Source organism: Amycolatopsis sp. NPDC102389, assembly GCF_044765885.1.
Lineage (GTDB): Bacteria > Actinomycetota > Actinomycetes > Mycobacteriales > Pseudonocardiaceae > Amycolatopsis.
This window is the reverse complement of record NZ_JBIWKX010000010.1, coordinates 1-179702: the sequence shown is the minus strand read 5'-3', so window position 1 is coordinate 179702 and position 179702 is coordinate 1. Positions and strand designations below refer to the sequence as shown.

Here is a 179702-nt window from a genome sequence, read left to right as displayed (position 1 = left end):
GTCACCTTCCCCGCCCCCCCCCCCCCCCCCCCCCCCCCCCCCCCCCCAAAACCCACAACCGCCCGGGTGGGGGTTTCGGCCTTCCCCCCCCCCCCCCACCACTCACGAGTTTTCAGCCCAGGCTCTTGGTCGCGAAGGTGTCGCAGCGCGCCGGCTCGCCGGTCTGGAAGCCGGTGGTGAACCACTTCTTCCGCTGCGCCGAGGTGCCGTGGCTGAACTTCGACTCGTCGACCCGGCCGCCGCCGAGTTTCGACTGGATGTAGTCGTCGCCGATCCGCGAAGCGGTGTCCAGCGCGGAGTTGATGTCCTGCTGGCTGATCTCGCTGATCAACGGCCGTCCGGACTCGGTCGGGCTGGTCGTGGCGTGATTCGCCCAGACGCCGGCGTAGCAGTCGGCTTGCAGTTCGAGCCGCACCGAACCCGACGTCGGTCCGCTCCCGGTGCCCTTTTTGGACACTCCGGTGAGGTTCTGCACGTGATGGCCGTATTCGTGGGCCAGCACGTACGCCTCCGCGAACGGCCCGCCCTCCGCGCCGAACTTGGTGCGGAGTTCGTTGAAGAAGCCGAGGTCGATGTACACCTCGGAATCGCCGGGGCAGTAGAACGGCCCGACGTCGGAAGTCGCGTTGCCGCAGGCCGTGTTCACGCCGCCGTTGAAGAAATTGGTGACGGCCTTGCGGTAGGTCGACCCGGACCGCTGGAATTCCTGCCCCCAGTAGTCCTGGACCGAGTTGATGATGGCGACGATCGCGCAGTCGTGCTTCCGGTTCGCGTCCGCGCCGGTCTTGCACTCCTGTTCAAGCGACGTGTTGTCCATCTGCTGCCCGGAGCCCACGCCGCCAAGGCCGCCGAGCCCACCCGAGGACGGATTCAGGCTCACGCCGCCGAACTGGGAGAACAGGAAGTAGATGACGAGGCCGACCACGCCGAGCCCGCCGCCGCCGAGTGCCACCCGGCCGCCGATCCCGCCGCCGCCGCCACCGCCGCGCAGGTCCTCGACCTCGGAGGTGTCCAGGCCCGCGCCTTCGTCGAATCGCACGGGGGAAGCGTAGCCGGAAGGCCCCGGATATGCCTGGGTGCGGCCGTGCTGTCACGGCCGCACCCAGAACTACCGAGGTTGTCTTTGTACTGATCGCCGGCTGGCCGCGATCATCGGGCCGGCGTCCTGGCACTGCCGAGGCGGTCGAAGAGGCCGCTAACCCGAAACAGGCCGGAGAGACGCCGAATGCGCCAGAATTGTCGAGCGCATCCGAGATGCCCGCGCTCGTCGCTGTTCACAGTCGCGACCGACCCGGTCCTTTCCGTTCCGGTCGCGGGGACACAGCAGGCGGTCAACCGCGAGAATCACCCGCCATACCACCACCTGACCCTTCCCGGCTGGGAGCAGGTCCGGCGACCCTTCCACGGGTTCGCCCGGTACTTGCCCGACCATCCGCTGACAAGCAGAATGCGCCTTTTCGCGCCGAGTCTCAACCTTTTCGTAACCCTCCTTCGGGCGAATGTTCCGCCGGATTTTTCAGCGGCCGAAAAGTGACCGGTGGGTATGCGCCTTACGCGATCAACGCTCTACTCTGCGTGGATGGCGGTGGAGCAGAAGGAAGTGCGCTGGCTGTCCGAGTCCGAGATGGTCGCCTGGCGCTCGTACATCGTCGCCACCATGCGGCTGCGGCAGCGCCTGCATCGCGAACTCTCCGAGCGCCACGACGTCACCCTCGCCGACTACGAGGTCCTGGTCTGCCTTTCACTCCAGCCCGACCGGCGGATGCGGATGACGGAGCTCGCGAGCATGCTCGGCTCGACCAAGAGCAGGCTTTCGCACCAGATGGTCCGGCTGGAGGCCGAGGGCCTCATCCGCCGCACCCGCGACCCGGCGGACAAGCGCGGCGTCGTCGCGGAGATGACCGGAAGCGGCGCGGAACTGCTGGAGGGCGCCGCGCCGACGCATGTCGAAGGGGTCCGGGAGCATCTGATCGACCTGCTGAGCCCCGAGGAGCAGCGGGTGCTGGGGCAGGCCTTCGGGCGGGTGCTGGAGCACCTGTCGGAGATCGACGGCCTCCCGCGCCTGCCGCCGATCACTTCTTGAGGGCGTTGAGCCGCGCGGCCTGACGCGTCAGGTGGACGCGTTCGGCCAGGTCGGCCGCCTTACCGGCGGCCTCGCCGTACAACCGCGCAGCGGTCACCAGGTCGCCGTCGCGCTCATGGAGGTACGCCGCCACGGCCGTGTACCGCGGCAGTGAATCGTCCAGTTCCGCGAGCGCGGCCAGCCCCGCGCGCGGTCCGTCCGCCTCGCCGACGGCGACCGCGCGGTTGAGCCGGACGACCGGGCTGCCGGTCAGCCGCGCGAGTTCGTCGTACCACTCGACGATCTGCACCCAGTCGGTCTCCGCCGCGGTGGGCGCGTCGGCGTGGAGCGCCGCGATGGCGGCCTGCGCCTGGAACTCGCCCAGCCTGTCGCGGGCCAGCGCCGCTTGCAGGATCTCGACGCCCTCGGCGATCAGGCGGGTGTCCCAGGCGCCGCGGTCCTGGTCCGCGAGGGGCACCAGTTCGCCGTTGGACGCCGTCCGGGCGGCGCGCCGGGCGTGGTGGAGCAGCATGAGGGCGAGCAGTCCGGCGACCTCGGGGTGGTCGATCGAGGCGGCGAGCCCCCGGGTGAGCCGGATGGCCTCGGCGGCGAGGTCGACGTCGCCCGAGTAGCCCTCGTTGAACACGAGATAGAGCACGCGGAGCACGGTGGCGACGTCGCCGGCCTGGTCGAACCGCACGCCGGACACGGTGCGCTTGGCCCGGCTGATGCGCTGCGCCATGGTCGCTTCGGGCACCAGGTACGCCTGGGCGATCTGGCGGGTGGTGAGCCCGCCGACGGCGCGCAGGGTGAGCGCGACCGCCGAAGACGGCGTCAGTGACGGGTGTGCGCAAAGAAAGTAGAGCTGCAGCGTGTCGTCCACCGCGGGGGCGGGGCCCGGGACCGGCTCCTCGTCGACGAGGTCCTCGCGACGGCGGCGGGCGGCGTCCGACTTGGCCATGTCGAGGAACTTGCGCCAGGCGACGGTGACGAGCCAGCCCTTCGGATCCTTCGGACGGCCGTCGGGCCAGACGCGGACGGCCTCGATCAGCGCCTCCTGGACGGCATCCTCGGCCGACGCGAAATCGGCTCCGCGGCGGACGAGGATCCCGAGGACGTTCGGCGTGAGGCTTCGCAGCAGGGCCTCGTCCAGTTCGGTGGTCACTCCGTGATGACGAGCGGCTCGCCCCACAGCGGACGCAGTTCGAGCCATTCGTGGATCGGTTTCCCGCCCGCTCCCGGGGCGGCCGACAGCTCGCCCGCCAGTTCGAGCGCCCGCTCGTAGCTGTCGACGTCGATGATCATGAAGCCGGCGATGAGGTCTTTGGTCTCGGCGAAGGGACCGTCGGTGACCGGCGGTTTGCCTTCGCCGTCGTACCGGACGAAGGTGCCTTCGGGGGCGAGAGCCTGCTCGCTGACGAACTCGCCGGTCTCCACGAGCCGGTTCGCGAAGTCCCTCATGTAGTCGATATGCGCCGTGATCTCCTCCGGCGCCCATTGCTCCATCGGGATGTCGTTGACCGCCGCCGGAGCGCCGCGGTAGTGCTTGAGCAGCAGGTACTTGGGCATGCCGGAAGGGTAATGGCAGTCTGCCGGTCCTTCTGCCTGGTGGTCTATACATCCGACCTCTAGCGTCCTTATCGCGTTCCTCCATCGCGAAAGGAAGAGCCCTTGTCCAAGGCGAAACGGCGATCCGCCTGCCTACTCGTGACCATCGGTCTCGTCTGTGGCTTGTTGACGGGAGAGGCCGCGGCATCCGATGAATCGGCCGGGCCAGAGCACAGCCGGCCGTTGCCACCCGGCGCGGCCCCGGTGGCCCCGCTCGCTCCCGCCGTCGCTCGGGCGCAGATCGCCGCCAACCCGGTGATCTGCGAGGGCGACGGGGTTTCCGGCAAACGCGTCGAGCTGGTCTACGTCCGTGAGGCCGGCCAGCCCGACCGGTACGCGACCGTCGTGCCGTCCCTGCGCGCCTACGCGTCCGGGATCGACGATTCGTTCAACGACAGCGCCGCGGCGACCGGCGGCAGCAGGCACCTGCGTTACGTGACGACCGCGGGCGCGGGCTGTCAGGTCGCCGTCGCGAACCTCGTGGTGCCCGACGGCACGTACAAGTCCGGCGCGATCCGCGAGCGCGCCATCCAGGCCGGTCTGTACAACGCCGACCGCGACTACATGTTGTTCTCCGACAATCCCTCGACCTGTGCCGGCACCTGGGGCGACAACGACGACCAGCCCGGTCCCGCCAACGCCTTCAACAACGGCAGGCACTATACGGAGATCGCCGTCCCGTGCTGGGGTGTCAACGCCGCCGCCCACGAACTGGGGCACATGCTCGGCGCGGTCCTGCCGGGTGCCCCGCACTATCAGGGCGGCGGGCACTGCTCCCAGGAATGGGACCTGATGTGTTACGGCGACACGCAGTCCTTCGACTGCACGGAACGCGACTTCGACCGGCTGCTGGACTGCGGCAACGACGACTACTTCAGCACGAATCCCACGCCGGGCAGCTGGCTCGCCACCCATTGGAACGTCGCCAACAGCGCCTTCCTGATCAAGAAGGACACCCCCGACAACGACGACGGGCACGCCCGAGGCGGGAAGACCTACGTCATCACCGGCGCGAGTGGTGACGCCATCGACGTCGTGGGTTCGTCGACCGGCGGCCTCGTCAACATCAGCCGTCGGCCGCGGACCGACTCCATGAGCCAGAAGTGGGTCCTCGGCTACAACACCGGTCTTCAGCTGGTCAACGCCAACAGCCAGCTGTGCGCCGACAGCGCCCAGAGCGGGACCGCGCCCGGCACGCCGATCCTCCAGTACAACTGCAACGGCCAGAACGGCATGCGGTGGGCGTTCCAGCCGCTCGGCAACGGCAAGGTGGCGATCTTCAACTATCTGACGGGGTACGCGATCACCGATGGCGGCGCGTACCCGGCGCCTCTGGTCCAGCAGCCGTACACCGGGGCGGCCAACCAGCAGTGGACTCTGAACCCCGTCGCCGATCCGGGTCCGAAGGCGGGCAAGAAGTACTACTTGACGGTCGCCACCAACGGGAACAGCGCCGCGGTCGTCGACGGCTCGTCGTCGGCGGGCGCGAAGATCACCAATGTGGCCCGGCAGAACGACAACGGCCAGAAGTGGCGGCTCACCGACGCGGGTGGCGGGTACTGGAAGATCTCCAACGAGCGGAGCGGGCAGTGTCTGCGGCCGGTCTCCGGCAGTACTGCGGAGGGCGCGCAACTCGAACAGACGCACTGCGGCTCGGCCACGAACCAGCAGTGGAAGCTGCTCCGGAGCGCCGACATGCGCTACGGGCTGGTGAACCGGGCGAGCAAGCTCGCGGTGCGGCAAGTCAACAACGGCACCGCTTCGGTATTGGAGCAGCGGCCCTTCGTGGGCGGCCGGAGCGACGAGACCGTCTGGGCCCTCGTGCCCGCTTGACGAAGAAGCGCCCCAGGTCTGCGGGCCTGGGGCGCTTTTCAAGGCTGGCGGTAGCGGTGGGATTCGAACCCACGGAGGACAGAGCCCTCGCATGTTTTCAAGACATGTTCCTTCGGCCGCTCGGACACGCTACCGCTGTCGAGGATATCCGACGGGGCTTTGCCTAATTGCTTCGGATCTAGTCGAACTGCCAGTCCGTCAAGATGCCCACGAAGAGGACGCCCACCAGGATCAGCACGATGACGGCGACGCCGAGGTAGCCGATGATGATCGCCGCGAGCGCCATCCCCTGGCCGCCCGCTTCCCCGCGTTTGGCCTTGGAATGCGCGATATGCCCCATGATGACGCCGGCGATCGACGGCAGCCCGCTGCACGCGACCAGACTGGTTATCGACACGATCAGCGCCGCGATCGCCAGACCTTGTTCCTGCGGCGGCATCGCCGGGCCGTATCCGTAACCCGGTTGCTGGTACGGCTGCCCGTACGGAGGTTGCTGGCCGTAGGGCTGCTGCTGACCGTAGGGGTCCTGCGGGTATGTCACCCGCTAACCGTAACCGCCGGAGCTCAGGATGCCTGGCTCTTCGCGGCCTTCGCCGCGATTCGTGCCTGGACTTCGGGACGGCGCAACGGCGGCACCGTCGCCGGCGGCTGACGGCGCGGGGGCAGCTCGGACAGCACTCGCCGGGTGATCTCGGTGATCTCGGCGACGGCGGCCTCGAACGGCTCGCGGGTGGCGTCGGACAGGCTCTGCACCCCGGACACCTTGCGGACGTATTGGCGGGCGGCGGCCTCGATCTCGTCCGGCGTCGCCGCCGGTTCCAGGCCCCGTAGCGTGGTGATGTTCCGGCACATGCCCCGATCGTACGTCCGCCCACCGACGTTTCCGAGTGCTTCGATCACACAGTCGGTTAGAAGCTGCCCCGGTTCGTTGACGCCGAAAAACGCGTTTGGGCACCCTCGGCGGAGTGCCCCTCAGACCTCGCTCTCTTCGCCGTGCCCCCGTCGAGCCGATCCCCGAACCGGCCGAACCCTCCCCGATACCCGAACAGGTCTGGCAGCGCGTCCCGATCGACGCCCTGATCGACCTGGTCACCGAGGTCTTCACCGCGCACGACCTGCCGTGGTCGCGTGCCAGGATGGCCGCCGAGGCGTTGTGCCACGGCGATCTCACCGGAACGCCGGAATCCGGTGTCGCCGAACTGACCCGGCTGCATCTGCCGATGCTGACCGACGGCCTGGTGCGGCCGAGGGCCGAACCGCTGATGATCGCCGACCGCGGCGCCGCCGCCCTGATCGACTACCGCCGCGCGCCGGGCCTGTGGGCCGTCGGCGACGCGATGGACCGGGCGGTGTCCCGGGCGGGCCGGTACGGCGTCGGGCTGATGTCCGTGCGCGGCGTCGGGCCGTTCGGCCGCGCCGGGCACCATGCCGCGAGGGCGTTGCCGCACACCATGATCGGGCTCGTCATGGCGGCGGGCGGTGAGCTCGGGAAAGCGGCGAACCCGCTCGGCATGGCCGCCCCCGCCGGCGCGTACCCCGAGTTCGTCCTCGACCTGGACACGCTGGCGGATGTCGACAGTGCCGCCGTCGCCGGTTTCGCGCTGCTGGTGGAGATCTTCGCCGGGGTCCTGTCGGGTGTCGGCGACCACGACCACGACACCGGACTGATGGTGATGGCCATCGCGCCGACGACGCTGCGCAGCGCCGACGGGTTCTACAAGGCCGCGAGCGCGTTGTTCGGCAGCCTGCTCGGCTGGGAAGGCGGCACCCCGGTCCGCTACCCGGGCTGGCGCGAGGCGCAGTACCTCGAACAGTGCCAGGCGCTGGGTGTCCCGCTGAACGAGCCGGTGCATCGCGAACTCGAAGAACTCGCGAGGGCGCTGCGCCTGGCCCCGCTGCAGGGCCGCTGAAGGGGCCTTTCCCCTCATCTGACGCGGTGAAGGGCGCTTTCCTCGCATTACATGCGGGGAAAGCGCCCTTCAGCCCAGCACCACGCGGCCGCCTTCGCCGCCGACCTCCACGACGTCGCCGTTCGTCAGCTGGCGGCCGCGCCGGACCTCCACCTCGCCGTTGACCGTGACCTCTTCGGCGTCGAGGAGGTCTTTGGCGTGCGATCCGTCTTCGGCCAGGTTGGCCAGTTTGAGGAACTGGCCGAGGCGGATCGGTTCGCCGGTGATCGGGACGTCGTGGATGCTCATGGGGAGATCATCCCCGTGCGTCCATCTTCCGGTACAAGGTGGCGACGTCGGTGTCGAAGTAGCTGCTGTAGGACGTGTCCGGATCGTCCCCGCCGTACAGGTAGCCGCCGATCACGCCGACGACGGTGCCGAGTTCGGTCTTCGGGTCGGGGTCGACCACCCACGGCCCACCGCTGGTGCCGGTCGTGAAGCCCGGGCACCCGACGCGCATCTGGTAGGTGTCGGCCTGGGCGCTGGTGCCGTGGCAGACGACCGGCACCTCCCGTTCGTCGGGGTACCCGGTCAGGGTGATCGGGTGGTCGAACCCGCCACCGGTCAGCAGGGTGTTGGCGCCGGTGACGCTTTCGAGGGTCTTCGTGGTGCCCGCCTGGCGGGCGGTCGCGAACCCGACGTCCAGATCGGGATCGGAGGAATCGGCCCAGCCGTCGGGAACCTGCGGATTCGAGACTTCCCAATAGCCGTACGGCGCGACACCGTCGTGGTAGCCGGGCGCGAACGAGATCCCCGTCGCGTACTCGCCGCCTTCGCCGTCGTGGAGGCAGTGCGCCGCCGTGAGCAGGAGGTCGCCGGGGGCGCTGTGGACGACGCTGGCCGTGCAGAAATGCGTTCCGTCCAGGAAGAGCGCGCCGATCGCGGGATTGGTCCGCGGAGCCGCGGGGGTGACCGCCACGGTCGCGGCGGTGTCGGCGTCTTCGGTCGCGACAGGGTCCGAAGCGGCGGAGCAACCGGACAGAACGACACAGAGCACGAGCAACAGGGCGCGGCGCATCGCCTTCCTTTCGCTCGTCCACGGCTGTCCGGTCATAGATCACCATAAGTGGTACGCGAACACAGCCCGAATCGATCAACGCACAGCAAGCTCACAGCCGTAGTATGTGTTACCTCCGGTAACAGTCGAGCGGGTTGGAGCGGGTATGAAGTCGTTCACGGACAAGGTCGTGGTGATCACGGGCGCGGGCTCGGGGATCGGCAAGGCGCTCGCGATCGACCTGGCGGGGCGGGGCGCCCGGCTGGCGCTCTCCGATGTCGACGCCGTCCGCGCCGCGGGCACGGTCGCGGAGTGCGAGAAGGCGGGCGCGACCGCGAAGGCGTACGAGCTCGACGTCGCCGACCGTGACGCCGTTCTCGCGCACGCCGAGGAGGTCGCCGTCGACTTCGGCGGCGCCAACGTCGTGGTGAACAACGCCGGGGTCGCGCTCGGAGCCACGGTCGAGGAAATGACCTGGGACGACTACGACTGGCTGATGGGGATCAATCTCGGCGGCGTGGTCAACGGCACGAAAGCGTTCCTGCCGCAGGTGATCGCTTCGGGTGACGGGCACATCGTCAACCTTTCGAGTGTGTTCGGTTTCATCGGCGTGCCCACGCAGAGCGCTTACAACGCCGCGAAATTCGCCGTGCGGGGGTTCACCGAGGCACTGCGGCAGGAAATGCTGATCGCCCGGCATCCGGTCAAGGTCAGCTGCGTGCATCCCGGTGGCATCAAGACGAATATCGCCCGTGACGCGCGGGGCGGCGTCGAGCGGGACATCGACAAAGCCGCCGAGGGATTCGAAAAGATCGCGAGGACGACGCCCGAGAAGGCCGCGCAGACCATCGTCCGCGGTATCGAACGGGGGACGGCGCGGATCCTGATCGGTCCGGACGCGTACGCCATCGACGCGATTCCCCGGGTGCTCGGCTCTTTTTACCAGCGGCCGCTCGCCCTGTTGGGGCGGCTGGGAATGCGGAATCTCTGAGAAAACGGAAGCCACTGAACGGAGTAACCCTCCGTGGTCCGGACGGCTCGGGATAACTCGATCGGGGTGCGTTACTTACGGCGGCGTCGGAAATGCACCACAATGCTCAAGTTCGTGATTCCGCTTCCGGAGGTCCCCATGCCGCGCGCCGCCCAGCGCCGTACGCCGACCGATGCCGCGCTCTCCGTCGAGACGGCGGAGTTGCTGGACCGGACCGGGATCATCGCGGCGAGCCTGCCGAAACGGCGGCGCAGCCCGGAGAACGAACCCGAGCCCGAGCCGATGCCGGTCCGGCCCCCGGTCTGCGAACCGGTGGTGGACAAGGATCTGCGGCCCAAGGCCGTCGTCATCCATCGCCGCGCCCGGTCCTGGCTGGTCGGTGGAGCGGGCGTGGCGCTGCTCGCGATCGGCTGGTTCGCCGGCACCTTCAGCTTCCAGCCGATCGACGACACCGCCCTGCCCGAGCAGCCGCTGCCCGCCGTGGTGACCCAGCAGGCGGCACCGCCGGTCGCGCCGCCCGCGCCGCAGGCCGCGCCGGTGACCGTTTACGTCCCGGTCACCGTGAAGCAGCAAGCGCCCGCGACGAAGAAGAAGCCCGCCAAGGAACAGGTCGTCGCCCTCCCACCCGCCGAGACCAAGGTGCCGGAGCAGCCCCGCTCCGACGTCGGCTCGCGTGACAAGGCCGCGCAGGACATCCGGAGCATGATGGACCCCGTCGTGGCGAGTTCGCTGGCGATGCAGATGGCGCAGGGAATGATGAGTTACGGCCGCTGACCCGTCAGCGCGGCGGCCAGTGAGGAGCCCTCACCGGGATCTCCGTGCACGAGTTCGATGCGGTGCACGACACGCGGCGAGGACAGGGAAAGCGCGCTCACCCCGGTGATCACGTCCGCTGGGAGCAACGCCAGTCCCTGACCGGCGGCGACCAGGCCGAGCAGACCGCGGACGTCGTTCCCGGTGTACCGCAGCCTGCCGCGGAATCCGTCGGTCGCGGCGGACTTTCTCAAGCGTTCCAAGGGAATCGCCGTATCCGGCGCGTCGATCCACGCCGCGTCGGCGAGTTCGGCGAGCCGGACGGTCCGGCCCGCCATCGGATGGCCGCCGGGCGCCGCGACCGCGAGCGGGCGTTCGCCGACGACGGTGGTGGTGAGCGGGCCGACGTCCGGCAGCGGGAGCGGATCGCTCGGCGCGGTCATCCCGTCGACGAGACCGAGGTCGAGTGCGCCCGTCGCGACCTCCGTCAGCACGTCCTCCCGGCCCAGGACACGCAATTCGGTGCCGCGACGCGCGGCGGTGGCGACTTCGGCGGTGAGCGACAACGGGGTCAGTCCGAGGACGACCCGTCCGGTGGGAGCCGCGGTGAGCCGGGCGAGGTCCGCGCGGGCGGCGTCGAGCCGGGTCAGCAGCGGGCCGGCGTGTTCGAGGAGACGTTCCCCGGCCCGGGTCGGGGCGACGGGGCGCCGGGTGAGCAGCGCGGTGCCGAGGTCTTGTTCGAGCGCGGCGATGTGCTGGGAGATCGCGGATTGCGTGTAGCCGAGATCGCGAGCCGCCCGCGAGAACGAGCCGCCGCGGGCGACCGCCACGAAGGTGCGGAGCAGGTGAGTCTCCATGGCGATCAGTATCGCTTATGGACACAGCAGAGATCATCGTTGGCGCTGAACTCGATCCGCGGGTCAGGATGGCCGCATGACACAGACAGCCCGGGTCGCCTTGGTCGGCGACCGTTCGGACGGCGTCCGCTCCCACGTCCGTATCCCGATGCTGTTCGAGCGTCTCGCCGAACGCGACGGCCTCGAACTCGACGCCTATTGGATCCCGACGGACGCCGTCGGTGACCTCACCGGTTTCGACGCCGTCTGGCTGGTGCCCGGCAGTCCCTATCGGTCCGAATCCGGTGCGGTGGAGACCGTGCGCGCCGCCCGCGAGAACGGCATCCCGTTCCTCGGCACCTGCGCCGGTTTCCAGCACGCGCTGCTGGAATTCGCGCGGAACGCCTGCGGTCTCGGCGGAATCGGGCACGCGGAGAACGCGCCGGACGCGGACGAGTGGCTGATCGTCCCGCTGGCGTGTTCGCTCGTCGGGCACGAGAGCGCCATCCACGTCACGCCGGAGACCCTGGCGGCGCGGATCCTCGGGGCGGAGCGTTCCGTTGAGCGGTACCACTGTTCGTACGGTCTCGACGCCCGGCATCTGGATACCTTGGCGGCCAAGGGATTGGTCTTCAGTGGATTCGACGGCGATGGCGACGCGCGGATCGCCGAACTGCCGGAGCACCCGTTCTTTCTGGCGACGCTGTTCCAGCCGGAACTCGCCGGCGACGGGACCCGGCCGCATCCGCTTGTCCAAGCCTTCGCCCGGGCCGCGGTGGAGCACGCGAGTGTCCACAGTGGACACTGACGCTCGTCGTGGGCCGGATGGCCGCTGACACTGCGGAAGTGATCGACTACCGTGAGCCAAGGGGAGGGGCTCATGGAGAAGGGGGATTCCGCTCGGGGCACCGCGTTCAAGGCCGCTTTCGCGGTCGGCGAGTTCCGGGCGTTGTGGGCGGCCGAGGCGCTTTCGCAGGCCGGTGACCAGCTGGCCAGGGTTGCGTTGTCGGTGCTGGTCTGGGAAAGAACGGCGTCGGCCGGGCTGACCGGGCTCACCTACGGCCTGACGTATCTGCCGACGCTGATCGGCGGCACCCTGTTCGCCGGCCTGGCGGACCGGTATTCGCGGCGGACGGTGATGATCGTCTGCGATCTGCTGCGCGCGGCGATCGCGGCGCTGATGGCCGTACCGGGGATGCCGCTGCCGGTCCTGGCCGGACTGCTGGTGATCCTGACGATGGCGGGCGGGCCGTTCCGGGCGGCGCAGCTCGCGTTGCTCCCGGACGTCCTCGAAGGCGACCGGTACGTCGCCGGGCTCGCGGTCCGGACGATCACCATCCAAACCGCGCAGCTGGCCGGATTCGGCGGTGGCGGGCTGGTGATCGGGCTCGTGACGCCCTACTGGGGGCTGGTGATCGACGCGGCGACCTTCGTGGTCTCGGCGTTGCTCGTGTCCGTCGGGGTTCGCCGCCGAGGGCCCGCCGCCACGGAATCTTCGGTGAAAAGCCGGGTGGCGCGGGCTTTCAGTGGTGAAGGCGCCAGGGAACTGTGGCAGGGCAAGGGAATCCGGGTGCTCTTCGGGTTGAAGATGCTCGCCGGGTTCGCCATCGCGCCGGAAGGGCTCGCGGCGCCGCTCGCCGTCGGGCTCGGGGCGGGCAGTTTCGCGGTCGGTCTTATTCTCGCGGCGGATCCGACCGGTTCGGTAATAGGATCGTGGATCTTCACGAAATGGGTTCCGGCGCGACGGAAAACGCGAATCGTCGGCATTCTCGCCATCGCATCCGTCGTTCCTTTGGTGTTTGTCTTCTTTCGCCCGCCATTACCCGTCTGCCTCGCGCTGATCGGGCTCAGCGGGGCCTTCGCGGCGCCGTACCACCTGCAGGCCGTCGCGCTGATGGCCCGCGCGGTGCCGGACGGCGTCCGGGCGCAGGTGATGGGGCTGACCTCGACGAGTTTGGTGACCGTGCAAGGAATCGGGATCATGCTCGCGGGCGGTCTCGCCCAGCTGACCGGTCCGTTCGTGGCCGTCGGGGTGGCCGCGACGGTCGCCGTCGCCTCGGCGGGACCGATGGCGATGGCGTGGAAACGCGCCATCGCCACCGGCCCCGATGTATGGCTCCCGGCCGGGAGCCGGACCGGCTGAATTGATGGGATCAGTCCTCGCGACCGTTCATGATGATCCTCCCTCCCACTGCTCCATCTGTGTGTTCCGGAATTGACTCGAGCCACCCTCAGTACTACCTCGGATACATTGAAATGTGTACGGAAGGGGGACCGGTGACGATGATTATGGGGGATGTGGAACTCGCCGGAGAAGGGGCCGGTACACGTCTGAGAACCAGGGTCCGACGCTGGGAATTATGGTCCGGGCCACGCGGTGTTCCCGCGGTTTTTCTTGTGGTGGAAGGCCTTGCGGCGGCAGTCGCCGTAATCGCCCTGCTCCGATCGAACTACGAGACCACGGAATTCGTCCGCTTCGGCTCACTGCTCGGCCTCGCCGTCCTGCAGGCCGAGCTTTCGCGATCGGTGGAACGGTTGCGGCGCACGCTTTGTGACCGGCCGCATATCAACATGACTTCGGTGTGGACGTTCGCGGGGGTGCTCGTCCTGCCATCGGGGCTCGCACTCGCCCTCGGATTGCTCATCTACCTGCATCTTTGGCTCCGCGTGTGGCGCGGGATGAGCCACCGCCCGGCCTATCGCGTCGTGTACTGCGCGGCGGCGATCGTGATCTCCTGCCTGGCTTCGGGAGCCATCGTCTCCGGATGGAACGGGCTGCCCGTCGGGTTCGCCGGCTCGCTGAAGATCGTCGAGGCGGCGACCGTGTTCACCGTGGCCAACGCGTTCATCGTGGCGCTCTCGGTCTACCTGCACACCGGGGGCAGGTCCCTGCGGTCGCTGTTCGGCACCGGCGACGACAACCTGCTGGAGGTCACCACCCTGGTGCTCGGGGCCTCGACCGCGCTCGGCATCGTGCACGCGCCCGCACTCGTCCCGTTCGTGCTGCTCCCGGTGCTGGTGCTGCACCGCAGCGTGCTGGTGCGGCAGCTGGAGATCGCGGCGAACATCGACGGCAAGACCGGCGTCCTGAACGCGCACGCGTGGCACGCGCTGAGCGAACGGGAGCTTTCGTCGGCGGCGAGGGCGAAGAGCAAACTCGGGGTGCTGATGCTCGACCTCGACCATTTCAAGCAGGTCAACGACGTCTACGGGCATCTCGCGGGCGACGTCGTGCTCAAGGTCGTCGCGAAGACGATCTCAGAGCACGTACGAGACTACGACTCCGTCGGCCGCTTCGGCGGTGAGGAGTTTGTCGTGCTGCTTCCCGGCGCGACGGAGACCGAGGTGCTTCCTGTGGCCGAGCGGGTCCGCCGGGCGGTGATGGCGATCGAGGTCGAGGTCGCGACCGCTTCGGGGCCCCGGGTCGTGCGCGGGCTTTCGGTGTCGATCGGCGCCGCGGTCTACCCGTCGGGCGGGACCGTACTGGAACGGCTGCTGCACGTCGCCGACTCCGCGCTCTACCAGGCGAAGAACAGCGGCCGGAACCGCGTCGTCTCGCTCGCCGCCGCCTGACACGAGACCGAACTCGCGTGCTTGAAGGCGGAACACACGTGCTTGAAGGCGGAACTCGCGTGATCCGGCTGGAAACACGTGAGATCCGCCTTCAAGCACGCGTGATCCGGCTGGGGACACGCGTGAGCGGGTTTACCAGGGCGAGTTTTCCTCGTCTTCCGGCGCTTCGTGGCGCTTTTCGCGAGGGGCCTGCGGCGGAGGCGGAGCGTCGGCCGCCGAGGCGGGGGGAGCGGGTAGCGGAGCCGGGGGCTCTTCCTCTTCGATCTCGGGGAAGCGGCTGCGCAGGGTGCCGATCATCAGCGCCCTGGTCTCCTGGTCCTCGTCGCCGAGCGATTCCTGCATGACCTCGGCGACCTGGCCCGCGATTCCGGCCTGCGCCTGGTGCATGGTCTGGAGGATCTGCCGCGACAGTTCCTCCAGCGGGTACGTCCTGGCCTTGTTCCCGAACTCGATGTCCGTCACGCCGCCGTCCGCCCCGACGGTGATCTTCACGGCGCCGTCCGAGTTGGACGCGGTCAGCCGGAGCTGCTCCGTCCGCTCTTGGGCGGCCGCGTAACGCTGGGCCTTCTCTTCCAGCCCCGCGGCCCATCGCTCCATTTTGCGCTGGGCCTCGTCCGGGTCCAGCATGAGCTCGCCGAGCTCGTTCGCGCCGGTCACTTCTTTCCTCCGATGTCCAAAGCCGAGAAGTCCGCCTTGAACGGTTCCGCGTTGGTCTTGTCACCGTCTACATAGGACTTGGCGGCGGTGCGGACGTTGTCGGCCGTCGACTGTATCCCCTCCACGGCCGCCTTGATCGTCTCCGCCGCGCGTTCGCCCGCCGGGTTGACGATCGGCGGCAGGAACGCGCACAGCAGGCCGTACGCGTCCGACGACATCGCCGAACCGGTCGCGGCGTGCGCGGTGTTCAGCCGGTCCACGAGCCCTTCGAGATGGCTCGCGTGCGCGGTCAGGTCGTCCGGATCGACCTCGAACGAAGCCGTCACTTCCAGTCCTTGTTCTTCCAGTCGCCGATCACCGGCGGTGCCACGACCTCGTCGGCGGCGAAGAAGGACGGGTCGTCGGATTCGACGTAGTCGGCGACCTTGTGCTCCTTGTCGTCCTGGCCCTGTCCCTTGCCCGCGCCGGGAGCCATCCCGCCCATCGGGCCCATGCCGCCGGGGCTACCCGGCTTGCCGCCGGAGGCCGCCGCACGCGCCGCGGCCGCCTCTGCGTCCATCGCGCCCGCGCCGACGGCGCCGCCCATGCCGAGCGAGCCCGTCGCGCGTCCGGCGCCGCCGAGTCCGCCGCCACCCGCGCCGCCGGCACCGGTACCGCCACCGGTACCGCCGCCGAAGCCGCTGGTCCCGCCGGGGCCGCCACCGCCGGGGATGTTCGGCATGCCGAGTTTGGGCGCGTTGTACGGCGTGCCCTTGTACGAGTTGACGTCGGGGAACGAGGGGCCGGTCAGCCGCTCACCGATGCCGCCGGGACGCGGGATCGGCGGGATGTTCGGCATGTTCGGCCGCGGCCCGCCGCTGTTGGGCCCGTTCGGGATGGGGATGTTCGGCGGGGTGAACGGAAGACCGCCGCCGGGGCGCGGGCCGCCGCTCTCCGGGATCGGGATGTTCGGCGGGGTGAACGACGGCGGCGTGACGGACGGGGGCGTGTAGCCCGTGGTGCGCGTGCCGTCGTCGAACTTGGGCATGTTCGGCAGGTTGGGGCCCGACGACGCGGCGGGCTTGTAGGTCTCGCCGCCGGTCGGCCCGTTCGGGATGGTGGGCATGTTCAGGTTGCCGCCCGGGCCACCGCTACCGGGACCACCACCGCCGGGGAAACCACCGCCGGGGAAACCGCCCGGACCGCCACCGGGACCGCCGCCCGGACCTCCACCAGGGCCGCCGCCCGGTCCGCCGTTCGGCGCGTTGAACGGCGACACGCCGCCGGGGCCACCGGATCCGCCCTGCGGCGTCCCGTCCATCGAAGCGACGAGGCCGTCCGGGCGCGTCTGATCCGACAGGGGAGTGCCTTCGGGGGACATCCGGTCGCGAAGCGTGCCGGCGGGCGCGCCCGCGCCACCGCCGATGGGGGTGCCCTGCAGCTGCCTGGTCGCCTGCATCGTCGGCAGCTTCGGCGGGGCCGGGAACGCCGGGGTGGCGATCGCCGAGCCGACCGTGGTGTCGAAGTCGGTCATCACCTTCGCGGCCTGATCGCGCGCGTCCTGCTGCTTCTTGAAGGTGGAGAGATCCTTGCCGAGCTGCGCCATGTACACGTGCGGGTCGGTGATCGTCTGCAGGTTGGCGTTGGCCTCCTGCACGCTGAACGCCACCGGCGGGTTCGCCGCCATCTGCTTCTGCGTCTCGTTGAGGGTCTGCGAGTGGATCTGCTGCTGCCGCCCGGCCAGTGTCGCGCCGTTCGCGGTCGCGCCGAGCCATTTGCCGACACCGGCGAGATGCTCGCGCGCCGCGTCGCCGCCCTCGCCCTCCCAGTTGGCCGTGCTCGCGTTGATCGCCTTCGCCAGGTTGCGCTGGTGCGTGGCCAGGTCGTTGCCCGCCCGGATCCACTCTTCGGAGGTCTCGCCCACCGCGGCCGGATCCGCGTTGTCCACGATCGCGGCCTGCATCTGCTCGTGGGTGGCGTTGGCCCAGACCGTGGACGGCGGCTCGCCGGGCTTGCGGATGTCCAGATTCTTGTCCAGACCCTCGCGCGCCTTGTCCAGCTGCCCCTCGTACATCTTCTGCGTGAAGATGTCCTTGAAGCCGTTGAGCGCCGTGTCACCCCAGCCGAGGATGTTGAACAGCAGGTCGGTCCCGGCCGCGGCCCCGGCCCGGATCTCGTCGCCGGACGCGGCCTTGTCCGCCAGCGGCCCGACGTAGTACTGGGACGACGAATCGGCTGTGACGTCGTAGAACGGGTCGTCCGGGTTGTAGTCCTTCGAGCTGGGATCGGAGACCTTCGCGGTCTTCTCCGCGGCTTCGGTCACGGGTCTCTCCTCTTAGATCTCGGTGTCGATCCGCGTCAGGGTGCGCTGGTTCTCGTCGTCGCGTTCCCGGTAGTTCCGCTTGGCGAGTTCGATCGCCTCGACGTAGGTCGGGAATTCGGCGCGGGCGGCTTCGAGCTGGGTGAGCAGGCCCTGCGCGTCCGTCGCGGTGCCGTGCATGTGCTGGGACACCCAGCGCGCGGTCGCGGTGGAGCTCATCGGCGGCGTCTTCTGCAGCTTGGTCAGCGCGCTCCAGCGCTCTTCGAGACTGTCGATCACTCCCTGGAGTGATCGGATCATCTCTTCACCGGTGCTCTCGTCGACGGCGAAATGACCCTGCTTCGCCAGGGCCTTCAGCTCCGTGCCCGCGAGCTTGCCCCGGACCGCCATCATCGGCTGCAGTTGTTGTGCTTCCTCGGTCAACGGAAGATCCTCTCGCCCGGTTCAGGAGGGTCAGTAGATGTCAGCGATGGCTTCCCGGATCGCGTTCGCCACGCCCGGCTGGCTCGCCGGGTCGTAGTGACCGATCACGGCACCGGAGGCTTCGTCGGTCTCGGTCCAGACCAGGTACCGGCCGTCTTCGGTGTCGAGCCAGCTCAGCGGCGTCGACCGGAGCCGTTCGCCGCGGCGGCCGATCCCGCTCACGATGATGTGCCCGCCGCCGAGGCGGGTCCCGGACAGCACCCGCTCCAAGACGGCGACGTCGCTCTCGTCGTTGCGCGGGGAAGCGGTTTCCGGCCGGGCGCGGACGACGCCGGTGAACTGGAGGTTGCCGAAAGCGTCGGTCTCCTCCTCGTCGAATTCCGCCTCCGCCTGGCGGCGCGCGGCCATCGCGGAGACGGCGCGCTCCTCCTTCTGCACGATCGTGCGGCGGCCCGTCGACGCGGGCCGCATCCGCGGCAGGACACCGGCGAGGACCTCGACCAGCTCTTCGTCCGCGAACAGGGCGAACTGCAGGAGGTCTTCCCCGTGGGCCTGCGTGATGCCGAGCGCCTGCCTGCCGTCGGTGATGGCGAGGACGGCGATGTCCTGGCCGATGCCGTCGATGCCGTTGATCGAAACACTGATCCGGTGGTTCCCGAGCAGGGCGAACGCGGTGCGGACGGCCTGGTTCAGCTCGCCGTTGACCGACAGGCGGCGCTGTTCGAGATCGGTGTAGACCTTCCGGATGACCGCGGCGTACCGCTCCGGGTCGATCGAAGTGTTGCGGACGCGCAAGGGAAAGAGCCGGACATCGACGCCCAGCGCCTGCCCGACCACGGTCGCCTCTACCGTCCCCAGCGCGAAATCGGCTCGCTCAGCCATGCTTTTGCGCTACTCCCTCGCGGGCGCCGGGCCCCGACTTTGTTAATGGCCAAAACAAACTAGCACAGCGTATGACTGTACGGAACCACACGAACACGCCTGAACCCGATGGAATGGATCACAATGCCCGATCGGGCACTTTTCTTGCCCCTAAAGGAATAACGGTCGTTCACCGGCACGTTACCGGTCTCGCGGCGGCCTCGCTCGGGCCGAGGTGTCGCGAAAGCCACTTTCGCGACGTCTGATGTCCCGAACGGGGCTTTCGCGACACCCTCCCCCGGGGGCGCCACGGTGGCCGACTGTCCACAAGGGACGAGCGGTGGGGCTCGATCCGGGGGACCTCAGGCGGAGGCAAGCCACCTCGGGGCCGGAGTCACCGGTCGGCGCCGGCGGGCGCGTAGGTCGTCATCCGGCGGGCCACGTCCGTCCGCGATCGGGCCCCGAGTTTCCGCAGGACCTTGGCGACGTGCTGTTCCACGGTACGCGGGGAAAGGAACAAGCCGTCCGCTATCTCCCGGTTCGTGCGCCCGTCGGAAAGCATGCGCGCGACCTCGAGTTCGCGGGGTGAGAGCTCCTGGCCGTAGCCGCGCCGCCCGCGCTGCGAGGGCGCCCACGCGCCGTGTTCCCGCAGCAGGTGGCGGCAGCGGCCGGCGTCCCTGGTCGCGCCGAGCCGCTCGTAGGCCTCCGCGGCCACCGCGAGCTCCTCGATCGCCTTACGGTCTCCCGCGTCGGGACGGCCCGCGGTCAGGCGGCCGGCGGTGAGACGGCTCGCGGTCAGACGACACAGCGCCGCCCGCTCGCGGGCGCCGATGGCCTGATACGGCATCGGCAGGGCTTCGTAACCGGCCGCGGCCTCGTCGAAAACCGTTGCCGCGGCGGGATGTTTGCCGCGAGCGTCGAGCAGAATCGCCCGGCCGGCGAGCAGCGCGACCCGGGAGACGGGCGAATCCTTGCCGTCGACGCCACGGGCGAATTCCTCGACCACGGCGTCCGCCTCCGACCAGCGGCCCGCCCGCGTGTAGGCCTCGGCCGCGGCGGGGACCAGCGCCGCCGCCCACACCCAGATCCCCTTGCGCCGGGCCGCCGCGACGGCGTTGTCGGCCGTCGCGCACGCCCCGTCGAGGTCGTCCGTCGCGAGGAGTACCCGGATCAGGACGCCCGCCGCCGAAAGGACGACGGGAATCGGGCCGTGTTCGGGAGCGTGCACGCTCGCCGCGGCCAGATGTCGTTGCGCGGCGGCGAATTCCCCGCGCACGGCGGCCAGCCCGCCGAGGACGAGCGAGCACTCCATGACGATCGGGCCCAGGTCGGGATAGCCGTCGCGGAGCTGTTCGGTGGTCTCCGCGAGCCCGGACCAGTCGCCGCGTACCCAGTCGAGCCGGACCCTGGTGCCCTGCGCGAGGCCGGCGGCGTAGAGCGCGCCGGCGTCGGTCGCGCGGCGGATCCCTTCCGTGACCAGCTTTTCCGCCCTGGCCAGATGCCCGGCCCAGGACTGCGCGTCGGCGAGGTTGCACCACAGCCGCGCCAGCTGGACCCGTTCGGCGACCCCGCCACCCTGGTCCGCCAGCTCGGTGAACTCGGTCCAGGCCGACCCGTCGCCGATATGCGCCTGGGTGGAGATCCGGTCGCCGAGGAGCGCGAGCCGCAGCTCCGGGTCTTCGAGCCGGTCGAAGACCTCGCGGGCCCGCTCCATCCAGACCTCGTGCCAGGAAAACGGGGTCAGCCCGTCGATCGGCTGGGCGAGCAGGTTGATCCCGCGCGCCGCGAGTTCCGGCTCGTCGGCCAGTTCGGTGATCGCCTTCTCCACCTCGACCCGGCCGCGGCCGAGCCGCCCGATCGTGCGGACCAGCAGCATCCCGAGGCTGAGCCGGATCGTCCCGCGCACGCTCGGCCGCAGATCGGTGAGGTCTTCGAGGATCCGCTCCAGTGTCTCGATGACGTCCGGGCGGAACCCGCGCAGCGCGACCTGGCTGAGCTTCGTGGCCAGCCGGGCGATGTCGTCCTCGCCGAGTCCCGCCTCGGTCAGCACGGACTGGAGCAGGTCGATGGCGCGCGAGGTGTCACCGTGCGCGATGGCCTCGTCGGCGGCGGCTTCGGCGTAGTGGCGCCATTGGCCGGTCCGTCCCGCCGCGCGCGAATGGTTCGCCAGCAGGGTCAGCGGCGGGACCGGCTGTTCGGCGAGCACCTTGATGGCGCGCGAATGCAGCAGGGTCCGCTCCGGACCGCTGATCGTGTCGTAGACGGCCTTGCGGGCCAAGGGATGCCGGAAGCCGTACCGGTCGCCGCCGAGTTCGCCGAGGACGCCGCCGTCCAAAGTGGACAAGAGGGCGGTGCGGAGGGCGTCGCCGTCGAGGCAGGCGAGTTCGCCGATCACCGCCGGTTCGGAGGGGACGGCGAGCACCGCCGCCGCGCGGGCGAGCCGGACGGCGGGTTCCGGCAGGGCGTCGAGCCGTTCGGTGATGGCCTCGCGCAGGGAGATCGGGACTTCGAGGCTTTCCAGCAGCCGGTCACCCAGCACTTCGCCGATCGGCAGCCGCCCCGCCGCGTCCCGCAGGGCCCGCAGGGTCTCCTCGACCACGAACGGGATCCCGGCGGTGCTTTCGTGCAGCTTCGCGGTGAACTGCGCGGAAACCCTCGGCAGGTCCAGCAGTTCCTCCGCCAGCTTCCCGACGGCGTCGAGGTCGAGCGGGCCCAGCGTCACCCGGGCGGTCTGGACGTTCGGCGGGGTGCGGAACGGGATGCCGGCGCCGTGCCCGGAGGGGGAACCGGTCCGGTAGGCCGCGACGACGGCCAGTTCGGCGGGCATCGCGGCGGCGAGGAACCGCAAGAGGTCACGGGTGCCTTCGTCGGCCCACTGGAGGTCGTCGATCAGGACGAGCGCGGGCCCGCAGGCGATCAGGAGTTCGCGGACGGCGCGGAACTGGCGGTGCCGTTCGGCGCACGGGTCGGCGAGTGGTTCCGGTTGGGGCGGAAGGCTTTCCGCGAGTTCGGGCAGCAAGGGTCTCAGCACCCCGGCGACCGGGCTGAGCGGTCCGAGCGGGCGGTCGCCCGCCGACCGCAGCGCTTCGAGCACCGGCCCGAACGGGAACGGTTCGCGCATCGGCTGGCAGGCGCCCGAAAGCACCCGGCCCGACGCGAACTCGCGGCGTCCGGCCAGCTCCTCGAGCAGCCTGCTGCGGCCCATCCCGGGTTCGCCTTCGATCAGCACGGCCGCGGGACGGCGCAGCAAGATCTTCACGATCGCCGAGACCTCGACGTCGCGGCCCACTAATGCCGTCGATCCGGCGCGGACCGAAACCGAGGTCGGGCGAGGGGTGGCAAGCCACATCATGCGCTCCTCGGTGGGGAGTTCCCGCTGAGCCCGACACGATCTTGTGCGTTGTCCTGCGGAGCCTAAGCACTGCCTACCGGGTCGTAAACCACCCAACCCGGACACGCCGGGCACCCACCGGGGCCGTTCGCCGACGCAGCGTCACCGGTTGGCTGACGGATCGTCGGTTGGAAAATCACCGGGCACCCGAAACGTCGGCCACAAACCCGATTCGGCGATTCATCCCACGTTCAGGGGGTGGCCATGACTACGCAAGGTATTCACTCGAAACCCTACTTACGGACGTGTCCGTCCGGGTGCCTGCTGTAGGTGGCCGCCCGTGGAGCAGGGGATTCGGTTCCCGAAGAATGGGTATACCTATCCCGCGCCGACCCGGATTGCGGGCTTCGTCCGAGTCCACGACTCTCACCCGTCAGGGGAGGGCCATCGCATGGCGAACCGGAGCCGTGCGTGATGACGAGGGAGAAGCATGAAGATCACGAAGCTCCTCGGTGTGGCCGCCACGGCAGCACTGGCCACCGGCGCGCTCGTCACGGGTACCCCCGCGGCAGCGTCCTCAGCATCTTCGGAAACTCTGCTCAACGCCGAGATGGTCCCCGCCCTGCAACGGGACCTCGGCCTGACCGCCGATCAGGCACTCGCCCGGATCCGGAGCGAGAACGCCGCCGGCACGCTCGAACAGGCACTCTCCTCGGCACTCGCCGGCAGCTTCGGCGGCGCGAGCTACAACGAGGCCACCGGCAAGCTCCGCGTCGGCGTCACGGACGCGGCGAAACTCGGCCAGGTCCTCGCCGCTGGCGCGGAAGCCGAACTGGTCCGGTTCTCGGCCGCGCAGCTCGATTCCACTGTGGACAGACTGAACGCGAGTGAGCGCGCGGCGGACGGCGCGATCACCGGCTGGGGTGTGGACACGAAGACCAACCGCGTGACGGTGAACGTCCTGCCGGGCAAGAGCGGCGTCGTCGACTCGTACCTGGAGAAGGCCAAGGTGGACAAGACCGCCGTCGCGGTGGTCGAGACCACTTCGGTGCCGACCCTCAAGTACGACGTCCGCGGCGGAGACGCCTACTACATCAACAGCTCTTCGCGGTGTTCGATCGGCTTCTCGGTCAACGGCGGCTTCCTCACCGCCGGGCACTGCGGCCCGGGCACGGTGACCGGCTCCAACCGGGTCGCGATGGGCTCGTTCGCCCGGGTCAGCTTCCCGACCAACGACTACGGACACGTCCGGGTCAACAGCAACTGGACGCCGCGCGGCGTCATCAACAACGGCACCCGCGTGAGCGGCTCGACCGTGGCCGCCACCGGCGCGTCGGTCTGCAAGTCGGGTTCGACCACCGGCTGGACCTGCGGCACCGTCGGCGCCAAGAACCAGACCGTCCGCTACGCCGAAGGCACGGTGTACGGCATGACCGCCACCAACGTCCGCTCGCAGGCGGGCGACTCCGGCGGCTCGTTCATCGCGGGCAACCAGGCCCAGGGCATGCTGTCCGGCGGCAACAGCTCGGTGACGTACTTCTTCCCGGTCCGGACGGCGTTGTCCGCGACCGGGACCTCCCTGGTCCTCGGCTGATCTCGAGCCCCGGTCGGCGGGGGACCGCGCACAGGACGAAGGGCGGACCGAGTGCCTCCAGCGCACTCGGGCCGCCCTTCGTTTTCGTGCCGCGGGAAAGTTCTAGACGTTGCTGATCTCCTCGATGAGCGCCTCGACGTCGAAGTGCTCGCTCTCGGAGCCGAACGGGACCAGCTCGTAGGTGGACTCGAGGAACGTCTCCACGTCCTCACGCTCGAGCTCGAACGACGCATAGCCGTCCGGTGACTCGATTTCGAGCGTCAGCATCGCCTCGTCCTCCGAGAGGTCGGGGCGGACGCGGACGTCGCCGAGCCCGGTGGGGTCGGTGAGACCCTCGGCGAGCAGCTCACGCGCGAAGGTCCACTCGACCCACCGGCCGCGCTCGGTCCGGAACGCCACGGTGACCGCGAAGGGTTCACCGGCGTGGAAGGACAGGCGGGAGAGAACGGGCGTGCTGCTGTTGTTCAGCAGAACGAACTGGCTCTGGTGAATTGCGTCGGTGTGCACGGCCACTCCTCGGTGCTCGTGGTTCGCGCGGCGCGAACTTTTCGTCTCGGGGAGGAGATGGCCGGACGCGCGCCGGATGACGCGACTGTCGCCACGTTCACGCTATCGGCTGCATCTGTCCATAGTGGTGTAACGCCGGGCACAGACCCCTTGCGTTCGGGTCGATACCCGTGGTGACGAAGTCGCGGAGTCCTTTTTGGACCCTCAGGGCTCCAGCGGCAGGGACAGCCCGGTCTTCACCCGGTCCATCGCCACCGACGTCGTGAAGTGCCGGACGTTCGGGTTGTCGAAGAACATCCGCCGCGTGAACGTCTCGAAATCCGCCATGTCCCGGCAGGTCACCACGAGCACGAAGTCGGCGTTGCCGGTGACGTAGTAGCACTGCTGGACGTTGTCGTCCGCGAGCACCTGACGGCGGAACCCGTCGAGGACCGCGAGGTTCTCCCGTTCCATCTCGACCATCACCACGAACGTCATCGACAGCCCGAGCGCCCGCGGCGACAGCACCGCCACCTCGCGTTCGATCACCCCGGCCTCGCGCAGCCGCTTGATCCGCCGCTGCACGGCCGCCGCCGACAGGCCCACCTTCGCGCCGATGTGCTCGGCGATCGTGCGAGCGTCGGACTGAAGGCAGGCGAGGATGGCGACGTCCAGGCTGTCGAGGTCGGGTGTGTGCACCAGGTCAGGCTAACCGGACGGCTCTCCCCGGCGCCTGTTCTTTGATCGCGGCGCCACGCGGCGTGGGTCACGCCCGAGGAAGATGAGAATTCTTTGAATTGTGACCCGGAACACAACTGACGGGTCTACTGAATGGTAGCGCTTACAAGTGAATGGCAGACCTCTCATTTCCCCCGCGAAAGGATTTCTTGGTGCCCTCATCTCAGGCGGCCGTTCTCGCCGGTCTCGGCTCTTGGCTGCCTCCGCGCGTGGTGGGCAACGAGGAGATCGCCCAGCGGCTGGACACCTCCGATGAGTGGATCCGCTCGCGCACCGGCATCGCCGAGCGCCGGGTCGTCGATCCCGGGACGTCCACTGTGGATCTCGCCGTCGAGGCGGGGCGACGGGCGCTGGCCTCGGCGGGGGAGACCGAAGCGGACGCGGTCGTGCTCGCGACGTCGACCGCCGACCAGCTGTGCCCGGCCAGCGCGCCGCAGGTCGCGACGAAGCTCGGGCTGAACGGCGTCGCCGCGTTCGACGTCAACGCCGTGTGCAGCGGGTTCGTCTACGGGCTCGCCACCGGCGCCGGGCTGATCGCCGCCGGCATCGCGCGGCGGGTGCTGGTGATCGGCGCCGACGTCTTCACCTCGCTCATCGACCCGGAAGACCGCGGCACGGTGCCGATCTTCGGCGACGGCGCGGGCGCCGTCCTGCTGCGCGCGGGTGACCCCGGCGAACTCGGCGCGCTCGGCGCGTTCGACCTGCACAGCGAAGGCGAACTCGCGGAACTGCTCTGGGTCGAGGCGGGTGGCGCGAAGAACCGACGCTCGGACGACCCGCGTGACCACTATCTGGTGATGCAGGGCCAGACCGTGTTCCGGCACGCCTGCGCCCGGATGGTCCAGTCGGCGCGCGCGGTGCTGGATTCCGCGGGCTGGACGGTCGGCGACATCGACCGGTTCATCGGGCACCAGGCGAACATCCGCATCCTGCAGACCTGCGCGAAGCAGCTCGGGCTGGCGGAGGACGTCATGTACTCGAACATCGAAAAGGTCGGCAACACGAGCGCGGCGTCGATCCCGATCGCGCTGGCCGACGCGGCCAAGGACGGGTCGCTCCAGCCGGGGCACCGCGTCGTGATGGGGGCCTTCGGGGCCGGGCTGACCTGGGGCTCGACTGCGCTGCGCTGGCCGGACGTCATTCCGGGCTGAGCGCGCTCGCCTCCCAGGCGTGCGTCGGCTCCTGGCGCCCGCGCAGCTCGAGCTCCGCGTACGGCTCCCAGTGCGAGCGCTCGCTCTCCAAAGCCGCTTTGAGCACCGCTTCGCTCGCCAGGATCCGGCCGTCGGCGGATTTCGCGTACTCGGTCAGGCGCGCGGCCTCGTTCACCGCGTCGCCGATGACGGTGTACTCGAACCGGCTGCTGGTGCCCAGCTGACCGGCGAACACCCGCCCGCTCGCGACCCCGATCCCGAGGTCCAGCTCGCCGGTCTCCTGGACGGCGTCCCGGATCGCCCGCGCGGCCGAAAGCGCGGCCGTCGGCGCGTCCGCGAGCCGGGTCGGGGCGCCGAAGACGCAGAGCGCGGCGTCACCCTGGAACTTGTTGACCAGCCCGCCCCGCGCCCCGACCGCGTGCACCACGCTGGTGAAGAACCGGTTGAGCATCTTCACCAGGTCTTCGGGCGGGGTGCGGCTCGCCAGGGCCGTCGAATCGACGACGTCGACGAACAGCGCCGTCACCTCGCGCACGTCACCCGAAAGGGAGGCGCCGTACTCGAGCGCGTGCCGCGCGACCTCGTCCCCGACGTGCCTGCCGAAGAGGTCCCGCATCCGTTCCTGCTCGCGCAGCCCGGCGGCGAGGTCGTTGACCGAGGTCTGCAGCAGGCCGATCTCACTGGAGTCGTCGACCTCGACGACGATCTCCTTGTTGCCGCGCGCGATCTCGTCGAGCGCTATCCGCAGCCGGTGCAACGGTGTCGCGACGGCCTTCGCGAGCAGGCCCGTCCCGATCGCGCCGACGCCCAGCCCGATCACCGAAAGCATGATCAGGCTCGCGACGTGGTCGCCCTGGCCGAGATCCGGCGGCGTGGCCACCAGCAGCACGCCGAGGAACGGGACACCGCTCGCCAGCGACCAGGTGACGACCACCCTGGTCAGCACGGTGACCTTGAGCGTCCCCTTCGGCGGGGTCACCTTGAGCGCGATCGTCATCACCGGCCGGGCGACCCATTCCGCGGCGAGATAGGTGAGGCCGACCGTGGTCAGCCCGCCGAGCCCGATGACCAGCGCCATCCCGAGCGCGTCCATCCAGGACCCGAGCACCCGCGCGAGTGAACCGAGCACGATGGTGCCGATCAGCCAGAGCGTCCCGCTCACGATCCCCATGTCGACCGGGAGCCGGAGCGCCCGCTCGGCCTCGGCCTTCGTCGGCGGGCGGCCGAAGACGAACCAGACCGCCGTGCGGCGCTGCAGCCACGCCGTCCACAAAGTGCCGACGATCAGCGACAGCGCCACGATCCCGGCCGCGGTGACGCCGAGGATCCAGCCGCGATCGCCGACCTCGCTCGGGAGGCCTTGCAGGAGCAGCAGCAACGCGACGACACCGGCACCGCACACACTGGACCCGACGCCGAGCGCGGCGAAACCGAGACTGGTCCTGAGCACCAGCCGGAACCGGCTCGACATCGTCTTCCCGCGCACCCGGTGATCGTATGACCTCCGGCGGAAAACGGTTCGCCAGTTCCCGGGCGCGGTGGTTACCGTGCGGGTATGGAACCGCTGGGCCAGGACGAGATCAGAGCGTCCTTCGTGAACTGCACCCGAGGCGAGGCCAAGGGCGTCACGCTGCCCGCCCGGCCCGAGGAAATCCCTTGGGAGAAAAGGGAATTCCTCGGCTGGCGCGATCCGAAGGCCACCGCACGGGCGTATCTCGTGCTGCCGTACCGCGGGGAAACCGTCGGGCTGTCCCTGCGTGCCGCGCCCCGGCCGAAGGGCCGTGTCCTGCTGAGCAACATGTGCGGCCTGTGCACGACGACACATCCGCTGTCCGACATCGCGCTGTTCTCCGGCCGCCGCGCCGGGAAGCTCGGGCGCGAGGGGAACACGCTCGGCATCTACGCGTGCGCGAATCTGGCGTGCAGCCAGTACATCCGCGGCGAGCTGAAGCCGGACGTGCCGCAGCCGGCGGAAACGCTGTCGCTGGAGGAGCGCGTCTTCCGGCTGGAGGACAAGCTGCACCGGTTCGTCGAGCGGGTACTCGAGTCCCGCTGACGTGCCCTGCGGTAGAACGCATTTAGAGGACTAAATGCGTTCTACAGCGCCTCAGAACCGGAACCGCAGGATCCGCCCCATCTTCTTGAACGCCGGGAACAGCCCCGCGACCCACAGCTGCGCCCGCATCGACCCGGAGAGCCGGTCCTTCACCTCGGGTGTCGCGTAGTCCGTCGAGTCGAGCTTCGACACCAGCGTCAGCCCGAGCCGTTCCAATTCGGCGATCTCGTCGATGCCCCAGTACAGCGTCGCGTTGGCTTTCCGGACCACGGGATTCAGCTTCTGCAGTTTGATTCCCAGCCTGCTGAAGACGTCGAAGACCATTTCGCCGCCCTGGGGGAAATGCGCGATCAGCCGCCGCAGCAATTCCTCGCCTTCGGACGGCCGCAGGTACATTGTCAGCCCCTCCGCGATCACCAGACCGGGTTTGTCCGACGGGATCTCGTCGATCCAGCCGAAGTCCGTCACGGACGAGCCGATGGTCCGGTACCCGTCCCGGTCGGGGTAGATCCGGGCGCGCAGGCCGACGACCTCGGGGTAGTCGACGTCGAACCACCGCACCGAAGGCGGCGGGTCGACGCGGTACACGCGGCTGTCCATCCCGCAGCCGAGCTGGACGACGGTCGCGTCCGGATGCTTCCGGAGGAATTCCGAGGCCCAGTCGTCCATCGGCTTGGCCCGCAGCGCGACGGTCAGGCCCATGTCCTCGGTGACGCCGAGCGAGCCGAAGTCGAAGTCGATCTGCTTGACGGCCTCGTCGGCGGCCTTGTCGCCGAGGATCGGCCGGTCGCCGCGGGCGTCGAGCGCCCGGCCGTACAGCGTGGCGAGCATCGTCGCCTTCTCTTCGGTGAACCGGACCTTCTCCACCGCACACCCCCGTCAGAAGTTTCAAAACCTTCTGAAAACTCTACTCGTGCGGATCCGCGAGCGCCATCAAGGGAACGTCAATCCCCGGTCGTGTAGTCGTGGACGTAGGTCTTGGCGTCGAGTAGATGCCGCAGGGTGATCTCCCGCGCGGCCGCCGCGTCCGAACGGCGGATCGCTTCGAGGATCGCGCGATGTTCGTCGACGGCCTTCCGGATCTGCCCCGGAAGCCGCAACGCCGCCCGCCGCTCCTCGCCGACCAGCGCGAGCACCGACCGCAGCAGATCGGTGACGTCGTCGTTGCCGGCGTTGCCCGCGATCACCCGGTGGAATTCGGCGTCGGCGGCGATCACGCGCAGCATGTCGCCGTCGGCGGCGGCCTGGTCCATCTCGTCGACGGTGCTTTCCAACCGGGCGAGCACCCGCGGCGTGTGTTCGAGCGCGAGCCGTTCGGCCAGGGTCGGCTCGACGGTGGTCCGCAGGTCGAAGAGCTTCTCGACCAGCTGCTCGTGTTCGGAGAACCAACCGCGCAGCGGCTGCTCGCCGAGGTTCTCGCGGACGTAGGTGCCCGAACCCGGCCGCACCTGCACGTAACCGATGGAGTCCAGCACCCGCAACGCCTGCCGCAGCGAACCGCGGCTGATCCCGAGCTGCTCGCAGAGCGCCCGTTCGGCGGGCAGTCTCGACCCGGCGGGGAGCCTGCCCGAGTCGATCATCGTGCGCAGATGATCGACGGTCGCACTCCACACCTGTTCGCGCTCGTCGTCGGCCACCGCGCCATCCTCGCAGGTTCGGCCGCTCGCCCGGGACTGTCGGTGGGCGATGCCATCATCGAACGATGACTGGGGTGGCAGGGCTGATCAAGGCATGGGTGCACGGCTGGGCGCTTTCCCGCGGCGTCGGGATCCCGGTGGCCGAACCGGACGGCTACCGGCTCGATGTCGGGCGCCCGGGGCATCGCGTGAGATACGTGCTGGCGGACGCCGGATCGGTCGCGCGCCGGGCGCGTTCGCTGACCGAGCCCGGAACGTGGTTGAAGGTGAGCGGTTCACGGGACGAAGTGGCGAAGACGGTGCCGCCGGAGTGGGAGGTCGGCCCGCCGGAGTACCTGATGAGCGCGCCGATCGCGCTGCGGCCCGTCATGGCCGCGCCCGAGCCGTACCGGGCGGAGCTGGTCGGCGACGGCGTCGTCACCGACGTCGTGGTGCGCGCGCCCGACGGTTCTCGTGCGGCCACCGGCCGGGTCGCGATAGCCGGCGGCACGGCGGTGATCGATCAGGTCGTCACGGAGCCCGAGCACCAGCGGCGAGGCCTGGGCAGATTCGTCATGCGCAGGCTCGACGAGGTGGCGGTCGCGGCCGGGGCGGAGCGAGCGGTCCTGGTCGCGACGGAGGAGGGACGCGCGTTGTACCTGACGCTCGGCTGGACGGTCGCCGCGGAGATCACCGCGGCGCATCTACCGGAGGAGAACTGAATGCCGGCGGTGTTCAAGGACATCTGTCTCGACGCGAACGACCACCAGGCCCTCGCCGACTGGTGGTGTGCAGCGATGGGCTACGTCCGCCGTCATCGGGACGGGCGGCCCGCCGAGTGGCCGGTCGCGATCGAGGATCCGGCCGGTCGCGGCCCGCTGATCTGGGTCAATCCGGTTCCCGAGGTCAAGACCGTGAAGAACCGCATGCACATCGACGTCTTCGGCTCGACGCCCGAGCTGGTCGCCGCCGGGGCGAAGCTCGTCCGGGCCAGGGACGGCGAAATCGAATGGGATCTCCTCGAGGACCCGGAAGGCAACGAGTTCTGCGTCTTCGCGCCGAACTAGACATATCGGGCTCGTTGAATGTTCGACTAGACACATCCGCAGCGCGAAAGGAGGTAACGGTGCTTAGGGTGCGGACGTGAGTGCTTTATGACGTGGTGGCACGCGGTCGTGATCTTCATCGCGGGGCTCTGGGCGGGCACCATCAACACGGTCGTCGGCTCGGGCACGCTGGTGACGTTCCCGGTTCTGGTCGCGCTCGGCTACTCGCCGCTGACGGCGACGACGTCCAACGCGATCGGCCTCGCCCCCGGCACGGTCAGCGGGGCGATCGGGTACCGGGAAGAGCTCAAGGGCTACTGGCCCCAGGTCGTCAAACTCGCCGTGGCGTCGTTCTTCGGCGCGATCTGCGGGACGATCCTGCTGCTCTCGTTGCCGAAGGACGCTTTCGAGACCGTCGTACCGGCGTTGGTCGGGCTCGCGGTGGTGCTCGTGATCGTCCAGCCGCGCGTGGCCGCCTGGGTCGCGAAGCGCCGCGAGGAGAACGGGAAGGTCCACAAGATCGGGCCGCTCCTGTTGTTCCTGATCTTCCTGATCGGCATCTACGGCGGATACTTCACGGCCGCGCAGGGCGTGATGATGGTGGCCGTCATGGGGATGCTGATGTCGGAGTCGCTGCAGCGGCTCAACGGCGTCAAGAACGCGCTTTCCGCCGTCGTGAACATCGTCGCGGGCACGATCTACGCGTTCATCGCGCCGGTCAGCTGGCCCGTGGTCGCGCTGCTCGCGGTCGGGTCGACGATCGGCGGCCAGCTCGGCGCGAAGATCGGCCGCAAGCTCTCGCCGAAGGTGCTGCGTGGCGTGATCGTCGTGGTCGGCGTCGCCGCGATGGTGCAGCTGCTCCTGAAATAGGAAAGCCCGCACTCCGTGGAGGAGTGCGGGCCGCCGCGAAGCCTTGTCAGCGCGGGAAATCCCCGGCCGCTTCGAGGAAGAGGTCGTTCTCCTCGGGCGTCCCGATGGTCACTCGCGCGCCTTCGCCCGCGAAGGGACGCACGATCAGCTTCCGTTCCAGGGCGTGCTCCGCGAACTCGGTCGTCCGCTCGCCCAGCGGCAGCCAGACGAAGTTCGCCTGCGTCTCCGGAACCTCGTAACCCTTGGCCACCAACGCATCCCGGACCCGGGTGCGTTCCGAGACGATCTCCTTGCAGCGTTCCAGCAGCTCATCGGCCGCGTCGAGGGAGGCGATGGCCGCCGCCTGGGCGATCATGTTCACCGAGAACGCGACGTAGACCTGCTTCAGCGCGACGGTGATCGCTTCCGGTGCCACGGCGTAGCCCACGCGAAGACCGGCGAGGCCGTACGCCTTCGAGAACGTCCGAAGCACCGCGACGTTGTCCCTGCCGCGCGCGAGTTCGACGCCGTCCGGCACCTCGGCGTCGGTCACGAACTCCTTGTACGCCTCGTCGAGCACGACGAGCACGCCCGAGGGCACGGCGTCGAGGAAGCGCTCGAGTTCCGCGCGCCGCACGACCGTCCCGGTCGGGTTGTTGGGGTTGCACACGAAGACCAGCCGCGTCTTGGGCGTGATCGCGGTAAGCATCGCGTCCAGGTCCAGCCCGTGCCCGGCCGTGAGTGGCACCTTCACGCTCACGGCGTTCGCGACCTGCGTGACGATCGGGTACGCCTCGAACGAACGCCACGGGAAGACGACCTCGTCCCCCGGGCCGCACAGCGCCTGGATCATTTGCTGGCAAAGGGAAACCGAACCGCAGCCGACGGCGATCCGCTCCACCGGCTCGTTCAGTTCACGGGCCAGCCGCTCGACGAGCGCGGAAGCCGTGATGTCCGGGTACCGGTTGATGCCCCGCGCCGTCTCGGCTATGGCCTGCGCCACACTCGGCAGCGGGCCACCGGGAACCTCGTTGCTCGCCAGCTTGATCGCGCCCTGGATTGTCCGGCCAGGGACGTACTTCGGCAACGATTCGAGATCCGCACGCGGCGAAACAGGTGACATCTTCGGCGCTCCTACGTCTGGGGGACGGCTCCGACACCGTATCCTCCCGCGCGAACGCAAGCTCCGAATATTTACCTAAGAGTGGTCTGATGGAGGAATGACCCTGACGACCACCGTGGAACATCAGCACGCCGACGGCCACACGCTGCGCCTGACCTTCGCCGAACCGGATGGTGTCGTCCGCGGCGGGCTCGTGGTGCTGCACGAGGAGGCCGAAGAGGTCGAAGAGGGTTTGGGGCTGCTCCTGGCCGGGCTCGCCGGCGAAGGCTGGCTCACCGTCACCCCGCATCTCGACCGGGACGACCTCACGCAGCAGGACCTGCTCGAAGCCACCGACGCGACGCTCTCCTGGCTCGCGGAGCGCGGTGTGCAAGCGGATCTCGTCGGTGTCGTCGGTTTCGACCTCGGTGGGACGGCCGCGCTGGTCGTGGCGTCGAACCGCAGGCTGGGCGCGGCGGTGAGCGTCGGCGGGCAGGGCGTCACCGGGCTGCCGGTGCTCGTCGAGATCGCTGGACGGCTCACCAGCCCGTGGCTCGGCATGTACGGCGACGCGGGTGACGAGGCCGGAGGCGCCGAGGTCGAGCAGCTGCGTGACGCGGCGGCGACGGCGGGCGTCGCGACGAACGTCGTCCACTACCCGGGCGCCAACCACCGCTTCGACGCCGATCCGGACGCGGCCGCGGAGGCCTGGCAGCGCACGTTGAATTGGTTCGACGCCCACCTGCGCTGAGCCCATTCGCGCTAGCATTCCCCTCAGGATGTGACAGGGGAGGGTCGAATGCCACAGTCGCCGAAGGTGCCAGCGACACCACAAGCCGCGTTCGGGGCTTCGGCTCCGGCGCTGGCTCCGGTGGCGGGCCAGATCCGGGACTCCAAGACCGATGCCAAGAAGGGCGCCGTCAAGGTCTCCGAGGACGCGGCCAAGAAGCTCGTCGACGCCCTGCTCAAGGCACGTCAGGAGCTCAACGCGCTGATCAAGGACTCGACGGAGTTCAACGCGCCGTTGAAGCTGGGCGACAACTTCATCGGTCACACGATGAGCGAGCGTTTCCAGGGCGCCGCGAACGAGGGCACCGAGGCCGCCGTGCCCGTTCTCAAGGACTTCGCGAAGGTCCTCAAGGACTTCCAGCTCACCGTGATGGCGGCGCGGAAGATGTACGTCGCCGCGGACGAGGAAGGCCAGGAGCAGCTCGAACGGGTCGCCCGCCGGTTCGACATGGAGGACATCGTCGGCCAGGAGTGGAAGGACGAGCACTGATGCGCATCCTGCCCATGCCTTGGCCGCCGCGGGAGCCCGAACCGCAGCCCGGCCCCGAGCACCTCAACGCCCACATCGACTGGATGAGCTACTCCCATCGAGAGCTCTACGCGATGGTCCACAACGAGCTCGACCTCGCGAGCGCGGAAGCCGTCGCCGCGCAGTGGACGAAGATCAGCGCCTTCCTCGACCGGGCGGGCACCGAGCTCAGGGCGGCCCTCGCCGCCACCGCCGACGGCTGGACGGGCGAGGGCGCGGACAGGGCCCGCGACGCCGCGGTCAAGCTCGTCGAGTGGGCGGGCGAGACGGCGTGGCGGGCGGAGAACGTCGCGAACTGCGTGCGCCGGCAGGCGGACATCGCCGACACCGCGCGCCGCACGATGCCCGAGCCGCCGGGATTCGCCCCGCGGCCCAAGGTGCCGGAGCCGCCGAGACGCCGTCCGATCCCGGTCTCCGATTCGACGCAGGCCATGTCGGCCTCGGCGCCGTCGGGATCCGGCTTCGCCGAAGCCGGGCGGATCGTCGCCGAACCGACCGACGAGCGCGCGCAGGACCTGCACCGTCAGGCCGCCGACGTGATGACGCGGATGCAGTTCAGCTCCGGCGAGGTCTACGAGAACGTCCCCAGCTTCACGTCGTACGGCAAACAGCCGAAGATCCTCGAGACACCCGAAGAGCCGAAACCGGAACCCGACCCGAAACCGGAACCGGAGCCGGTCCCGCCGCCGGACGACTCGACCCGCAGCAGCGGCGTCGACGACCCGGCTCCGATCCAGGTTCGGGAGCCGGTCGAGGCGCCGCGCACGCCGGGTGCGAGCAGCGGTGTCTACGTGCCACCGTCGCCCGGCACCGCCGGCGGAACCCACGAGCAGCTCGGTCAAGGCGGCCGGTCCGGCGTCGGGAGCTTCGGGCCTTCGGGGCAGCCTGGCCAACCGGCCGGGACGCGCGCCGCGGCCGCGGGCATGGGCGGCTTCGGCGGCATGCCGATGGGGATGGCGCCTTCGCAAGGACGGCAGGGCGAGGAGGACCACAAGGCGCCTGGCTACCTCGTCGAGGATTCCGACGTCTGGGGCCTCACCGGGCAGGTGACGCCGCCGGTCATCGGCGAGGACCCGAGGAGCGGTCGCTGATGGACTGGATCCGGCTGCACGTCGGCGAGCTGTTCCTGCTCTGGTCGGCGCACGGACGCGACGAACTGCCCGCGGTGCTGGAGGTCCCGCACGTCGGGCGGACACCGGAGTTCCGGGCGGAACTGGTGGCCACGGCGAGCGCGACACTGTCGGAACGCGGCCTCGGCACGGTGGACGCGCCCGCGCCCGAACTGCTCCGGCTGCTGCACACCGTCGCGAACAGCGAACTCACCCTCGACCTGCGGCTCGACGGCGATCCGGCGTACCGGGCGGTCGGCTGCGTGTCCGATCGCGGCGCCGTCGCGATCGGCGTTTCGGGCACCGACGTCGAGTTGTCGGCGCTGCGGGAGCCGCTCGTCGCCGCGACGCTGCTGCAGGCCTTGCCGCCGTGCGAGCAGGGGCGTGGCCTCTCGGTCAACCTGCGGGTCGACGACTACACGGCCGCTTGCGAGGCGGGGGAGCGCGGTGGGCAGCCGGCGTTCTCCGACGTCCTGCGCGACGCCGGCCTGCGGGAACCCGAGGTCATCGTGCTGACGAGGGTCGCGACGCAGCGGATCGGCAGCGGGCGGCTCGGCGCGGTCAGGAAGTCGTGGGAGGGCCGCTGGGTGCGCGGCGAAGGGACGTTGACCTGGGTGGACACCCCCGAAGGCCGCTACGGGCTCCGGCGCGAGCGGGGGTGGCTGACGGTCACCCCGCTCGACGCGTCGCGGTTGAAGTCGATGGCGTACGAGCTGTTCACGGGGGCTCGCCAAGCAGGTTAACGAGGGTTAACATCGCGGGGTGACGCACACCGCCGACGCCCCAGAAGTGCTCTGGCGCCCTGAGCCGAGCCGCCTGCCCGACACCAAGATCGACGCGTTCCGCCAGTGGCTGCGCACCGAACGCGGCGTGGAGGTCGACGACTACAACGCGCTGTGGGAGTTCTCCGTCCAGCGCGGGCCGGAGTTCTGGTCCGCCGTCGCGGAGTTCCTCGGCGTGCGCTGGCACGGCCGGCCCGGTGAGGTGCTCACCGGCGAGATGCCGAACGCGCGATGGTTCGAGGGCGGCACGCTGAACTACGCCGAGCACTCGCTCATGCCCGGTGTCGCGGGCGCCGCGAAGGCCGACGACGAGATCGCCGTGATCTTCCACCGCGAGGACGGCCTCTCGTCGCAGCTGACGTACGGCGCGTTGCGCTCCGCCGTCGCCGCCGCGCGTGAGGGGCTGCGCAAGCTCGGAGTGTCCAAAGGGGACAGGGTCGTCGCGCTGGCGCCGAACTGCCCGCAGACGCTGATCGCGTTCCTCGCCACCGCGAGCCTCGGCGCCGTCTGGTCGTCGTGCTCGCCGGACTTCGGTGTCCGCGCGGTCACCGACCGCTTCGCGCAGATCGAGCCGAAGGTGCTGATCGCGGTCAACGGCTATGTCTACAATGGACGGTGGTTCGACAGCCGGTCGACGGTGAACTCCTTGCGGGACGAGATCCCCACGCTCGAAGCGACCGTGCTCGTCGACTACGCCGGCGGCCGCCTCGACGGCACCCTCGACTGGGACGAGCTGCTCGCCGACAACGAGGGCGCGGAGCTGGCCTTCGAACCCGTCGACTTCGCCCACCCGCTGTGGGTCCTGTACTCCTCGGGGACCACCGGCCTGCCGAAGGGTATCGTCCACGGGCACGGCGGGATCGTCCTCGAGCACCTCAAAGCCCTTGCCCTGCAAAGCGATCTCGGCCCCGGCGATCGGTTCTTCTGGTTCACCACCACCGGCTGGATGATGTGGAACTTCCTCATCTCCGGCCTGCTGACCGGTACGACGATCGTGCTCTTCGACGGCAGCCCCGGCAGTCCGGACCTGAACGTGTTGTGGCACTTGGCCGAACAGCACCGCGTCACCTACTTCGGCACGTCGGCACCGTACATCCAGAGTTGTCTGAAGGCCGGCATCAAACCGGCCGAGCGGTTCGACCTGACGGCGTTGCGCGCCTTGGGATCCACCGGCGCGCCGCTGAGCGTCGAGGGCTTCCGGTGGATCGTCGACGAGGTGGGCAAACGTGTCCAGATCTGCTCGGTGTCCGGCGGCACGGACCTGTGCGCGGCGTTCGTCGCGTCGGCCCCGGACGTCCCCGTCTGGCTGGGCGAGCTTTCGGTCCGCGCGCTCGGCGCCGCCGTCGCCGCTTTCGACGAGAGCGGGAAGCCGGTGGTGGAGGCGGTCGGCGAACTGGTGATCACCGAGCCGATGCCGTCGATGCCGGTGTTCTTCTGGAACGACCCGGACGGCTCGCGGCTGCGCGAGGCGTATTTCGAGATGTACCCGGGGATCTGGCGGCACGGCGACTGGATCCGGATCACCGGCCGCGGTTCCGCCGTCATCTACGGACGCAGCGACTCGACGCTCAATCGCGGCGGCGTCCGGATGGGCACGGCCGAGTTCTACCGGGTCGTCGAGTCGTTCGACCAGGTCGCCGACTCGCTCGTGATCGACACTTCGGCCGCGGGCAACGAGGACGGGCAGCTGCTGTGCTTCCTCGTGCTGGCCGAGGGCGCGTCGCTCGACGAGGTCGAACCCGCGCTGCGCAAGGAACTGCGCGGAGCCCTCTCGCCGAGGCACGTGCCCGACCGGTTCGTCCAGGTGGGCGAGGTGCCCCGCACGCTCAACGGCAAGAAATGCGAGGTTCCGGTCAAGAAGATCCTTTCGGGGGTTTCACCCGACCGCGCGGTCAGCCGGGATGCCCTCCTGAACCCCGACGCCCTTGTACCGTTCATGGAGCTGGCAAGGAGCTGACGGGGGCGGGATTTGGCGGGTGCTCGGCGGGTGGCGGGTGCCACCTCGGTGGTGGCGATCACCTGGGTGACGCGGCTGGCCGGACTGCTGGCACTGATCTCGGTGCTGGTCCCGGCCGGGCGGCGCACCCTGCGCGGACATGTCGCCACCTGGCTGGAACTGCCGCACGAGGCCACGGTCGGCGCGGCGACCGTCGCGCTGGTGACCGGCGTGCTGCTCATGTTGCTCGCCACCGGTCTCAAACGGCGGAAGCGCCGAGCCTGGCAACTGGCCGTCGCCGCCGCCGCGCTGCTGACGGTGTCGCACCTCGGGCTCCGGCACACCCTCGGCGCCGGGCTCGTGTCGCTCGCGCTGCTGATCGCCCTGATCGCGACGCGGCGGTACTTCATCGCGCTCCCCGATCCGGTGACCGGCCGGTGGCGCGCGGTCCGGGTCTTCCTGCAACTGACGGTGGCCGGGATCGTGATCAACTTCGCGCTGCTGTCGGTCGCGCTCGCCCCCTTGAGCGTCGGCGACCGCCTGGCGCAGTCGACGCTGGCGCTGGTCGGCGTGAGCGGCCCGGTGGTGTTCCCCGCGCTGTGGCTGGAAGACCTGTCGGCGGCCGTCGGCCTGCTGTTCGGGATCGGCGCGGTGCTGCTGGCGGCGTACTTCCTGCTCCGCTCGGCCGAACCCGCGCCGGAGCTGACCGACGAAGAGGTCGAGCGGCTCAAGGGGCTGCTGGGGGAGCGGGACTCGCTCGGGTACTTCGCCCTGCGCCGGGACAAGTTCGTGGTGTTCTCGAAGTCGGGGAAGGCCGCGGTGACCTATCGGGTGATCGCCGGGGTCGCGCTGTGCTCGGCCGACCCGCTCGGTGACCCGGAAGCGTGGCCCGGCGCGATCGAGGAGTATCTGGAGGTCTGCCGGCGGTACGCCTGGACCCCGGCGACCATGGGCTGCTCGGAACTGGGCGCGACCGTCTGGGCACGCTTCGGGCTCGAAGTACTGGAGATCGGCGACGAGGCCGTCGTCGACACCGACTCCTTCACTCTCGAAGGGCGCGTCATGCGCGGAGTCCGCCAAGCCGTCTCACGCACGAAGCGCGCCGGCTACACCGCGCGCATCCGGAAAGCCGAAGACTTGCCTGTCGCCGAGTTGGACGAACTCCGCGCCCTCGCGGCCACCTGGCGCGGCACGGACACGGAACGCGGCTTCTCGATGGCGCTCGGCCGCATGGGCGACCCGGGCTCGGTCCTGGTGACCGCCGAGCACGACGGACAGGTGCGCGGAGTCCTCCAGTTCGTCCCCTGGGGCGAGAAAGGCCTGTCGCTGGACGTCATGCGCCGCGACCGGACCGCCGACAACGGCGTCAACGAACTGATGATCTCCGAACTCCTCCTGACCACCCCCGCCCAGCACGTCTCCCTGAACTTCGCCGCCTTCCGCGCGGTGCTGGAGCAAGGCCAACGCATCGGCGCCGGCCCCGTCGCCCGCCTGTCCGCCCGGACATTGCGATTCTTCTCACGCTGGATCCAGATCGAGACCCTCTACCGCTTCAACGCGAAGTTCCAGCCGCGCTGGGTCCCGCGCTACTTGGCTTACCCCGCGGCCCGCGACCTCCCCCGCGTCGGCGTCGCCGTCTTCGAAGCCGAAGGACTCGGCGGACGCCCATCCGGCCTGCTCAGAGCCCTGCGACGCGCCTAAGGGGGGTGCCTTCCAAGGGGGGCAGGAGGGTGTGTAACCTATTTGAGCAGTGGTCGTTGGGCCTGGGAGGCTTCGCCTAGTCTGGTCTATGGCGCCGCACTGCTAATGCGGTTGGGGGTAACCCCCCCTCCCGGGTTCAAATCCCGGAGCCTCCGCTGGTACCTGTTCCGGCAGGTGCTAGATTGACAACTGAACAAGCGCCCGTAGCTCAGCTGGATAGAGCATCTGACTACGGATCAGAAGGTCAGGGGTTCGAATCCCTTCGGGCGCACGTCTGGTTGAGACAGCACTAAGGCCCTCCCGTTCGCGGGAGGGCCTTTTTGTCTGTCCGTTGTGGACTCTTACTGGTCGGCCTTGTGGTGCAGTTCGACAGCCCTGGTGCGGAAGTAGCGCTTGATGGCCGCTCGGTTTGCCCCTCGGGTCTTCGCCGCGTGACAGTTAGGACATAGCGCGATCATGACTGACGGGTGATCAAGCCCGTTGAGTGCGAGATCGTCTACGTGGTCCACTTCGAGGATCGACTCGCCACCAGGTGCGGTGTCGAAGGGCATGCCTGTGCACTTGTCATTTTCGCAGTCGCCGTCCGCACGGACGAGCACTGCATCACGTACGGCCCGACTGCGGGGATAGAGATTTCGGGTTCCCTTGGACGGCTTGCGTCCACCGCGACCAGCCTTCGATGACTTATCGATGAGGCGAAGGTAGTCCCGGTAGGTTTTCCTTCGCTGGCTGCTCGTGGCGTTCTTGTCTGGCGGTTGCGGCGGAGGTGTGTCCTTGATGTCTCCGTCGTCAATGAGCTTGCGCACACGATCTGGCCAAGTGGCTAGCTCGGGGCCGGGGACCGCCATCACTTGGAACGCATACTCGAGACGGAGTTCTTTGTTGTTGTCAGGTGACCACACCTGCGTTCGGCTGAGGATTGCTACCCACGTAGTGAACTTGAAGGTGCCGCCCGCCGGGCGGTACCAGTACCGCACCGCCTCAAGATTTCTGCGAGCGGTATCGAGTGCCTTGTTGCCTCGAAGCAGCTTCTGGTTGCCCTCGCGCCCCTCGCCGCGATATTCAAAAGGGTTCAGTGCGTCTGGTGGTTCGTCGGCGTACGGCCCCTCTTCGTCTGAGAAAATGTTGAGGGCATCGTCGCCAAGAAACGGTGTGATCCCGGCGACCCCGTTGCCGCCAAAGGTGTTTCGGATGGCGGTTCGGTTGGGGTACTCCGCCCCCAGTAGTGGAGGCCATAGCCGGGCTGTTGTGGAGCTCGCGAAGCCAAGTCGACCGAGGCGGTGTGCTGCGGCTTCTCCGGTGAGATCGGAGACGGGAGTCTGTCGCGGTCTGGGTACTGGACCTCGTACGCGAGACTGGCGACTTTCTCGGCGTGGTAGTACTTGCCGTCGAGTTCAAGGACGAAGGCACGAGTGAACCCGGCCCCGGACGCTCCTGGGTCGATGACATCGCACTGCTGTACTGCCTTGAGTACCGCGTCGCGACTCGTGAGCTCCTTCAAGGACACCTGGATACCCCCATTCGAACGTACGTCCGAATGTAGCGCAGAAGCTTGCGGCGGTGGAACTCTATTGCCACCTACGCAACTGTGTCGCCAGATGGTCACTCTGCGATGGAGACCCACCCGGGAGTCGAACCCGGAGTCCAACGGCTTTGCAGGCCGCCGCACGACCGTCGTGAAGTGGGCCAAGTTCGGGCCGTCGTGCCCTCGGCAGGAGTCGAACCTGCATTCCCGGCTTCGGACGCCGGCGTCGTATCCGTTGGACCACGAGGGCTTGCGGAGGATGCAGGATTCGAACCTGCGCGACGCTCTCGCGCCGACCACCGTTTTCGGGACGGTTGCCTTACCGGACTCGGCCAATCCTCCGTGCTGTGCTGCTAGTCGGACACCCGCGAGTCGAACGCGGTGACTCCTGATCCCAAATCAGGCGGGGTCGCCAGTGCCCCTCGCATCCGTCGACCGGCGTATCCCCCTCCGATACGCCGACCAGTACCCCCGCCAGGATTCGAACCTGGGACCTCCGCATTCGTAGTGCGGCGCTCTGTCCACCTGAGCTACAGGGGTGAGGTGGAGACGAGTGCACGCCTCCACCGGCGCTCGTCCTGGCTGCCTCTTTCGGCGACGGGGACGAGCTTTGGGAAAAGTTTTCTGTTATCAAGGTTCGCGCTGAATAGGCAGCGTCGAGCACCGGCGGGAGGAGTCGAACCCCCTGGATGCGGTTTTGGAGGCCGTTCCGCTTCCCAAGCTCGCCGATAAGGAATTGCTTTGCGCAGCAAAAAGAGAAGCCGCCCGGATCAGTTTCCTGATGGGCGGCTCCCTGGCATCACACGCGCTATGGCGTCATGATGGGGAGCCCTCGTCGACCAGAACTCGCTGGTCAGACCGGCATGAACGTCGCCAGGAACAGCGCGACGGACATACGGCGATGGGCGCGACGGCTGAATGCCGACGCTGTGCCTTTCGCTCGTACATGTTCATCATGGCTGCTCCTGAGATTGGTCGAGTGCTCTAACTATGGCTGATGAGTCGACATAGTGCAATGCTATTTATCGATCCTGCTCTTCGGGAAGGTATGGACCTGTGGCGAGCGGGCAGCCGCGAGACGAGTGCAAAGTTGATGTTCGTCCGGTTGAGGGTGTTGCGCTGCCGCAAGTTGGCCTAGCGTCTTGTTGTGGGCTTGAAAGATATCTCTCGAGAAGCGGTGCTTGCGGCGATCGCTGAGCACGACGACGTTGGCGCCGAGCGCTTCAGGCGCATGCAGGGTGTGACGCGTGCATCTCGCTACGTAGTGATGCACGAGGGATCGGATTACGACGCGAAAGCACTCGTGCTGTCAGCGCATCGGTCAGTGGTCGGTGCGGAGCTCGGTGTGGCTGACTTTGGGGCAGTAGAGGAAAAGCTGATTGCTCGCCTGGGGCGCCTCGGGTTCGAGTTCAGGAACATCGACACTCATCGGCTGGCTGTCGGCGGAGAGGGGTTCGGGGAGATTCCTGGCATCCCTGAGGGGACTACGTTCGTCAACCGGCGAGACGCTTTTGATCGCGGAGTCCACAAGCAGCTTCAGGCTGGGATTTCTGGAAAAGGTGACACCGGGGCGAAGTCCATTGTGGTCTCTGGCGGGTACTCGGACGACAAAGACTTTGGTGATGAGATCATCTACACCGGCCACGGTGGACGGAGCCCGTCGGGCAAGCAGATTGAAGATCAAAGCTTCAAGGCCAGTGGAAACGCTGCATTGGTGACAAGTAGTGTTACCGGTGAGCCTGTTCGGGTAATTCGTGGAGCTGACAAGAAGTCCTCCTATGCGCCAGATTCTGGTCTTCGCTATGACGGCCTTTACCGGGTTGCCGAGGTGTGGCGTCAGCTTGGTGCGGATGGCTTCATGGTTTGCCAGTTCCGCATGGTAAAGCTGACAGTCGGGACCGTGGTGGCTGTGGAGCCGCCAACTCAAGCGCTGCTGCCGATTCCCGCAGGTAACGATGCTCCTGGTCGGGTTGCGGCCAAGGTTCAGCGCTTGATTAGGTCCACGCAGGTGGTCAACTATGTGAAACAAGTGCATGACGACGTGTGTCAGACTTGTGGGGTTCGACTGAGGATTGGCGACAAGGCCTACTCTGAAGGGGCTCATATTCGTGGCCTTGGACGCCCGCATAACGGCCCGGATGTTTACTCGAACGTCCTTTGTCTATGTCCTAATTGCCATGTGTTGTTTGATTATGGCGCCATGGTGATTAGTGAGGATATGGAGGTGGTCGTGCATGGCGAGGTGGTAAGCGAGCTGCGTCAGCATGTAGATCACCACATTGATAAGGATCATCTCGATTACCATCGGGAACACTACACTTAAGATCAGCTGTCAAAAACGCTGGTCAGCGCCTCCCGGATCAACCCCGCCAGATCCGCTTCCCCGTCCGTCTCCGCCCATCGCACAAGCGCGACGTGAGCGGCGCCGAGGCAGGCCATCGCCGTAGCCCGCACCTGAAACTCTTCGTCCGGCGAAGGCGAAGGCCCGCAAAGAGCAGCCACGATCGCATCGGCCGTCGCGTACTGGCTGTCCAGATGCCGCGCCCGCAGCGCCGGCACCGAGATCATCAGCCGCAGCCGCGCCAGCAGGAACGCCTTCTCCTGCGACGACCCCAAAGCGGCGGTCGTCTCCAGCGCGCGTCCGATCCGCGAACGCAAAGGGCCGGCGGGCTGAGCAGCGACGGCCGAAGCCGTCACGGGGTCGTATTCGTCGTAGAGGACCAGGTCCTCCTTCGTCGGGAAGTGCCGGTAGACCGTCATCGCCGAGACGCCGGCGGCCGCGGCGACGTCGGCGACGGTGGTCGCGTCGTAGCCGACGTCGGTGAAGAGGCGGACGGCGTGCGTCTGGATGGCGAGCCGGGTTTCGGCGCGCTGGCGGTCTCGGAGGCTCACGTGGTAGACACTATCAAAGTGTTAGTCACTAACATCTGGGGTGAGTATGAAAACAGCATTGGTGACCGGGGCGTCGCGGGGGATCGGGGCGGCGATCGCTCGAAGGCTTGAGAGGGACGGCATACGAACGATCAAACGCTCAAGTGAGCAGGCCGACTTGTCGACCATGGAGGGTGTCGACAAAGCCCTGGAGGACATCGAAAGCCTGGACATCCTGATCAACAACGCGGCCGCCCAGCCGGCAGGGCCGATCGAGACCGATACGCCCGAGAGCTTCGATCGGCTGATGGCGGTGAACGTGAAGGCGCCGTACTTCCTCATCCAACGGGCACCGCTGAACGACGGCGGCCGCATCGTCAACGTCTCGTCGGCCGCCACCAGGATGGCCAACCCGGCGCAAACCTCCTTCGCGATGACCAAGGGCGCGCTCGAGACGATGAGCCGCACCCTCGCCCACCAGTTCGGCCCCCGCGGCATCACGGTCAACGTCGTCGCGCCGGGCGCCACCAGGACCGAGACGAACAAAACCCTCTTCACGCCGGAGCTGGAGGCCGCCATCAAAACCCTCACCGCGCACCAGCGGCTCGGCACGGCGGAGGACATAGCGGACGTCGTCGCCTTCCTCGTCTCCGACGACGCCCGGTGGGTGACCGGGCAGGTCATCGAGGCGAGCGGCGGGTTGTTCCTCGGTCCTCCGGCCCAAGGCGCAGAATAGGCCGGTGACGTGGTTCAGCGAGGACGAACTCCGCAGGCAGGCAGGCGACGTCTCGTTCGCGCGCGGCGCCAAGTACCGGGAGTCGGTCGAGACGCTGGACGACGTCGCGGGCGGGGTGACGGCGGTGGTCAGCGGCACCGACCGGTACACCGTCCGGTTGCGCGACGTCGACGGCGAGCTGGTCGGCGAGTGCTCCTGCCCGCACGCGGCGGACGGCTTCTTCTGCAAGCACTGCGTGGCGGTCGGGCTACTGGTCCTCGAGGGCGTGGCGGACGGCGGCGCGGCCGACATCCGCGGCTACGTCGAGACCCTGGACCGCGCCGAGCTGGTCGAACTGCTCGTCGCGCACGCGAACGAGGACCCGGTCCTGTTCCGCAAACTCTCGCTCAAGGCGGGCCGCGACGACCTCGACGCGTTGCGCCGGCACGTCGAGGGAACGTTGCGGTTGCGCGGTTTCGTCGGTTTCCAGGGCACGGTCGCGTACACCGAGAAGGTGCGCGAGGTGCTCGCCACCGCCAGGGAGCTCATGGACGGGCCGCTGTTGTGCCGCGTCATCGAGCTGGTGGTGGAGGCGTTGGACTTCGTCGAGGACTCCTTCGGCGCGCTCGGTTCCGAGGTGTCGGGCGCGCTCGCGTTGTACGCGGAGGCCTGCGCCGATTCGCCGCCGGAGCCCAAGGAGCTCGCGGAATGGTTGCTACGGCTGGATCTCGACGGTTCCGGCCGGGTCGACGTGAACATCGCGGACTTCACCGCGGGCCTCGGTTTCGAGGGGCTCGCGGTGTTCCGCGCCGGCGTCGAGGAGCGGTGGCGGCTCGACGACGGCGAGGACCCGTACCGCAGCCGCAAGCTCCAGCGGCTGCGCGAAGGGTTCGCCGCGATGCGCAACTGGCAAGCCTAGTACCGCTGCCGGTTGCGGTACAGCTCCTCCAGATCCCGTAGCCCCGCCTGATCTCCGGTGTCGGCGGCCGCGCGGAACCAGTGCTCGGCCTCCTGGAAGTTGCCGTGGTCGGCGGCCAGCCTGCCGAGGTTCGTGTACGCGGGGACGCTGCCGAGCTCCGCGGCCTTCCGGTACCAGGCGGTGGCCTCGCCGGGATCGTTCCGGTCGTTGGCCAGCACGCCGAGGTTCGTCATCGCGGCGGCGTCGCCCCGTTTGGCGGCCTTGAGATACCAGCGTTCGGCGGCGTCGAGTTCGCCGCGGCGGTGCAGCACCAGGCCGAGCCGGACGGCGGCATCGGGGGCGCCGGCGGCCGCGGCCGCGTGATAGCAGCTTTCGGCGCGCGCGAGGTCGCCCCGTTGCTGGGCCTGGTGGCCGAGTTTGATCAGCGACGCCGCGTCGGCCTCTTCGCTCGCCTTGCGCCACCAGGGATCCGCTTCGGACGCCCGGCCGGTGTCGCACAGCACGGCGCCGAGCGTGATCATCCCTTCGACGTTCCCCGCCTCGGCGGCCGCACCCGCCCAGTACTCGGCCTCCTCGAGATCGCCGCTCCGATGCCTCGACCGCGCGAGTTCCGTCATCGCCTCGACCCGGCCCTCCTCGGCCGCCCGACGCCACCAGTCCTCGGCGGCCTCCCGATCCCCTCGTTTCGCACAGAGATTCCCCAGATGCGACATGGCATGCGAATCACCGGCGTTCGCCGCTTCGCGGTACCAGCGTTCGGCCTGTTCCGGTACGCCGCGCTCGGTCAGGAGATGCGCCAGATTGCCCATCGCGACCCTCCCCGCCCTCGGCGGCCTTACGGAACCACGCCTCGGCCTCGTCGAGATCGCCGCGCTCCAGCGCTGTGGATCCCATACGCGCCATGGCGATCACGTGCCCGCGTTCCGCGGCCTTCCGGTTCAGATAGTCGTCGACCCGGGTGTTCCACTTACGTTTTTCGGCGCCCACAAGCCCGCTCCTTCCGGCAGCGTCCCTGGGGTAGTCGCTGCTCAGGGCCCCGATGTGACAACAACTACCGGGTGTCATCGCCGTGTCGCACCCGGTTTCCGCCCGCGCGCGGCGATACTTGGCGCTCCCCATTCCCCGTCGAGAGGAACCGCGCGGTGGCAACGCGTACCAGCCAGATGACCACGGCTCAGCGGCTGCTCCTGCTGATCACCCTCGCCGCCGTCGTGCTCGCGGTCTTCTGGTTCGTGAGCGGCAAGGGCGACGCGCTGCAGCCGAAGCCCGCCAACCCTGCGAGCGCGGCCGACGCGCGCAAACAGCTGGACGAGCTCACCGTCGCCCCGCGCGGTTCGATGGACGGCTACGACCGCAAGAAGTACCCGCATTGGGACAACCAGGGGAACAACTGCAACACCCGCGAGTTCGTGCTCAAACGCGACGGCAAGGACGTCAAGGCCGGTTCCGACTGCGCCCCGACCTCCGGCAGCTGGACGAGCATCTACGACGGCGAGACCTGGACCAAGCCGACCGACGTCGACATCGACCACATGGTGCCGCTCGCGCAGAGCTGGGTCAGCGGCGCGAAGTCGTGGACCGACGAGAAGCGGCGCCAGTTCGCGAACGACCTGACCCGCCCGCAGCTGTTCGCCGTCACCGACAACGTCAACCAGGAGAAGAGCGACAAGGCGCCGGACCAGTGGAAGCCGCCGCTCGTCTCGTTCTGGTGCACCTACGCCACCGACTGGATCACCGTGAAGCACTACTACGGCCTCACGATCACCACCGCGGAGAAGAGCGCGCTCAGCGACATGCTCGGTCGTTGCTGATTTCCCCGGCTTCGGGTTGGCTGGGTCCATGGCGACCTTCGTATTGATCCACGGCGGTGGCGGCAGCGCCTGGGACTTCCACCTCCTCGAGGCGGAGCTGACCGGCCGCGGGCACGACGTCGTCGCGGTGAACCTGCCGATCGACGACGAGAAGGCCGGTTTCCCGGAGCACGTCGACGCCGTCGTGAACGCCGTCGGCGATCGCGGGGACCTGGTCGTGCTCGGCCATTCCTACGGCGGTTTCGTCGCGCCGCTGGTCGCCGCGAAGCTTTCGCCGCGGCTCCTCGTGATGCTGACCCCGATGGTCCCGAAGCCGGGCGAGTCGCCGGGGGATTGGTGGGGCGCAACGGGTTTCGAGGACGCGAAGGGCCTCACCGACGAGGAGAAGTTCTACAACGGCGTCCCCGCGGACGTCGTCGCGGAGGCGGGCGCGCACGGCCGGGACCAGGTCAGCGCCGAATGGGGACAGCCGTGGCCGCTGGACAAGTGGCCGGACGTCCCGACGAAGGTGCTCATCGCGCGCGAAGACCGCTTCTTCCCGCCTGAGTTCCAGCGCCGGGTCGTCCAGGACAGGCTCGGGTTCGCGCCCGACGAGATCGACGGCCCCCACTCCGTGCCCTTGAGCCACCCCAAGGAATTGGCGGACCGGCTGGAGTCCTACCTCACCAGCGGTCCAGCCGCATGACCTCTTCGAGCGGCTGACGCGCGGCGGGCTTGAAGGTGTCGCCGGTGTAGAACGCCGTCGGGATGAGCGCGGCCTGGTGCACGTTCTCCGGCAGGCCGAGGATCTCCGCGGCCTCCTTCTCGTACGCGAGGTGCAGCGTCGTCCACGCCGTGCCGAGCGTGACCGCCCGCGCCGCGAGCATGTAGCTCCACACCGCCGGCAGCAGGTTCCCCCACAGCCCGGCCTGGTTCCCGGCGGGCAGTTCCGCGCCGTTCGTCTCCAGGCACGGGATGACGTGCACGGGCACCTCGCCCATCTTGTCGGCCAGGTACTCGACGCTGGAGCCGACGCGCTTCTGCACCTTCGACCGCTCCGGGTCGTCCGCGAACAGCTTCCCCGCCGCCCGAGGGGAATCCAGGTACTCCCGGCACGCCCGTTGATAGAGCTTCCCGAGCTCGGCCCGCTGCCCGGGATCGGTGATCACGAGCCAGTGCCAGCGCTGGGTGTTCGATCCGCTCGGCGCCTGCAGCGCGACCTGCAGGGCGTGTTTGACCAGTTCGAGAGGCACCGGCCGGGTCAGGTCCAGTCGTTTGCGGACGGTCCGGGTGGTCGTCAGCAGCTCTTCGGGCGTCATCCGAGGATTATGTCGTTATGATCCGCTGGTGGGGAGGCCGCCGCGCGAACGAGGGATGGGCACTTTGCTCAGGCACGTCCTCGACGTGACCGAGGCGGACGTCTCCGCGTTCTTCGAGGACATCGGGCTGGGGGACTACCGCCCGCGGTTCACGCCGTTCGTCCGCGCGATCGTCACGCACGGGCCGCTGCCCATCCGGGACCTCGCCGCCGAAGTCGGCGTCACCCATTCCGCGGCCAGCCAGACCATCGCGCAGATGGCGCGCCAGGACCTCGTCTCGCTGCGGCCGGGTGCCGACGCCCGGCAGAGGATCGTCTCGCTGACCGAGAAGACGCGCGACCTGATGCCGACGCTCGAAGCCGAGTGGGCGGCGACCAGCGCCGCGGCCGCGCAGCTGGAAGCCGAACTGCCGTATCCGCTCAGGGAAGTGCTGGTCGCCACCGTCGAGGCCTTGGAGCGGAAATCGCTCCGCGAGCGCATCGCCGAAACGGACGCCGCGCTCAAGCTGAAGCGTCGGCCCGGGCAAGACTGAACACGGCCCAGACGTACTTCCCGCCCGGACAGAGCTCGTGTCCCCAGTCGTCGGACAACGCGTGCACCAGCTGAAGACCGCGGCTGCGCGCCGCCATCGGCGACGGCTCCTTCAGCTTCGGCCGCTTCGTCCCGGAGTCGAAGACCCGCAGGGTGAGCCTTCCCTCGGAGTACTCGACTTCGAGCCTGTCCGGCTTCTCGCCGTGCTCGAAGGCGTTCGTGACCAGCTCGGAGGTGGCCAGAAGGACGTCGTCGACCTCCGGGCCGTCGAGGCCGAGGCTCCCCAGCGTCGCCCGCACTGCCTGTCGCGCGACGGCGGGTGCCGTCACATCGACCGGCAGGGGGAGGGACACCACCGGCAACGAGCCCTCCGATCGCGTCTTGGACATCGTCATGGTTCCGCACCTCCCCTCACGAGAGACTCCCAGATCCGCTGTTCGCCTCCCTGATACCCACAAGGGCCGAGGTCGAATCAGGACCCGTCCGTGAGTTCCGTCTCGGTCAGTCCTTCACGCAGTTTCTTGAGCGTGGCGGCGAGCAGCCTCGACACCTGCATCTGCGAAACGCCGACACGGCGCGCGATATCCGACTGGCTCATCCCGGACCCGAACCGCAGCGCGACGATCTTGCGCTCGCGATCGGGCAGCCGTTCCAGCATCGGCCGCAGCGCCTCGCGCAGCTCCGCCTGGCTCAGGTTGGCGTCCGCCTCGCCGAAGCGGGTGTGCGCCGAGTTCTCCAGGAGGTTGTCCAGCGAGGCCCCGTACCGGCCCTGGCCGGCGCGAAGGCCCTCGTAGACCTCGTCGATCGGGATGCCGAGATGGGCGGCGATCTCACTGGGCTTCGGCGCGCGGGAGAGCCGGACGGTCAGCTCCTCGCGCACGGCCGAGATGTTCGCGTTCAGCTCCTTGAGCCGCCGCGGCACCCGGACCGACCAGCTGTTGTCGCGGAAGTGGTGCCGGAGCTCGCCGGAGATGGTGGGGACCGCGAAGGCCAGGAAGTCGCTGCCCTGGCCCGGGTCGAACCGGTCGACGGCGTGGATCAGCCCGATCGTGGCGATCTGGACCAGATCCTCCATCGACTCGTCCCGGTTGCGGAACTTGCGCGCCAGGTTGCGCGCGAGTTCGAGATGCGCGCGCACCAGTTCGTCCCGCAGCGCCTCGCGCTCCGGGGCGTCCGGGGGCAGCGCGCACATGCGCTCGAACAGGGCCGGGACGTCCGCGCCGTCTTGCTCGACGGGTTCGGTCACGGCCGGGCCGCCTCGCTCTCCCGGATGAGCTCCACCCTCGACAGGTAACCGCCGTCGGCCGGGGTGACACTCCTCCGCGCGGACGTCGCGAGCGCGGTGAGCAGCTGCCAGGACAGACCGGTCTCGTCGTCGGGTTCCGGAGAGTCCGAAAGCACCGAGACGGTCACCTCGATCCGCCCGTCCTTCCACGAGAAGACACAGGTCAGATGGCCGTCGGCGGCCGAGGGGAGCAGCATGGAGCAGGCCTCGTCCACCGCCATCCGCAGATCTTCGACGGCGTCGAGGTCGAAGTCCTGGCGCATCGCGATGTCCGCGACGATCGTCCGGAGAGTCGGCACCACGTGCGGTACCGCGGCCGTGCGTACCTCGATGAGTTGAGCGCCCTCCCCGCCGGGCGGGGTGTTGTCCACCACGTGTGTTCCTCTCTCGAGCAGCGCTGCCGGTCCGGTGCTGGATCACTTCCCTGGGTGTGAGCAAACCAAACCCACGTTTGACGCGCGCAGGGGGCGGGCATGTAACCGGCGACAAACGATCTCCTGGGAAGGGCGGGGACCGACATGGCTGACGTGAGCCGGCTGCCGAACGTGGTGGCGGAAGAGTGGGACTGGCAGCTCCGTGGGTCGTGCCGAGGCGCGGACAGCAGCTTGTTCTTCCATACGGACAACGAACGCGGTTCGGCCCGTGAGCGGCGCGAATCGCGGGCCAAGGCGATCTGCCACACCTGCCCCGTGCTGGCACAGTGCCGCAAGCACGCGCTCGCGGTGCAGGAGCCGTACGGAATCTGGGGCGGTTTGGGCGAGATCGAGCGTCGTGAGCTGTTCCTCCGCGAACGCCGCGCCGGGCGCAAGGCCTTGACCGCGCATTGAGCGCGCCCCGGACACCGGTCGGCGACGCGCGAGACGGCGATCGTCGCGCCGAGTCCGTACTGGGTTAGGGTTGGGACTGTCGTTGCGGGGACAGCCACGCCTACCCGCCGAAGAAGAGCGTGCGTCCGGGTCCGGACTGGGCGCGGCCGTCGCTTGAGACCACAGGCGCGTTCCGGCGCTGAGCGTCGGTTCTCACCTGATGAGGAGTATGTGCATGCCCGCAGCGGACCAGAACACCACGCCGCCCGGTTTCAGCATCACGCTGGACGCCGACGCGTCTGAACCGCGTGTGGTGGTCACGGGTGAGCTAGACCTGCTGACGAGCCCGCAGCTTCAGGAGACCCTCGGGGCCCTGATCACCGGCAAACCGTCGGGCCGCGTTGTCGCCGACCTGACCGGCGTGACCTTCTTCGACTCCTCCGCGCTGAACGTGGTGCTCCAGGCCCAGCGCCAGGCCGCCGAAAAGGCGGTCGAGCTCGAACTCGTGCCCAGCCCCCAGGTGAGCCGGGTGATCGAGCTCACCGGCGTCGCCGAGCACCTCAGCGTGTCGGAGGAGCCTCCCGCCTGAACCCCCGCTACGGTCGGGCTCGTGATCCGCGACACCTGGGGGCGGCAAGATGATGGGGCGGACGCATGCCCTGACGGGCTGGTGCGCGGGCCTCGCGCTCGCACCCGCCGTCGGAGCGGGCACGGTGCACCAAGCGGTCGTCTTCGCCGCGACCACGGCGGGCTTCGCCCTCCTTCCCGACCTCGACCACCCGGGCGCTCGCGCTTCGAAGCTGCTCGGCTGGTTCACCGGCGCGATCTCATGGCTGCTTCGCCGCGTTTCGGCGGCTCTCTACGCGCTGACCAAGGGGCCTCGGGACGAGAAGGTCACCGGTAAGCACCGCCATCTCTCGCATACCGTCCTGTTCGCCGTCGGCCTCGGCTTCCTGACCTCCTGGGGGACCGCGGAGGGCGGGCCGTGGGCCGTGTTCGGCGTCGTCGTCCTCGGCCTGCTGCTCGCGGAAGGCGCGCTCGGCGACTGGCTCCTGCCGGTCAGCGGCGCGGCCGTCGGCTGGTGGGTGTGGACCGCGCCGCCGGACAAGGCGGCGCAGCTCGCGGAGATCTCCGGCTGGCTCGGCATCGCCGTCGCGGCCGGGTGTTTCGTGCACTGCCTCGGGGACGCGCTGACCGAGTCCGGCTGCCCGTTCCTGTTCCCGATCCCGATCGCGGGCGAGACCTGGTACGAGATCCGGCCGCCGAAGCCGCTGCGGTTCCGCACCGGCAAGAAGGTGGAGAACCGGCTGATCTTCCCGGTGTTCGCCGTCGCCGCGGTCGTGCTGATCCCCGGCGTCTGGGAGTACCTCTTCTCCACGGTCCAAGGGCTGCTCACCCCGGACGGGACGCAGACCGCGGTGCAGTGAGGAATGCCCCCGTCGTCGGCGGCGTTGAATCGGAACGCCGGACCCGGTTGACGAGGGGGAACAGTGGACAAGCCCGTGCTGCGCGCCGACGCGCGTCGCAACCGAGCGAAGGTGCTCGCGGCCGCCGAAGAGGCCTTCGCCGTCGACGGCCTCGCCGTCCCCCTCGACGAGATCGCCCGGATCGCCGGTGTCGGCGCGGGCACCGTCTACCGGCATTTCCCCAGTAAGGAAGCGCTCTTCCAGGCCGTCGTCGTGGACCGTCTCGAGCAGTTCGCCCGGGAAGCCCGCGAACTGCTGACCGCCGAAGACCCCGGTGAAGCGTTCTTCGACTTCTTCAACCGCGTCGTCCAGCAGGCGTCCCGCAACCGGGCCCTCTGCGACGCGCTCGCCGAAACGACCGGGCTGGGTTTCAAGGCGAGCGCGGGCGACGAGTTCCGCTCGGCGACCCAGGCGCTGCTGACGCGGGCACAGGCCGCGGGCGCGGTCCGCGAGGACATCGACGGCGACGACCTGCGAGCCCTGATCGCCGGATGCCTGGCCGCGGAACGGTATTCACTCGAAGAGCGTCATCTCGTGCGGATCATTGTCGACGGATTGCGCACGCTACGTAACAAAACGTAAGATCAACGCGAGAAGTCCTCGTACCTGCGCTTCGCATGACGGCGCATACCGGGGGGTGCCGGATGTCGAATCAGGGTCCCACCACCGGTTCCGTCACGGTCGCGGCCATCGCGGGTCTCGCGACCGGGCTGCTCGTCGCCGCGCTCCTGGTGGCCGGCCGCGAGCCGCAGCCCCGCGTGTACGAAGTCGGCACGACCCCGTCCCCGACGTCGACCTCCCGTTCGGTCGGGCCGGTCACGGTGACCGTGCCGGGCAGCTCCCCGGAACCGCTCGTCATCACGCGCACCAGCACTCCGGCGCCGCGCACGGTGACCAGGACCGTGACGCCTTCACCCACGTCGACGGCGCTGCCGCCCAGTACGGGATACCGAAGAGACTGAAGGACCGTGAAGGCCGCCCCCGATGAACGGCCCCCACGGTCATCCCCTGTGGCTAGCCGACGTCGCGACGCCGCCAGCCCATGAGCCCGGCCACGAGCGCGACCACGGCGACCCCGGTCAGCCAGACCAGCGGTGTCGCGGTGAACTCCGCGGCGGGCAGCTTCGGAACGTGCGAGAACGGTGAGACGTCGACGATCGCCTGCGGCAGGTTCAGCACCGGGCCGAACAGGCTGAGCAGCAACGCCAGCCCGGCGATCGCCCACGACGCCGTCGAGAACTTCGGCGCCAGGCCGAAGAGCGTCACGGCGAGGCCGGTGATCACCCACACCGCCGGAAGCTGCGCCAGCGACGCGCCCACCATGTCGCCGACCGAGCCGGACACGGTGCCGGCCCGCATCCCGTTCGACAGTCCCAAAAGGACACCGCTGACGACCATCATCAGCGCCGTGCCGCCGAACGCGAACACGAGATGGCTCCCCAGCAGCCGCAGCCTGCCCACCCCCGTCGCGAGCAGGGGCTCGACCCGCACCGCGGTCTCCTCGGCGCGGAGCCGCAGCGCGGCCTGCACCCCGTAGAGCGCGATGACCATGGCGAACAGGCCGGCCATCGCCGCCATGAAGGCGTCGATCAGCCCGTCCGTGCCGCCGAGGCGCTGGAAGATCTCCTTCGCCTGCTGGCTCTGCCCGACGACGTCACCGATGCCGCTCGCGACCGAGCCGAACACCGCGGCGCAGACCGCCGTGCCGATCAGCCAGCCGATCAACGGGCCCCGGTGCAGCCGCCACGCCAGCGCGAACGGGCTGCGCAGCGACGCCGCCGCTTCGGCGGGCCCGGGACGTGGCGGGACGATGCCGGTGCCGACGTCGCGCCGAGGAAGCAGCGCGTAGCCGATCGCTCCGACGACCACGGTCGCGGCCAGCGGCAGCAGGAAGACCCACCAGCGCTCGTCGGCGAACGCCCGGATCTGTTGCGCCCACCCGATCGGGGACAGCCAGGAGACCCAGGTCGCGTCCGACGTCGAGTCGCCGACCGCGCGCAGCAGGAACGCGACCCCGACGGCGGTGGCCCCGATCCCGTTGGCCGTCCTCGAATACTCGGCCACCTGGACGGCGACCGCCGCGACCGCCGTGAAGACCAGGCCGGTCGCCGCGGTGGCGCCGCCGAGCGCGAACGACCCCGCGACGGGGAGTTTCGCGCCGATCATCAGCCCGGTCTCGACGAGTCCGATGAGGACACTCGCCCCGGCGGACACCAGCACACCCGCGGTCAGCAGGGCGTACCGGCCGACCACCGCGGAGGCCAGCAGTTCCGCGCGGCCCGAGTCCTCCTCGGCCCTGGTGTGCCGGGTGACGGTGAAGACCGCCATCAGCGCGACGACCAGGGCGAGGAAGCCGCCGAGCCGCCACGCGGTGAAGCCGCCCGCGGTCGAGAGGTCGAAGGCCGGGCCGTAGATCAGCGAAAGCGACGGGTTCGCGCCCATGCTCGCGGTGAGCCCGGCCCGTTCGGCGTCCGTCGGGTACAGCGTTTCGAACGTGCCCGAGGACGTCGAGGGCATGATCCCGAGCAGGACGATCCAGATCGGCAGGACGATCCTGTCCCGTCGCAGCGCCAGCCTGGTCAGGTGCCAGGTGCCGACCAAGCCGTGCGCGGGCCCGGAAACGGCGGCCGGGCGGTCCAGCGTCGCGGTCATTTCACGCTCGCTTCGGCGGTGTAGTGACGGAGGAACAGTTCCTCCAGCGTCGGCGGCTGGCTGGTCAGGCTGCGGACGCCGACCTGGGTGAGCTGCCGCAGCGCGTCGTCGAGGGAGCGGGTTTCGACGTCGAAGCGGACCCGGTTGCCCTCGACCTTGAGGTCGTGGATGTTCTCCAGTTTCGTCAGCCCGTTCGGCGGACCGGCGAGCTCGGCGGAGATCGACGTCCTGGTGAGGTGCCGGAGCTCGGCCAGCGTGCCGGTCTCGACGGTGTGCCCGTTGCGGATGATGCTGACCTTGTCGCAGAGCGCCTCGACCTCGGCCAGGATGTGGCTCGACAGCAGCACCGTGCGGCCCTGCTCGCGCTCCTCCTGGATGGCGTACTGGAAGGTGGCCTCCATCAGCGGGTCGAGACCGGAGGTCGGCTCGTCGAGGATCAGCAGGTCCACGTTCGAGGCCAGCGCGGCCACGATCGCGACCTTCTGCCGGTTGCCCTTGGAGTAGGTGCGCCCCTTCTTCTTGGGGTCGAGGTCGAAACGTTCGATCAGATCCTTGCGGCGGCGCTGATCGAGCCCGCCCCGCAGCCGCCCCAGCAGGTCGATCACCTCGCCGCCGGAGAGGTTGGGCCAGAGGTTCACGTCGCCGGGGACGTAGGCGAGGCGCCGGTGCAGGCTCGCCGCGTCCTTCCAGGGGTCGCCGCCGAGCAGGCGGACGTCGCCCGAGTCCGCGTGAAGCAGACCGAGCAGGACCCGGACGGTGGTCGACTTCCCCGCGCCGTTCGGGCCGAGGAAGCCGTGCACCTCCCCAGCGGGTACCTGCAGGTCAAGGCCGTCCAAAGCCTTGGTCCGGCCGAAGGATTTGTGGAGGCCGGAGATGGAGATGGCGTTTTCCATGAAGCTGAAGGTACAGTGATTTCACGAAGTTGTGAAGTTAAGAAAATGTATGGATGGTGTGATCACTCTGGGGGACGTAAGAGAGGATGTGCCCATGACGACGACGCCTGAGAGTGCTTCGAGCACCCAGAGAGACGAGGACGCCGTCCGCCGTTACGTGGAGCACCTGGGCCTCACGCTTTCCCAGATCGGGATGCAGCGGATGCCCGCCAGGGTGTTCGCCGCGTTGATGACCACCGACGCCGGCCGTCTCACCGCGGCCGAGCTGGCCGAGCAGCTCTCGGTGAGCCCCGCCGCGATCTCGGGGGCGGTGCGGTACCTGGAACAGATCGGGCTGGTCGCCAAGGAGCGCGAGCCCGGCTCACGCCGTGACCACTACCGGCTCTTCGACGACCTCTGGTACGCCACCTTCATGAAACGCGACCGCATGATCACCATGTGGCGGGACGCGGCCGACGAGGGCGTCTCGGCGCTGGGCGAAGACACGCCGGCGGGCGAGCGGGTCGCCGAGATGCGGGACTTCCTGAGCTTCATGATCAAGGAGCTCAACGACATGTACGCGAAGTGGCACGAGATGCGGGCCGAAAAGGGCAAGTAGGCCATGTAGGCGCGGCCGGTCGTCCGGTGCGGGTGGTGGGGGGGGGGGGGCGGGGGGGGGGGGGGGGGGGGGGGGGGTGGGGGGGCCCCCCCCCCCCCCCCCCCCCCCCCCCCCCCCCCCCCACCGCGACCACCAGCGTGTCCGCCAGCCTCGTCGCCCACTGGTCCAGTTCCCCCTGGCCGGGTTCGCGGTCCTCGAAGGACGCCAGGAACGCGTACTGGAAACACGCCCCGAGCAGCAGCGACGCCGCCGCGTCCAGATCCGCGTCCTCGCGGATCCTGCCGAGCCGGACCTCTTCCTTCAGGTACCCGGAGACCCGCACGAGCGGGACGTCCGGCCCGCCTTCCCTGCTCATGACCCGTTCCCGGTGGGTCGCGAGCAACTCCCGCGAGGAGAACAGCGACACCGCGATGGGGAAGCTCTCCAGGTAGAACGACAGCGTGATCCGCGCCAGCCGGGCGAGATTCTCCGCGAGCGGGGCGTCGGCCGCGGATCCCATCAGTTCGTCCAGGGTCGTCCCGAGCGCGGGGAGCTGTTCGGCGAGCACGCTCGTGAAGATCTCGGTCTTGTCCTTGAAGTGCTTGTACAGCAACGCCTCGGAGTAGCCCGCCGCCTTCGCGATGGCCTTCGTCGTGGCGTGCGCGTAGCCCTGCTCGCGCATCACCTTCGCCGCCGCGGCGACGATCTCCTCGCGGCTTCCCATGTTCGCTCCTGAGGGCTTCTCAGCGTTCGCTCGACAAGTGGTGGGTGAACACTCACCATAGTGGGTGAGTGCTCACTAACCCAGGAAGGCGTGACCATGAAGCTCACTGTTCTCGGTGCCACGGGCGGGGTCGGTTCCGAAGTCGTCAAGCAGGCGCTGGCCGCGGGCCACCACGTCACGGCGGTCGTCCGCGACCCGTCCCGGCTGACCGCCGAAGGCGACCTGCTGGAGGTCGTCGTCGCCCAGCTGTCCGAACACGGCGCGCTGACCGAGGCGGTATCCGGGCGCGACGTGGTGGTCTCCGCCCTCGGCGCCCGTGACCGCAACCCGACGACGATCGTCACCGACGGGGCCCACGCCGCCGTCGCCGCGCTCGGCTCGGCGGGCGTCCGGCGGCTGCTGCTGGTGAGCGCCAGCGGCCCGTTCGTCGACGGCGACACCTTCTTCACCAGGAACGTCGTCAAGCCGATCCTGGGCAGGGTCCTCCGCCACGCGTTCACGGACATGATCGCCGCCGAGCGGATCGTGCGCGCGAGCGAGCTCGACTGGACGATCGTGCGCCCGCCGCGCCTGCTGAACGGGCCGCACACCGGCGAGATCGCCGCCCGCACCGACGGCAACGTCCGCGGGAGCTACCGCATCAACCGCGCCGACGTCGCCGATTACCTGCTCCGCGCGGCCGCGGACGACTCGCTCGTCCGCCAGACGGTCTCGATCGCCCACGGCTGACTTCCCGCATTCAGTCCTCTCGATGCGGTTGTCGCGTGCGCAACGATCGCGTTCAGAGGACGAAACGCGGCAGTAAGGTCGCGAGGTGATCAGCCGTGCGGTGGTGCTCGCCCCGATCCTGCTCGCGCAAGCCGTCCGGGTGCGCCGTACGACGCCGAGGTTGCCCGGCGCCGCGGGACCGGTCACCGGTCTGGTGAAGGGCGACGGCCGCCCGGTGCGGCTCGCGGTGCTCGGCGAGTCCACCGTGGACGGCGTCGGCGCGGCCACCCACGCCGAGGCGCTGACCGGACGGCTCGCGGACGAACTCGCGCGGGGCGGCCGCGCGGTCGCCTGGCAGGCCCTCGGCAAGACCGGCGCCAACGCCCGCGTGGTGCGCGACGACCTGGTGCCGCTGCTCGAACCAGCCGACCTCGTGGTGATCGCGCTCGGCGTCAACGACACGATCGAACTGCATTCGGCCACGCGCTACCGGCGTGACCTGCTCGACCTCGTCGTCGCCGTGCGGCGCCGGGTGGGCCGGGTACCGGTGGTGCTGGCCGGCGTGCCGCCGATGGGCCGGTTCCCCTCGCTGCCGCGTCCGCTGCGGGACGTCCTCGGCGCGCGGTCCGTCGTCCTCGACGCCGCGGCCGCCCGGCTGGCACTGCTGCCCGGCGTCGTCCACGTCCCGATGCCGGCCGCGATGCTGGACCCCGCGACCTTCGCCGAGGACCGGTTCCACCCCGGCCCCGAGGGCTACCGGCGCTGGGCGGGACAACTCGCGGACGTGAGCCGTCAGCTACTCAGCGACACCTTTTCCGGGCAAAAGCGCTGATCAGGTCACTCGCTTGCCACAGATTAAGAAATTTCCATGAAAAAGCTGGCTCTGCGTGTATCTGGTGGCAGCCTCATTGCGTCCTATGGAGCAGTCGAGGAAATGAGGGACACCCGATGACGACCGAGACCAACACCGCACCCGTCGACGACGAGGCCACGGCCACCGAAGACCTCGAAGAGACGACTCCGAAGCCGAAGCCGATCACGGCGCCGGTCCCGCCCCGTCCCGGCACCAGCCCGGACGGCAACTGGGACCCGAACGGCACCAAACCGCCGGTGAACTGAACCAACACAGACAGGTGATGTCCGGAGGCCGAGGGGGCCTCCGGGCATTGCCTCCGGGTGCTCCTTCGGGGGAGGGGGACGCCCGGACGCGGGCCCGTTGGGGAGCGGGCCCGGGGGGAGGGAAAAAAGGACCGGCCGGTGCGCAGTCCACACCTACTCGCGCCGGCCGGTGCCTTTGTCCTTCGCCCCAGACCGAGGGGGACGACCGAAATTCGACAAAAAAGTTAGTGACTTGATGTATCCCAGAGCCTCTTGCACGCTCCTTCTCCCCGAAGGGCCCGCGATACTGCCAGCGCCGACACGAAGACACGTCCGAAGTGGGGCAGATACGGTGACCGACGTGCAAACGACCGAGGTAGACCCGCCGTGGGAAGGACTGACCGGTGCCGACCTGCATGCCGCCTGCATGCGCGCGGCGCGGGCCGGTGACCGCCAGGCGATGGACAGACTTGTGCACGAGCTGACCCCGCTCGTGTGGCATGTCGCGCGCGCGAACGGGCTCGACCGCCTGACCGCCGAGGACGTGGTCCAGACGGTGTGGCTCGCCCTCTTCAGCCAGCTCGAGAAACTCCGTGACCCCAAAGCGCTCGCCGCCTGGTTGATCACCACCACCAGACGCGAAGCCCAGCATCCTTTCGGCCGCCGCGCCCAGCCTGTCCCGCTGACCGACGAGCTGGCCGAAAGCATGGAGAGCACCCACCCGGCCCCCGAAGAGGAAGCCGTCCGCGCCGACCGGGATCGCCGGGTCTGGCGCGCCTTCCTCCGCCTGCCGCACCGCTGTCAGCAGCTCCTTCGGCTGACCGTGCTCGCCGGGCGGGCCGAATACCAACTGGTCGCCGAAGCACTCCGTATGCCGCGCGGAAGTGTCGGCCCGACCAGGGGCCGTTGCCTCGAATCGATGCGCGACCTGCTGGCCCACGAAGGGGGAAGCCGATGAACGACCTCGGGACGCCGGGGGAGATGACCTCCCCGGGCGATGAGGCCTTGCTCGCCGATATCGGGCGCTTCATGGACGAACTGGACCCGCCACCGGGAGACCTGGTGCAGCGGGTTCAGTTCGCGCTCGCGCTCGAAAACCTCGACGTCGAGGTCGCCCGCTGGGAACGGATGGACGCCACCGCGGGCGTCCGTGGCAGCGACACCGGCACGATCACCTTCACCGTCAGCGATCTGACCGTGATGATCAACCTGACCAAGATCGGCAAGAAACACCGGATCGACGGCTGGCTCGTGCCCGCCGGCGAGTACGGAGTGGAGGTTCGCGTCGCCGAGCACGGCACGAGTTCCACCACCGCCGACGAAGGAGGCCGGTTCGTGCTGGACAACGTCCCCCAGGGCACCACCCAGATCGTGATCCACCTCGGCGACGTGACCTGTCGCCGGACCGTCGTGACACCGACAGTGGTGCTGTAACCGGACGGCTGTTCCGTTATGCGGCGCGGGTGTGCTCCCATAGTGCGTGTGCCCGTGCAGCTTCCTGTCGTCGATCCCGTAGCCGAGGCGGCGGCCGATCTGCACCGTCAGGCGAGGGCCGCGGCCTCCGATCACGGTCCGGGCGCGGCCATCCGGTTGCTGCAGCGTGGCTTGGCGCGCCTCGGGCCGGTCGAATCCGGCAGCGTCGAACGGCTGGCGATCCGCGTCCGGATCCTCATCAGCCTGGCGGCCGCGGAGGCGGAGGTCGCGTCCCAGCAGGACGGATTCGCCCGGCTCTCCGAGGCGGAACAGGTCCGTCTCCAGTTGCCGGAAGGCGACATCCGGCGCGAGCTCAGCTTCACCGTCGTGCTCCAGCGAGCCGTGGTGCTGATGAGGTCCGGGCACCTGGACGAATCGCTCGCGCTGTACAACGCCGCGATGCCGAACCTCGTCGCGGAAGCGGCGAAGCACAGCCTTCTCCTCACCCGGAACCTGGTGAACCGGGCTTGGCTGCATCTCCAGATGAGCAATCCGGAGGCGGCGCACGCCGATCTCGTCGCCGCGCTCGACATCGCCGTCGAACACGGGCACCGGATGCTCGAAGGGAAGATCCGCCACAACCTGGGTGATCACGCCCAGTTGCTCGGCGACATCCCCGAAGCGCTCCGGCACTACGAGCAGGCGGCCTCGATCTTCGTCACCGACGGACCCGGCTCGCTGCCGCTCGTCCGGCTCGACCAGGCGAAGGCCCTGCTCACCGCCGGGCTCGCCGAGGAGGCGGCACGACATCTCGACGAAGCGATCCCCGAACTCCGCGGCAACGGCGCACACCATCTCGTCGCGGAAGCGGAGGTCGCGCGAGCCGGGGCCGCCATCCTGGAGGGTGACCACGCCCTCGCGAAGAAGCTCGCGACGTCCGCGCGGCGGAGCTTCCTCCGTCGGGGCAACGGCCGCTGGGCGGAGATCGCCGAGTTGACCCGGCTCCGCGCGGACGCGGTGAAGGTCTTGGCGGACAGGGAAAAGAAGCCGTCCGCGAAACTCCCGGAGCGGCTGGCCGATCTCGCCATCCGGCTGGCCGGGCTCGGTCTGCGCGACGAAGCGGGCGCGGCCCGGATGTTCGCGGTGCGGCTGCTGATCCGTCGCGGGGAGACGGTCGCCGCGCAGGAACTCCTGGCGCAGGTACCGAAACCGCGGCAGACCACGCCGATCGACCACCGGATGCAGCTGCGGTTGTGCCGGGCCGAACTCGCCGTGGCGTCGCACCGGCCGCGGTCGGCGCTCGCGCAGGCACGGGCCGGGCTGGCGGAACTCGGGCAGATCCGCGACCGCATGGGCGGGCTCGACCTGGTCTGCGGGACGGCGGCGCACGGTGAGGAGCTGGGCAAACTCGCGCTGACGCTGGTGCTCAAGAAGGCGCGGCGCAGCGGCGCCGGGGCGAAGAGCCTGTTCGCGTGGCTGGAACGCACGCGCGCGCAGGTGTACCGCTACGAGCCGCTCCCGGTCATCGAGGATCCCGCGCTCGCCCGGCACATCAACGAAATGCGGCACGTGCAGGGGACGATCCAGGCTCGGCGGCTGACCGGCGAACCGGTCGGGCAGCTCGAGGAGCGCTACGACCGCTTGCAGCGGGAGGCGACGCGGCTCGGGTGGTACACCAGCCAATGGGGTCGCCCGCGGCCCGTCTCGGCGCCCGAAGAGGTGGTCGAGCGGCTCGGCGATCGCGTGCTGGTCAGCCTGATGGGGTATCGCGACACCTTGTACGCGGTGGTCGTCGACCGCGGCCGGTTCCGGCTCCTGAAGCTGGGGCCGCTCGCGGAGATCGTCGAAACCGCGCGGCAGCTGCACGCGGACCTCGACGCGCTGGCCCCGGACAACCTGCCCGCGCCGCTGGTCGAGGTCGTCACCGGTTCCGCGCGGCGCCGGGCGGACAAACTGGACAAGCTGATCTCCGCGTCGCTGGCGAAGACGCTGGAGAACCGCGAGCTGATCATCGTGCCGATCGGCTCGCTGTACGCGTTGCCTTGGGGCGCTTTGCCTTCACTGCACGGACATCCGGTGTCGATCGCGCCGTCGGCGACCGCGTGGGTGACCGCGTCCGGGCGGCGGAGCTCCGGCCCGGTCCTGCTCGCCGGCGGGCCGGGCGTGCCGGGTTCGGTGGGCGAGGTGCGGAACCTGCGGACCGTGTACCCGCACGCCCGGCTCGTCGACGGGAAGGACGCGACCAGCGAGGCCGTACTGTCCGCTTTGGACGGTTCCGGGATGGCGCACCTCGTCGCGCACGGCGCGCACGAACCGGCGAACGCGTTGTTCTCGCGGCTGGAGCTCGTCGACGGCCCGTTGTACGCGCACGAAACCGCCCGGCTCGCGAAGCCGCCGGAACGGGTGGTGCTGGCCGCGTGCGAACTCGCGATGAGTCATATCCGGCCCGGCGAGGAGGCGCTCGGTTTCGCCGGGACGTTGCTCGCCAGCGGCTCGCGGACGGTCATCGGCGCGATCGCGCGGGTCGGCGACAAGGCGGCCGCCGCCGCGATGGCCGACCTGCACCGGCGGTTGGCTTCGGGGACCGCGCCCGCTTTGGCGCTCGCCGAAGCGACCGCCGCCGATCCGCTGCGGCGCCCCTTCCTGTGCCTCGGCGCGGGCTGAAGGGGACTTTCACCGCGTCTTATGAGACGAAAGCGCCCTTCGCCGCGTCCTATGCGGCTATGGCGTCCTTCAGCTCCCCACAGGAGTTGTCCACAACCACCGTCGTCTGTGGACAACTCCGCCGAGCGGCCCTTTCCCACGCCCAGCGCCGGTAGACTGGACTCGGGGTCGCCCCCCTTGGGAAGGGCGGGGGGTGGGGTCAGGCGCGTTCGGCGTGTTTCACCAGGCGGGTGGCCAGGATCGAGATCACGGAGCGCAGGGACGTGCGGACGGCGGCGCCGGTGCCGGGCAGCGGCTCGGTGAACCTGCCCGTCCAGCGCAGATCCGTGCCGCCGGAAGCGTTCGGCGTGAACGAGACTTCGGCCCGATAGTCCTTCAGCAGCGCGGGACCCGCGAAGCCGTAGACGTGCTTTCGGTCCTGTTCGTACTCCAGTGTCTCTTCGTGGAGATACACCGGCCACAGGCCGACGGCCCGTACGGCGCCCAGCCCGTCCGCGCCCGGTTCCCGTGCCCAGCGCGACTGGAACACCACCGGCTTCGCCCATTCCGACCACCGGGAACCGTCGGCCTCCAGCGCGAACAGGGAAGCGGGCGAGGCGCTGCTCGTCCGGTTGATCTCGAAGGAGTACGTCTTGCCCATGTGGCGACGATAACCGCTCCGGCCGCGATGGATAAGTCAAGATAGGGGCGTGAGCACGACGCGCCGCGAGATCGCCGCACCGCATTGGCTGGTGCAGCTGCTCCGCAGCACACCGGTTCCCATTCCGTGGAACATGGTCGCCCGCGCCGTCCTCGCCCTCGCCGTCCCGCTCGCCGTCGGCTACGCGCTCGGCGACATCGGCGTCGGCGCGCTCGTCTCCACCGGCGCCCTGCCCACCGTCCTCTCCGAATCCGCCGGCCCGTACCGCTACCGCGCCCGGCGGCTCGGCGGCGCCACCGCGGCCGCCGGTCTCGGCTACTTCGCCGGGCTGATCACCGGCGGCATCCCGGCCGCGTCGATCCCGGTCGTCGTCGGGGTCGCGGCGGTGTCCGCGCTGATCAGCGCGGCGGGCAGCAACGCGTCGGTCGCCGGGCTGCAGATGTTCGTCTTCTGCGTGCTCGGCACCGGCCAGCACGTCACCGGCCTGCGCGTCGAAGTCCTCCTCGGCTACTTCTGCATCGGCGCCGCCTGGAGCCTGCTGATCGCGCTCGCCACCTGGACCTTCCGCGCCACCAGCCCCGAACGCGGCGCCGTCGCGCACGTCTACGTCGAGCTCGCCGCGATGCTCTCCGCGACCGACGAAGCCACCTCCCGCGTCGCGCGGCACCAGCTCACGACCGCGATGAACACCGCGTACGACCGGCTGCTCACCGCGCGATCCTGGCTGTCTGGCCGCGACGCCACCTACCGCCAGCTGCTCAACCTGCTCTCGGCCAGCACTCCCGCCGTCGAGGCGTCGGTCGCGATGGTCAACGCCGGCCGCCACGCCCCGGACGACGTGATCGACCACTTCATCGCGACCTCGGCCGCCGTCCTCGCGAACCAGGAGCTGCCGGAGCCTCCCGAAGCACCCGAAGACGCCGACCCGGTCCTCGCCGCGCTCTACGCCGGGCTCGCCCGGATAGGCAAGGGCGACAACCGGAAGCGGCGCGAGGTCCAGCCGTGGCACAAACGCCTTCGCGGCTGGGCGGGTTCGCTCGTGTCCGGTCCGCTCACCTGGTTCGCCGCGCTCCGCCTCACGCTGTGCGTCGCGATCGCCGAAGTCGTCGCGCTGCTAGTCCCGTTCGAGCGGTCCTACTGGATCACGCTCACCGTCGGCATCGTCCTCAAACCGGACTTCGGCTCGGTGTTCGGCCGCGCCGTGCTGCGCGGTATCGGCACGGTGATCGGCGTGGGCATCGGCGCGGCCGTGCTCGCCGCGGGCGGCGAAGGCTGGCTGCTGGTCCTGCTGATCGCCGTCTTCGCGGGCGGCGTCGCGGTCGGCAAGGTCCGCAACTACGGCATCCTCAGCGCCTTCGTGACGCCGCTGATCATCCTGCAGATGGACCTCGCCAGCACCGGAAGCTGGAACGTCGTGCTCGCCCGGCTCGTCGACACCGTGCTCGGCTGCGCGATCGTCCTGATCTTCGGCTACCTGCTCTGGCCGGGCAGCCGGCGGCCGCAGGTCGGCGGACGGCTCGCCGACGGCCTCGACAGCCTGGTGAAGTACGTCGACAAGGGACTCGTGCTCGCGCCGTCCGGCGAGGCCCGGCTGGAACGCTCGCGCGCCCGCCGCCGCGCCTACCGCGCGCTGGCCGACCTGCGGACCGCGTTCCAGCAGGTCGTCGTCGAACCCTCCGCCGCCGGACGCCAAGCCGTCGCCTGGTGGCCGGTGATCGCCGGGCTCGAACGCGTCGCCGACGCCGTCACCGAGGTCGGCGTCACCCTCGGCCGCGGCGCCCCGGCTCCCGACGAAGCCGACGTCGCCCTCCTGACGGCGGCCCTCGCCGAACTCGCGGCCGCCGTCCGCGAGGAACGGGACCCGGCGGAGATGCCGATGCCCGACAACGAGCGGCTGTCCGGCGTCGTCGACCAGATCGGCGCCGCCTTCGACGCCGTGCGTGGCCCCGACCTCGTCGAACGCGCGCCGCTGCGGCTGGTCCGGCGCTTCCTGCCGTACCACCGCCGCGCCTGAGGCGCCGACTCCTCAGCCCCGCAGGAGCCGCACCGGCCCTGGGCCGCGGCCCTCGAGGGCGTCGTCGGGATTGAGAAGCAGGCACGCCTTCATCGACAGGCAGCCGCAGCCGATGCAGCCGGTGAGTTCGTGTTCGAGGGATTCGATGGCGCGGCGGCGTTCCTCCAGTTGCTTCTTCCAGCGCCGGGAGACCCGTTGCCAGTCCTGGTGAGTGGGGGCGCGATCGGCGGGAAGACCGGCGAAGACCTCGGCGACGTCCGTCAGCGGAATGTGGAGACGCTTCGCCACCATGATCAAGGAGATCCGGCGGAGCATGTGCCGCGAGAAGATCCGCTGATTGCTGCTGGTGCGTTCGCTGAAAATCAGGCCTTTGCGTTCGTAGAAGTGCAAGGCGGAGGCGGGTACGCCGGTCCGGTGGATGACCTCACCGATCGTGAGATGGTCCTCTGGGCTGGCGCGCACGGTCTCTGCTCCTCGCTCGTGGTCAGGTGGTGCGGCGGGGCGTCGCGGCGCGGCTGTGGATCAGGACGGTCACGACGATCGACAGGACCAGGCAGAGCAGGCCCACACCGAGCTGAGTCAGCTGCCATGACCAGGTGAAGGCGTCCAGCTCCACGGCCTCGGCACCGTCGGTGAGGCGTCCGGCACCGACCTTGGCGGCGTGGGCCGCGTCGTCGAGCCTCGCCGAGAGGAGGCCGACGATGGAGGCACTGTACGCGGCGATCACGAGAGCCTCGGCCGCTCCCCGCAGGGTGTTGAGGAAGCCGGCCGCCATGCCGACGGCGTCGGCATGGACGAGGGCCATGGCCTGGCCGTCGGTGATGCCGAAGGACGCACCCATGCCGACCCCGATCATCACCAGCGGCGCCGCGACGGCCACGACGGCGTCATCGGCGTTCAACGTCACCAGCCACAGGTTCCCGGCCACGACCAGCACCAGGGCGATCATGATCAGCAGCCGGGCCGGAACGCCCTTGTTCACCAGCGCCACGGCGACCATGGGCACGACCAGCACAGGGGCGGTCAGCAACAGCATCGTCACCCCCGAGGCGGCGGGGGAGAGTCCAGCCGCCGCCTGCAAGTAGGTGGGCAGAAAGACCAGGACGCCGAGGAATCCGACGGAAGTCGTCAGGGTCGCCAGGCTCCAGCCCAAGAACCCGCGATTGGCGACCAGTTCGGGCGCCAATACCGGAGCGGAGCTGCGCCGCTGAACGACGCCGAAGGTGACCAGCACGACCAGACCGGCGATGCCGGCGAACACGATGACCGGGTGGGACCAGCCGAGCGACGGCGCCTCCAGGAGCAAGAACATCAGCAGTGCCAGCGTGGCGACGAACAGGACACTGCCCGCCCAGTCCGCCCGGTCGGCGTCGGTCGCGCGGGACTCGCGGGCACGGGTCCCGCCCAAGGCGACCAGCAAGCCGATGACCGTGAAGATCGCGAAGCTTCCCCTCCAGCCGGTGGCACTGATCAGCAGGCCCGACAGGGTGGGGCCGACGGCGATGCCGACCCCGGCCATGGTGCCCATCAGGGCGAAGGCGCGGTTGCGGGCCGCCCCGTCGTAGCTGGAGGCGAGAATGGCACCGCCGGCCGCCATGATCCCGGCGCCGCCGACGCCGGAGACGACGCGGGCGATGTCGGTGACGACGATCGCCGGGCTCAGCGCCGTCCCGAGAAATCCGGCCGCGAAGACCAGCGCCGAGACGGCGAACACCCGTCGACGGCCGATCCGGTCGGCCGTCGATCCCGTGATGAGCGTCATGGCGGCGAAGGCCAGGTTGTACCCGGCGACGACCCAGTTCAACGGGGAGCCGGAGGTATCGAGATCACGGCCGATGCTCGGCAGCGCCACCGCGGTGCCCGAGATGGACATCGCCACCAGGACGACGCCGACCAGGACCACCGGGAGCGTCAACGGCGACGGTCGATCCACCGAACCTTGATCCGGAGAGAGGGTTCCGGTCGTGTTGCCTGCCATGGGCTGTCGCTTTCTCTAGTGCTGGGGAAGTCGGCGAGCAGCTCATCACCTCAACTGAAGTTGAGGTCAAACGCACTGGTGAAGGCGGGTTTGGCGACCTCCGCGACGGCATCCGCAGCAGGTGCTCACCCGACCGGGGGAGGGTGAGCATCATCTCGAACGGATGTTCGACTTTTCACGCATAATCGACGCATGCTCGACACTGGTGACACGCTGCCGCCGGGGCCGCGTCACCTGCACATGGTGCGGCCCAACCAGCCCGTTTGGGTCGATCTCAAGCTGGTGTACCCCGTCGGCGCGGTGAAGACCCGCCTGCCCGACGGCCTGGACCTGTCCGCCACCGTCCCCGGACTGCTGGGGATGTGGCGGGCGACGACGACGGGGCACTGGGTCGGCTGGGTCACCTTCCAGCTCGGTCCGGTGGGCCGGGGCGGCACGACGCATTCGCAGTGGGTACTGGCCGAGGCACTGCGCCCGCGAGAGGAGCGGAACACGTGGTCGGGCAGCTTCCCGTCCGAGCGGAGGCGCTGATCGTCCCGTCTCGTGGACGGTGTTGACCGCACGCCGAATCGCGCCCACGATGGCCGGGTGTCCGTCCCCTGGGAGTCCGCGCCGACCCGTTCGGCCGGCGAAGGTGTCGCCGCACTGCTCCTGCGCCGTGGACGTCTGGGCTCTCCGCCCGCGTAGCTCCTCATCTCGCCAAGTCATCCGACGGTGTCGAATCCTGGGAGCACGTATGTCCATCGCACTGCCCGACCGTGTCCGTCTCCGCCCCGCGACCGTCCCCGACGGCGGCATCCTCGAAGGGCCGCGCCTGCTGCGGCGCCTGCCGGAAGGTGTCGAGGAGCGCCCGTACGAGCTCTTCTCGCTTCGCCCGCTGGGACGGGTGATCGGCGCCGAGATCGGCGGCGTCGACCTCGCCCGGCCACTGACGCCCGCTCTCCACGCCGAGCTGAACCGCGCGCTGCTGGAGTGGAAGGTGCTGTTCTTCCGCGATCAGGACATCACTTCGGCGCACCAGCGCGCGTTCGCCGCCAACTGGGGTGAACTGGAGACGAACCCGTTCATCCCGAAGGGCGAGACCGAGGACACCACGCGTTTCGCCCGGTCGGCGACCATGCCCGCGTTCGAGAACATCTGGCACGTGGACGTCACGTTCCGGCCCGCGCCGGCGCTCGGTTCGGTCCTGAGGCTGCTCGAGGTCCCGCCGGTCGGCGGCGACACGATGTGGGCCGACATGGCCGCCGCCTACGACAACCTGCCGGACGACGTCCGCGAACGCGTCGACGGGCTGACCGCGGTGCACGACTTCATCCCCGGTTTCGACCGCTTCTCCGACCCGGAACTCCTGCTGCGCCACCAAGACGCGTTCCCGCCGGTCGAGCACCCGGTCGTCCGCACGCATCCGGAAACCGGGCGGCGCACCCTCTTCGTGAACCAGGCCTTCACGACCCACATCGTCGGCATCGACCGCGACGAGAGCGATCAGCTCCTCCGGTACCTGTTCAGCCGGGCGCATATCCCGGAGTTCCAGGTGCGCTTCACCTGGCGGCCGGGCTCGGTGGCCTTCTGGGACAACCGCGCCACCCAGCATTACGCCGTCAACGACTACCACCCGTACGCACGCGTGGCCGAACGCGTCGCCATCCAGGGCGACCGGCCGTTCTGAGCGTCCCCACGACGGGTGATCGTCGAGGCGTGTTAGCCGGTCCCTGTGTGACGATGTGGCCATGGGCATCAACTTCGATGAATTGAAGAACAAGGCCACCGACGCTCTCCGCGAGCACAACGACAAGATCGAGGGCGGCCTGGACAAGGCGGCCGACTTCGCCAAGTCGAAGTTCTCCGGTCACGACTCCCAGATCGACTCGGGTGTCGAGAAGGCGAAGGGGTTCATCAACAAGTTCGACGACACCCCCGACAACCCCCAGCCCCAGCAGGGCCAGCAGGGCCAGTAACTCTCCGCGTTTCGTCCTCTGAATGCGGTACTTGCACACGCAAGGACCGCGTTCAGAGGACGAAACGCGTCAGGAGACCTCGCCGATCGCGGTGGCGCCCTCGATCGCCGTGATCCGGCCGCCGCGCTCGCCGAGGGCGATCAGGCCGTCTCGCGCGTCCGGCGCGGTCAGGCTGACCCGCACCCCCGCGCGTTCCGCGTCCTTGCTGGCCGCAAACGCTTGCGCACCTTCATAGCCCGCGTTGACCGTCACCGCGAGACCACCCGTCGACGCCAGCGAACCCCGCGCGGCACCCAGCCGCCCGAGCGCCTCGTCGACGATGGGCAGCAGCGCGTCCCGGTTGCCCTCGGTCATCGCCCGCACCAGCGCCGGGCTCGACCCGGCCACCCGCGTGCCGTCCGTGTACGACCCGGCGGCCAGCGACATCGCCAGCGGCCCGCCCTGCGCGCCGATCGTGGCCAGGATGGCCGCGAAGATATGCGGCAGATGCGAGATCCGCGCGACCGTCTCGTCGTGCGAGTCCGCGGGCAGCGGCACGACGTGCGCGCCGACGTCCAGCACCAGCTGGGCGACCTCCGCCCACGCCGTCAGATCGGTGTCGTGCTCGACGCCCAGCACCCACGCGGCGCCGCCGAACAGCGCCGGATTGCTCGCCTTCCAGCCGGAGTTCGCCGTCCCGGCCATCGGATGCCCGCCGACGAACTTCGCGTACGGCGCCCGGCGCCGGACCGAGTCGAGCACCGGACCCTTCACGCTGGTCACGTCGGTGAGCACGCAGTGCCCGGCGACCCGCGAAACGGTACGGAGCACCTCCTCGACCGCGGGCAGCGGCACCGCGAGCACGATCATCGCGTCCCGTTCCGCCGCCTTGCCCAGCGCCGCTTCGACCTGCGTGGTGACGTCGAAACCCGCTCTGCTGGCGGCGTCCGCGTCAGCTTCGGAGGTCGTCGCCCCGAACGTGGTGCGGCCGATCGAATGCGCCGCGCGCAGCAGCGAACCACCGATCAACCCGAGCCCGATCACGCATACGTCCCGCACAAGGGTTCATCCTGCCATCTAGGAGGCCACTCGTCAGAGAACGGCGGCCAGGCGGGTTCCCTGATCGATGGCCCGTTTGGCGTCCAGTTCGGCCGCGACGTCGGCGCCGCCGATCAGATGCACCGGCAGTCCGGCCGCCCGCAGGTCGTCGACGAGGTCGCGCACCGGCTCCTGGCCCGCGCAGACGACGACCGTGTCGACGTCGAGCACGCGCGGCTTGTCACCGACGGTGATGTGCAGGCCGTCGTCGTCGATCCGGTCGTAGGTGACGCCGGTGAGCTGCTCGACGCGTTTGGCCTTCAGCGCGGCCCGGTGGACCCAGCCGCTGGTCTTGCCCAGCCCCGCGCCGATCCCGGACTTCTTGCGCTGCAGCAGGAAAACCTGCCGCGGTGACGGCTCGACCTTCCGCTCGGTCAGCCCGCCCGCGGCCCGCTCGGGATCGGTGACGCCCCATTCGGCCATCCACGCCTCCAGATCGAGCGCGGGGGAGGTGGTGTGCGTCAGGAACTCGCTGACGTCCACGCCGATCCCGCCCGCGCCGATCACGGCGACCTTGCCGCCCACCGGTTTCCCGTGCCGGACGACGTCCACATAGGACAGAACCTTGGGGTGGTCGATACCGGGGAGCGACGGCACCCTCGGTGTCACGCCGGTGGCCAGCACGACCTCGTCGAAGCCGGCGTCGACCAGGTCGGCGGCGGTGACGCGCGTGCCGAGGCGCACCTTGACGCCGGTGACCTCCAGCCGCCGCGTGTAGTACCGGATGGTCTCCGCGAACTCCTCCTTGCCCGGGATCTTCCGCGCGATCCCGAACTGGCCGCCGATCTCGTCGTCGGCTTCGAAGAGTTCGACCGCGTGCCCGCGCTCGGCGAGGCCGGTCGCGGCCGCGAGCCCGGCGGGACCCGCGCCGACGACGGCGACGCGTTTGGTCTTCCGCGTGGGCGACAGGGTCAGCGTGGTTTCGTGGCCCGCGCGCGGATTCACCATGCAGGACACCAGTTTTCGCTTGAAAGCGTGGTCGAGGCAGGCCTGGTTGCACGCGATACAGGTGTTGATCTCGTCCTCGCGCCCGGTCTCGGCCTTCCGGATCCACTCCGGGTCGGCGAGGAACGGCCGCGCCATCGACACCAGGTCCGCGTCGCCGCCGGCCAGCGCCTCCTCGGCGACCTCGGGCATGTTGATCCGGTTCGAGGTGACCACCGGGATCCCGACGTGCGGCTTGAGCTTCCCGGTCACCCAGGTGAAGGCCGCGCGCGGCACGGACGTCACGATCGTCGGCACCCTCGCCTCGTGCCAGCCGATGCCGGTGTTGATGATCGTCGCGCCCGCCTCTTCGACCTCCTTGGCCAGCGCGACGACGTCTTCCCAGCTCTGCCCGCCCTCGACGAGGTCCAACATGGACAGTCGATAGACGATGATGAAGTCCTCGCCGACCGCTTCCCGCGTGCGGCGCACGATCTCGACGGCGATCCTTCGGCGATTTTCCGCGCTGCCGCCCCATTTGTCGGTGCGTTTGTTGGTCCGCTCGGCGAGGAACTGGTTGATGAAGTAGCCCTCCGAGCCCATGATCTCGACGCCGTCGTAGCCCGCTTCCTTGGCCAGGAAGGCACAATCGGCGAACGCGCGGATCTGCCGCAGCACGCCGTACCCCGAAAGGGCCCGCGGTTTGAAGGGGTTGATCGGTGCCTTGATGCTCGACGCGGAAACGCTCAGCGGGTGATACGAATAGCGGCCCGCGTGCAGGATCTGCAGCGCGATCTTGCCGCCCGCCTCGTGCACCGGATCGGTGAGTCGCTTGTGCGCCTTGGCTTCCGCGCGCGTCGAGAGCTTCGACGCCAGCGGCAGGAGCCAGCCGGTCCGGTTCGGCGCGAACCCGCCGGTGACGATCAGCCCGACGCCACCGCGGGCGCGTTCGGCGTAGTACTCGGCCAGTTGCGGGAAATGCGCTTCCTTGTCCTCGAGGCCGGTGTGCATCGAGCCCATGATCACCCTGTTGCGCAGGGTGGTGAAGCCGAGATCGAGCGGGGACAACAGGTTCGGGTACTGGCTCATCGCAGGGTCCTTACGCATCGTGGTGGAATGCCTGGAGGACTTCCTCGAGCCACTCGACGTGGCCCTGTTCGGTTCGGATTCCTCCGCGCAGCACGAGGAACTGATGCAACGACTGTCCACTGAGGACGCTGGGGTCGGGGAAGTCGCGCTTCTCGATCAGCAGGTACGCGTCGAGCTGTGCCGCGTGCGCGTCGCGATGCCGGGTGACCTCGGCGGCGACGGCGGCCGGATCGCCGAGCGCCGCGCCGCGGATCTTCACGGCGAGCTCCCTGGCGGTGGCCGACGGATCGGGTTCGGCGAGCCAGCGGGCCAGTTCGGCCCGTCCCGCGTCGCCGACGGTGTAGACCTTCTTGTCGGGTTTCCCGGACTGCGCGACCTGGTCGACGCTGATCCAGCCCGCGTCCTCCATCCGCTTGAGGACGCGGTAGATCTGCTGGTGGGTGGCGCTCCACCACAGTCCGATGGACTTCTCGAAGCGACGCGTCAGCTCGTAGCCCGAGCCGGACCGCTCGGACAGCGAGACCAGGATCGCGTGCTCCAGTGCCATGCACCTAGTTTCATATGCACCTAGTTGCACTGCAAGGCGACGCGCGTCACAAGTCCGTGAAGGCCTCCTTGAGGGACCCAGAGTCCCTCAAGGAGGCCTTCACGGACGCGGCAACATCACGGCTTGCGGGCGATCCCGCCGATGACGCGGGATTCCGAAGGCGAAGCGGCGAAGATCGTCTTCTCGTCCGGGTGCCACGCCGGCGCGTAGACGAGGCCCGGCTCCAGCAGCGGCCAGCCGCCGAAGAAGCGCCGGAACTCGTCCATGGTGCGCAGGAAACCGGGGTTCGTCGTGGTCTCGTAGTACTCGAGGATGTCCAGCAGCGCCTGCCGTTCCTCGTCGTTGGCCGGGTTCTCGTTGGTCATCTGCGAGAGCACCAGCAACGAACCCGGCGCGAGCCGGTCGCGGTAGAAGTCCAGCAGCGCGTCCGGGTCCTGCTCGTCCTTGATGAAATGCATGACCGCGTTGACCACCAGCGCGACCGGTTCGCGGACGTCGATGATGCCGGAGTCCATCACCCGTTCCCAGAGGTCCTCGGGGTCGAACAGATCCGCCGCGATCGCGTGGTGGCGATCCGGGTCGGCGGTGTCGGCGAGCAGCAGCGTCGAATGCGCGAGCGCGATCGGCTCGTTGTCGATGTAGAGGACGTGCGTGTCCTCCTGCGGCCGCGCCTCGTCGGCGACCTCGTGCACGTTGCCCGCCGTCGGCAGGCCTGAGCCGATGTCCACGAACTGCCGGATGCCCAGTTCCGCGCAGTGCCGCACGGCGCGGCCGAGGAACTGCCTGCTGGTCTTGCAGTAGTCGCCCATGAGCGGCAGCCGCTCGCGCACCTTTTCGGCGAAGTTGCGGTCGATGGCGTAGTGCGTTTCGCCGCCGATGAAGTAGTCGTAGACGCGGGCCGCGGACGGCCGGTCCAAGCTGTTCTCGACGGCCTTGAGCGCCGCGTCGTGATCGATCATCGTCATCCCTTTGTCCGCCCGGAAATCCCATGCTAACCGGCCGGGACGTAGGCCTCGCGGTAGGCGTTCACGGATTCGGTCAAGCGATCGAGCTCCGCGCGGGTGCGGGCGAGACCGGCCGCGTCGAGGCCCATCGCGTCGCCGATGATCTTCGGGATCCCGCTCGCACGCTCCCTGAGCCTGGAGCCGTCCTCGGTCAGGCTGACGCGCACGGACCGCTCGTCGTCGGCCTGCCGGACGCGCTGGACCAGCCCGGACTTCTCCAGCCGCTTGAGCAGGGGCGACAGCGTGCCGGAGTCGAGGCTCAGCACGGTGCCGAGTTCCTTGACCAGCCGCTCGTCCTCCTCCCAGAGCGCGAGCATCACCAGGTACTGCGGATAGGTCAGGCCCAGATCGTCGAGCACCACGCGATAAAGCGCGGTCACGGCCCGCGATGCCGCGTAGAGCCCGAAGCACAGCTGATCGTCCAGGCACAGCGATCCGGTGTTGTCCGTCGGCATCGGTCCTCCTCGTCCCCCATGGTGCGTCGATCATGCCTCACCCGGCCACTTGAGTGAGCCAAATCTCCTTGAGCGCATTTTAGTTGTGCACAATTGAGTTGCGAGCTACCTTAACCGCATCGACTTCGGCTCCCAGGAGGCAGAAATGACCGCCAACCCGCACAACCTGGCCCTCGAACCGGCCGCGCAGGCCTTCGTCGAGGCCACCGCGACGCCGCCGTTCCTCTTCCAGCTGCCGCCGGAGGAAGGGCGCAAGGCCGTCGACGAAGTCCAGGGCGGCGACGTCGAACTTCCCGCCGCGGATGTCGAAACGACGCACGTGGACGGCGTCGAGGTCCGCATCGTCCGGCCCCAGGGCGTGACCGGTCCGCTGCCCGTGATCGTCTACATTCACGGCGCCGGCTGGGTCTTCGGGAACTTCCACACCCACGAGCGCCTGGTGCGTGAGCTCGCCGTCGGCGCGGGCGCGGCCGTCGTCTTCCCCGAATACGACCGCTCGCCGGAGGCGCGCTACCCCGTCGCCATCGAGCAGAGCTACGCCGTGGCGAAGTGGGTCACCGAGCACGGCGCCGAAAACGGGCTCGACGGCACGAAGATCGCGATCGCCGGAGACTCCGTCGGCGGGAACATGACCGCCGCGCTCACCTTGCTCGCGAAGCGGCGCGGTGACGTCACCTTCCGCCAGCAGGTGCTCTTCTATCCGGTCACCGACGCGAACTTCGAAACCGAGTCCTACCAGCGGTTCGCCGAGGGCTACTTCCTCGCCCTCGACGGCATGAAGTGGTTCTGGGACCAGTACACGACCGATCCGGCGCAGCGCGCGGAAATCACCGCCTCGCCGCTGCGGGCGAGCCTCGACGAACTGGCCGGTCTCCCGCCCGCGCTGGTGATCACCGCGGAAGCCGACGTCCTGCGCGACGAAGGCGAGGCGTACGCCGCGAAGCTGCGTCAGGCCGGAGTGCCGGTGACGGCCGTGCGGTACCAGGGCATCGTCCACGACTTCGTCATGCTCAACACGTTGCGCGAAACGCACGCCGCGGAGGCCGCGATAAAGCAGGCGATCGGGGTGCTGCGCACCGCACTCGAAGGCTGAGTAGCCCGGAACACGGTTTGTCCAGGGTGACACGCGTCACCCTGGACAACACTTCCCGGTGGTCGCACGTCTCTTGGTCCAGATGTGGGAAGTGCGGTGCGGGGGCGTGCCGCGGCCGGAGAGGGACACGATCGCCATGGGATTGGGACTGAGTGCCATCCGGCTCGATTCGACGCTGAACCTCGTCATCGTCGTGGTGTTGACGCTGCTCGCGATCATCGCCGTCCCGTTCCTCTGGGAACGCTGGCGCCGCAAGGTTCTCGGCCGCAGCACCACGATCATCGTCGCGGTGGTGCTGGTCGTGGTCAGCACCGGGATGGGCGGGAACATGATCGGCGGGTTCTTCCCGACGGTCGGCGCCCTGTTCGGCACCGGCGTGTACTCGGGGGAGAGCGTCGACGCCGTCGCCGGTCAGAACGGTTCGGACCTCGACAAACTGCGTGACGCCGGGGCGATGCGGGCCAAGGAGGGCAAGGGTTCCGTCGTGCACATGACGGTCACCGGCAAGCGCACCGGCCTCACGCGCGACGTCTCGGTGTACTTCCCGCCCCAGTACTACGATCCCGCGTACCGGTCGCTCAAATTCCCGGTCATCGAATGGATCCCGAACTACCCGTCCGGCCCGGAAGTGGTCACCGGTCCCTACGAGCTGCCCGCCAAACTGGACGCGGCCATCGCGAAGCACGTGCTCCCGCCGACCCTGGTGATCATCCCGGACCCGACCGGGAAACCGAAGGTCGGCCACGACACCGAATGCATCGACGAGGTCAACGGGACCGCCAACGACACCTACCTGACCGCCGACATCCGGGACTGGGCGATCGAGAAACTCGGCGCCAACCCGCAGCGGAAGGCGTGGACGATGGCGGGCTGGTCGTCGGGCGGGTACTGCTCGATGAACCTGGTGACCCGGCATCCGCAGTGGTACGGCCAGGCGGCGAGCGTCAGCGGCTACTACAAGGCTTCGGTCGACGGCGAGACGGAGAACCTGTTCAAGGGCAGGCAGGACATCATCGACGCGAACACGGTCACGGTGAACCTGCAGAAGCATCCGTCGCCGGTCGACATCCTCGCGATCGCGGGGGACAAGGAAAGCTTCGAGAGCTTCTCGATCGACCAGCTCCAGGCGGCCGTCCGCGCGCCGGCGACGCTCTCGTCGTGGCGGATCCCGGACGCCGGGCACAACATGAACACCTTCAAAGCGCAGGTGTCCGACGTGCTGGCGTGGATCGGCGCGCGGACCGTGCCGCCGTGCGCGCCGCAGGACAAGAAGATCGTCAGCAACGGCGGAGTGACGCCCTGGTCCTTGCCCAACACCGGCGCCAAGGGCGCGCTAGTGGATGTCGTCGAATAGCTTGGCTCGATAAGCCTTGGGGTACAAGCGAAGCCGGTCGGGAACCCGGTTCCCCGCCGCTCTCGTGACCGCTCCCAGGCGTCGGAGCCGTCGTTCGTCGACGTCTGTCCACTTGAGACTCAAGCGCTCGCGGAGAGCCGGTGGCAGCAGGCCGATCGCGCACAGGGTCAGCACGTTCCCGCCCGCCGGCCGGACGGGGCGCCACAGGGCTTCCGGCAGGAACCACCACGGAGGCGGTGGCGTGTCCCGCATGGTGAGGGAGTGGAGCAGTTCCCGGACCGTGTGGTTGTCTTCGAGCCGGTTCGCGACGACGTCGTCGAAGTAGGTCTCGAATCCTTCGAGGTCTTCCGGCATGTGGTGCTCGCGGAGGCCGAGCATCAGGCCGATGCGTCGCCATTCCGCGTAGAAACGGCGTTTTTCCGTGCAGGACAAGGGATGTATGAAGGATTCCTGCAGGCGGACGGTCGTCCAGAACGTCGAACCGTGCACCCACCAGTAGGCCTCGGGGTTCAGCGCGTGATAGCGCTCGCCGTGGTGATCGACGCCCTTGATCGCCTTGTGCATCTCACGAAGCCGCTCGGCCTCGGCCGCCGCCTCCCGGCCGCCGAAAACCTGGCACAGCAAGGAATCGATGGTCCGATCGAGGCGGCCCCACGGGTCTTCGGTGTAATTCGAATGGTCGTGGACGCCCGCGCCGACCACCGGATGCGCGACCTGCAGCAGCAACGCCGTCCCCGCGCCGAGCAGCAGTCTCCGGTCGCCGACCACTCGCCAGGCGACGGAATCCGGGCCGAGCGGGGCCGCGGAGGACAGGCGGGCTTCGGTGCTCATGACGACCTCCCGAAGGCCACTGTCCCACCTTGTTTACGGGCCGTCAATAGCGGGAAGCAGGGCCTTGACCACCTCCGTCACCCGTCTGCCGGCACCGGCATACGTGGTCGAGGTCGGTTGAGAGGTCAGGACGACGACGAGGTAGCGGTCGTCTTCGCCGACCGCGCCGGAGCTGTGCATGATTCGCGAACCTCGGCAGCACGCCCAGCCTTGTTTGATCGACCAGGGAAGGGAACCGACGGCGTCCGGGATGCCGAAGTACTGCCGGATCCCGTCGGATCCGCTCTCCGTCGCGCCGCTCAACGCCCGCATGATCGTCGTCCGCGTCCCCGCGCCCGCCTGGTCCAGCAGGTAGCGGTAGATCTTCACGATGTCCGCGGCGGTGATCCGGGTGTCACCCCAGCGGCCGGGATCCTCGGGCGGGCGCGTGCCGCCGAGGCCGATCCTGCCCGCCCATCGGGTGACGATCGCGGGGCCGCCGTGGGCCGTCCACAGCCTGCTGGCGATGTCATCGTCGCTGGCCGAGAGCATCCGCTGCACGGTGCCCGGCGGTGTGCCCGCTTGCAACGCTTCCAGCGCGATGAGGAGCTTCACGATGGACGCCGAGGTGTAGGAACGGTCCGGTTTGAGGGAAACGGTGTTCTTCTTGGCGGCGCGGTCGTAGACGACCACGCTCACCTGGCCGCCGGGCACGAGATCCGCGAGGGCTTGGCTGTCGACGGACTTCGGCGGTGGACCCGGCGCCGCGGAGGACGAGGGCGTCGGGGAAACGACCGGATCCTCCGGTTCGACTTCCACGTCCGGCGCTGTGGTGCTCGGCGCCGCCTCCGCGACCGCCACCGGACCGGGCCGCGACGGCGGGATCAGGACCATCGCGAGGATGGCGCCCAGGCACAGCCCCACCAGGAGGAAGACTCCGCTCACCTTGACCACATGACCTGTTGGCCGCGTCACCCGTTCGTGTTCACGGCCTGGCCCGTTCGGACGCCGCGGTTTGTCCGGAAGGGCAGCGGGGTACCCGGTGCCCAGCGTGAATTCAGGTCGCCAACTCTGGGAGGCGGAGCAATGGCACGTGCACAACGCGCTCGTATCCGGACGGCGGGTCTCCAGCCCGCGCAGGTGCTCGCCGGGCTGTCGAGCCTGGCCTTCCTGGTGTTCGGGATCGTGGGCTTCACCAGGACCGGGTTCGCCGATTTCGCCGGCCGCAGTGACGCGACCGTGCTCGGATTCTCGGTGAACCCCCTCTACAACCTCGGTTTCGTCCTGCTGGGCGCGATCGGGCTGCTGCTGACCTTCGGGTCGGGGCGGTCCCGGGTCTTCGGTTTCCTGACGTTCGTCGCCTTCGGGGTGCTGTTCGTCTGGGGCCTCATGATCGCGGGGACCGTTTCGACGAACCCGGTCTCACAGGCAGGGAACCCGTTCAACCTCAACGGGCCGGACAACTGGCTGCACCTCGGCCTCGCCGCGCTCGGGCTGGTGATCGCGTTCCTGCCCGCGCGGCACAAGGTGCTGCTGCCGGAGGACGAAGAGGACACCGTGGCCGCGGGCCGGGCCGACAGCGCCACGGTCGTCGAGCCCCTTCCGGACGCTTCGCGACGGCCGAAGCATGAAAAAGGCCCGGCCACCGCTCGGGAAGAGCGACCGCCGGGCCTCGCCCACTAGCTCAGTAGCCGTACTCCTGGGCGGGAGCGTCCGCCTCCTTCTTGGGGGCGGCGTTCCCGCTCTGCGCGGCCTTGTCCTTCACCGGCGCGCTGCTCTTGCAGCCGGCGGGCTCGATGACGAACCAGGTGCCGCCGACGCCGTGACCGTTCGCTTCACCGGCATTGGCGTCCTTCGCGTAGCGGTAGACCGCCCAGCCGCCGACGGTGACCTGCATGGCGCCGTCCGCGCGCTTCACCTTGCCCAGCAGCTTCGGGTCGATGCCTTCGAGCTGGACGTCGCCCTCGGCGAGCACCGGCGGCCAGGCCTTCGCGCAGTCACCGTTGCAGGTCGGCTGCTTGTTCTTCTTGTCCTTGGTGAACATGTAGAGGGTGAAGCCGTCCTGGTCCACAATGGCCGGTCCGATGCCGTCGACATTGCTCGCGACGAGCTTCGTGGCGCTGTCCTTTTGTTCGGCCGGAGCTTCCTTCGCCGCCTGACCGGCCTTGCCGCCCTTGGCGTTCGCGGCGTACCAGGTGCTGCCGACGCCCTGTCCCTTCGCCTCGCCCGCCTTGGCGTCCTTGGCGTAGCGGTAAAGCGCCCATCCGCCGACGGTGACCTGCTTGCGCCCGTCGGCGCGCATCACTTCGCCGACCAATGCCTGATCCACGCCTTCGACCTGGACTTCGCCTTCGGCAAGTACCGGCGGCCAGGCCTTCGCGCAGTCACCGTCGCAATTGGACTTCGGCGGCTTCGCGCTGTCCTTGTCGAAGCGGTACAAGGTGAACCCGTCCTTGTCGACGAGCACCTGGCCGAGAGTCCCGGCTTCGGCCACGGCCACCTTGGTCTCTCCCTTGGCCGCGGGGGCGTTCCCGCCCGCCCCGGCCACCGCCGCGGCGGGAGCGACCGCGGGGGCCGCCGCCTCGGTGCCGCCGGAGCAGGCCGACAGCACCACCAGGCCCGCGGCCGCGGACGCCGCTGCGACGACGAAACGCTTGCGAAGCATGGGATTTCTCCTTGTTCGTAGGGGTTCCGCGGCTTGGCGCGGTGAGCTTGTACCCCCTACACGGAGCCGGTTCGGGACCGGTTCAAGGAGTTTCCGGATTTTCTTCGCGGGCCTCCAGCGCGGCGTCGACGAGCACCCCGGCCGAGCCGGTGTAGTTCGCGGGATCCAGCAGGTCGGCCAGGGATTCGGCGGGGAGCACTCCGGTTATCTCCGGCAAGCCGGAAAGAACCTCGCCGAGTGGCTTGTCCTGGTCCAGGGCGAGTTTGGACGCGTGCCCGAGCACCTCCTTGGCCCGTGTCTTGCCGAGCAGCGGGGCGAGCACGGTCGAAAGCCGCTCGGAGACGATCTGGCCGTGCGTGAGGCCGAGGTTCGCGCGCATGTGCTCGTCGTCGACGACCAGGCCGCGGGCGAGTTCGGCCGCCGTATGCGCGGCGCCGCCGGTCAGGCGCAGGCATTCGCGCAGCAACTGCCACTCGGCGTGCCACGCGCCCGCGGACCGTTCGTCCTCGGAGACCAGGGCCTGGGTGACGCCGGTGGCCAGCACCGGCACCTGGAGCGCGGCCGACCGGATCAGCGTCGCGAGCACCGGGTTGCGTTTGTGCGGCATCGCCGAGGAACCGCCGCGGCCCTCGCCCGCTGGTTCGGTGACCTCCCCGACCTCGGTGCGGGTCAGGAACTGGACGTCGACCGCGATCTTCCCGAGCGCGGCGGCGGTGAACGAGAGAGCGGCCGCGAGATCGGCCGTCGGCGTGCGGAGGGTGTGCCAGGGGAGCGTGGTCTCGGCGAGACCGGTCTCCTCGGCGAAGGCCGTTTGGAGGCGCTGCGGATAGCCGTCGGGCAGCTCGGCGAGGCGCGCGTACTCGGCGTACGCGGCCCTCGTGCCCGCCGCGCCGCCGAGCGAGACCGGCAGGACGACACGGTTCAGCCTGTCGAGCGCTTCGAGCGTCAGCTGACGCCAGCCCGCCGCCTTGAGCCCGAACGTGGTCGGCACCGCGTGGGCGGTCAGGGTGCGCCCGGCCATCGTCGTGTCGCGATGCGCGCGGGCGAGATCCGCCAACGCGTCCGCCGTCGCCTCGAGGTCGGCCGTGACGAGCGCCCGTGTCCGCGCGGCGACCAGCATCATCGCGGTGTCGAAGATGTCCTGGCTGGTGGAGCCGCGATGGACGTACTCCGTCCCGGCGGCCTCGGTCAGCTCCTTGATCAGCCCGACCACCGGGTTCGCCGTCTCACGAGCCGCCCGCGCCAACGCGACCACGTCGATCTCCACGGACGCGGCCGCCTTGGTGATCGCCGCCGCGGCGGCCCGCGGGATCAGCCCGGTGCCGGCCTGCGCCCTGGCGAGCGCCGCCTCCGTGTCGAGCAGGGCCCGCACCCAGGCGAGATCACCCGTCGCCGCCTCGGCGGGCGTGCCGGCGCGGACCGGGGACAAGAGGCCGGAATCGGGATCGGCGTTCATCGGCCCAGCATCGCATTTCAAGGTTTCAGTGTCTGTTTGGTGAACCCGCGTCCGCGATCGACGTCGCCAGGGCGCTGCCTGGTCAAACCTCTCACGTTGACGGACAACGGCGCCCTGCCACCGCGATAGCGGGGCCTTCGGCCAGGGCGGGTTCACGCGTTATGCCCATTCGCGAGATGCGTCGCAGCATCGCTTTTCAAGGTTTCAGTGGCCTGTCCTCCCGTCGATGCGCTCGCGAAGCAGGTCGGCGTGACCATCGTGGCGGGCGTACTCGGCGATTTGATGTGTCAGCAGCCATCGCAGCGAGAACGGCTCCCCGTCGCGGCGGCACGTGCCCGTGTCGTCGAGCGACGCGGCCGCCACGATCTCCCGCGACCGCGCGCACTCCTCACGCCAAGCCGCCCACGCGGCCTCGACATCACCACCGGTGTCCTCGAAGTCCTGCTCGGGCCACTCGTCGGAGTAATAGAGCATCGGCACGTCCTCGCCCGCGAACTGCAGGCGGAACCACCAGCGCTCGGTGCCGGTGAGGTGCCTGAGCAGCCCGTGCAGCGACAAGCCCGAGGGCTCGATCGGCCGCTGGGCCATCTGCTCCGGCGTCAGACCCAGGCACTTCAGCTCGAAGGTGCGGCGATGCCAATCGAGCGTGGACGTCAGGATCTCGCGCTCGCTCGCCACGCGCGGAGGCTCCGGGCGGTCGCCCTCCCAGCTCGGCGAGTAGTTCTCGTCGGGGATCGTGTCCATGCCCCGACCTTGGCAGAGACCCCCGACAATTCCGTGGCGCTCCGGCGGCCGCCCCGGCATCCTGGTGGTCGACGGCGGTCTACTAGACTCGGCCGCACGGGCCGTTAGCTCAATTGGTAGAGCTGCGGACTTTTAATCCGTAGGTTCTGGGTTCGAGCCCCAGGCGGCCCACCATTAGTACTCCGCTGACCAGCGGGAATCCCCATCTCGACGGCCGCGACTGTCCCCTGTCCTTATCGGACTCACGGTCCGAAGCGAGTCCTTGGCAAGTCAGTGGTTTTGCATGTCGTGTCCATCGCCGTCGACGTGGCCGCCTCCTTCCAGCTGGGCGAAAACGATGAGGTTGTCGCGGTAGGAGCGCGCGGTCCGGTCGAAGGAGCCGCCGCAGGTGATCAGCCGCAGTTCCGGGCCGTCGGTGCGGCCGTAGACCTCCTTGGTGGGGAAGCGATCTTTGGGAGCGTGGATGGTTCGGCGCACCACGAAGGTGACGACGGAGCCGTCCGCGCGTTCGACGGTGACGCGGTCGCCCGCCGTGAGTTCGTGCAGCCGGAAGAAGATGCCGGGCTGGGCCGCGCCGTCGACGTGACCGACGATCACCGCGGGCCCGGTCTGGCCGGGCGCCGGTCCCGGTTCGTACCAGCCTGCCTGCATCGGGGTGGTGACCGACGGGGTCTCCATGCGCCGGTTCGCGTCGAGGCCGAGCTTGATCAGCGACGAGTCGGCGCCGAGTTCGGGGATGTGCACCGCGACCGGGGTCACCCGGACCGCGGGGTCGACGGCCGGCGGCGATGGCCGGGAAGCCGGCGGTGAGGCCGGAGCGGCGTGCGTCGTGCCGGGCGCGGCGGCTATCGCGGCCGGCGACGGCGTCATGTCCGTCGTCAGGCCGATCACCAGCCCCAACGCCGCCGCGGCGGCCAGGGTCGCGGTGATCGCACCGAACGCGGGACGTGGCCAGTCCCTGTTCCTGCGCAGTTGCTGACCGGCCTGATAAAGCGTCTCCCAGCTGACCGCACAGATGATGACGAGGGACGCGCTCACCACGGCGAAGCGAGTATTTCCCGGCAGGACCGTGACAGCCGTCAGCATCCACGACAGGCCGACCAGCGCGAGCAGGGTGAGCCGGGTCTGGATACGGCCGGGCCCTGATCCGGCGTCCTCGGTCACAGCCATGACCCACTCCAGTCGAACGGGGAGGGATGGTGTGGTGTGGCCGGGGCACGGCCACACCACACCGTTCCCCCTATCGGAAGTGACGACGGCGCGCGGCTACCGCCGTCACCATGAGCAGGGCGATCACCAGAACCGCCAGTCCGCCACCGACGATTCCGCCGTCGACGCCCTGGTGATCATCAGCGGTGCCGCCACCGCCGGCCTCGACCGCGCCTGCCGGCACCGGATACCCGGCATCGACATGCTCGCCCGCGGACCCGTGGGTGGCCGCTTCCGCCGAACCGCTGTGCGCCCCGGCTTCGTGGGCGCTGCCGACCGCCCACGAGGTGAGACCACCGTGATAGCTACTCGTGGTGCCGTGCACGGAGCCACCGGTCTGGTGAGCGGCGGTGCCACCGGTGCTGCCGCCCGATGGCGAACCCGGGTGGGTTCCGGGTGCGTTCCCGGAGACACCGTGCGGGTCACCGGTGCCCGGTACCGGCATCGGAGCAGGTGCCGGTTCCGGAACGGGTGCCGGAGCCGGAGCCGGAACAGGTGCCTGGCCGGCGGGGGCGAGGTAGGCGGTGCCAGTGGCGCTGGCCTGCTCGCCGTTCGCCGTGGTGCCGGTGACCGTGACGGGTGCCGCGGTGGTGTCCGCGGCCGGAGTGACCGTTCCGGTGCACATAGTGCTTTCGTTGGCGGCCAGCGTGCTGTCGCCGCAGGTCAAGGCGCCATTGGGGGTGGTGCCGGAGACGTTGCTGACGGTGCTGGTGCCGGTGTTGGTCACCGGCACGGTCATCGTCGCCGGTTGGTCGGCGGTGACTGTCACGGCGTTGTCCGGTGCTCCGGCGTTGGTGCCGTCGACCGTGGGCGTGCCCATGGTCAAGTGACACGAACACCCACTGTCGCCGCTGTCGCCCGCCGGATCGGGTGCCGGGCCAGCGGCAGGGGCGACATAGGCGGTGCCGGTGGTGCCGGCCTGCTCGCCGTCCGCCGTGGTGCCGCTGACGGTGACCGGGACCGCGGTGGTGTCCGCGGCCGGTGTGAACGGCCCGGTGCACATGGTGCTTTCACTGGCGGTCAGCGTGCTGTCGTAACAGGTCATCGCACCGCTGGGGGTGGTGCCGGTGACGTCGCTGACGGTGCTGGTGCCGGTGTTGGTCACCGGCACGGTCATCGTCGACGGCTGGTCGGCGGTGACTGTCACGGCGTTGTCCGGTGCTCCGGCGTTGGTGCCGTCGACCGTGGGCGTGCCCATGGTCAGGTGGCACGAGCACCCGGTGTCGGCCGGTGCCGACGTGGCCGGGCTGGTGGTCGTCGCGCTGACAGTGCTGTCACCACTGGCGGACGTCGCCGGTGTCGACGTGGCCGGCAATGTCTTGGCGACGCTGGTGGCTCCGCTTCGCGCGAGGCCCCCGGTGATCGCCGAGGTAGCGGCGGTCAGCGGGCTGGACGAGACCGATCGAGTCGTCGATCCGCTGCCCGCCGACGTGGCCGAGCTGGTCGAATCGGTGCCGGTCGTCGTCGCGGATGCCGAGGTCGTGCCGCTCGATGCCGCCTTCTGCGGCTGCACGAGTCCCGACACCAGCGACGTCACGGTGGTCAGCGGACTGGTGTCCGCGGTCGTTTGGTTACTTGTTCGAGGTGGCTCGGTGGTCTCCTCGGCGTGGGCCACACCCACGCCGAGGAGCGTCAAGCCACCTGCGAGTAACCCGGCCTGTATGGACCGTTTTACCCAGGTACGCATGAGAAACCTTTCCAAGCTCTGCTGGGGCCGATCAGTGATCTCGGTGGTGTCCGGCCGTCGTCAGCCGATATCCGTCAGTGCGTGCTCGCGCCGGTGAGCGCGGACAGCGGCGACGTGACGGACAGCGGCGACGTGGCCGATCCGGTCGACGTGGTCGATCCGGTCGAGGTGGTCGAGTTGGCCGGGTCGCATGTGCACACACCGGTGGTGGTGTAGTGCTGCGAGAACCCGGCGGTCGAGGTGTTGCCGGCGGCGTCCTTGCCGGTGAAGGTCGCCTTCACCGTCTTGGCTCCAGTCCCGGCGGTGAAGGTGATCGTGCACTGGGTGCTGGCACCCGGGGCGAGCGTCGTGCCGCCGCAGGTGACCTGCCCGTTCTGCGAGGTGCCCCGCAGGTTGGTGATCGGCGCGGTGCCGGTGTTGGTCATCTGCACCTTGACGGTCGACTTGCCGCCGGCCGGCACGGTCGCGGTCGAGTTCGGGCCGACCACGGCGCCGTTGACCGAGGGCTTGCCGGTGATCGTCAGCTTGCCGGCGCCCGCGGACGTACCGGTGTAGAAGACCCGGCAGGCCTTGCTCTGCTGAGTGCCGTTCGGACCCGACACGGTGAAGTTGAACTGCGCGGTGTTCGAGCCCGGCCGCGCGGTCGTGGTGACCGTGCACCGGGCCGTGCTGCCCGGCGCCAGCTGGCCCGAGCCACAGTTCAACTTGCCGAGCGAAGTGTCGCCACCCAGCCCGGACACCGGGACGCTGCCGTTGTTGGTCACCGGAACCGTGATGGTGACCGGGCTACCCGACGGAACGTTCGGGCCGGGGGCGGTACCCGCGGCCTTCCCGTTCACCGACGGAGTGCCGACGGAGATGCTCGCCGACGGCTGCGGAACCGGCTGCGGCTGCGGGCCCGGAACGGGGTGCGGCTGCGGTTGCGGCACCGGAACCGGGTGCGGCTGCGGGACGGGAACCGGAACCGGGGTCGGCTGCGGCTGTGGTTGCGGCTGCGGAACTGGCACCGGGGCCGGCTGCGGTTGCGGGGCCGGAACCGGGGTCGGCTGCGGCTTGCCCAGCAGTCCGGTCACCGGAGCCAAGATCCCACCGAGGCCTGCCAGACCGGGCTGGGCCGGTGTACCGGGCTCGCTGGGGGTACCCGGCAAAGGCAGCCCCGGAAGCCCGGGCAGTCCCGGGAGACCCGGCAGACCCGGCAGACCCGGCAGACCCGGAAGGGGCGCACCCGGCTGTCCCGGGGTACCGGGCGTGCCAGGAGCAGGCGTGCCGGGAGCCGGAGTGCCGGGAGCAGGCGTGCCGACGTAGCGGATCGTCGTCTCCGAGCTGACGGCCGAACCGTTCGGCTTGGTACCGGTGATCGTCAGCTTCGCGCTCTGCGAACCCGGCTTCGCCGGTGCCGTGAACGTGTAGGTGACGGTGCCGCCCGGCGCGACCGAGGTCGCGGACGGGGTGACGGTGCCGCCGGGGAACGAGCCGCTCAGGTTGGTGATCGGCTCGGTGCCGTTGTTCGTGAAGGTGATCGAACCCGAGACCGGCGAGCCGGCCGGGATGGCCGGGCCGTCACCCGAGATCGGCTTGCCGCCGATGGCCGGGACGCCCGGCCGCATCGGAGTCGAGCCGGTCGGCGAACCGCCGAGAGCCCCTCCGATGATCGGCAGGCCGCCGGTCGGGAGGCCACCGGTGAGGGTGTCGCCGCTCGAGCCGGGCAGTCCCGGCAGGCCGAGCGACTGGAGCGTCTTGATGTTGTCGGTGACCTTCAGGACGTCCAGCATCGCGGCCGGGTCGCCGCTGCTCATCTTGTCGAACGCGGTCTGCCACAGCAGGCGCATCGCGTCGAAGTTGTTGCCCGCGAAGGACAAGTACTCGTCCGGGGTGAACACCGTGTTCGGGCCGAGCCGGTTCATGATCTCGGCGACCTGGAGGGTGTTGTAGAGGTAGTCCGGTGCCAGGACCCTCGCCGGGTCGGGAATGCTCGGCATCCCCTTCTGGACGAAGTTGGCCACCTTGTCCGGCGTCGGCAGCCGGGACATGTCGATGGCCATGGTCTTGGTGTTGATGGGCAGCCCCATGCCGCCGCATCCGGTCGCCATCGTGAGGTAGTCGGTGCCGTGACCGCGCACGTGCGAGGGGTTGAAGATCGGGATCCAGCCCAGCGGCCCGCCGTAGGCGTCGACGACCGGCATCTGCGAGTTCCCGATCGCGCCACTGGCCATCGACAGGATCAGGTTCTTGTACGCCGGGTCCGTGTGGTAGGTCAGGGCGTGGGAGTTGCTGCCGAGCAACGGGATCCCGTCCTCGTTCTTCCACATGTGCTGCAGGAAGAAGTCGCACGCGTCGCCGCCGCCCTCATGGGTGGTGTCGCCGGTCGAGTGACCGCCGGACTGGTTCGGGTCGACGGACGTCTGCTTCGTCTCGCCGCCGAACAGGCCACCGGTGAACACTCCACCGCTGAGCACGTCGCCGCTGAGGAACTTGCCCACGGTCGGGATCTGCGCGGTCGGGAGGTCCCCGGTGGCCGACGTCGTCGAGGGCAACAGGCTGGTCGAGGGCTGGCTGCTGGTGGTGCCGCTCGTCCCGGAAGCACTCACCGTCGAGCTGGGCTGAGAGCTCGTGGACAGTGAGGTGGTGTCCGTTCCGGGGAGGGCCAGGCCGTCCAGGCCCAGCGGGGCGGCGCCGGCGTTCGTCACCAGACCGACCAAGGCGAAGGTCGCGGTGACCGACATCGCGGCCGCGTTGCGCAGCACGCGACTCGACCGGCGGGAGTACGGATTCGCGAGGGAAAGGCCGATTGGAGCCCTTCCGCTGGGGACGTCGGCGCGATGGCGCCGAGCCCGACGGGTGAATTTCATTTCAACGCTCCAGTTCATGAGCGCCTGCCGATAACGGATAACATCGGCGCGGCGGTTGACGTGTCTGCTGTGAAAACGGGTCTTGTTTTTGCCGACAGCCCTTGGACACCAGCCGTTGATGGAGGTAGTGGCAGCGGGAACCACTGACTTGCGATTTCAGCCCATGAGTTCGCGAGCCAGCCGTCGAGTTGCACCTCGACGGTCCTGCTGTCGCTACCGATCAATGGATTTGCTTCGCGATCGCTTACGCGTGAATCGCGTTGGCAGCCGACACGTCAGTCCGGCGACACCGAGGGATCATCCGCACGCATACGGAGCGGGAGATGCTGATCCGAGACCGGCTCGCCGGTCGTGAACCGCGAGCCGATCGGTCCGCCGTCGAAGATCGCGGCGGAAGTCGATGAACCACCCTGCGCGGCCGACGTGCCCGACGAGGGGGCGCTGCCGGGCAGCATCGCCGGCGCGATCGGGACGATCGGCGACAGCGGCGACGGGGTGGCGGGGGTGGTCAGGCGAGGCAGCGCGTGGTCGGCCGCCGGAACAGGCGACAGCGGCGCCGCGTCGGTCACGCCGACGGCCGCGGCCGCGAAGTCGGCCGTGGGTACTGGCACGTCAGCGGCCGGTTCCGGCGCCGCGACCGGCGCGATGTCCGGCATCGCCGGGACGAACGGGGTGGCGGCGGGTGTCTTCGGTGAGATCACCGAGGTGACCGTCACCGTGACCCAGCCGACCGTCCGCTGCGCCGCAGACTCCGTCACGGTCAACGGTGCGGCCACCTCGGAAACCGTCTGGACCGCGGGCGCGACCAGCGCCGAACCCGTGTCGGTCACCGAGCGAACGGTCCGCGTCGTCGTCTCCAGGACCGGCTCCGCCAAGGCGGTGACCGCCTCGCCGACGGTGCCGGCGACAGCGGCCGCGGTGTTGGCCGTGCCGACCACCTGGTGTGTCGCCGCGACGGCGTCCGAGGTGGCCTCGCGGACCGTCGTCCGCACCAGGTCTCCCACACTCGCCGGCGGTGGGACCGGGACGGATCCCGGCGAATCAGCCGCCACCGGGAGCGGGGAAACCTCCTCCGCGGTGGCCGAACCCGCCAGGACGGCGGCGCCGGCGAATCCGGCGATCGCCAGTCCGCCCAGCGTGCCGAAACGGAGCAAGGCGCGCCCGCGACGACCGCGCGAAACGGGCGACGTGCCCGTTTCACACCGAGTCGTTCGCAGCCACACCATCGCACTCCACCATTTCCGGTTTGCTCGAAGGGGTTGCCCCAACAGACGACAGTAAGGACCCGTCAGGCAATAGGGAACTGCCACTTATGGGACCCGCCGCCGCCACTCCTTACAGTCTTCGGATCCCCGAATGAACCACTCTCCGTCGTAGCGGGAATGCGGGCGCTCGCCCCTGAGTGCACGATCGGGTGAAACCAAAATCCGGTGATCAACTGCTCGTCGCGATGCGGTCGCGACACGGCCTCGGGCCTGTGGTCACGATTTGATAACCGCGCATCGTCGTCGCTGGTAGGAGCGCGGCGAAACCGTCGGCATGATCGGCTTCATAACGTTTTGCCCATCTCGCGTAAGGGAATAGGTGTACCGGCGTTTCCGGGACATGGAGGCCGTGTTCAATCCCCGAAACGAGCGCGATCGCGAAGAACCTTCGAAAATGGCTGCCGAGGTGGAGATCTTGGTCTACGCCGACCGGCTGGATACGCGCCATGGGGTCGCGCGATCGCTGCAGGGCGCGCCGGGGATCGGGCGCGTCGAATGCGCCGCGACCTGTGCCGAACTCGTCAGCAGGTACGTCCGGTCGCCCGCCGACGTGGTGTTCGTCGCCGTCCGGCCGGGTGAGCCGTCCGGTCCCGCGGCCGCGGCGACCTTGCTGTCGGTCGCCCCCGATGCCTCGGTGATCATGTTCGGATCGTCCGGCACGGTCGACGTGGTGCCCGGCGTCGGAGGGTTCCTCCGGAAATGCGACGGCCCGTGCCCCGAGCCCGCCGTCGCCGCCGCGCCCGGCGACATCCCGCCGTGTCCTCATCTCTCCGAACGCGAGGTCCAGATCCTCTGGGGCATGGCCCAAGGCAAGCGGAACCTGCAGATCGGCGCCGATCTCGCGCTCTCCGAGGACAGCGTCAAAACCCACTGCAAGCGGATCTTCCGCAAGTTGGGCGTGCACGACCGCGCCGAGGCGGTCGCCGCCGGCTTTCGCGCCGGTCTCCTTTCCTGACGCCGTCACCCGATCCGGTGGGTGCAGAAAATCTGTGTCGGCCGGGGTAGACATTCGGCGCCGAGTGTGGGTAATGTTCTCCTCGTACCGAGAAAGACAACGTCAAGCAGGCGCGGGAGATGACGTAACTACCCGCGAGGTGAGACAGGCAGGTCACGCGGCACGGGGCCGATCAAGGAACAGGTCCCGGCCGGTGACCGGAGCAAGACAGCAACACAGCAGGACAGCAACACAGCGGGGCCGGGTTGTGAAGAGGTTCGACCAGGTAGTGCCGGCCCCGGCGAGAAAGTGAAGACAGTTGCAGGACCGGTCAGGTGGCCGGAGCCGATCGGTGAACAGGGCTCCGGGCAGTGGCCAGCGGCGTCAGCGTGCTGGGACCGATCAGTGGAAGGGTTCCCGTCGTTGTCGTCCGCGGTAGGTGAAGTAGCAGTACCCAGCAAGGTGAAAACACAGGAAAGAAGGGAACGGCAACATCATTGGATCGCCCGCAGCGGCAAGGTAGCGCCGCGCGGGTGCCGTAGTTCCATCGAGTTCGGAGGTGGTTCGCGGTCACGAATGAGCGATCCCCGCGAGGTCCGGCTTCCCAGCGGACGCGGGTGCAAGAAGCCGGCGGTCACGCCGGTCGACAATGGTGAAACCCAACCCTGAGGACCCCGGGTGCCGTTCTGGCACCCGGGGTCCTTTGTGATGTGGAGGTGGAATGATCCCTGATCAAAACGGACCGGCCGACGGGGCCGGCAAATTCGACGACGAGCACTACCCCGCCTACACGATGGGCCGGGCCGCCGACATGCTCGGCGCCACCCAGGGCTTCCTTCGCAGCCTCGACGAGGCCGGTCTGATCACCCCCCAGCGGTCCGCCGGGGGCCACCGCCGCTACTCCCGGCACCAGCTTCGCCTGGCCGCCCGGGTGCGGGAACTGGTCGATCAGGGCACCGCCGTCGACGCCGCCTGCCGCATCATCGCCCTCGAAGACCAACTGCACGAAGCTCAGCGCCTCAACGCCGAACTCCGCGCCGACGACTGAAAACCCCACCTGTGAACGCCCTTGTCCGGACCGGGCAAGGGCGTTCGATCCGGGCCTACTTCAGGTGCCGGGCGAAGAACCGGCTCGCGTCGTCCCCTTCGAACCGCGGGACGCCGGTGTGCCCGCCAAGGTTGGCGTGCAACGTCTTCTCCTTGGAGCCGAAGGCGTCGAACAGGTCGAGTGCCTGCTGCCGGTCGTTTCCTTCGTCGTCCCACTGCAACAGGACCAGCAGCGGGGTGGTGACCTGCCGGGCCTCTTCGAGGATGCCGCGGGGAACGTAACTCCCGGCGAACAGAACGGCGGCATCGACGCGTGGCTCGACCACCGCCAGCCGGGTGGCGATGGCGATCACCCCGCCCGAGAACCCGACCGGGCCGCCGATTCCGGGCAGCGCGAGGAGCGCGTCGAGGGTGGCTTGCCATTCCGGGACCGCTTTTTCGACCAGCGGGAGGACCAGCCGGTCGACGATGTCGTCGGTGACCGGCTCGCCGGCCTTCAGCGCTCGCTGCAGGTCGGCGCGGGCCTCGTCGACGACGGCGAGACGCGGCCGATCACCGGCCCCGGGGAGCTCGATGGTGACCGCGGCGTAGCCCTCCGCCGTGCAACTCAGTGCCCGGGCCACGAGCCGCGGGTGCATCCTGCCCAGCCCGCCGGGGTGACCCATCAGGATCAGCGGGACGGGCGCCGCGGACTCCGGCGTCCACAGGATGCCGGGAACCTCGCCGAGGGTGAATTCGCGCTCGAGGACACCGTCTTCGAGGCGTTTTTCGGAAGTGAAGTGCATGGTCGTGCCTTTCGGGAGTGCTCGTGAAACGGCGCTCCCGGACGACCTATCGCCCGACCGTGACCCCTGAGGGGAGCACCCATGTCGAAATGTTCACGGGTACCACCTCCTCGTTCGCTCGCACGGTCTCCGGCAAGGTAGCAGTGGCCGCGATCGCGCGCCAACGCTTTAACCGAGCACCGAAAGCCCGTCCGCCACGACCACGCCGTCGTGCAGCACCGTGCGGTCCTTGCCGCGGTCCATCACCGCGCTCGTCGGGGTCTCCCCGTCCACCAGCACGAGGTCGGCGCGGTCGCCGACGGCCACGCCCGGACGGTCGGCGATACCGGCCAGCCGTGGGACGTCGTGGCTCATGATCGACGCGCCGCCCATCGTGGCGACGGCCAGCGCCATCTCGATCAGGTCGTCGCGGCGGAAGCCGTTGGTGAACGCCAGTTGCCAGGTGCGGTCGAGGAGGTCGCAGTTGCCGTACGGGCTCCAGTAGTCCCGCTGGCCGTCTTCGCCGAGGCCGACGCGCACGCCCGCGGTCGTGAGGTCCGCGAGGGACAGCTGGCCGTCGGTCGAGGGCGCGACGGTCGCCATCGCGATGTCCAGTTCCGCGAACGTGTCGATCAGGCGACGGCTCACCGATTCCGAGATCGAGCCCAGGTCGTACGCGTGCGACATGGTGACCTTTCCGCGCATGTCCAGCGCGCGGACCCGTTCGATCACCAGGTCGGTCGAGAACACGCCCAGGTGGCCGGGTTCGTGCAGGTGGATGTCCACCTCGACGCCGTACTTCTCGGCGAGCCCGAACACCACGTCGAGATGTCCCTTGGGGTCCTTGTCCAGCGAGCACGGGTCGATCCCGCCGACGACCGTGGCGCCCGAGCGCAGCGAAGCCTCCAGCACGTCGACGGTGCCGGGTTCGCGCAGGATCCCGGCCTGCGGGAACGCCATGATCTCGACGTCGGCGTGCCGGGCGAAGCGTTCCTTCGCGGCGAGGACGGCGTCGAGTTTCTCCAGCCGGCAGTCGACGTCCACCTGCGCGTACGTGCGCACGCGGGTGGTGCCGTTCGCGATCATCCGCTCGAGTGTCCCGGCGACGCGCTCGGGCAGCGGGACCTCGGCGTCGCGCCAGTTCTCGCGGTCGTTCAGCATCATCGCCCACACGCCGGGCGCGCCGGTGTGCGGCCGGAACGGCAGGCCGATCCGCGTCGAGTCCAGGTGGACGTGCACGTCGCTGAACGACGGGAACAGCAGCCGCCCGCGCCCGTCGACGGTGTCCGGCGCCGGCGCGGCGGCGGGATCGTGCGGCCGCACCTCGGCGATCCGGCCCTCGGCCACTTCGACGTCGCTGCGCTGTCCACCCCACGGGCGGACGTCACGGATCAACAAGGGAGCACCTTTCTCGACGAGCTCCCTTTGGTATACCAAAGCGGCGGGGCTGCGGCAACGTCACTTGGTGTGCCGGTACGGGCGCGTGTGCCCGGTCTCCGCGTTGTGCTTGGTGATGTCGTCGATCCCCATCTTTTCGAGCCGCGGGTACTCGGTCACGTCGAACACGTTGTCCTCGCGGCGATGCGGGTAGACGTCGTGTCCCTTGCCCGGCCAGTAGGGGAAGACCACGTGCGTGTCCTTGTTGGAGTTCTTGGCGAAGGTTTCGGAGACGTAGTCCCATTTCTCCTGGACGAGCGGCTTCCTCGGGTCCTTGGGATCGTTGATCCACCCGGGCATCTTGATGTTGTTGTCCTTGAGGGTGCCCTCGAGGGTGTTGCCGCCGTTCTGCTTCGCGATCTTGGTGGCCTTCTCCTCGACCGAACCGAGGTACTCGTCCTCTTCGCCGCGTTTGCGCTTCTTGGTACCGCCGGACCAGAAGAAGTGCTTGTCCGCCTTCAGGATCTGGTCGAGCTTCGGCTTGAACTTCTCGAACTCCTCCTTCGACATCTTGTCGACGTTGACGGGAGGCTTCCGCGGGCTCCTTCGCGGCGGCTGGGGTTGCCCGCTGGGGCCGACCGGCTGCGGCCGCTGCTGGCTCCCCGGCCCGGTCTTGCCGCAAGGCGGGACGAGGCCGAGCGGGTCGCCGATGAGCAGTGGCTGATCGACGTAGCCGACGGGGTTCGGCGCGGCCGCGAGGCCGAGCGGGTCCTGGCTGAGGTAGCGCGAGGTCCGCGGGTCGTAGTACCGGAAGACGTTGTAGTGCAGCCCGGTTTCCTCGTCGCGGTGCTGGCCGGGGAACGCCAGCGGCATCGACGCCGTGTCGGCGTCGGGCAGGGGCACGCCCCAGAAACTGCTGCGGTCCTGCCAGACCAGCGTGCCGCGTTCGTCGAGCATCTCGGTCGGCGTCCCGGCGGGCGACGTGATCACGGCGCGGAACAGGGCGTCCTCGAGGGCGCCGGTGCGCTCGATCTGCACGACGGGGCGATCGTCGTCGTAGCGTTCCCAGGTGAAGAGCCGGTAGGACTCGTCGGCGGGGTCGTAGTCCATCCGCTCGACCACGTTCATCCCGCTCCACAGGAACCGGACGTCGTGCGTGAGCTCGGCTTCCCCCTCCGGATCGATCAGCCAGCGGCGTTTGGCGAACCGCCGTCCGAGCGGGTCGTAGTGGTAGGTCCAGAGCGCGCCGTCGGGCGTGCGCACGGAGCGCAGCCGGTCGAGGTGGTCCCAGTCGTAGACGCAGGACCGGTCGGCGACGACCCGGCCCCGCTCGTCGGCGTTGTAGACGCCCTCGTCGTGGGTGATGTTGCCCGCCGTGTCGCGGGTGAACCGTTCGACTCCGGCGGGCCCGTGCGCCTCGCTGACCCGGCCCGCCGGGTCGAAGGAGAGCCGCCAGGGCCGGATCGCGTCTTCGACGGCGGCGAGCCTGCCGTCCGGCCGGTAGCCGTAGACACGCTGACCGACGCCCGCGATGTGCTCTTCGGCGAGCCGGTCTTCCGCGTCGAAGCGCCGCCGGAGCACCACGGTGCCGTCGACGCTGCGCGTGATCTCGCGCCCGGCGTCGTCGTAGGCGAATTCGATCTCGTGCCCGGCGATCCGCAGCGACCGCGGCAGCCCGGCTTCCGTGAACCGCCACTCACTGTCCACACCGGACGAAGTGCGGCGGACGAGGGTGTCGCCGTCGTGGCGCAGGCACACCCCGAGCCCGTTGATCGTGTCGACGACGACCTCGTCCCCGTCGTCATGGACCATCTCGACCCGCGACTCGGTGTTCTCGGCGACGGTCATCCTGCCGAGCGCGTCGTATTCGTACACCGTGACGTCGTCCGGGGTACGCCGTGCCACGACGTTGCCCTGCAGGTCGTAGGCATACTCGGTCGCGTCGCCGGTGCCGTTGGTCATGCGAAGCAGCTGACCCGCCGCGTCGTAGGTGTAGCCGATCCGGCGGCCGTCGTAGTCGATCTCCTCGACGAGCCGTCCCGCGGCGTCGCGGATGTAGCGCCAGGTGAGGCCGTTCGGGTTGGTCACCGAGGTGAGCCGCAGTTCGCCGTCGTAGGTGAACAGCGTCCGCGCGCCCGCCGCGTCGGTCTCCTCGGTGACGAGGCCGAAGGGGCCGTACTTGCGGCGCCGCGCGGCGCCGGTCGCGTCGCGGTGCTCGACGACGTGGCCTTCCGCGTCGTGCACCCAGGTCTCGCGGCCGCCGTCCGGGCCGAGCCGCCAGGCACGGCGTCCGTCGGCCGTCCAGCCGAGCCTCGCCGCACCGCCGGAAGCCGTGTACACGAGGCGGGGGCGGCCGAACAGGTCGCGGTCGCCGGGGCGATCCGTCACGGGCGCGTCGGTGAGCGGGTCGGGCGCGTCCGGGATCTCCACCGGCAGCCCGGTGCCGGTCAGGGTGGTGGCCGGGTCGAACGCGGGGACCGTCCGCCGGACGTCGCCCGCGGACAGCCGGACCTCGCCCTCGGCGTGTGTCAGCGACACCGTGTCCCCGCCGGGACGGTGGACGGCCACCAGTTCGCCGTGTTCGCCGTATTCGTAACCGGTCTCCCGGCCGAGTTCGTCCACTGTGGACAGAAGCTCGTCGCGCCGGTTCCAGGTGTAGCGCTGGGAGTTGCCCAGCGGATCGACGCGTTCGATCAGCTGCTTGGCGTCGTTGAGGCGGTACGTCCACGTGTGGCCGACAGCGTCGGTGTGCCGGGTCGTGCCCGGCTCGTAGGCGAACGTCGCGTTGTAGTACCCACTCGCGCCCACGGCGCGGACGCAGCGGCCGGCGTCGTCGTAGACGTAGCGGTACCAGGTGCCCGTGCGGTCCTTCCAGCCGACGAGGCGGTGCCCGAAGTCGTAGTCGAGGGTCATGGGGCGCCCGGCGTAGTCGGTGACGGTGCTCAGCTGGCCGAGCCGGTTGTAGGAGAAGCGCACGAGCGGCGGCTGTCCCGGGGCGCCGAGCGCGACGATCCGCCCGTTCGCGGTGCCGATCGCGAGTTCGACGCCGTCGCTCCGGCGAAGTCTCGCGGGCGATCCGTCGGGCGCGTAGGCGAACTCGGTGCGGGCGCCGTTCTGCTCGATGGCGGTGAGCGGCAGGGTTCCGCCCGTGCCGGCGAAATGCAGCTCGCGATCGCCCATCGACAGCCGATAGCCGTCCGCCGCGCGGCGCAGCCGGTGCCTCGGGCCTTGCGCCGGCAGGACGGATCCGCCCGCCGGATGAGGATAGGTCAGCACCATGCCGTCTTCGGCGTAGAACAGGATCCGGTCGCGCCGGAACGCCAGCCGTTGGTCCATTGTGGACGTCCAAGAAGGACCGAACCAGCGTCCGGCGGTGTAGGACGACAGATGCGTCCGGGACAGCTCCAGCTCCGCCGCGTCGCCGGGCAACGTCACGTCGACCTGCTTCATGACGACCTCGCCGGTCGCGATGTCGACGGGGTCGCCGCAGTAGTTCTTGGAATCCGACGGCGTCGAGCGGTCGCTGTCGCCGTCCTTCTTGGTGGTGTCGTTGCTGCCGCCCCGGTCCCGGTTGCCTCCGCCGCCGGTGCCGCTGGTGTTCGTCTGGTCGTTGTCGCTCTTGGTGTTGCCCTTGTCGTTGGAGTTGCCGCCGCCCCTGTTGTCGCCGCCGTTGTCGGGCTTGCCATTGCCGTCGGCGCCGGAGCTGGTGGTGCTCTCGTCGGGGTCCTTGTCCTTCTTGGTGTCGAGCCCGCGATCGTTGCCGCCGCCCTTGGTCTTGGGTGGCGGCGGGGCGTCGACCTTGCCGCCCTTCAGCTTGCCCAGGGCCTTGGCCGCGTCGTCGAAAAGCGTGTCGGCCCGCTTGAGCAGCGGAATCAGGCCCTTGAGCGCCTTGACGAGTTTGGTGGTGATGTCGGCGATCTTCGAAGCGGTCTTGGCGACCGCGGTGACCACCTGCGGCACCACCCAGGTCAGCCCGATGCCGAGGGTGAACAGCACCTGCAGCGCCCAGCTGATGAGGTGGCCGACGAGTTCGGCGATGATGTCCCGGACGAGGGTGCGGACGGCGGCGACGACCTCGCCCGCGATCTTGACCCCGCTGGAGGCCCCTTCGCAGCCCTTCTGCGCGGCCGTGAGGACGTTGACCGTGTCCGCCGAGCGCTCGCGATAGCGGTCCGAGGCTTCGCCCGCCCACGACTGCAGGTCGGCCTTGACCAGGTCCGACAGCTCGGTGCCGACGGCGCCGAGTTCCTTGGCGATGTTGGCCCAGGTTTCGGCCTGTGCCTTGATCTGGTCGGCGTCGCCGGTCAAGGCGTCGAGCGCGTCGGAGAGCGGGCCGACGTGTTCGAGCAGCCAGCCGACACCCGCGGCGAGGATCGACCCGAACGGATCCATGGCCATCGACAGCGCGTCGAGAGCCGTCCCGACGGCTCCCATCGCGACCGCGGCCCAGTCGCCCTTCTCGATGCCCTCTTTGAGGTCGTTCGCCGATTCCAGCAACGGGACGCCGGAGTGGTCCTTGGTCGAGTCCTGACGTTCAGCGACCAGCGGATTCGCCATATGTGCCGTCTTCCTGCTCCGGGATCCCCGCCGATGAGGGCAAGCGCTTTCTACCATCGCCGCGCTCCGGTTCCCCGTGCGGGAAAGGATCTTTGTCCGCGCGACGGGAGGACGACCCGTACGGGCAGGGTCTTGCGACTTCTGCTATGTGGAAGTTAACCTCCGCAGACTGAAATTGCCCGGCATCGCTCGCTTCTACCGAGAGGCGGATCCATGGTGAAGAGGACGCAGGCCGAAACGGCCGCGAGCGGCAGGCCCGAGGACGAACGGCTCGGGATCGGCAGGAGTTTCACTTACGGCATCCAGCACGTCCTGACGATGTACGGCGGGATCATCGCGCCGCCCCTGATCATCGGCGGCGCCGCGGGCGTTTCGACGGCCGAGATCGGGCTGCTCGTCGCGTCGTGCCTGTTCATCGGCGGGCTGGCGACGATCCTGCAATCGTTCGGCGTGCCCTTCTTCGGCTCCCGGTTGCCGCTGGTGCAGGGCACCTCCTTCGCGGGCGTGGCGACGATGACCGCGATCGTCGCCGACGGCGGACTGCCCGCCGTCTTCGGCTCGGTGATCGCGTCCGCGCTGCTCGGCCTGCTCATCACGCCGGTGTTCTCCCGGCTGGTGAAGTACTTCCCGCCGGTCGTCACCGGGACGGTCATCACGGTGATCGGGCTCAGCCTGATGCCGGTCGCGGCCCAGTGGGCGATGGGCAACAACACCAAATCGCCGGAATTCGGTTCGGTCTCCAACGTCGGGCTGGCCGCGATGACGCTGGCGATCGTGCTGCTGCTCAGCAAGGTCGCCGTCCCGGCGATCTCCCGGCTCTCGATCCTCCTGTCGATCGTGGTGGGCACCGTACTGGCCGCCGTGCTGGGCAAGGCCGACTTCTCCAAGGTCTGGGACGGCCCGATCTTCGCGGTGCCGGCCCCGTTCGCCTTCGGCTTGCCGACCTTCGACGTCGCCGCGATCGTGTCGATGTTCATCGTCGTGCTGGTGACCCTCACGGAGACCACGGCCGACATCCTCGCGGTGGGGGAGATCGTCGACACGCGCGTCGGCAAACGCCGGATCGGCGACGGGCTGCGCGCCGACATGGCGTCTTCGGCGATCGCGCCGGTGTTCAACGGTTTCATGCAGAGCGCGTTCGCCCAGAACGTCGGCCTGGTCGCGATCACCGGGATCAGGAGCCGGTTCGTGGTGACCGCCGGCGGCGTGATCCTGCTGATCCTCGGCATGCTCCCGGTGCTCGGCCGCGTGGTGGCCGCGATCCCGTACCCGGTGCTGGGCGGGGCGGGCCTCGTGCTGTTCGGCACGGTCGCGGCGTCCGGTATCAGGACGCTGTCCAAAGTGGACTACAACGGGAACATGAACCTGGTGATCGTCGCGGCCTCCGTCGGGATGGGGATGATCCCGATCGCGGCTCCGGAGTTCTATCACCACTTCCCGGCGTGGGTCGGCACGATCTTCCACTCGGGGATCAGCTCCGCCGCGCTCACGGCCGTCGTGCTGAACCTGTTTTTCAATCACCTGAAGCCGGCCAAGGCGGGCAGCGACCCGTCGGTGTTCGCGACGGCGACCCGGGTGATCGACTACTCCGACCTGAAAGCCTTCTCCCGCCTCAAGAACGGCGACAAGATCGTCGACGGCAAGATCGTGGACGCCGAGGGCAAGCCGGTGCAGGTGCGGGACGAGGAAGGCAGGCCGGTGTCCTACCGGATCGGCTCGGAGCCCGATGCGCACTGAGGTGTCGTGAGTGGCAAAGAGGGTTCTATTGAGGGTAAGTCAAACGTGGCGTAGACCCTCTTCGCTGACGTCTAAGCGCCGCTGAGTGTCCGCAAGGGACGGTCTCGGCCTGTCCGGTGTCCGGTTCATGCCTATATGTACGATCCTGGCCGGGGCCGTGAGTGATAATGAGGGTTAGAACCCTCTTTGCCACTCACGACCCCCGCCTGAAAGCCCTAAATCAGTCATTTCGGCCTGGAAGGTGTCCCTGACGTCTCTGGCTTCGGACCGCCCGTCACCTCGCCTCGCTCGGCGCGCCCGTCGAGGCGGGCGGCCGCCACGCGCGTGGACGTCACCGAGCCGGGTGACCTCAAGACCCTGTTCGACGTCGGTCTCGCCGGGCTACGTCCGCACCGCGCTGTCCGGCCACGCCGAACTCGGGATCGACCCCGCGGCGGCCGCGAGGGCGATCGCCTTCGCGACCGAGCAGCCGACGGCGTCGAAATCGGCGATCCGACGACCCGGCCGACGCGCCAAGGGTGCTGTTGACCTGGGAAAACGTGCGAATTTGGGATGGCAACGTGTGCGAACGGGCAAGACCTGCGACAATGGACGGCGAGATCGGGGCATCGAATGGGCTCAGACTCGCTATGAAGAGCAGGTAAAAAAGTATGGCTCAGGGCAGCGTTAAGTGGTTCAACGGCGAAAAGGGCTTCGGCTTCATCGCTCAGGACGACGGCGGACCGGACGTTTTCGTGCACTACTCGGAGATCCAGGGCAGCGGCTTCAAGTCCCTGGACGAGGGGCAGCGCGTCGAGTTCGAGATCGGCCAAGGTCAGAAGGGCCCGCAGGCCCAGCGCGTCGTCGCCATCTGACTTTCTTCACGCCGAAGGCCTCCATCCGTACCGGGTGGGGGCCTTCGGGCGTTTCGGGACCCGATATCGTCGATGCATGCTTGTGATCGTTCGTGAGCACCCGTGCGGCCGGACGCGGTGAGCCGCTCCGCCCTGGAACCCGAGCAGGTCGGGCGGAAGGTGCGGTTGCGCGAGGTCGGTCTCCGCGACCGCCGGGTCCTGATGGGCTTCGACCGTGACATGGCCCGCGAGGCGACGCCGCTGATCGGCGGCGGGCACCGGCATTGGGCTTCGCACCGTTCGGGGTCCGCGGGCGACGACATCCACTTCGGCATCGAGACGGTCCGCGGCCGGATGCTGGTCGGCTCGGTCTGCACCATCGGCGCCGACCCGGCGACCGGCCGGTTCGGCTACGGCATCGGGATCGCCCCGCGGCACCAGCGCTGCGGCTACGCCACGGACGCCATCACCGTCCTGCTGGCGCATATGTTCGGGCAGCGCGGCTTCCGCAAATGCGAGGTCAGCGTGTACGGCGGCAACCTCGCGTCGCTCTCGCTGCACGGCGGCCTCGGCTTCCGCGAGGAAGGCAGGCTGCGCGACACCGAGGTGGTGCGCGGCGAGATCAAGTACCTGGTGCGGATGGGCATCACGGCCGAGGAGTTCGCCGCACGGCCGTTGGTCGCCCTCGGCGACCTCGGCAGGCGCGGTCAGCACCGGCGGCCCCGCCGCGGCAAGCACTGGCGCGCGCCGGCCGCGGTCAGCGGCTGATCATCCCGGATTCGTAGGCGAAGACGACCGCCTGGACGCGGTCGCGGAGCCCGAGTTTCGTGAGGATACGGCCGACGTGCGTCTTCACCGTCCCCGGTGAGAGATACAGCAGCTCGGCGATCTCGGCGTTGGACAGACCCCTGGCCAGCTGCTGCAGCACCTCGTGTTCGCGTCCGGTGAGCAGGGCGAGCCGGTCGTCGGAACGCGAGGGCGCGGGCAGGCCGGTGACGACGCGGTCGAGCAGCCGCCGGGTGACGGTGGGTGCGAGGGTGGCCTCGCCGGAGGCGACCACGCGGACGCCGGCGAGCAGATCCGGTGCCAGCGCGTCCTTGAGCAGAAAGCCGCTGGCCCCGGCTTGGAGCGCGGCGTAGACGTATTCGTCCAGGTCGAACGTGGTCAGCACCAGGACCCGGGCCCGGTGGGCCGCGGCGATCGCGGCGGTGGCCTCGACGCCGTCCATCTCGGGCATCCGGATGTCCATCAGCACCACGTCCGGATCGAGCTCCGCCACCAGCGCGACGGCCTCCGCGCCGTCGCCCGCCTCGCCGACGACGTCGATGTCGTCGGCGTTGTCGAGGATCATCCGCAGGCCGGTGCGCACGAGCGACTGGTCGTCGGCGATGACCACCCGGATCGTCATGACGGCAGGGTCGCGCGGACGGCGAAGCCGCGCTCCGGACGCGGCCCCGCGTCGAAGGTGCCGCCCAGCACGTTCACCCGTTCCCGCATCCCCTCGATGCCGTGCCCGGAACCGGACGGCTCTTCCGCCGCGATGCCGTCGTCGGTCACTTCGATCTCCAGCGTCCCGGGCTCATATCGCATCACGATAGTCACCGACGCCGCCGGGCCGGCGTGTTTCAGCACGTTCGTCAGCGCCTCCTGCACGATCCGGTACGCCGCGAGGTCCACTGTGGACGGAAGTGGCCTTGGTTCCCCTTCGACCCGGAACTCGACCGGCGTGCCGGCGGACCGGATGTCGGCGGCCAGCCGTGGCAGGCGTTCCGCGCCGGGCCGGGGCTCCCATTCCGGTTCGTCCTGGCCGAGCGCGCCGAGCAGCCGCCGGATCTCGCTCAACGCGGTCCGCCCGGTGCCGACGATGGCGTCCAGCGCCTCCCGCGTCCGTTCCGGCCGCCGCTCCAGTTCGGCCTGGGCGCCCTGGGCCTGTAACACCACCACGGAAAGCGCGTGCGCGACGACGTCGTGCAGTTCGCGGCTGATACGCCCGCGTTCGGCGGCCACGGCCAGCGCGGCCTGGGTGTCCCGTTCGCGTTCGAGGTCGGCGGCCCGCTGTTCCAGCACCGACAGGCGGATCCGGCGCTGCCGCGTGTTCAGCCCGGCCAGCCACGCCACCGCCAGCGACAACCCGATACCGGGAAAACCGCCCCAGTCCTGCACCTGGTCGTCCTCGGGCCCGGGAGGCGCCAGCGGATCGATGATGATGATCCGCGGCGGCGTCGGGGCCGGTTCCCGCGTATTCGATTCGGCGGCGTGGAACGACCACGCCCCGGTGACCAGCAGGCCCGCCGCCAGCAGGGCGAACGAAAGCCGCCGCGACCCCCAGGCCGCGACGGAGAAGAGGCCGATCAACGCCACGACGTCGACCGGGCGGAGATCGTTGCCCATGGCCAGATGCAGGAGCGAGACGGTCGCGCCGGTCGCGAAGGTGACCACCGGATTGCGGTGCCGGACGAGCAGGGAAGCCAAGGCCACCAAGGAGGTCAGCCACCAACCGAGGCCCTCCGGATCGTCACCGGCGACCACAGTGGACAGTCCGATGAGGACGGTCAGCCCGATGTCGACGGCTTTCGGGTGATTCCTGAGGAAGGAGAGCACCAGTCGAGCGTAATCCCGGATCGGGCGTCGCGAATCCCTCTTCCGACAGAGCCCGGGATACACCTTGCGACAGATGCGCGAATACGGAGGCGCGGCCCAGCCTGGGTTCAGGAAGATCCTCGACAGAAACGGAATCCTCATGAGAAGGCTTCTCGTCGCACTGGTCGCCCTCGCCGGCATGGTGTCCTTGGCGAGCCCGGCCGCGGCGGCGCCACGACTGAAGTTGCCGCCGCCGACCGGCTCGCAGCCCGTCGGCTCCACCGATCTGCATCTGGTCGACTCTTCGCGCCGGGACCCCTGGGTGCCGGCCGGGCCGCGCGAGCTGATGGTGTCGATGTTCTATCCCGCGCTGCTGCCGGTCGGCCCGAAACGGCCGTATCTCACCTTGGCCGAGGCCAAGATGTTCCTGACCGAATCGGGCCTTCCCGACGTCGACCCCGGGCTGGTCGCCGGGCTCCGGACCAGTGCCAGGGTCGACGCGCCGCCCCTGCCGGGGAAGCGGGCGCTGGTCGTCCTGTCGCCGGGGTTCAACAAACCGCGCACCACGCTCACCGGGCTGGCGGAAGAGCTGGCGAGCAAGGGTTTCGTGGTCGTGCTGATCGGCCACAACTACGAGTCCTTCGGCACCGCCTTCCCCGACGGACGCGTCACCGGCTGCGTCGCGTGCGGTTCCGACTCGACGTTGCTCCCGCCGATCCGCTCCGCGGACGTCTCGTTCGTCCTCGACACCTTGACCGGCCCTTCGTCGCGGTGGTCCCGGCTGATCGACCGGACGCGGATCGGGATGGCCGGGCATTCCATCGGCGGGTACAGCACGCCGACCGCGATGGCCGACGACCCGCGGATCCGGGCGGGCGCCGATCTGGACGGCAGGCTGTGGTCGCCGATCCCCGCGTCCGGGATCGACCGGCCGTTCCTGCTGCTCGGCCGCGAAAGCGAGTACACCCCGGCCGGCCCGGACACGACCTGGGCGGGCAGCTGGCCGAACCTGACCGGCTGGAAGCGTTGGATCAGCGTCGCGGCCGCCGGGCACGCCTCCTTCACCGACGTCGGCGTACTCGGTGAGCAGCTCGGCCTGAGCGAGCCCGGCCAGCTCGGTGGCGAGCGCGCGATGCAGCTGACCAGGGCGTACGTCTCCGCGTTCTTCGACGCGAACCTGCGCGGCGGGCAGCAGCCGCTGCTCGACGGGCCGGTGCCGGGCAACCCCGAGATCAAGTTCTGGAACTAGCCGAGGCCGGTGAGGTCGGCGGAGAACTTCCAGAGCCGCTCGGCCTCACCGGCGTCGATCGCGTACGGCCGTACGCCGACCCACTCGCCCTCTTCGGCGGCGACTTCGGCGATGTCACAGTCCTCGCAGTAGAGCCCGCCCATCCCGTCGAGCCGGGGCGACGTCGCCGCCCAGACCTGGGTGGCCGCGCCCTGCTCCGGCGATTTGAACTCCGGATCGGCCTGGTTCCCGTGCTCGTCGATCCAGCCGCGCTCGACCATCTCCTCCTGCCGCAGATGCCGCTGCAAGGGAGTGAGGATCGCGCCCGGATGCAGGCTGAACGCGCGGATCCCGTGTTCGGCGCCGAGCCTGTCCAGGTGCACCGCGAACAGCACATTCGCCGTCTTGGCCTGGCCATAGGCGAGCCAGCGGTCATAGCCGCGCTCGAACTGGACGTCGTCCCAGCGCATCGGCGACGAGTGGTGCCCGGACGAGGCCACCGTGACGACGCGGGCGCCACCGGCGGCCGCCAGCGCGGGCCAGAGGCGGTTCACCAGGGCGTGGTGGCCGAGGTGGTTGATCGCGAAATGCGACTCCCAGCCGGGGCCGACCCGCCGTTCCGGCGCGGCCATGATCCCGGCGCTCGCGATCAAGACGTCGATCGGGCGGCCGGTGCCGAGGAAGCGGCGGGCGAACTCCTCGACGCTCGCCAGGTCGGCGAGGTCGAGCTCGCCGACCTCGGTGCCGGAGATCCCGGCGAGGGCGGCCTCGGCGTCGGCCGGACGGCGCGCGGGGACGACCACGTGCGCGCCGGCGTTCGCCAGCGCCCGGGTGGTTTCCAGGCCCAGCCCCGAATATCCACCGGTGACGAGGGCGAGCTTGCCCGAGAGGTCGATGCCGTCCAGTACTTCACCGGCGGTGCTGCGCGCGCCGAAACCGAAGCCGATCTTGTGTTGTGCGGTGCTCATGAGGCGGACGCTAAGAGCTAGAGGGCTCTCTAGGTCAAGGGCGCTATGGTCGGTCCGGTGACGGAACTCGCGATCGGCCAGGTCACCGCCCGGACGGGCCTCAGCGTGCACGCGCTTCGCTTCTACGAGAAGGAAGGGCTGCTCGCGGCACCGGTGAAACGGGACGCGAACGGCCGCCGCGTGTACAGCGAACAAGACGTCGAGTGGCTGTTGAACTGCACGAAGTTCCGGGCGTCCGGAATGCCGCTCGCCACCATCCGCGAATTCGCCGAACTCGTCCGCCAAGGGCCGGGAAACGAGGAAAAGCGGCTCGATCTGCTGCGGGACCATCAGAACACCGTCCGCGACCGGATCGCCGAGCTGGGCGATTGCCTGGACCTGATCAGCCGGAAGGTCGGGATCTACGAGGAGCATGTCGCGCGGGGGACCGCGAACGAACTCTGGCGGTAGCCCGTCACGTTTCGCGGCGTCCCGACCGGAGAACCCGTGAACGCGCGGGATGAAGAAGTACAGACGCTCCACTACGAAATCCGGATCGACACTCCCTAGAGTCCATAGTGGACGGACGTTGCCACCCGATCGGTGCAACGTTTCGCCTGGCGATGGTCAGGGGCGGCCCCTAAGCTTTGCCGCTCGTGACCTGCGAGGTGAGACGATGAGGTCCTTCGGCGCGGTGGATCCGGTCAAGGTGGCGCTCGCCGGGCTCACCGCGATGGCCCTCGGGATGGCGGCGGCGCTCAACGCCGACGCCCTGCCGGTGATCGGCGGCGGCACCACGTATTCCGCCGAATTCTCCGACGCGGGCGGGCTGCGCGCCGACAACGACGTCCGGATCGCCGGGGTGAAGGTCGGCAAGGTGTCCGAGATCGGCCTCGACGGCGATCGCGTTCTCGTCTCCTTCCGGGTGAAGGACGCCTGGGTCGGCGACGCCACGAGCGCGTCCATTCAGATCAAGAACGTGCTGGGGCAGAAGTACTTGGCGCTCGACCCGCACGGCGAAGCGATCCTCGATCCCGGCGACCCGATCCCGCTGCGGCGGACCACCGCGCCGTACGACGTCCTTGAAGCGTTTCGGGGCCTGTCGAAGACCGTCGACGCCATCGACGTCGACCAGCTCGCGAAAAGCTTCGACACAATTTCAGCGACCTTCGCCGATACGCCGGCCGACGTCCGTTCCGCGCTCGACGGGATCTCGAAGCTCTCCGGCACCATCGCCTCCCGGGACCGGCAACTCCGGACGCTGCTCGCGAACACACGTCAGGTCTCGCGGACCCTCGTCGACCGCGACACCGAGACCCAGCGGCTGATCCAGGACGGCAACGCGCTGCTGCGCGCGATCTCCACCCGCCAGCAGGCGATCAAGGAGCTGCTCGACGGCTCGAAACGGCTCGCGACCACACTCGACGGCATCATCGCCGACAACGACGGGCAACTGGGGCCGGTGCTCGAACAACTCGACCGGCTGACGTCGATGCTCCAGCGCAACCAGGATTCGCTGGCCAAGGGGATCGCCGCGTTCGCGCCGGCGATCCGGGTGCTCACCAACGTCGCGGGCAACGGGCGCTGGATCGACGGCTACCTGTGCGGGCTGGTGCTGCCCACGTTCGGCCCGCTCAACGAAAAGGGCTGTTTCGAGTCGTAACTCGCGTGATCTGACACGTAACTCGCGTGCTTGGAGGCGTAACTCACGTGTCAGGGCTTCGTCCGCCGCAGCCAGATCAGCCCGATCACCGGCAGCACCAGCGGGATGAAGAGGTAGCCCTGCCCGTACACGGACCACACGGTGGCGTGCGGGAAGGCCTCGCGGTCGAAGAGGCTGAACGTGCCGACAGTCAGCACGCCGAGCAGTTCGACGCCGCAGGCGACGAGCGCGACCCGCCACCAGCCCGCGCCGCGGCGGGCCAGTGCCACGGTGGCCAGCAGGTAGACGACGGCCGCGAACGCGGAGAGCGTGTAGGCCAGCGGGGCTTCGTGGAACTTGGTGCTGATCTGCACGGCGGCGCGTGAGGTCGCCGCCAGCGCGAAGATCGCGTACACGGCGACCAGGATCCGTCCCGGGCCGGAGGCCTTGTCCGTCGCGGTGTCCACCGTCTTCTCCTCGGTTTCCTCAGGCACTGGCGCCCGCCCAGACCTCGTTCAGCCGCAGCACCATCACCGGGATGGCGAGACAGGCGATGCCGAGGATCGCGGTGCTCGACCGGGTGCGCTCGGCCAGCGCCCAGAAGGTCCCGAGCGGGAGCACGATCAGGCAGCCGATCAGGTAGGCGAGATAGGTGGCCATGCTGCCGGGGCGGCCGCCGCCGATCAGCAGCACGACACCGATCACGAGCTGGGCGACCAGGAGGACTTCGACCACGGCGAGGCCGGCGAGCAAGGCGTTGTCCGGCAGCTTCTTGCGTGCCGCCTGCACGAAACTCCACGCCGCGACCAGCGTCGCGCAGATCGCGACGGTCACCGCGAACCCTGTGATCACGTCGGCCTCCTTACGGCTCCACCGGCGACAACGTACCTCCGGGCCGATCACCGCCGACGGGCGACCGGCGGGCTTCGTGGCGGGCGCCACGAAGGGCGGCCAGTGGTCCAGACCTCGGGTGAATAGATCACGAAGCGCGGCCGTTGGCGATCCGTCAATTCGGTCGCGCATTATTGTTTTCGCCGCCTGGACCAGGGATTACATCGCAGGTACGTGCCTGTTACACACCGACCGGGTGGTTGAAATCCGAGTTGATCTCACGCTGGGTACCCCTACCATTCGGTAGATTTCGAATTCACGACCCTGAACAGCCCATCCGAACCCCCGGTATGGCGGATTGGCCGTTCGGTGTCCGGCGGGTGGAATATTCTCCATCGCGATGGTGCACATGGCCCATCCGATTGGTGCCAAGGAGGGGGCGCTCGATGGACGTCCGGTACGAAGCGTATTGCTTCGCCGATCCGCTGTTCTTCGACGAGCAGCGAGAAAACGGGGACGCCGCCGACGATTTCGCCTCCCTGCTGCCCGCTCCCGAGACGGGCTGGCGCTCCGGAGTGCGCGGAGTGTGGCGGATGCTGCACCCTCTTGCTCGAAACCTTCCCTTGCAGGGCTGGAAAATCCACGTGTCGGCAGGGTTGGGCAACGCCGAGCGAGTGCTCACGAAGGTGCACGAGCATTGTATCGAGCACGATCTGTCCTACAAGCACCTCCGATCGCGGAGCACCCTGCTCGCCAGGAATTCGAAATACGCTCCGCGTGACGGAAGCGGAAAGTTGCTGACTCTTTATCCGGCTGACAACAACGAGCTCGAACGTGTTCTCGTCGCGTTGTCGGCGAAGCTCGACGGCGAACCAGGGGCGTACATTCTCAGTGATCTCCGGTATGGTGCCGGGCCGCTCTACGTCCGCTACGGCGGATTCGCCGAGCAATGGGTCGAACTCGACGGCAAGCGGGTTCTCGCGGTCCGCAAACCGGACGGGACACTGGTCCCGGACAAGCGCGAACCGACCTTCTCCGTACCCGACTGGGTGACGATTCCGGAGTTCCTCGCGCCTCATCTCGCAGCTCGCAAGAGCGGCGGCGCGGAGCAGTTCCCCTATCAGGTGAAGAGTTCGCTGCACTTCTCCAACGGCGGCGGCGTGTACCTGGCCGGCCGGAAGGCCGACGACGAACAGGTGGTCCTCAAGGAGGCCAGGCCCTTCGCCGGCCTGGACCGCGACGAGGTCGACGCCGTCGAACGCCTCCGCCGCGAGCACGAGGTGCTGGAGCGGCTGAAGGGGATCGACGGCATCCCCACCGCCTTCGACCGCTTCACCGTCTGGGAGCACCACTTCCTGGCGATGGAGTACATGCCGGGTATCGCGCTCGGCAACTGGCTCGCCCGCAACTATCCGCTCACCAGGCGGAACACCACCGACGCCGATATCGCCGCGTACACCAAGCGAGCGCTGGCGCTGGTCGAACGCGTCGAGCGGATGGTCGAGGCGGTCCACGATCGCCGGATCGTGTTCGGCGACCTGCACTCGATGAACATCCTGGTCGACGGGGACGACGACGCGGTCTCGCTGATCGACTTCGAGATGGCGTCCGACGTCGCGAGCGGCACCCGGCCCGCGCTCGGCGCGCCCGGCTTCCGCGCGCCGAGGGACCGGAACGGGTTCGAGGTCGACGAGTACGCGCTCGCCGTCCTGAAGCTGTGGATCTTCCTGCCGCTCAGCACGCTCCTCGAGCTGGCTCCGGCGAAGCTGCGCGGCCTCGCGGACTTCGTCCAGAAGCGTTTCGACGTCCCGGAGGGCTACGCGGACTCGATCGTCGCGGAGCTCGCGCCCCGGAACATGCCGCCGCTGACGAGCGCGACCGAGCTGGACCACGACAAGCCGGACTGGACGCTGGTCCGGAAACAGATCACCGAGGCGATCCTCGCCGCCGCGACCCCCGAACGCGCCGACCGGCTCTTCCCCGGCGACATCGAGCAGTTCCGCGTGGGTGGCGCGTGCTTCGGCTACGGCGCGGCCGGTGTCCTCTACGCGCTGAACGCCGTCAACGGGGACCGGTATCCCGATCACGAGCGGTGGCTGCTGGACTCGATCCGGCGTGACCCGCCGCTGCGGCCGGGGTTCTACGACGGGTCGTACGGAATCGCCTATGTCCTCGAAGAGCTCGGCTACCGCGACGAGGCCACCAAGCTGCTGTCGGCGTCGGCGACCCTGGTCGAGCAGACCACCGACCACGGCCTCGAAGGGGGCCTTTCCGGGATCGGCCTGACCCAGCTGCACTTCGCCGTGAAGCGTAAGGACAACGAGTTCGGCAGGCAGGCACTCGCCACCGCCGTCAAGCTCGCCGAAGCGCTCGAGACCGCGGACCCGCCCGGTGACTTCGCCAGGGCCGGGCTGCTCAACGGCTGGTCCGGGCCGGCGCTGCTGTTCATCCGGCTGTTCGAGCGCACTCGCGAAGAGGGCTGGCTGTCCTTCGCCGACCAGGCGCTGGAGCGGGACATCGAGGAGTGCGCCGAGTCCGACGACGGCTCGCTGCAGGTCCGCGACGGCGAGACCAGGACCTTGCCCTACGTGGGCGTCGGCAGCGCCGGAATCCTCATGGTCGCCGAGGAGCTGGCGAAGCACCATCCGGACGCGAAGGCGTTGAAGAGCCTTCCTGGGCTACGCGAATCTTGCCGCGGCGAATTCGTCATCCACCCCGGCCTGCTGTTCGGCCGGTGCGGGCTGATGACCGCGCTCGCCATGGGCGCCGAGCCGGACGAGCCCGTCCGCGAGGCCATCGACCTGCATCTTTCCCGGCTGGCCTGGTACGCGGTGCCGTACAAGGGCGGCCTGGCGTTCCCGGGCAACCAGCTGCTGCGGTTGTCGATGGACGTCGTCACCGGCGGCGCGGGCATCCTGCTCGCCCTCGCCGCGACCCTGGACGGGAAGGCCGTGCTGCCGTTCCTGTCCTCCGAAACTGCCGGTCGTTGACGGCCGGCGGACCGAGAAAAACTAGTGAAAGGGAACACCATGGAACTGGTTCTCGACCTGCAGGCCCTGGACGCCCCCGACGTTCTCGACGGCGGACACGGCGGCGGGAGCCACGGCGGCTCCAGCAACCTGAGCCTCCTCGCCTCCTGCGCGGACAGCACCATCAGCCTGCTGACCTGCCACTGATCCACAGCTGATCGCCGAGGGTGCGGGAGCGGCACAGGCCAAGTGCGCCGCTCCCGCGCTCTCATTTTGCCTTCCGGTTCATCTCGTTGGGATCACGTTCAAGGGAATGGGATGCGGAGCTCCGCCGATCGCCTGCTGGTCGTCGTGACCATGCTCGATCGTCCCCGCCTGATCGCGCTGATCCTGAGCGCGCTCGCCGGGACGGCCGCGGGACTGCTCCTGCCGGGAGCGCTCGCCGCCGCGGTCGACGTCGTCGTCGCGGGGCGGCCCAGCCTGCCCGAGGTCTCGTGGCTGCTCCTGCTGGGAGTCACCCAGATCGCCGTCACCCTGATCGGCGGCATCCTCACCGCCCGGATGACGGCGTCCGCGACGGCCTGGCTGCGCCGCAAACTCGCCGACCGCTATCTCGCGCTCGGCACCCGATCGGCCTTCGCCGACGGCGACGCGATCAGCAGGCTCACCGGCGACTGCACCGGCGCGGGACTGGTGGCCTCGGTCGTCGTCCAGCTCGGGTCGACCACCCTGATCTCCGGCGGAGCCGTCGTCCTGCTCGCGCTCATGGACTGGCGGCTCGCGCTCGTCTTCCTCGGCAGCATCCCGTTCGGCCTGATGCTCGCCCGTACGCATCTGAAGAACACCGCCGACGACGTCCTCACCTATCAACAGGTGTCCGGTGAACTGGCGGCGAGGATGGTCGACGCCGTCGCCGGGCTCCGCACGATCGCCGCGTCGGGCACCGCCGACCGCGAAGCCGATCGCGTCCTGCGGCCGCTGCCCAAACTGAGCCTCGCCGGCCGCGGGATGTGGCGCACACAGGCCCGGATGGTGTGGCGCTCCGGGCTGCTGCTGCCCGCGGTCGAACTCGCCGTGCTCGCAGCCGCCGGTTTCGGGGTGCTGGACGGCAGGCTGACCGTCGGCCAGGTCCTCGCGGCACTCGGCTACGTCGCGCTCGGCATGGGCCTGATCACGCAGATTCCCATGCTCACCACCCTTTCCCGCGCCCGGTCGGCCGCGCGGCGGATCACCGACGTGCTGGAGTCGCCGGTCCCCGAACCGGGTGAACTCGGCGTCGTCCCCGGGCGGGGCACGCTCGAACTGCGCGGCGTCACCGTCGAGGGCGCGTTGCGCGACGTCGACCTGCTCGTGCCGGGCGGCCGGTTCACCGCGGTCGTCGGGCGGTCCGGTTCGGGGAAATCCGCGCTGGTCAACGTCCTCGGCGGCCTGCTGACTCCGGACGAGGGGACGGCGACGCTCGACGGCCGTCCGCTGGAGAAGCTGCGGCCGTACGAACTCCGCGCGGTCGTCGGGTTCGCCTTCGAACGGCCCGCTCTGCTCGGCGCGACGATCGGCGACGCCGTCGGCTACGGCTCGTGGGCCGGCGAGGCCGCCGTGCGTAACGCCTGCCGGTCCGCGCAGGTCGACGATCTGATCGTCCGGCTGCCGGACGGCTATCGGACGCCGCTCAAGGAGACACCGCTTTCCGGCGGGGAGGCGCAGCGGATCGGGCTGGCGCGCGCGATCGCGCACGCGCCGCGGGTGCTCATCCTGGACGACGCCACCGCCAGCCTCGACACGGTCACCGAAGCCGCCGTCGAGGAGGCGATCGAACGCACCCTGCCCGGCCGGACGAGGGTGGTGGTGACGCATCGCGCCGCCACCGCGTCGCGGGCGGACACGGTGGTGTGGCTGGAAGACGGCCGCGTCCGGGCGGTCGGCGCGCACGACGGGCTGTGGCGGACTCCGGCTTACCGGGCCGTCTTCACCGAGGGCACGCAGTGAGCGTCTGGGGGCTTTATCGCTCGGCGCTGGCCGGGCAGTGGCGCGGCGGGCTGGTCCTGCTGACCTGCTCCGTACTGGAGAGCGCGCCCGCGTTCTTGTCCGGTCGCCTGGTCGAACTCGCGGTTGACGAGGGGTTTGCCGCGGATCGGCCAGGCACCGGACTGCGTTGGCTCGCGGTCTTCGGGCTGGTCGCCGTGCTCGGCGCGTTCGGTTCGCGGCTGGTGTGGCATCAGCTCGGCAAGGTCGTCGAGCCGTTGCGCGACGCGCTGGTGACCGCCGTCGTGCGCGGGGTCCTGCACGATCCGGCACCGCCGCGCAATCAGCCGGACGCCAGCGGCGTCGCCCGCATCACCCAGCACGTCGAGGTGGTGCGCGACGCCACGGCCGGGCTTCTGGTGCAGGCGCGCGGGATGGTCGTGACGACGGTGGCGGCGCTGGCCGGGTTGTTCACCGTCGCCGGTTCACTCGCGCTGATCGTGGCGATCCCGGTGGTGGTCTCGGTCCTCCTGTTCGCCTGTCTGCTCCCGTCGCTGGCGCGGCGTCAGCGCGCGCTCGCGCTGGCCGACGAGCGGACCGCCGAGGTCGCGGGCACGTCGTTGTCCGGGATGCGGGACATCGTCGCCTGCGGCGCGGAACCCCTTGCCGCGCTGGAGCTTTACGACGCCATCGAAACGCAGGCCGCGGCGGCCGTGCGGGTGGCGCGGTCCGGGGCGGCCAGGACGGTGGTGATCGCGACCGGCGGTTTCGTGCCGCTGCTCCTGGCGCTGCTGGTGGCGCCGGGCATGGTCAAGGACGGGGTACTCACCGCCGGGGCGGCGCTCGGCGCGCTCGTCTACCTGGCGACGACGATGCAGCCGGCGTTGCGGGGGCTGGCCTCGACCGCGAGCACTGTGGTGCTGCGCCTGATCGTCGCGTTGCGGCGGCTCGCGGAGACCGCGCAGGCCGAACCGGAACCCGATGGCACGGCCGAACCCGACGGGACCGCGATCTACGTCCGTGACCTGACCTTCAGCTGGGGCGCGGCCGCGCAGCCGGTGGTGCGCGGACTCGATCTGCACCTGCGCCCCGGCGAACGGCTCGCGGTCGTGGGGCCGAGCGGCATCGGCAAGTCGACCCTGGCCGGGCTGATGAGCGGCATGCTCGAACCGCAGGCGGGCCGGGTGCTGCTCGGCGGCGTGCCGATCCGGGAGGTCCCGGCGGCGCTGCGGCACCGGATGGTCGCGTTGATCCCGCAGGAGGCCTACGTCTTCGCGGGGACCGTGCGGGACAACGTCGGCCTGTTCGCGCAGACCGCGATGGACGGCGAACTCCTGGCGGCGGTGACGGCCGTCGGCGCCGAGTCACTGGTCACGCGGCTGGGCGGGCTCGACGGCGAAATCGGGCACGGCACGTTGTCCGCCGGCGAGGCGCAACTGATCGCGCTCGCGCGGGTGTACGCGAGCGAAGCGGGTGTCGTCGTCCTCGACGAGGCGACGTCGCACCTCGACCCGCCCGCCGAAGCCCGCGCGGAACGGGCGTTCGCCGAGCGGGGCGGGGTGCTGGTGGTGATCGCGCACCGGCTGACGTCGGCGTTGCGCGCGGACCGGGTCCTGGTGATGGACGGCAAGGAGACCGCCCTGGGCACCCACCTCGAACTCATGGACCGGTCCACGCGCTACGCCCAGCTCATGCACGCGTGGTCGCCGCGGCTACCCCAGCCCAGTGCGCAGTTCTTCCAGGGCGCTCCTGAGTAGACCCTCGACGGGGACCGGGCGCCGGGATTCGCGATCGACGAAGACGTGCACGAAGTGTCCTTCCGCGATCACCGTCTCCTTCGAGTACATCCCGACCTCGTAGCGGACGCTGGACCGGCCGAGATGTCCCACCCGCAGGCCGACCTCGAGTTCTCCCGGGAACGACACCGAAGCGTGGTACTTGCACTGCGATTCCACGCACAGCCCGATGACCCCGCCGGTCTCGATGTCGAGGCCGCCGCGCTCGATCAACCAGGTGTTGATCACGGTGTCCATCACCGAATAGTGGACGACGTTGTTGACGTGCCCGTAGACGTCGTTGTCCTTCCACCGCAACGGAACCGTCTGCCAGTGCGGGTACTCGGCGTTCACCACAGCGTCACCGATTCCCGCAGGATGACGGCGAGATCCGCTTCGGACGCCTCACGCGGCGCCGTCGCCAGCAGGCGTTGTTGTTTCACCGTGCCGGAAACCAGTGAGTCCACATCGGACTCCGTGTAGCCGACGGCGCCGATCCCGTTGGGGATGCCGATCTCCCGCATGAGCTGCCCCAGTACCGCGGGCAGGTGGTCCCGCAGATCGCCCGGCCATTCGTAGTCCGGCGCGAGCAGCCGGGCCACCCGGATGTGCCGGTCCGGCGCGGCGTCGAAGGTGAACCGGAACGCCGCCGGCGCCGTCAGCGAGACGGCCATCCCGTGCGGCACCATCGCTTCGTCACCCGGATACCCGGACGGGTGGAAATCCCGGACCTGCCCGGCGATCGGATACGCGTTGGCGTGCGGGATGTGCACGCCGGCGTTGCCGAAGCCGAGCCCGGCGAACGTCGCCGCGAGCGCCATCGCCTCGCGCGCCTTCATGTCGGAGCCGTCGCGCACGGCCGCGGGCAGCGCCCACGACAGCAGCCGCAGCGACTGCTCGGCGAACATGTCGGCCAGCGGATTCGAGCCACAGTAAGGAACCCGGTCCTCCGGGCGCTTCCGGTCGAACTCGGTGTACGGCTTGGCGGTATAGCTTTCCGCGGCGTGGCAAAGGATGTCCATCCCGCTCGCGGCGGTGACCTCGGGCGGCTGCGAGACCGTCAGCCTCGGGTCGACCACGGCGAGGCTCGGCCGCATCCGGAGATGGCTGATGCCGCTCTTCACCCGCAGTGACAACACGTCCAGCACGCAGACGGTGGTGCTCTCCGAGCCCGTCCCGGTGGTGGTCGGCACCGCCACCAGCGGTTTGAGCGGCGAGCTCGGGGCGCGGCCCCCGCCGACCGGCGCGTTGACGTAGTCCATCAGGTCGCCGTCGTTGCTGGTCAACAGGTTCACCGCCTTGGCGGTGTCGATGGCCGACCCGCCACCGACGGCGACGAAGGCGTCCCACTCGCCCTGTCCGCGGGCGAAGTCGACGGCCTTGCGCATGCTGACGTCGGTCGGCTCGACGTGCACGCCGTCGAAGACGACGGCTTCGATGCCGTAGGTCCCGATGCCGTCGGCGATCCGTTGTGGCCAGCCCGTCGCGGCCACGCCCGCGTCGGTCAGGACGAGCACCCGGCGGGCGCCGTACTGGGTGAGGTCGTAGCCGATCTCGTCGCACGACCCGGCGCCGTACTTCAAGGCCGGCGCCCCGTAAGTGAAAACAGTTTCACGTCCGGCGGTGGCTGAGGTCACGTTTTCGTGCTCCCTTGCTCGAACACGTTCCGAATTTCGGACATTCCGCCGCTCCGGGGTTGCCGGAATCGGAAGATCGCTTGACGGCACCGATCACCGCCCGCCTAAGCTCTTCTCATTAGATACCAACCGGGAGCGTCCGTCGCCCAGACGGCCGTGCGGATCCTGACCGAGGCGCAGATCCACCGCGTGTACGCGGTGGTGGGTGAGTCCTTCCTGGATCTGCTCGACGCGCTGCAACGCGAACGCTCGATCACCTTCGTCTCGGCGAGGCACGACTCGGGCGCCGCCTTCATGGCCGAGGCCGAAGGCAAGCTGACCGAGCACCCCGCGGTACTGCTGGCGGGCCGCGGCCCGAGCGCGGCGAATCTCGCGATCGGGGTCTCCACGGCGTACCAGGACGAGAGCCCGATGGTCGTCCTCCTGGAGAACCCGCCGCAGAATCCGGGCCCGACGAGCGAGCTGCCCACCGCGGACCTGACCGCGATGTTCGAGCCGATCGCCAAGTGGACCGGTCGCGCGGAATCCCCCGACGAGGTCCCCGGCCTGCTGGTCGAGGCGCTCAACCGCTGCCGCGAGGGGCGGCCGGGGCCCACCGTGGTCGCCGTCCCCGCCGATTTCTGGGGTGTCCCGTTCGATTCGGCCAAACCGGTCGCCGCCGTGCGCCCACCCGCCACCGGCGCGCTCGGCCGGACCGCCGAGGCGGTCGCGCAGCTGGTCGACGAGGCCCGCTACCCGGTGGTGATCGTCGGCGGCCGGGCCCGCGCGGCGCGGGAAGAGCTGATCGCGGTCGCCGACGAGCTCGCCCTGCCGGTGTACAACGCGTTCCGCCGTCAGGACGCCTTCCCCGAGAACCACGCGCGCTACGCCGGCCATCTCGGCATCGGCATCCCCGCGCGGCAGCTCGACGCGCTGGAGCGCGCCGACCTCGTGCTCGCGCTGGGCACGCAGCTCGACGAGGTCACCACCCAGTCCTTCCGCTACCCGACGCCGTCGCAGACGCTGGTGCTGGTCGGCACCGGGATCGAGCCCGCCCGCCGCGGCGGCCTGACCTTCCGGGTCGACTCCGAGGTCGAGCCCTTCCTGCGTGAACTGCGCAATGTGGCCTCGCCGCGGCAACGGCGCGCGTCGGCCGCGAACGCCGCCGTGCACACCTTCATGACGCCGCCCGACACCAGCGGCGCCACCCGCGTCCACCCCGCCGACGTCATCCGCGCGGTGCGCAAACTCGCGCCCGAAGACGCGATCGTGACCAGCGACGCGGGCAACTTCGCCCAGTTCATGCACCGCTACTGGTGTTTCACCGCGCCGCGCAGCCAGCTCGGCCCGAGCAACGCGGCCATGGGCTACGCCGTTCCCGCGGCGGTCGCGGCGAAACTCGCCGAACCACGCCGGACGGTGATCGCGATGGCGGGCGACGGTGGCGCGCTGATGACCGGGCAGGAGATCGAGACCGCCGTCCGCTACCGGGTGCCGGTGACCGTCCTGGTGTTCCAGAACGGGCTGCACGGCCCGCTCGCCGTGCACCAGGCGCGCAAACACGGACGCCTGTCGGGGGTCACCGTCCCGGTCACGGACTTCGCGTCGTGGGCGCGCGGGCTCGGCGCCGCCGGGTACACCGTCGACGACCGGGAAGAGCTGGAGCCGATCATCGCGAGCGCGCTGGTGCGGCAACGGCCTTGTGTGATCGACATCCGCACGGATCCGGACGTGGTGACCCCGGACATCCGGCTGACGAGCCTGCTGGGCGCCGCGAGGCCGCAACAAGGCGGCCAGTAGGGGCCGCCACGCCGGGTACCGGACGGTACTTTTTCTCAGGGGATACACAGAAACCCTTGTGGTGCCGCCTTCACCTGCCCCAAAGGGTGGGAACGAGGTGACGACTCGGCCGACTTTCGGTCGCGGAGACCGGATTTTGTCGGTCGCCCGTGGCACAATCGCGGCAACACCGAGCCGTCCGATATGGACCGGAGCCGAGTGCCGGTGGGGTTGTTGGCACGCAGTACGTACCTAGAGCGTTGTGTTGACACTGGGAGAAAACATGGCTGACGAAACGAAGCCACAGGACAAGTCCGTTTCCGGCGTGGTGCCGGTGCAGTTCAGCGCGGACGCGGAGACCCACGACATCGCCGTCGTGGCCACGAACCGGGAGGCGTTGCGCCGTTCGCCGTTCGGCAACGAGGCGCCGCTGCGCGCGGCCAGCGGGGAATAGCCCGGCCGGTGGCCTCTCCGGCCCGAGAGGTACAGTCGGTAAAGGTGCAGTGCGGCTGCGCACACCGGGGTGATGACGCTTGTCCGCCTGCGTGAGGTGTGCTTTACTGCACCAGGTCTCGTTTTTTGTGTTCGTGTTGGTTCACGCTCGCAGAACTCAGCGGGCGTAGTGTCTCCTCGTGTTTCCGGGGAAGCAAACCGTCTGGTCATGACCCGGGCTGCCGACGTGGCTTCCTGTTTGTTTGTGTTGCATATGGAGATTTTATGACTCAGGGCACTGTGAAGTGGTTCAACTCCGAGAAGGGGTTCGGCTTCATCACTCCCGACAACGGCGGCGGCGACGTCTTCGTGCACTACAGCGAGATCAAGGGCAACGGCTTCCGTACCCTCGAGGAGAACGCCCGCGTGGAGTTCGAGATCGGGCAGGGCGCGAAGGGTCCGCAGGCCACCTCGGTCACCGTGATCTGATCCAGGTTTTCCAAGCAGGGCCGTCTTCCCCTCGGGGAGGCGGCCCTGCTGCTTTTCCGGGTCCGGCCCGGGGGGGGGGGGGGGGGGGGGGGGGGGGGGGGGGGGGGGCGGCCCCCCCCCCCCCCCCCCCCCCCCCCCCCCCCACGACTCAGCCGGGGGAGACGAGCCCCGCCTCGTAGGCGAGCACGATCGCCTGGGCCCGGTCCCGCACGCCGAGTTTCGCCAATATCCGGCCGACATACGTCTTCACGGTCTGCGCCGACAGCACCAGATCCGCGGCGATCTCCGGATTGGAGCGTCCTTTCGCGATCAACCGCAGCACTTCCCGCTCGCGTTCGGTGAGCACGTCGAACCGCGCCGGCGACGGCGGCGGAACCGGTGCGGCGGCCACGAAATTCGCGATGAGCCGCTTCGTGACCGCGGGGGAGAGCAGCGCGTCGCCGGCGGAGACCACTTCGATCGCGTTGATCAACTCGGCGGATGGCGCGTCCTTCAACAGGAATCCGCTCGCGCCCGACCGCAGCGCCTCGTAGACGTAGTCGTCCAGATGGAACGTCGTCAGGACGATCACCTTCGGCTTCTCACCGTCGCCGTCGAGCAACCGCCTCGTCGCTTCGAGGCCGTCCATGACCGGCATCCGGATGTCCATCAGGACGACGTCCGGCGGCGTCGCCAAGGCCGAGATGCCCGCGAGCGCCGCGATCCCGTCACCGGCCTGGCCCACCACGTCCAGCCCCGGCTGCGCGTTCAGCAGCCCGGCGAAGCTCTCCCGCACCAGTGCCTGGTCGTCGACGATGAAGACGGTCGTCACGCGTCACGTTCCCCCGGGAGATCCAGCTTGACGGCCACGCGGAAACCGCCGTCCGCCCGCGGCCCGGCCTCGTAGGTGCCGCCGACGAGCGTAACGCGTTCAGCGATCCCGGCAAGGCCCGTGCCGTCGCCCGCCGTGGGGGCCGCGGGCCTCGATGGCGGCCCGTTTTCGACGAGGATCGTGAGCCCGTCCGGTTCCCGCCGCACCGTGACGTCCACTCCCGCCCCCGGGCTGTGCCGCGCCGCGTTGCTCAACGCCTCCTGCAGGATCCGGTACGCGGCCAGTTCGATCAGGGCGGGAACGCCGTCCCCGCCGGAGAGTTCCGCCCGGATCTCGATCCCGGACGCCCGGCAGCCGTCGATCAGGGACGGCACCTCGGTGAGCCCGGGCTGCGGCTCGTGTTCCGGTTCGGCGTCGGTCTCGCGCAGTACGCCGACCAGCCGCCGGGCCTCGTCGAGCGCTTCCCTGGCCGCGATCCCGATGGCGCGGAACTCCTCCTCCGCGGCCTCGGACACGTCCGGGACGCGATAGCGGGCGCTGTCGGTCCGCAGCGCGATCAGCGAGAGGTGATGGCCGATGATGTCGTGCAGTTCCCTGGCGATCAGCGCGCGTTCCTGCAACGAGGCCCGTTTCGTCCGCTCCTCGACCGTCGTGCGCTCGGCCGCGTCGGCCTGCTCCAGCGCCCGGCGGCGCTGCTGCATCCCGTAGCCGGCCACGATGGTCGCGGCCACCACGAGCAACGACCACACCAAGGTCTTCGTGCCCGCGCGCGGTAGCTGGGCGATGCCGACCGCGACGGCGAGTGTCACCGCGATGATCGCGATCCCCTTGCCCTGCCCGGGTTTCGTGCGGGCGAGGGTCAGCGCGAGCACCGGCAGATACGGCAAGACCTGTACCTGCAACGGCCAGTCCGACAGCGTCGGGCCGAAGAGGGCGTGGTCGGCGGGGAAGAGGATCGCGACGATCGCGCCGACCATGCCCGCCGCGGCCACCCGGACGGCGGTCAGCGGGCGTTTGACGACCAGCAAGGGCGGCACGATCTGCAGGATCAGCAGGAAGAAGATCAGTGGCACGCTGGCGCCGCCGAGGTAACGCGCCCACGTCCCGTACGTCAGGCCCACCAGCACCGCGAGGGCGGAACCGGCGAGGACGGCCTTGATCCAGACCGGCACGCGCCACCAGGCGGACGGCGGTTCGAGATCGGCGTCGCGGCCGGTGAGGAGCGCCCACCCCAGTGAGGCGCCGAACGAGTCCATGGCTCGACGCTAACGACGCCGCGGACCGGGCACATCCCCTCCTGGGGGACACCAGGAGTCCCCCACGGGGTGACGCGGACTGCTCGCCCGGGCGGGATGTGCCGGACGGCGGCGCGCGGCCAGGCTCGGTTCATGAACGACATCAGGGGGATGCTCCGGCTGTCCGCGTCGGCATGGCTGACCGCGGGGGTGGTCATCGCGATCTACGTCGAGATCGTCAACGCCGGGGCGGTCGATCCGCTGGCCACCACCTTCAGCGAGTACGTCCATGTCGGCCAGGGCGCACGGCTCGTCGGGGTCGCCATGCTGGCCACCGGCTTCGGCGCGCTGACCGTCGCGGCCGGGGTCCGGCTGGCCGGAGCGGTGTGGGCGGGCCGGCTCGTCGCCGTGTTCGGCATCGGGCTCTGCCTGCTCGCGGTGTTCCCGCAGGAGCCGATGGACCAGCCGCTGACCTGGCACGGCGCGATCCATCGGTATGTGGCGCTCGCCGCCTTCACCGCGTTGCCGGTGGCGGGCCTGGCCCTCGGCGCGGCCCGGTGGCTGTCCTTCGCCACGTTGGCCGCGCTAGTGGTCTTCGTGTCGACGTTCCTGGTCGATGCCCGCGCGGTGAGCGGGCTGGCCGAACGGATCCTGCTGGTCCTCGAACTCGCCCTTCTGGTCGCCTTCGCGCGCCGAAGTCGCGGTGGCTTTGTGATGCAACCTCGTGCAACTCTTTCTTTCGTGGCCCGGACGTCGTTTCCTTGTAGGGACTTGGCGCGGCAGCGGAGGACATGTGGGCGAAGCGGTTGCGGGGATCGTGGCGAACCCCGCTTCGGAGCGTGACATCCAGAGCCTGCGTTCGGCACTGAGGGTGGCCGGCGTCGGCCGCGTGATGGTGTGGACCGACGCGGGGAAGATCATCGGCACCGTCCGCCGGATGGTGGACGCGGGTGCGAGCGTGCTGATCTGCCTGGGCAACGAGACCATGATGCGGGCCGCGGCGGCCGCCTGTGGCGACGTCCCGCTGCTGATGTTGCCCGCCGGGGGCGCCGACGAGTCCACCGTCGCCGGGCTCGCCGCCGGGCTGGTGGCCACCCATCAGGTGGACACGGACCTGGTCACGAACCGCGCGACCGTGCTCGAGGTCGTCACGAAGGCTCGCCGCGAGATCGCGCTGATCGACGTCAGCGTGTGCTCGGAGAGCCGGTGGGATCCCCTGTCGCTGACCGAGCTGTACTGCACCTTCGCGGTTCCGGACGGGGTCGGGCTGTCGAGTATCCCCGGGCGGCTGTGCCCCAGCCCGAAGTCCACTGTGGACGGTGTCGCGGTCTCGCTCGGGCCGGTCGACGAGACGCCGTACGTCGTGCAGGCGCCGATCGCGCCCGGCGAGGTCCGGGCGGTGGGCGTCCGCGGCTGGAGCGTGCTGCACGCCGGGGTCCGCGTCGATCTCGCCGCCGGCGGCGGCTCCATCGCGCTGGACGGCCAGCCGCATTTCGTGCTCAAGCAAGGAGAGAGCGCTTTCGTCGAACTGAAGCCCGATGGGCCGTGGTGCGTCGACGTCCGCGCCGTGATGGCCGAGGCCACCAGGACCGGCCTGCTGCTGGGCCGGAAACCGACGGGGGCCTTTGCCGCGTCCCACCTGGCGGACGCGCCCTTCCCCGGGTAGCCCACGCCCAGGTCACAGAGACCTTCCGCTCCCCGGGACGCCCGGGCACACTGGCCTGAACAGAGCAGAAGGAGTAGGCCAGGTGCAGCTCGAGGCGGCGCTGCCGGTCGGTGCGGATCCGCGGCGGCACGCGCGTGCCCTCGCCGAAGTGCGCGAGGCCGCGCTCGCCGGGACCACGCTCCCGGGACGGCCGCGCGCGGTCATCGGCGCGTCCTGGCAGCGTATGCGGCGGCTGGGCCTGGACCCGGATCGCGGCTCGCCGACTTCTCCGCTCGCCCCGGAACAGCTGGAAGCCCGGCGTCGCGGCAGCGGCCTCGCGGCCGTCCTCCCCGACCTTCGCGGTGGTCTGATCGGCCTCGCCGAGGAGGCCGCGCACATCATGGCCGTCGTCGACGCCGACGGCCGGGTGCTCTGGCGCGACGGCAGCGTCGCGGTCCGGCGTCGCGCCGACGGGCTCGGGTTCGTCGAAGGGGTCGACTGGCACGAGCCCGCCGCGGGCACCAACGCCATCGGGACCGCGCTGGTCGCCCGGCATCCGGTGCAGGTCTATTCGGCCGAGCACTACGTCAGCAACCAGCACGACTGGACCTGCGCCGCCGCGCCACTGCACGATCCGAGGAACGGCAGGCTGCTCGGCGCCGTGGACCTCTCGGGACCGGCGTCCACCGTGCATCCGAGCACCCTCGCCCTGGTCGACGCGGTCGCGAAGCTCGCCGAAGCGCATCTGCGCACCACGCACCTCTCGGATCTCGAACGGTTGCGCGGACTGGCGACGCCGCTGCTCGCCAAGGTGAAGGGCCGGGCGGTCATCACCGACCCGCACGGCTGGATCGCGGCCTCGGCGGGGCTGGTCCCGGTCGGCCGGATCGCGCTGCCGAACGACGCGGCCCCCGGCCGCACCTGGCTGCCGACGTACGGGAATTGCCTGCTGGAGCCGCTGCCCGGCGGCTGGCTCGTCCGGCTCACCGAGGAGGAGGACGCGCCGCCGACCAGGGTGGTGCTCGATCTGAGGTCTTCGCGGGAAAGCACGCTGCGCGTCTCGGGCGCGGCCGGCACCTGGTCGCATCGGCTGAGCCCGCGGCACGCGGAAATGCTGTACGTCCTCGCACGCCATCGTGAGGGGAGGTCGGCGTCGGAACTGTCGCTCGACCTCTTCGGCGACGCCGGCCGCACCGTCACCGTCCGCGCGGAGATGTCCAGGATGCGGCGGCATTTCGGCGGGTTCCTGCTGGCCAGGCCGTACCGGTTCGACGACGACGTCGAGGTCGTCGTCGAACGGCCGGCCGACGGCGAGGTTCTCCCCCACTCCGTCGCGCCCGCCGTCCGGGCTTGAACGTCCAACCACCGCTCAACCCGCCGGTGGTCCCGCTCCACCCCTCGACGTGCCTAACGTCCGTGACATGGGAAAAATGAACGTGAAAGGCCTGTTGGGGCTGGTAGTCGTGGGTGTCATCGTCCTGCTCGGGTTCCTGGCCTACCGGCTGATCCTGGTCGAGATGATCACGCGTCTGAGCGATCACTGAGGGGGGAGATGGGGAAGCGGGAGAAGCCGCTGCTGCCGGACACGATCGCGCCGAGCTGGCTGGTCGTCCAGCTGCTCGGCACGGCCGCGGTCGTGGTGGTGCTGCTGACCGCGAGCGAGTCCAGTCCGTGGATCTGGGCGGCGTACGGCGTCTGCGGGGCCTGCTGGCTGGGTTTCGTGGCGGCCTCTCCGCGCTTTCCCCGGATGGCGACCGTCCTGCTCGCGGTGGCGAGTGTCGCGCCGTCGATCGCGCTCGGCTGGGCGGAGGATTCCTCCGCCATCGTGCTGGCGGTGGTCACGGTCAGCCGGTTCGCCACCCTGACCGAGCCGTCGGTGGCCGCCATCTTGGGGGTGGTGGGGCTCGACGCGAGCCTCGCGGCGGTCACCGGCCTGGTCGCGGGCGCGTCCGGACCGCTGGTGTTCGGCAACGTCGGCGTGCTGCTCGTGCTGATGCTGCTGGGCTTGAACCGGCGGCAGTACGAGGTGCAGGCGGCGCAGGCGGCCGCGTTGCTGGAGCAGACCAAGCTGGCGCAGACCGAACACGCGCGGGCGGCGGCGCTCGACGAGCGCACCCGGATCGCCAGGGAGATCCACGACGTGCTCGCGCATTCGCTGGGAGCGCTGGGAATCCACCTCGAGGTCGCCGAGGCCCTGCTCGCCGAGAAGTCCGATGTGGACGGTGCGCTCGGCAGGGTCCGGTTGTCGCGGCGGCTGGCCGCGGACGGGCTCGCCGAGGCACGGGACGCGGTCGCCGCCCTGCGCAGCGACGTCCCGCCACTGGCCGAAGCCTTGCGGCACTTGGCGGACGCGCACCACGACAAGGTGCCCTTCGAGGTCGTGGGGGAGCAGCGGCCGCTGCCGTCCGCCGCGGTGGTCTCGTTGGTGGGCGTCGCGCGGGAGGCGCTGACCAACGCGGCGAAGCACGCTTCGGGGCGGCCGGTGTCGCTCCGGCTCCGGTTCACGCGGACGGAGGTCCGCTTGGAGGTGTGGAACGAACTCGGCGACACCGTCCGATCGGAGGACGCCGGCGGATTCGGACTCACCGGGATGCGCGAGCGGCTCGCCCTCACCGGTGGCACGCTGACCGCGGGCCCGGGTGACGGGCGCTGGACGGTGGAGGCGGTGGTGCGGGCGTGATCCGGGTGGTCGTGGTCGATGACCAGCAGGTCATGCGCGAAGGGCTCGTCGCGTTGCTCGGGCTGATCGACGGCGTCGAGGTCGCCGGCTCCGCGGGCGACGGGCGGCAGGCGCTCGACCTGCTCCGCCATACCGCGGCCGACGTCGTGCTGATGGACCTCCGCATGCCCGTCCTGGACGGGGTGGCCGCGACCAGGCTGCTCAAACGCGATCACCCGGAAGTGGCGGTCGTCGTCCTCACGACGTACGCGGACGACACGTCGATCGCCGACGCGGTGCGCGCCGGAGCCCGCGGCTACCTGACCAAGGACGCGGGCCGCGCCGAGATCGGGGCGGCCGTCCGCTCCGCCGCCAACGGGCAGGCGATCTTCGCCGCGGAAGTCTCCGACAGACTCGTCGCCGCGCTCGATTCGAGAACGGTCACGCGGGCCAAGGCCGAGCTGCCGGACGGGCTCACCGCACGCGAAGCCGAAGTGCTCGGCCTCGTCGCGCGCGGGCTGTCCAATCCGGAGATCGCGGCCGAGCTGTTCATCGGCGAGGCGACCGTGAAAAGCCATATCAACCACACCTTCGCCAAGATCGGTGTGCGCAATCGTGCGGAGGCCGTACGGTACGGCCTGGAAAAAGGCCTTTGAGGCTGCCCGCAGATCACGTGCCGATGACACACGCCGGTGTCACTGGCTGCGCTGATCCCGACTCGGATACCTTCTTTGCGGATAGAGCCAATGGGGAGGATCGGCGATGACGAGCACTGTGACCCGGCCGGGGAGCCCCGCGCCACCCCCCGCGCCGGAAGGCCGCGGCGGGATCGCCGGGCTGCTCGAGCTGCCGGGGAACGGGATCCGCGCGATCGTCCGGTCCGCGGCGACCACGCCGGGCAGGCTGTCGGTGATCGCGATCGGGCTCGTCCTGCTGTCGCTGGTCGCGGGGCTGTTCGGCACGCTGGCCGCGCAGGACAAGAAGGACACGATCAACGGCCTGATCGACCACCGCGAACCGCTGGCCGCCGCCGCGCAACAGGTCTATCGCGCGCTTTCGGACGCCGACGCGACAGCGGCCAGTTCGTTCCTCTCCATCGGCACCGAGCCGCTCCCGATGCGCCAGCGGTACGAACGCGACATCGCGGAGGCCGGGGCGGCGCTGGCGAAGGCGGCATCGGACTCGTCCGGCGCCGGCACCGCGGCCGAGCAGATCAACATCCTCGGCCGCGAGATCCCCGTCTACACGGGACTGATCGAGACCGCGCGTGTCTACAACCGGCAGGGTTATCCCGTCGGCGCCTCGTATCTGCGCGAGGCGTCGGAGCTGATGCGGTCGAAAATCCTTCCCGCCGCACAGGATCTGTACCGCACCGACACCGACCGGCTGGCCGCCGAACAGGACGACGCGACCGGATTCCCTTGGCTGTCAACGGCTTTGGTCCTCGCCCTGCTCGCCGCGCTGATCGTCACGCAGGTGCACCTGACGCGGAAGACCAATCGGCTGCTGAACGTCGGGCTCGTCGTCGCGACCGCGTCGGTGGTGGTCGCCCTGCTGTGGGGCACGGTCGCGCTGATCGTGCAGAGCACCCTCGTCGGTGGCGGTGAAGAAGACGGCTCGCACCAGGTGGACGTGCTCGTCCGGGCCAGGATCGCGGCGCTGCAGGCGCGAGCCGACGAAACGCTGACCCTCGTCGCGCGCGGCGACGGCGCGGCGTACGAAAAGAACTTCGGCGATCTCGCCGCGCAACTCGGCGGGACGGACGGCCAAGGCGGTCTGCTCGGCGAGGCCCGCGGGCTCGCGGCGGGCGGCGGGGCCGCGGAGAAGGTGGACGCGGCCATCCAGGCGGCGTCGGCGTGGTTCAAGGCGCACGGTGAGGTGCGGCGGCAGGACGACGACGGCTTCTATCAGGACGCCGTCGCCACGGCCATCCGCGACGACAAGAAGGACGGCGCCGCCGGGGCGTTCCTGCGGCTCGACGAGAACCTGGTGGCCGCGATCAACGTGGGACGACAGGAATTCCTCGACGACACCCGCGGTGCCGACCGCGCGCTGACCCTGCTCGCGCCGGGCATCGCGGTGCTGGCGGTGCTGGCGGCGGCGGGGTCCGCCTTGGGAATCCGTGAACGGCTGAGGGAGTACCGGTGATGCGGAACGGTCTGCGAACGGCCGTGCTCGGCGCGGTGTTGGTGCTGGCGACGGCTTGTGGCAGCGCGGGGGCGCCGGTCGACCCGGCCCCCGTCGGCGACGTCGCGCCGCCGCAGCCCGCGAACGTCGGCGGCGCCGACAACACCGGCGGCGGCGGGACGACCGACACGAGCTGCAACCCGCTGGCCAGCCTGCGGCCGACCAGCGGCACGTCGATCACCAGCGGCTCGACGATGGCGAAGATCAAGGAGAACGGCAAGCTCGTCGCGGGCGTCGACCAGACGACGTTCCTGTTCGGTTTCCGGAATCCGACGTCGGGCCAGCTCGAAGGTTTCGACATCGACATGGTCAACGAGATCGCGAAGGCGATCTTCGGCAGCGCGGAAGGCCGCGTGCAGTTCCGGGCCATCCCGTCGAAACTGCGGGAAGAAGTACTCGAGAAGAAGCAGGTCGACATCGTGGTGCGGACCTACAGCATCACCTGCAGCCGGCTGAAGAGGGTCAACTTCTCAACCGCGTATTACCAGGCTGGACAACGGATCCTGGTCGAATCCGGCTCGAAGGTCGCCCAGCTGTCGGACCTCGCCGGGCGGCGGGTGTGCGCGACCAAGACGTCGACCTCGCTGACGAAGATCGCGGCGGATCCGTCGAAGCCGGTGCCCGTCTCGGTGGACAACTGGTCGGACTGCCTGGTGATGCTGCAGCAGAAGCAGGTCGAGGCCGTGTCGACGGACGACGTCATCCTCGCCGGGATGCTCGCGCAGGACCCGACGCTGAAGATCGTGGGGGACCGGTTCACCGAGGAGAACTATGGCATCGGTGTCCCGAAGGAGAACGAGGACATGGTGCGGTACGTGAACGCCGTGCTGGAGAACGTGCGCGGTGGCGCGTGGCAGGCGAGCTACGCGAAATGGATCGGGAACAAACTCGAGGGCGGGACGCCGCCTTCGCCTCAGTACAAATGAGAACGGGCCGTTCGGGATTCGCTCCCGAACGGCCCGCTCAGGTTTACGGGGATTTGTCGCCGATCACCGGCGGCACCGGCTTCATCTCGCCGTCGTAGCCGCCGAACAACACGTCGGCGTCTTCCTCTTGTAAGTAGTTCGGGGCCTTCTTTTCCTTGTCCTCGTCCTTCTGCCCCTTGCCGCCGGGCGCGCCGCCGCCCATCGGTCCCTGGCCGCCGCCCTTGCCCGCCGCAGCCGCGCCGCCCCGGGTGACCCGCTCCTCCGCCAGCTTGCCCGACCCGGACCCGCCGCCCTTGCCCGCGAGCTTCTCGGCATCACCGGCGGACACCTTGCCGCCCGCGAGCCGCTCGGCGACGTTGCCCGATCCGCCGTTGCGCCCGAACCCGCCGCCTCCGCCACTGGTCAACCGGCTCGCCGCACTGCCACCCGGCCCGCTCGTCGTCCGGCCGGGCTTGCCGCGATACTGCTCGCTGCCCAGCCGCCCGAGCCCGGTGGGACCAGGCCCGTTCATCGCCGCCAACCCCGGCGCCGGCCCCGGCCGGAACGTCCCCGGCGGCCCGCTGACCGGCTGATTCGGCCCCGTCACGCCGGTGTGCCCGCCACCCGTGGTGATCCCGGGCCCCGGCGCCGGCCCGCTGGGACCACCCGGCACTCCTGGCCCTGGACCACTGTTGGGCCCAGGCCCCGGCCCGCCGCTGAAGCCCCTGGGGTCGGTGGTGCCCCCGGAAAACCCGGACGCCGTCGTCGACTCGCCCATCTCCGGCGGCGGGGCGAAGGTGGGCTGCTTGGAATTGACGTCGAAGAGCGACTGGTCGTAGTTGTGCATCACCTGCGCGGCCTGCTGATGCGCCTGGAACGACTGCTCCTGCTTGGCCGAGATGTTGCCGACCGTGTCCACCGCGCCGGCGAGATTCCCCGTCGCGAGCTGGTTGAGGGCGTTCTTGTACTCGGCGTTGCGATCGAACGGAACCTCTTCGGGCATGGAGTTCTTCGCGGTGGTGGCCGCGGCGGCGGACTGGGAGAACCGGTTGGACGCGAGGTACGCCCCGTCGCCCGCGGTGTCGGCCCACTTGCTGAGGCTCTTGAAGAACCCGTGCGCGGCCTCCGCGGACGGCCCCTGCCAGTGCGCGCCTTCCTTGTTGGCGGCGGAACTGAGGGCGTTGCCGAAGGTGTTCAGCGCGTCGCCTTGGTTGTTCCAGAGCTCGCCTTTTTGGTCGATCTTCTCGGCGGAGAGGTTGTTGGTGACCATGCCGATCAGGTCGCCGTGCGAGTTGCCCTCGTAGCGCTGACCCGACGGCCCGAGTCCGCCTCGGAACTGTTGACCCTGGGCGAGAACTTCGGCCTGCTCGCCCGAATACTCACCGGCCTTCGCCTCCGCCGTCATCCGAGCGGTGACCGAGTTGCCTCCGGGACCTTGGTTGACCTCGTCGTAGGTTTCCGCGTAGCGCTTGCCCTCGTAGGTCCGGTGCGCCTTGCCGTCGGCACGCGCCAACGAGCCGATGATCTCCTGGCCGACGTTCTCCGCCATGGTCCCCTCCCTATCCGTCAGTTCACTCTGGGCAGTTTGGGCGCGATCTGCTCGGCCATCGGCCTCACGGCGGCGCAGGCCGCGTCGTTTTCGGTGAACGACATCGAGATGGACACTGTGGCCCTGGCCGTCGCGGTCACCGCGATTCCGATCATGCAGCTGCCTTTACCCGCGTTGCCTTTGATCTCGACCGCATCGCGGCCGTCGATCGTCGTCGGGCTCTTGGTGCCGCCGTCCAACTTGAGGTCGTTGATCCCGGCGTTGGGGACCAGATAGGCGGAGACGCTCCCATAACGGGGTTTGCTTGTGCCGCAACCATTGTCGCTTTGGTAGGTTTCGACCTCGACCGGGTCGAATCCCTGCGCCGAAGTGATCGGCTCGAGTAAGTCGCATGCCTTCAAATCGGCGAAGACGTCCTTCGGCGGTTCGGAACTTTTCCGGCTCTCGCTTGAAGGGGCTTGCGATGACGGAGTCGCGGAGCCCCGATTCTCGGTCGTACATCCCGCGACGAACGAAGGCGTCGCCATCAGCGTCAGCAGGACGGCGAGCTTCAGGGTTTTCGGCCGACTGTGGCGCATCTAGTGGATTTCCTTGCCGATCTTGGACAGGTCCATGCTGCCCGCATGGTCGCTGGACTTGTATTTGCTCATCGCGGTATCGATGGCCGAAAACGCGCGTTCGACCACGGCTTTCAGGGTCTCGAGTTGTGTTTTCGCGGATTGCCCGTCGCCTGACGCGATCAAGGACATGTGCTGGCCGACCTGGCCGGCGTACGGACTTCCTCCGAGCTCGGGGGATTGACCGAGGTCGTCGAAGTGATTGCGGTTCCTGATCCAGCTATCCAGATAGTCCTGCAGGGCCGCCTTGTACGCGTTCCCCATCTCCTCGCTGACCGCGAACCGCCCCTCCTTCGCCGCCGTCAGCATCCGATCGGCCTGCGCCGAGAAGTCGCCCAGAATGTCCGAGAAGTTGCCCGGCGGTCCGCCGGTGCCGTCCGTCATGGTCTCTCCCCTGTACCAAGTCCCGGTTACTCGTAGCGCTCGTCAGATCACGATATCAGCGGAAACGGCCTCGAAGGCCGCCTTCCGGCGAGGATCACGCGCTGCCGACGCGGGCGGCTTCGACCAGGTCGTGGATCCATCGTGCCAGGTGAGAGCCACTCGTCGGGGTGAACGTGCGGCGGACTTCGCCGTCGGGGAAGCGGTCGGTGGTGAGCATGAAGCGGCCCTGAAGACTGTCGAACCACTGGACGCTCTTCTGCTGCGGTTTGCCCCGGTCGTCGCGCAGGGTGAGGCTGATCGTGCCCAGCCGCGCGAGCGGGTGTTCGAAGAAGCGGGCGGCCGCGCCCAGGCGGAGGTTGTCCGGGTCCTCGTCGAACGGGTCGTCCGGTCGTTTGGCCGGGGGGAGCGTGCTGGACGTCGTCACCCGGCCGGGGAACGGTGGCAGTGACGGCAGATAACCGAGGAGGGTCGCGACGACCTGCTCGGGGTAGACCGGTTCGAAGAGGATGTCGAAGCCGCGCTGCTCGCTCACGACGCCCAGGCGGCTGTTCCACGCACCCCGATAGAGGTATTCGGCGTCCTGCTCGACCTCGTGCGCCTCCATGGTGACGACGAAATCCCCGGTGGCCCAGAGCCGGAGGGACTGTTCGTAGTCGCGCAGGAGTTCGTGGCCGCGGGCGAAGCCCCGGTCGGCCAGTCCCGCCCAGATCTCTTCGCAGTGCCGCTCGCGTTCGGTGATGGTGGTTCCGACGGTCGGGATCTCGAAGGGCAGCACGAATCTGCCGAGCCCGAGTTCTTCGAGTACGACGTCGAGCTGGGCCATCGACATCGAAAATGACGCAGGCACCGGTCCTCCCCCTCATCACCTGCTGAATCGGTTCTCTCCCGCACCGTAGCGGGTTCGACCCGGCGCGGGCACGACCTGGCCGCTCACCTCTAAGATCGGGGATGACGTGGTCGCGGGGATTTCGGGAGGTACCAGTGTCGGAAGAGCCGCGCCGTCCTCGGCACGCAGCGCCGGACGACGCCACGCCGGACCGTGAGGCGGAGCCCGCCTCCTGGACGCCGCCGGCGCCGGTCCGCTGGGAAACGCCCGAACCGTCCATTTCCGGCAGGCTCGATCTCTCCGAGCCGTCGCGGCCGAAGCCGGAGCCCCAGCCGGAGACGGACGCCGAGCGCACGATCTACCACGCGCCCGTCCAGCGTCCGCAGACTCCGCCGCGCGGCCAGCAGCGGCCGATCCCCGGCGCCGAGGACCCGACGCGCCCGCCGGGCGACATGGCCCCGGTGAGCCCTCGGACCCAGGTCGTCCGCCCCGATTGGCAGACACCGCCCGACGCGCCGCAGCCGACGAGTGTGCTGTCCTCGCCGACGCCGGAGACGCAGAGCATCATGCCGCCGACGCCGCGCGTCGACAACGGACCCGGGCCGCTGCCCGACCCGGGCACGGAAAGCGTCCTCCCCGAACGTTCCAGCGAAAGCCGGGGCACCGGCACCGGCACCGGATCGGGTAGCCGGGGCACGGGCACCGGCACGGGAACAGGTTCGTTCCCCGGCACCGCCCGCCGGACGTCGTCGCGCACCTCGCGTCGTGGCCGTCTCGGCGCCGGGCTAGTCGACGTCCCGCAGGTGCCGTATCGCGACCCCGCGTCCGCCGTCCTCGAGAACCCGATGGTGTCGGAGGAGAAGCGCTTCTGCAGCAGCTGCAGCGCGAAGGTCGGCCGCGGCAAGGACGGCAAACCCGGCTCGCCCGAGGGCAACTGCGAAAAGTGCGGGACGCCGTTCTCCTTCGTCCCGAAGCTGCGGCCGAACGAGATCGTCGGCGGCCAGTACGAGGTGCTCGGCGCGCTCGCGTACGGCGGCCTCGGCTGGATCTACCTCGCGCAGGACCACAACGTCAGCGACCGCTGGGTGGTGCTCAAGGGCCTGATCGACACCGGCGACGCCACCGCGATGGCGGCCGCCGCCAACGAGCAGCGGTTCCTCGCCGAGGTCGAGCACCCCAACATCGTCAAGATCCACAACTTCGTGCAGCACCCGGACGGCGACACCGGCAACTCGGTCGGCTACATCGTCATGGAGTACGTCGGCGGCCAGTCGCTGCGCCAGCTGGCGCTCGCGCACCACCGCGAGACGAAGCGCCCGGAGCCGCTGCCGATCGGGCAGGTGATCGCCTACGGTCTCGAGATCCTGCCCGCCATGGGCTACCTGCACGGCCAGAACCTGCTGTACTGCGACCTCAAGCCCGACAACGTCATCCAGACGCACGAACAGCTCAAGCTGATCGACCTCGGCGCGGTCCGTCGCGTCGACGACTACGAGAGCCCGCTGTTCTTCACCACCGGCTACAGCGCGCCCGAGCTGGCGACGCACGGTGCTTCGGTGGCATCGGACCTGTACACGGTCGGCCGTACGCTCGCCGTCCTCAGCTTCGAATTCTCCGGCTACACCACCAAGTACAAGGCGACCCTGCCCGGCCCGGACGTCGTCCCGCTGTTCGCGCTCTTCGGTTCGTACTACCGCTTCTTGAAGCGCGCGACGCACACCGACCCGGATCGCCGGTTCATCGCGGCCGAGGAGATGGCCGACCAGCTGACCGGCGTGCTCCGCGAGATCATGGCGCTGGGCACCGGGAAACCACGCCCTGGCGCGTCGACCGTCTTCGGGCCGGAGACCCGCACGTTCGGCGTCGACATGGTCGTTCCGGAACACGGCGGGAGCGTGCCGCTGCCCGATCCGGGCGAGGTGGTCGCGGGTCTGCCGATCCCGCAGGTCGACACGGACGACCCGGCGGCGGGCGTGCTCGCGTCGACGGTCGCGCTCGATCCCGCGGGCGCGATCGAGTCGCTGGCCGGAGCGCCGCGCGAGTCGATCGAGGTCCGGCTGCGCATCGTCCGCGCCCGGATCGAGCTCGGTGAGCTGGTCGAGGCGCAGCGGCAGCTGCAGGCCGCGCAGTACCTCGCGATCAAGGCCGGTTTTCCGCACGACTGGCGGATCGACTGGTACCGCGGCCTCATCGAGCTCGCGGGCGGACGGTCCCGCGTCGCGCAGGTCGCGTTCGAAGCGGTGTACGACGACCTTCCCGGGGAGATCGCGCCGAAGCTGGCTTTGGCCGTCAGCGCGGAGGGCGTCGGGGACTACTTCGGCGCCGCGCGTTACTACGAGCTGGTGTGGCGAACGGACCGGTCGTACGTCAGCGCCGCCTTCGGGCTCGCTCGCGTGTACCTCGCGCAAGGCGCCAGGGCCAGCGCGATCGAGGTGCTCGAGGCCGTACCGGCGTCGTCGTCGCATCACGTCGCGGCGCAGGTGGCCGCGATCAAGATCAAGACCAGGATCAACGGCGGCGGCAAGGACCCGGTGATGGTGTCCGAGCGGGATCTCGTCGACGCCTCGACGCGCCTGGAGCGGTTGCAGCTCGACGCCGAACGCCGCACACGCTTGTCGGCGGAGGTCCTCGAAGCGGCGTACGGCTGGCTCAACTCACAGAACCAGCCGACACCCGGCGCGAAGGTGCTGGGTTGTGCCCTGGACGAACGAGACCTGCGGTTCGGGCTCGAGCGCTGCTACCGGACGTTGGCACGGTTGGCCGGATCGGTCGACAAACGAGTCGAACTGGTCGACAAGGCGAACGCGATCCGGCCGCGAACCCTCACCTAGCCACGCAACCCAAGTACGCAACCGAAAGGTCTCCCAAAGGGCGCCTGCGCCCGACGGAGACTTCACCGTCGAGCGCCCTCTTTAGGCCGAAGGCCACGAAAACTCGATGGAGGGGCGCCTCCATCCACACCTTGAGGCGGATACGAGACGGCGCCCCTGCAGCGAGTTTTCGTCAGCGCTCGACAGATATCACGGGTTGATGTCCCATTCGCGGGCGCGCTGGGCCTTCTCGTGCGCGGCGGCGAGTTTCTGCAGCGCCTCGGGATCTCCGTGAGTGCTGAAGTGCTCGAACTCGACCCGCACGAACAGCGCTCGCGCGCGCACCGCGACAGGGCCGTCTTCGGCGTCCAGCCGTCCGTCGGCGCTCACGTAGATCTTCCGGCCGGCGATGCCGTCCAGTTTCGTGGCGATGTACAGGGTCGAGCCGACCGGGACCGGCCGGAGGAAGTCCGTCTCCAGTTTCCCGGTGACGGCGGGGCGCCGCAGCAGGTTGCCTACGGTCGCGCCGAGCGCCTCGTCGAAGGCGCAGGCCAGCAGGCCGCCATGGGCGAGGCCGGGCGCACCCTGGTGGGCGGAGGTGACGGTGAACTTGGAGTACACCGTCGTCCCTTCGCCCACCGTCGAATGCAGGTGGAGCCCGGCCTCGATCTCGTCGCCGCACCCGAAACACTCACCGAAGTGGATGCCGAGGTGGCTGCCCTGCTTCGGGGCTTCCGGGTGGACGGTCGCCGGTTCGACTTCGACCGGCGGCCACGGCTGCGAGATACGGCTCATGGAAAAGACGTTAACTCGCCGGTAGCTCCGAGGCGCCGCCGGGAGTGGCCGTTTCCGGTTTCCGGCGCCGCGCGATCCGCGAGTTCACGATGCCGCGCAGCGACACCCCGGCCGTTTCGGGCAGCAGCAGGATCGGGATGGCCGCGATCGCCGCCGCGCCCATCAGGTAGTACGCGGGCCACAGGTTGTCGCCGGTCGCGGTCACCAGGCTGCCGATGATGTACGACGCCGTGCCACCGAAGGCGGCGGTCGAAACGCTGTACCCGATGGAGAAACCGCTGTAGCGCTCCTGCGTCGGGAACATCGCCGGCAGCGTCGCGGCCAGCACGGCCAGGATCAGCACCAGCGGCACCGCGATCATCAGCACGCCGAGCGTGAGCTGCCAGCCGTTCTGGTCGTCGGCCGCCGCGCCCATCAGCGAGAACGCCGGGATCGGGAACACCAGGAAACTCGCGCAACTCGCGATCAGGATGGGTTTTCGCCCGATGCGGTCGGACAGCATGCCGACCGGCACGATCAAGATCAGCATCAGCCCGATGGTCGCCAGGATGATCAGCAACGGCGCGTGCCCGCTGAAGCCGACCACGTCCTTGAGATAGGTCTCCAGGTAGGTGATCACGATGTAGTCGGCGACGTTCAGCATCACCACGATGCCGATCAGGTGCAGGATCGACGTCCAGTGCTTCTTGAGCAGCGCCTTCAGCGGCGACTTCTCGACCTGGTCCTTCTTCTCGATCTCCTGGAACAGCGGAGTGTCCTCCAGCTTGTTCCGCAGGTAGAGACCGACGATGCCGAGCGGGCCCGCGATCAGGAACGGCAGGCGCCAGCCCCATTCGCGCATGGCCTCGTCGCCGAGGACGACGGTGAAGATCGTGACGAAGCCGGCGCCCATCGCGAAGCCGACGAGGGTGCCGAACTCCAGCCAGCTGCCCCAGAAACCCCGGCGCCGGGCCGGCGCGTACTCCGCGATGAACGTCGCCGCGCCGCCGTACTCACCGCCCGCCGAGAAGCCTTGGATGGTGCGCAACAGGATCAGCAGGACCGCCGCGGCCGGGCCGATCGTCGCGTAGGACGGCAACAGGCCGATGACGAACGTCGACCCGGACATCAGGATGATCGTCAGCGCGAGGACCTTCTGGCGCCCGATCTTGTCCCCCAGCGGACCGAACACGAAGCTGCCGAACGGTCGCACGATGAAGGTGATCGCCAAGACCGCGAAGGTCGCCAGCGCGCCTTCGGAAGTGCTCGACGCATTGAAGAAGACCTGCCCCAGGATGGCCGGCATGAAGCCGAAAACACCGAAGTCGTACCACTCGATGCAGTTACCCATCGCCGCCCCGGCGACAGCCTTTCTGATCTGTTCAGGCGGGGCTTCCGCTGGTTCCCCTTTTTCCTGATATGACGCGCTCAGCGCCTCTTCGGCCATGGGTTTGACCTCCCGACCCACCCGTTTACTTACCCATCGTCGAGGGTTTGTTCCCTCGACCGTAGGGGTTCAAACGTTCTGGTTCAGCGTTTTGGATCGGTCGGCGGAGCACCGTTAGCCCAAGACGGTGACGAACGGCCAGGTGAAGCCGATGTCGGAGAATTTCCGATTACTTTGGGTCACACCGCGAGAATCGGACTTTCCGGGCGGAAGATCAGCGGGTCGTGGTCGCCGCCGGAGGCTCGCTCGGCTGCTTCGTCGGGGTGGGCCCGCGAGGAGGGACGGCCGTCGTCGTACGGCCGGGCTGGAGGGTCTTGGGCGTCGAGCGCGTCTGGTCGGGCTTCGTGTTCGGCGCGGGTGGGGGCGGCTGCTTCTCGGGAGTGACTTCCGGCCGGGGAGTCGTCTCGGAAGGCGCCGGTGAGACCGGTACCGGGGCGATGGTCGACAGGCCCGGACCAGCGGGCTGTACCGGCGCGGGCCCCTCCCCGCCGCGACCACCGACGGCGATCGCGCCGAACACGATCACCGCGACCGTCGCCAGCGAACTCCCCGCGACGGCCAGCCGTTTGCGTCGTCGCCGGATCCGGCCACCCTGCTCGATGATGTCCGCCGCCCGGATGCCGAGCGGGGGACCGCTCGCCCCGTGCGAGAGCACGCCTTTGATGTCCTCGTCCATCTCCTCACCTCCCATCGTCGTGCGCTCCGCTCAAGGCCAGTTCACTGAAATGCGGTCCGAGCCGCTTGCGCAGGGTGGCCAGCCCCCGCGCGCTCTGGCTCTTGACGTTCCCGGTGCTGCAGCCCAGCGTCGTGGCCGTCTCTTCGACGCTGAGATCTTCGAAATAGCGCAGGACCAGCACGGCCCGCTGCTTCGGGGCGATACCGGACAAGGCGTGCCTGACCAGCATTTCCTGCTCCGTACCGCCGGCTTCGCTCGGCACTTCGGGAAGAGTGTCCGTGAGCTTTTCCCGTTTGCGCCAGCCGCGCCGATGCTCGGAGAGGAACGTCCGCAGCACGATCTTGCGCGCGTAGCCGTCGAGCGCGTCGTGCCGGGAGAGCCTCGGCCAAGCCAGGTACAGCTTCAGCAGCGCGGCCTGGGTGATGTCCTCGGCCTGGTGCCAATCACCGCACAGGAGGTACGCGGTGGCACGCAGGCTGTGCGCGCGCTCGTCGAAGTACCGGGCGAACTCGCCGTCCCACGGCGAGCCCGTCCCGGTCTTCGACGAGCGGCTCGGCGACACCTAGTTACCGGCTCCTTCGACGATGGCGGGGAGGTGCAGATCCCCGGTCGGCCCGGCGGGGACGGCCTTCGGCACGCGGTGCTCGCCCGGCGCGGCGACGCCCGGCTTCTTCGTGACGTCCCGCGGCGGGGCCGTGGTGGCGCGGGGCGGTTCCGCCGGCCGCGTGCTGGTGGGCGCCGCGGTCGGCGGCTGGGGCGCCTGGGTGACCGTCGGCGACGGCGCGCTCTGGTCGGCCGACGCCAGCGACGTGGTCGCGAAGGCGGCGCCGCCCGCCAGCAGCAGCGCGCCGAGGGAAAGAGCGATACGAGTACGCAAGAGTGTCTCCTCGATCCGGGCGCCGCTCATTGGCCGCGGCGCCTTACGTCGTTAGACATGCGTCCCGCCCACCGCAAGGTTGCAGTGACTTTTCGGAAGTTTCCCGAGACGTCTCCCCAAGGGCGCTCCGCGCCCGACGGAGACTTCACCCGTGCGCCTCTTTCGGGCCGGAGGCCCACTGGAACCTTTTGCGGGGCGCCCTTCGCGGAGAAGTGAGTCTGATCGCGGTGTCGCGCCCCTCGAAAGGTTCCAGTCAGCGCACGGCAACCAGCACGAACGGCCGGAGACCACAGGGGTCTCCGGCCGCCCGGTTTCATGGAAGTTCCGTCAGCGCAGGGCAGACAGACCCTGCCACTCTTCCCAGGAGTAGGTCCAGTCGCTGTAGTCGCGCGCCCGGTTGATCTTCTGGGTGCTGCCCTCGATCTCGACGGGGTCCCCGACCAGGGCGCTGTCCATGTACGCCTTGGCGTTCGCCGGCGCCAGGTTCACGCAGCCGTGCGAGATGTTCTTCTTGCCCTGCGCCCAGATCGAAGGCCCGTAGCCGTGGATGAACTCGCCGTTGGTCGAGAACCGCACCGCGGACGGCACGACGATGTTCTCGTACTTGTAGCGCTCGTTGGTCATCGAGTACGTGTCGTGCTTGGACATCACCACGTGCGTGCCGCTCGGCGTCACGCGGCCCGGGTCGGCGTCGAGGCCGTAGCTGGCCGGGTAGTCCGCGATCTGCTGCCCGTCGCGGATCACCAGGAGCCGGTGGGTCTGGGTGTTGCCCTTGACGATCTGCGAGCGGCCGATCGTGAAGCTCGCCGAACGGTCTTCCTTGCCGTACACGCCTTCGCCGATTTTGACGCCGTAGATCTTGGCGTTGAACTTCACCGTGGTGCCGGGCTGCCAGTAGGCCTTCGGCCGCCAGTGCACGGTGGTGTCGTCGTGGACCCAGCCCCACGAACCCTCGGTCTTCGGCGTGGTCTCGACCGACAGCGCCTTCTCGACCGAAGCCTTGTCGGTGACCTTGCTCGGGAACGTCAGCGTGATCGGCATGGCGATGCCGTACGTCTGCCCGTCGAAGACGTTGATGTTCGCGCCCACCTGCTTGCGCGGCTTGACCGTGGTGAAGGCCCCGCCGATCTGGACGGGCTTGCCGTCGGTGCCGGTGGCCTTGCCGGACCACGTGTAGGACTTGCCGTAGCCGAGCTGCTCGGTGGTCGTCCAGCTCTTCTTGTCCTCGGACGGCTGCCCCGCGACCTGCTTGCCGTCCGGATTGGTCAGCACGACCTGGTCGAGCGTGCCGTCGGCGACGCTGACCTTGATGGGCTGCCCCGGCGCGACGTCCTGCGCGCCCGCCGCGGGCTCGTACGTCAGTTTGGCCGGCGCGGGCGCCTTGCCGCCGGTGTCGCTGCTGACCGGCCCGCCGCCGTCCGGCCCGCTGGCCGAGACGGTCGGCTCGCTGCTGCACGCCCCCAGCGTCAGAGCCGCCACCAACCCCAGTGCCGCGATCGCCGCCCGGCGGCGTGCGGTTTCCGTGAACCTCAAAGCTTCCCCTTTGCTCCCCTGTACACCGACCATGACGTCCGGACCGCCCCGTAAGTTGATCCCACCGGGAGTGATGCGAGTCACAATCGGGTGGATCGTAGTTCACGATCGGGGCATGGCCGACTTCGGTCCGTGTCCGGCGATGACCTGAGGTCGGCGTGCGGCGATAGGTTAGCGAGGGGGTCCGACAGAAGCCGGACCGGTATACGACGTTCCGGTGACCTTGGTACTCGGGGGTGCCCAAGGTCCGATCGCGGGCTTCAAATATGGCCAGATCCCGGTACGCTGCCATCAGGCCGTCGTTTTGCGTGTTCGTGGCTTCACACTCGCGGAACTTCTGACGCGAGCCATGAGCCGGTGACGCGCTCTTCGCTCGACTCGTTGGAACCGCCCGGGACGGTCTGGGTGTCGCTTCGGAGGCACTCGAAGCGGATGTGCAACGAGGAGTAAAGCGGTGGCGCAAGGCACTGTGAAGTGGTTCAACGCGGAGAAGGGCTTCGGCTTCATCGCGCAGGATGGCGGCGAGGGCGACGTCTTCGTTCACTACTCGGAGATCGAGGGTCGCGGTTTCCGCACGCTCGAGGAGAACCAGCGAGTGGAGTTCGAGGTCGGTCAGGGCCAGAAGGGCCCGCAGGCCCAGAAGGTCCGCGCGATCTGAGTCCGCCCTTCAGGCGTTGCTCAGACTGATCGGAAAAGCCCCCGGCGATCTCGCCGGGGGCTTTTCCCTTGCCGCTCAAGCTTCTTCTGGTGTGCTGTTCCGTTCCGGGGCGACGGTCAGCGGGGGACGGGCTGCTCCCACGCGTTGGCGTCGAAGCGGAATTCGTCGGTGTGGGCTTCTTCGTGGCGGCGCTGCTGGGCCGAGTTGGCCTGCGACTCCCACGAGAGGCGCTCGAGGATCCATTCCTGCGCCAGCGCCTGCGGCGACAGGTTGCGCTCGGCGGCGGCGTCCTTGAGCTGTTCGCAGGCGATGAGGTTCATCCGCAGCTGGAACACCTGCGCTTCACCGAAACGCTTGCCGGTGCCGGTGCTTTCCGGGTCGTTCTCCGGGGCGAGGGCACGAAGGTAGCTGGTGAGCTCCGTGTCTTCGACGACCGCTTCGGCCTCCTTGGTGGGGGAGTTGCGGTGACGACCGGGGTTGACCGGCTTCAGGTTCGTGCGGCTGCCGCTACGACGGCTCAGGGAAGGAAGGGGCACCGGGCCACGATAACGGTTCGGTCTCGGCAAACCAACCACAGTGAGCCACGACACACCGAATTCTTTGTCTCGAATGGCCCAACACCCAAAAGAGCGACAGCAATGATGATCACTGACCGCAACCTAGGGCACTCAAGGCAACCACTCGCGCGAGCGACACTCGGTCCCTCAGCCGCCACCGGTCCGGGGCCGCCAACCGCCACCTGAAGGAACCTGGGGTCTGGGGGTGGCCCCCAGAAAACGGAGCGACCCCCGCGCCAGGGGGAGGAACGCGGGGGTCGGAGGGGATCTCCACAGGCGCTGACCGGGGGTGTGTCAGCAAATCGATTGTTGCACGGTTTGCTGAGAAGGGCGAGTGGGCGCGGGCAGAATTCCGGCCAGGGCGACACCTCTGGTTCGCCTGTGGTTCATGTGGCGCGGGTGTGCGCGTGATTGCTCTGCGTTGTGCGGAGCGTGTCGACAGGTTCACTCTCCGGGGGGCTGTGTGTCGCGGCCGGCTCTGGCTAGCCTCGCGGCCAAGCTGTTCGTTGGCCGTCTGGAGGAACCATGGGTGGGTCTGTGGAAGTTCGACAGTTCCTCCTTCGGTACGAAGGTGCCGATGGGGGAAGTTCGACGACGTTGGCGGGTGGTCTGCCGGCGCAGCGCACGGGTCAGGGGGACGCCCAGCGGGTGTCCGACGATCAGGTGCGGCGTGCCCGGCTGGCGGTGGCCAACGGGGCGCTGGGCGTGGATGACTGCGTCCAGTTGCTGGACATGCTGGGGTTGACGCTGGACGAGGACGGGCAGGCGCCCGTTCAGCGCTGAGTTCGTTCGTTCGAGAGGCCCGGTCGCGCGGGGTGTGCCGCGCGGCCGGGCTTTCGTTTGTCCTCGACGGCCACCCGTCAGTTGTGTAACACTGTTATCAATCAACTGACGGGAAGGTGTGGCGACATGGCCGACGAAGCGGCGATCGCGGTGGCGCGGGAGATCCGGGGCCCGGTGCAGGTGCTGGGCGGGAAGTTCATGACCTCTCCGGAGCTCGCCGAGGTCGAGGCCGAGGCGGGGCTGCCGCCGCGGACGCTCTACCTGCGAGGGCGTTCGGCGGTGCTGGGCGACCCGCCGCCGAAGGTGGTCGCGGAGCTGTTCGGGATCTTCCCGTCGTGGCTCTTCGAGTTCGCCTTGCCGCCCGCGATGGCGGCCCTCGACGCGGCCTCCGCGGTCCGCGCCTACTCGCGGTCATCAGCGAACTGGGGGCGCGTCAACCTTTCGGGTGTCGACGACCCCGGGCGTCCGGCGGATCTGCTGTTCCGTCTCGTGGACGCCGCCGACGCGAGCGGTCTCGCGTTGTTCGCCGGCTGGCAACTCGCCGAACGCCCCGAGGACGACGTCGAGCGGCTGGCGTTCGCGCTCATGGTCTTCCGCGAGTTCCGCGGCGGCGTCCACTTCGCGGCCCTTCGCGCGGTGGGCCTGACGGTGCCCGAGGCGGTCGTCGCGGATCCGGAAGGCGGCCGTGGCCGTCTCCTGCGCACCGCGTGGTCCGAGGAGGCCGCCGACGAACTGATCGCCGCGGCGGAGACGAAGGACGATCTGCGGCAGCGGTGGCGGCACGCCGAGGACCTGACCGATCAGCGCGTGGCCGAACTCCTCGCCGTCACTCTGACGGACGACGAGCGTGAAGAGCTTCGGCGACGTCTTGGCGCCCTGCTGGGCACCTCGGCCCTGATATCCTGAACTCACCGCGTTCTCGCAGGTCCCAGCCCTGTGAACAACTAGAGGACCCCCTGTGCGGGAGCCGAAACAGGGGTGTCCTATAGTTATGTTCGCTCCCGGGGACACCGGAGAGCGCGGGTCGGTCGGTTCGCCGAAACCGAACCGGGCTCCCATCGTCCAGCGGCCTAGGACTCCGCCCTTTCAAGGCGGCAACGCGGGTTCGAATCCCGTTGGGAGTACGCAGTACAGTACGAAAGCAGTATGCAAGGCCCTGTGGCGCAGTTGGTTAGCGCGTCGCCCTGTCACGGCGAAGGTCGCGGGTTCGAGTCCCGTCAGGGTCGCAAGATCGTTCGGCTCCTTGCCGGCGTTCCCGGCCAGGTAGCTCAGTTGGTACGAGCGTCCGCCTGAAAAGCGGAAGGTCGCCGGTTCGACCCCGGCCCTGGCCACCGCATCTACCTGCACAAACAGCCCCCACCGAAACCGGTGGGGGCTGTTTTGCTGTCGGGTCGTCTCAGTTTCCGTCTCAGTTCCGGCCTACTGGGGCTTCCAGAAGAACCCGTTGATCTGCCGCGCCACGTTCTCCTGCATGGTCGCCGTGACGTGCTGGTAGCGCTTGGCCTGACTGGAGTTGGACCAGCCCATCATCTCCATCACGATCCGCTCGGGGACGCCCAGCAGCAGGAGCACGGTGGCTGCGGTGTGGCGGGCGTCGTGAAGGCGTCCCTCGCGCACCCCCGCGTCTTCCAAGAGCTCCTTCCACTCGTCCAGGTCGCGGCGCGGGTCCAGCGGTCGGCCGTTGGGCTGGGTGAACATCCAGCCGCCCTCGTGCCACTCGGACCCGGCGTGCTCCCGTTCCGCCGCCTGCTGCTGCTCGTGGAGCATGAGCAGGTCGAACAGCTGGTCCGGGACGACGAAGCCACGACGGCCGGCCTTCGACTTCACGTCGACCTCCACCAGGCCGCCGCCGTGCCGCTGCGGGCACCACCGGGCGTGGCTCGTGCAGTCCGCCGCGCACGGTGGAGGACAGGGCTTGCGGCTGTGGCGCTTGCAATCTTCCTTACAGGGCTTGACTTTGTGGTACTTCGAGCCGCACGCGTGAGGGTCGGCGCAGCCGTGTTTCCAGGTTTGCCGTTGCAGCTGTTTGAGCACCCGCAAGCGCTTCGTCTTCCGATTCAGCCGGTCCCATTTGAACCCGATGGTTTCACCTTGCCGGGTGCCCAATACCAAGCCGAGTACGAACCGCACGCCGTTCCGGCGCTTGAGCGCCGCCACCAACAGCTGGCCGATTTCTTCTTCGTCGTACGGCTCGACTTCCTCTTCCTCGACCCGTGGCGCAGTGGCCAACGCGACCGGGTTTCTCGTGATCACGTCCCGTTTGTCCGCCACCCCGAACGCGGTCCGGGCTGTCCGATGAACTTGGTGAGCGGTCGCGGGTTTCGCGCCGCTCTCCAAAATCTTCGTGTACAGCTTCTCGAAATGGTCCGGCTCGATTCGGTCCATCCAGTGCTCGCCAAGTCCAGGAATGAGGTGCCGGTTCACCGCGGTGCGATAGCCCGTCACCGTCTTATAGCGGCAATTCAACGGCGCGATTTCCTCCACCCAGTGCGTGAGCCAGGCCGCGACTTTCCATCGCTTCTTTCCGGCTTTCGTCGCGGTTCCGTTGTCTCGCTGGGTTTCCAGCTCGCGAACAGCGTCGATTACCTCCGACTCTGTTTTCCGTTCAACGTGACGTCGGTCGGGTTTCCCGTTGTCCAGGAGGCCCATCGTGACGCGGCCGTGCCACTTGCCGTCTTTTCCTTCGTAGATGGAGCTTGCGCCGTTGGGGCGGCGGGTCCCTTCGGGGCGCTTCTTGCGTGCCATGTGGACTCTCCTCGTGTTCAGGCCGCTTGGGCGGCGGTGGTGAGTTTCTGGATGTAGGCGGTGATTGCGTCGGCGGGTACGCGGCGGGAGTGGCCGATGTGGACGCTGTCGATTTCGCCGGTCTTGAGGAGGCCGTACAGGGTGGTGCGTCCGATGGAGAGGCGTTCGGCGGCGGCCTTGACGGTGAGGAGGGCGCGCGGCGCCGGGGCGGTGTCGTTGGTGTGCATGGGATGCGGCTCCTGGATGCGTCGATGTGGTCAGTCGGTGGGCAGGCTGTCGACCCATTCGGCGAACCGTTTCCGGGGGATTTCCCAGCCGTGTTCGGTGCGGATGGCGGGGATGGTGCCGTTCTCGACGTAGTCGCGGGTGAGGTCGGCGGAGAGGTTGATCAGGTAGGCGGCCTGGTCGACGGTGTAGGTGGTGGCGTCGGGCGCGAAGGTGGGTATGGGGCCGGTGTAGGGCGCGTCGTCGGGTTCGTCGGTGAAGTCGACGACAACGGCGTGGTTGGGGAAGTGGAGCAGTCGGGCGGTCATCGGTGGTTCCTTCCGGTGCGGTGGATGGCCCTGTCCGGGGTGGATCAGGGCGTGTGTGCTTGACGCGCGTCGGTGCGGTTGGTCACGCTGGGTGAGTTACATGGCGGGTTACGCCGTGGGTTACGCCCGGCGGGGCGGGTTAGATTCGTAACCCGCCGGGTTAGGTGCCGTAACTTCCCGCTGAGCTGCGGCAAGTTACGCGGGTTACGCGAGTTACGCGGGTTAGATCAGTGCTGTTCCAGGGCCGAAAACTGCGGTTGCGCGATGACGTGGCGCGCGTAACCCGGCTCGCTGAAGCCAGTCCGATCGTGACGGCGAGTTACGATCTAACTCGGTCTCCGATCCGGGCCGTATCTCCCGGAACCACCTCCTGTTTCAGCCTCGTTTCTGGTCCGGTGCGGTCTGCTGCTGGGTGGGCCACCACCACCTGCCAGCTTCTGTTTCGCGCGGGTCCGGGTGAGTGCTGGCAGGGTGGTGGTGGGGTAGCTGGTCGCCGCCGCCGTACCCGCCTAGGTCTAGGCCGGGGCCAGGCCCCCAGACGGCACGTGGCGGACGTTCCGACCGGGTGTCGCGGTCCGGGGTCTAGGTGTCTAGGGCGCTGGTCAGGTGGTGACTGTGGGTCTAGGGGTGGGGTCTAGGTCTAGACCCGGTGCGGTCTAGGGAGGGAGTCACCGGGAGGGGACCCGTCATCGTCGATTCCGGGGTGTTTCCGGGGCTGGATTCCCTCGATTCCCTACCTCCCTTCGCTCCCTTCGCGGGCTGTTCCTGCTGGTCAGTCCGAGGGAGCCGGGCAAGGGAGCCGGGAAGGGAGAACTCCCTCCGCCGAACGTGGCTCCCTTGTTGATTCCCTCCCGACTCCCTCGCGGTCCGCGACCGCGTCCGGTCACCGTCCGTGCCTGCCGGGCGGAAGTGAGTGGATCGACCCCACACGCGGGAAACCCGTGTTTCCGGGGCTCCAGAGGGCTTGATCCACCGGGCTCCACTTGCCTCACTTGCTCACTTCCCGCGCCGTCCACGCTGGTCAGGGAAGTGAGCCGGGGAAGTGGGGGCCGAAGTGGATATCCACTTCTCGGTGGGTGGTCCACTGGTCGACTCACTTCCGATCCACTTGAGCCGAGAGTCACCGCCTTGCCCGGCCGGACCGCGCCCGCCGGGGTGATCCGGACGGCGGCCGACGCGCTGATCATGGGCGAAGCTCCTTCCTCGCTCGTGAGCCGTTTCGGGCCGGATTTCGTCGCCGCGCGGGTGGTGTTCCCCCGCTCCCCTTTCTCCCCTTTCCGGGTGTTGCGGCTGGTCGACGTGGGGGAGCCGGGGAGGGGAGCCCGGGAAGGATTTCCTTCCCGGTGGCCCGGGTTCCCCCTGTCGTTCCCCCACGGATTCCCCTCCCTGGTCGTCAGCTGTGCGGGCGGGGTGCGGGCACTCGGAGCGGGTTGGGGTCGTCGGTGACGTCGCGGTAGACGGCGGTGCCGACGTAGACCGCGGTGCCGTCCGGGCCGACCTCGAACACGGGCACGTAGTAGCGGCCTTTGCCGTCGGTCAGGATCCGAACCGGCGGGGTCGCGGGGCGCGGGGTGTGGCTGGACATCTGGGTCTCCTTCCGGGAGCCGGGTGGCCGGCCGGGGCGGGCACGGCGGGAGTGAGTTGGGATGAGTTCGCGAGTGAGTTCGGCCGAAACCGGATGAGTTAGCTCATTCGGCGAGTGAGTTGCCGGACAGTGGGTCTGACCTGCGAAAATGAGTTGAAGTGAGTCGAATGAGCCGAATGAGTTGGTCGTCCGGCGGGGTCGAAAACCCCCGTTTTCGCGGGTCTGCGACGTCCGGCCCGGAACTCATTCGGCCGGGCAGGAACCGAGCAGGGTCAGGCGGGGGCGCGGGTGGTGGGGATGGCTTCGCCCCACCGGTCACCCCACGTTCCCCGGGGCTCGGACGGCGGCTGGACCAGGACGGCGAGCCAGCTGGCGAGCCGCTTCATGAGCCCGTCCACGACGGCGAGGAGCAGCAGCAGCGGCCAGGACAGCAGGCGCAGCAGCAGGAACGCGACCAGGCCGCCGATGATGCCGAGCAGCACGAGCGTGCCGACGCGGGACAGCGAGTCGAACGGGGACATTCGGGACCTCCAGCGAGTCGAGTGGCAAGGGCGCAAGAGCGCACGGGGCGGGTCAAGGGCGTAAGGGCGCGGCAAGGGCGCACGGGCTTGCGCCCTTGATTTGTGCCGCCTGACCTGGTGTTTCGTGGTCAAGGGCGCAAGAGCGCAAGAGCGCACGGGGTTCTAGAGCCCGTGCGCCCTTGCCGGGCTACTCGTCGGGCGCGGTCGCGGCGGGCAGCGACCAGAACCAGGCGCTCCCGACCCGTTTCGCCTGAATGGGCGTGTTTTTCTTGGCGTTCTTGAGCTGGTCTTCGCTCCACGGGCCGACTTCGGCGCCTTCGGCGTAGACCTCCTTCGCGGGCACCGGCTCCCCGCGCTGCGTGAGCATGGACAGCAGCCATTCCCGTGCCTGGTCACGGTCTTTCCGCCGCTCCCCGTCCTCACGGGTGGGCGGGGTCTCGTCCAGCAGGTCGTTGACGTGCACGTCGGTCTCACCGGTGATGACCATCCGGCCCCACTGCGCGGGACCTTCCGGGGTGTCCAGCTCGATCGACTCCACGATGTAGCGCAGCGACGGCAGATCCAGCCGCCCAAGGTTGTTCTTGACCTGCGAGATCACCGCCGATCCGTCCCCGGCCTGGGTGTCGCGGGCGAACGCGATCGCGGCGCGGGCGACGGCGGAGAACGCCCGGCCGCCCATGATCCGCGACAGCACGTCGGTGCCGGTGGACTTGTTGAAGTGCGCGAGTCCGAAGATGGCGCACCCGGTCTCGTCCGCCAGCTTCGCCAGCGGTTCGAGCCCGGACCGCAAGTCCCGGTCCTGGTGCGGGTTGATCTTCTCGTCCAGCACCGAAATCAGCGGGTCCACGATCAGCAGCGCGACGTCATGCGCGAGGATCTGCGCGGCCATCGCGTCGCAGTCCTTCGGCAACGACAGCGGCAGCGAGGAACCGCCGATGTGCTCGACCTCGACCCGGAACACGCGGTCCAGGTCGGCCCCGGCCACGACCAGCCGCCCGGCCAACGTCCGCTCCCAGGAGTCCTCGGTGGCCGCGTAGATGACGCTGCGCGGGTGCCCGTAGTGGTGGCCGGGCAACTCGCCCAGCGTGACGCGGGCGGCGAGCCACGCGCAGAACAGCGACTTGCCGATGCCCTCCCGGCCGGGGCCGACCGTGAGCGCGCCGTGCGGCATCCGGTCGTCCCACAGCCAGTACGTGGGCCGAAGCTTGATCTCCGACACTGGAGTCAGCCGCACCGACCGCAGCGACGGCGGCGCGGACTCGGCCGGGTCGTGAACGTCGTCGCCGAACGGTTCGGGGTCGAGTTCGTGAACACCCGCGCCGGGGACGTCCACGGGCCACAGGTGCCGCCCGCTGGGGTCTGGGTGGGTCACTGGTGAACTCCCTTACGTGGTCGATCGATAGGGCCGACTCGTGCAGGTCAACGGCGTGAGTCGACCTGGACTCGTGCAGGTCGGGACCGAGTCCGATCGGGGTCGATCGAGGGTCGGTCGGGTGGACTCGGGATGGACTCCCGGACCGGTCCGGGCGCGTTCATCACCACGCGGACGCGTGGCGGGCGGGATGGACTCCGGGCCGGTCCGGGAAGCTGTGTTTCCGCCGGTCCCGACGGGTGCGGGACGGTCCGCCTACGCGGCGGCCAGCCGCTTGGGCGACGCGGTCGTGCGGCAGAGTCCGGCGGCGGCCTTCGCGTACCGCTTCACGACCGTGCCCGGCGGGAACACCGTCGAGTCGCCGTCGTCGACCCAGCGCCGCGCGAGGTCGGCCAGCTGGCCGCGCCCGAGGGTGGCCAGGCCGGCCAGCGCGCCGCGCGCGGCGTCGTCCACGAGCAGCCCCCACGACTCCGCTTTCACGCTGCCGTGCGCGAGCGCCACCGTGATCTCCGGTTCGGTCAGCACGACCGGAGCAGGTTCGCCCGGCCCCCACAGCCCGACCCGCGCCACGTTCCCGGCCGGGGCGGCCGGTGCCAGCCGGAACCCGGACGACGTGGTGAACCCGGCCACCGCCATCGGCGTTGCCGCGATGACCATCGCCGACGTCATGCCCGCGGTCATCATCGCCGCGCCACCTTCGTCGCGCCGGTGACGAGCATCGCGAGTGCCGCCGCCATGTCGTAGCGACCCATGCCATGCGGCCACACGCTGGGTGTCTCGGTGCGGCCGGGACGCGCGGCCCGGTGGCGGACGGCGTCGACACCACCAAGGACATCGATCCCGTCGAACACCAGCGCCACGACCTCGTCGACGGCCAGATCGCAGTGCAGCTGCGCGCGGGCGTGGTGCAGGGCCATGGCCAGTTCGTTGCACGCCAGCGTGACCGCGTCCCGGCCGGGAACCGACACCGTGGAACAGGCGATCGCCAGGCCGTAATGGTCGTAGCGGGTCGGTGCCCGCCGGACAGCGGGAGCCGCAACGGTGGTCGTCATCAGCGCACACCCTTCGGCTTACGGGGTGCCGGAATCCGTCCCCTGGTCCGCCCGCCGAACAGGTCGGCGGCGCAGTCCCGGACCAGGGTCAGCCGGACGGCGTCCCAGCTGTTCGGCTTGACCTTCGCCAGATCCAGCCGTGCCCGCTCCAGCCCGAAACCGCCCAGGCCGAACACGGTCTCCATCGCCAGCTCCCGCACGACGTTGTCGTCGCCCAAGACCTCGCTCAGTTCCTTGCGGCTCATCCCGTCCGTGATGCTCATCAGGGCGGCCGTCACGTCCTCGACCGACATCGGGATGGCCAGGACCATCGTCGCCGCGACCGGGGTGTCGTTGTCCTGCCGGTGAATCGGGATGAACTGCGCACGGTGCCCGTTGACCTGGCCCAGCGTCCTCGGAGTCTTCGCCATGATCACGCCACCTCCGCCGTCTCGGTGCCGACCTGGTCCGCGCCGGTGACGTCGTCGTCGTCCTCCGGGGACTCCCCGCCCTCGACGTACGCCGCGTAGGCCGCCTCCGAGCAGCTGTTCAGCCACGCGTTCAGCGCCGAACCCTGAACCCGGACCGTCTTCTTGCCGACCCGCAGCGCGTCCAGCTCACCCGCGCTGATCGCCCGGAAGATGGTCGACTTGTGCACGTCCAGCAGTTCCGCGACGTCCTTCACGCGGAAGATGGCGCTATCCTCAACCCGCATCGTTGCTCCCAAGGTTTCGATGTAGGCCCCGGCCGGTGTTCCCGCACCGCCGGGGCCGCTTGCGTTCTGTGCGCTCTGTGCGACACCAGGAACGTTAGCCAACACTGCAAACACTGCATAGCAGTGTTGAGTGAGTTCACTCAGATGGAGTAGTTGGTAGTGCCGCGTAAGCTGCCTGACATGGACAAACTCGACCCGAACGACTCGCGGCCGCCGTATGTGCAGGTCACCGAACGACTGCGCGCGCTGATCTACGGAGGTACTTACGGACCTGGCACCAAGTTGCCGTCCCTGCCGAACCTGGTTGAGCAGTTCGGCGTGTCTGTCGGCACGATCAAGCGCGCCTTGGGGCAACTTCAAGACGACCAGGTCATCGTGACCCGTCAGGGGCAAGGCTCCTACGTTCGGGCCTCCCTCCCGAGTCTTCCCGCTGAGTCCTCCGGAGACGTGGCCCACATGCTGGACCAGCTGGCAACCATCCGGCAGCTGGTCGACTCGCTGGAGCGTCAACTCCGTGCGCACGGCTAGTTCCCCACCGCGCGGAAGAACGCCACCAGGCCATCGATCGCGTCGGCGCCCATCCCGATCAGGTTCTTTGCCCACGAACCCGAGTCGCCGGGGTACCTCACGATGAGCACCACAATGGCGAGCAGAATTGCGGTCACGATCAGCTTTTTGCCCCAACCACCACCGGTCTTGAAGCCGGGAAACGGGCTGTTCTTTGCCATCGCTCTGGTACCTCCGTGGATCGTCCGGCGATTTCTGTCGCTATCGCCGCTGCTGTTGCTCTCAACGATCGCTGTCACGGAGGGTGGAAAACAGTGTCACTGCACGTGACACCAATGGGACGTGGTGATACGCCTGCATCACCAGCGCATCACTGCGTAGCACTTGGCGGGGGTGGCACACTGGAAGTGCAGGTCAGGCCGACGACCGGTGAGGGAGAGGCAGGGGCATGAGCGACGACCAGCCGACGTGGGCGCGGCGCATCCGGACAATGCGCGAGGCTCGCGGGTGGTCCCAGACCGAAGCTGCCGAAGAGATGCGCAAGCACTCCCCGCGCGCGCTTCCCGAAACGGACCACCTGGCGCGACGCTGGAAGGCGTGGGAACTGGGGGAGAACAAGCCCGGTCGCGAATACGCGCCGATTATTGCAGCCACCTTGAATACCGTGACGCAGGCGCTCTTTCCGCCCGAACAAAAGGCGGATGCAGGAGTCGAACTGCTCACTGCTACTGGTATGGACACGCTGGAAATCGTGTCACGTCTCCAGCAGTCAGACGTCAATGACGCTACGCTCGAAGCGGTCCGCATCACCGTCGATAGGCTTTGTTCGGAATATGCGCGACAGCCACCCTTTGAGCTGATTACCGAAGGGCGTCAATGGCTCCGTCGACTGGTTGAAATGCAAGAGCAGCGCCTGAACTTTCGGCAGCGTCGCGACACTTTGGAGCTTGCCGGATGGCTCGCACTTCTTGTCGGCTGTCTGGAATACGATCTAGGCGACCGGCGGGCGGCCGAGGGAACCCGTCAGGCCGCACTCAACTTGGGGCGCGAGGTCGGCAGTCCGGGCATTCTTGGATGGGCGCACGAAATGAGCGCGTGGTTTGCGCTCACCGCGGGCGACTATCGCGGCGTACTCGCGGCCGGCCAGGCTGGCGAACTCGCCGCCGAGAATCACAGCGTTTCAGTGCAGCTCATCGCCCAGCAGGCAAAGGCGTACGCCCGGATGGGGCGGCTGCAAGAAATGGAAACAACGCTTGAGCGGGGACGCGTCGCGCTCGACAAAATGGAGTACCCGACGAATATCGACAACCACTTCGTGGTTGACCCGTCCAAATACGACTTCTACGTAATGGACTGCTACCGCCACGTCGGTCAGGACCGGTTGGCTCGCGAACTCTCGGACGAGGTGATTCGCGTCAGCTCTGGTTTCAACAACCAGGAGCGATGGCCGATGCGTATTGCCGAAGCCCAGATCACGTTGGGCGTCGTCGCGGCTCGCGAGGGAGACCTGGACGAAGCGGTCAGCTACGGACGCCGTGCCATCACGACAGGGCGGAAGTCGTTGCCGTCTCTCGCGATGGTCTCGCAGGACCTCGCAGGCGTACTGCGGGAGCGGTACTCCGGCGAGCCCGAGGCAACCGAGTACCTGGACCAGCTGCGCGCGATCCAAAGCGCATCGTGACGAGCCTTCGCGGGGAGCAACCCGGCAAGGGCGCACGGGCTCTAGAACCCCGTGCGCTCTTGCGCTCTTGCGCCCTTGACCACGAAACACCAGGTCAGAGGGCGCAAATCAAGGGCGCAAGCCCGTGCGCCCTTGCCGCGCCCTTACGCCCTTGACCCGCCCCGTGCGCTCTTGCGCCCTTGCCCGTTGGACGGCCCGGCGTCCGTCTCAATCTGCGTCTCAGTTCAAGGCCGTTCGCGCTGTCGCCGCTGTTCCACCCGCTCTTCTGACCAGGGCGTTTGGTCGCAGGCGAACACGTCTGAACAGCCGTGCGGAGATCTGAAAAGCGGAAGGTCGCCGGTTCGACCCCGGCCCTGGCCACCGCTCAACGAACCGCCTCGATACGTCGAGGCGGTTTTTTCATGCCTGGAGCCGATTTCGGGGCTGGCCACAGCACCGCGCGGTGGCGTCCGATGTCGCAGGAGCATCGGGCGCCACCGCGCGGTGCGGGACTGGGGGTTCCTACTTGCCGGTCTGCTGCTTGACCCAGTCGGCGTACGCGGTCACGTCGGTGTAGATGCCCGGCATCTCCGGGCAGCTGGCGGTCTGGCCGCGGCTGGTCGCGCCGACCAGCGTCCACTTGTCGCCGTTCTTCACGACGGCGGGGCCGCCCGAGTCGCCGTAGCAGGCGCTCGCCTTGCCACCCTGGTTGTCCATGCACAGCTCGGACTGCGCGTCGTAGGCGCCGGAGCCGGAGCATCCGGAGTCTTCGGCGATCTTGGTGTCGAGCTGCTGGAGCTTCACCGGTGCTTCACCGCAGCCGCGGGTGGGACAGGTCAGGCCCCAGCCGATCTCCCGCACGTCGGTGCCCGGCGCCGGGGACTGGCCGATCTCGATCGGCGCCGCCTCCGCCGGCTTGGTCAGGTGCACCACGGCGATGTCGTACGGGCCGGAGCCGTCGTACTTCTCGTGGACCACGAACTTGTCCACCTCGGCGACCTCGCCGCCCGTGGTGTGGTCGGTGGTGTTGATCCGGTACTGCCAGTTGGCGGGCTGCTCACCTTCGACGCAGTGCGCGGCGGTCACCAGCCACTCCGGGGAGATCAGCGAAGCGCCGCAGTTGTGGTCACCGCTCTTGGTCTGCATGGAGGCCATGAAGCTGTAGGTCTCGGTCGCGTCCACACCACCCACGATCAGCGGCTGCACGCCCGAGGGGGGTTCGGCGGCGGAAGCCGGCATCGCCAACCCGAGCACGGCGGCCGCGCCGGTCAGCAGACCGGCGACGAGGGAACGAGTCCTCATTGGGCTTTCTCCTTCCACGCCGGTGTGTTTCACCGGCACACTCCGGAAGGGTGGCCAATCGTCACTCGTTCGTGGAAGTGACGAAAGTCGGTGGCCGTTGCCAGTTACCAGTTGGCCGACCTTGACTTCGAGTTAGGTGGAGGTGTCAATCTCGAAGCATGACAATCGCACCTGAGCAGGTCGACGAATGGACCGTCGACACCCTCGACCTCGACGCGTACCTCGGCCGGATCGGTCAGTACCGCGCGAAGCCCTCGGCCGCCGCGTTGCGTGAGCTGGCGAAGGCGCACATCCTCGCCGTCCCGTTCGAGAACGTCGACGTCGTTTTGGGGCAGCACAAGGGAATCGCGCTCGAAGACGTGATCGGCAAACTCGTCCACCGTCATCGCGGTGGCTATTGTTACGAGCACGGAAGCCTTTTCGCCGCGGCCGCCGAGCAGCTCGGCTACCCCGTTCGCCGCCTGGTCGCGCGGGTGCAGCCGCAGAAGAACGGGCCGTACACGCATATGACGCTCGCGGTCGAGGCGGACGGCGTCCAGCACCTGGTCGACGTCGGATTCGGCGCCGGGATGCTGGTGCCGATGCCGCTGGTCGACGGCGCCGTCGTGGATCAGGCCGGCTGGCCGCACCGGCTTGTCGCCGACGGCGATTGGTGGCGCCTGCAGAAGAAGGAAGGCGACGACTGGACCGACCTGCACGCCTTCACGCTCACGCCGATGCACCGGATCGACTACGAGGTCTACCACCACTACACGTCGACGCATCCGCGCTCGCCGTTCACCGGGCAGCTGGTGGTCATGCGCCTGGAGGAAGGGCTCAGCCGCAGACTGGTCGGCGAAGAGCTCACCGTCGAACGCCCGGACGGGACCAAGGAGACCACCACGATCCCACCCGAACGGCTCGACGCGACACTGCGCGAGCTGGACGTCGTCCTCACAAAGGACGAACTCGCGAAACTGCTGACGATCTACCCCGGCTGAGGGCTCAGAGCTCGAATTCGGCGCGCTTGTCCGCGGGGACGAGATCTTCGTACTCACGGTGCTTCGCGATGAAAGAGCGCACGTACGGGCAGTAGGGCAGGACGGACCTGCCCTGCGACCGGACGTCGTCGAGCGCGGCGGTCACGAGCTTGCCCGCCAGGCCCTGGCCCGCGAAGTCGTCCGAGATCTCGGTGTGCAGGAACAGGATCGCGTCGGTGCGTGTGCGGGTTTCCAGGAACCCGGCGGGTTTCCCGTCCACGACGATGTCGTAGCGGTCTTCCCCGGCTTTGATCTCGACACTCATCCAGCTGCTCCGAAAAGTTCGTCCGGCGGCGCGGGGCGTCCCAGGTGGAAGCCCTGCGCCTGGTCACAGTGCAGCTCACGCAGGATCGCGAGCTGCTCTTCGTCTTCGACACCTTCGGCGACGACGATCAGGTCGACGGCGTGCGCCATCGCGATGATGCTCTTGACGATCGCGGCCGCGTCGCGCGATTCCGCGATGCCGGTGACGAAGGTGCGGTCGATCTTGAGCGTGTCCAACGGAAGCCGTTGCAGCTGGGCGAGCGACGAGTAGCCGGTGCCGAAGTCGTCGATCGCCAGTGAGACACCGAGATCGCGCAACGACGTCAGCACTTCGGCGGCCGCGGCCTGGTCCCGCATCAGTGCGCTCTCGGTGACCTCGAGGGTCAGCGCGTGCGGCGGGAGCCCGGTGGTCTTCAGTGCGTCCTGTACCCCGGCCACCAGATGCGGATCGTCCAGCTGCCGGGCCGACAGGTTGACCTTGAGGTTCAGGTCGATGCCGAGTTGTTCGCGCCGCCTGGCGATCTCGCGGGTGGTCGTGCGCAGGACGTACTTGCCGATCAGGTTGATCAGGTCGCTTTCCTCGGCCAGCGGGATGAACTCGGCGGGCGAGATCGTGCCGTGCGCCGGATGTTTCCAGCGCAGCAACGCTTCCACGGCGACCATCTCGCCGGATTCGATGTCCACGACGGGCTGGTACGCCGTCCAGAGTTCCTCGTTCTGCAGCGCGTCGCGCAGATCCTGCTCCATGCGCAGCCGCCGCTGCATCCGCTCGCGCAGCTCGACGTCGAAGAACTCGTAGCGCGCACGGCCGAGCGTTTTCGCTTGGTACATCGCGACATCGGCGTCCCGCAGCAGATCTTCGGCGGTCCGGGTGTCGTCGTTGGCGGCGGTGACGATGCCGATACTGGCGTCGATGTGCAGTTGCCTGCCGTTGACGGTGATCGGCTCGGTCAGCGCCTCGCGCAGATGTTCCGCCAGCGCCTTGATCTCGTCCGGTTCGGTGATCTCCGCGGTGACGACGACGAATTCGTCGCCGCCCAGCCTGCCGACGAGATCGTTCTCGCCGATGCCCCGGCGCAGGCGTTCTCCCGCGATGCGAAGCACCTTGTCGCCGACGGAATGCCCGAGGGAATCGTTGATCACCTTGAACTTGTCGAGGTCGATGAACAGCAGCGTGGTGAGCTCGGCGCGGCCGGCGCCGGACAGCGCTTCGGCGAGACTGTCCAGCACCAGTGTCCGGTTCGCGAGTTCGGTGAGGGGATCGTGCGTCGCCTCGTGGGCGAGCCGCTCACCGATGGCGCGGCGTTCGGTGATGTCGGTGAACGAGGCGACCACCGCCAAGGCCGACGGGTCTTCCGGGGTCAGCAGCCGCGAGGTCAGCGAGATCCAGACGTCGTCGCCCGCCGGCCTCCGCAGACGCAGCACGAGACCGGTCAGCGTGATCCCGGTGCGCCGGGTGACCACCGACGGCATCCGGGCGGGCGGGATGCGGCCCTGTTCGTCGTACAGTTCCAGCGTCACGCACGGGACCCCGATGAGGTCGTCGTGGTCGACGCCGATGATCCGGCACGCCGCGGGGTTGGCCGATTCGATGAGACCGCCCGGCCCGATCACGACCACGCCTTCGTCGAGGGACGCGACCACCGTGCTGTAGTGCTGCTCGGCCCGTCGCCGGGCCGTTTCGTCGGCGCAGACCAGGACGAACCCGTCGTTCATCTCCGCGGCCGAGATGCGGATGGCCAGGGTCGAGCCGTTGCGGTGGCGGTGCGTCGTCTGCATGACGCCGCCTCGGCGCAGCACCGTTTCCGGGTCGAGCTCGGCGCCGACGAGATCGCTGACCGTGCCGCCGATCGCCTCGCCGGCCGTCCAGCCGTAGACGTTCTCGGCGGCCGGGTTCCAGCTGGTCACCACGCCGGTGCCGCTGGTCGCGATGATCGCGTCGCTGACGTGGCTGATGAGCGCGGCCTGGTAGCGCAGCGTCGCTTCGGCGGCCTTCTGTGCGCTGATGTCGCGCATGATGACCTGGAACGCGGGCCTTCCTTCCCAGGTCGTGCGCACCGAAATGCTCTGGACCAGGTACTTCGTGCCGTCGAGGCGGAGCATGACGGTGTCGGCGGGAACGGTCGACGCGCCCTGGCGGTGCAGCGACGCGATCCTGTCCAGGAGGGCCGGGAGCGACTCGTCGGCGACGAAATCCATGATCGGCCGCCCGATCAGCTCGGCGGTCGAGGACGCCCCGAGCGCCGTGACGGCGGCTCGGTTCACGTAGGTGACGACACCGGCTTCGTGAACGCAAACCGCGTCTGGGCTGAGCTCCACCAAAAGCCGGTAACGGTCAGTGAGATCTTCGAGTGCCTGCCGGTTCTCGCGGACGTCGGTCACGTCGGTGGCGATGCCGAGCAGTCCGGACGAGCCGCCGGCGTCGCCGATGGTGCGGGCGCGCAGCCGGACCCAGCGGATCTCTCCCGCCGGGTTTCGGAACGACTGCTCCAGTTCGAATTCGCGCCAAGGCGGGGAAGTGCGGGTGCCGGAGGTCAGCGGGGCCACCAGATCGGCGAGCCTGGACTCGATCTCGGCTTCGGTGAGCGTGCCTCCACCCAGCAGGTTCTCCAGTCCGGGCAGCCAGGACAGGGTCTCCGTCGCGAAGTCGTACGACCAGATGGCGGCGTGGTCGCCCGCGAGGCCGAGATCGCCGACCGGCTCGTCTCCGAGCGGCGTGCCCGCCGGTCGACCGGAATTCCCGGCCCCGGGCACGGCGAGGGCGTCAGCCTCCATGATCCGTCCGAACCCCCTCTTCCGGTGCTGGCACCGTCGATTACACCACCCGCGGAGGGCGCTGTATACGCGAACCGGAGGTGGGTCACCGCTGATATGCGCGAAAGCATATGAATACACGCTGTGTGACTGGCCTACGTCGAGGTGTCCCATCGGGTGAATAATTTTTGGTCAAACTCACCCATTCGGCGGTCAGTTGCGGTAAAACTACTCTTCGCTCGTTCCCGGTGCGAAAGGTTTCAGCTGGTGGATGACGACGACGTTTCGGTCGCCGACCTGCTCATTCGCGAGGGCTGGGACGACCACGAGGAGTCACGGGCAAAGTCACGCTGGAGAGTTATCGCGGTGGTGATCGCCGTGGTCGTCGCCTGCGGTGCGGCCGCGGTTCTCGTCGGGTTCGATTCCGATCCCGAACCGAATGCGGCGCCGAACCAGATGAGCGTCATCGAGATGCCGACGCGGCCTTCGGAAAACGGGGGAGCGGGCGCGACGTCGGCGGTCCCGTCCACCGAGACGGTCGAAACCGGCGAAGGAGAGCCTTCGTCACGGCCCAGCCGGACGACGTCCAGCCGTCGCACGTCGAGTTCCGCCGCGTCGACGTCCGACTCGCCGGACCCCACCACGCCGACGTCGTCGAACGGGCCCGCCGATCCGCCGCGGACCACCGGATCCACGGTCGTTCCGCAGCCGCCCAACCCGACTCCGCCGCCGCCCTCGACGACGCCGACCGAAGAGTGTCATCTGTGGCCGAAGTGGCTCTTCTGCTAGGGCGCTTGCAATAGATCGGGCTCCCGGCGTTCGCCGAGGTGGTTGAACAGCAGGTTGAGCGTGAAGGCGACGACCTTCGGCACCAAGCCCATCAGCACGAGCAGACCGCCCGCCATCGCGACGGCCACGGAGCCCGCCTCCATGATCGTCATGTGCTGCAGGCCGAGCAAGGTGAGCTTCGGCAGCGTCGACCGTGTGCGGCTCGGGACGGCTCATGTGACCGCCTGTGACGTGCGGGATTCGTCGGGCCTGACCGTAGCGCGTCCACCGCGTGAGGATCACCTCGCGAAAGGGCGGTCGAAGGGGCCGGAGCTGTGTTGAATGGACATCGGGCACAACGAAGGGAGCGCCGATGGAGACCGTCCTCGTCGTAGGGGCCGGGCAGAGCGGGTTCGGAGTGGCGACCTCGCTGCGGGACAAGGGGTTCGCCGGGCGGGTCGTGCTGATCGGTGACGAGCCCGGGCTGCCGTACCAACGGCCTCCGTTGTCGAAGGGCTATCTGGCCGGGACCGCGGGTGACGCCCAGCTGCGTCTGCGGCCCGAGGACTTCTTCGCGGAGAAGAACATCGAACTGATCCCGGGCCGCGTCGCGTCAGTGGATCGCGACGGCGCGAAGGTGGTGCTCGAAGACGGCAGCGCTCACGAGTACGACCATCTGGTGCTGGCGACGGGAGCGGTCAACCGGGTCCTGCCGGTCCCGGGGTCCACTTTGGATGGTGTATTCACCTTACGCACCAAGGACGAAGCCGATGTCCTGCGCTCCGCGCTGGAAAGCGCGGAGAACGTCGTCGTGGTCGGGGGCGGGTTCATCGGGCTGGAGTTCGCCGCGCACGCCGGGCGGCCTGTGACGATCGTCGAGGCGCAGGACAGGCTGATGGCCCGTGTCGCGACACCCGAGGTCTCGGCGTACTTCGCCGCTCTGCACGAGGAGGCGGGCCACACGATCCTGCTCGGCAGGGGTGTCGCCGCGCTGCGCGGCGAGGGCCGGGTGACCGAGGTGGAACTGAGCGACGGCAGCCTGCTGCCCGCCGATCTGGTGCTGGTCGGTGTCGGGGTGGAGCCGCGGACGCGGCTCGCCGAAGGGGCGGGGCTCGCGGTGGCGAACGGTGTCGTCGTCGACGAGCACCTGCGTACGAGCGATCCGAAGATCTCGGCGGTCGGGGACTGCGCGAACTTCCCGTGTGTCCAGGCGGGGACGGCGACGCGGCTGGAGTCGGTGCAGAACGCCGTCGACCAGGCGCGGGCGGTGGCGGCGGTCATCGCCGGCGAACCCGCGCCGTACGACAGCCTGCCGTGGTTCTGGACCGACCAGCTCGGCGCGAAACTGCAGATCGCCGGGATTTTGACCGGGGCGGAGAAGACCGTCGTGACCGGAGACCGGGAGGGCGGGAAGTTCTCGGTGCTGTCGTTCCGCGACGGCGTGCTCGCCGGGGTCGAGTCGGTGAACCGGCCGCCGGACCACATCGCCGCGCGTCGCCTGTTCGCCGCGGATCCGGCGCCGCGGTTCGAGACGCTCGAGGCCAACGGCTTCGATCTGAAGGCGACCTTCGCGTCAACCCGTGGTTGACGATCCAGGATCGTCAACCTAGAGTTGACGGTATGACGAATCCAGTCCGGCTCGACGACCTCATCTCCCACATCAAGCAGCAGCATCCCGACGGAGACGTGCTCGGCCAGCTGTCCGACGCGGTCTTCCTCGGCGAACATCTCGGCGAAGTGGCCGACCATCTGATCGGCCACTTCGTCGACCAGGCGCGGCGTTCCGGCGCGTCCTGGACGGAAATCGGCAAGAACATGGGGGTCTCCAAGCAGGCGGCCCAGAAGCGCTTTGTCGACTCCAGCGGCTCATCGCTGGAAGACCTGGTGAAGGTGTTCAGCCGCTACACCGATCGGGCGCGGCACGTCGTCGTCGCTTCGCGGGACGCCGCTGTCTCGGCGAAAAGTCCGCAGATCGAGCCCGTGCACCTGATCCTCGGGCTGCTCGCCGAACCGGCGGCGCTCGCCGCCGGGGCGATCGTGGCACAGAAGGTGACCCTCGAAGCCGTCCGCGAGGCCGCGGAGGCGAAGCTGCCGGAACCCGCCGACGAACCGGTGGAGGCAGCGAAGATGGCGTTCGGCGCGCAGGCCAAGAAGGCGCTCGAACTCACCATGCGGGAGTCGCTGCGGCTCGGGCACAACTACATCGGCACCGAGCACATCCTGCTGGCCCTGTTCGAACTCGGCGACGATTTGCTCGTTGATCTTGGTCTTACGAAAGAGAAGGCCGAAGCGTCGATCTTGGGGGCACTGGAGGAGATCGTCGCGGCACGCGGGAGGGGCTGAAAGCGTCCTTCACCGCATGTCGCGTGGTGAAGGACGCTTTCGTCTCATGCGATGTGGGGAAAGTCCCCTTCGGCAGCTATCCACAACACCCCGGTTATCCACAGGTGCGGGAATCGGGTCTGGGCAGACTTCGTGGCGGGCCCCACGATCGAAGAATGAAAAAAGGATCATGGGGCGACGACCCCGAACTCCTGATGGAGAACAGCGACCACGGCGTCATTCGGGTGACGCGCCTTCAAGAAATGGGCGTCTCGTCGACAACGACATACCGAAGATGCGGGCCCAACGGGCCTTGGACGAGACTTTTACCGGGCATCGTCCTTCTCTTCAACGCACCACCCTCCCGCGAGCAACAGATCGCGGCGGCGATGCTCTACGGCGGCGAGTTCGCCCTGATCACCGGTGGTGAAGCTTGCCGGATCCATGGCCTGCGTAATGTGCCCGGCACCGGCGATGAGGTCCACCTTCTCGTGCCGCATGAGCGGAAGCTTCACAACTACGGCTTCGTGGTCATCGAGCGGACACAACGGATGCCTCGCGCGATCACCCGAAATGGGCGTCCGCTGGCAGAAGTCACCCGCGCGACTCTCGACCTCTGTCGCAGGCAGACGGAAGTCAGGCCAGTCCGGGCCCTGATGAGCGAAGTGGTTCAGCGCAGATATTGCTCTTTTGAGCGGTTGTCCCACGAACTTGCCCACGGCAGCCAGCGGGGCAGCGCGGTGCCTCGGCTTGTCCTCACGGAACTGGCTTCCGGGCCGGAGTCGATCGCCGAGATCGATGCCCGGCGAGTCTGGCAACTGTCCGGCCTGCCAGAACCGGTGTGGAACAGGAAGCTGTACGACGAGGCGGGCAGGCTGGTCGCGAAATCGGACGCCTGGTTCGACGATGTCGGGCTGGCATGGGAGGTCGACTCGTTGTCGTTCCATCTCCAGGCCGTGGACGGTTTCGACCGGACTTTGGCGAGGAACGGACGGTACGCGGCGGCGGGCGTGCTGGTGCTCCAGACCTTGCCGTCGCGGCTGCGGACCGAGCCGGACAAGGTGGCCGCGGAGTTGAGGGCCGCCCATGCCGCAGCCGCGGCTCGGACTCGACCGAACGTTCGGATCGCGAGTTGACGAAGGGGCCCTTCACCGCATGCCATGCGGTGAAGGGCCCCTTCGTGGCGTCTTATGCGGGGAAAGTCCCCTTCAGCGCACGTCAGGCGGAGGACTCGGGGCGGCCGTCGGCGGCCCAGGCGGTGTGGAATGACCCCTCGCGGTCGACGCGGCGGTATGTGTGGGCACCGAAGTAGTCACGCTGCCCTTGCACCAGCGCGGCGGGGAGGCGCTCCGCGCGCAGACCGTCGTAGTAGGCCAGAGCGGTCGAAAAGCCCGGGGTCGGGATGCCGAGCCGCACCGCCGTGGAGATCACCGAACGCCAGGAGTCCTGGGCGTCCTCGACGGCCTTGCGGAAGCCGCCTGAAGTGAGCAGCGTCGGCAGCGCGGGCTCTTCGGCGTACGCCGCCGTGATGTCGTTCAAGAACTTCGCGCGGATGATGCAGCCGCCGCGCCAGATGGACGCGACCTTGCCGAGATCGATGTCCCAGCCGTATTCGGCACCGCCCGCCTGGATCTGGTTGAAGCCCTGGGCGTACGCCACCACCTTCGACGCGTACAGCGCCTGCTCGACGTCGTCCGCGAAAGTGTCCAAAGCGGACCCTGTCAGCGGAGCGCGCGAGGGACCGCCGAGGCCGCGGGAGGCTTCGCGCAGGTTCGACGAACCGGACAGCGAGCGCGCGAAGACGGCTTCGGCGATGCCGCTGATCGGCACGCCGAGGTCCAGTCCGATTTGGACGGTCCAGCGGCCGGTGCCCTTCTGCTCCGCCTGGTCCGCCACGATGTCGACGAAAGGCTTGCCGGACGCGGCATCGGTGTGGGCCAGTACCTGCGAGGTGATCTCGATCAGGTACGAGTCCAGCCGCCCCGAGTTCCAGGTGCGGAAGACCTCGGCGATCTCGGCGGGGGAGTAGCCGCCCGCGCCGCGCAGGAGGTCGAACGATTCGGCGATCAACTGCATGTCGGCGTACTCGATGCCGTTGTGCACCATCTTCACGAAATGCCCGGCGCCGTCCGCGCCCACGTGCGTGCAGCACGGTTCGCCGTCGACCTTCGCCGAGATGTCCTCGAACAGCGGCCCGAGCGACTGGTACGACTCCTTGGAGCCGCCCGGCATGATGCTCGGCCCGTGCAGCGCGCCCTCCTCGCCGCCGGACACGCCGGTGCCGACGAAGTGGATGCCCTTCTCACGCAGCGCGGCCTCGCGACGGCGGGTGTCCGCGAAATGCGCGTTGCCCGCGTCGACGATCACGTCGCCCTTCTCGAGGAGCGGGACGAATTCGTCGATCACGGCGTCCGTCGGCGCACCGGCCTTGACCATGATCACGACCTGGCGCGGCCGCTCCAGCGCGTCGACGAACTCCTGCGCCGAATACGCCGGGATGAAGTCGCCTTCGTCGCCGAACTGCTCGACCAGTTCCTTCGTCCGCTGCTCGGAGCGGTTGTGCAGGGCCACCGTGTGCCCGTGCCTCGCCAGGTTCCTGGCCAGGTTGCGGCCCATGACCGCCAGGCCGGTGACCCCGATGCTCGCCTTCTTGCTCATCCGCACCCTTCCGCTTCGATTCCCGTGCCGAGCCTATCCCCGTTGAGGGATACGGCGCCGGGGCGAGAAGGGATCAACCGGGAGTTGTCCACAACCGGGCCCGCCTGTGGACAACTCGGCTCGCGCGGCCTGACGCGGCGCTTGCGGCGGTACGCTGGGTTCGGGGTCGCCCCCCAGGGACGGGTGGGGGCTGCGTGGGGGGATTTCCGGCGTTTTGAGTGGCTTTCGCAACAGGGGCGACAGTGGCAGCGCGGCGACAGCGGCGAGCGCGAAGACCGTCAGGAGAAGCACCGGATCGGGGCACCGTTGAAGGTGACCATGTCCGCCAGCGCGGCCCCCAGGTCGATCGGCGCGCCCCACTCGAGGCCGTCCAGTTCGGCATAGGCCCGGTGCAGGTTCGCCGGCAGTCGCTCCTGTTCGGACAACGCCTCGTACGGCCCGAGATCCGCTTCGCGAGCGGCCTGAAGGGGCGTCAGCCCGGCGGCCTTCCCGTACGACGCGAGTTTCCGCAGGAAACCCAGGTATCCGTCGACGACGTCGATCGCCTCGGGGCCGCACACCGGGCCGTGGCCCGGCACGATCGTCTCCGGCTCCAGTTCGCGGACCACGTCCAGCGCCTTCCGCCAGCCGGCGGGCGAGCCCATCAGCGCGAAGGGGCTGCCACCGTTGAAGATCAGGTCGCCGACGAACAGCACCCGCCGCTCCGGCAGCCAGACGAGGACGTCGTTCGTCGTGTGCGCCGCGTGTCCGGGGTGGATCAGCTCCAGCCGGACGTCGCCGGCGTGCACGGTCAGCCGGTCGTCGAACAGCACCTCGGGCGGCCGCAGCTCCAGATGGCCCCAGTCGTTCCCGGTGAACGAATTCTCGTAGGTGTTGATCCCGGTCGCGACCATCACTTCACGCGTCTTCCGGTGCCCGATGATCGTCGCGCCGGCCGCCAGGTAGTTGCCGTTCGTGTGGTCGCCGTGATGATGCGTGTTGACCACAGTGGTGACCGGCGCCCCGCAGGTCGATTCCGCCGTCGCCAGCAGCGCCCGCGTGCGCCGTTCGGTCGAACACGTGTCGATCAGCACCGTGTGGTCGCCCGCGGCGACGAACCCGCAGTTGTTGATCCACCAAGAGCCGTCGGGCTGGACGTACCCGAAGACGCCGTCGGTGACCTGCTGGGCGAAGGGGGACTGGTCCACTCGGTCACTATGCCCGACCGACGTGCCCGAAATGTGACGAGATCGCTCCGCCACCAGGGTGACGTACGAGGTGACTGGTGTTTTCGGCCGTTTCCTGGAACGCTGCGCAATGTCATCATCGAACCCCGCAAGGTGAAGTACCCTGGGTGGGTTCGAGTATTCGCGCGCAGGACGGTGGGTAACCGCGGTCCTCGTCTATGTGGTCCGGGAGAGCAAGGCGATGGCCAGCACCGTCACCTCGCGCCGGAAGCAGCTCGGGAACGAGCTCCGGCATGCCCGCAACGCCGCGCGGATGACACAGCAGCAGGTCGCCGAAGTGCTCGGCTGCACCCAGGGCAAGGTCAACAAGATCGAGTCCGGTGCCGTCGGGGTCAAGCTCGGGGATGTGCGATCCATGCTGAACGCGTTCGGGATCAACGGCGACGAGGCCGACACGTTGATGAACCTGGCCCGCGCCGCGGCCGGGCAGCGCGGGCATTGGTCGGGCTACCGATCCGTGGTGCCGCACTGGTTCCGCACCTTCACCGACCTCGAACCCGCGGCCGCGGAGATCCTCACCTGGCACGGTGAGCGCATCCCCGGACCACTGCAGTCCGAGCACTACATGCTCAAGCAGTTCACCGAAGCCGGCGCCACCGACGTCACTTCGCTGGTCCGCAACCGCTTGGACCGCAAGGCCGTCTTCGAACAACAGCAGCCGCCCTACTACCGGTTCATCATCAGCGAGGGCGCCTTGCGCCGCGCTCCCGGTGGCTCCGCCCCGGCGGTGATGCTGGACCAGGTCGAGCATCTGCTGGCCTTGGACAAGCATCCGCGCGTGTACGTGCACGTGTTGCCGTTCGGCGCGCGTCTCGCCGCCGTGCCCAACGACTTCACCATCATGCGTTTCCCCGATCGAACCAGGGATTTCGTCTACATCGAACATTCCGCGGGCGGGTTGTACCTCGACGACGTCAAGGACTTCAACATTTTCGTGGACTCTTGGGACAGGTTGCGCGGCGCCGCGCTGGAGCGCCAGGAAACCCGGCAGTTCCTCAAGGAACTCGCCGAGCTCTACAGAACACAGATGCAAGCCTGAGATGGACCCCCGGTTCCTCCCCGAAGGCGTGGATCTCGAGCGGCCCAACGCCGCCCGGATCTACGACTGGGCGCTCGGAGGCACCGCGAATTGGGCGGTGGACAGGGAATTCGGCGAACAGCTGGTCAAGGCCTTCCCGCTCATCCGCGGCCTCGCCAGGGCCAACCGCGCCTTCCTCGGCCGCGCGGTCCGGCATTGCGCCGAGCACGGCGTGAACCAGTTCCTCGATCTCGGCTCCGGCGTGCCGACGGTCGGCAACGTCCACGAGATCGCCGGTGAGGTCGACGCCGGCAGCCGGTGCGTGTACGTCGACAACGAACCGGTCGCCGTCGCGCATGCCAGGATCCTGCTGGAGAAAGGCGGGGACCCCGCCAGGCACGCGGTGATCGGCGCCGACCTGCGCGACGCGGACGACGTCTGGGAACAAGCCTTCGGCACCGGCGTGCTCGACCCGGCGAAACCGGTCGCCCTGCTCACCGTCGCGGTCCTGCATTTCGTGCCGGGCCCCGAACTCGCCGACGTCATCGCGCGCTACCGGCGGTTGCTGCCCGCCGGTTCGTTCTACGTCCTGTCCCACGTCACGATGTCCGGCGTGGAGGGTGACGAGCTGGAACAGATCCAGCGCGTCGTGAAGCGGTACGAACAGTCGAGCACGCCCGCGTCCTTCCGCGACCAGGAAGAGATCCTCGGTTTCTTCGGGGATTTCGGCCTCGTGGCACCGGGTCTGGTCCCGGTCGGGGCATGGCGGCTGGACGACCCCCGCTCGCCTGCGCTTAACTGCGCCATCGGCGGGGTCGCCCGCAAACCCGGTTTCCGACGAGGTGTGACGGTATGACGACGCAGCACGACCCCAGCGACCCGGTGGCTCCCGAAGGTGTCGATCTCGAACGACCCAACGTGGCCAGGGTGTACGACTGGTTCCTCGGCGGTTCGGCCAACTGGGCGATCGATCGCGAGTTCGGCTCGCAGGTGCTCAAGCAGTTCCCGGAGGTCAAGACGTTCGCCCGCGTCGGCCGCGACTTCCTCGGCCGCGGCGTGGGATACCTGGCCCGCCAGGGGATCACGCAGTTCCTCGACATCGGCTCCGGCGTGCCCACCGTCGGCAACGTCCACCAGATCGCGAGCGCGGTCAACCCGGAAAGCCGGGTCGTCTACGTCGACGTCGAGCCGGTCGCCGTCGCGCATTCCCAGCTGCTGCTGGAACGCGAGGGCCTGCTCGGGCGGCACGCGGTCCTGCAGGGCGACGTCCGGGATCCCGCCGACATCTGGAAACGCGCTCTCGACACCGGGGTGCTCGACCCCCGGCAGCCGATCGGGCTCGTCCTGGTCGGGCTGCTGTACTTCCTCGGCCCCGAGGAGCCCGTTCACGAGATGGTCCAGCGCTACCTGGATTTCCTGCCGTCGGGTTCGTACTTCCTGTCCTCGCATCTGACCGAGGACGGCGTCACGCGCAAGGAAGGCGACAACCGGGAGAACGTCCAGGAGCTGTACAAGCGGACGAGCGCGCCGTTCCACCTGCGGTCCCGCGCGGAGTTCGCCGCGTTCTTCGACGGGCTGGAGATGGTGGAGCCGGGGATCGACTGGATGGCCACCTGGCATCTCGACGAGGCGGATTCCCGTGCCAGCGACCGGTTCGCGGACGACCCGACGTTCACCGGCGGCCTCGGCGGCTTGGGTCGTAAGCCCTGATCCGTCAGGCCCGGCCGGTCAGATGCCCGATCAGGGGTGTCAGCTCGAACTGACCTTCGAGCGGCCGGCCGGCCCTGATCAGGTCCCGGTGCGCGCCCGGCGAATCGACTTCGGAGTTCCATGGCGGCTGCTTGCGCAGCGGCGCCTGGATGAGGCTGAACCCGAACCGCTGACGCAGTTCCAGCCCGATGGTGCGGTGGTGGTGCTTCGCCGAGGCCAGGCGTTCGTCCTCACGGCGGAACAGCAGCGTGGTGAGACGGACGGCCACGGCGGTCACACCCCCCGGCTCGGACGCGGCAGCCGGGCCTGGCCCGCCGAACCGGCGAGGCCGAGACAACGCTCACAGGGCATTCCCGAACCGACGGGGACCCATTCCAGGTGGTCGTAAGGCATCGCCTCGCCACAGCGGGCGTGCAGGAATTCGGGGTGCGAACCCCCGGAGTGCAAGTCGAAAAGATGCGCGGACCGGCGGCTTTCGCCCGCCGTCCCGGCCATGAGCCTGCCGACGGCGAGTACCGTCGCCGGCATGGTGTCCTGAATGATCACGCTGATCCTCCCCCACGAGGTCGGCGGTGGGTGGTCCTGCGTCGCGGGGCGGGTGTCCCTGCCGGTCACCTGCCGTTGGTGGCCTGCTGAAACGGCGAAAACTCCCTGCTGAGCGCACTCGGCGGCATCCGCTGCCAAGATCTCCGCGTACTGCGAGCGATTCACCAACAACCGAGCCCCGGCCGCTGCGATTAATCCTACTCCTGGAATAATCTTCATGTCGAGGGTGGGCGGAGTTGATCACCCACTTGGCCGTGCGGGATAGTCCCGTTGAGGCAGGGAGAAGCCGGGACCGTGACGGTTCGCGCAGGTCGCGACCCGCACCCCCGACCGACGTTCGGAGGTACGACCAATGGCCGATTATCCATCGGCGGCGGATTACGATCCGACCACGGCCGTGTCGCTGTTCGACGACTCCGCGTGGGAGAAGTCCTTCGCGAGCGAACCCAACGGGGGGAACTGTGTCGAGGTCAACCTCGGTAGGGAAGGCCTGGTGGGGGTCCGTGACACCAAACTGGCCTCGAGTCCCGTCTTCGTCTTCGATTCCGGTGAGTGGAACGCCTTTCTCAAGGCGGTCAAGGCCGGACAGTTCGATTTGAGCCCATGACGAACGGCTCGCGCGCCCCGTCGGGACACGCGAGCCGTCCGATCTTCGGTCACTTCGAGTCACACCGTCGCGGGAATCCCGTTCCCGCGCAGCCGGGATTTCGTGCGCCGCCAGGCGACGGCGATCAGGACGGCGAGGACGATCAGCGGGATCAGGCTGATCGACCAGCTCACCGCCATCGGCGGCCCCGGTTGTTCGAGCACCGCCAGATCGCGGAGTTCTCCCGTGCCCTTGCCCGCGGGCCCGTCGATCTCGAACCGGAACGTCCACGAGCCCTGGGTCTGCAGGGCCCGGATGTCCAATCCCCACACCTCCAGTTTCCGCGGATGCTTCGCCAGCGGCTGGGGACGGCCCAGCCGTCCGGTCTCCGGATTGAGGAACGCGAGCGTCCCCGATTTCCCGGCGATCCCGTCGTCCGGGATGAACGTGAAGTCCAGTGATTGCATGGCGCGCAACGGCCACGTGCTGAAGCCGACGGTCATCCCGTACGGGCCGACCTGGACCCGTTCGGTGTGGACGATGTTCACCGGTTCGTAGGCGTTCGCCGCGGGCGTGGTCGCGAACAGCAACCCGATCGCCGCCGCCAAGGCCAGCAATGTCTTACGCATGCGCGTTCTCCCCCTTCGCCGGGGCCAGCAGCCCCAGCATCCCGCCGAACCGCCACCCGGCGAAGCCGCCGAGCAGCCCGGCCACCGCGCCGGCGGCGGCGGTGGCGAACACGACCGCCCAGGGCATCCGGGCGGAGCCGTAGACGAGCGCGTTCTGGATCGGCATGCTCGCGCCGACCAGGAATCCGCCGATCACGCCCGCCGGCACCGAAACCCGGCCCGCGGACCAGCCGCGCCGCGAAAGCAGATAGACCGCTTCGAGCACGGCCGCGATGGGCAGCAGCGCCATCGGCATCATCGCGGGCATCGCGGGAACGCCGTCGATGTAGTCGCGCATCGGCAGGCCGACGGCGCTCGCGTACGCCTCGGCGGCCCACGGCGAGAACCACCAGGTGATCGCCTGGATGACCGCCAGCGCCACGGCGACCCGGACCGCCCCGCCCGGCCGCCGCCGGAAGCCGGCGCCCGCCGCGACCAGCAGCACCGAAAGCAGCGCGATGCCGACGGAGACGACGTCGAGCCCGTCGACGTCGATCTGCTGCAGCCCCAGCACGGTCACCGTGCTGAACGCGAGCAGCACGCCGAGGCTGCCGACCACGCCGACGGAACCCCAGCGGTGCTCGCGTGCGGCCGCGAACACCATGACCGTGCCGATGATGCTCAGCGTGATCGACAGCAGCAGCCCGATATGCGGCGGCGAGTCGATCACCGCGTCGAAGCCGTACAGACCGTGCCACCACTGGTCCCACAGGCCGTACAGCAGGAACATCGCCGCGCCCGTCCCGGTCACCAGGTAGCCCGCCGGTGCGGCGAAGACCTTGCCGAAGACGTTGATCGCGCGGCCGCCGACCCGCGCGTCGATCGGGCGTCCCGCCCGGCGCGCGGCCGTGGTCATCAGCACGACCATGAGGCTCGCGAGCCCGGAGATCGCGCTGCCCGAATACAGGAACAGATGCGGCAACGTGAAGAACGTGTCCGGGCCGACGTCGCCGTGCCACTGGATGTCCCAGGTCAGCCCGATCAGCGAGATCACCGATCCGGCCAGCACCGTGCCCGCCGGTACGAGACCGGTGCGTTCACTTCGTGCCACCGAGACGGTCCTCGCCCCTCCCGCGGTGAGATCCATACCCCCGACCTCCCTCTCTTACTTGACCAGCAAAGGAAAAACGTGCTGCGTGGCGCCGGACGGCCCGCGCAGTGAAACGGTGATCTCCCATTGCCCCGGCATCGGCAGCAGGACGTCGCCGGTGCGGAACCGGCCCGGCCCTTCCGCGATCGCGGGCGACGGCGCGAGCGCGTGCCCCATCTGGGGCATCACGGGTTCGAGAGTGACGACCTCCGGTGCGGCGCCGGTGACGGTCAGCGCGAAGACATTCCCGCCCTGGTGCGGATCTTCGACCGACAGCTGGACCGTGTACGGGCCCTGCGTCGAGCGCAGCACCTGTTCCCCGCCGCTGCTCGGCCACACGAGCCAGGCCACGATCGCCACCGCGAGCACGGCGACCACGGAGATGAGCAGGACGGGCTTACGTCTGTCCACTGTGGAACTCACTGCGGTGCCCCTTCCGCCGGGACTTCGATCTGCATGGGCACGGTCAGCACCGTGTAGTCGCGTTCGGCTTGCAGCCACACGCGGTACTTGCCGGGTGCGGCGAAGGTGTAGGTGAACGGGACGTCGGGGCCATAGGCGGCGACTGTTTCGTCTGGTTTCCCCGGCATTCCCGGTGACTGCGGGATCATCGAGTGCACATGGGCCCAGGTCGGCGCGGCAGCGGCATCCGCGCCGACCTGGTGGTCGCCGGTGATCGGGCCGACGACGATCAGGTGGCCGAGCATGCCCAGCCAGGGTTGGAGATCCGCATGGGCGAATCGCGCGGTGATCGTGGTCGGCGTCCCCGGCCGGATCTCGACGTCGACCGGATTCCCTTGCACGACACGCTTTCCCGCTCCGGCGGGGGTGGGTTCGGCGGGGGAGTCCGTGCCGGCCGCGACACCCAGCGTCGTGCGGACCAGCTGCACGCCACCGCCCCTCCTGGCGAGTTCCGCGGCGACGGCGTAGGTCCCGGCCTCGGGCGGAGTGAACTTCACCCGGTAGTCGCCGGGGCCGACGCGCACCGGATGCAGATGCCAGAGCCTGCCCGTCGGCGAGATCACGACGAGGTGGATCAAGGCGTTGTCGTGCACCAGAAGATCGTCGACCGGACGGCCGGTCGCGCCGTCGGCGATGGCGAGGCGCAGCTCGGCGAGAGCGCCCGCTCGCGCGTTCGGCGAATGCACGGCCAGATTCACCGGCGGACGTGAGAAGTCCACAGTGGACATCTGCGCGTTCGCGTACGGATCTTGGATGTTGCCGATCGTCGGATCCAGCGCCGTGCCGGGCGCGGGCGGCGGCGGGGTGGACGCCGACAGCACCGCGCCGGTGACCGCGACCGCGAGCGCGGCCACCATCCCGCCGGCGGGGATCAGCGCGAGCTGCGGCCGCCGGACACGCATCGCGACGACGAGACCGAGTACCAGAAACACGCCCGCGGCGACGAAGCCGCCGAAGGTGGCCTTCTCCCAGGGAGGGATGACCCTGGCCGGGACGATGAACGGGATCGACGCGGTGTCCGTCCCGTCGTCCAGGCCGAGTTCCCACGGGCCCGGCTGGTCGACACGCAGCTGTGCCCCGTGCGCACCGGGTCTTCCGTCCAGCCGCACCGTGGTTTCGGAAAACGTCGTTCCGGCGGTGGACGCGCGCAGTTTCAGCGTTCCCGGCGCGCTTCCGGCGTGCGTGACGACGTCGACGTGCAGCGGACCGGGCGCGATGTCGATCCGCCGCAGGATGATCGTGAGATCCCTGGTGCCGAGCGTCTGCGCGACCTGGACGTCCGCGCCGCTCGACACGCCGTCCGCCTGGGCGGTTCCGCCCAGCAGCAAGGACGCCAGCGCGCAGAGCACGAATACGCGGACGATGACCATCGGCGCCGTGCGCCGCCCCCTCGTTGAATTCCCCATCCCGGCTGAAGTTAGCGGCGGTGGTGGAGGAAAGCGTCACGGCGCGGGGTGAATCGGGGTCCCCCGTGAAGGGGACGAGGACCCTTACTCCGGTGGGGGTCAGCCCCCCAGGAAACGATACGCGCGCGGATGGGCCCGGAACCAGACGTTCAGCCTGCCGATCCGGCGGACGAGCGAAGAGCGCAATGTCACCGGCACCAGCCCGCCGACCAGCCGCACCACCCCGCGGAACCGGTCGAACCGGCGCTGATCCCGCTCCGTCCACTGTAGACCGAGACGGTCCCGCAGCGCGGGTGGCAGCGTGGCGCGGATGACGAACATCTGCCCCTGATACTGCCATCGCTGAAGCCGTGTCCAGCGGTTGTCGGGCAGCCATCGCCACGGTTTCTTCACCGTGCGGATCGTTTCGAACAACGTCGAAATCGTCTCGTTCGGGCCGAAACCGTCGATCATGTCCGCGTAGTACCGCTCGAATTCCGGCCACGTCGGCGGCAGGTCCTGTTCGCGCAGGCCGAGAAGCCGTCCGACGTCGCACATCTGCGCGTAGTATTCGTCCACTTCGGACGGAGTCATCGGGGTGCCATAGAACCGTTGTGTGTCAACGGGAACCATGACGAGCGTGGCGTGCACCCAGGCGTACGCGCGCGGGTTCAGCGCGCTGTACCGGTGGCCTTCGGTGTCGACGCCGGTGAACGACCGGTGCAGTGCACGCAGCCGGTCCGCCTCGTAACGCGCGCCCTCCGGACCGCCGTAGATGTAGATGGACAGCGACGCGGCCGTGCGCATCAGCCGGGTCCACGGATCCTCGACGTAGTCGGAATGATCCCGCACCCCGGCCGCGACGATCGGATGCGCGACCTGCAGCACCAATACCTGACCGGCCAGCAGCCCGGCCCGGAAGTCGCCGAAGTACTTCCACGCCGCCGTCCCCTTGACGATCGGCGGACCGGTCATGACGCGCCGCGGATGAGCATCATCAGCGACTGCGCCACCCCGACGCCGTCGTCGCCCGTGGCCAGCCTGCGCAACTGCAGGCCGGCGATCAGCGCGACGACCGGCCCGGTCAGCCGTTCCGGGGACGGCACGCCAAGCGTCTTCAGGATCACCAGGGCGAGTTCGTCGTAGGCGGCGAAACACCGGGCGGCCGCGTCCTGGAGCCCGGGGTCGCGGGCGGCCTGCAGGTACAGCTCGTGCGCGCCGAGTTCGTCGGTGCCGAACGGGAGCTGCGCGATGACCTGCTCCACCACCGACGCCGCCTGCTCGACGCTCAAGCCCTGCTCACGGTACGCGTCGACGAACCCGGTCAGCTTCGTCGTCTCTTCTTCGACGAACAGCAGCATCGCCTCGCGCAGCAACGCGGTCTGGCTGGGGAAGTGGTAGGTCAGCGTGCCGAGTGAGACGCCGGCCGCGGTCGCGATCCGGCGGTTGGTCAGCCCGCCGACACCTTGTTCCCCGACCACCTTGAGCGCGGCGTGGAGAATGGTCTCGCGGGTGTTCACCAAGCGGTCTCGGGTTTGCGGTCCTGCCACCGTTCGACCTCTTCCAGTTGCGCGGCCAGCGAGATCAGCCGTTCCTCGGCGTGCGAGGGGCCGAGCAGCTGACCGCCGAGCGGAAGGCCTTCCGGGCTCAGCCCGGCGGGGACGTTGACCCCCGGCCAGCCCAGCACGTTCCACGGCCAAGCGTAAGGGCACGCCGCGATCATGGCCTGGTCGGTCTGCCAGCCGGAAAGCCGGTCGAAGGTGCCGATCCGCGGTGGCTGCGTGGCGGTGGTCGGCGTGAGCACGACGTCCACCCGCCCGAACACCGAGCCGATCTGTCGTTGCAGCAACGGTTCCGCGGCACGGGCGAGCCTCAGCGCCGGTCCGGCGAGCACCGAACCCTGCCGTGCGTTGGCGCGCGTGCGCGGGTCGAGCCGCGCCTGGTCCGGGACGCGACGGGACCAGTCGCGCACGCCGACGAGCGAGCGCGGCAGGAAGGTGAGGCCGATGAGCCGGTAGTCGGGTTCGATCTCGACGATCTCGTGGCCGAGTTCGGCGAACCGCTCCGCGAGCCGGACGACGGCCGCGTGCGCTTGCGGATCGAGCTCGGTTTTCGTCGCGGTGAACGGGATCCGGGTGGACAGCCCGATCCGCATCCGGCCCGGTTCGCGGCGGGCGGCGGCCTGGAACGCGGTGCCGGTGCCGGCGGCGACGTCGAGCAGCAGGGCCGCGTCGGCGACGGTGCGCGCGAGCGGGCCGACCACGGTCAGGCCGTGGAAGAGTTCGCGTTCGGTCGGGACGCGGCCGCGCTGCGGTTTGATCCCGACCAGATCGGTCCACGCGGCCGGGATCCGGATCGACCCGGCCCCGTCGGAACCCAGCGCGGCGGCGATCACCCCCGACGCGATGGCCGCCGCCGCGCCGCCGGAGGAACCGCCCGGGGTGCGTTCGGTGTCCCACGGATTGCGGGTCGCGCCGAACGCCGGGCCCTCGGTGAACGGCCACTGGCCGAGTTCCGGGGTGTTGGTCTTGCCGATGAGCACCGCGCCCGCCTCGCGGAGCGCGGCGACGGGCGGGGAATCCGTTGTCGCGACGGAGAAATCGCCCTCGCAGCCGAACGCGGTCGGCAGACCGGTGACGTCGAGGTCGTCCTTGATCGCGGTCGGGACGCCGAGCAGGGGAGCGGATTCGCCCGCGGCCAGCCGTCGGTCGGCGTCCTCAGCCTCGCGAAGGGCTTCTTCGGCGCGAAGGCACTTGAAGGCGTTGAGAACGGGCTGGCTGGCTTCGGCCTTTTCGAGCGCCAAGCGCGTGAGCTCGACGGATGTCGTGGCCCCGCTGGCGAGCATCGAGGCCTGTTCGGCCAGGCCGGTGAACGCGAGGCTCGGTTTCGAGGTGGTCATGTGGTCCCCCTGCACGTCTCGTTCGTTCAAACGAACGATATCAGCCGGTAGCTTCGATGTGGTTACGTGAGCCTCATGAACCTCGATCGCTTCCCCCGCGTCGACCTCGGCGGCTATCCGACGCCGCTGCATTCCGCGCCCCGGCTGGGCGAGGCCCTCGGCCTGCCGAACCTGCTGCTCAAACGGGACGACGTGCATCCGCTCGGCGTGGGCGGCAACAAACTGCGCAAACTCGAGTTCCTGCTCGGCGCGGCGATCGAGAACGGCGTCGACACGGTGATCACCTTCGGCGCGCTGCAGACCAACCACGGCCGCCAGACCGCCGCCGCCTGCGCGAAGCTCGGGTTGCGGTGCGAGCTCGTGCTGACGGCGAAGGTCCCCCGTGACGGGGACGCGTACGAAAGGTCCGGCAACGTCTCCCTCGACCATCTCTTCGGCGCGAACGTGCACGTCTGCCGCGACGGCGAGGAGACCGGCAGGACGTACGACCGGCTGATCACCGAGGCCGCCGCCGAGGGGCGCGAAGTGGCCACGTTCCCGGTCGGCGGCTCCGACGGCGTGGGGGCGCTCGGTTATGTGGCGGCCGCGCGGGAGATCGCCGGGCAGCTCGCCGAGCTGGGCATCACCAAGGCGCGGCTGGTCGCCCCGCACGCCAGCGGCGGGACCTCCGCCGGGCTCGTCGTCGGGACGGCGGACCTCGACTGGCTGACACTGGACATCGCCTGCGTCAGCCATCCGGTCGACGAAGCCCTCGACAACCTGGCCGACCTCACCATCGCCGCCTCCGTGCTGCTCGGGACCGAGCCGCCGTCACTCGACGGGCTGCGCATCGACGACCGCACGATCGGCCCCGGCTACGGCATCCCGACCGCCGAGACGTGGGAGGCGGTGCGGCTTTTCGGCCGCACGGAAGGGATCGCGCTCGATCCCGTGTACACCGGCAAAGTGGGCGCCGCGCTGATCCGCTGGGCCGCCGAAGGCCATTTCGCGCCCGACGAGCACGTTGTCTTCCTGCACACGGGCGGGCTGCCCGGCCTCTACGGCTACGCCCCGGAATTCGCCGACGCGGTGCGCCGCTGACGCGACCTTCAGCATCCCGGCGATCAGGATCACGTGTGCCACCAAGGAAACCCGCTGCATGACACCGACCGGCGCGATGTCGGTCAGCGTCTTGAAGAACGGGATGTCGGCCAGGCGCACGAAGATGAAGCTGAGCCCGAAGACGACGAGACCGGCCGCGCTGCCCCAGGCCAGGCGCCCGACGAGCCTGGCCGCCGGGGTGCCGCGCAGGTTGTCGCGCAGGGTGAAGCCGGCGGCGGGCAGGCTGAGGAACGCGACGAGGCACGCGTACAGGTGGATCTCGCCGCTGACCGGATCCGGGAACTCGGGGTAGCTCGCCGGGAAGATCGCGGCCGCCGCCAGCCCGAGCGACCACAGCACGAACAGCAGTTTCGTGGTGCGGCTGAGCGGGATCCCGGCCGCGGCCAGCGCGCCGAGCGCGGTGAGCGAGCCGATGGACAGGGAGAGCACGCTCGCCCCGAGCATGCCCGTGCCGCGGTCGACGTAGGCGTAGCTGGACAGCGTGTCGAACACCGGATCGCGTGAGCTGATCAGGTGGAGCACCACCATGGTGAACAGTGCCCAGCCGATGGCCGCGCCCGACGCGATCAGCCAGGGCTTGGTCCGCGATCTCTCCCCAGGGAACGTCATGCGTCCAGCCTGCTCGCGCGGACGCGGTTTTCCGATCCGGGAGGCCCCCGGTTTTACCCTGGGGCTACCCCGAAGTCGACCAGTACCAGTAGCTGGTCGTCGTGCCTTTTCGCGCGGGGCCAGCGCTCGCCGTCCGGGTCCTGTTTCTCCGCCGTGCGCACCGCGTCGAGGACGGCGTCCGGGCCACGCTCCCGGCTGATGGCGAGTACCTCCGGCCAGTCGAACAGGCCGTACTCGTCGACACCGATCGAGACACCGTCCGTCGCCAGCAGGAGGGCGTCGACCTCCGAACGCGGCCAACTGCGGCGGACGGCCTCGGCGGCGGCCTTGGGCTCCGCTTCGGCGACCCAGAAACCGTCCGGCGCGTTGCGTTTCGCGCGGACGTCGGCGCCTGTGCGGAGCTGGCCGCCTTCGCGCAGCGAGACCAGCCTGTCGTCGGTGAGCGGGTCGGCGCCTGAAGGGCCGAAGGCGACGATGGGGCTGTCGGCGAGCACCAATCCGTCGACGGTGTCGTCCGTCCAACGCGCGATCGCGACCGTGCTCGACGGCGAGCGACCCGGTTCGAGGCCTTCCCGCCGGGCGACGTCGGCGATCGACTCGGCCAGCAGCACCGCGAGATCCGCCTGGGGTTCCGCGCTCAGCGCCCGCGACAGGCTGTGTATCAGCAGGCTCGCGTACCAGCCGCCGGACGGCAGATCGGGCCGCGGCGCGGTCGCCCCGTCCAGCACCACCACGGCGTTGCCGAGGACGGCCACGTGGTCTTCGGTCGGGCGCGTCGCTCCGTCCGCGCCTACTCCGTCCCTTTCCGCCACTGAGATTTCGGCCATGACCCGACCCTAACTGTCAACTGAGGTTGACGTGGACGAGATGTCAACGTAGGTTGACGTCATGACCGAAGCGACAGATCTGGCCGCGCGAGCCGGCGACCGCGATCCCCGGGTGGGATTGCGCGCCGTCGCCGCCTTGCGCCGGCTGTTGGAACAACTCGAGGCCGTGCAGGTCCGCAGCGCGCGGGTGCACGGCTGGTCCTGGCAGGAGATCGCGGCCGAGCTGGGGGTCAGCAGGCAAGCGGTGCACAAGAAGTACGGGAGGCATTGATGTTCGAACGCTTCACCACCGAAGCCCGCGAAGTCGTCGTCGGCGCCCAGCGGGTCGCGTCGGAGGAGACGTCCGCGAACGTCGACCCGCTGCACCTGCTCACGTCGCTCGCCCGGCGCACCGGCGTGCTGACCGCGCTGGGCTGCCCGGCGGACGAACTGGCCGACGACCTCCGCCGGGTCCGCCGCCGGGGCGGGATGAGCGACGCCGATGTCGAAGCCCTGAGCGGGTTCGGCATCGACGTCGAGCACATCGTCGAGCGGGTCGAGCAGACCCACGGTCCCGGCGCGCTGACCAGGGGGCAGCGCGCCGGCCGGGGTCACCGGCCCTTCACGCAGGAGGCGAAGAAGGTGCTGGAGAAGAGCCTTCGCGAAGCCATCGATGTCGGCAGCAAGCGCATCGAAGGCGAACATCTCCTGCTCGCGCTGACGGCCGTCCCCGGTGCCGCGGCCGATGTCCTCGCGCAGCGGGGCATCGACTACCTCGCCGTCCGCCGCCTGCTGGAACAACGGGAGGCCAGCTAGCACCCCGCGAGTTACGCCTCCATTCACGCGAGTCACGTCTCCAAGCACGCGAGTTGCGCCGAGTGGCTAGCTTGAGTTTTAACCTGTTCGGCGGGGTCGCGGGCTGCTGGACTTGGTTTTCTTTCTGTGGCTGGGTTTCTGTCTGTTTGGGCTGGTCGCGG

At 69.1% G+C, this 179702-nt stretch carries 184 protein-coding genes, 11 tRNA genes and 2 pseudogenes; 93 read left to right on the top strand and 104 right to left on the bottom strand.

The window, feature by feature from the left end; genetic code table 11:
• Positions 1-112: 112 nt before the first annotated feature.
• Positions 113-1039 (bottom strand): neutral zinc metallopeptidase, encoded by a 927-nt coding sequence (locus ACIRGA_RS12350; protein ID WP_400939840.1) that lies wholly within the window; start codon positions 1037-1039, stop codon positions 113-115.
• A gap of 540 nt (positions 1040-1579) precedes the next feature.
• Here ACIRGA_RS12350 and ACIRGA_RS12345 point away from each other — a divergent pair.
• On the top strand, positions 1580-2083 hold the full coding sequence (locus tag ACIRGA_RS12345) for a MarR family winged helix-turn-helix transcriptional regulator (RefSeq protein ID WP_073846064.1): 504 nt from the start codon (positions 1580-1582) through the stop codon (positions 2081-2083).
• On the opposite strand, the gene ACIRGA_RS12340 is transcribed toward ACIRGA_RS12345, so the two are convergent.
• Together ACIRGA_RS12340 and ACIRGA_RS12335 are read right to left on the bottom strand one after the other, a co-directional pair.
• The gene (locus tag ACIRGA_RS12340; RefSeq protein WP_400939864.1) at positions 2073-3215 is read right to left on the bottom strand and encodes an RNA polymerase sigma factor; all 1143 of its coding nucleotides are present in this window, start codon (positions 3213-3215) and stop codon (positions 2073-2075) included. The two genes, ACIRGA_RS12345 and ACIRGA_RS12340, sit on opposite strands and share 11 nt — an antisense overlap.
• Before the next feature lie 8 nt (positions 3216-3223).
• Complete coding sequence (locus tag ACIRGA_RS12335; protein WP_400939838.1) at positions 3224-3631, bottom strand: YciI family protein; 408 nt, start codon at positions 3629-3631, stop codon at positions 3224-3226.
• Between the two features lie 162 nt (positions 3632-3793).
• On the opposite strand from ACIRGA_RS12335, the gene ACIRGA_RS12330 reads away from it, so the two are divergent.
• Entirely contained in the window at positions 3794-5503 is a 1710-nt protein-coding gene (locus tag ACIRGA_RS12330; RefSeq protein WP_400939835.1) for an RICIN domain-containing protein, read from the top strand.
• Between the two features lie 45 nt (positions 5504-5548).
• On the opposite strand, the gene ACIRGA_RS12325 is transcribed toward ACIRGA_RS12330, so the two are convergent.
• The 3 genes from ACIRGA_RS12325 to ACIRGA_RS12315 all read right to left on the bottom strand — a co-directional run bounded on the left by ACIRGA_RS12325 (position 5549) and on the right by ACIRGA_RS12315 (position 6355).
• Positions 5549-5637: transfer RNA gene (locus tag ACIRGA_RS12325), tRNA-Ser, on the bottom strand.
• Between the two features lie 44 nt (positions 5638-5681).
• A complete protein-coding gene (locus tag ACIRGA_RS12320) occupies positions 5682-6044 on the bottom strand; it encodes a DUF4190 domain-containing protein (protein WP_400939833.1) in 363 nt (120 codons plus the stop codon).
• 23 nt (positions 6045-6067) lie between these two features.
• A complete protein-coding gene (locus ACIRGA_RS12315) occupies positions 6068-6355 on the bottom strand; it encodes a DUF2277 domain-containing protein (RefSeq protein WP_240596153.1) in 288 nt (95 codons plus the stop codon).
• Between the two features lie 113 nt (positions 6356-6468).
• Here ACIRGA_RS12315 and ACIRGA_RS12310 point away from each other — a divergent pair, with 113 nt between their 5' ends.
• Positions 6469-7413 (top strand): Ldh family oxidoreductase, encoded by a 945-nt coding sequence (locus tag ACIRGA_RS12310; RefSeq protein WP_400939830.1) that lies wholly within the window; start codon positions 6469-6471, stop codon positions 7411-7413.
• 69 nt (positions 7414-7482) lie between these two features.
• Here the strand turns inward: ACIRGA_RS12310 and ACIRGA_RS12305 are convergent, their stop codons facing one another.
• Positions 7483-7701, bottom strand: a complete 219-nt coding sequence (locus ACIRGA_RS12305) for an RNA-binding S4 domain-containing protein (protein ID WP_016330720.1) — start codon at positions 7699-7701, stop codon at positions 7483-7485.
• Between the two features lie 7 nt (positions 7702-7708).
• Complete coding sequence (locus ACIRGA_RS12300; RefSeq protein WP_400939862.1) at positions 7709-8470, bottom strand: trypsin-like serine peptidase; 762 nt, start codon at positions 8468-8470, stop codon at positions 7709-7711.
• A gap of 145 nt (positions 8471-8615) precedes the next feature.
• Here ACIRGA_RS12300 and ACIRGA_RS12295 point away from each other — a divergent pair, with 145 nt between their 5' ends.
• Both ACIRGA_RS12295 and ACIRGA_RS12290 read left to right on the top strand, forming a co-directional pair.
• On the top strand, positions 8616-9440 hold the full coding sequence (locus ACIRGA_RS12295; RefSeq protein ID WP_400939826.1) for an SDR family NAD(P)-dependent oxidoreductase: 825 nt from the start codon (positions 8616-8618) through the stop codon (positions 9438-9440).
• A 114-nt stretch (positions 9441-9554) separates the two neighbouring features.
• Complete coding sequence (locus tag ACIRGA_RS12290; RefSeq protein WP_400939823.1) at positions 9555-10214, top strand: hypothetical protein; 660 nt, start codon at positions 9555-9557, stop codon at positions 10212-10214.
• Here the strand turns inward: ACIRGA_RS12290 and ACIRGA_RS12285 are convergent.
• Positions 10202-11050: a LysR family transcriptional regulator gene (locus ACIRGA_RS12285; RefSeq protein ID WP_400939820.1), complete on the bottom strand. Its 849-nt coding sequence runs from the start codon at positions 11048-11050 to the stop codon at positions 10202-10204. The genes ACIRGA_RS12290 and ACIRGA_RS12285 overlap by 13 nt on opposite strands.
• A gap of 76 nt (positions 11051-11126) precedes the next feature.
• Here ACIRGA_RS12285 and ACIRGA_RS12280 point away from each other — a divergent pair, with 76 nt between their 5' ends.
• The 3 genes from ACIRGA_RS12280 (at position 11127) to ACIRGA_RS12270 (ending at position 14602) form a co-directional block, all read left to right on the top strand.
• Positions 11127-11837: a hypothetical protein gene (locus tag ACIRGA_RS12280; protein ID WP_400939817.1), complete on the top strand. Its 711-nt coding sequence runs from the start codon at positions 11127-11129 to the stop codon at positions 11835-11837.
• Positions 11838-11909: 72 nt separating this feature from the next.
• Entirely contained in the window at positions 11910-13172 is a 1263-nt protein-coding gene (locus tag ACIRGA_RS12275) for an MFS transporter (RefSeq protein ID WP_400939814.1), read from the top strand.
• 254 nt (positions 13173-13426) lie between these two features.
• Positions 13427-14602, top strand: coding sequence for a diguanylate cyclase (locus ACIRGA_RS12270; protein WP_400939811.1), 1176 nt, complete (start codon positions 13427-13429; stop codon positions 14600-14602).
• A gap of 132 nt (positions 14603-14734) precedes the next feature.
• Here the strand turns inward: ACIRGA_RS12270 and ACIRGA_RS12265 are convergent, their stop codons facing one another.
• The 6 genes from ACIRGA_RS12265 to ACIRGA_RS12240 all read right to left on the bottom strand — a co-directional run bounded on the left by ACIRGA_RS12265 (position 14735) and on the right by ACIRGA_RS12240 (position 22191).
• Entirely contained in the window at positions 14735-15259 is a 525-nt protein-coding gene (locus ACIRGA_RS12265) for a YbaB/EbfC family nucleoid-associated protein (protein ID WP_400939809.1), read from the bottom strand.
• The gene (locus tag ACIRGA_RS12260; protein WP_400939806.1) at positions 15256-15585 is read right to left on the bottom strand and encodes a type VII secretion target; all 330 of its coding nucleotides are present in this window, start codon (positions 15583-15585) and stop codon (positions 15256-15258) included. Before ACIRGA_RS12260 ends, ACIRGA_RS12265 begins: the two co-directional genes overlap by 4 nt.
• Positions 15582-17561 carry a hypothetical protein gene (locus ACIRGA_RS12255; RefSeq protein WP_400939803.1) on the bottom strand — a complete coding sequence of 660 codons (1980 nt, stop codon included), beginning with the start codon at positions 17559-17561 and terminating at the stop codon, positions 15582-15584. The genes ACIRGA_RS12260 and ACIRGA_RS12255 overlap by 4 nt, the downstream gene beginning before the upstream one ends.
• 12 nt (positions 17562-17573) lie before the next feature.
• Complete coding sequence (locus ACIRGA_RS12250; RefSeq protein ID WP_400939801.1) at positions 17574-17981, bottom strand: hypothetical protein; 408 nt, start codon at positions 17979-17981, stop codon at positions 17574-17576.
• Positions 17982-18011: 30 nt separating this feature from the next.
• Positions 18012-18863, bottom strand: coding sequence for an ESX secretion-associated protein EspG (locus tag ACIRGA_RS12245; protein WP_400939798.1), 852 nt, complete (start codon positions 18861-18863; stop codon positions 18012-18014).
• Positions 18864-19236: 373 nt separating this feature from the next.
• Positions 19237-22191 carry an AAA family ATPase gene (locus tag ACIRGA_RS12240; RefSeq protein WP_400939795.1) on the bottom strand — a complete coding sequence of 985 codons (2955 nt, stop codon included), beginning with the start codon at positions 22189-22191 and terminating at the stop codon, positions 19237-19239.
• Positions 22192-22663: 472 nt separating this feature from the next.
• On the opposite strand from ACIRGA_RS12240, the gene ACIRGA_RS12235 reads away from it, so the two are divergent.
• Positions 22664-23767 carry a S1 family peptidase gene (locus ACIRGA_RS12235; RefSeq protein WP_400939792.1) on the top strand — a complete coding sequence of 368 codons (1104 nt, stop codon included), beginning with the start codon at positions 22664-22666 and terminating at the stop codon, positions 23765-23767.
• A gap of 102 nt (positions 23768-23869) precedes the next feature.
• On the opposite strand, the gene ACIRGA_RS12230 is transcribed toward ACIRGA_RS12235, so the two are convergent.
• Both ACIRGA_RS12230 and ACIRGA_RS12225 read right to left on the bottom strand, forming a co-directional pair.
• Positions 23870-24274 carry an SsgA family sporulation/cell division regulator gene (locus tag ACIRGA_RS12230; RefSeq protein WP_400939789.1) on the bottom strand — a complete coding sequence of 135 codons (405 nt, stop codon included), beginning with the start codon at positions 24272-24274 and terminating at the stop codon, positions 23870-23872.
• A 204-nt stretch (positions 24275-24478) separates the two neighbouring features.
• On the bottom strand, positions 24479-24952 hold the full coding sequence (locus tag ACIRGA_RS12225) for an Lrp/AsnC family transcriptional regulator (RefSeq protein ID WP_400939787.1): 474 nt from the start codon (positions 24950-24952) through the stop codon (positions 24479-24481).
• A 191-nt stretch (positions 24953-25143) separates the two neighbouring features.
• Between ACIRGA_RS12225 and ACIRGA_RS12220 the strand changes: the two genes are divergently transcribed.
• Entirely contained in the window at positions 25144-26142 is a 999-nt protein-coding gene (locus ACIRGA_RS12220) for a beta-ketoacyl-ACP synthase III (RefSeq protein ID WP_400939784.1), read from the top strand.
• Here ACIRGA_RS12220 and ACIRGA_RS12215 read toward each other — a convergent pair.
• Positions 26129-27613: an adenylate/guanylate cyclase domain-containing protein gene (locus tag ACIRGA_RS12215; protein WP_400939860.1), complete on the bottom strand. Its 1485-nt coding sequence runs from the start codon at positions 27611-27613 to the stop codon at positions 26129-26131. The two genes, ACIRGA_RS12220 and ACIRGA_RS12215, sit on opposite strands and share 14 nt — an antisense overlap.
• Positions 27614-27697: 84 nt before the next feature.
• Between ACIRGA_RS12215 and ACIRGA_RS12210 the strand changes: the two genes are divergently transcribed.
• A complete protein-coding gene (locus ACIRGA_RS12210) occupies positions 27698-28198 on the top strand; it encodes an FBP domain-containing protein (protein ID WP_400939781.1) in 501 nt (166 codons plus the stop codon).
• A gap of 51 nt (positions 28199-28249) precedes the next feature.
• Here the strand turns inward: ACIRGA_RS12210 and ACIRGA_RS12205 are convergent, their stop codons facing one another.
• Together ACIRGA_RS12205 and ACIRGA_RS12200 are read right to left on the bottom strand one after the other, a co-directional pair.
• Positions 28250-29065 (bottom strand): class I SAM-dependent methyltransferase, encoded by an 816-nt coding sequence (locus ACIRGA_RS12205; protein WP_400939779.1) that lies wholly within the window; start codon positions 29063-29065, stop codon positions 28250-28252.
• 77 nt (positions 29066-29142) lie between these two features.
• Complete coding sequence (locus ACIRGA_RS12200) at positions 29143-29835, bottom strand: FadR/GntR family transcriptional regulator (protein ID WP_016330742.1); 693 nt, start codon at positions 29833-29835, stop codon at positions 29143-29145.
• A 74-nt stretch (positions 29836-29909) separates the two neighbouring features.
• Here ACIRGA_RS12200 and ACIRGA_RS12195 point away from each other — a divergent pair, with 74 nt between their 5' ends.
• The 3 genes from ACIRGA_RS12195 (at position 29910) to ACIRGA_RS12185 (ending at position 31730) form a co-directional block, all read left to right on the top strand.
• Positions 29910-30536, top strand: a complete 627-nt coding sequence (locus tag ACIRGA_RS12195) for a GNAT family N-acetyltransferase (RefSeq protein WP_400939857.1) — start codon at positions 29910-29912, stop codon at positions 30534-30536.
• Positions 30537-30881, top strand: coding sequence for a VOC family protein (locus ACIRGA_RS12190; RefSeq protein WP_400939778.1), 345 nt, complete (start codon positions 30537-30539; stop codon positions 30879-30881).
• A gap of 87 nt (positions 30882-30968) precedes the next feature.
• The gene (locus ACIRGA_RS12185; protein WP_240596134.1) at positions 30969-31730 is read left to right on the top strand and encodes a sulfite exporter TauE/SafE family protein; all 762 of its coding nucleotides are present in this window, start codon (positions 30969-30971) and stop codon (positions 31728-31730) included.
• Between the two features lie 46 nt (positions 31731-31776).
• On the opposite strand, the gene hisC is transcribed toward ACIRGA_RS12185, so the two are convergent.
• Complete coding sequence (gene hisC / locus ACIRGA_RS12180) at positions 31777-32832, bottom strand: histidinol-phosphate transaminase (RefSeq protein WP_400939776.1); 1056 nt, start codon at positions 32830-32832, stop codon at positions 31777-31779.
• Between the two features lie 97 nt (positions 32833-32929).
• Between hisC and ACIRGA_RS12175 the strand changes: the two genes are divergently transcribed.
• The 8 genes from ACIRGA_RS12175 (at position 32930) to ACIRGA_RS12140 (ending at position 39928) form a co-directional block, all read left to right on the top strand.
• Positions 32930-33562 carry a dienelactone hydrolase family protein gene (locus ACIRGA_RS12175; RefSeq protein ID WP_400939774.1) on the top strand — a complete coding sequence of 211 codons (633 nt, stop codon included), beginning with the start codon at positions 32930-32932 and terminating at the stop codon, positions 33560-33562.
• Positions 33563-33628: 66 nt separating this feature from the next.
• Positions 33629-34090 (top strand): hypothetical protein, encoded by a 462-nt coding sequence (locus tag ACIRGA_RS12170; protein ID WP_400939772.1) that lies wholly within the window; start codon positions 33629-33631, stop codon positions 34088-34090.
• Positions 34090-35220: a PPE domain-containing protein gene (locus tag ACIRGA_RS12165; protein WP_400939769.1), complete on the top strand. Its 1131-nt coding sequence runs from the start codon at positions 34090-34092 to the stop codon at positions 35218-35220. Before ACIRGA_RS12170 ends, ACIRGA_RS12165 begins: the two co-directional genes overlap by 1 nt.
• Positions 35220-35981 carry an ESX secretion-associated protein EspG gene (locus ACIRGA_RS12160; RefSeq protein ID WP_400939767.1) on the top strand — a complete coding sequence of 254 codons (762 nt, stop codon included), beginning with the start codon at positions 35220-35222 and terminating at the stop codon, positions 35979-35981. The genes ACIRGA_RS12165 and ACIRGA_RS12160 overlap by 1 nt, the downstream gene beginning before the upstream one ends.
• Positions 35982-36000: 19 nt before the next feature.
• Positions 36001-37977 (top strand): acetoacetate--CoA ligase, encoded by a 1977-nt coding sequence (locus ACIRGA_RS12155; RefSeq protein WP_400939765.1) that lies wholly within the window; start codon positions 36001-36003, stop codon positions 37975-37977.
• 30 nt (positions 37978-38007) lie between these two features.
• Positions 38008-39657, top strand: a complete 1650-nt coding sequence (locus tag ACIRGA_RS12150) for a phosphatidylglycerol lysyltransferase domain-containing protein (RefSeq protein ID WP_400939762.1) — start codon at positions 38008-38010, stop codon at positions 39655-39657.
• A 65-nt stretch (positions 39658-39722) separates the two neighbouring features.
• Positions 39723-39812: transfer RNA gene (locus ACIRGA_RS12145), tRNA-Ser, on the top strand.
• Positions 39813-39854: 42 nt separating this feature from the next.
• A tRNA-Arg gene (locus tag ACIRGA_RS12140) sits at positions 39855-39928 on the top strand.
• Between the two features lie 70 nt (positions 39929-39998).
• Here the strand turns inward: ACIRGA_RS12140 and ACIRGA_RS12135 are convergent.
• The 5 genes from ACIRGA_RS12135 to ACIRGA_RS12115 all read right to left on the bottom strand — a co-directional run bounded on the left by ACIRGA_RS12135 (position 39999) and on the right by ACIRGA_RS12115 (position 41722).
• Positions 39999-40634, bottom strand: a complete 636-nt coding sequence (locus ACIRGA_RS12135) for an HNH endonuclease (RefSeq protein WP_400939760.1) — start codon at positions 40632-40634, stop codon at positions 39999-40001.
• 636 nt (positions 40635-41270) lie between these two features.
• Positions 41271-41345, bottom strand: a tRNA-Cys gene (locus ACIRGA_RS12130).
• Positions 41346-41360: 15 nt separating this feature from the next.
• Positions 41361-41432: transfer RNA gene (locus tag ACIRGA_RS12125), tRNA-Arg, on the bottom strand.
• A 3-nt stretch (positions 41433-41435) separates the two neighbouring features.
• Positions 41436-41524, bottom strand: a tRNA-Ser gene (locus ACIRGA_RS12120).
• A gap of 124 nt (positions 41525-41648) precedes the next feature.
• Positions 41649-41722: transfer RNA gene (locus ACIRGA_RS12115), tRNA-Arg, on the bottom strand.
• 607 nt (positions 41723-42329) lie between these two features.
• Between ACIRGA_RS12115 and ACIRGA_RS12110 the strand changes: the two genes are divergently transcribed.
• Positions 42330-43505, top strand: a complete 1176-nt coding sequence (locus ACIRGA_RS12110; RefSeq protein ID WP_400939757.1) for a YDG/SRA domain-containing protein — start codon at positions 42330-42332, stop codon at positions 43503-43505.
• Between the two features lie 2 nt (positions 43506-43507).
• Here ACIRGA_RS12110 and ACIRGA_RS12105 read toward each other — a convergent pair whose 3' ends face one another.
• Complete coding sequence (locus tag ACIRGA_RS12105; protein ID WP_400939754.1) at positions 43508-44074, bottom strand: TetR/AcrR family transcriptional regulator; 567 nt, start codon at positions 44072-44074, stop codon at positions 43508-43510.
• A gap of 46 nt (positions 44075-44120) precedes the next feature.
• On the opposite strand from ACIRGA_RS12105, the gene ACIRGA_RS12100 reads away from it, so the two are divergent.
• Both ACIRGA_RS12100 and ACIRGA_RS12095 read left to right on the top strand, forming a co-directional pair.
• Entirely contained in the window at positions 44121-44789 is a 669-nt protein-coding gene (locus tag ACIRGA_RS12100) for an SDR family oxidoreductase (RefSeq protein ID WP_400939751.1), read from the top strand.
• Positions 44790-44793: 4 nt separating this feature from the next.
• A complete protein-coding gene (locus ACIRGA_RS12095; protein ID WP_400939748.1) occupies positions 44794-45687 on the top strand; it encodes an SWIM zinc finger domain-containing protein in 894 nt (297 codons plus the stop codon).
• On the opposite strand, the gene ACIRGA_RS12090 is transcribed toward ACIRGA_RS12095, so the two are convergent.
• Positions 45684-46496: a tetratricopeptide repeat protein gene (locus ACIRGA_RS12090; protein WP_400939745.1), complete on the bottom strand. Its 813-nt coding sequence runs from the start codon at positions 46494-46496 to the stop codon at positions 45684-45686. The genes ACIRGA_RS12095 and ACIRGA_RS12090 overlap by 4 nt on opposite strands.
• A 333-nt stretch (positions 46497-46829) precedes the next feature.
• Here ACIRGA_RS12090 and ACIRGA_RS12085 point away from each other — a divergent pair, with 333 nt between their 5' ends.
• Together ACIRGA_RS12085 and ACIRGA_RS12080 are read left to right on the top strand one after the other, a co-directional pair.
• The gene (locus ACIRGA_RS12085; RefSeq protein WP_038507695.1) at positions 46830-47498 is read left to right on the top strand and encodes an HNH endonuclease family protein; all 669 of its coding nucleotides are present in this window, start codon (positions 46830-46832) and stop codon (positions 47496-47498) included.
• Positions 47499-47526: 28 nt separating this feature from the next.
• Complete coding sequence (locus tag ACIRGA_RS12080) at positions 47527-48183, top strand: alpha/beta fold hydrolase (RefSeq protein ID WP_400939741.1); 657 nt, start codon at positions 47527-47529, stop codon at positions 48181-48183.
• Here ACIRGA_RS12080 and ACIRGA_RS12075 read toward each other — a convergent pair.
• Positions 48161-48796 carry a nitroreductase family protein gene (locus ACIRGA_RS12075; RefSeq protein WP_400939739.1) on the bottom strand — a complete coding sequence of 212 codons (636 nt, stop codon included), beginning with the start codon at positions 48794-48796 and terminating at the stop codon, positions 48161-48163. The two genes, ACIRGA_RS12080 and ACIRGA_RS12075, sit on opposite strands and share 23 nt — an antisense overlap.
• 55 nt (positions 48797-48851) lie before the next feature.
• Here ACIRGA_RS12075 and ACIRGA_RS12070 point away from each other — a divergent pair, with 55 nt between their 5' ends.
• The gene (locus ACIRGA_RS12070; RefSeq protein ID WP_400939854.1) at positions 48852-49328 is read left to right on the top strand and encodes a MarR family transcriptional regulator; all 477 of its coding nucleotides are present in this window, start codon (positions 48852-48854) and stop codon (positions 49326-49328) included.
• Here ACIRGA_RS12070 and ACIRGA_RS12065 read toward each other — a convergent pair.
• The 3 genes from ACIRGA_RS12065 to ACIRGA_RS12055 all read right to left on the bottom strand — a co-directional run bounded on the left by ACIRGA_RS12065 (position 49297) and on the right by ACIRGA_RS12055 (position 50986).
• Positions 49297-49722: an ATP-binding protein gene (locus tag ACIRGA_RS12065; protein WP_400939737.1), complete on the bottom strand. Its 426-nt coding sequence runs from the start codon at positions 49720-49722 to the stop codon at positions 49297-49299. The genes ACIRGA_RS12070 and ACIRGA_RS12065 overlap by 32 nt on opposite strands.
• A gap of 77 nt (positions 49723-49799) precedes the next feature.
• On the bottom strand, positions 49800-50573 hold the full coding sequence (locus ACIRGA_RS12060; protein ID WP_400939734.1) for a SigB/SigF/SigG family RNA polymerase sigma factor: 774 nt from the start codon (positions 50571-50573) through the stop codon (positions 49800-49802).
• Complete coding sequence (locus ACIRGA_RS12055; protein ID WP_016330768.1) at positions 50570-50986, bottom strand: anti-sigma factor; 417 nt, start codon at positions 50984-50986, stop codon at positions 50570-50572. The genes ACIRGA_RS12060 and ACIRGA_RS12055 overlap by 4 nt, the downstream gene beginning before the upstream one ends.
• Positions 50987-51130: 144 nt before the next feature.
• Between ACIRGA_RS12055 and ACIRGA_RS12050 the strand changes: the two genes are divergently transcribed.
• The 5 genes from ACIRGA_RS12050 to ACIRGA_RS12030 all read left to right on the top strand — a co-directional run bounded on the left by ACIRGA_RS12050 (position 51131) and on the right by ACIRGA_RS12030 (position 53846).
• Positions 51131-51439, top strand: a complete 309-nt coding sequence (locus tag ACIRGA_RS12050; protein ID WP_016330769.1) for a WhiB family transcriptional regulator — start codon at positions 51131-51133, stop codon at positions 51437-51439.
• Between the two features lie 214 nt (positions 51440-51653).
• On the top strand, positions 51654-52007 hold the full coding sequence (locus tag ACIRGA_RS12045; protein WP_400939730.1) for an STAS domain-containing protein: 354 nt from the start codon (positions 51654-51656) through the stop codon (positions 52005-52007).
• Positions 52008-52059: 52 nt separating this feature from the next.
• Complete coding sequence (locus ACIRGA_RS12040; RefSeq protein ID WP_400939852.1) at positions 52060-52845, top strand: metal-dependent hydrolase; 786 nt, start codon at positions 52060-52062, stop codon at positions 52843-52845.
• 63 nt (positions 52846-52908) lie between these two features.
• Positions 52909-53466: a TetR/AcrR family transcriptional regulator gene (locus ACIRGA_RS12035; protein WP_400939727.1), complete on the top strand. Its 558-nt coding sequence runs from the start codon at positions 52909-52911 to the stop codon at positions 53464-53466.
• A 62-nt stretch (positions 53467-53528) separates the two neighbouring features.
• A complete protein-coding gene (locus ACIRGA_RS12030; protein ID WP_400939724.1) occupies positions 53529-53846 on the top strand; it encodes a hypothetical protein in 318 nt (105 codons plus the stop codon).
• Between the two features lie 52 nt (positions 53847-53898).
• Here the strand turns inward: ACIRGA_RS12030 and ACIRGA_RS12025 are convergent, their stop codons facing one another.
• Positions 53899-55536, bottom strand: coding sequence for an ABC transporter permease (locus tag ACIRGA_RS12025; RefSeq protein ID WP_400939721.1), 1638 nt, complete (start codon positions 55534-55536; stop codon positions 53899-53901).
• Positions 55533-56429, bottom strand: a complete 897-nt coding sequence (locus tag ACIRGA_RS12020) for an ATP-binding cassette domain-containing protein (protein WP_400939718.1) — start codon at positions 56427-56429, stop codon at positions 55533-55535. The genes ACIRGA_RS12025 and ACIRGA_RS12020 overlap by 4 nt, the downstream gene beginning before the upstream one ends.
• A gap of 94 nt (positions 56430-56523) precedes the next feature.
• Between ACIRGA_RS12020 and ACIRGA_RS12015 the strand changes: the two genes are divergently transcribed.
• Positions 56524-57027: a GbsR/MarR family transcriptional regulator gene (locus tag ACIRGA_RS12015; RefSeq protein WP_400939715.1), complete on the top strand. Its 504-nt coding sequence runs from the start codon at positions 56524-56526 to the stop codon at positions 57025-57027.
• A gap of 121 nt (positions 57028-57148) precedes the next feature.
• Here the strand turns inward: ACIRGA_RS12015 and ACIRGA_RS12010 are convergent.
• Positions 57149-57730: pseudogene (locus tag ACIRGA_RS12010) on the bottom strand (TetR/AcrR family transcriptional regulator); the annotation flags it as partial.
• 96 nt (positions 57731-57826) lie between these two features.
• Here ACIRGA_RS12010 and ACIRGA_RS12005 point away from each other — a divergent pair.
• The 6 genes from ACIRGA_RS12005 to ACIRGA_RS11980 all read left to right on the top strand — a co-directional run bounded on the left by ACIRGA_RS12005 (position 57827) and on the right by ACIRGA_RS11980 (position 63613).
• Positions 57827-58459, top strand: a complete 633-nt coding sequence (locus ACIRGA_RS12005; RefSeq protein ID WP_400939713.1) for an NAD(P)-dependent oxidoreductase — start codon at positions 57827-57829, stop codon at positions 58457-58459.
• 85 nt (positions 58460-58544) lie between these two features.
• Complete coding sequence (locus tag ACIRGA_RS12000; protein WP_400939711.1) at positions 58545-59270, top strand: SGNH/GDSL hydrolase family protein; 726 nt, start codon at positions 58545-58547, stop codon at positions 59268-59270.
• A gap of 116 nt (positions 59271-59386) precedes the next feature.
• On the top strand, positions 59387-59557 hold the full coding sequence (locus ACIRGA_RS11995; protein ID WP_185927056.1) for a hypothetical protein: 171 nt from the start codon (positions 59387-59389) through the stop codon (positions 59555-59557).
• Positions 59558-59888: 331 nt separating this feature from the next.
• On the top strand, positions 59889-60494 hold the full coding sequence (locus tag ACIRGA_RS11990; protein WP_007030724.1) for an RNA polymerase sigma factor: 606 nt from the start codon (positions 59889-59891) through the stop codon (positions 60492-60494).
• Positions 60491-60970, top strand: coding sequence for a hypothetical protein (locus ACIRGA_RS11985; RefSeq protein WP_007030725.1), 480 nt, complete (start codon positions 60491-60493; stop codon positions 60968-60970). Before ACIRGA_RS11990 ends, ACIRGA_RS11985 begins: the two co-directional genes overlap by 4 nt.
• 42 nt (positions 60971-61012) lie before the next feature.
• Positions 61013-63613, top strand: coding sequence for a CHAT domain-containing protein (locus ACIRGA_RS11980; RefSeq protein ID WP_400939709.1), 2601 nt, complete (start codon positions 61013-61015; stop codon positions 63611-63613).
• Positions 63614-63812: 199 nt separating this feature from the next.
• Here the strand turns inward: ACIRGA_RS11980 and ACIRGA_RS11975 are convergent, their stop codons facing one another.
• Positions 63813-64253, bottom strand: a complete 441-nt coding sequence (locus ACIRGA_RS11975; protein WP_400939707.1) for an SRPBCC family protein — start codon at positions 64251-64253, stop codon at positions 63813-63815.
• 49 nt (positions 64254-64302) lie between these two features.
• On the opposite strand from ACIRGA_RS11975, the gene ACIRGA_RS11970 reads away from it, so the two are divergent.
• Positions 64303-66267, top strand: a complete 1965-nt coding sequence (locus tag ACIRGA_RS11970; RefSeq protein ID WP_400939704.1) for an FUSC family protein — start codon at positions 64303-64305, stop codon at positions 66265-66267.
• Positions 66268-66279: 12 nt separating this feature from the next.
• On the opposite strand, the gene soxR is transcribed toward ACIRGA_RS11970, so the two are convergent.
• Together soxR and ACIRGA_RS11960 are read right to left on the bottom strand one after the other, a co-directional pair.
• Positions 66280-66729 carry a redox-sensitive transcriptional activator SoxR gene (gene soxR, locus ACIRGA_RS11965; protein WP_400939702.1) on the bottom strand — a complete coding sequence of 150 codons (450 nt, stop codon included), beginning with the start codon at positions 66727-66729 and terminating at the stop codon, positions 66280-66282.
• A 22-nt stretch (positions 66730-66751) separates the two neighbouring features.
• On the bottom strand, positions 66752-68200 hold the full coding sequence (locus ACIRGA_RS11960) for an MFS transporter (protein ID WP_400939700.1): 1449 nt from the start codon (positions 68198-68200) through the stop codon (positions 66752-66754).
• A 237-nt stretch (positions 68201-68437) separates the two neighbouring features.
• Between ACIRGA_RS11960 and ACIRGA_RS11955 the strand changes: the two genes are divergently transcribed.
• The 3 genes from ACIRGA_RS11955 (at position 68438) to ACIRGA_RS11945 (ending at position 70203) form a co-directional block, all read left to right on the top strand.
• Positions 68438-68776 (top strand): hypothetical protein, encoded by a 339-nt coding sequence (locus tag ACIRGA_RS11955; RefSeq protein WP_400939698.1) that lies wholly within the window; start codon positions 68438-68440, stop codon positions 68774-68776.
• Positions 68777-68981: 205 nt separating this feature from the next.
• Positions 68982-69914 (top strand): TauD/TfdA dioxygenase family protein, encoded by a 933-nt coding sequence (locus tag ACIRGA_RS11950; protein WP_400939695.1) that lies wholly within the window; start codon positions 68982-68984, stop codon positions 69912-69914.
• Positions 69915-69975: 61 nt separating this feature from the next.
• Positions 69976-70203 (top strand): antitoxin, encoded by a 228-nt coding sequence (locus ACIRGA_RS11945; RefSeq protein WP_400939693.1) that lies wholly within the window; start codon positions 69976-69978, stop codon positions 70201-70203.
• A gap of 69 nt (positions 70204-70272) precedes the next feature.
• On the opposite strand, the gene ACIRGA_RS11940 is transcribed toward ACIRGA_RS11945, so the two are convergent.
• From ACIRGA_RS11940 to ACIRGA_RS11920, 5 genes are all read right to left on the bottom strand, one after another.
• Positions 70273-71226 carry a prephenate dehydrogenase gene (locus ACIRGA_RS11940; RefSeq protein ID WP_400939850.1) on the bottom strand — a complete coding sequence of 318 codons (954 nt, stop codon included), beginning with the start codon at positions 71224-71226 and terminating at the stop codon, positions 70273-70275.
• A gap of 48 nt (positions 71227-71274) precedes the next feature.
• On the bottom strand, positions 71275-73293 hold the full coding sequence (locus ACIRGA_RS11935; protein ID WP_400939690.1) for an FAD-dependent oxidoreductase: 2019 nt from the start codon (positions 73291-73293) through the stop codon (positions 71275-71277).
• Between the two features lie 10 nt (positions 73294-73303).
• Positions 73304-73840, bottom strand: coding sequence for a PadR family transcriptional regulator (locus tag ACIRGA_RS11930; RefSeq protein ID WP_400939688.1), 537 nt, complete (start codon positions 73838-73840; stop codon positions 73304-73306).
• Positions 73841-73956: 116 nt separating this feature from the next.
• Entirely contained in the window at positions 73957-74805 is an 849-nt protein-coding gene (locus tag ACIRGA_RS11925) for an SAM-dependent methyltransferase (protein ID WP_400939686.1), read from the bottom strand.
• Between the two features lie 26 nt (positions 74806-74831).
• The gene (locus ACIRGA_RS11920) at positions 74832-75299 is read right to left on the bottom strand and encodes a MarR family winged helix-turn-helix transcriptional regulator (RefSeq protein WP_400939684.1); all 468 of its coding nucleotides are present in this window, start codon (positions 75297-75299) and stop codon (positions 74832-74834) included.
• 145 nt (positions 75300-75444) lie between these two features.
• Here ACIRGA_RS11920 and ACIRGA_RS11915 point away from each other — a divergent pair, with 145 nt between their 5' ends.
• Together ACIRGA_RS11915 and ACIRGA_RS11910 are read left to right on the top strand one after the other, a co-directional pair.
• Complete coding sequence (locus ACIRGA_RS11915; RefSeq protein ID WP_400939682.1) at positions 75445-76392, top strand: alpha/beta hydrolase; 948 nt, start codon at positions 75445-75447, stop codon at positions 76390-76392.
• Positions 76393-76528: 136 nt separating this feature from the next.
• A complete protein-coding gene (locus ACIRGA_RS11910; RefSeq protein ID WP_400939680.1) occupies positions 76529-77746 on the top strand; it encodes an alpha/beta hydrolase in 1218 nt (405 codons plus the stop codon).
• Here ACIRGA_RS11910 and ACIRGA_RS11905 read toward each other — a convergent pair.
• Positions 77726-78577, bottom strand: coding sequence for an oxygenase MpaB family protein (locus ACIRGA_RS11905; protein WP_400939678.1), 852 nt, complete (start codon positions 78575-78577; stop codon positions 77726-77728). The genes ACIRGA_RS11910 and ACIRGA_RS11905 overlap by 21 nt on opposite strands.
• 33 nt (positions 78578-78610) lie before the next feature.
• Positions 78611-79510 carry a hypothetical protein gene (locus ACIRGA_RS11900; RefSeq protein ID WP_400939847.1) on the bottom strand — a complete coding sequence of 300 codons (900 nt, stop codon included), beginning with the start codon at positions 79508-79510 and terminating at the stop codon, positions 78611-78613.
• Between the two features lie 132 nt (positions 79511-79642).
• Here ACIRGA_RS11900 and ACIRGA_RS11895 point away from each other — a divergent pair, with 132 nt between their 5' ends.
• Positions 79643-80239, top strand: a complete 597-nt coding sequence (locus tag ACIRGA_RS11895) for a DUF4383 domain-containing protein (RefSeq protein WP_400939675.1) — start codon at positions 79643-79645, stop codon at positions 80237-80239.
• A gap of 1 nt (position 80240) precedes the next feature.
• On the opposite strand, the gene ACIRGA_RS11890 is transcribed toward ACIRGA_RS11895, so the two are convergent.
• The 3 genes from ACIRGA_RS11890 to ACIRGA_RS11880 form a co-directional block, all read right to left on the bottom strand.
• The gene (locus ACIRGA_RS11890) at positions 80241-81221 is read right to left on the bottom strand and encodes an SCO0930 family lipoprotein (RefSeq protein WP_400939673.1); all 981 of its coding nucleotides are present in this window, start codon (positions 81219-81221) and stop codon (positions 80241-80243) included.
• Between the two features lie 82 nt (positions 81222-81303).
• Positions 81304-82677: a 3-carboxy-cis,cis-muconate cycloisomerase gene (pcaB, locus tag ACIRGA_RS11885; protein ID WP_400939670.1), complete on the bottom strand. Its 1374-nt coding sequence runs from the start codon at positions 82675-82677 to the stop codon at positions 81304-81306.
• 204 nt (positions 82678-82881) lie between these two features.
• Complete coding sequence (locus ACIRGA_RS11880) at positions 82882-83421, bottom strand: DinB family protein (protein ID WP_400939667.1); 540 nt, start codon at positions 83419-83421, stop codon at positions 82882-82884.
• Positions 83422-83519: 98 nt separating this feature from the next.
• Here ACIRGA_RS11880 and ACIRGA_RS11875 point away from each other — a divergent pair.
• Positions 83520-83595 (top strand) — tRNA-Lys (locus ACIRGA_RS11875).
• 96 nt (positions 83596-83691) lie between these two features.
• On the opposite strand, the gene ACIRGA_RS11870 is transcribed toward ACIRGA_RS11875, so the two are convergent.
• Both ACIRGA_RS11870 and ACIRGA_RS11865 read right to left on the bottom strand, forming a co-directional pair.
• Complete coding sequence (locus ACIRGA_RS11870) at positions 83692-84591, bottom strand: class F sortase (protein ID WP_400939665.1); 900 nt, start codon at positions 84589-84591, stop codon at positions 83692-83694.
• A gap of 70 nt (positions 84592-84661) precedes the next feature.
• The gene (locus ACIRGA_RS11865) at positions 84662-85747 is read right to left on the bottom strand and encodes a hypothetical protein (protein WP_400939664.1); all 1086 of its coding nucleotides are present in this window, start codon (positions 85745-85747) and stop codon (positions 84662-84664) included.
• Here ACIRGA_RS11865 and ACIRGA_RS11860 point away from each other — a divergent pair.
• A complete protein-coding gene (locus ACIRGA_RS11860; RefSeq protein WP_400939661.1) occupies positions 85698-86414 on the top strand; it encodes a hypothetical protein in 717 nt (238 codons plus the stop codon). The two genes, ACIRGA_RS11865 and ACIRGA_RS11860, sit on opposite strands and share 50 nt — an antisense overlap.
• Here the strand turns inward: ACIRGA_RS11860 and ACIRGA_RS11855 are convergent.
• Both ACIRGA_RS11855 and ACIRGA_RS11850 read right to left on the bottom strand, forming a co-directional pair.
• A complete protein-coding gene (locus ACIRGA_RS11855; protein ID WP_400939658.1) occupies positions 86392-89061 on the bottom strand; it encodes a hypothetical protein in 2670 nt (889 codons plus the stop codon). The genes ACIRGA_RS11860 and ACIRGA_RS11855 overlap by 23 nt on opposite strands.
• Before the next feature lie 380 nt (positions 89062-89441).
• The gene (locus tag ACIRGA_RS11850) at positions 89442-90320 is read right to left on the bottom strand and encodes a hypothetical protein (protein ID WP_400939656.1); all 879 of its coding nucleotides are present in this window, start codon (positions 90318-90320) and stop codon (positions 89442-89444) included.
• Between the two features lie 505 nt (positions 90321-90825).
• On the opposite strand from ACIRGA_RS11850, the gene ACIRGA_RS11845 reads away from it, so the two are divergent.
• Together ACIRGA_RS11845 and ACIRGA_RS11840 are read left to right on the top strand one after the other, a co-directional pair.
• Complete coding sequence (locus ACIRGA_RS11845) at positions 90826-91386, top strand: response regulator transcription factor (protein WP_400939654.1); 561 nt, start codon at positions 90826-90828, stop codon at positions 91384-91386.
• A 700-nt stretch (positions 91387-92086) separates the two neighbouring features.
• Complete coding sequence (locus tag ACIRGA_RS11840) at positions 92087-92413, top strand: MerR family transcriptional regulator (RefSeq protein WP_400939652.1); 327 nt, start codon at positions 92087-92089, stop codon at positions 92411-92413.
• A gap of 55 nt (positions 92414-92468) precedes the next feature.
• Here the strand turns inward: ACIRGA_RS11840 and ACIRGA_RS11835 are convergent, their stop codons facing one another.
• From ACIRGA_RS11835 to ACIRGA_RS11825, 3 genes are all read right to left on the bottom strand, one after another.
• Positions 92469-93197, bottom strand: coding sequence for a dienelactone hydrolase family protein (locus ACIRGA_RS11835; RefSeq protein ID WP_400939650.1), 729 nt, complete (start codon positions 93195-93197; stop codon positions 92469-92471).
• A 168-nt stretch (positions 93198-93365) separates the two neighbouring features.
• Entirely contained in the window at positions 93366-94574 is a 1209-nt protein-coding gene (locus tag ACIRGA_RS11830; protein WP_400939648.1) for an amidohydrolase family protein, read from the bottom strand.
• Between the two features lie 60 nt (positions 94575-94634).
• Complete coding sequence (locus tag ACIRGA_RS11825; protein ID WP_400939646.1) at positions 94635-99110, bottom strand: DUF6531 domain-containing protein; 4476 nt, start codon at positions 99108-99110, stop codon at positions 94635-94637.
• A 213-nt stretch (positions 99111-99323) separates the two neighbouring features.
• Here ACIRGA_RS11825 and ACIRGA_RS11820 point away from each other — a divergent pair, with 213 nt between their 5' ends.
• On the top strand, positions 99324-100847 hold the full coding sequence (locus ACIRGA_RS11820) for a nucleobase:cation symporter-2 family protein (protein ID WP_400939644.1): 1524 nt from the start codon (positions 99324-99326) through the stop codon (positions 100845-100847).
• A 381-nt stretch (positions 100848-101228) separates the two neighbouring features.
• On the opposite strand, the gene ACIRGA_RS11815 is transcribed toward ACIRGA_RS11820, so the two are convergent.
• Positions 101229-101363, bottom strand: a complete 135-nt coding sequence (locus ACIRGA_RS11815) for a hypothetical protein (RefSeq protein WP_400939642.1) — start codon at positions 101361-101363, stop codon at positions 101229-101231.
• A gap of 134 nt (positions 101364-101497) precedes the next feature.
• Between ACIRGA_RS11815 and ACIRGA_RS11810 the strand changes: the two genes are divergently transcribed.
• Positions 101498-101701, top strand: a complete 204-nt coding sequence (locus tag ACIRGA_RS11810) for a cold-shock protein (RefSeq protein WP_005149851.1) — start codon at positions 101498-101500, stop codon at positions 101699-101701.
• A 102-nt stretch (positions 101702-101803) separates the two neighbouring features.
• The gene (locus tag ACIRGA_RS11805; protein ID WP_400939639.1) at positions 101804-102448 is read left to right on the top strand and encodes a GNAT family N-acetyltransferase; all 645 of its coding nucleotides are present in this window, start codon (positions 101804-101806) and stop codon (positions 102446-102448) included.
• On the opposite strand, the gene ACIRGA_RS11800 is transcribed toward ACIRGA_RS11805, so the two are convergent.
• Together ACIRGA_RS11800 and ACIRGA_RS11795 are read right to left on the bottom strand one after the other, a co-directional pair.
• Complete coding sequence (locus ACIRGA_RS11800) at positions 102438-103088, bottom strand: response regulator (protein WP_400939636.1); 651 nt, start codon at positions 103086-103088, stop codon at positions 102438-102440. The two genes, ACIRGA_RS11805 and ACIRGA_RS11800, sit on opposite strands and share 11 nt — an antisense overlap.
• A complete protein-coding gene (locus tag ACIRGA_RS11795) occupies positions 103085-104281 on the bottom strand; it encodes a sensor histidine kinase (protein ID WP_400939633.1) in 1197 nt (398 codons plus the stop codon). The genes ACIRGA_RS11800 and ACIRGA_RS11795 overlap by 4 nt, the downstream gene beginning before the upstream one ends.
• Before the next feature lie 139 nt (positions 104282-104420).
• Here ACIRGA_RS11795 and ACIRGA_RS11790 point away from each other — a divergent pair, with 139 nt between their 5' ends.
• A complete protein-coding gene (locus ACIRGA_RS11790; RefSeq protein WP_400939630.1) occupies positions 104421-105509 on the top strand; it encodes an alpha/beta hydrolase family protein in 1089 nt (362 codons plus the stop codon).
• On the opposite strand, the gene ACIRGA_RS11785 is transcribed toward ACIRGA_RS11790, so the two are convergent.
• A complete protein-coding gene (locus ACIRGA_RS11785) occupies positions 105506-106456 on the bottom strand; it encodes an SDR family NAD(P)-dependent oxidoreductase (protein WP_400939627.1) in 951 nt (316 codons plus the stop codon). The genes ACIRGA_RS11790 and ACIRGA_RS11785 overlap by 4 nt on opposite strands.
• A 57-nt stretch (positions 106457-106513) precedes the next feature.
• Here ACIRGA_RS11785 and ACIRGA_RS11780 point away from each other — a divergent pair, with 57 nt between their 5' ends.
• A complete protein-coding gene (locus tag ACIRGA_RS11780) occupies positions 106514-106906 on the top strand; it encodes a MerR family transcriptional regulator (protein ID WP_400939624.1) in 393 nt (130 codons plus the stop codon).
• A gap of 205 nt (positions 106907-107111) precedes the next feature.
• The gene (locus ACIRGA_RS11775; protein ID WP_400939622.1) at positions 107112-108098 is read left to right on the top strand and encodes an MCE family protein; all 987 of its coding nucleotides are present in this window, start codon (positions 107112-107114) and stop codon (positions 108096-108098) included.
• Positions 108099-108148: 50 nt separating this feature from the next.
• Here the strand turns inward: ACIRGA_RS11775 and ACIRGA_RS11770 are convergent, their stop codons facing one another.
• The gene (locus ACIRGA_RS11770; protein ID WP_400939620.1) at positions 108149-108571 is read right to left on the bottom strand and encodes a hypothetical protein; all 423 of its coding nucleotides are present in this window, start codon (positions 108569-108571) and stop codon (positions 108149-108151) included.
• Complete coding sequence (locus ACIRGA_RS11765) at positions 108564-108929, bottom strand: hypothetical protein (RefSeq protein WP_400939618.1); 366 nt, start codon at positions 108927-108929, stop codon at positions 108564-108566. Before ACIRGA_RS11765 ends, ACIRGA_RS11770 begins: the two co-directional genes overlap by 8 nt.
• Positions 108930-109354: 425 nt before the next feature.
• Between ACIRGA_RS11765 and lanKC the strand changes: the two genes are divergently transcribed.
• From lanKC to ACIRGA_RS11745, 4 genes are all read left to right on the top strand, one after another.
• Entirely contained in the window at positions 109355-111898 is a 2544-nt protein-coding gene (lanKC, locus tag ACIRGA_RS11760) for a class III lanthionine synthetase LanKC (protein WP_400939616.1), read from the top strand.
• A 39-nt stretch (positions 111899-111937) separates the two neighbouring features.
• On the top strand, positions 111938-112084 hold the full coding sequence (locus ACIRGA_RS11755) for a SapB/AmfS family lanthipeptide (RefSeq protein ID WP_360092823.1): 147 nt from the start codon (positions 111938-111940) through the stop codon (positions 112082-112084).
• 111 nt (positions 112085-112195) lie between these two features.
• The gene (locus ACIRGA_RS11750; protein WP_400939614.1) at positions 112196-113863 is read left to right on the top strand and encodes an ABC transporter ATP-binding protein; all 1668 of its coding nucleotides are present in this window, start codon (positions 112196-112198) and stop codon (positions 113861-113863) included.
• A complete protein-coding gene (locus ACIRGA_RS11745; RefSeq protein WP_400939612.1) occupies positions 113860-115596 on the top strand; it encodes an ABC transporter ATP-binding protein in 1737 nt (578 codons plus the stop codon). The genes ACIRGA_RS11750 and ACIRGA_RS11745 overlap by 4 nt, the downstream gene beginning before the upstream one ends.
• Here the strand turns inward: ACIRGA_RS11745 and ACIRGA_RS11740 are convergent.
• Both ACIRGA_RS11740 and ACIRGA_RS11735 read right to left on the bottom strand, forming a co-directional pair.
• Positions 115552-115971 carry a thioesterase family protein gene (locus ACIRGA_RS11740; RefSeq protein ID WP_191256111.1) on the bottom strand — a complete coding sequence of 140 codons (420 nt, stop codon included), beginning with the start codon at positions 115969-115971 and terminating at the stop codon, positions 115552-115554. The genes ACIRGA_RS11745 and ACIRGA_RS11740 overlap by 45 nt on opposite strands.
• The gene (locus ACIRGA_RS11735; protein ID WP_400939609.1) at positions 115965-117251 is read right to left on the bottom strand and encodes a hydroxyacid-oxoacid transhydrogenase; all 1287 of its coding nucleotides are present in this window, start codon (positions 117249-117251) and stop codon (positions 115965-115967) included. Before ACIRGA_RS11735 ends, ACIRGA_RS11740 begins: the two co-directional genes overlap by 7 nt.
• Positions 117252-117368: 117 nt before the next feature.
• Here ACIRGA_RS11735 and ACIRGA_RS11730 point away from each other — a divergent pair, with 117 nt between their 5' ends.
• From ACIRGA_RS11730 to ACIRGA_RS11720, 3 genes are all read left to right on the top strand, one after another.
• Entirely contained in the window at positions 117369-119030 is a 1662-nt protein-coding gene (locus ACIRGA_RS11730) for a thiamine pyrophosphate-binding protein (RefSeq protein ID WP_400939844.1), read from the top strand.
• A gap of 262 nt (positions 119031-119292) precedes the next feature.
• The gene (locus ACIRGA_RS11725; RefSeq protein WP_400939606.1) at positions 119293-119463 is read left to right on the top strand and encodes a hypothetical protein; all 171 of its coding nucleotides are present in this window, start codon (positions 119293-119295) and stop codon (positions 119461-119463) included.
• Positions 119464-119726: 263 nt separating this feature from the next.
• The gene (locus ACIRGA_RS11720; RefSeq protein WP_005163378.1) at positions 119727-119930 is read left to right on the top strand and encodes a cold-shock protein; all 204 of its coding nucleotides are present in this window, start codon (positions 119727-119729) and stop codon (positions 119928-119930) included.
• Positions 119931-120078: 148 nt separating this feature from the next.
• On the opposite strand, the gene ACIRGA_RS11715 is transcribed toward ACIRGA_RS11720, so the two are convergent.
• Together ACIRGA_RS11715 and ACIRGA_RS11710 are read right to left on the bottom strand one after the other, a co-directional pair.
• Positions 120079-120741, bottom strand: a complete 663-nt coding sequence (locus ACIRGA_RS11715; RefSeq protein WP_400939604.1) for a response regulator — start codon at positions 120739-120741, stop codon at positions 120079-120081.
• The gene (locus ACIRGA_RS11710) at positions 120738-121997 is read right to left on the bottom strand and encodes a sensor histidine kinase (RefSeq protein ID WP_400939602.1); all 1260 of its coding nucleotides are present in this window, start codon (positions 121995-121997) and stop codon (positions 120738-120740) included. The genes ACIRGA_RS11715 and ACIRGA_RS11710 overlap by 4 nt, the downstream gene beginning before the upstream one ends.
• A 132-nt stretch (positions 121998-122129) precedes the next feature.
• Between ACIRGA_RS11710 and ACIRGA_RS11705 the strand changes: the two genes are divergently transcribed.
• The 8 genes from ACIRGA_RS11705 to ACIRGA_RS11670 all read left to right on the top strand — a co-directional run bounded on the left by ACIRGA_RS11705 (position 122130) and on the right by ACIRGA_RS11670 (position 129393).
• Complete coding sequence (locus ACIRGA_RS11705) at positions 122130-122819, top strand: DUF998 domain-containing protein (RefSeq protein WP_400939599.1); 690 nt, start codon at positions 122130-122132, stop codon at positions 122817-122819.
• Positions 122770-123642, top strand: a complete 873-nt coding sequence (locus tag ACIRGA_RS11700) for an ATP-NAD kinase (RefSeq protein ID WP_400939597.1) — start codon at positions 122770-122772, stop codon at positions 123640-123642. Before ACIRGA_RS11705 ends, ACIRGA_RS11700 begins: the two co-directional genes overlap by 50 nt.
• Positions 123643-123724: 82 nt before the next feature.
• The gene (locus tag ACIRGA_RS11695; protein WP_400939594.1) at positions 123725-124975 is read left to right on the top strand and encodes a GAF domain-containing protein; all 1251 of its coding nucleotides are present in this window, start codon (positions 123725-123727) and stop codon (positions 124973-124975) included.
• Between the two features lie 67 nt (positions 124976-125042).
• Complete coding sequence (locus ACIRGA_RS11690) at positions 125043-125165, top strand: hypothetical protein (RefSeq protein WP_400939591.1); 123 nt, start codon at positions 125043-125045, stop codon at positions 125163-125165.
• A gap of 8 nt (positions 125166-125173) precedes the next feature.
• Positions 125174-126301, top strand: coding sequence for a sensor histidine kinase (locus ACIRGA_RS11685; RefSeq protein WP_400939588.1), 1128 nt, complete (start codon positions 125174-125176; stop codon positions 126299-126301).
• Positions 126298-126936, top strand: coding sequence for a response regulator (locus tag ACIRGA_RS11680; RefSeq protein ID WP_400939585.1), 639 nt, complete (start codon positions 126298-126300; stop codon positions 126934-126936). The genes ACIRGA_RS11685 and ACIRGA_RS11680 overlap by 4 nt, the downstream gene beginning before the upstream one ends.
• Positions 126937-127042: 106 nt before the next feature.
• Positions 127043-128428, top strand: a complete 1386-nt coding sequence (locus tag ACIRGA_RS11675) for a hypothetical protein (RefSeq protein ID WP_400939583.1) — start codon at positions 127043-127045, stop codon at positions 128426-128428.
• Positions 128428-129393 carry a glutamate ABC transporter substrate-binding protein gene (locus ACIRGA_RS11670; protein WP_400939580.1) on the top strand — a complete coding sequence of 322 codons (966 nt, stop codon included), beginning with the start codon at positions 128428-128430 and terminating at the stop codon, positions 129391-129393. The genes ACIRGA_RS11675 and ACIRGA_RS11670 overlap by 1 nt, the downstream gene beginning before the upstream one ends.
• 43 nt (positions 129394-129436) lie before the next feature.
• Here ACIRGA_RS11670 and ACIRGA_RS11665 read toward each other — a convergent pair whose 3' ends face one another.
• From ACIRGA_RS11665 to ACIRGA_RS11650, 4 genes are all read right to left on the bottom strand, one after another.
• Positions 129437-130921: a hypothetical protein gene (locus ACIRGA_RS11665; RefSeq protein ID WP_400939578.1), complete on the bottom strand. Its 1485-nt coding sequence runs from the start codon at positions 130919-130921 to the stop codon at positions 129437-129439.
• 17 nt (positions 130922-130938) lie between these two features.
• Positions 130939-131499, bottom strand: coding sequence for a DUF3558 family protein (locus ACIRGA_RS11660; protein ID WP_400939575.1), 561 nt, complete (start codon positions 131497-131499; stop codon positions 130939-130941).
• On the bottom strand, positions 131500-131922 hold the full coding sequence (locus ACIRGA_RS11655; protein ID WP_400939573.1) for a hypothetical protein: 423 nt from the start codon (positions 131920-131922) through the stop codon (positions 131500-131502).
• Positions 131923-132016: 94 nt separating this feature from the next.
• Positions 132017-132769 carry an ESX secretion-associated protein EspG gene (locus ACIRGA_RS11650; protein ID WP_400939570.1) on the bottom strand — a complete coding sequence of 251 codons (753 nt, stop codon included), beginning with the start codon at positions 132767-132769 and terminating at the stop codon, positions 132017-132019.
• Between the two features lie 134 nt (positions 132770-132903).
• On the opposite strand from ACIRGA_RS11650, the gene ACIRGA_RS11645 reads away from it, so the two are divergent.
• Complete coding sequence (locus tag ACIRGA_RS11645; protein WP_400939567.1) at positions 132904-135579, top strand: tetratricopeptide repeat protein; 2676 nt, start codon at positions 132904-132906, stop codon at positions 135577-135579.
• A gap of 189 nt (positions 135580-135768) precedes the next feature.
• Here ACIRGA_RS11645 and ACIRGA_RS11640 read toward each other — a convergent pair whose 3' ends face one another.
• The 6 genes from ACIRGA_RS11640 to ACIRGA_RS11615 all read right to left on the bottom strand — a co-directional run bounded on the left by ACIRGA_RS11640 (position 135769) and on the right by ACIRGA_RS11615 (position 140898).
• Positions 135769-136353, bottom strand: coding sequence for a PaaI family thioesterase (locus ACIRGA_RS11640; RefSeq protein WP_016330842.1), 585 nt, complete (start codon positions 136351-136353; stop codon positions 135769-135771).
• 10 nt (positions 136354-136363) lie between these two features.
• Complete coding sequence (locus ACIRGA_RS11635; RefSeq protein WP_400939564.1) at positions 136364-137779, bottom strand: MFS transporter; 1416 nt, start codon at positions 137777-137779, stop codon at positions 136364-136366.
• 214 nt (positions 137780-137993) lie between these two features.
• Positions 137994-138455: a hypothetical protein gene (locus ACIRGA_RS11630; RefSeq protein ID WP_400939561.1), complete on the bottom strand. Its 462-nt coding sequence runs from the start codon at positions 138453-138455 to the stop codon at positions 137994-137996.
• Positions 138456-138459: 4 nt separating this feature from the next.
• Complete coding sequence (locus tag ACIRGA_RS11625; protein ID WP_400939558.1) at positions 138460-139017, bottom strand: SigE family RNA polymerase sigma factor; 558 nt, start codon at positions 139015-139017, stop codon at positions 138460-138462.
• A complete protein-coding gene (locus ACIRGA_RS11620; protein WP_400939557.1) occupies positions 139018-139362 on the bottom strand; it encodes a hypothetical protein in 345 nt (114 codons plus the stop codon).
• Positions 139363-139659: 297 nt separating this feature from the next.
• Complete coding sequence (locus ACIRGA_RS11615) at positions 139660-140898, bottom strand: Ig-like domain-containing protein (RefSeq protein ID WP_400939554.1); 1239 nt, start codon at positions 140896-140898, stop codon at positions 139660-139662.
• Between the two features lie 421 nt (positions 140899-141319).
• On the opposite strand from ACIRGA_RS11615, the gene ACIRGA_RS11610 reads away from it, so the two are divergent.
• Complete coding sequence (locus ACIRGA_RS11610) at positions 141320-141523, top strand: cold-shock protein (protein WP_003097368.1); 204 nt, start codon at positions 141320-141322, stop codon at positions 141521-141523.
• A 116-nt stretch (positions 141524-141639) separates the two neighbouring features.
• On the opposite strand, the gene ACIRGA_RS11605 is transcribed toward ACIRGA_RS11610, so the two are convergent.
• Complete coding sequence (locus ACIRGA_RS11605; RefSeq protein WP_016330848.1) at positions 141640-142059, bottom strand: hypothetical protein; 420 nt, start codon at positions 142057-142059, stop codon at positions 141640-141642.
• Between the two features lie 546 nt (positions 142060-142605).
• On the opposite strand from ACIRGA_RS11605, the gene ACIRGA_RS11600 reads away from it, so the two are divergent.
• From ACIRGA_RS11600 to ACIRGA_RS11580, 5 genes are all read left to right on the top strand, one after another.
• Positions 142606-142863: a hypothetical protein gene (locus ACIRGA_RS11600; RefSeq protein WP_020633070.1), complete on the top strand. Its 258-nt coding sequence runs from the start codon at positions 142606-142608 to the stop codon at positions 142861-142863.
• A gap of 126 nt (positions 142864-142989) precedes the next feature.
• Positions 142990-143769 (top strand): hypothetical protein, encoded by a 780-nt coding sequence (locus ACIRGA_RS11595; RefSeq protein WP_400939552.1) that lies wholly within the window; start codon positions 142990-142992, stop codon positions 143767-143769.
• Positions 143770-143914: 145 nt separating this feature from the next.
• Positions 143915-143987, top strand: a tRNA-Glu gene (locus ACIRGA_RS11590).
• A 28-nt stretch (positions 143988-144015) separates the two neighbouring features.
• Positions 144016-144089: transfer RNA gene (locus ACIRGA_RS11585), tRNA-Asp, on the top strand.
• A 31-nt stretch (positions 144090-144120) separates the two neighbouring features.
• A tRNA-Phe gene (locus ACIRGA_RS11580) sits at positions 144121-144194 on the top strand.
• 88 nt (positions 144195-144282) lie between these two features.
• On the opposite strand, the gene ACIRGA_RS11575 is transcribed toward ACIRGA_RS11580, so the two are convergent.
• From ACIRGA_RS11575 to ACIRGA_RS11530, 10 genes are all read right to left on the bottom strand, one after another.
• Entirely contained in the window at positions 144283-145608 is a 1326-nt protein-coding gene (locus tag ACIRGA_RS11575; RefSeq protein WP_400939549.1) for a tyrosine-type recombinase/integrase, read from the bottom strand.
• A 17-nt stretch (positions 145609-145625) separates the two neighbouring features.
• The gene (locus tag ACIRGA_RS11570) at positions 145626-145835 is read right to left on the bottom strand and encodes a helix-turn-helix domain-containing protein (RefSeq protein ID WP_400939547.1); all 210 of its coding nucleotides are present in this window, start codon (positions 145833-145835) and stop codon (positions 145626-145628) included.
• A 30-nt stretch (positions 145836-145865) separates the two neighbouring features.
• Entirely contained in the window at positions 145866-146141 is a 276-nt protein-coding gene (locus ACIRGA_RS11565; RefSeq protein WP_400939545.1) for a hypothetical protein, read from the bottom strand.
• A 1393-nt stretch (positions 146142-147534) separates the two neighbouring features.
• Entirely contained in the window at positions 147535-147726 is a 192-nt protein-coding gene (locus ACIRGA_RS11560; protein WP_400939542.1) for a hypothetical protein, read from the bottom strand.
• 272 nt (positions 147727-147998) lie between these two features.
• Positions 147999-148247, bottom strand: a complete 249-nt coding sequence (locus ACIRGA_RS11555) for a hypothetical protein (RefSeq protein WP_400939540.1) — start codon at positions 148245-148247, stop codon at positions 147999-148001.
• 187 nt (positions 148248-148434) lie between these two features.
• On the bottom strand, positions 148435-149619 hold the full coding sequence (locus tag ACIRGA_RS11550) for an AAA family ATPase (protein ID WP_400939538.1): 1185 nt from the start codon (positions 149617-149619) through the stop codon (positions 148435-148437).
• A 255-nt stretch (positions 149620-149874) separates the two neighbouring features.
• Complete coding sequence (locus ACIRGA_RS11545; protein ID WP_400939536.1) at positions 149875-150303, bottom strand: hypothetical protein; 429 nt, start codon at positions 150301-150303, stop codon at positions 149875-149877.
• The gene (locus ACIRGA_RS11540; protein ID WP_400939533.1) at positions 150300-150671 is read right to left on the bottom strand and encodes a hypothetical protein; all 372 of its coding nucleotides are present in this window, start codon (positions 150669-150671) and stop codon (positions 150300-150302) included. Before ACIRGA_RS11540 ends, ACIRGA_RS11545 begins: the two co-directional genes overlap by 4 nt.
• Positions 150671-151081 carry a hypothetical protein gene (locus ACIRGA_RS11535; RefSeq protein WP_400939530.1) on the bottom strand — a complete coding sequence of 137 codons (411 nt, stop codon included), beginning with the start codon at positions 151079-151081 and terminating at the stop codon, positions 150671-150673. The genes ACIRGA_RS11540 and ACIRGA_RS11535 overlap by 1 nt, the downstream gene beginning before the upstream one ends.
• 2 nt (positions 151082-151083) lie before the next feature.
• Positions 151084-151365 (bottom strand): helix-turn-helix transcriptional regulator, encoded by a 282-nt coding sequence (locus ACIRGA_RS11530; RefSeq protein ID WP_400939528.1) that lies wholly within the window; start codon positions 151363-151365, stop codon positions 151084-151086.
• Positions 151366-151545: 180 nt separating this feature from the next.
• On the opposite strand from ACIRGA_RS11530, the gene ACIRGA_RS11525 reads away from it, so the two are divergent.
• Entirely contained in the window at positions 151546-151893 is a 348-nt protein-coding gene (locus tag ACIRGA_RS11525) for a GntR family transcriptional regulator (RefSeq protein ID WP_400939526.1), read from the top strand.
• Here ACIRGA_RS11525 and ACIRGA_RS11520 read toward each other — a convergent pair.
• Complete coding sequence (locus tag ACIRGA_RS11520) at positions 151890-152093, bottom strand: hypothetical protein (RefSeq protein WP_400939524.1); 204 nt, start codon at positions 152091-152093, stop codon at positions 151890-151892. The two genes, ACIRGA_RS11525 and ACIRGA_RS11520, sit on opposite strands and share 4 nt — an antisense overlap.
• 227 nt (positions 152094-152320) lie before the next feature.
• Here ACIRGA_RS11520 and ACIRGA_RS11515 point away from each other — a divergent pair, with 227 nt between their 5' ends.
• Entirely contained in the window at positions 152321-153553 is a 1233-nt protein-coding gene (locus ACIRGA_RS11515; RefSeq protein WP_400939521.1) for an XRE family transcriptional regulator, read from the top strand.
• A gap of 501 nt (positions 153554-154054) precedes the next feature.
• Here the strand turns inward: ACIRGA_RS11515 and ACIRGA_RS11510 are convergent.
• The gene (locus tag ACIRGA_RS11510; protein ID WP_400939520.1) at positions 154055-154834 is read right to left on the bottom strand and encodes a S1 family peptidase; all 780 of its coding nucleotides are present in this window, start codon (positions 154832-154834) and stop codon (positions 154055-154057) included.
• 158 nt (positions 154835-154992) lie between these two features.
• Here ACIRGA_RS11510 and ACIRGA_RS11505 point away from each other — a divergent pair, with 158 nt between their 5' ends.
• Positions 154993-155814 carry an arylamine N-acetyltransferase gene (locus tag ACIRGA_RS11505; RefSeq protein WP_400939518.1) on the top strand — a complete coding sequence of 274 codons (822 nt, stop codon included), beginning with the start codon at positions 154993-154995 and terminating at the stop codon, positions 155812-155814.
• Positions 155815-155818: 4 nt separating this feature from the next.
• Here ACIRGA_RS11505 and ACIRGA_RS11500 read toward each other — a convergent pair whose 3' ends face one another.
• Positions 155819-156118 (bottom strand): GNAT family N-acetyltransferase, encoded by a 300-nt coding sequence (locus ACIRGA_RS11500; protein ID WP_400939516.1) that lies wholly within the window; start codon positions 156116-156118, stop codon positions 155819-155821.
• Positions 156115-158892, bottom strand: coding sequence for an EAL domain-containing protein (locus ACIRGA_RS11495; protein WP_400939514.1), 2778 nt, complete (start codon positions 158890-158892; stop codon positions 156115-156117). The genes ACIRGA_RS11500 and ACIRGA_RS11495 overlap by 4 nt, the downstream gene beginning before the upstream one ends.
• A gap of 246 nt (positions 158893-159138) precedes the next feature.
• Between ACIRGA_RS11495 and ACIRGA_RS11490 the strand changes: the two genes are divergently transcribed.
• Positions 159139-159660, top strand: coding sequence for a serine/threonine protein kinase (locus ACIRGA_RS11490; RefSeq protein ID WP_400939512.1), 522 nt, complete (start codon positions 159139-159141; stop codon positions 159658-159660).
• Here ACIRGA_RS11490 and ACIRGA_RS11485 read toward each other — a convergent pair.
• Positions 159657-159812 carry a hypothetical protein gene (locus tag ACIRGA_RS11485; RefSeq protein WP_400939510.1) on the bottom strand — a complete coding sequence of 52 codons (156 nt, stop codon included), beginning with the start codon at positions 159810-159812 and terminating at the stop codon, positions 159657-159659. The two genes, ACIRGA_RS11490 and ACIRGA_RS11485, sit on opposite strands and share 4 nt — an antisense overlap.
• Positions 159813-160012: 200 nt before the next feature.
• Between ACIRGA_RS11485 and ACIRGA_RS11480 the strand changes: the two genes are divergently transcribed.
• From ACIRGA_RS11480 to ACIRGA_RS11470, 3 genes are all read left to right on the top strand, one after another.
• Positions 160013-161227 (top strand): NAD(P)/FAD-dependent oxidoreductase, encoded by a 1215-nt coding sequence (locus tag ACIRGA_RS11480; RefSeq protein ID WP_400939507.1) that lies wholly within the window; start codon positions 160013-160015, stop codon positions 161225-161227.
• A gap of 32 nt (positions 161228-161259) precedes the next feature.
• Positions 161260-161982: a Clp protease N-terminal domain-containing protein gene (locus ACIRGA_RS11475; RefSeq protein ID WP_400939505.1), complete on the top strand. Its 723-nt coding sequence runs from the start codon at positions 161260-161262 to the stop codon at positions 161980-161982.
• Positions 161983-162137: 155 nt separating this feature from the next.
• Positions 162138-163097 carry a hypothetical protein gene (locus ACIRGA_RS11470; RefSeq protein ID WP_400939503.1) on the top strand — a complete coding sequence of 320 codons (960 nt, stop codon included), beginning with the start codon at positions 162138-162140 and terminating at the stop codon, positions 163095-163097.
• Between the two features lie 82 nt (positions 163098-163179).
• On the opposite strand, the gene gndA is transcribed toward ACIRGA_RS11470, so the two are convergent.
• Complete coding sequence (gndA, locus tag ACIRGA_RS11465) at positions 163180-164619, bottom strand: NADP-dependent phosphogluconate dehydrogenase (protein WP_007030805.1); 1440 nt, start codon at positions 164617-164619, stop codon at positions 163180-163182.
• A 278-nt stretch (positions 164620-164897) separates the two neighbouring features.
• On the bottom strand, positions 164898-165806 hold the full coding sequence (locus ACIRGA_RS11460; RefSeq protein WP_400939500.1) for an MBL fold metallo-hydrolase: 909 nt from the start codon (positions 165804-165806) through the stop codon (positions 164898-164900).
• Between the two features lie 220 nt (positions 165807-166026).
• Here ACIRGA_RS11460 and ACIRGA_RS11455 point away from each other — a divergent pair, with 220 nt between their 5' ends.
• Genes ACIRGA_RS11455 through ACIRGA_RS11445 form a run of 3 tightly spaced genes read left to right on the top strand, consistent with a single transcriptional unit; the run spans position 166027 to position 168573 of the window.
• A complete protein-coding gene (locus ACIRGA_RS11455) occupies positions 166027-166884 on the top strand; it encodes a helix-turn-helix transcriptional regulator (RefSeq protein ID WP_037335949.1) in 858 nt (285 codons plus the stop codon).
• Position 166885: 1 nt separating this feature from the next.
• The gene (locus tag ACIRGA_RS11450; protein ID WP_400939496.1) at positions 166886-167719 is read left to right on the top strand and encodes an SAM-dependent methyltransferase; all 834 of its coding nucleotides are present in this window, start codon (positions 166886-166888) and stop codon (positions 167717-167719) included.
• Positions 167716-168573, top strand: a complete 858-nt coding sequence (locus tag ACIRGA_RS11445) for an SAM-dependent methyltransferase (RefSeq protein WP_400939494.1) — start codon at positions 167716-167718, stop codon at positions 168571-168573. The genes ACIRGA_RS11450 and ACIRGA_RS11445 overlap by 4 nt, the downstream gene beginning before the upstream one ends.
• Positions 168574-168577: 4 nt before the next feature.
• Here the strand turns inward: ACIRGA_RS11445 and ACIRGA_RS11440 are convergent, their stop codons facing one another.
• Entirely contained in the window at positions 168578-168850 is a 273-nt protein-coding gene (locus ACIRGA_RS11440; protein ID WP_400939492.1) for a hypothetical protein, read from the bottom strand.
• Positions 168847-169119 carry a hypothetical protein gene (locus ACIRGA_RS11435; protein ID WP_400939489.1) on the bottom strand — a complete coding sequence of 91 codons (273 nt, stop codon included), beginning with the start codon at positions 169117-169119 and terminating at the stop codon, positions 168847-168849. The genes ACIRGA_RS11440 and ACIRGA_RS11435 overlap by 4 nt, the downstream gene beginning before the upstream one ends.
• 352 nt (positions 169120-169471) lie before the next feature.
• Here ACIRGA_RS11435 and ACIRGA_RS11430 point away from each other — a divergent pair, with 352 nt between their 5' ends.
• Positions 169472-169726, top strand: a complete 255-nt coding sequence (locus ACIRGA_RS11430) for a DUF397 domain-containing protein (RefSeq protein WP_400939486.1) — start codon at positions 169472-169474, stop codon at positions 169724-169726.
• A 59-nt stretch (positions 169727-169785) separates the two neighbouring features.
• Here ACIRGA_RS11430 and ACIRGA_RS11425 read toward each other — a convergent pair whose 3' ends face one another.
• The 7 genes from ACIRGA_RS11425 to ACIRGA_RS11395 all read right to left on the bottom strand — a co-directional run bounded on the left by ACIRGA_RS11425 (position 169786) and on the right by ACIRGA_RS11395 (position 176209).
• Entirely contained in the window at positions 169786-170334 is a 549-nt protein-coding gene (locus ACIRGA_RS11425; protein WP_400939484.1) for a hypothetical protein, read from the bottom strand.
• A complete protein-coding gene (locus ACIRGA_RS11420) occupies positions 170327-171460 on the bottom strand; it encodes a hypothetical protein (protein WP_400939481.1) in 1134 nt (377 codons plus the stop codon). The genes ACIRGA_RS11425 and ACIRGA_RS11420 overlap by 8 nt, the downstream gene beginning before the upstream one ends.
• 18 nt (positions 171461-171478) lie before the next feature.
• The gene (locus tag ACIRGA_RS11415; protein ID WP_400939478.1) at positions 171479-171886 is read right to left on the bottom strand and encodes a FixH family protein; all 408 of its coding nucleotides are present in this window, start codon (positions 171884-171886) and stop codon (positions 171479-171481) included.
• The gene (locus ACIRGA_RS11410) at positions 171883-173331 is read right to left on the bottom strand and encodes a hypothetical protein (protein ID WP_400939477.1); all 1449 of its coding nucleotides are present in this window, start codon (positions 173329-173331) and stop codon (positions 171883-171885) included. Before ACIRGA_RS11410 ends, ACIRGA_RS11415 begins: the two co-directional genes overlap by 4 nt.
• 99 nt (positions 173332-173430) lie before the next feature.
• Complete coding sequence (locus ACIRGA_RS11405; protein WP_400939474.1) at positions 173431-174285, bottom strand: oxygenase MpaB family protein; 855 nt, start codon at positions 174283-174285, stop codon at positions 173431-173433.
• Positions 174282-174830 carry a TetR/AcrR family transcriptional regulator gene (locus ACIRGA_RS11400; RefSeq protein ID WP_400939842.1) on the bottom strand — a complete coding sequence of 183 codons (549 nt, stop codon included), beginning with the start codon at positions 174828-174830 and terminating at the stop codon, positions 174282-174284. The genes ACIRGA_RS11405 and ACIRGA_RS11400 overlap by 4 nt, the downstream gene beginning before the upstream one ends.
• Positions 174827-176209 (bottom strand): amidase, encoded by a 1383-nt coding sequence (locus ACIRGA_RS11395; protein WP_400939472.1) that lies wholly within the window; start codon positions 176207-176209, stop codon positions 174827-174829. The genes ACIRGA_RS11400 and ACIRGA_RS11395 overlap by 4 nt, the downstream gene beginning before the upstream one ends.
• A gap of 75 nt (positions 176210-176284) precedes the next feature.
• Here ACIRGA_RS11395 and ACIRGA_RS11390 point away from each other — a divergent pair, with 75 nt between their 5' ends.
• Positions 176285-177289, top strand: coding sequence for a D-cysteine desulfhydrase family protein (locus tag ACIRGA_RS11390; RefSeq protein WP_400939469.1), 1005 nt, complete (start codon positions 176285-176287; stop codon positions 177287-177289).
• Between the two features lie 78 nt (positions 177290-177367).
• Here the strand turns inward: ACIRGA_RS11390 and ACIRGA_RS11385 are convergent.
• Both ACIRGA_RS11385 and ACIRGA_RS11380 read right to left on the bottom strand, forming a co-directional pair.
• Positions 177368-177838: pseudogene (locus ACIRGA_RS11385) on the bottom strand (DUF998 domain-containing protein); the annotation flags it as partial.
• Positions 177839-177972: 134 nt separating this feature from the next.
• Positions 177973-178746 (bottom strand): hypothetical protein, encoded by a 774-nt coding sequence (locus ACIRGA_RS11380; protein WP_400939466.1) that lies wholly within the window; start codon positions 178744-178746, stop codon positions 177973-177975.
• 61 nt (positions 178747-178807) lie between these two features.
• Here ACIRGA_RS11380 and ACIRGA_RS11375 point away from each other — a divergent pair, with 61 nt between their 5' ends.
• Complete coding sequence (locus ACIRGA_RS11375; protein ID WP_004559389.1) at positions 178808-179017, top strand: sigma factor-like helix-turn-helix DNA-binding protein; 210 nt, start codon at positions 178808-178810, stop codon at positions 179015-179017.
• A complete protein-coding gene (locus tag ACIRGA_RS11370; RefSeq protein ID WP_400939464.1) occupies positions 179017-179541 on the top strand; it encodes a Clp protease N-terminal domain-containing protein in 525 nt (174 codons plus the stop codon). The genes ACIRGA_RS11375 and ACIRGA_RS11370 overlap by 1 nt, the downstream gene beginning before the upstream one ends.
• The last annotated feature ends 161 nt before the right edge of the window (positions 179542-179702 follow it).

What these genes read in the sequence shown, in the direction of transcription:
- ACIRGA_RS11395 (WP_400939472.1), bottom strand. Translation starts at nt 176,209, where the DNA reads ATGACCACCTCGAAACCGAGCCTCGCGTTCACCGGCCTGGCCGAACAG.
- ACIRGA_RS11785 (WP_400939627.1), bottom strand. Translation starts at nt 106,456, where the DNA reads ATGAGCACCGCACAACACAAGATCGGCTTCGGTTTCGGCGCGCGCAGC.
- ACIRGA_RS12005 (WP_400939713.1), top strand. Translation starts at nt 57,827, where the DNA reads ATGAAGCTCACTGTTCTCGGTGCCACGGGCGGGGTCGGTTCCGAAGTC.
- ACIRGA_RS11555 (WP_400939540.1), bottom strand. Translation starts at nt 148,247, where the DNA reads ATGTCCCCGTTCGACTCGCTGTCCCGCGTCGGCACGCTCGTGCTGCTC.
- ACIRGA_RS11545 (WP_400939536.1), bottom strand. Translation starts at nt 150,303, where the DNA reads ATGATGACCGCGGGCATGACGTCGGCGATGGTCATCGCGGCAACGCCG.
- ACIRGA_RS11445 (WP_400939494.1), top strand. Translation starts at nt 167,716, where the DNA reads ATGACGACGCAGCACGACCCCAGCGACCCGGTGGCTCCCGAAGGTGTC.
- ACIRGA_RS11920 (WP_400939684.1), bottom strand. Translation starts at nt 75,299, where the DNA reads ATGCCGACGGACAACACCGGATCGCTGTGCCTGGACGATCAGCTGTGC.
- ACIRGA_RS11630 (WP_400939561.1), bottom strand. Translation starts at nt 138,455, where the DNA reads ATGGACGAGGACATCAAAGGCGTGCTCTCGCACGGGGCGAGCGGTCCC.
- ACIRGA_RS12315 (WP_240596153.1), bottom strand. Translation starts at nt 6,355, where the DNA reads ATGTGCCGGAACATCACCACGCTACGGGGCCTGGAACCGGCGGCGACG.
- ACIRGA_RS12280 (WP_400939817.1), top strand. Translation starts at nt 11,127, where the DNA reads ATGACACAGACAGCCCGGGTCGCCTTGGTCGGCGACCGTTCGGACGGC.
- ACIRGA_RS12020 (WP_400939718.1), bottom strand. Translation starts at nt 56,429, where the DNA reads ATGGAAAACGCCATCTCCATCTCCGGCCTCCACAAATCCTTCGGCCGG.
- ACIRGA_RS12215 (WP_400939860.1), bottom strand. Translation starts at nt 27,613, where the DNA reads ATGTCGAGCCGGTTCCGGCTGGTGCTCAGGACCAGTCTCGGTTTCGCC.
- ACIRGA_RS12305 (WP_016330720.1), bottom strand. Translation starts at nt 7,701, where the DNA reads ATGAGCATCCACGACGTCCCGATCACCGGCGAACCGATCCGCCTCGGC.
- ACIRGA_RS12075 (WP_400939739.1), bottom strand. Translation starts at nt 48,796, where the DNA reads ATGACGCCCGAAGAGCTGCTGACGACCACCCGGACCGTCCGCAAACGA.
- ACIRGA_RS12080 (WP_400939741.1), top strand. Translation starts at nt 47,527, where the DNA reads ATGGCGACCTTCGTATTGATCCACGGCGGTGGCGGCAGCGCCTGGGAC.
- ACIRGA_RS11820 (WP_400939644.1), top strand. Translation starts at nt 99,324, where the DNA reads ATGGTGAAGAGGACGCAGGCCGAAACGGCCGCGAGCGGCAGGCCCGAG.
- ACIRGA_RS12240 (WP_400939795.1), bottom strand. Translation starts at nt 22,191, where the DNA reads ATGTGGCTTGCCACCCCTCGCCCGACCTCGGTTTCGGTCCGCGCCGGA.
- ACIRGA_RS11935 (WP_400939690.1), bottom strand. Translation starts at nt 73,293, where the DNA reads ATGAGCCAGTACCCGAACCTGTTGTCCCCGCTCGATCTCGGCTTCACC.
- ACIRGA_RS11705 (WP_400939599.1), top strand. Translation starts at nt 122,130, where the DNA reads ATGAACGACATCAGGGGGATGCTCCGGCTGTCCGCGTCGGCATGGCTG.
- ACIRGA_RS11690 (WP_400939591.1), top strand. Translation starts at nt 125,043, where the DNA reads ATGGGAAAAATGAACGTGAAAGGCCTGTTGGGGCTGGTAGTCGTGGGT.
- ACIRGA_RS11540 (WP_400939533.1), bottom strand. Translation starts at nt 150,671, where the DNA reads ATGACGACCACCGTTGCGGCTCCCGCTGTCCGGCGGGCACCGACCCGC.
- ACIRGA_RS12045 (WP_400939730.1), top strand. Translation starts at nt 51,654, where the DNA reads ATGCCCGCAGCGGACCAGAACACCACGCCGCCCGGTTTCAGCATCACG.
- ACIRGA_RS11495 (WP_400939514.1), bottom strand. Translation starts at nt 158,892, where the DNA reads ATGGAGGCTGACGCCCTCGCCGTGCCCGGGGCCGGGAATTCCGGTCGA.
- ACIRGA_RS11975 (WP_400939707.1), bottom strand. Translation starts at nt 64,253, where the DNA reads ATGGGCAAGACGTACTCCTTCGAGATCAACCGGACGAGCAGCGCCTCG.
- ACIRGA_RS11410 (WP_400939477.1), bottom strand. Translation starts at nt 173,331, where the DNA reads ATGGGGAATTCAACGAGGGGGCGGCGCACGGCGCCGATGGTCATCGTC.
- ACIRGA_RS11640 (WP_016330842.1), bottom strand. Translation starts at nt 136,353, where the DNA reads ATGAGCCGTATCTCGCAGCCGTGGCCGCCGGTCGAAGTCGAACCGGCG.
- ACIRGA_RS11420 (WP_400939481.1), bottom strand. Translation starts at nt 171,460, where the DNA reads ATGGATCTCACCGCGGGAGGGGCGAGGACCGTCTCGGTGGCACGAAGT.
- ACIRGA_RS12235 (WP_400939792.1), top strand. Translation starts at nt 22,664, where the DNA reads ATGAAGATCACGAAGCTCCTCGGTGTGGCCGCCACGGCAGCACTGGCC.
- ACIRGA_RS11725 (WP_400939606.1), top strand. Translation starts at nt 119,293, where the DNA reads ATGGCTGACGAAACGAAGCCACAGGACAAGTCCGTTTCCGGCGTGGTG.
- ACIRGA_RS12015 (WP_400939715.1), top strand. Translation starts at nt 56,524, where the DNA reads ATGACGACGACGCCTGAGAGTGCTTCGAGCACCCAGAGAGACGAGGAC.
- ACIRGA_RS11910 (WP_400939680.1), top strand. Translation starts at nt 76,529, where the DNA reads ATGGGATTGGGACTGAGTGCCATCCGGCTCGATTCGACGCTGAACCTC.
- ACIRGA_RS11865 (WP_400939664.1), bottom strand. Translation starts at nt 85,747, where the DNA reads ATGACCGTGCCGGTGACCAACACCGGCACCAGCACCGTCAGCGACGTC.
- ACIRGA_RS12300 (WP_400939862.1), bottom strand. Translation starts at nt 8,470, where the DNA reads ATGCGCCGCGCCCTGTTGCTCGTGCTCTGTGTCGTTCTGTCCGGTTGC.
- ACIRGA_RS11720 (WP_005163378.1), top strand. Translation starts at nt 119,727, where the DNA reads ATGACTCAGGGCACTGTGAAGTGGTTCAACTCCGAGAAGGGGTTCGGC.
- ACIRGA_RS11790 (WP_400939630.1), top strand. Translation starts at nt 104,421, where the DNA reads ATGAGAAGGCTTCTCGTCGCACTGGTCGCCCTCGCCGGCATGGTGTCC.
- ACIRGA_RS12165 (WP_400939769.1), top strand. Translation starts at nt 34,090, where the DNA reads ATGCGCATCCTGCCCATGCCTTGGCCGCCGCGGGAGCCCGAACCGCAG.
- ACIRGA_RS11675 (WP_400939583.1), top strand. Translation starts at nt 127,043, where the DNA reads ATGACGAGCACTGTGACCCGGCCGGGGAGCCCCGCGCCACCCCCCGCG.
- ACIRGA_RS11775 (WP_400939622.1), top strand. Translation starts at nt 107,112, where the DNA reads ATGAGGTCCTTCGGCGCGGTGGATCCGGTCAAGGTGGCGCTCGCCGGG.
- ACIRGA_RS11800 (WP_400939636.1), bottom strand. Translation starts at nt 103,088, where the DNA reads ATGACGATCCGGGTGGTCATCGCCGACGACCAGTCGCTCGTGCGCACC.
- ACIRGA_RS11505 (WP_400939518.1), top strand. Translation starts at nt 154,993, where the DNA reads ATGACAATCGCACCTGAGCAGGTCGACGAATGGACCGTCGACACCCTC.
- ACIRGA_RS11390 (WP_400939469.1), top strand. Translation starts at nt 176,285, where the DNA reads ATGAACCTCGATCGCTTCCCCCGCGTCGACCTCGGCGGCTATCCGACG.
- ACIRGA_RS11825 (WP_400939646.1), bottom strand. Translation starts at nt 99,110, where the DNA reads ATGGCGAATCCGCTGGTCGCTGAACGTCAGGACTCGACCAAGGACCAC.
- ACIRGA_RS11905 (WP_400939678.1), bottom strand. Translation starts at nt 78,577, where the DNA reads ATGAGCACCGAAGCCCGCCTGTCCTCCGCGGCCCCGCTCGGCCCGGAT.
- ACIRGA_RS11750 (WP_400939614.1), top strand. Translation starts at nt 112,196, where the DNA reads ATGCGGAGCTCCGCCGATCGCCTGCTGGTCGTCGTGACCATGCTCGAT.
- ACIRGA_RS11515 (WP_400939521.1), top strand. Translation starts at nt 152,321, where the DNA reads ATGAGCGACGACCAGCCGACGTGGGCGCGGCGCATCCGGACAATGCGC.
- ACIRGA_RS11480 (WP_400939507.1), top strand. Translation starts at nt 160,013, where the DNA reads ATGGAGACCGTCCTCGTCGTAGGGGCCGGGCAGAGCGGGTTCGGAGTG.
- ACIRGA_RS11870 (WP_400939665.1), bottom strand. Translation starts at nt 84,591, where the DNA reads ATGGCTGTGACCGAGGACGCCGGATCAGGGCCCGGCCGTATCCAGACC.
- ACIRGA_RS12295 (WP_400939826.1), top strand. Translation starts at nt 8,616, where the DNA reads ATGAAGTCGTTCACGGACAAGGTCGTGGTGATCACGGGCGCGGGCTCG.
- ACIRGA_RS11485 (WP_400939510.1), bottom strand. Translation starts at nt 159,812, where the DNA reads ATGACGATCATGGAGGCGGGCTCCGTGGCCGTCGCGATGGCGGGCGGT.
- ACIRGA_RS11620 (WP_400939557.1), bottom strand. Translation starts at nt 139,362, where the DNA reads ATGAGCGGCGCCCGGATCGAGGAGACACTCTTGCGTACTCGTATCGCT.
- ACIRGA_RS11455 (WP_037335949.1), top strand. Translation starts at nt 166,027, where the DNA reads ATGGCCAGCACCGTCACCTCGCGCCGGAAGCAGCTCGGGAACGAGCTC.
- ACIRGA_RS11600 (WP_020633070.1), top strand. Translation starts at nt 142,606, where the DNA reads ATGGGTGGGTCTGTGGAAGTTCGACAGTTCCTCCTTCGGTACGAAGGT.
- ACIRGA_RS11985 (WP_007030725.1), top strand. Translation starts at nt 60,491, where the DNA reads ATGAACGACCTCGGGACGCCGGGGGAGATGACCTCCCCGGGCGATGAG.
- hisC (WP_400939776.1), bottom strand. Translation starts at nt 32,832, where the DNA reads ATGTCACCTGTTTCGCCGCGTGCGGATCTCGAATCGTTGCCGAAGTAC.
- ACIRGA_RS12160 (WP_400939767.1), top strand. Translation starts at nt 35,220, where the DNA reads ATGGACTGGATCCGGCTGCACGTCGGCGAGCTGTTCCTGCTCTGGTCG.
- ACIRGA_RS11470 (WP_400939503.1), top strand. Translation starts at nt 162,138, where the DNA reads ATGAAAAAAGGATCATGGGGCGACGACCCCGAACTCCTGATGGAGAAC.
- ACIRGA_RS11660 (WP_400939575.1), bottom strand. Translation starts at nt 131,499, where the DNA reads ATGCGCCACAGTCGGCCGAAAACCCTGAAGCTCGCCGTCCTGCTGACG.
- ACIRGA_RS11475 (WP_400939505.1), top strand. Translation starts at nt 161,260, where the DNA reads ATGACGAATCCAGTCCGGCTCGACGACCTCATCTCCCACATCAAGCAG.
- ACIRGA_RS11895 (WP_400939675.1), top strand. Translation starts at nt 79,643, where the DNA reads ATGGCACGTGCACAACGCGCTCGTATCCGGACGGCGGGTCTCCAGCCC.
- ACIRGA_RS11845 (WP_400939654.1), top strand. Translation starts at nt 90,826, where the DNA reads ATGGCTGCCGAGGTGGAGATCTTGGTCTACGCCGACCGGCTGGATACG.
- ACIRGA_RS11375 (WP_004559389.1), top strand. Translation starts at nt 178,808, where the DNA reads ATGACCGAAGCGACAGATCTGGCCGCGCGAGCCGGCGACCGCGATCCC.
- ACIRGA_RS11995 (WP_185927056.1), top strand. Translation starts at nt 59,387, where the DNA reads ATGACGACCGAGACCAACACCGCACCCGTCGACGACGAGGCCACGGCC.
- pcaB (WP_400939670.1), bottom strand. Translation starts at nt 82,677, where the DNA reads ATGAACGCCGATCCCGATTCCGGCCTCTTGTCCCCGGTCCGCGCCGGC.
- ACIRGA_RS12185 (WP_240596134.1), top strand. Translation starts at nt 30,969, where the DNA reads ATGACGTGGTGGCACGCGGTCGTGATCTTCATCGCGGGGCTCTGGGCG.
- ACIRGA_RS11945 (WP_400939693.1), top strand. Translation starts at nt 69,976, where the DNA reads ATGGGCATCAACTTCGATGAATTGAAGAACAAGGCCACCGACGCTCTC.
- ACIRGA_RS11430 (WP_400939486.1), top strand. Translation starts at nt 169,472, where the DNA reads ATGGCCGATTATCCATCGGCGGCGGATTACGATCCGACCACGGCCGTG.
- ACIRGA_RS12190 (WP_400939778.1), top strand. Translation starts at nt 30,537, where the DNA reads ATGCCGGCGGTGTTCAAGGACATCTGTCTCGACGCGAACGACCACCAG.
- ACIRGA_RS11570 (WP_400939547.1), bottom strand. Translation starts at nt 145,835, where the DNA reads ATGCACACCAACGACACCGCCCCGGCGCCGCGCGCCCTCCTCACCGTC.
- ACIRGA_RS12025 (WP_400939721.1), bottom strand. Translation starts at nt 55,536, where the DNA reads ATGACCGCGACGCTGGACCGCCCGGCCGCCGTTTCCGGGCCCGCGCAC.
- ACIRGA_RS11525 (WP_400939526.1), top strand. Translation starts at nt 151,546, where the DNA reads ATGGACAAACTCGACCCGAACGACTCGCGGCCGCCGTATGTGCAGGTC.
- ACIRGA_RS11665 (WP_400939578.1), bottom strand. Translation starts at nt 130,921, where the DNA reads ATGGCGGAGAACGTCGGCCAGGAGATCATCGGCTCGTTGGCGCGTGCC.
- ACIRGA_RS11880 (WP_400939667.1), bottom strand. Translation starts at nt 83,421, where the DNA reads ATGGACACGATCCCCGACGAGAACTACTCGCCGAGCTGGGAGGGCGAC.
- ACIRGA_RS11615 (WP_400939554.1), bottom strand. Translation starts at nt 140,898, where the DNA reads ATGGTCGGTGTACAGGGGAGCAAAGGGGAAGCTTTGAGGTTCACGGAA.
- lanKC (WP_400939616.1), top strand. Translation starts at nt 109,355, where the DNA reads ATGGACGTCCGGTACGAAGCGTATTGCTTCGCCGATCCGCTGTTCTTC.
- ACIRGA_RS11930 (WP_400939688.1), bottom strand. Translation starts at nt 73,840, where the DNA reads ATGGCACTGGAGCACGCGATCCTGGTCTCGCTGTCCGAGCGGTCCGGC.
- ACIRGA_RS11380 (WP_400939466.1), bottom strand. Translation starts at nt 178,746, where the DNA reads ATGGCCGAAATCTCAGTGGCGGAAAGGGACGGAGTAGGCGCGGACGGA.
- ACIRGA_RS11370 (WP_400939464.1), top strand. Translation starts at nt 179,017, where the DNA reads ATGTTCGAACGCTTCACCACCGAAGCCCGCGAAGTCGTCGTCGGCGCC.
- ACIRGA_RS11925 (WP_400939686.1), bottom strand. Translation starts at nt 74,805, where the DNA reads ATGACGATGATCGATCACGACGCGGCGCTCAAGGCCGTCGAGAACAGC.
- ACIRGA_RS11685 (WP_400939588.1), top strand. Translation starts at nt 125,174, where the DNA reads ATGGGGAAGCGGGAGAAGCCGCTGCTGCCGGACACGATCGCGCCGAGC.
- ACIRGA_RS11755 (WP_360092823.1), top strand. Translation starts at nt 111,938, where the DNA reads ATGGAACTGGTTCTCGACCTGCAGGCCCTGGACGCCCCCGACGTTCTC.
- ACIRGA_RS11450 (WP_400939496.1), top strand. Translation starts at nt 166,886, where the DNA reads ATGGACCCCCGGTTCCTCCCCGAAGGCGTGGATCTCGAGCGGCCCAAC.
- ACIRGA_RS12210 (WP_400939781.1), top strand. Translation starts at nt 27,698, where the DNA reads ATGGAACCGCTGGGCCAGGACGAGATCAGAGCGTCCTTCGTGAACTGC.
- ACIRGA_RS12345 (WP_073846064.1), top strand. Translation starts at nt 1,580, where the DNA reads ATGGCGGTGGAGCAGAAGGAAGTGCGCTGGCTGTCCGAGTCCGAGATG.
- ACIRGA_RS12100 (WP_400939751.1), top strand. Translation starts at nt 44,121, where the DNA reads ATGAAAACAGCATTGGTGACCGGGGCGTCGCGGGGGATCGGGGCGGCG.
- ACIRGA_RS12050 (WP_016330769.1), top strand. Translation starts at nt 51,131, where the DNA reads ATGGCTGACGTGAGCCGGCTGCCGAACGTGGTGGCGGAAGAGTGGGAC.
- ACIRGA_RS11670 (WP_400939580.1), top strand. Translation starts at nt 128,428, where the DNA reads ATGCGGAACGGTCTGCGAACGGCCGTGCTCGGCGCGGTGTTGGTGCTG.
- ACIRGA_RS11530 (WP_400939528.1), bottom strand. Translation starts at nt 151,365, where the DNA reads ATGCGGGTTGAGGATAGCGCCATCTTCCGCGTGAAGGACGTCGCGGAA.
- ACIRGA_RS11655 (WP_400939573.1), bottom strand. Translation starts at nt 131,922, where the DNA reads ATGACGGACGGCACCGGCGGACCGCCGGGCAACTTCTCGGACATTCTG.
- ACIRGA_RS11635 (WP_400939564.1), bottom strand. Translation starts at nt 137,779, where the DNA reads ATGGCCGAAGAGGCGCTGAGCGCGTCATATCAGGAAAAAGGGGAACCA.
- ACIRGA_RS11810 (WP_005149851.1), top strand. Translation starts at nt 101,498, where the DNA reads ATGGCTCAGGGCAGCGTTAAGTGGTTCAACGGCGAAAAGGGCTTCGGC.
- ACIRGA_RS12070 (WP_400939854.1), top strand. Translation starts at nt 48,852, where the DNA reads ATGGGCACTTTGCTCAGGCACGTCCTCGACGTGACCGAGGCGGACGTC.
- ACIRGA_RS11955 (WP_400939698.1), top strand. Translation starts at nt 68,438, where the DNA reads ATGCTCGACACTGGTGACACGCTGCCGCCGGGGCCGCGTCACCTGCAC.
- ACIRGA_RS11560 (WP_400939542.1), bottom strand. Translation starts at nt 147,726, where the DNA reads ATGTCCAGCCACACCCCGCGCCCCGCGACCCCGCCGGTTCGGATCCTG.
- ACIRGA_RS11710 (WP_400939602.1), bottom strand. Translation starts at nt 121,997, where the DNA reads ATGGACTCGTTCGGCGCCTCACTGGGGTGGGCGCTCCTCACCGGCCGC.
- ACIRGA_RS11835 (WP_400939650.1), bottom strand. Translation starts at nt 93,197, where the DNA reads ATGCACTTCACTTCCGAAAAACGCCTCGAAGACGGTGTCCTCGAGCGC.
- ACIRGA_RS11405 (WP_400939474.1), bottom strand. Translation starts at nt 174,285, where the DNA reads ATGACCGGTCCGCCGATCGTCAAGGGGACGGCGGCGTGGAAGTACTTC.
- ACIRGA_RS12030 (WP_400939724.1), top strand. Translation starts at nt 53,529, where the DNA reads ATGTCGAATCAGGGTCCCACCACCGGTTCCGTCACGGTCGCGGCCATC.
- ACIRGA_RS12275 (WP_400939814.1), top strand. Translation starts at nt 11,910, where the DNA reads ATGGAGAAGGGGGATTCCGCTCGGGGCACCGCGTTCAAGGCCGCTTTC.
- ACIRGA_RS11510 (WP_400939520.1), bottom strand. Translation starts at nt 154,834, where the DNA reads ATGAGGACTCGTTCCCTCGTCGCCGGTCTGCTGACCGGCGCGGCCGCC.
- ACIRGA_RS11595 (WP_400939552.1), top strand. Translation starts at nt 142,990, where the DNA reads ATGGCCGACGAAGCGGCGATCGCGGTGGCGCGGGAGATCCGGGGCCCG.
- ACIRGA_RS11520 (WP_400939524.1), bottom strand. Translation starts at nt 152,093, where the DNA reads ATGGCAAAGAACAGCCCGTTTCCCGGCTTCAAGACCGGTGGTGGTTGG.
- ACIRGA_RS11840 (WP_400939652.1), top strand. Translation starts at nt 92,087, where the DNA reads ATGATCCCTGATCAAAACGGACCGGCCGACGGGGCCGGCAAATTCGAC.
- ACIRGA_RS11535 (WP_400939530.1), bottom strand. Translation starts at nt 151,081, where the DNA reads ATGGCGAAGACTCCGAGGACGCTGGGCCAGGTCAACGGGCACCGTGCG.
- ACIRGA_RS11950 (WP_400939695.1), top strand. Translation starts at nt 68,982, where the DNA reads ATGTCCATCGCACTGCCCGACCGTGTCCGTCTCCGCCCCGCGACCGTC.
- ACIRGA_RS11915 (WP_400939682.1), top strand. Translation starts at nt 75,445, where the DNA reads ATGACCGCCAACCCGCACAACCTGGCCCTCGAACCGGCCGCGCAGGCC.
- ACIRGA_RS12335 (WP_400939838.1), bottom strand. Translation starts at nt 3,631, where the DNA reads ATGCCCAAGTACCTGCTGCTCAAGCACTACCGCGGCGCTCCGGCGGCG.
- ACIRGA_RS12090 (WP_400939745.1), bottom strand. Translation starts at nt 46,496, where the DNA reads ATGGGCAATCTGGCGCATCTCCTGACCGAGCGCGGCGTACCGGAACAG.
- ACIRGA_RS12285 (WP_400939820.1), bottom strand. Translation starts at nt 11,050, where the DNA reads ATGGAGACTCACCTGCTCCGCACCTTCGTGGCGGTCGCCCGCGGCGGC.
- ACIRGA_RS11565 (WP_400939545.1), bottom strand. Translation starts at nt 146,141, where the DNA reads ATGACCGCCCGACTGCTCCACTTCCCCAACCACGCCGTTGTCGTCGAC.
- ACIRGA_RS12175 (WP_400939774.1), top strand. Translation starts at nt 32,930, where the DNA reads ATGACCCTGACGACCACCGTGGAACATCAGCACGCCGACGGCCACACG.
- ACIRGA_RS11425 (WP_400939484.1), bottom strand. Translation starts at nt 170,334, where the DNA reads ATGCGTAAGACATTGCTGGCCTTGGCGGCGGCGATCGGGTTGCTGTTC.
- ACIRGA_RS11500 (WP_400939516.1), bottom strand. Translation starts at nt 156,118, where the DNA reads ATGAGTGTCGAGATCAAAGCCGGGGAAGACCGCTACGACATCGTCGTG.
- ACIRGA_RS11890 (WP_400939673.1), bottom strand. Translation starts at nt 81,221, where the DNA reads ATGCTTCGCAAGCGTTTCGTCGTCGCAGCGGCGTCCGCGGCCGCGGGC.
- ACIRGA_RS11575 (WP_400939549.1), bottom strand. Translation starts at nt 145,608, where the DNA reads ATGGCACGCAAGAAGCGCCCCGAAGGGACCCGCCGCCCCAACGGCGCA.
- gndA (WP_007030805.1), bottom strand. Translation starts at nt 164,619, where the DNA reads ATGAGCAAGAAGGCGAGCATCGGGGTCACCGGCCTGGCGGTCATGGGC.
- ACIRGA_RS12245 (WP_400939798.1), bottom strand. Translation starts at nt 18,863, where the DNA reads ATGGCTGAGCGAGCCGATTTCGCGCTGGGGACGGTAGAGGCGACCGTG.
- ACIRGA_RS12065 (WP_400939737.1), bottom strand. Translation starts at nt 49,722, where the DNA reads ATGACGATGTCCAAGACGCGATCGGAGGGCTCGTTGCCGGTGGTGTCC.
- ACIRGA_RS12040 (WP_400939852.1), top strand. Translation starts at nt 52,060, where the DNA reads ATGGGGCGGACGCATGCCCTGACGGGCTGGTGCGCGGGCCTCGCGCTC.